216 protein-coding genes, 3 pseudogenes and 3 riboswitches (2 of these 222 running past the window's edge) are annotated in these 229,554 nt (G+C 66.5%); of the genes and pseudogenes, 108 read left to right on the forward strand and 111 right to left on the reverse strand.

The annotated features are described in order from the left end of the window. Positions 1-233: the start of an MBL fold metallo-hydrolase gene (locus tag G6N55_RS02520; RefSeq protein ID WP_085220172.1), read on the reverse strand. Its footprint begins 478 nt before the window's first position; the window shows 233 of its 711 coding nt (coding positions 1-233); the start codon lies at positions 231-233; the stop codon falls past the left edge of the window. Between the two features lie 71 nt (positions 234-304). On the opposite strand from G6N55_RS02520, the gene G6N55_RS02525 reads away from it, so the two are divergent. The 4 genes from G6N55_RS02525 to G6N55_RS02540 are packed head-to-tail and all read left to right on the forward strand — an operon-like array spanning position 305 to position 2,571. Next, the gene (locus tag G6N55_RS02525; protein WP_085220171.1) at positions 305-619 is read left to right on the forward strand and encodes an ArsR/SmtB family transcription factor; all 315 of its coding nucleotides are present in this window, start codon (positions 305-307) and stop codon (positions 617-619) included. Next, entirely contained in the window at positions 616-1,026 is a 411-nt protein-coding gene (locus G6N55_RS02530; protein ID WP_085220170.1) for an SRPBCC family protein, read from the forward strand. Before G6N55_RS02525 ends, G6N55_RS02530 begins: the two co-directional genes overlap by 4 nt. Positions 1,027-1,039: 13 nt before the next feature. Then, the gene (locus G6N55_RS02535) at positions 1,040-2,044 is read left to right on the forward strand and encodes a synaptic vesicle VAT-1 family membrane protein (RefSeq protein ID WP_085220169.1); all 1,005 of its coding nucleotides are present in this window, start codon (positions 1,040-1,042) and stop codon (positions 2,042-2,044) included. After that, entirely contained in the window at positions 2,041-2,571 is a 531-nt protein-coding gene (locus G6N55_RS02540) for a YbhB/YbcL family Raf kinase inhibitor-like protein (RefSeq protein WP_085220168.1), read from the forward strand. Before G6N55_RS02535 ends, G6N55_RS02540 begins: the two co-directional genes overlap by 4 nt. Before the next feature lie 4 nt (positions 2,572-2,575). Here G6N55_RS02540 and G6N55_RS02545 read toward each other — a convergent pair whose 3' ends face one another. Continuing rightward, the gene (locus tag G6N55_RS02545) at positions 2,576-4,150 is read right to left on the reverse strand and encodes a phytoene desaturase family protein (RefSeq protein WP_085220167.1); all 1,575 of its coding nucleotides are present in this window, start codon (positions 4,148-4,150) and stop codon (positions 2,576-2,578) included. 112 nt (positions 4,151-4,262) lie between these two features. Here G6N55_RS02545 and G6N55_RS02550 point away from each other — a divergent pair, with 112 nt between their 5' ends. Continuing rightward, positions 4,263-4,862, forward strand: a complete 600-nt coding sequence (locus G6N55_RS02550; RefSeq protein WP_085220166.1) for a TetR/AcrR family transcriptional regulator — start codon at positions 4,263-4,265, stop codon at positions 4,860-4,862. On the opposite strand, the gene G6N55_RS02555 is transcribed toward G6N55_RS02550, so the two are convergent. Continuing rightward, complete coding sequence (locus G6N55_RS02555) at positions 4,859-5,410, reverse strand: TetR/AcrR family transcriptional regulator (RefSeq protein ID WP_085220165.1); 552 nt, start codon at positions 5,408-5,410, stop codon at positions 4,859-4,861. The genes G6N55_RS02550 and G6N55_RS02555 overlap by 4 nt on opposite strands. Next, on the reverse strand, positions 5,407-5,742 hold the full coding sequence (locus tag G6N55_RS02560; protein WP_085220164.1) for a DUF962 domain-containing protein: 336 nt from the start codon (positions 5,740-5,742) through the stop codon (positions 5,407-5,409). Before G6N55_RS02560 ends, G6N55_RS02555 begins: the two co-directional genes overlap by 4 nt. A gap of 87 nt (positions 5,743-5,829) precedes the next feature. Here G6N55_RS02560 and G6N55_RS02565 point away from each other — a divergent pair, with 87 nt between their 5' ends. Continuing rightward, positions 5,830-6,639: an alpha/beta fold hydrolase gene (locus G6N55_RS02565; RefSeq protein ID WP_085220163.1), complete on the forward strand. Its 810-nt coding sequence runs from the start codon at positions 5,830-5,832 to the stop codon at positions 6,637-6,639. Between the two features lie 11 nt (positions 6,640-6,650). Here the strand turns inward: G6N55_RS02565 and G6N55_RS02570 are convergent, their stop codons facing one another. Beyond that, on the reverse strand, positions 6,651-7,526 hold the full coding sequence (locus tag G6N55_RS02570; RefSeq protein ID WP_085220162.1) for a LysR family transcriptional regulator: 876 nt from the start codon (positions 7,524-7,526) through the stop codon (positions 6,651-6,653). A gap of 96 nt (positions 7,527-7,622) precedes the next feature. Here G6N55_RS02570 and G6N55_RS02575 point away from each other — a divergent pair, with 96 nt between their 5' ends. Continuing rightward, a complete protein-coding gene (locus G6N55_RS02575) occupies positions 7,623-8,015 on the forward strand; it encodes a tautomerase family protein (RefSeq protein ID WP_085220161.1) in 393 nt (130 codons plus the stop codon). Continuing rightward, positions 8,012-8,968, forward strand: a complete 957-nt coding sequence (locus G6N55_RS02580) for an NAD(P)H-dependent flavin oxidoreductase (protein ID WP_085220160.1) — start codon at positions 8,012-8,014, stop codon at positions 8,966-8,968. Before G6N55_RS02575 ends, G6N55_RS02580 begins: the two co-directional genes overlap by 4 nt. 3 nt (positions 8,969-8,971) lie before the next feature. Here the strand turns inward: G6N55_RS02580 and G6N55_RS02585 are convergent, their stop codons facing one another. From G6N55_RS02585 to G6N55_RS02595, 3 genes are read right to left on the reverse strand one after another with little or no spacing between them, the layout of a single operon-like run. Continuing rightward, the gene (locus G6N55_RS02585) at positions 8,972-9,676 is read right to left on the reverse strand and encodes a hypothetical protein (RefSeq protein WP_232079024.1); all 705 of its coding nucleotides are present in this window, start codon (positions 9,674-9,676) and stop codon (positions 8,972-8,974) included. Positions 9,677-9,693: 17 nt separating this feature from the next. Continuing rightward, entirely contained in the window at positions 9,694-11,139 is a 1,446-nt protein-coding gene (locus G6N55_RS02590; protein WP_085220158.1) for a class I adenylate-forming enzyme family protein, read from the reverse strand. A gap of 17 nt (positions 11,140-11,156) precedes the next feature. After that, the gene (locus G6N55_RS02595; RefSeq protein ID WP_232079025.1) at positions 11,157-11,846 is read right to left on the reverse strand and encodes a hypothetical protein; all 690 of its coding nucleotides are present in this window, start codon (positions 11,844-11,846) and stop codon (positions 11,157-11,159) included. Between the two features lie 192 nt (positions 11,847-12,038). On the opposite strand from G6N55_RS02595, the gene G6N55_RS02600 reads away from it, so the two are divergent. The 5 genes from G6N55_RS02600 (at position 12,039) to G6N55_RS02620 (ending at position 15,286) form a co-directional block, all read left to right on the forward strand. After that, positions 12,039-12,521, forward strand: a complete 483-nt coding sequence (locus G6N55_RS02600) for a carboxymuconolactone decarboxylase family protein (RefSeq protein ID WP_085220157.1) — start codon at positions 12,039-12,041, stop codon at positions 12,519-12,521. Positions 12,522-12,537: 16 nt separating this feature from the next. Further along, positions 12,538-13,179 (forward strand): nitroreductase family protein, encoded by a 642-nt coding sequence (locus G6N55_RS02605; protein WP_085220156.1) that lies wholly within the window; start codon positions 12,538-12,540, stop codon positions 13,177-13,179. Beyond that, entirely contained in the window at positions 13,179-13,673 is a 495-nt protein-coding gene (locus tag G6N55_RS02610; RefSeq protein ID WP_085220155.1) for an SRPBCC family protein, read from the forward strand. Before G6N55_RS02605 ends, G6N55_RS02610 begins: the two co-directional genes overlap by 1 nt. A gap of 72 nt (positions 13,674-13,745) precedes the next feature. Further along, positions 13,746-14,303, forward strand: coding sequence for a hypothetical protein (locus tag G6N55_RS02615; RefSeq protein WP_085220154.1), 558 nt, complete (start codon positions 13,746-13,748; stop codon positions 14,301-14,303). A 17-nt stretch (positions 14,304-14,320) separates the two neighbouring features. Next, positions 14,321-15,286 carry an FAD-dependent oxidoreductase gene (locus tag G6N55_RS02620; protein ID WP_085220153.1) on the forward strand — a complete coding sequence of 322 codons (966 nt, stop codon included), beginning with the start codon at positions 14,321-14,323 and terminating at the stop codon, positions 15,284-15,286. On the opposite strand, the gene G6N55_RS02625 is transcribed toward G6N55_RS02620, so the two are convergent. Continuing rightward, a complete protein-coding gene (locus G6N55_RS02625) occupies positions 15,270-15,689 on the reverse strand; it encodes an anti-sigma factor antagonist (protein ID WP_085220152.1) in 420 nt (139 codons plus the stop codon). The genes G6N55_RS02620 and G6N55_RS02625 overlap by 17 nt on opposite strands. A 137-nt stretch (positions 15,690-15,826) precedes the next feature. Here G6N55_RS02625 and G6N55_RS02630 point away from each other — a divergent pair, with 137 nt between their 5' ends. Then, on the forward strand, positions 15,827-16,723 hold the full coding sequence (locus tag G6N55_RS02630) for an enoyl-CoA hydratase/isomerase family protein (protein ID WP_232078907.1): 897 nt from the start codon (positions 15,827-15,829) through the stop codon (positions 16,721-16,723). Between the two features lie 4 nt (positions 16,724-16,727). Here the strand turns inward: G6N55_RS02630 and G6N55_RS02635 are convergent, their stop codons facing one another. Beyond that, positions 16,728-17,129 (reverse strand): phage holin family protein, encoded by a 402-nt coding sequence (locus G6N55_RS02635; RefSeq protein WP_085220150.1) that lies wholly within the window; start codon positions 17,127-17,129, stop codon positions 16,728-16,730. A gap of 48 nt (positions 17,130-17,177) precedes the next feature. Then, a complete protein-coding gene (locus tag G6N55_RS02640) occupies positions 17,178-18,245 on the reverse strand; it encodes an amidohydrolase family protein (RefSeq protein ID WP_085220149.1) in 1,068 nt (355 codons plus the stop codon). Positions 18,246-18,373: 128 nt separating this feature from the next. On the opposite strand from G6N55_RS02640, the gene G6N55_RS02645 reads away from it, so the two are divergent. Continuing rightward, a complete protein-coding gene (locus tag G6N55_RS02645; RefSeq protein WP_276073087.1) occupies positions 18,374-19,585 on the forward strand; it encodes an MFS transporter in 1,212 nt (403 codons plus the stop codon). A 4-nt stretch (positions 19,586-19,589) separates the two neighbouring features. Here the strand turns inward: G6N55_RS02645 and G6N55_RS02650 are convergent, their stop codons facing one another. Next, positions 19,590-20,864 carry a competence/damage-inducible protein A gene (locus G6N55_RS02650; RefSeq protein WP_456299222.1) on the reverse strand — a complete coding sequence of 425 codons (1,275 nt, stop codon included), beginning with the start codon at positions 20,862-20,864 and terminating at the stop codon, positions 19,590-19,592. Positions 20,865-20,973: 109 nt separating this feature from the next. Then, entirely contained in the window at positions 20,974-21,279 is a 306-nt protein-coding gene (locus tag G6N55_RS02655; protein ID WP_085220147.1) for an MTH1187 family thiamine-binding protein, read from the reverse strand. 38 nt (positions 21,280-21,317) lie between these two features. On the opposite strand from G6N55_RS02655, the gene dtd reads away from it, so the two are divergent. The 3 genes from dtd to G6N55_RS02670 are packed head-to-tail and all read left to right on the forward strand — an operon-like array spanning position 21,318 to position 23,543. Further along, complete coding sequence (dtd, locus tag G6N55_RS02660) at positions 21,318-21,749, forward strand: D-aminoacyl-tRNA deacylase (protein WP_085220146.1); 432 nt, start codon at positions 21,318-21,320, stop codon at positions 21,747-21,749. Positions 21,750-21,804: 55 nt separating this feature from the next. Beyond that, positions 21,805-22,728: a class I SAM-dependent methyltransferase gene (locus G6N55_RS02665; RefSeq protein ID WP_085220145.1), complete on the forward strand. Its 924-nt coding sequence runs from the start codon at positions 21,805-21,807 to the stop codon at positions 22,726-22,728. 23 nt (positions 22,729-22,751) lie between these two features. After that, complete coding sequence (locus G6N55_RS02670) at positions 22,752-23,543, forward strand: HAD family hydrolase (protein ID WP_085220144.1); 792 nt, start codon at positions 22,752-22,754, stop codon at positions 23,541-23,543. Here the strand turns inward: G6N55_RS02670 and G6N55_RS02675 are convergent. Continuing rightward, complete coding sequence (locus tag G6N55_RS02675; RefSeq protein WP_085220143.1) at positions 23,540-24,565, reverse strand: alcohol dehydrogenase catalytic domain-containing protein; 1,026 nt, start codon at positions 24,563-24,565, stop codon at positions 23,540-23,542. The two genes, G6N55_RS02670 and G6N55_RS02675, sit on opposite strands and share 4 nt — an antisense overlap. 10 nt (positions 24,566-24,575) lie before the next feature. Next, positions 24,576-26,507, reverse strand: coding sequence for a flavin-containing monooxygenase (locus G6N55_RS02680; protein ID WP_085220142.1), 1,932 nt, complete (start codon positions 26,505-26,507; stop codon positions 24,576-24,578). A 271-nt stretch (positions 26,508-26,778) separates the two neighbouring features. Here G6N55_RS02680 and G6N55_RS02685 point away from each other — a divergent pair, with 271 nt between their 5' ends. Both G6N55_RS02685 and G6N55_RS02690 read left to right on the forward strand, forming a co-directional pair. Further along, a complete protein-coding gene (locus G6N55_RS02685; protein WP_085220552.1) occupies positions 26,779-27,243 on the forward strand; it encodes a hypothetical protein in 465 nt (154 codons plus the stop codon). Between the two features lie 104 nt (positions 27,244-27,347). Then, a complete protein-coding gene (locus G6N55_RS02690; protein ID WP_085220141.1) occupies positions 27,348-28,478 on the forward strand; it encodes a nitronate monooxygenase in 1,131 nt (376 codons plus the stop codon). 6 nt (positions 28,479-28,484) lie between these two features. On the opposite strand, the gene G6N55_RS02695 is transcribed toward G6N55_RS02690, so the two are convergent. The 4 genes from G6N55_RS02695 to G6N55_RS02710 are packed head-to-tail and all read right to left on the reverse strand — an operon-like array spanning position 28,485 to position 29,670. Then, entirely contained in the window at positions 28,485-28,709 is a 225-nt protein-coding gene (locus G6N55_RS02695) for an Rv1893 family protein (RefSeq protein ID WP_085220140.1), read from the reverse strand. A 55-nt stretch (positions 28,710-28,764) separates the two neighbouring features. Further along, on the reverse strand, positions 28,765-29,055 hold the full coding sequence (locus tag G6N55_RS02700) for a hypothetical protein (protein WP_085220139.1): 291 nt from the start codon (positions 29,053-29,055) through the stop codon (positions 28,765-28,767). A 5-nt stretch (positions 29,056-29,060) separates the two neighbouring features. Next, entirely contained in the window at positions 29,061-29,459 is a 399-nt protein-coding gene (locus G6N55_RS02705; RefSeq protein ID WP_085220138.1) for a hypothetical protein, read from the reverse strand. Between the two features lie 37 nt (positions 29,460-29,496). Continuing rightward, positions 29,497-29,670 carry a hypothetical protein gene (locus G6N55_RS02710; RefSeq protein WP_163667145.1) on the reverse strand — a complete coding sequence of 58 codons (174 nt, stop codon included), beginning with the start codon at positions 29,668-29,670 and terminating at the stop codon, positions 29,497-29,499. Between the two features lie 111 nt (positions 29,671-29,781). Between G6N55_RS02710 and G6N55_RS02715 the strand changes: the two genes are divergently transcribed. The 4 genes from G6N55_RS02715 to G6N55_RS02730 all read left to right on the forward strand — a co-directional run bounded on the left by G6N55_RS02715 (position 29,782) and on the right by G6N55_RS02730 (position 33,674). Further along, complete coding sequence (locus G6N55_RS02715; RefSeq protein ID WP_085220137.1) at positions 29,782-31,056, forward strand: cytochrome P450; 1,275 nt, start codon at positions 29,782-29,784, stop codon at positions 31,054-31,056. A 17-nt stretch (positions 31,057-31,073) separates the two neighbouring features. Then, the gene (locus G6N55_RS02720; RefSeq protein WP_085220136.1) at positions 31,074-32,087 is read left to right on the forward strand and encodes an alcohol dehydrogenase catalytic domain-containing protein; all 1,014 of its coding nucleotides are present in this window, start codon (positions 31,074-31,076) and stop codon (positions 32,085-32,087) included. A gap of 13 nt (positions 32,088-32,100) precedes the next feature. Next, positions 32,101-32,649 carry a YceI family protein gene (locus G6N55_RS02725; RefSeq protein ID WP_085220135.1) on the forward strand — a complete coding sequence of 183 codons (549 nt, stop codon included), beginning with the start codon at positions 32,101-32,103 and terminating at the stop codon, positions 32,647-32,649. A 95-nt stretch (positions 32,650-32,744) separates the two neighbouring features. After that, positions 32,745-33,674, forward strand: coding sequence for a class I SAM-dependent methyltransferase (locus G6N55_RS02730; RefSeq protein WP_085220134.1), 930 nt, complete (start codon positions 32,745-32,747; stop codon positions 33,672-33,674). Here the strand turns inward: G6N55_RS02730 and G6N55_RS02735 are convergent. Continuing rightward, positions 33,671-34,789, reverse strand: a complete 1,119-nt coding sequence (locus G6N55_RS02735) for a DUF7159 family protein (RefSeq protein WP_085220551.1) — start codon at positions 34,787-34,789, stop codon at positions 33,671-33,673. The genes G6N55_RS02730 and G6N55_RS02735 overlap by 4 nt on opposite strands. A gap of 635 nt (positions 34,790-35,424) precedes the next feature. Between G6N55_RS02735 and G6N55_RS02740 the strand changes: the two genes are divergently transcribed. From G6N55_RS02740 to G6N55_RS02770, 7 genes are all read left to right on the forward strand, one after another. Beyond that, positions 35,425-36,414: an esterase family protein gene (locus G6N55_RS02740; RefSeq protein WP_085220133.1), complete on the forward strand. Its 990-nt coding sequence runs from the start codon at positions 35,425-35,427 to the stop codon at positions 36,412-36,414. 15 nt (positions 36,415-36,429) lie between these two features. Continuing rightward, positions 36,430-37,017 (forward strand): chorismate mutase, encoded by a 588-nt coding sequence (locus G6N55_RS02745; RefSeq protein ID WP_085220132.1) that lies wholly within the window; start codon positions 36,430-36,432, stop codon positions 37,015-37,017. A gap of 120 nt (positions 37,018-37,137) precedes the next feature. Then, positions 37,138-37,548 carry a resuscitation-promoting factor RpfC gene (gene rpfC / locus G6N55_RS02750; RefSeq protein ID WP_085220131.1) on the forward strand — a complete coding sequence of 137 codons (411 nt, stop codon included), beginning with the start codon at positions 37,138-37,140 and terminating at the stop codon, positions 37,546-37,548. A 37-nt stretch (positions 37,549-37,585) separates the two neighbouring features. Beyond that, on the forward strand, positions 37,586-38,059 hold the full coding sequence (locus tag G6N55_RS02755; RefSeq protein ID WP_163667147.1) for an SRPBCC family protein: 474 nt from the start codon (positions 37,586-37,588) through the stop codon (positions 38,057-38,059). Between the two features lie 14 nt (positions 38,060-38,073). Beyond that, positions 38,074-38,916 (forward strand): SDR family oxidoreductase, encoded by an 843-nt coding sequence (locus G6N55_RS02760; protein ID WP_085220129.1) that lies wholly within the window; start codon positions 38,074-38,076, stop codon positions 38,914-38,916. Positions 38,917-38,925: 9 nt separating this feature from the next. Further along, positions 38,926-39,342, forward strand: coding sequence for a lipoprotein LpqH (locus G6N55_RS02765; protein WP_085220128.1), 417 nt, complete (start codon positions 38,926-38,928; stop codon positions 39,340-39,342). A gap of 22 nt (positions 39,343-39,364) precedes the next feature. Then, positions 39,365-40,687, forward strand: a complete 1,323-nt coding sequence (locus G6N55_RS02770; RefSeq protein WP_085220127.1) for a cytochrome P450 — start codon at positions 39,365-39,367, stop codon at positions 40,685-40,687. On the opposite strand, the gene G6N55_RS02775 is transcribed toward G6N55_RS02770, so the two are convergent. Next, positions 40,684-41,598 (reverse strand): dienelactone hydrolase family protein, encoded by a 915-nt coding sequence (locus G6N55_RS02775; protein WP_085220126.1) that lies wholly within the window; start codon positions 41,596-41,598, stop codon positions 40,684-40,686. The two genes, G6N55_RS02770 and G6N55_RS02775, sit on opposite strands and share 4 nt — an antisense overlap. 81 nt (positions 41,599-41,679) lie before the next feature. On the opposite strand from G6N55_RS02775, the gene G6N55_RS02780 reads away from it, so the two are divergent. Both G6N55_RS02780 and G6N55_RS02785 read left to right on the forward strand, forming a co-directional pair. Further along, a complete protein-coding gene (locus G6N55_RS02780; RefSeq protein ID WP_085220125.1) occupies positions 41,680-42,123 on the forward strand; it encodes a nuclear transport factor 2 family protein in 444 nt (147 codons plus the stop codon). 2,271 nt (positions 42,124-44,394) lie between these two features. Next, positions 44,395-44,568, forward strand: a complete 174-nt coding sequence (locus G6N55_RS02785) for a 5'-phosphate oxidase (protein WP_232078908.1) — start codon at positions 44,395-44,397, stop codon at positions 44,566-44,568. A gap of 1,410 nt (positions 44,569-45,978) precedes the next feature. On the opposite strand, the gene G6N55_RS02790 is transcribed toward G6N55_RS02785, so the two are convergent. Further along, the gene (locus G6N55_RS02790; protein WP_085220124.1) at positions 45,979-47,913 is read right to left on the reverse strand and encodes an adenylate/guanylate cyclase domain-containing protein; all 1,935 of its coding nucleotides are present in this window, start codon (positions 47,911-47,913) and stop codon (positions 45,979-45,981) included. Here G6N55_RS02790 and G6N55_RS30080 point away from each other — a divergent pair. Continuing rightward, positions 47,912-48,037 carry a hypothetical protein gene (locus G6N55_RS30080; protein ID WP_264002026.1) on the forward strand — a complete coding sequence of 42 codons (126 nt, stop codon included), beginning with the start codon at positions 47,912-47,914 and terminating at the stop codon, positions 48,035-48,037. The genes G6N55_RS02790 and G6N55_RS30080 overlap by 2 nt on opposite strands. Before the next feature lie 126 nt (positions 48,038-48,163). Here the strand turns inward: G6N55_RS30080 and G6N55_RS02795 are convergent, their stop codons facing one another. From G6N55_RS02795 to bfr, 5 genes and pseudogenes are all read right to left on the reverse strand, one after another. Next, a complete protein-coding gene (locus G6N55_RS02795) occupies positions 48,164-49,279 on the reverse strand; it encodes an amidohydrolase family protein (RefSeq protein WP_372517609.1) in 1,116 nt (371 codons plus the stop codon). Positions 49,280-49,281: 2 nt separating this feature from the next. Beyond that, positions 49,282-50,634, reverse strand: a complete 1,353-nt coding sequence (locus G6N55_RS02800) for a type I glutamate--ammonia ligase (protein WP_085220122.1) — start codon at positions 50,632-50,634, stop codon at positions 49,282-49,284. Positions 50,635-50,664: 30 nt separating this feature from the next. Next, a complete protein-coding gene (locus tag G6N55_RS02805) occupies positions 50,665-51,159 on the reverse strand; it encodes a carboxymuconolactone decarboxylase family protein (protein ID WP_085220121.1) in 495 nt (164 codons plus the stop codon). A gap of 42 nt (positions 51,160-51,201) precedes the next feature. Next, positions 51,202-51,858 (reverse strand): annotated as a pseudogene (locus G6N55_RS02810) (MFS transporter); the annotation flags it as partial. A 159-nt stretch (positions 51,859-52,017) separates the two neighbouring features. Further along, positions 52,018-52,506 (reverse strand): bacterioferritin, encoded by a 489-nt coding sequence (bfr, locus tag G6N55_RS02815; RefSeq protein ID WP_085220549.1) that lies wholly within the window; start codon positions 52,504-52,506, stop codon positions 52,018-52,020. Positions 52,507-52,736: 230 nt separating this feature from the next. Here bfr and G6N55_RS02820 point away from each other — a divergent pair, with 230 nt between their 5' ends. Further along, complete coding sequence (locus G6N55_RS02820) at positions 52,737-52,934, forward strand: (2Fe-2S)-binding protein (protein ID WP_085220120.1); 198 nt, start codon at positions 52,737-52,739, stop codon at positions 52,932-52,934. Positions 52,935-52,949: 15 nt separating this feature from the next. Here the strand turns inward: G6N55_RS02820 and G6N55_RS02825 are convergent, their stop codons facing one another. From G6N55_RS02825 to G6N55_RS02835, 3 genes are read right to left on the reverse strand one after another with little or no spacing between them, the layout of a single operon-like run. Then, the gene (locus G6N55_RS02825; protein WP_085220119.1) at positions 52,950-53,708 is read right to left on the reverse strand and encodes an enoyl-CoA hydratase/isomerase family protein; all 759 of its coding nucleotides are present in this window, start codon (positions 53,706-53,708) and stop codon (positions 52,950-52,952) included. A 37-nt stretch (positions 53,709-53,745) separates the two neighbouring features. Beyond that, the gene (locus G6N55_RS02830) at positions 53,746-54,189 is read right to left on the reverse strand and encodes a TIGR03618 family F420-dependent PPOX class oxidoreductase (RefSeq protein ID WP_085220118.1); all 444 of its coding nucleotides are present in this window, start codon (positions 54,187-54,189) and stop codon (positions 53,746-53,748) included. Between the two features lie 9 nt (positions 54,190-54,198). Next, positions 54,199-54,900, reverse strand: a complete 702-nt coding sequence (locus G6N55_RS02835) for a hypothetical protein (RefSeq protein WP_085220117.1) — start codon at positions 54,898-54,900, stop codon at positions 54,199-54,201. A gap of 148 nt (positions 54,901-55,048) precedes the next feature. Between G6N55_RS02835 and G6N55_RS30085 the strand changes: the two genes are divergently transcribed. Further along, on the forward strand, positions 55,049-56,227 hold the full coding sequence (locus G6N55_RS30085; protein ID WP_163667150.1) for a PPE family protein: 1,179 nt from the start codon (positions 55,049-55,051) through the stop codon (positions 56,225-56,227). 4 nt (positions 56,228-56,231) lie between these two features. Here the strand turns inward: G6N55_RS30085 and G6N55_RS02845 are convergent, their stop codons facing one another. Beyond that, on the reverse strand, positions 56,232-57,167 hold the full coding sequence (locus tag G6N55_RS02845) for a hydrogen peroxide-inducible genes activator (RefSeq protein WP_085224385.1): 936 nt from the start codon (positions 57,165-57,167) through the stop codon (positions 56,232-56,234). A 102-nt stretch (positions 57,168-57,269) separates the two neighbouring features. Here G6N55_RS02845 and G6N55_RS02850 point away from each other — a divergent pair, with 102 nt between their 5' ends. Genes G6N55_RS02850 through G6N55_RS02860 form a run of 3 tightly spaced genes read left to right on the forward strand, consistent with a single transcriptional unit; the run spans position 57,270 to position 59,714 of the window. After that, the gene (locus G6N55_RS02850; RefSeq protein ID WP_085224383.1) at positions 57,270-57,857 is read left to right on the forward strand and encodes a peroxiredoxin; all 588 of its coding nucleotides are present in this window, start codon (positions 57,270-57,272) and stop codon (positions 57,855-57,857) included. Beyond that, positions 57,857-58,393 (forward strand): alkyl hydroperoxide reductase, encoded by a 537-nt coding sequence (locus tag G6N55_RS02855; protein WP_085224381.1) that lies wholly within the window; start codon positions 57,857-57,859, stop codon positions 58,391-58,393. The genes G6N55_RS02850 and G6N55_RS02855 overlap by 1 nt, the downstream gene beginning before the upstream one ends. 4 nt (positions 58,394-58,397) lie before the next feature. Continuing rightward, the gene (locus G6N55_RS02860) at positions 58,398-59,714 is read left to right on the forward strand and encodes an alpha-amylase family glycosyl hydrolase (protein ID WP_139826974.1); all 1,317 of its coding nucleotides are present in this window, start codon (positions 58,398-58,400) and stop codon (positions 59,712-59,714) included. On the opposite strand, the gene G6N55_RS02865 is transcribed toward G6N55_RS02860, so the two are convergent. Further along, on the reverse strand, positions 59,711-60,145 hold the full coding sequence (locus tag G6N55_RS02865; protein WP_085224377.1) for a DUF1810 domain-containing protein: 435 nt from the start codon (positions 60,143-60,145) through the stop codon (positions 59,711-59,713). The two genes, G6N55_RS02860 and G6N55_RS02865, sit on opposite strands and share 4 nt — an antisense overlap. A gap of 18 nt (positions 60,146-60,163) precedes the next feature. Here G6N55_RS02865 and G6N55_RS02870 point away from each other — a divergent pair, with 18 nt between their 5' ends. The 4 genes from G6N55_RS02870 to lon all read left to right on the forward strand — a co-directional run bounded on the left by G6N55_RS02870 (position 60,164) and on the right by lon (position 65,374). After that, positions 60,164-61,402 (forward strand): alpha-hydroxy acid oxidase, encoded by a 1,239-nt coding sequence (locus G6N55_RS02870; protein ID WP_085224375.1) that lies wholly within the window; start codon positions 60,164-60,166, stop codon positions 61,400-61,402. Between the two features lie 126 nt (positions 61,403-61,528). After that, on the forward strand, positions 61,529-62,353 hold the full coding sequence (locus tag G6N55_RS02875; protein WP_085224373.1) for an alpha/beta fold hydrolase: 825 nt from the start codon (positions 61,529-61,531) through the stop codon (positions 62,351-62,353). A gap of 52 nt (positions 62,354-62,405) precedes the next feature. Further along, on the forward strand, positions 62,406-62,954 hold the full coding sequence (locus tag G6N55_RS02880) for a CGNR zinc finger domain-containing protein (protein WP_163667154.1): 549 nt from the start codon (positions 62,406-62,408) through the stop codon (positions 62,952-62,954). A 101-nt stretch (positions 62,955-63,055) separates the two neighbouring features. Then, on the forward strand, positions 63,056-65,374 hold the full coding sequence (gene lon, locus G6N55_RS02885; protein ID WP_085224369.1) for an endopeptidase La: 2,319 nt from the start codon (positions 63,056-63,058) through the stop codon (positions 65,372-65,374). Between the two features lie 24 nt (positions 65,375-65,398). On the opposite strand, the gene G6N55_RS02890 is transcribed toward lon, so the two are convergent. Continuing rightward, positions 65,399-68,665 carry a LuxR family transcriptional regulator gene (locus tag G6N55_RS02890; protein WP_085224395.1) on the reverse strand — a complete coding sequence of 1,089 codons (3,267 nt, stop codon included), beginning with the start codon at positions 68,663-68,665 and terminating at the stop codon, positions 65,399-65,401. A 187-nt stretch (positions 68,666-68,852) separates the two neighbouring features. On the opposite strand from G6N55_RS02890, the gene G6N55_RS02895 reads away from it, so the two are divergent. The 4 genes from G6N55_RS02895 to G6N55_RS02910 all read left to right on the forward strand — a co-directional run bounded on the left by G6N55_RS02895 (position 68,853) and on the right by G6N55_RS02910 (position 72,188). Continuing rightward, on the forward strand, positions 68,853-70,088 hold the full coding sequence (locus G6N55_RS02895; protein ID WP_085224367.1) for a cytochrome P450: 1,236 nt from the start codon (positions 68,853-68,855) through the stop codon (positions 70,086-70,088). A 35-nt stretch (positions 70,089-70,123) separates the two neighbouring features. Further along, positions 70,124-70,513, forward strand: a complete 390-nt coding sequence (locus tag G6N55_RS02900; protein ID WP_085224365.1) for a nitroreductase/quinone reductase family protein — start codon at positions 70,124-70,126, stop codon at positions 70,511-70,513. A gap of 40 nt (positions 70,514-70,553) precedes the next feature. Next, positions 70,554-70,886, forward strand: coding sequence for a TfoX/Sxy family protein (locus tag G6N55_RS02905; protein WP_085224363.1), 333 nt, complete (start codon positions 70,554-70,556; stop codon positions 70,884-70,886). Positions 70,887-70,955: 69 nt separating this feature from the next. Continuing rightward, positions 70,956-72,188 carry an NAD(P)/FAD-dependent oxidoreductase gene (locus G6N55_RS02910; RefSeq protein WP_085224362.1) on the forward strand — a complete coding sequence of 411 codons (1,233 nt, stop codon included), beginning with the start codon at positions 70,956-70,958 and terminating at the stop codon, positions 72,186-72,188. Here G6N55_RS02910 and G6N55_RS02915 read toward each other — a convergent pair. The 3 genes from G6N55_RS02915 to G6N55_RS02925 all read right to left on the reverse strand — a co-directional run bounded on the left by G6N55_RS02915 (position 72,162) and on the right by G6N55_RS02925 (position 78,323). Further along, positions 72,162-74,285: an NAD-dependent epimerase/dehydratase family protein gene (locus G6N55_RS02915; protein WP_085224360.1), complete on the reverse strand. Its 2,124-nt coding sequence runs from the start codon at positions 74,283-74,285 to the stop codon at positions 72,162-72,164. The two genes, G6N55_RS02910 and G6N55_RS02915, sit on opposite strands and share 27 nt — an antisense overlap. A 109-nt stretch (positions 74,286-74,394) precedes the next feature. Further along, positions 74,395-75,879, reverse strand: coding sequence for an acetyl-CoA acetyltransferase (locus tag G6N55_RS02920; protein WP_085224358.1), 1,485 nt, complete (start codon positions 75,877-75,879; stop codon positions 74,395-74,397). 47 nt (positions 75,880-75,926) lie between these two features. Then, entirely contained in the window at positions 75,927-78,323 is a 2,397-nt protein-coding gene (locus G6N55_RS02925; RefSeq protein WP_085224393.1) for a CaiB/BaiF CoA-transferase family protein, read from the reverse strand. 113 nt (positions 78,324-78,436) lie between these two features. Here G6N55_RS02925 and G6N55_RS02930 point away from each other — a divergent pair, with 113 nt between their 5' ends. Next, positions 78,437-79,354 carry an undecaprenyl-diphosphate phosphatase gene (locus G6N55_RS02930; RefSeq protein WP_085224356.1) on the forward strand — a complete coding sequence of 306 codons (918 nt, stop codon included), beginning with the start codon at positions 78,437-78,439 and terminating at the stop codon, positions 79,352-79,354. Here the strand turns inward: G6N55_RS02930 and G6N55_RS02935 are convergent, their stop codons facing one another. Continuing rightward, entirely contained in the window at positions 79,355-79,861 is a 507-nt protein-coding gene (locus G6N55_RS02935) for a GNAT family N-acetyltransferase (RefSeq protein ID WP_085224354.1), read from the reverse strand. 72 nt (positions 79,862-79,933) lie between these two features. Here G6N55_RS02935 and G6N55_RS02940 point away from each other — a divergent pair, with 72 nt between their 5' ends. From G6N55_RS02940 to G6N55_RS02950, 3 genes are read left to right on the forward strand one after another with little or no spacing between them, the layout of a single operon-like run. Next, a complete protein-coding gene (locus tag G6N55_RS02940) occupies positions 79,934-80,782 on the forward strand; it encodes an SDR family oxidoreductase (RefSeq protein WP_085224352.1) in 849 nt (282 codons plus the stop codon). A gap of 46 nt (positions 80,783-80,828) precedes the next feature. Next, on the forward strand, positions 80,829-83,207 hold the full coding sequence (locus tag G6N55_RS02945; protein WP_085224350.1) for a phosphoketolase family protein: 2,379 nt from the start codon (positions 80,829-80,831) through the stop codon (positions 83,205-83,207). A 37-nt stretch (positions 83,208-83,244) separates the two neighbouring features. Next, complete coding sequence (locus tag G6N55_RS02950) at positions 83,245-84,012, forward strand: CPBP family intramembrane glutamic endopeptidase (RefSeq protein WP_085224348.1); 768 nt, start codon at positions 83,245-83,247, stop codon at positions 84,010-84,012. Positions 84,013-84,018: 6 nt separating this feature from the next. Here the strand turns inward: G6N55_RS02950 and G6N55_RS02955 are convergent, their stop codons facing one another. The 7 genes from G6N55_RS02955 to modA form a co-directional block, all read right to left on the reverse strand. Then, positions 84,019-85,035 carry a zinc-binding alcohol dehydrogenase family protein gene (locus tag G6N55_RS02955; protein WP_085224346.1) on the reverse strand — a complete coding sequence of 339 codons (1,017 nt, stop codon included), beginning with the start codon at positions 85,033-85,035 and terminating at the stop codon, positions 84,019-84,021. A 50-nt stretch (positions 85,036-85,085) separates the two neighbouring features. Next, complete coding sequence (locus G6N55_RS02960) at positions 85,086-85,364, reverse strand: GlsB/YeaQ/YmgE family stress response membrane protein (RefSeq protein ID WP_085224344.1); 279 nt, start codon at positions 85,362-85,364, stop codon at positions 85,086-85,088. Between the two features lie 76 nt (positions 85,365-85,440). Next, entirely contained in the window at positions 85,441-85,740 is a 300-nt protein-coding gene (locus G6N55_RS02965) for a GlsB/YeaQ/YmgE family stress response membrane protein (protein WP_085224342.1), read from the reverse strand. Between the two features lie 19 nt (positions 85,741-85,759). After that, positions 85,760-86,722 (reverse strand): alanine and proline-rich secreted protein Apa, encoded by a 963-nt coding sequence (locus G6N55_RS02970; protein WP_085224340.1) that lies wholly within the window; start codon positions 86,720-86,722, stop codon positions 85,760-85,762. Positions 86,723-86,830: 108 nt separating this feature from the next. Next, positions 86,831-87,955 (reverse strand): sulfate/molybdate ABC transporter ATP-binding protein, encoded by a 1,125-nt coding sequence (locus tag G6N55_RS02975; protein WP_085224338.1) that lies wholly within the window; start codon positions 87,953-87,955, stop codon positions 86,831-86,833. 6 nt (positions 87,956-87,961) lie between these two features. Next, complete coding sequence (locus tag G6N55_RS02980) at positions 87,962-88,756, reverse strand: ABC transporter permease (protein WP_085224336.1); 795 nt, start codon at positions 88,754-88,756, stop codon at positions 87,962-87,964. A gap of 2 nt (positions 88,757-88,758) precedes the next feature. Further along, complete coding sequence (modA, locus tag G6N55_RS02985) at positions 88,759-89,544, reverse strand: molybdate ABC transporter substrate-binding protein (RefSeq protein ID WP_085224335.1); 786 nt, start codon at positions 89,542-89,544, stop codon at positions 88,759-88,761. 188 nt (positions 89,545-89,732) lie between these two features. Here modA and G6N55_RS02990 point away from each other — a divergent pair, with 188 nt between their 5' ends. Both G6N55_RS02990 and G6N55_RS02995 read left to right on the forward strand, forming a co-directional pair. Then, on the forward strand, positions 89,733-90,410 hold the full coding sequence (locus G6N55_RS02990; RefSeq protein WP_085224333.1) for an SDR family oxidoreductase: 678 nt from the start codon (positions 89,733-89,735) through the stop codon (positions 90,408-90,410). 265 nt (positions 90,411-90,675) lie between these two features. Then, positions 90,676-92,064, forward strand: a complete 1,389-nt coding sequence (locus tag G6N55_RS02995; RefSeq protein ID WP_085224331.1) for an NAD(P)/FAD-dependent oxidoreductase — start codon at positions 90,676-90,678, stop codon at positions 92,062-92,064. On the opposite strand, the gene G6N55_RS03000 is transcribed toward G6N55_RS02995, so the two are convergent. Both G6N55_RS03000 and ureG read right to left on the reverse strand, forming a co-directional pair. Next, positions 92,061-92,702: an urease accessory protein UreD gene (locus G6N55_RS03000; protein ID WP_085224329.1), complete on the reverse strand. Its 642-nt coding sequence runs from the start codon at positions 92,700-92,702 to the stop codon at positions 92,061-92,063. The genes G6N55_RS02995 and G6N55_RS03000 overlap by 4 nt on opposite strands. Then, positions 92,692-93,360, reverse strand: coding sequence for an urease accessory protein UreG (gene ureG, locus G6N55_RS03005; protein WP_085224327.1), 669 nt, complete (start codon positions 93,358-93,360; stop codon positions 92,692-92,694). Before ureG ends, G6N55_RS03000 begins: the two co-directional genes overlap by 11 nt. Positions 93,361-93,544: 184 nt before the next feature. Next, positions 93,545-93,607, forward strand: a riboswitch (guanidine-III (ykkC-III) riboswitch). A 114-nt stretch (positions 93,608-93,721) separates the two neighbouring features. Here ureG and G6N55_RS03010 point away from each other — a divergent pair. From G6N55_RS03010 to G6N55_RS03025, 4 genes are all read left to right on the forward strand, one after another. Continuing rightward, positions 93,722-94,885 (forward strand): agmatinase family protein, encoded by a 1,164-nt coding sequence (locus G6N55_RS03010; RefSeq protein ID WP_085224325.1) that lies wholly within the window; start codon positions 93,722-93,724, stop codon positions 94,883-94,885. 507 nt (positions 94,886-95,392) lie between these two features. Then, positions 95,393-96,754: a PPE family protein gene (locus G6N55_RS30090; RefSeq protein ID WP_139826973.1), complete on the forward strand. Its 1,362-nt coding sequence runs from the start codon at positions 95,393-95,395 to the stop codon at positions 96,752-96,754. Further along, a complete protein-coding gene (locus tag G6N55_RS03020) occupies positions 96,751-98,121 on the forward strand; it encodes a PPE family protein (protein ID WP_232078909.1) in 1,371 nt (456 codons plus the stop codon). Before G6N55_RS30090 ends, G6N55_RS03020 begins: the two co-directional genes overlap by 4 nt. Positions 98,122-98,233: 112 nt before the next feature. Then, positions 98,234-99,736, forward strand: a complete 1,503-nt coding sequence (locus G6N55_RS03025) for an APC family permease (protein ID WP_232078910.1) — start codon at positions 98,234-98,236, stop codon at positions 99,734-99,736. Between the two features lie 21 nt (positions 99,737-99,757). On the opposite strand, the gene G6N55_RS03030 is transcribed toward G6N55_RS03025, so the two are convergent. The 5 genes from G6N55_RS03030 to G6N55_RS03050 are packed head-to-tail and all read right to left on the reverse strand — an operon-like array spanning position 99,758 to position 103,202. Then, complete coding sequence (locus G6N55_RS03030; protein WP_085224321.1) at positions 99,758-100,393, reverse strand: urease accessory protein UreF; 636 nt, start codon at positions 100,391-100,393, stop codon at positions 99,758-99,760. A 5-nt stretch (positions 100,394-100,398) separates the two neighbouring features. Continuing rightward, on the reverse strand, positions 100,399-102,123 hold the full coding sequence (locus G6N55_RS03035; protein ID WP_085224319.1) for an urease subunit alpha: 1,725 nt from the start codon (positions 102,121-102,123) through the stop codon (positions 100,399-100,401). Further along, positions 102,123-102,434: an urease subunit beta gene (locus G6N55_RS03040; protein WP_085224318.1), complete on the reverse strand. Its 312-nt coding sequence runs from the start codon at positions 102,432-102,434 to the stop codon at positions 102,123-102,125. The genes G6N55_RS03035 and G6N55_RS03040 overlap by 1 nt, the downstream gene beginning before the upstream one ends. Further along, a complete protein-coding gene (locus tag G6N55_RS03045; RefSeq protein WP_085224316.1) occupies positions 102,431-102,733 on the reverse strand; it encodes an urease subunit gamma in 303 nt (100 codons plus the stop codon). The genes G6N55_RS03040 and G6N55_RS03045 overlap by 4 nt, the downstream gene beginning before the upstream one ends. Positions 102,734-102,782: 49 nt before the next feature. Next, positions 102,783-103,202 carry a PaaI family thioesterase gene (locus G6N55_RS03050; RefSeq protein WP_179968114.1) on the reverse strand — a complete coding sequence of 140 codons (420 nt, stop codon included), beginning with the start codon at positions 103,200-103,202 and terminating at the stop codon, positions 102,783-102,785. Between the two features lie 304 nt (positions 103,203-103,506). On the opposite strand from G6N55_RS03050, the gene G6N55_RS03055 reads away from it, so the two are divergent. From G6N55_RS03055 to G6N55_RS03125, 15 genes are all read left to right on the forward strand, one after another. Next, positions 103,507-103,899, forward strand: a complete 393-nt coding sequence (locus tag G6N55_RS03055) for a BlaI/MecI/CopY family transcriptional regulator (protein ID WP_085224312.1) — start codon at positions 103,507-103,509, stop codon at positions 103,897-103,899. 38 nt (positions 103,900-103,937) lie between these two features. Next, complete coding sequence (locus G6N55_RS03060; protein ID WP_085224310.1) at positions 103,938-104,888, forward strand: M56 family metallopeptidase; 951 nt, start codon at positions 103,938-103,940, stop codon at positions 104,886-104,888. 102 nt (positions 104,889-104,990) lie between these two features. Further along, complete coding sequence (gene gndA / locus G6N55_RS03065) at positions 104,991-106,457, forward strand: NADP-dependent phosphogluconate dehydrogenase (RefSeq protein ID WP_085224308.1); 1,467 nt, start codon at positions 104,991-104,993, stop codon at positions 106,455-106,457. A 50-nt stretch (positions 106,458-106,507) separates the two neighbouring features. Next, positions 106,508-107,944 (forward strand): GuaB1 family IMP dehydrogenase-related protein, encoded by a 1,437-nt coding sequence (locus tag G6N55_RS03070; protein WP_085224306.1) that lies wholly within the window; start codon positions 106,508-106,510, stop codon positions 107,942-107,944. Between the two features lie 216 nt (positions 107,945-108,160). Continuing rightward, positions 108,161-109,531: a hemolysin family protein gene (locus G6N55_RS03075; RefSeq protein ID WP_085224304.1), complete on the forward strand. Its 1,371-nt coding sequence runs from the start codon at positions 108,161-108,163 to the stop codon at positions 109,529-109,531. After that, positions 109,528-110,568, forward strand: coding sequence for a hemolysin family protein (locus G6N55_RS03080; protein ID WP_085224302.1), 1,041 nt, complete (start codon positions 109,528-109,530; stop codon positions 110,566-110,568). Before G6N55_RS03075 ends, G6N55_RS03080 begins: the two co-directional genes overlap by 4 nt. 295 nt (positions 110,569-110,863) lie before the next feature. Then, positions 110,864-113,050 carry a malate synthase G gene (locus G6N55_RS03085; RefSeq protein WP_085224300.1) on the forward strand — a complete coding sequence of 729 codons (2,187 nt, stop codon included), beginning with the start codon at positions 110,864-110,866 and terminating at the stop codon, positions 113,048-113,050. Positions 113,051-113,143: 93 nt separating this feature from the next. Then, a complete protein-coding gene (locus G6N55_RS03090) occupies positions 113,144-115,267 on the forward strand; it encodes a substrate-binding domain-containing protein (RefSeq protein ID WP_085224298.1) in 2,124 nt (707 codons plus the stop codon). 108 nt (positions 115,268-115,375) lie between these two features. Then, the gene (locus G6N55_RS03095) at positions 115,376-115,732 is read left to right on the forward strand and encodes a MarR family winged helix-turn-helix transcriptional regulator (protein ID WP_085224296.1); all 357 of its coding nucleotides are present in this window, start codon (positions 115,376-115,378) and stop codon (positions 115,730-115,732) included. Positions 115,733-115,880: 148 nt separating this feature from the next. Then, on the forward strand, positions 115,881-116,102 hold the full coding sequence (locus tag G6N55_RS03100; protein ID WP_085224294.1) for a cysteine hydrolase family protein: 222 nt from the start codon (positions 115,881-115,883) through the stop codon (positions 116,100-116,102). Next, entirely contained in the window at positions 116,099-116,992 is an 894-nt protein-coding gene (locus G6N55_RS03105) for a helix-turn-helix transcriptional regulator (protein WP_085224292.1), read from the forward strand. The genes G6N55_RS03100 and G6N55_RS03105 overlap by 4 nt, the downstream gene beginning before the upstream one ends. Positions 116,993-117,346: 354 nt before the next feature. Further along, the gene (locus tag G6N55_RS03110) at positions 117,347-118,207 is read left to right on the forward strand and encodes an alpha/beta fold hydrolase (RefSeq protein ID WP_085224290.1); all 861 of its coding nucleotides are present in this window, start codon (positions 117,347-117,349) and stop codon (positions 118,205-118,207) included. Positions 118,208-118,356: 149 nt separating this feature from the next. Continuing rightward, positions 118,357-119,070, forward strand: coding sequence for an SDR family oxidoreductase (locus tag G6N55_RS03115; protein WP_085224288.1), 714 nt, complete (start codon positions 118,357-118,359; stop codon positions 119,068-119,070). After that, positions 119,063-120,574, forward strand: a complete 1,512-nt coding sequence (locus G6N55_RS03120; RefSeq protein WP_085224287.1) for a flavin-containing monooxygenase — start codon at positions 119,063-119,065, stop codon at positions 120,572-120,574. The genes G6N55_RS03115 and G6N55_RS03120 overlap by 8 nt, the downstream gene beginning before the upstream one ends. A 79-nt stretch (positions 120,575-120,653) precedes the next feature. Beyond that, the gene (locus tag G6N55_RS03125) at positions 120,654-121,526 is read left to right on the forward strand and encodes a haloalkane dehalogenase (protein ID WP_085224285.1); all 873 of its coding nucleotides are present in this window, start codon (positions 120,654-120,656) and stop codon (positions 121,524-121,526) included. A gap of 13 nt (positions 121,527-121,539) precedes the next feature. Here G6N55_RS03125 and G6N55_RS03130 read toward each other — a convergent pair. The 13 genes and pseudogenes from G6N55_RS03130 to G6N55_RS03195 form a co-directional block, all read right to left on the reverse strand. After that, positions 121,540-122,785, reverse strand: a pseudogene (locus tag G6N55_RS03130) (DUF222 domain-containing protein). A gap of 113 nt (positions 122,786-122,898) precedes the next feature. Further along, entirely contained in the window at positions 122,899-125,724 is a 2,826-nt protein-coding gene (gcvP, locus tag G6N55_RS03140) for an aminomethyl-transferring glycine dehydrogenase (RefSeq protein ID WP_085224283.1), read from the reverse strand. Positions 125,725-125,881: 157 nt separating this feature from the next. Then, positions 125,882-125,979, reverse strand: a riboswitch (glycine riboswitch). 84 nt (positions 125,980-126,063) lie between these two features. Continuing rightward, positions 126,064-126,690 (reverse strand): MerR family transcriptional regulator, encoded by a 627-nt coding sequence (locus G6N55_RS03145; protein ID WP_085224282.1) that lies wholly within the window; start codon positions 126,688-126,690, stop codon positions 126,064-126,066. Positions 126,691-127,000: 310 nt separating this feature from the next. Beyond that, a complete protein-coding gene (locus G6N55_RS03150; protein WP_036469133.1) occupies positions 127,001-127,495 on the reverse strand; it encodes a bifunctional nuclease family protein in 495 nt (164 codons plus the stop codon). 117 nt (positions 127,496-127,612) lie between these two features. Next, positions 127,613-128,359, reverse strand: a complete 747-nt coding sequence (gene ftsR, locus G6N55_RS03155; protein ID WP_085224280.1) for a transcriptional regulator FtsR — start codon at positions 128,357-128,359, stop codon at positions 127,613-127,615. Further along, the gene (gene garA / locus G6N55_RS03160) at positions 128,359-128,820 is read right to left on the reverse strand and encodes a glycogen accumulation regulator GarA (protein WP_276073105.1); all 462 of its coding nucleotides are present in this window, start codon (positions 128,818-128,820) and stop codon (positions 128,359-128,361) included. The genes ftsR and garA overlap by 1 nt, the downstream gene beginning before the upstream one ends. A gap of 236 nt (positions 128,821-129,056) precedes the next feature. Further along, positions 129,057-129,455, reverse strand: a complete 399-nt coding sequence (gcvH, locus tag G6N55_RS03165) for a glycine cleavage system protein GcvH (protein ID WP_085224276.1) — start codon at positions 129,453-129,455, stop codon at positions 129,057-129,059. A gap of 29 nt (positions 129,456-129,484) precedes the next feature. After that, positions 129,485-130,339 carry a DUF881 domain-containing protein gene (locus tag G6N55_RS03170; protein WP_085224274.1) on the reverse strand — a complete coding sequence of 285 codons (855 nt, stop codon included), beginning with the start codon at positions 130,337-130,339 and terminating at the stop codon, positions 129,485-129,487. Positions 130,340-130,355: 16 nt separating this feature from the next. Then, positions 130,356-130,688: a small basic family protein gene (locus tag G6N55_RS03175; protein WP_085224272.1), complete on the reverse strand. Its 333-nt coding sequence runs from the start codon at positions 130,686-130,688 to the stop codon at positions 130,356-130,358. Positions 130,689-130,704: 16 nt separating this feature from the next. Continuing rightward, the gene (locus G6N55_RS03180) at positions 130,705-131,628 is read right to left on the reverse strand and encodes a DUF881 domain-containing protein (RefSeq protein ID WP_085224270.1); all 924 of its coding nucleotides are present in this window, start codon (positions 131,626-131,628) and stop codon (positions 130,705-130,707) included. Further along, positions 131,621-132,211 (reverse strand): CDP-alcohol phosphatidyltransferase family protein, encoded by a 591-nt coding sequence (locus tag G6N55_RS03185; protein ID WP_085224268.1) that lies wholly within the window; start codon positions 132,209-132,211, stop codon positions 131,621-131,623. Before G6N55_RS03185 ends, G6N55_RS03180 begins: the two co-directional genes overlap by 8 nt. A 63-nt stretch (positions 132,212-132,274) precedes the next feature. Beyond that, positions 132,275-134,605, reverse strand: coding sequence for an accessory Sec system translocase SecA2 (secA2, locus tag G6N55_RS03190; protein WP_085224267.1), 2,331 nt, complete (start codon positions 134,603-134,605; stop codon positions 132,275-132,277). Positions 134,606-134,640: 35 nt separating this feature from the next. Beyond that, positions 134,641-136,284, reverse strand: a complete 1,644-nt coding sequence (locus tag G6N55_RS03195) for an acetolactate synthase (protein ID WP_085224265.1) — start codon at positions 136,282-136,284, stop codon at positions 134,641-134,643. A 94-nt stretch (positions 136,285-136,378) separates the two neighbouring features. Between G6N55_RS03195 and G6N55_RS03200 the strand changes: the two genes are divergently transcribed. Continuing rightward, the gene (locus G6N55_RS03200) at positions 136,379-138,298 is read left to right on the forward strand and encodes an ABC transporter ATP-binding protein/permease (RefSeq protein WP_085224263.1); all 1,920 of its coding nucleotides are present in this window, start codon (positions 136,379-136,381) and stop codon (positions 138,296-138,298) included. Here G6N55_RS03200 and G6N55_RS03205 read toward each other — a convergent pair. The 3 genes from G6N55_RS03205 to G6N55_RS03215 form a co-directional block, all read right to left on the reverse strand. Further along, on the reverse strand, positions 138,295-139,779 hold the full coding sequence (locus G6N55_RS03205) for an FAD-binding protein (protein WP_085224261.1): 1,485 nt from the start codon (positions 139,777-139,779) through the stop codon (positions 138,295-138,297). The two genes, G6N55_RS03200 and G6N55_RS03205, sit on opposite strands and share 4 nt — an antisense overlap. Further along, on the reverse strand, positions 139,776-140,276 hold the full coding sequence (locus G6N55_RS03210) for a VOC family protein (RefSeq protein ID WP_085224260.1): 501 nt from the start codon (positions 140,274-140,276) through the stop codon (positions 139,776-139,778). The genes G6N55_RS03205 and G6N55_RS03210 overlap by 4 nt, the downstream gene beginning before the upstream one ends. A gap of 125 nt (positions 140,277-140,401) precedes the next feature. Then, positions 140,402-141,085, reverse strand: coding sequence for a TetR/AcrR family transcriptional regulator (locus G6N55_RS03215; protein WP_197747382.1), 684 nt, complete (start codon positions 141,083-141,085; stop codon positions 140,402-140,404). A 121-nt stretch (positions 141,086-141,206) separates the two neighbouring features. Here G6N55_RS03215 and G6N55_RS03220 point away from each other — a divergent pair, with 121 nt between their 5' ends. Continuing rightward, positions 141,207-141,650, forward strand: a complete 444-nt coding sequence (locus G6N55_RS03220) for a nitroreductase/quinone reductase family protein (protein WP_085224258.1) — start codon at positions 141,207-141,209, stop codon at positions 141,648-141,650. 6 nt (positions 141,651-141,656) lie between these two features. On the opposite strand, the gene G6N55_RS03225 is transcribed toward G6N55_RS03220, so the two are convergent. Beyond that, positions 141,657-142,334 (reverse strand): Rv1815 family serine proteinase, encoded by a 678-nt coding sequence (locus G6N55_RS03225; protein ID WP_085224256.1) that lies wholly within the window; start codon positions 142,332-142,334, stop codon positions 141,657-141,659. 95 nt (positions 142,335-142,429) lie between these two features. Beyond that, positions 142,430-143,362: a sterol desaturase family protein gene (locus tag G6N55_RS03230; protein ID WP_085224254.1), complete on the reverse strand. Its 933-nt coding sequence runs from the start codon at positions 143,360-143,362 to the stop codon at positions 142,430-142,432. 71 nt (positions 143,363-143,433) lie between these two features. On the opposite strand from G6N55_RS03230, the gene G6N55_RS03235 reads away from it, so the two are divergent. Beyond that, positions 143,434-144,624, forward strand: coding sequence for an NAD(P)/FAD-dependent oxidoreductase (locus G6N55_RS03235; RefSeq protein ID WP_085224252.1), 1,191 nt, complete (start codon positions 143,434-143,436; stop codon positions 144,622-144,624). Between the two features lie 11 nt (positions 144,625-144,635). Here G6N55_RS03235 and G6N55_RS03240 read toward each other — a convergent pair whose 3' ends face one another. The 5 genes from G6N55_RS03240 to G6N55_RS03260 all read right to left on the reverse strand — a co-directional run bounded on the left by G6N55_RS03240 (position 144,636) and on the right by G6N55_RS03260 (position 148,943). Beyond that, positions 144,636-145,346 carry an MgtC/SapB family protein gene (locus G6N55_RS03240; RefSeq protein WP_085224250.1) on the reverse strand — a complete coding sequence of 237 codons (711 nt, stop codon included), beginning with the start codon at positions 145,344-145,346 and terminating at the stop codon, positions 144,636-144,638. 158 nt (positions 145,347-145,504) lie between these two features. After that, positions 145,505-145,837, reverse strand: a complete 333-nt coding sequence (locus G6N55_RS03245; protein ID WP_085224248.1) for a DUF732 domain-containing protein — start codon at positions 145,835-145,837, stop codon at positions 145,505-145,507. Between the two features lie 16 nt (positions 145,838-145,853). Beyond that, on the reverse strand, positions 145,854-146,180 hold the full coding sequence (locus G6N55_RS03250; RefSeq protein WP_085224246.1) for a DUF732 domain-containing protein: 327 nt from the start codon (positions 146,178-146,180) through the stop codon (positions 145,854-145,856). 47 nt (positions 146,181-146,227) lie between these two features. Then, positions 146,228-147,637, reverse strand: coding sequence for a PPE family protein (locus G6N55_RS03255; protein ID WP_085224244.1), 1,410 nt, complete (start codon positions 147,635-147,637; stop codon positions 146,228-146,230). A 73-nt stretch (positions 147,638-147,710) separates the two neighbouring features. After that, positions 147,711-148,943, reverse strand: coding sequence for a PPE family protein (locus tag G6N55_RS03260; protein WP_085224242.1), 1,233 nt, complete (start codon positions 148,941-148,943; stop codon positions 147,711-147,713). Positions 148,944-149,511: 568 nt separating this feature from the next. Here G6N55_RS03260 and G6N55_RS03265 point away from each other — a divergent pair. After that, positions 149,512-149,862 (forward strand): hypothetical protein, encoded by a 351-nt coding sequence (locus G6N55_RS03265; RefSeq protein WP_139826971.1) that lies wholly within the window; start codon positions 149,512-149,514, stop codon positions 149,860-149,862. Between the two features lie 112 nt (positions 149,863-149,974). Here the strand turns inward: G6N55_RS03265 and G6N55_RS03270 are convergent, their stop codons facing one another. The 18 genes from G6N55_RS03270 to G6N55_RS03355 form a co-directional block, all read right to left on the reverse strand. Beyond that, positions 149,975-150,331 carry a DUF732 domain-containing protein gene (locus G6N55_RS03270; protein WP_085224240.1) on the reverse strand — a complete coding sequence of 119 codons (357 nt, stop codon included), beginning with the start codon at positions 150,329-150,331 and terminating at the stop codon, positions 149,975-149,977. Between the two features lie 6 nt (positions 150,332-150,337). Next, positions 150,338-151,540 carry a PPE family protein gene (locus G6N55_RS03275; RefSeq protein ID WP_085224238.1) on the reverse strand — a complete coding sequence of 401 codons (1,203 nt, stop codon included), beginning with the start codon at positions 151,538-151,540 and terminating at the stop codon, positions 150,338-150,340. Between the two features lie 21 nt (positions 151,541-151,561). Beyond that, positions 151,562-152,761, reverse strand: a complete 1,200-nt coding sequence (locus tag G6N55_RS03280; protein WP_085224236.1) for a PPE family protein — start codon at positions 152,759-152,761, stop codon at positions 151,562-151,564. 355 nt (positions 152,762-153,116) lie between these two features. After that, positions 153,117-153,290: riboswitch (M-box (ykoK) riboswitch) on the reverse strand. A 130-nt stretch (positions 153,291-153,420) separates the two neighbouring features. After that, positions 153,421-155,253 carry a type VII secretion AAA-ATPase EccA gene (eccA, locus tag G6N55_RS03285; protein WP_085224234.1) on the reverse strand — a complete coding sequence of 611 codons (1,833 nt, stop codon included), beginning with the start codon at positions 155,251-155,253 and terminating at the stop codon, positions 153,421-153,423. Further along, the gene (gene eccE / locus G6N55_RS03290; protein WP_085224232.1) at positions 155,250-156,449 is read right to left on the reverse strand and encodes a type VII secretion protein EccE; all 1,200 of its coding nucleotides are present in this window, start codon (positions 156,447-156,449) and stop codon (positions 155,250-155,252) included. Before eccE ends, eccA begins: the two co-directional genes overlap by 4 nt. Before the next feature lie 19 nt (positions 156,450-156,468). Further along, a complete protein-coding gene (locus G6N55_RS03295) occupies positions 156,469-158,370 on the reverse strand; it encodes a type VII secretion-associated serine protease mycosin (RefSeq protein ID WP_085224230.1) in 1,902 nt (633 codons plus the stop codon). Next, positions 158,348-159,859 carry a type VII secretion integral membrane protein EccD gene (eccD, locus tag G6N55_RS03300; RefSeq protein ID WP_085224228.1) on the reverse strand — a complete coding sequence of 504 codons (1,512 nt, stop codon included), beginning with the start codon at positions 159,857-159,859 and terminating at the stop codon, positions 158,348-158,350. The genes G6N55_RS03295 and eccD overlap by 23 nt, the downstream gene beginning before the upstream one ends. A gap of 260 nt (positions 159,860-160,119) precedes the next feature. After that, complete coding sequence (locus G6N55_RS03305; protein ID WP_085224226.1) at positions 160,120-161,022, reverse strand: ESX secretion-associated protein EspG; 903 nt, start codon at positions 161,020-161,022, stop codon at positions 160,120-160,122. 91 nt (positions 161,023-161,113) lie between these two features. Then, complete coding sequence (locus G6N55_RS03310) at positions 161,114-161,398, reverse strand: WXG100 family type VII secretion target (RefSeq protein ID WP_066824871.1); 285 nt, start codon at positions 161,396-161,398, stop codon at positions 161,114-161,116. A 48-nt stretch (positions 161,399-161,446) separates the two neighbouring features. Then, on the reverse strand, positions 161,447-161,743 hold the full coding sequence (locus tag G6N55_RS03315; RefSeq protein WP_025735564.1) for a WXG100 family type VII secretion target: 297 nt from the start codon (positions 161,741-161,743) through the stop codon (positions 161,447-161,449). A gap of 232 nt (positions 161,744-161,975) precedes the next feature. Beyond that, positions 161,976-162,275 (reverse strand): PE family protein, encoded by a 300-nt coding sequence (locus tag G6N55_RS03320; RefSeq protein WP_085224224.1) that lies wholly within the window; start codon positions 162,273-162,275, stop codon positions 161,976-161,978. A gap of 474 nt (positions 162,276-162,749) precedes the next feature. After that, a complete protein-coding gene (locus G6N55_RS03325) occupies positions 162,750-163,976 on the reverse strand; it encodes a PPE family protein (protein WP_269474044.1) in 1,227 nt (408 codons plus the stop codon). A gap of 465 nt (positions 163,977-164,441) precedes the next feature. Further along, on the reverse strand, positions 164,442-165,677 hold the full coding sequence (locus G6N55_RS03330) for a PPE family protein (protein WP_085224051.1): 1,236 nt from the start codon (positions 165,675-165,677) through the stop codon (positions 164,442-164,444). A gap of 397 nt (positions 165,678-166,074) precedes the next feature. Further along, positions 166,075-167,307, reverse strand: a complete 1,233-nt coding sequence (locus G6N55_RS03335; protein ID WP_085224049.1) for a PPE family protein — start codon at positions 167,305-167,307, stop codon at positions 166,075-166,077. A gap of 352 nt (positions 167,308-167,659) precedes the next feature. Next, positions 167,660-168,877, reverse strand: coding sequence for a PPE family protein (locus G6N55_RS03340; RefSeq protein WP_269474045.1), 1,218 nt, complete (start codon positions 168,875-168,877; stop codon positions 167,660-167,662). A gap of 10 nt (positions 168,878-168,887) precedes the next feature. Beyond that, entirely contained in the window at positions 168,888-169,187 is a 300-nt protein-coding gene (locus tag G6N55_RS03345; RefSeq protein ID WP_085225334.1) for a PE family protein, read from the reverse strand. A gap of 174 nt (positions 169,188-169,361) precedes the next feature. Beyond that, the gene (locus G6N55_RS03350; RefSeq protein WP_085225332.1) at positions 169,362-170,594 is read right to left on the reverse strand and encodes a PPE family protein; all 1,233 of its coding nucleotides are present in this window, start codon (positions 170,592-170,594) and stop codon (positions 169,362-169,364) included. Positions 170,595-171,075: 481 nt separating this feature from the next. Next, the gene (locus tag G6N55_RS03355; RefSeq protein WP_085225330.1) at positions 171,076-171,270 is read right to left on the reverse strand and encodes a ferredoxin; all 195 of its coding nucleotides are present in this window, start codon (positions 171,268-171,270) and stop codon (positions 171,076-171,078) included. A 260-nt stretch (positions 171,271-171,530) separates the two neighbouring features. Here G6N55_RS03355 and G6N55_RS03360 point away from each other — a divergent pair, with 260 nt between their 5' ends. Continuing rightward, a complete protein-coding gene (locus tag G6N55_RS03360) occupies positions 171,531-172,706 on the forward strand; it encodes a cytochrome P450 (protein WP_085225328.1) in 1,176 nt (391 codons plus the stop codon). Between the two features lie 42 nt (positions 172,707-172,748). On the opposite strand, the gene eccCa is transcribed toward G6N55_RS03360, so the two are convergent. After that, positions 172,749-176,921 (reverse strand): type VII secretion protein EccCa, encoded by a 4,173-nt coding sequence (gene eccCa, locus G6N55_RS03365; protein WP_085225326.1) that lies wholly within the window; start codon positions 176,919-176,921, stop codon positions 172,749-172,751. Then, positions 176,918-178,438 carry a type VII secretion protein EccB gene (gene eccB / locus G6N55_RS03370; RefSeq protein ID WP_085225324.1) on the reverse strand — a complete coding sequence of 507 codons (1,521 nt, stop codon included), beginning with the start codon at positions 178,436-178,438 and terminating at the stop codon, positions 176,918-176,920. The genes eccCa and eccB overlap by 4 nt, the downstream gene beginning before the upstream one ends. A 408-nt stretch (positions 178,439-178,846) precedes the next feature. Here eccB and malQ point away from each other — a divergent pair, with 408 nt between their 5' ends. Continuing rightward, complete coding sequence (gene malQ, locus G6N55_RS03375) at positions 178,847-180,988, forward strand: 4-alpha-glucanotransferase (protein ID WP_085225385.1); 2,142 nt, start codon at positions 178,847-178,849, stop codon at positions 180,986-180,988. A 9-nt stretch (positions 180,989-180,997) separates the two neighbouring features. Further along, on the forward strand, positions 180,998-181,468 hold the full coding sequence (locus tag G6N55_RS03380; protein ID WP_085225322.1) for a nuclear transport factor 2 family protein: 471 nt from the start codon (positions 180,998-181,000) through the stop codon (positions 181,466-181,468). 38 nt (positions 181,469-181,506) lie between these two features. On the opposite strand, the gene G6N55_RS03385 is transcribed toward G6N55_RS03380, so the two are convergent. Both G6N55_RS03385 and G6N55_RS03390 read right to left on the reverse strand, forming a co-directional pair. Beyond that, positions 181,507-181,935, reverse strand: a complete 429-nt coding sequence (locus tag G6N55_RS03385; RefSeq protein ID WP_036469074.1) for a type II toxin-antitoxin system Rv0910 family toxin — start codon at positions 181,933-181,935, stop codon at positions 181,507-181,509. Positions 181,936-182,076: 141 nt separating this feature from the next. Further along, entirely contained in the window at positions 182,077-182,634 is a 558-nt protein-coding gene (locus G6N55_RS03390) for a hypothetical protein (protein WP_036469073.1), read from the reverse strand. A gap of 191 nt (positions 182,635-182,825) precedes the next feature. Here G6N55_RS03390 and G6N55_RS03395 point away from each other — a divergent pair, with 191 nt between their 5' ends. Next, positions 182,826-184,607, forward strand: a complete 1,782-nt coding sequence (locus tag G6N55_RS03395) for a DUF4407 domain-containing protein (protein WP_036469072.1) — start codon at positions 182,826-182,828, stop codon at positions 184,605-184,607. A 6-nt stretch (positions 184,608-184,613) separates the two neighbouring features. On the opposite strand, the gene G6N55_RS03400 is transcribed toward G6N55_RS03395, so the two are convergent. Then, the gene (locus G6N55_RS03400; protein WP_179968115.1) at positions 184,614-185,828 is read right to left on the reverse strand and encodes a cytochrome P450; all 1,215 of its coding nucleotides are present in this window, start codon (positions 185,826-185,828) and stop codon (positions 184,614-184,616) included. Between the two features lie 191 nt (positions 185,829-186,019). Here G6N55_RS03400 and G6N55_RS03405 point away from each other — a divergent pair, with 191 nt between their 5' ends. After that, a complete protein-coding gene (locus G6N55_RS03405; protein WP_036469071.1) occupies positions 186,020-186,568 on the forward strand; it encodes a TetR/AcrR family transcriptional regulator in 549 nt (182 codons plus the stop codon). Here the strand turns inward: G6N55_RS03405 and G6N55_RS03410 are convergent, their stop codons facing one another. Both G6N55_RS03410 and G6N55_RS03415 read right to left on the reverse strand, forming a co-directional pair. Then, positions 186,569-187,390 carry a DAPG hydrolase family protein gene (locus G6N55_RS03410; protein WP_085225320.1) on the reverse strand — a complete coding sequence of 274 codons (822 nt, stop codon included), beginning with the start codon at positions 187,388-187,390 and terminating at the stop codon, positions 186,569-186,571. It lies immediately after the preceding gene. After that, complete coding sequence (locus G6N55_RS03415; RefSeq protein WP_085225318.1) at positions 187,390-188,730, reverse strand: FAD-binding oxidoreductase; 1,341 nt, start codon at positions 188,728-188,730, stop codon at positions 187,390-187,392. Before G6N55_RS03415 ends, G6N55_RS03410 begins: the two co-directional genes overlap by 1 nt. A 65-nt stretch (positions 188,731-188,795) precedes the next feature. Here G6N55_RS03415 and G6N55_RS03420 point away from each other — a divergent pair, with 65 nt between their 5' ends. Beyond that, positions 188,796-189,542 carry an IclR family transcriptional regulator gene (locus G6N55_RS03420; protein WP_085225316.1) on the forward strand — a complete coding sequence of 249 codons (747 nt, stop codon included), beginning with the start codon at positions 188,796-188,798 and terminating at the stop codon, positions 189,540-189,542. A 235-nt stretch (positions 189,543-189,777) separates the two neighbouring features. Here the strand turns inward: G6N55_RS03420 and G6N55_RS03425 are convergent, their stop codons facing one another. Beyond that, positions 189,778-190,074: an ANTAR domain-containing protein gene (locus G6N55_RS03425; protein WP_232078911.1), complete on the reverse strand. Its 297-nt coding sequence runs from the start codon at positions 190,072-190,074 to the stop codon at positions 189,778-189,780. Between the two features lie 283 nt (positions 190,075-190,357). After that, entirely contained in the window at positions 190,358-191,578 is a 1,221-nt protein-coding gene (locus G6N55_RS03430; RefSeq protein WP_085225314.1) for a CaiB/BaiF CoA transferase family protein, read from the reverse strand. Positions 191,579-191,827: 249 nt separating this feature from the next. Between G6N55_RS03430 and G6N55_RS03435 the strand changes: the two genes are divergently transcribed. Genes G6N55_RS03435 through G6N55_RS03470 form a run of 8 tightly spaced genes read left to right on the forward strand, consistent with a single transcriptional unit; the run spans position 191,828 to position 200,424 of the window. Continuing rightward, complete coding sequence (locus tag G6N55_RS03435; RefSeq protein WP_085225312.1) at positions 191,828-192,691, forward strand: mycofactocin-coupled SDR family oxidoreductase; 864 nt, start codon at positions 191,828-191,830, stop codon at positions 192,689-192,691. Beyond that, a complete protein-coding gene (locus G6N55_RS03440; RefSeq protein WP_085225310.1) occupies positions 192,676-193,674 on the forward strand; it encodes a thiamine pyrophosphate-dependent dehydrogenase E1 component subunit alpha in 999 nt (332 codons plus the stop codon). The genes G6N55_RS03435 and G6N55_RS03440 overlap by 16 nt, the downstream gene beginning before the upstream one ends. A gap of 4 nt (positions 193,675-193,678) precedes the next feature. Continuing rightward, on the forward strand, positions 193,679-194,677 hold the full coding sequence (locus G6N55_RS03445; protein WP_085225308.1) for an alpha-ketoacid dehydrogenase subunit beta: 999 nt from the start codon (positions 193,679-193,681) through the stop codon (positions 194,675-194,677). After that, entirely contained in the window at positions 194,670-194,906 is a 237-nt protein-coding gene (locus G6N55_RS03450) for a biotin/lipoyl-containing protein (RefSeq protein ID WP_085225380.1), read from the forward strand. Before G6N55_RS03445 ends, G6N55_RS03450 begins: the two co-directional genes overlap by 8 nt. 17 nt (positions 194,907-194,923) lie before the next feature. After that, positions 194,924-195,796, forward strand: coding sequence for an enoyl-CoA hydratase-related protein (locus G6N55_RS03455; RefSeq protein ID WP_085225306.1), 873 nt, complete (start codon positions 194,924-194,926; stop codon positions 195,794-195,796). Positions 195,797-195,804: 8 nt separating this feature from the next. Continuing rightward, positions 195,805-197,337: an acyl-CoA synthetase gene (locus G6N55_RS03460; RefSeq protein WP_085225304.1), complete on the forward strand. Its 1,533-nt coding sequence runs from the start codon at positions 195,805-195,807 to the stop codon at positions 197,335-197,337. A 22-nt stretch (positions 197,338-197,359) separates the two neighbouring features. Next, entirely contained in the window at positions 197,360-198,727 is a 1,368-nt protein-coding gene (locus G6N55_RS03465; protein ID WP_085225302.1) for an aromatic ring-hydroxylating oxygenase subunit alpha, read from the forward strand. Beyond that, positions 198,724-200,424 (forward strand): FAD-binding protein, encoded by a 1,701-nt coding sequence (locus G6N55_RS03470; RefSeq protein WP_085225300.1) that lies wholly within the window; start codon positions 198,724-198,726, stop codon positions 200,422-200,424. The genes G6N55_RS03465 and G6N55_RS03470 overlap by 4 nt, the downstream gene beginning before the upstream one ends. On the opposite strand, the gene G6N55_RS03475 is transcribed toward G6N55_RS03470, so the two are convergent. Next, positions 200,421-201,254, reverse strand: a complete 834-nt coding sequence (locus tag G6N55_RS03475; protein ID WP_085225298.1) for an enoyl-CoA hydratase-related protein — start codon at positions 201,252-201,254, stop codon at positions 200,421-200,423. The two genes, G6N55_RS03470 and G6N55_RS03475, sit on opposite strands and share 4 nt — an antisense overlap. A gap of 126 nt (positions 201,255-201,380) precedes the next feature. Between G6N55_RS03475 and G6N55_RS03480 the strand changes: the two genes are divergently transcribed. The 4 genes from G6N55_RS03480 (at position 201,381) to G6N55_RS03495 (ending at position 205,000) form a co-directional block, all read left to right on the forward strand. Beyond that, on the forward strand, positions 201,381-202,232 hold the full coding sequence (locus G6N55_RS03480; protein ID WP_085225296.1) for an SH3-like domain-containing protein: 852 nt from the start codon (positions 201,381-201,383) through the stop codon (positions 202,230-202,232). After that, positions 202,229-202,933: a thiocyanate hydrolase subunit gamma gene (scnC, locus tag G6N55_RS03485; RefSeq protein ID WP_085225294.1), complete on the forward strand. Its 705-nt coding sequence runs from the start codon at positions 202,229-202,231 to the stop codon at positions 202,931-202,933. The genes G6N55_RS03480 and scnC overlap by 4 nt, the downstream gene beginning before the upstream one ends. A 105-nt stretch (positions 202,934-203,038) precedes the next feature. After that, on the forward strand, positions 203,039-203,320 hold the full coding sequence (locus tag G6N55_RS03490) for a thiocyanate hydrolase (RefSeq protein ID WP_276073118.1): 282 nt from the start codon (positions 203,039-203,041) through the stop codon (positions 203,318-203,320). 297 nt (positions 203,321-203,617) lie between these two features. Beyond that, positions 203,618-205,000, forward strand: a complete 1,383-nt coding sequence (locus G6N55_RS03495; RefSeq protein WP_085225378.1) for a DEAD/DEAH box helicase — start codon at positions 203,618-203,620, stop codon at positions 204,998-205,000. Positions 205,001-205,011: 11 nt separating this feature from the next. Here G6N55_RS03495 and G6N55_RS03500 read toward each other — a convergent pair whose 3' ends face one another. After that, positions 205,012-205,557, reverse strand: a complete 546-nt coding sequence (locus tag G6N55_RS03500) for a class I SAM-dependent methyltransferase (RefSeq protein ID WP_139827022.1) — start codon at positions 205,555-205,557, stop codon at positions 205,012-205,014. A 228-nt stretch (positions 205,558-205,785) separates the two neighbouring features. Between G6N55_RS03500 and G6N55_RS03505 the strand changes: the two genes are divergently transcribed. The 5 genes and pseudogenes from G6N55_RS03505 to G6N55_RS03525 form a co-directional block, all read left to right on the forward strand. Continuing rightward, positions 205,786-206,355, forward strand: a complete 570-nt coding sequence (locus G6N55_RS03505; RefSeq protein WP_085225290.1) for a TetR/AcrR family transcriptional regulator — start codon at positions 205,786-205,788, stop codon at positions 206,353-206,355. 72 nt (positions 206,356-206,427) lie between these two features. Further along, positions 206,428-208,101: an acyl-CoA synthetase gene (locus G6N55_RS03510; protein WP_085225288.1), complete on the forward strand. Its 1,674-nt coding sequence runs from the start codon at positions 206,428-206,430 to the stop codon at positions 208,099-208,101. A gap of 145 nt (positions 208,102-208,246) precedes the next feature. Next, positions 208,247-208,915, forward strand: a complete 669-nt coding sequence (locus tag G6N55_RS03515; protein ID WP_085225286.1) for a TetR/AcrR family transcriptional regulator — start codon at positions 208,247-208,249, stop codon at positions 208,913-208,915. A 32-nt stretch (positions 208,916-208,947) separates the two neighbouring features. Continuing rightward, positions 208,948-209,421: a hypothetical protein gene (locus G6N55_RS03520; protein ID WP_085225284.1), complete on the forward strand. Its 474-nt coding sequence runs from the start codon at positions 208,948-208,950 to the stop codon at positions 209,419-209,421. A gap of 163 nt (positions 209,422-209,584) precedes the next feature. Beyond that, positions 209,585-210,190, forward strand: a pseudogene (locus G6N55_RS03525) (cutinase family protein); the annotation flags it as partial. Positions 210,191-210,404: 214 nt separating this feature from the next. Here the strand turns inward: G6N55_RS03525 and G6N55_RS03530 are convergent. The 3 genes from G6N55_RS03530 to G6N55_RS03540 all read right to left on the reverse strand — a co-directional run bounded on the left by G6N55_RS03530 (position 210,405) and on the right by G6N55_RS03540 (position 213,113). Beyond that, complete coding sequence (locus G6N55_RS03530; protein WP_085225280.1) at positions 210,405-210,782, reverse strand: DUF5073 family protein; 378 nt, start codon at positions 210,780-210,782, stop codon at positions 210,405-210,407. Further along, positions 210,782-211,567: a heavy metal-binding domain-containing protein gene (locus G6N55_RS03535; protein ID WP_085225279.1), complete on the reverse strand. Its 786-nt coding sequence runs from the start codon at positions 211,565-211,567 to the stop codon at positions 210,782-210,784. Before G6N55_RS03535 ends, G6N55_RS03530 begins: the two co-directional genes overlap by 1 nt. A gap of 142 nt (positions 211,568-211,709) precedes the next feature. Next, positions 211,710-213,113, reverse strand: coding sequence for a WS/DGAT/MGAT family O-acyltransferase (locus tag G6N55_RS03540; RefSeq protein WP_085225277.1), 1,404 nt, complete (start codon positions 213,111-213,113; stop codon positions 211,710-211,712). A gap of 378 nt (positions 213,114-213,491) precedes the next feature. Here G6N55_RS03540 and G6N55_RS03545 point away from each other — a divergent pair, with 378 nt between their 5' ends. After that, positions 213,492-214,190: an ABC transporter ATP-binding protein gene (locus G6N55_RS03545; RefSeq protein ID WP_085225374.1), complete on the forward strand. Its 699-nt coding sequence runs from the start codon at positions 213,492-213,494 to the stop codon at positions 214,188-214,190. After that, entirely contained in the window at positions 214,187-216,724 is a 2,538-nt protein-coding gene (locus G6N55_RS03550) for an ABC transporter permease (protein WP_085225275.1), read from the forward strand. Before G6N55_RS03545 ends, G6N55_RS03550 begins: the two co-directional genes overlap by 4 nt. A 3-nt stretch (positions 216,725-216,727) precedes the next feature. Here G6N55_RS03550 and G6N55_RS03555 read toward each other — a convergent pair whose 3' ends face one another. The 3 genes from G6N55_RS03555 to G6N55_RS03565 all read right to left on the reverse strand — a co-directional run bounded on the left by G6N55_RS03555 (position 216,728) and on the right by G6N55_RS03565 (position 219,164). Continuing rightward, positions 216,728-217,351 (reverse strand): class I SAM-dependent methyltransferase, encoded by a 624-nt coding sequence (locus G6N55_RS03555; RefSeq protein ID WP_085225273.1) that lies wholly within the window; start codon positions 217,349-217,351, stop codon positions 216,728-216,730. Continuing rightward, positions 217,348-217,917 carry a DUF4389 domain-containing protein gene (locus G6N55_RS03560; protein WP_085225372.1) on the reverse strand — a complete coding sequence of 190 codons (570 nt, stop codon included), beginning with the start codon at positions 217,915-217,917 and terminating at the stop codon, positions 217,348-217,350. The genes G6N55_RS03555 and G6N55_RS03560 overlap by 4 nt, the downstream gene beginning before the upstream one ends. Before the next feature lie 65 nt (positions 217,918-217,982). Continuing rightward, positions 217,983-219,164, reverse strand: coding sequence for an FAD-dependent oxidoreductase (locus G6N55_RS03565; RefSeq protein ID WP_232078912.1), 1,182 nt, complete (start codon positions 219,162-219,164; stop codon positions 217,983-217,985). A gap of 48 nt (positions 219,165-219,212) precedes the next feature. Here G6N55_RS03565 and G6N55_RS03570 point away from each other — a divergent pair, with 48 nt between their 5' ends. Next, positions 219,213-220,142, forward strand: coding sequence for an antibiotic biosynthesis monooxygenase (locus tag G6N55_RS03570; RefSeq protein WP_139827021.1), 930 nt, complete (start codon positions 219,213-219,215; stop codon positions 220,140-220,142). Here G6N55_RS03570 and G6N55_RS03575 read toward each other — a convergent pair. Next, positions 220,139-221,023 (reverse strand): SDR family NAD(P)-dependent oxidoreductase, encoded by an 885-nt coding sequence (locus G6N55_RS03575; protein ID WP_085225267.1) that lies wholly within the window; start codon positions 221,021-221,023, stop codon positions 220,139-220,141. The two genes, G6N55_RS03570 and G6N55_RS03575, sit on opposite strands and share 4 nt — an antisense overlap. Positions 221,024-221,430: 407 nt before the next feature. On the opposite strand from G6N55_RS03575, the gene G6N55_RS03580 reads away from it, so the two are divergent. Both G6N55_RS03580 and G6N55_RS03585 read left to right on the forward strand, forming a co-directional pair. After that, on the forward strand, positions 221,431-222,240 hold the full coding sequence (locus G6N55_RS03580) for a SigB/SigF/SigG family RNA polymerase sigma factor (protein WP_085225265.1): 810 nt from the start codon (positions 221,431-221,433) through the stop codon (positions 222,238-222,240). Positions 222,241-222,347: 107 nt separating this feature from the next. Next, positions 222,348-222,971 (forward strand): hypothetical protein, encoded by a 624-nt coding sequence (locus tag G6N55_RS03585; RefSeq protein ID WP_085225263.1) that lies wholly within the window; start codon positions 222,348-222,350, stop codon positions 222,969-222,971. 1 nt (position 222,972) lies between these two features. Here the strand turns inward: G6N55_RS03585 and G6N55_RS03590 are convergent, their stop codons facing one another. Then, positions 222,973-223,194, reverse strand: coding sequence for a hypothetical protein (locus tag G6N55_RS03590; RefSeq protein WP_139827020.1), 222 nt, complete (start codon positions 223,192-223,194; stop codon positions 222,973-222,975). Positions 223,195-223,320: 126 nt separating this feature from the next. On the opposite strand from G6N55_RS03590, the gene G6N55_RS03595 reads away from it, so the two are divergent. The 4 genes in view from G6N55_RS03595 to car are tightly spaced (at most 22 nt apart) and all read left to right on the forward strand, a layout consistent with a single transcriptional unit that may run on beyond the window. Further along, a complete protein-coding gene (locus G6N55_RS03595; protein WP_085225259.1) occupies positions 223,321-223,998 on the forward strand; it encodes a TetR/AcrR family transcriptional regulator in 678 nt (225 codons plus the stop codon). Between the two features lie 22 nt (positions 223,999-224,020). Next, complete coding sequence (locus tag G6N55_RS03600; RefSeq protein WP_085225257.1) at positions 224,021-225,250, forward strand: cytochrome P450; 1,230 nt, start codon at positions 224,021-224,023, stop codon at positions 225,248-225,250. Beyond that, on the forward strand, positions 225,244-226,191 hold the full coding sequence (locus G6N55_RS03605; RefSeq protein ID WP_085225255.1) for an SDR family oxidoreductase: 948 nt from the start codon (positions 225,244-225,246) through the stop codon (positions 226,189-226,191). Before G6N55_RS03600 ends, G6N55_RS03605 begins: the two co-directional genes overlap by 7 nt. Positions 226,192-226,212: 21 nt before the next feature. Beyond that, positions 226,213-229,554, forward strand: the 5' portion of a protein-coding gene (gene car / locus G6N55_RS03610) for a carboxylic acid reductase (RefSeq protein ID WP_085225253.1). Its footprint extends 171 nt past the window's final position; 3,342 of the gene's 3,513 nt are visible here — the first part of the coding sequence; the start codon lies at positions 226,213-226,215; the stop codon falls past the right edge of the window.

Consider the following 229,554-nt stretch of genomic DNA (forward strand, 5'->3'; position numbering starts at 1 on the left):
TACGCGGAACCCAGGACATGGTCGAAATGCTTGTGCGTCAGCACAATTTGGGTGACCGGGCCCCCGGTGAGCTGTCGGACGTCCTCGTCGATCGCGGCCGCCTCGGTCAGCGTGGTACCCGAATCGACAAGTAATGCCCCGGCATGTCCGCGCACCAGCCCGACCGTGACGTCACAGAACGGAAGCCTGCAGCGATACACGGTAGGGGTCAGCCGTTCCCAGGCGAAACGCATAAGGAGCAACTTAGCGCGCGTACCGACAAGGCGGTTGACGTGTCGGGAATTTCCGACATATAGTGCCGAGGGTGGCGACTTCGGATCGCGTTTTTCTCGCCCTGGCGAACCCGGTGCGACGCGAGCTGTTGGAGATTCTGACGCAGCAGCAACTTTCCGCGGGCGAACTCAGCGACCGGTTCGAACTCAGTCGCCCCGCTGTCGCCGAGCATCTCAGGGTGCTGCGGGAAGCCGGGCTCGTCGCCGACGAACCGCAAGGCCGCCGCCGCATTTACCGCCTCACCGCGGAGCCGCTCGCCGAACTCGGCGAGTGGCTGCACCCCTTCGAGAAGTTCTGGCGCGCGCGGCTGGCCGCGCTGGCCGACGCAGCAGAGGAGCTGGAATGAGCCGGACAACATCACCCGCGACGATCAGGGTCGATCAATTCGTGGGCGCACCGCCGGAGAGGGTATGGCGGTTGCTGACCGAACCCGACCTGATGCGGCTGTGGTGGGCCGAGGGTCAGGTGGCGGCGGTCGTCGGCCACCAATTCGTCCTCGACATGCCCGGCTACGGCAAACAGGCTTGCAAGGTGCTCGAGGTCGATCCACCGCACCGCTTCGTCTACACCTTCACCCCCGCGTGGACGCTGACCTGGCGCCTGGAACCGGAGGGCACCGGCACCCGAGTGTTCTTGGAGCACAGTGGGTTTGATCTCAACGACACGAGGATGGCCGCGGCCTTCGACCGGATGGGGCCCGGGTGGCGCGATGTCGTCCTCCCCCGCCTCTCCGAGTCCGCCGCACAGGCCTAGAAAAGGGATCGCGATGCGCGCAGTCGTTATCACCAAGCACGGCGATCCGTCCGTGCTGCAGGTGCAGCAGCGCCCGGACCCACCCGCGCCGGGGCCGGGCCAGCTGCAGGTCGCCGTTCGCGCCGCGGGCGTCAACTTCGCCGATCACCTCGCTCGCGTCGGGCTGTATCCCGACGCGCCGAAACTTCCGGCGGTCGTCGGTTACGAAGTCGCCGGCACCGTCGCTGCCGTCGGCGACGGCGTCGACCCCGGCCGTGTCGGCGAACGGGTCTTGGCCGGAACACGATTCGGCGGTTACGCCGAAACCGTCAACGTTGCCGCGTCCGATTCAGTAGTACTGCCCGACGCGTTGAGCTTCGAACAAGGCGCTGCCGTCCCGGTCAACTACGCAACCGCCTGGGCGGCGCTGCACGGCTACGGCTCGCTGCGCCGCGGTGAGCGGGTGTTGATTCACGCGGCGGCGGGAGGCGTTGGGACCGCGGCCATCCAGTTCGCCAAGGCGGCCGGGGCCGAGGTGCACGGCACCGCGTCGCCGGCCAAACATCAAAAGCTCGCCGAATTCGGCGTGGACCGCGCGATCGACTACCGCCGCGACGGCTGGTGGAAGGACGTCGGTCCCTACGACCTCATCCTCGACGCCCTGGGCGGAACGTCACTGCGGCGGTCGTACAACTTGCTTCGTCCCGGCGGAAGGCTTGTGGGATATGGAGTTTCGTCGTTGCAGGAGGGCGAGAAGCGCTCGCTGCGCCGGGCGGCGCCGCAGGTGCTGTCGATGCTGCGCGGCTTCAACCTGATGGACCAGCTCTCGGCCTCCAAGGCGGTGATCGGCCTGAACATGCTGCGGCTGTGGGACGATCGCGGCACGCTGGAGCCCTGGATCGCCCCGTTGACCCAGGCCCTGCATGACGGCACCATCACGCCGATCGTGCATGCGGCCGTACCGTTCGACGAAGCGCCCACCGCGCACCGGATCCTGGCGGCGCGGGAGAACATCGGAAAGGTGGTTCTGGTCCCATGAACCTGACACTTCGGCGAATCGGTGTCGCGGTCGGCGGGCTGGCCTTGGTACTCGCGGCCGGCAGCGGCGCTGCTCACGCGGCGCCGGACGCGCCGCTGACGATCAGTAGTCCGGCCTTCGCCGACGGTGCGCCGATTCCGTCGCTGTACACCTGCAAAGGGCAGGACCTGTCTCCCCCTCTGACCTGGTCGGCACCGTTGGGAGCGGCCCTCGTGGTCGACGATCCCGATGCCCCGGGCGGAACATACGTGCACTGGATCGTGATCGGACTCGCCCCGGGTTCGGGGAGCATCAGCGATGGCGGGACTCCACGTGGCGGGGTCACGCTGCCGAACTCCACCGGCCAGAGCCTGTACGGCGGGCCCTGCCCACCGCCCGGTAGCGGAGTGCACCACTACCGGTTCACGCTGTACCAGCTGCCCAACGATTACCAGCTCCCCGGCGGACTGGCCGGCGTGCAGGCCGCCCAGACCATTGCCGGCGCCGCGACCGCGCAGGCGCAGCTGACCGGAACGTTCAGCAGATGATCGGCTATCGGTCGTCCAGAATCTGATAGGCCGCGTTGTACCCGGGAGTGAATGTAATGCCCGGGCCGCCATGGCATCCCGCGCCGCCCAGGTACAGGCCGTCGATCGGAATCGGCATGTCCAGGAAGCCTTTCGGGCCGGGCCGGTTGGGCCCCATCAGATCCGGGTGTAACAGACCGTGGCAGAAGTCGCCGGCGGGTGCGCCGAACATCGTGTTCATGTGATACGGCGCAAACGTGATATGCCGGATCATGATGTCCTTGAAGTTCGGTGCGAACTTGGTGATCTTGTCGATAACACGCTGTGCCATATCGTTTTTCAGGTGGCCATGCTGGTCACGGTCGACTTCGACGGGGAATGCGTAGGCGAACGCGCTCGCCGCGTGCTTGCCGGGCGGCGCCATGGCGGGATCGTGCACCGACGGGATCTGCATGCCCATCGACGGGTTGTCCGGAACGAGGCCCTGTCGGCAGATCTCCCACTGCCGCTGTTGCTCTTCGGGTGAGCCAAAGATCCCGACCGACTGTTGCATGCCCTCCTCATTGAGGAATTCATACGGCGGTGCGAACTCGGGCAGCCCGTCCAACGCGAAATGAATCTGCACGAAAGAGGCGCGGTGGTCGCGACCGGAAACACGCGAAACCAGTTCGGCGGGAACATGTTCGGGCGCAATGAGCTCGGTGAGAGTCATGTCGGGCGACAGATTAGACACCACGATCGGTGCCGAGATGGTCGAACCGTCCCGCAGCCGAACGCCGGACGCCTTCTGATTCTCGACGAGGATCTCCTCGACCTTGGTGCGGAAGCGGATCTCGCCGCCATGCGACAGGAATAGCTCGCGCAGGTGTTCGGTGAGGGCGCCGATGCCGCCCTTGAGCTTGGTCATCATCGCGGTGCTGGCTCCGTCGTCCTGGGGCACGGCTACTGCGAACGCCAGACAGGCGGCGCTGCCCGGTGTGTAGGGGCCGCGGTAGGTCGAGTTCACGGCCAGAAACGCCAGCATTCCGCGCATCACCGCGTGCTTGTCCTTGTCCGGCAGGTAGCGATCGATCACATCCATCGCCGAGCCGAACAGCATCTCGTGAATCGCTCGGCGTTCGGCGTCGTTGGTTGCGCAGGCATACATTTCGTCGATCGTCTTGGGTGGCTGGCACACGTCGAAGCGGCCCAGCGCGCGCGCGGGTGCCTGGCTCCAGCCGATCAGCTCGGCCATGCCCATCACGGCCTCGGCGCCGTGCTTCTCGCCCAGGTGGGCCATCAGCTGCATCGGGTCGCGATAGAAGACCATCGGCTCTTCACCGTTTTCGCCGATGTTGACCGACATCACGTCGGGCTCGATCGCGGGCAGCGTGTCGAGTCCGAGGTCCTTGGTGAGTTGGCTCGCCATCGGGAACTGCACCGAGCCCGCGATCTCATAGTGGAAGCCGTCGATCAATTCGACCGTCGCCGCCATGCCGCCCGCGTAGGTGTTGGCTTCCAGGCACACGGTTCGCAGGCCGGCGCGCTGCAGGATCGCCGCGGCGGTCAGGCCGTTGTGCCCGGCGCCCACCACGATCGCGTCGTATTCGGTCTTGCTCATAGTCCCCGCCCTGCCTTTCGTCGGTGGTCTGCGCGTGACAAGAATATGTCAGTACTGACATAATTGGAAGATGTCAGTTCTGACGCAAGTGGTGAGATACGATCGGCCTGCCATGACCGTCTCGATGAATCGCCACGAACTGCGCCGCCGGTCGACGCGCGAGGCGCTGCGTCAGGCCGCGCTAAAGAGCTTCGCGCACAAGGGTTTTGCAAACGTAACCGTCACGGAGCTGGCGGCCGAAGCCGGTGTTACCGAACGCACCTTCTTCCGGCACTTCCCGACCAAGGAGTCGGTCCTGTTCCAGGACTACGAGACGCAGTTGGAATGGCTGGCCGAGGCGCTCGCGCAACGACCGGACTCCGAGTCGCTCTTCGACGCGGTGCTGGCCAGTGTCGCCGCCTTCCCGCACGACCTCGAGGTGGTGCGGCAGGCCGCGACTGCCCGCACCGAATTGATCAGCGCCGAGCGCATCGCGGGCCACTTGCGGGTGGTGCAATCCTCATTCGCCGCGGTGCTGACCGAATTCGTCACCAAACGGAACCCGGACGCGCCCGACATTGCGCTGGGCGCTGAGGTCGCAGGCTCCGCGCTGGCCGCGGCTCTTGTTGTGGCAGTGGAGCATTGGGGCCGCAACGGCTGTGCCGAGGATCTCGGCGAGCTGGTGGCGGCCAGTCTGGATCTGGTCCGTTCGGGCCTGGCCTCGCTGACCTAGTCCGCCGTCGGCGTTCGCGACGCGAGCCGCAGCAGGCCGCTGCGCAACTCGTCATCGCGCTGCCGGGCGTCGAGTTCGACGAGCGCGATTTCGGCGACCGCCGCAACGAGCAGCGGCGCAATCGGTTCCGGCGACGACCATCCGAGCGCCTCCAGGTCGGGCATCATCTGGGTGGCCGCGCTGTGATTGCGGGCCGCCACCAAATCGGTCAGTCCGGCCTCGGTGCGGGACTGCACGAGCAATGCCTTGGTGGCCGGCTCGGCCAGGCACCCGTCGAGATAGGCGTTCATCCCGGCCGCGAGCCGGTCGTATCCGGGCGGCAGATCCGCCATGGCCGCGTCGATTGCTGCCACGAGCTCGTCGTGAAATCGGACATGCAAGGCCCGGACGTACTCGGCGCGGCTCGGCCAGTGCTGGTAGAAGCTGCCCTTCGCCATGCCGGCCTCGGCGACGATTGCGTTCACCGAGATCCGGGCCAAGTCGGCGGTTGCCAGTAGGCGCTGTCCCGCGTCCAGCAGGGCATTGCGCCCGGGTTCGGGCGGTCTCACCGCAATCCGGCTTTCCGCCGGCTGCGTCGTGCCAGCATTTCGCCGTATTGCTCGCAGACATCGATGACCCCGGTGAGCTGATACGTGATCCATCCCTTGTGGGTCGACGGCAGGTTCTTCTCGAACACCCGGTGGCCCAGGATGTTCATCGCCCATCCCCCGACGAACATGGTGGCGCCGACCTTTGGCGTGGCGAACAGCAGCGGCAGCCCCGCCGCGATGATCGGTATTCCGACCAGGTGGACCGCACGCACCCCCTTTGACGTGTGTTGCGTGCGGTAGTACGCCATCTTGTCCGCAAACGGCGCTTCGGGAGGCGGGGCTTGACCCATCTCGATTCCCTCCTTGTCATGACGGTCCTACCGAGGTACCGTACGGCATGACCGACCAGTCGGTCAACACCGATGAGAGGAACTCCGATGCCGACAATCCAGACCCGGGCCGGCCGGGTTGCCTATGACGAAATTGGCAGCGGGCCAACGGTTGTACTGCTGCACGCAACACTGCACGACCGCCGGGACTTCGACCCGATCCGCGAGACGCTGGCGCGCCGTTACCGCACCATCGCGGTGGACTGGCCCGGACACGGAGACTCGGATCCCGTCGACGTCGCCCTCGAGCCCAGTGCCCCGCTGTTCGCCGATGTGCTCGAAGACATCGTCGACGGCTTGGGCCTGACACGGACTGTGCTGATTGGGAATTCGGTCGGCGGATTCGCCGCCGCACGGCTGGCGATCACGCGGCCCGAGTGCGTCGCGGGACTTGTCCTGGTCAACACCGGCGGCTTTGTTCCGTTGGGTGCGGCGACACGCGTTTTCTGCCGGGTCATCGGCTCCCCGGCGTTTGTCCGTCTCGGCGCGCCGGCGTTCATCCGCGCCTACATGAAAGCCAAGAACGGCAGCGACCGCGAAATCGCCGAGCGTGCGATCGCGGCGGCCAGAACCGCCGAAGGTGGCCGGACACTGACCGGGCTCTGGCGCAGCTTCGCGACCCCAGAACACGATTTACGAAGCCGCGCAGCAGAACTGACCGCACCGACGCTGATTGTGTGGGGCCGCGAGGACATCGCGATACCGCTGCGCGCCGGTCGTGCCACGCACGACGCCATCGCGGGTTCGCGCCTCGAGATCCTGGACACCGGGCACGTGGTGTTCTCGTCCGACCCGGCGGGCTTCTTGGCGGTCGCCGAGCCGTTCCTGGACTCGGTCACCAGCCGAGTGTGTGAATAGCACAACCGATGTCAGACCCCGCACTCCGCGGCGCTTGTCACCGCGGCCTCGACGAACCGGCGCAGCTCGGCATTGCGGGCGCGCGGCAGGAAAGCCAGGGACACCTCGCTCTGGGGCGCTCCACGCAGCGCGATGAACCGCACACCGGGGTGAATGTTGCGCCGGACGGCGACGTCCGGGATCACGCCGATGCCTCGATCGGCGGCAACAGATTCGATCCATTCGTCGAAATTCGATGTCTCCACGACGGTTTGCGGGCCCTCGCCCGCCGGCCACGACCACGGTCCGGTGGTCCCACTGGAGACATTGACCACCAGCGGCCATTGCGGAACCTCGGCCCAGTCCAACTGCGACATGCGCGCCAGCCGGGAATGCACCGAACACACCGCCACCCGTGATTCGTTGAACAAGTGCACGACCCGCACGGCTGTCGAGGTCACCTGGCCACGCACCACCGCGATGTCGACCCTGCCCTGCTGCACCGCGGCCAGCGCGTCGTCGGTGCGGATCAAACTGACCGTGGTTCCGGTGGCCCGCTCGAATCGGGCGACGGTGTCTTGGGCCCACGGGTCGGGCAACAACCAACTGAACCCGAGGCGAATACTTGCCTGGCGCCGCACGGCGTCCACCCCGCGTTCGAGCTCGGCGAGCACCCTTTCCACGTGATCGAAGAACGTCCGCCCCGCGGGCGTCATCTCCACGCGCCGGGAGCTGCGATCGAGCAGCGTAACGCCGAGCGCGTCTTCCAACTGCTGGATAGTGCGGCTCAGCGCGGGTTGGGTAATGGTGAGCTCGTCGGCCGCATGCGTGAAGGACTGCAATCGCGCCACGGCTTCGAACGCCCGCAGGTGCCGCAACTCGACCCGGCCGCCATCCAGCACGCCCATGCCCGACAAGCATAGATGCCGTGCGACAGGCATTTCACTCACTTCGTGCCGTGGCCCTAACGTCGTAGACGAGGCGCACGGACCAGAGGAGAGAAAATGCCGCTGCTGTACTTCGATCTGATTGAGGGTCGCACCCCATCGGAGCTCCAGGCGTTGCTGGACGCCGCGCATGACGCCGTCCTCGGCGCGTTCGCGGTCCCGCCGGGCGACCGCTACCAGGTGGTGCGCACCCATCCGGCGCACGAGATCGTGGCCTGGGACACCGGTCTCGGTATCGACCGCTCAGCGCGGTTGGTGATCGTGCACGTGGTCAGTCGCCAACGCACCCGCGCCATGAAGGAACGCTTCTACGAGTTGCTGGCTGCCAATCTCGCCGAGCGATGCGGGGTCGACCCGGCCGATCTGATCGTGTCGATCACCGAAAACGGGGACGAGGATTGGTCTTTCGGTCACGGCCGAGCGCAGTTCCTCACCGGAGAACTGCGATGAACACTCGGCTCACCGAACTGTTCGGCATCGAACACCCGGTCCTGCTAGCGCCGATGGCGATGGCCTCCGGCGGCCGGCTCGCCGCGGCGGTGACCGCGGCCGGCGGGCTTGGCTTGATCGGTGGCGGGTACGGCAACGGCGACTGGCTGCGGCGCGAATTCGACCTGGCCGGCGATGCCAGGGTCGGATGCGGATTCATCACCTGGAGCCTGGCGCAGCGGCCCGAGCTACTCGAGCAGGCCCTGGAGCGGCAACCGGCCGCAATCATGTTGTCATTCGGCGATCTTCGGCCATTCGCCGAACGCGTGCGCGCGGCGGGCGTCGCACTGATCGCCCAGGTGCAGAACCTCGAGCACGCACGCCGGGCCCTGGACACCGGCGTGGACATCGTCGTTGCGCAGGGCGGTGAGGCCGGGGGCCACGGCATGACCGCCCGGTCCACCTTCACGCTGGTGCCCGACGTCGTCGACCTCGTCGCCGCGCGCTCCCCCGAAACGCTGGTCGCGGCCGCCGGCGGTGTCGCCGACGGCCGCGGACTCGCGGCGGCTTTGGCGCTGGGCGCCGACGGTGCACTGGTCGGCACCCGGTTATGGGCCAGCACCGAAGCGTTGGTGTCACCGCGGGCGCAGGAGCGCGCCATCGCGGCCAGCGGCGACGATACCCTTCGCACCCGCGTGTACGACGTTGTGCGACAACTCGATTGGCCCGGCGACTACAACGCCCGAGCGCTGGGCAACCGATTCCTCGACACCTGGCATGGCAACGAGGACCAACTGTCGGCGGCCCTGCCCGAAGCGGTGGAGACCTTCGAGAAGGCCGTGGCCGCAGAGGATTTCGACGCTGCCGCGATCCTGGTCGGCGAGGCGATCGGACTCGTCCGCGATGTGCGGCCCGCAGCCGACATCGTGCACGACATGGCGCGCGATGCCGAGCGGATCCTGGGCCGGGCGTGACGCTCAGTACAGGGGCGACCAGTCCGACGTCCGCAGCAACCTGCTCTCCCACTGGTCGCGATACTTGAGGGCTTCGAACATGTAGCTGCCCGGCGCCCGGTATTCGGGCGGCACCTCTTTGGTCAGCAGATGGACGAGTGCCGCGTAGTTGTTGGAATCGTCAATCTTCTGCCACAGCATGGCTTCTCGTCGTTGATGGCTTCCATGCGCGACCTGGAAACAGGCCTGGATGTCCAGTATCCGCATACGCGCCGGCGCCTGCGACAGCGGCCGATAGTAGATGTCGTTCCACGAGCGGATGTAGTCGTCCAGCGACGCGGAGGGCCAGCCGGTGTCTTCCATGAAAAGGCTCAGGGGGTGTGTCCCCGCGTCGGTGGGTACCGACGCCAGATCCACCGACTGCAACGGGGACCACACCACCGGTAGCAGCAGCTTGCCCGTCACCTCGTGGCGCAGGTTGTCCAGTTCGCGCATCCACGGTTGCAGATCGCCCTGCTGGGTGCGTCGCGCCAGACGTTCCCACGACGCCCCATCGGCGATGCCGGTGATCGTGACGACGGTGTAGGAGGGCCCGGTGCCGTGCGCGTGGTTGGTGTACCAGAGCAGCCGTGCGTCGTCTTCGCCGGCCAGGGTGGGCATCCAGCCCTCGCGGTAGGCGGCCTCGAACTCGTCTTGCCGGGTGCCCACCACCTTGTGGGTCTCGTGCATAAACAGCACTTGGACTCCTAGGCGTCTGTGGCGATCAGCGTTGCGAGCTGGTCGCGGTTGACCTTGCCGGTTGCGCTGTACGGAATGCTGTCGACGATCGCCAATCGCTCGGGGAGCTTGAAGTAGGCGATCAATTCGCGACAGTGCGCCCGCAACTCGTCGATTGTCACCGGGGCGCACACCACCACGGCGGCACCAACTCGTTGGCCCAACTCGTCGTCGGCGATCCCGGCGACCGCGACATCACTAACTGCCGGATGTGAACGCAATGCTTCCTCGACCTCGATAGGTCCGAATTTCTCTCCCCCGCGATTGATTGTGTCCTTCAATCGCCCGCTAGGGAAGATGTAGCCGTCGGCATCTTGACGGGCGAGGTCACCGGTGTGCAGCCAGCCTTCGGCGACGTTCTGGGTGGTGTTCACCCACAACTCGCCGACCGCCCCGGTCGCGACGTCGGTGCCCGTGTCGGGGTCGACCACGCGCACTTCGACTCCGGGCAACGGCCGCCCGACGGAGCCGGCGCGGGCCGGGTCGCGGTGATCCTCCGGCATCAAAGTCGTGTAAGCGCCCAGCGTTTCGGTCTGGCCGAACACGTTGGCCAACCCCACGTGTGGCAGCGCCGCCATGGCCCTGCGCACCAGGCTCAGCGGCGCGGCCGCCGCCCCGTACGCGATCGCGACCAGTGACGACAGATCGGTGCCGGCGAAGTCGGGATGGTCGAGAATCCGCTGCAGCATCGTCGGCACCATGAACGTCGTGGCGACCCGGTGCTCGGACACCAGGCGCAGCCACTCGCCGGCGTCGAAGGGCGACTGCACCACCACGGTGTCACCCGAATGCAAACTGCCCAGGACGCCCAGCGCGCCGCCGACATGGAAGATCGGGACGGTCAGCATGCTCACCGAGGGCTTCGAGCCCGCCCGGAAGGCTCGCGACATTCCGGTGATGCGCCGGGTGAGCTGACGTTCGCTGATGCTGACGGTTTTCGGGAGTCCCGTTGTGCCACTGGTGAATAGGATCAACGCGTCGCGGTCGTCGGCGGTGTCCTGCGCAACGGCGTCGTCGCCGGGCTCCCGGCCGACGAGATCGGCCAGCGTCAATACCCTGGGGGCACCGGCTTCCCGTACCCGGTCGGCGTACTGCTCCCCCGCGACCGCCACGTCGGCGCAGCCGGCATTTTTGCGCAACCCCTGCAGCTCGGGCGGCGCCAGCGCGGGGTTCATCGGGGCGGGTGCGGCGCCGATGCGCGCCGCACCGAGGAGCGCGGCGATCGAGAACAGGCTTCCGCCGTCGACGACGGCGATGCGCTGCCCGGGTGTGACGCCGTGGGCCGCCAGGCCCGTCGCGTACTGCCGTACCGCCGTCGCCAGCTCGCCATAGCTGACGGTGCGCCCATCGACGATCAGCGCGGGCCGGGCGGGATCGCCGCTCGCGGCGGCGTCGTGGATCGTCCCGATGTTCATAGCGGGCGCAGTACCCCCTAAAAAAGAGGCGACCACTCGGAGGTGCGCAGCAGCCGGCTGCTCCACTGGTCGCGCAGGTCCAGGGCGTCGTACATCCAGGTGCCCGGTGCGCGGTACTCGGCGGGGATATGGCTGCGCAGCAGATCGAGCAGCGCGTCGGGCCGGCTGATGCGCTGCATCAGGATCACCTCGCGCCGCACATGGCTGCCGAGGGCGGGCTGGAACGCGGCGTGCATGGTCAGCATGGAGGACGGCGCCTCGAGGCTGCGGGCGTACACCTCGCCGCAGCGGACGATGTACTCCTCGAACTTGTCCTCGTAGGGCCACATGGTGTCTTCCATGTAGAGGGTCATTTCGTGCTCGCGACCGTCGACCGGCACGTCGCCGAACTGCACGTCGACCAGCGGTGACCAGGGCAGCGGCATGAGTAGCTTCGCGACAACCTCGTGGCGCAGCTCATCGAGACCGCGCATCCACTCCTGAAGGTCGCCCTTCTGCACCCGCAGGGTCAGCCGCTCCCACGCCGCGCCGTCGCGGACGGCGGTGACGGTGACGACGGTGTACGCGGGACCGCTGCCGTGCGCCTGGTTGGCGTACCACAGCAGCCGGGCGTCGTCGCCGTCCCCGAGCATCGGCATCCAGCCGTCACGGAACGCCGCCTCGAAGTCGTCTTCCTTGCGGCCGCGCACCGTGTGTAGCTCGTGCATGAACAGCACGCACAGACCTCCCATTCGCGGCGCCGGGCTGAAGACCGCTCAACGGACGGTAACCCCGGCGGGTTTGCGCGTCCAGGCCGGGTTAGTCATATGCCCAATTACGCCTAGTCGGCGGCCTAGACAGCCGAGCTGAGAATCTGGTTTGCTCGAGTCGGTACCGTCCTTACCGGGCAGGAGTTCCTCATGGCAAGGCTCGACGTGCCGGACGGCCCGGGCGGTGAAGCCGCGATGATCTGGTCACTACGGCCGCAGCTCGGCGGCATGGTCGAACGGATGATCCGCGGTGCCTATCAGCAGAGCATCCTGCCGGCCGACGAGCGTGAGCTGGCGCGAATGCGGATCGCGCAAATCAACGACTGCGTGGCCTGCTCGGGTTTTCGCGCCCAGTCGGTGCTGGACGCCGGCGTGGCGCCCGAGCTGTACGACAACGTCGCCGAGTACGCCAGCTACCCCGGATACACCCCACGCCAGCGTCTCGCGATCGAGTACGCGGAGCGCTTCGCCACCGACCATGCGTCGATGGACGATGCGTTCTTCGAACGCCTTCGGGAGTCGTTCTCCGACGAGGAGATTCTGGATCTCACCCTGTGCGTCGCGGTGTTTCTCGGCCTCGGGCGTTCTTTGACCGTGCTGGGCGTCGACCAGTCCTGCGCCATCGACCTGTAACCCCCGGACGGAACCAATGGACCTCGCCACCGTCGACGAACTGCTGACCACCACGCGGGCGGTTCGTAAGCGTCTCGACCTGACCCGGCCCGTGGGTCGCGATGTGATTCTGGAGTGCATCCAGCTGGCGATGCAGGCGCCGACGGCCAGCAACACCCAGGACTGGCGCTGGCTGGTGATCACCGACGCCGACAAGCGCGAGGCCATCGCCGAGATCTACCGCAGCATCGGCGCGCAGTACCTGGCCTACGCGGCTGACAACGCGACGGACCCACAGACGCAGCGGGTGTACCAGAGCGCGATGAGCCTGACCGACACGCTGGGAAAGGTTCCGGTGCATGTGATTCCGTGCCTCAATCAGCGCATCGAGACGGCGGAGCCGGGCATCGCCGCGGCGGCATGGGCGTCGATCATCCCGGCGGGCTGGAGCTTTCTGCTGGCGCTGCGCTCGCGCGGGCTGGGATCGGTGTGGACGACGATGCATCTGTTCAAGGAGCAGGAGGTGGCCGAGCTGCTCGGCATTCCCCCGACGGTCACGCAGGCCGCGCTGTTCCCCGTCGCTTACACGATCGGCACCGACTTCCGGCCGGCCACGCGGCCGCCCGCGGAGACCATCACGTTCTGGAACAGTTGGATACCGGCTGATGGAGAAAGCTGATGCAGTCCTACACCGTGCGATTCCACGTCGATGCGCCGCCGAAGAAGGTCTGGCGGGTGCTGCATCCCCCGGTGCCCCCGAACGCGCCGCGGCCGCGGGTGCTCAAGTGGCCGACCGGCAGCATGGAGATCCTGAACGAGGGCAACGAGGCCGGCGAGGGTCTGGTTCGCACTTGCATCTTCGAAGTGCCCAAATACCTGCTGACCGGCGGCAGGGCGCGTTCCTGGGAGACCGTGACCGAGGCCGAGCTCAACAAGCTGTCGCGGTATGTGGCCGTCGGCGCCCCCCTGTGGTCGCGGGCCGAGGGATATCACCAACTCGAGGAGCAGCCCGACGGCACCACCGTGCTGACGTTCCACGAGACGTATCACGCCTATAACCCCGTGCTGCGCTTCTTCCTGGAACGGCCCGTGCACGCGAAGATCTCGCGGGACAACCTCGAGACGTACGAGCATGCGCTCGGCTACGCCGGCAAGGTGCGGCGGCTGCCCTAGGCGCTCCGCGGCTGCTGGGCCGATTTCACAGCGATGTGAATTAGGTTCTCGACCCCGGTACCCTCGATATCTATGGGTGGAGTACCTACTGCGGCACGGCTGGTTGCCGCGAGTCTGATGGTCGCGGGCTGGGCCGCGTCCACCGTCGTTGCCAGCGCCGATCCGGACGACACCCGGGGCCCCGCACCGGGGCCGGCGCCCGCCCAATCGCCGTCGCCATCTCCGGCGCCCGCCGCATCACCGTCGGCATCACCGTCACCGGCACCGCCCGGGGGCGCGCCCAAGACCGTCATGGACAAAGACGGCCTTTACGCGGTGGGCACCGACATCGTGCCGGGCATCTACAGCAGCGGCGGTCCGGTCGGCAACGGCACCTGCTACTGGAAGCGGACGTCCAACCCGGACGGCGCCCTGATCGACAACTCGCTCACCAAGAAGCCGCAGGTCGTCCGCATCGAACCGACGGACAAAGCCTTCAAGACGGACGGCTGCCAGCCCTGGCAGCTGACCCCGGACGCCACCGCGCCCGCCGACGTTCCCGGGCCGGTCGCCGGAGCCCAACTACAGGGCACCCTGGGCACGCTCAACGGCCTGCTCGGGCCCAACGGAATGCGAGTACCCGGCACCTGACCGGATAGCGTGGCGACGTGGCCAGTGCCCAACAGATCGTCGTCATCGGTGCCGGGGTCAGCGGACTGACCTCAGCGCTGTGTCTGGCCGAAGCGGGGTGGCGGGTCCGGGTGTGGACCGCCTCGATGCCCCGCCAGACGACGTCGGTAGTGGCCGGTGCGGTGTGGGCCCCTCCCCGGCCGGCCGAACGAGCCACCAAAACACTGGCGTGGACCGAGTATTCGCTCAAGGTGTTTCGCGAGCTGGCCGCCGATCCCGACAGCGGTGTGCAGCTGGCGCCGGCGCTCAGCGTCGGCGAATTGACCGCGACCGAGGCGATGTCGTCCGCCGCGGAGCTGATTCCCGAGTTGCGGCCGGCTTCACCCGCCGACCTGCCGCAGGGCTATCGGGTGGGGTTTCGCGCGACCATACCGATGATCGACATGCCGCACTACCTCGACTACCTCACGCAGCGACTCGCCGCGGCCGGCTGCGAGATCGAGGAACACCCCGTGCAGTCATTGGCCGAGGCCGCCGACGCCGCACCGATCGTGATCAACTGTTCGGGTCTCGGCGCCCGGGCGCTGGTGGGCGACGACACGGTGCGGCCGCTGTTCGGCCAGCATGTTGTCCTCGCCAATCCTGGTCTGCGGCAACTGTTTCTAGAGATCACCCCTAACCCGGAATGGATCTGCTACTTCCCGCACCCGCACCGCGTGGTGTGCGGCGGAATCAGCATCCCGGATCGCTGGGACACCACCGCCGAGCCCGACATCACCGATCGCATCCTGGCGCGCTGCCGGCGGATCGAGCCGAGGCTTGCCGAGGCCGAGGTGATCGAGACGATCACCGGGCTACGGCCCGATCGGCCGTCGGTGCGGCGGGAAGCCGAGCCGCTCGGGCGGGCACGCTGCATCCACAACTACGGACACGGGGGCAATGGCGTGACCCTGTCCTGGGGTTGCGCCCGGGATGTGGTGCGCCTGGTCAGCCTTGATCGCTGACCGGCGACAGCGCCGTCTCCACGCTCGAGTACGTCGGCAGCAGCGGACCCAGCCCGCACACGGCGATGGTTCGGTCCATGATGGCCTGGCGGGTGACTAGCCGCAGCGTGACGCCGCGAGTGCGGCACTGCGCCGCCTCGTGCGCCAGTGCGGCATAACCGCACGACCCCATGAAATCGAGGTCGCACACGTCGATCACGAACGGACCGGGTGCGACGGTTTCGGCGGCGGCGCGGCTCAGCACGTCCTGCCAAGCGGTCTCGTTGCTGGCGTCGATGTCACCGTCGACGTGGACGACTACCGAGGAACCGCTGCGCTTGGTGACCGTGCGCAGACCGCTTGGCGTATGACCAAGATACGACCCGTTGTTGGGCCGCAAGATTCCAATTTCGGCAGTGTCCATCTCTGCGACATCCCGTCGTCGTGGGCTGTATCTGGCGACGCCGTCCTTGTCCCAAAGGCTCGGCAGGGTTGTCGTCAAACCGACCCCCGTCGGTTTTCACGTCGTTGCTAAGCATATGTGCAATTGAGATTTACGCGGTGAAATTGCGCAAATCGTTCAGTTTCCCAGCGCATGGCTGTCGGCCGAAGGGCACTGAAACCCTTACTATTTCAGTAACGGTAGCAACGACGAACCGAAACGGTGGAACATCCGTGAGTATCGATTACGCGCTTAACGCGCACGTTGCCACCATTACGATCAACCGTCCCGAGACGCGCAACTCGCTGGATATGGAACATTTTCGCGATTTGGCGCACGCCTGGGCCGACTTCCGTGACGACGACGGCGCGTGGGTCGCGGTCGTCACCGGCGTCGGACGGGATTTCTGCACCGGCGCGGATCTGAAGAAATTCATCCCAGAACTGACCGGCGACCTTCCCAAACCAGGCGGCTGGGACGCGCTGGACGCGATTCACGCCGTGCTGCATCGCTTCCCGGTGTACAAGCCAATCGTCGCGGCGGTGAACGGTACCTGCGTCGCGGGTGGCTTTGAAATGTTGGGCTGCACCGACATCCGCGTCGCCGTGCCCGAAGCGCGATTCGCGGTGATGGAACCCAAACGCGGTCTCTTCGCCGGTGGCGGCAGCACGGTGCGGCTGCCACGCCAGATTCCCTACGCCCTGGCGATGGAGCTGTTACTGACCGCCGACATGGTCGACGCGCAGCGTGCTCTCGTCATGGGGCTGCTGAACCAGGTGGTGCCGGCCGAGCGTTTGATGGATACCGCCTACGACTACGCGGAGCGGATCGCGGCCAACGCGCCGCTCGCGGTCTATGCGACCAAACAATCCGCGGTCGAAGGTCTGGCACTCGACCTCGAAGCGGCCTACGACAACGAGACTCGGCACAGCGACCGGGTTTTCGCGACCGAGGATGCCAAGGAAGGCCCGCGCGCGTTCGCCGAGAAGCGCCCACCGCGGTGGCAGGCGCGCTGACCGGCTACCCGTTGGTGGCGCGTCGGAGGTCCCGGCTCAACAGCGACAGCAACCAACTGACGATCGACAGCACGATCGCGGCCCAGATCGCGGTCCACCAGAAGTGATCGATCTGCAGTCCCCAGTGCGTGGTGTTTTCGGTGATCCGGGCGGTGATCCAGAGCATCAAGGCATTGACGACGATATGGAACAAGCCCAGCGTCACGATGTAGAGCGGGATCGACAGGAATTGCACGATCGGTTTGATGATCGCGTTCACCAGGCCGAAGACCACCGCCACCACGAAGATGATGCCGACCCGCTGTAGCGTCGTTTCGCCGCCGACGAAGCTCAGGCCGTGGACCAATTTGGTGACGACCCACAGTGCGAATCCGGTCAACGCGGCGCGAATCAGAAAAGGGCCCATGCCGAAACATCCTCTCACCGAAGTGGCTGCGGGGCACCCGTATTCGAGTTAGTTCAGCGCGTAGAAGCGTTGTGCGTTGAGGCTACCGATCTTTTCCCGCGCCTCTTCGCTGATGTCCGCCCGGGTGCGTAGGTGCTTGGTGCTCTCCGGCCACTCGCCGTCCCAATGCGGGTAGTCGCTGGCGAACATGATGAAGTCCGCGCCCAGCACGTCGATCACGCCGGGCAGGATCGGTTCTTCGGGCTCACACGTCACAAAGATGTTGCCCGCGGACAGGTATTCGTGCGGATCGCGGCGCCAGCCGCGCTCGACCCAGTCCCCTCGCTTTTCGTAGTGCTCGTGGAGGCGGTCCATGAAGAACGGGACCCATCCCGCGCCGGCCTCGAGGAAGGCGACCCGCAATCGGGGATGGCGCTCGAAGACGCCGCCGGAGACCATCGCGGTCATCGCGGTCATCTGGTCGAACGGAAAGCTGATGCAGTGCACCTGGATGTAGTTGGTGAACCGGTCCACGCCGATTTTCGGCAGATGAATTCCCGGGGCGCCGTGAATGCCCAGCGGCATCCCGAGTTCCATCGCGGCGGCGTAAAACGAGTCGAGATCGGGATGGTCCAGATTGCGGGTCTTCAGCGCCGGCGGGACGAGAGTCGCCACCAGCCCGAGGTCCTTGGCCTCGGTCATGACGTCAATGGCCAGCTGACCGTGTTCGATCGGCGTCACGGCCACGCCGCGCAACCGGCCGCCCGAGGAGGCGCAGTAGTCGGCGATCCACTGGTTGTAGAGGCGCGCGAATCCCGCTGCGAATTCGGGATCTTCGAGGCTGGGCGCGCAGAGCCCGAGGCTCGGGTACAGCACCATCGTGTCGATGTGATCGCGGTCGGCGTCGCCCAGCACACCGTCGGGAGACGAGCAGTTGATGTTGGGCGACTTGCTGATACCGTGCTCGGGCGGACAGCCGGCGCCCGGGCCGCGGTCCTCCGGATAGTTGCGGCCTTCGATCATCAGCCGTAGGCGCCGGTCTGTGCTGGGCTTGACGTGGTCGGGCCACCGCTTGATCGCTTCGATCGCCAGCGAGGAATTCTCGGCGACGTGTCCATCGGCATCGATGATTCGCATGTATCCGGAACTTACTCCCGCCGTTTTCACTATGGAACGGGCTCGCGCCAACGCGTTGGGTGCGCCAGGATGCTTTGGTGACAACACAAAAGATCAGCGCCGATCAACGAAATTCTTTCATCGCGGCAATGCTCGGTTGGACGATGGACGCCTTCGACTACTTCATCGTGGTGTTCGTCTACGCCGATATCGCCAAGACTTTCCACCACAGCAAGGCCGAAGTCGCATTCATCACGACGGCGACTCTGGTCATGCGCCCCGTGGGCGCCTTGTTGTTCGGGCTCTGGGCCGACCGGGTCGGACGGCGGACACCGTTGATGGTGGACGTGATCTTTTACTCCGTCGTCGGCTTCCTGTGCGCCTTCGCGCCCAACTTCACCGTGCTGGTGATCCTGCGGCTGCTGTACGGCCTTGGTATGGGCGGCGAATGGGGGCTGGGCGCCGCGCTCGCGATGGAGAAGGTCCCCGTCGAACGGCGCGGTTTCTTCTCCGGCCTGCTGCAGGAGGGCTACGCCTTCGGCTATCTGCTGGCCAGTATCGGCTCGCTGGTGGTGCTGGACTGGCTGGGGTTGTCGTGGCGCTGGCTGTTCGGTCTGTCGATCATCCCGGCTTTGATCAGCCTGATCATCCGATACCGGGTGCAGGAGTCGGAGGTGTGGGAGGCCGCGCAGGACCAGATGAAACTCACCAACACCAAGGTCACCGACGTGCTGCGCGACGGCAAGATCGTTCGCCGGTTCTTCTACCTGGTGGCCCTGATGACCGCCTTCAACTGGATGAGCCACGGCACGCAGGACGTCTACCCGACGTTCTTGGGCTCGGCCGCCAACCACGGCGCCGGCCTGGACAGCGTGACGGTCAAGTGGATCGTGGTGGTCTACAACATCGGTGCCATCATCGGCGGTCTGTTCTTCGGCTCGATGTCGCAACGGTTCAGCCGCCGCTACACCGTGATCTTCTGTGCGATCCTCGGGCTGCCGATTGTCCCGTTGTTCGCCTATTCGCACACCGCCGCGATGCTGTGCCTCGGATCGTTTTTGATGCAGGTCTGCGTGCAGGGCGCCTGGGGCGTGATCCCCGCGCACCTCACGGAGATGTCACCCGACGCTATCCGCGGCCTCTACCCCGGCGTCACCTATCAGCTCGGCAATCTGCTCGCGGCCTTCAATCTGCCGATCCAGGAAGCGCTGGCCGAGTCGCACGGCTACCCGTTCGCGCTGACCGCGACGATCGTGCCGGTGTTGTGCGCCGTGGCATTCCTGACGTGGATCGGCAAGGATGCGACCGGCATTCGCTTCGGAACAGCCGAAACGGCTTTTCTCCCAACGGAAGTCAAGTGATGAGCTAAAGCGGTGCTTGCTCGCTCAAGGCGCGTCGCAGCATGTGCATCGCGACGGTCGCCGAGCGCTCGCGGACATCGGAGCGGTTCCCGGGCAGTCGCAATGTCCGGGTGTCCGTGCGGCCTTCGGCTAGCCGCACGGTGAAGCAGACGGTTCCGACCGGCTTCTCCGGTGTTCCCCCGCCGGGTCCGGCGATGCCGGTGATCGCGACGGCGGTATCGGCGCCGAAGCGCTCCAATGCGCCCGCCGCCATCGCCTCGGCGACGGGTTCCGATACCGCGCCGTGCGTTTCGATCAGTGCGGCGTCGACGCCGAGCAGCTGGATCTTCGCGTCGTTGGAGTAGCTCACCACGCCGCCCATTACGTAGTCGGACGAGCCGGGCCGGTCGGTCAGCCGTGCGGCTACCAGTCCGGCGGTGCAGGACTCCGCGGTGGCTATCCGGCGGCCGGACAGTAACCGCGCGACCACGTCGTCCACCTGGGATCCGTCTTCGGAGTACAGCTGCTGCCCGTGCCGGTCGCGCAGCAGCCGGGTCAGTTGCGCGTAGGCCTGTGCGGCGTCCGGCTCGTAGCGGGTGACCATTTCGATCTCGCCCCGCCGCAGGCAGGTGGTGATCTCCAGCGACCCGAATCCGGCGACGGAATTCTGCGCGTCCCGCAGTGTTTCGGCCAGCCCCGACTCGGGCAGCCCGAACATCCGGATGGTCTCCTGTTGGTAGATCGTCCGGCCGGCGATCGCCTGCTGCGTGGCGGGAGTCTCGATGGCCTTGTGCCACATCGGCTGAAGCTCACGCGGGGGTCCGGGAAGCACGATCACCGTGGGCTTTCCGGGCACCACCACGCCGGGGGCGGTACCCACCGGGTCGAGCACTTGCGCACCGGCGGGAACCATCGCCTGCTTGCGGTTGGCTGCGCGCACCGCATCGAAGCTTTCCGAATCAAAGTGCGCCATAAGCTTTTTGAGAATATTCGCGATCTTGCCCTCGACTTCTTCGTCGAGCAGCAGCTCACGCTCGCAGAAGCGGGCCACCACCTCGACGGTCATGTCGTCGGCCGTCGGACCCAGTCCGCCGCTGGTGACGATCAGGTCCACGCCCTGTTCGGCCATGAAGCGCAGCTGTGCCTCGATGTCGGAGGGGCGGTCGCCGCAGATGGTGATGTGGGCCAGCTCGACGCCCAGTTCGAACAGTCGATCGGCGATCCACGGGCCGTTTCTGTCTTGGACACGTCCGGTGAGGACTTCGGTTCCGGTGACGACGATGCCTGCGCGTGCGCTCACCGGCATGAGCCTACTGGCGCACGGACGCCACACTGGCGTCGAGTGTGCGCTGACGGCGGCGACACGCCGATCGGGGCCGCCGTGGACGCACACTCGACGCCGGCCGGTCCTACCCCTCGGCGAGGTAGCGCTCGACCGTGGCGACTTTCTGGATCATCGCGTCCTGAACGCCGGCTCGCATGTCCACCTTGATCACCGTGCTGACCCTGGGGGCACGAGCGGCCACGGCCTCGACGGCGCGCTGCACCACCGCCATCACTTCCTCCCAGGTTTCGCCCTCGATCACGGTGAACATCGAATCGGTCTTGTTGGGCAGCCCCGAATCGCGCACCACCCGGACAGCTTCGGCGACGAGCTCGCCGACGCCCTCGCCCACGCCGAGCGGGGTGACGGAAAACGCGACGAGGACGGACACGTGACGAGCGTACCCATCCGGCCTGGCAGCATCGAACCATGCGGGTTCTGGTGCAACGGGTCTCGTCGGCAGCGGTGGCCATCGACGGCCGGGTGGTGGGTGCCATCCGGCCGGACAGCCAGGGGTTGCTGGCGTTTGTCGGCGTCACCCACAGCGACGATGTCGACAAGGCGCGCCGGCTTGCCGAAAAGCTCTGGAACCTACGCATTCTCGCCGACGAACGCTCCGCGGCCGACGTTGGTGCGCCGATCCTGGTGGTCAGCCAGTTCACCCTCTACGCAGACACCGCCAAAGGTCGCCGACCGTCCTGGAACGCCGCGGCCCCCGGTACGGTCGCCGAGCCGCTGGTCGCGGCGTTCGCGGAGGCGTTGCGCGGGTTGGGCGCCCGCGTCGAAACCGGCGTGTTCGGGGCGAATATGCAGGTCGAATTGGTCAACGACGGGCCAGTAACGGTGTTTCTCGAGCTGTGAACCGGCCCTCGCAGGTACCTTGGATCTTGGCCGATCGAAACAGGAGGGGGCGACCATGAGCACTGCGCCTGAATCCGGGCCCGAATTCGGCACGCTCCGTTCCGATGACGACCAATGGGACATCGTCAGCAGCGTCGGCTATACCGCTCTCCTGGTCGCGGGATGGCGCGCACTGCACGCCGCGAGCGCGCAGCCGCTGGTCCGAGACGAATACGCGAAGGTGTTCATCGCGGCGTCGCAGGACCCGTATTTGGCCGGTGCGCTTGCCAATCCGGGCAGTACCGACGACGAGACCGCGTTTCCGCGTCTCTACGGTGTGCAGACCCGGTTCTTCGACGACTTTTTCGGCGCCGCGGCCGACGCGGGCATCCGGCAAGCGGTGATCGTCGCCGCGGGATTGGACTCGCGGTCGTATCGCCTCGAATGGCCGCCCGGAACAAGGGTTTTCGAAATCGATCTGCCGAAAGTCCTGGAATTCAAGGCTCAAGTGCTGGGCGAGCATGGCGCGGTGCCTAAGGCGTCGCGGGTCGAGGTCGCGGCCGACTTGCGCACCGACTGGTCCAGGCCGCTGGAAGCGGCCGGCTTCGACACCGAAAGCCCCAGCGCCTGGTCGGTGGAGGGCATATTGCCCTACCTGACCGACGAAGCCCAGAACACGCTCTTCACCCGGATCAGCCGACTCAGCGCACCCGGCAGCCGAATCGCCATCGGCGCACTGGGATCGCGCCTGGACCACGACCAGCTCGAAGCGCTTGAAACAAACCACCCCGGGGTCAACATGTCCGGAGATGTGGACTTCTCCTCCCTTACCTACGAGCCCAAGGGCGACCCTGCCGAATGGCTGGCCGCGCACGGCTGGAGCGTTGAGCCCGTCCGCAACACCCTCGACTTGCAGGCCGGCTACGGCATGACACCACCCGATGTCGACGTGAAAATCGACGCTTTCATGCATTCGCAGTACATAACGGCAACCCGGTAACGGATGGAGTCGACGTGGTGACTATGACGATGCTCTCGCCCGCCGACGCCATTGCCGAGATCACGGCCAGCTCACCGGGACCGCGAGTCGGCGCGTTCTTCGATCTGGACGGAACCCTGGTCGACGGCTTCACCGCCGCCGTTCACGTCGGCGATCGGATCCGGCGCCGGCAGGTCGGGCTCGGCGAGCTGGTCGGCGTATTCGATGCCGCGCTGCGATATCGCTTCGGCCGCTTGGAATTCGAGCGCCTCATCGCCCGGGCCGCGGGATATCTGCAGGGCGAGTCGCTGGTCGAGCTGGACGAGCTGGGCGAGCGGCTGTTCGTCGAACGTGTTGCCTCGCGCCTGTATTCGCACATGCGCGAGATCGTGCAAGCGCATCAGGAACGCGGTCATACCGTGGTGCTGAGTTCCTCGGCGCTCTCGATTCAGGCGCTGCCGGTCGCGCGCTTCCTCGGTATCTCCAACGTGCAGTGCAACCGCTTCGAGCTTGATGAGTACGGACGCCTGACCGGTGGAATCGTCAAACCGATCGTCTGGGGAACGACGAAAGCATCTGCGGTCCAACAATTTTGTGCCGCCAACGACGTCGCGGTGCAGCACAGCTATTTCTACGCCGATGGCGACGAGGATGCCGCGTCGATGTCGGTGGTCGGCTATCCGCGACCGGTGAACCCCCGCTCGGGCCTGGCCGCCGAGGCCGCGGCGCACGGCTGGCCGGTGATGTGCCTCGCCTCGGTCCGGCGTCGGCCGATGCGGACGCTGCGCTACCTCGCGAACCATGTTCGCCGCGAAGCGCAGCCAAACGGCGACTAGGGCTTCAGCAGAATCTTCACGACGTCTCCCGATCGCGACTCGGCGGTCGCGTACGCCTTGGCCGCGTCGTCCAACGACATCGACGTGGTGAAGATTCCGTCGACGTCGAGCCGCCCGGACTGCAGCAGCGGGACCAACTCCGGCCAGGTCCGTTGCACCGGTGCCGTGGTGAATCGCACGCTGGTGCTGCGGATCAGGCAACCCAGCGCGTTGAGCGGGAACGGATTCATATCGTGCACGCCGACCACCGAAACGGTGCCTCCGGGCCGGACGGTGTTGATCGCGTCGGTCAGCGAGGCATCGGTAGCGACGGCGTCGATCACCGCGTCGGCGCCACGTCCGCCGGTGGCTGCCATGATCGCCTCGAGGGCCGGCGCTTTGAGCGGAGTCGCACCCCACTGCGCAGCGCGGTCCAGGCGGCCGTCGACCATGTCGATCGCGAAAATCGTTGCAGCGCCCTGGAAGAACGCGCTGCGCAGCGCGCACAGCCCGACCGCGCCCAGGCCGATCACCGCGACGCTGCCGCCGAACGGAATGTCGGCGCGCTGCGCTGCCGCCCAACCGGTGGCCAGATTGTCGGTAAGCAGCAATGCCTGTTCGGTGCTGATGCCCTCGGGCATCTTCAGCAGCTGAAAATCGGCGGCGGGCACCGCGAGCAGATCGGCTTGTGCACCGCCGAGCAGTCCCCCGCCGAAAATCTGAAAACCGGAGTAGCACATGACCGGGTCGCGGGTGGCACACCCCGGACAGCTGCCGCAGCCCGTCACCGATGACACCATGACCTGATCGCCGGCCTTGACGTTGCGCACTTCGGGCCCGACTTCCACCACGGTGCCGACGGCTTCGTGGCCCAGCGCGATCGGGTCGGGCATCGGAAAATCGGCCTCGTAGAAGTGCAGGTCGGATCCGCAGATGCCGGCGGCGGTGATTTCGACGATCGCTGCGTCGGGGCCGGGGAGCGCGGGATCGGGACGGGTGTCGACCCGGACGTTGCGGGGTCCATCGACGACTACCGTGCGCATAGTGGTGTGCTCACTTTCCTTGTCGCACAATAAATTGGGACCAATCGGGCTCGCGCACCGCGGCCCAGTACTCGTTGAGGCGCCAAGGGCTGACGGTGTGGATCTCCCCGTCGGCGTTCTTGAAGTAGGAGTGCTTGACCGCGGGGTGAGACCACACCATCTTCTTGATCTGGGTCTGTGTCCGTTGATGCCAGTCGGTCGCGGCGCCGGTCTTGGGTTCCATCGAGTGCACGTCGGCGTCTGCCAACCGCTGCAGGCACTGGTCGATGTAGCGCATCTGCAGTTCGGATTGGAAGATCAGGCTGCCGCCGTGCGCGAGGTGGGTGCCCGGCCCGTAGATGATGAAGAAGTTGGGGAAATCCGGAACCGTGATGCCCAGGTAGGCATACGGGCGGCTCCCCCACATCTGGTGAAGGTCAATTCCGTTGCGGCCGGTCACCTTCAGCGGCCACAACACGTCGGTGTGCCGGAATCCGGTGGCGTAGACGATCACGTCGGCCTCGTGCTCCACCCCGTCGTCGGTGACGACACCGCGGGGGGTGATCTGCCGGATCGCGGTGCGGACCAGTTCGACGTTGTCGCGCTGCAGGGTCCGCAGCCAGCTGCCGTTGTCCTGCAGTGTGCGTTTGCCGCAGGCGGGATAATCGGGCATCACCTTGGCCAACAGCTCTTCATCGTCGCCGACCTGGCTGGTGATCCACTGCGAGAACATCATTGCGGCCGCTGCGTTGATGTCGCTGACGGCCGCGTCCTGGTCGGCATAGTTCGGATCGCCTTCCGCGGCGTCGAGGCCCTTGTCCGAACCGGGCCACAACACCAGGAACCGATACCACCGTCCGTAGAACGGCAGGTTGCGCATCGCCCAGCGCACTCCCTCGCCGACTTCGTCGTGGTACATGGGATTCGGGAACATCCACTGGGCGGTCCGCTGGAACACGGTGAGATGCTCGACATCCTCGGCGATGGCGGGCGCGATCTGGAAGCCGCTGGCGCCGGCGCCGATCAGGGCGACCCGCTTACCGGTGACGTCGACCGAGTGATCCCAGGCCGCGGAGTGAAAGGACGGCCCCGCGAAGCTGTCGGCGCCGTCGAATTCGGGGATCTGCGGACGATTGAGCTGACCGACCGCGGTGATCAGGGCGCGCACCCGAAGCGTGCTGGTCTGTCCGTCGGCGTCGCGCAGCGAGACGCTCCAGATTCCCTCGTCGTCATTCCATTCGGCCGCGAGAACCTCGGTGTTCCAGCGGATGTGCTCGGCCAGGTCGTGCTTGTTCATCACCTTGGTGAAGTAGTGCTGCAGCTCGTCCTGCTCGGCGAAGAAGTGCGTCCAGTCGTTGTTGGGTTCGAAGCTGTAGCAATAGAAATGGTTGGCCACATCCACCCGCGCTCCGGGATAGCTGTTCTCCCACCATGTTCCGCCGGGCCCGGGGTTCTTCTCCACGATCGTGAACGGGATGTTGGCTTGTTGTAGCCGAACACCGGCCAGCAGCCCCGATTCCCCGCACCCGACGACCAGCACCGGGACGTCGGCCGCGCGCTCGGCCGGTATCGCGACCGGGCGGCGCGGGTCGGTCCCGTCGAGGTCGAGTTCCTCGGCGACCAGGGACAGGTAGTCGTCGGGAACATGTTCGCAGGCCGCCCAGTCCATCATCTCCCGGATGAGTTCCGGGCTCAGGGGCTGCGGCTCGGGGCAGCCGCGGTCGCGATATTCGCTGATGACGGTCAACGCCTCGGCGCGGGCACGGGCCTTGTCGTCCTCCGACATGAACCCTTGCACCTCGTTGAGGAAGATGCCCATCTGCTTGTAGTCGCGAATGAATCGCGGGTCGCCGGTGATGTGCACGAGCGAGAGCAACAGCGTCGGGATGCTGACATCTTCGAGGGCCGCGGCGATTTCCGGCGTCGACGTGGTGAAAGGGCGGCCGGAGTAGGGGCTGCGCATCGAGCCGATCCTTTCGGGAGACGGGGAAACCTATTACGCTACTCACCGTTTCGTAATTGGCAGCACTACGGTACCCGCTGCCGACGGAGCGGATCAAGAGTCGTCGCCGCGGGACTGGGAGTCGTGGTTGTTGGTTTCGGTCAATGCCGTCGCATGAGGTAGAACTGCTCCCCCGCCTGCGAAACAATAGGACGACTTGGGGCCCGGGCGCGGCCAGGTCGCTGACCGCGTTGCCGACGATGCCCGAAGCCGACGGGAGGTGGTGCGTGCCATGGCTCCTTTGCTGACGGCCTGCAGCGGATTCCTCTTCGCCGTTCTATGGATGGATTTGATGTTCGACGTCCAGGTTCTCGCGCATCGATCCGCCGGCGAGGAATTGCCCGAGCCGGTGCTCGCCTCCATCACGGGGTATTACCACCGCGCGACCACCGCGGCGCGTCCGATGAGTCGGCTGATCGCTTTGGTGATGCTGATTTTGCTGGGCGCGTTGGGGTTTCAGGCGACCCTTGGACGCGACCCCGGTTGGTTACTGGTGGTTTCGGCCGGGCTTGCCGGTATCCCCACGATGCTGGCGCTGACGCAAACGGTTCCCGACGCGATCCGGCTCGGGCAGCGCACCGATAGCGTGGCCGAGCAGAGTCACCTGGCGCGGTCAGTCTGCCGCGACCACCTCGTCTGCGTCGGGTGCATGCTCCCGTTCCTGCTGCTGTGGCTGGCCCGCAGCCTGGTGACCTGACGCGTCGTAGTCGTGGGGCGCTTGTCAGGGGCCGCTGGCCACGTCATGGGCGCGCGTACTAAACTAGAACACGTTCCAATTCGGCCAGCATCCCAGGAGTTGTAATGCACACCCCTATTTGCGACGAACTCGGTATCGAGTTCCCGATCTTCGCCTTCACGCACTGTCGCGACGTCGTGGTTGCGGTCAGCAAGGCCGGGGGGTTCGGCGTGCTCGGGGCGGTCGGCTTCACGCCCGAGCAGCTCGAAATCGAGCTCAACTGGATCGACGAGAACATCGGCGACCACCCGTACGGCGTCGACATCGTGATCCCGAACAAGTACGAGGGCATGGACTCGAACCAGTCAGCCGAAGATCTCGCCGAGACACTGCGCAAGATGGTTCCGCAGGAGCACCTGGACTTCGGCAAGAAGATCCTCGCCGACCACGGCGTGCCCGTCGAGGACAGCGACGGCGACACTCTGCAGCTGCTCGGGTGGACCGAGGCGACCGCCACGCCGCAGGTCGAGGTGGCACTCAAGCACCCCAAGGTCAAGATGATCGCCAACGCGCTGGGCACCCCGCCGGCGGAGATGATCAAGCACGTCCACGAGGCCGGGCTCAAGGTGGCCGCGCTGTGCGGCTCTCCCTCGCAGGCGCGCAAGCACGCCGACGCGGGCGTCGACATCGTCATCGCCCAGGGCGGCGAGGCCGGCGGCCACTGTGGTGAGGTGGGTTCGATCGTGCTGTGGCCACAGGTCGTCAAGGAGGTGGCCCCGGTGCCGGTCCTGGGCGCGGGCGGCATCGGCAGCGGCCAGCAGATCGCCGCGGCGCTGGCGCTGGGCTGCCAGGGCGCCTGGACCGGCTCGCAATGGTTGATGGTCGAGGAATCCTCGAACACCCCGGTGCAGCAGGCGGCCTACATCAAGGCAGGCAGCCGCGACACCGTGCGTAGTCGTTCGTTCACCGGCAAGCCAGCCCGCATGCTGCGCAACGACTGGACCGAGGCGTGGGAGAAGCCTGACAACCCGAAGCCGCTCGGTATGCCGTTGCAGTACATGGTTTCCGGCATGGCCGTGCGAGCCACGAACCGCTACCCCAACGAATCCGTCGACGTGGCGTTCAACCCCGTCGGGCAGGTCGTCGGTCAGTTCAACAAGGTGGAGAAGACGTCGACGGTGATCGAGCGCTGGGTGCAGGAGTACCTGGAGGCCACGGCCAAGCTCGACGAGCTCAACGAGGCCGCCAGCGTCTAGCGGCGACTACTCGTCGTCGACGTCGTACTTACCGCCGGTAAAGACTTCCTTGGTTCTTTCCACTGCATGAGTGGCGATGTCGATCGAATTCTCGACGATGCCGCTGACCCCTCCCTTGAGGTCGCCGCGGATGATGTCACTGGCGTTTTCGACTATGTCCGAAGCCTTTTCGACGGCATTGGTCGCGATGTCCTTGACCGCGTCCACGGCGTCTCTGGGGTTGACCGCCACCGGAGTCTCCTAATCGTTGCTGGTCTTGAAAGAACTTGGTTACGACTCTAGAGGGTCAGTAGTTGACCAGGGTGCGCCAATAGTCCTCGGGGATCTCGGCGCCGGAACGCAGAATCCGGGCCAGCCCGACGGCCATCGCGATGCCGAGCAGGCCCAGCCACAGCCCGGCCAGTCCGATCACCGCCCAGAGCGCGGCGGTGACGGCGGGCCACGGCGATAGGACCGCGAGCACCGGAGCGAAGAAGAAGCCGGTCCCGATGTACCAGGCCGAGCCGGCCCGGTCCGACGCCAGCACGAAACGCAGCCACCGGGGAATCGGAGTTTGCGTCGGCTGACGTTCGCGCATGATCGCTATCCCGACGGCGGGAAGAACCCTGCGCCGGTGAACCAACCCTCTTGCCAGCCTTGAGCTCCCAGGCACAACATGGGAAGTCCCCGGTCCGACTGCGCCGCGGTCTGCGGGCCCGGGCACTTGGCTCCGGCCTGCTGCACGCCGTACAGCGGATACGAGATCACCCAGTAGCCGGTGGTGGCCGGCGGGAACTGGTTGGCCGGCGGGAAATGGCAGGCCTCGGCCTGGCCGCTGGGGCCGCGGCCGAAGATGAAGCGCTCGTAGTTGTCGCAGGGTGCGCCCAACGAGGCCTGATAGTTCATGTTCGGCACATCGCCCTCGTAACCGGCAGCCGCGCACGGCGCCCCGGTGATGGCGCCACCCGTGATCGCGGCGACGGCGAGTACTTCGCGAATCATGCGTCTCCACCCCTTCGCGTAAGCGTCAGCCGGTCCGTCAGCGCCGGTGACCTGGACAAAGCATATCTATTGTGGTCCAGGCCACAAGGCCCGGGCGGCCGAACGCGGCCGCGGGTCCTGCCAAGCCGCCCGCGGCGATGCCGTTCGGCTGGTCGTTGCCGCTGGTGCGGATCGGCCGGCGCGCCGCCCGGAACCCGTCGTCGGTGAACATGTTGCAATTTGGTCGGTCGATGTTGTGTCAATGCTTCCCATCGGTGGTGTTGCAGTGGTTTATTTGGCACAAGACTTACGACTAGAAGACTTCGTATCGAGGAGTTGGCCAATGACGACCATCAAGCCGATCCCGAATCTCCCGCCGGGGTTCGATTTCACCGATCCAGACGTCCACGCGGAACGACTGCCGGTGGAAGAACTGGCCGAGCTGCGACGCACCGCGCCGATCTGGTGGAACGAGCAGCCTGCCGGTTCGGGCGGATTCGATGACGATGGCTACTGGGTGCTGTCCAAGCACAAGGACGTCAAAGAGGTTTCGCGGCGCAGCGATGTGTTCTCCAGCCTGGAGAACACCGCGCTGCCCCGCTACCGCGAGGGCACGGTCCGCGAGCAGCGCGAGACGGGGAAGTTCGTGCTGCTCAACATGGACGCCCCGCAGCACACCCATCTGCGCAAGATCATCTCCCGGGGTTTCACTCCCCGCGCCGTCGAGAAGTTGCGCGACGACCTGAACGAGCGCGCCCGCCAGATCGTCGCGAAGGCCGCCGCCGAAGGCTCCGGCGATTTCGTCGAGCAGGTGTCGTGTGAGCTTCCATTGCAGGCCATCGCGGGGCTGATGGGGGTGCCGCAGGAGGAACGCATGAAGCTGTTCCACTGGTCCAACCAGATGGTGGGCGACCAGGACCCCGAATTCGCCCGCAACGACGCGATGGGCGCCTCGGTCGAACTGATCACCTACGCCATGCAGATGGCCGCCGACCGGGCGCAAAACCCCGGCGACGACATCGTCACCAAGCTGGTCCAGGCCGACGTCGACGGCCACAAGCTCTCCGACGACGAGTTCGGTTTCTTCGTCATCCTGCTGGCCGTGGCCGGCAATGAGACCACCCGCAACTCCATCACCCAGGGCATGATGGCTTTCACCGATTTCCCGGATCAGTGGGAGCTGTACAAAAGGGAACGTCCCGCCACCACCGCCGACGAGATCGTCCGGTGGGCCACCCCGGTCACGTCGTTTCAGCGCACCGCACTCGAGGACTACGAGCTGTCCGGGGTGCAGATCAAAAAGGGCCAACGAGTGGTGATGGTCTACCGCTCGGCCAACTTCGACGAGGACGTGTTCGACGACCCGTTCACGTTCAACATCTTGCGCGATCCCAACCCGCACGTGGGATTTGGCGGCACCGGCGCGCACTACTGCATCGGTGCAAACCTGGCGCGCATGACGATCGACCTGATGTTCAACGCGATCGCCGACGCGATGCCGGACATGAAGTCGGCCGGCAAGCCGGAGCGGCTGCGATCGGGCTGGCTCAACGGAATCAAGCACTGGCAGGTGGATTACAACACCAACGGATCCGGGGAATGCCCTGTCGCCCACTGAGACCCGGGGGGTAGATAATGCCGACACACCAAGCCGTCCAAATGCGGTCCCCCGGTGGGCCTTTGGAGCTGGCAGAGGTTGAGACCAAACCGCCCGGCCGTGACGAGGTACGCCTGACGGTCACGGCTTGTGGCGTGTGTGGCACCGACCGTGCGTTCGCCAACGGCGGCTTTCCAAGCATGACGTGGCCGCTCACCCTTGGCCACGAAATCGCCGGAACCATAGCCGAACTCGGTGAGGGCGTGCAGGGATTCGCGGTCGGCGATCGGGTCGCCGTCGGCTGGTTCGGTGGAAACTGTGACCGCTGCGAATCCTGCCGCAGGGGCATCTTCATCCACTGCGCGAACATGAAGGTCCCGAGCTGGCAGTACCCGGGCGGTTACGCGCAGTCGGTGACGGTGCCGGCCAACGCGCTAGCCCGGATTCCGTCCGAGCTGTCGGATGTGGAGGCGGCCCCGATGGGCTGTGCCGGTGTCACGACGTACAACGCCTTGCGTCACACCAAGGCGCTGCCCGGTGACCGGGTCGCGATTCTCGGGGTCGGTGGACTCGGGCACCTCGGCGTGCAGTTCTCCCGGGCGATGGGTTTCGAGACCATCGCGATTGCCAGGGGCGGCGGCAAAGAATCCGATGCCCGGAAATTGGGCGCCCATCACTACATCGATTCCACCAGCGGCGACGTCGCCAAAGCATTGCAGGCGCTGGGCGGCGCGAGGGTCGTGCTGGCCACCGCATCGAACTCGGCCGCCATGGCCGACACGGTCGGCGGGTTGCTGCCCCAGGGCGAATTGATCACCATCGGCGTCACCACGGAGCCGCTGCCGATCAGTCCGGTACAGCTGATCACGCCGGGTGTGAGCATCGTCGGGCACCCGTCCGGCACCTCGAAAGATGTCGAAGACACAATGCATTTCGCGGTGCTGTCGGGAGTGCGGGCCTGGATCGAGGAGTTGCCACTGGCGCAGGCCGCCGACGGATACGCCGCGATGGAGCAAGGGCGAGCGCGCTACCGCACCGTGTTGACCATGTGAATACAGTCGGTCTGTGACCGACTCGTGGACTCTGGACGCTGCCGACGGCGAACTACAACTTCGTACCGCCGTCAAGGGCCGGGCCGCGCGGATGGGCCATCGGCTCACCATCGCGATGACGCGCTGGAGGGCCGCCGTGCGGTGGGCCGGCACCGATCCCGTCGCGGCCGAATTGACGGTGGAGGTCGGCTCGTTCGGCGTGCTGAGCAGTCAGGGCGGTGTCAAGGGTCTGTCGGGTCCCGAGAAAGCGCTGGTGCGCTCGAACGCATTGAGCTCGCTGGGCGCCGACCGCTTCCCCGAAATCCGCTTCACCGCCGACGTCATCGAAGAAACCAAAAACGGCTACCGCCTCAGTGGCACGCTGGAGATCCGCGGAAAACAGCGCGAGCACGTAATCGACTTGCACACAGAAGATCTCGGTGATTCCTGGCGAATGTCTGCCGAATCCACGGTTCGCCAGACCGACTACGGCATCAAGCCGTACTCGCTGCTGATGGGCTCGGTGCAGGTCGCCGACGACGTGACGCTGTCTTTCTCCGCGGTTCACGCCAAGGACGATTGAATGCCACGGGCGGTAGTCGTCGGCGCGTGTATCCTCGGTAGAAGTTCATTACCGCCGCTAAGTATCGATTAGCTGTCTCGCCGAAGGAAGGCAAAATGCCTCGTACAGACAATGATTCGTGGGACCTGGCGACCAGTGTCGGAGCGACCGCTACCATGGTGGCCGCCGGCCGGGCCGTCGCGACGAAGGCGGCTAAGCCGCTGATCGACGATCCCTTCGCCGAACCGCTGGTGCGAGCCGTGGGAATCGACTTCCTCGCGCGATGGGCTAACGGGGAGATCGACGCGGCCGACATCGACGGCGCCGAAGACACGTGGGGTTTGCAGCGGATTGCCGACCTGATGGGTGTCCGGACCCCGTACTTCGACGGGTTTTTCCGGGATGCGATGGACGCGGGTATCCGCCAGGCCGTCATCCTGGCCTCGGGCCTCGACGCGCGCGCCTACCGGCTGTCCTGGCCGGCCGGGGCCACGGTGTTCGAGATCGACCAGCCCGATGTGCTCGAGTTCAAGAACTCCACGCTGGCCGATCTCGATGCGCGGCCGACCGCCGAGCTGCGTGTGGTGCCGATCGACCTGCGCCACGATTGGCCAACGGCGTTGCGCGAAAAGGGTTTTGATCCGACCCGGCCCAGCGCATGGATCGCCGAAGGGTTGCTCGCGTTCCTACCTCCCGATGCGCAGGATCGCTTGCTGGACAACATCACCAGCCTCAGCACGGCCGGAAGTCGGCTTGCTGCAGAGATTTTCGGCAGCCGTCCGGACGAAAACGGGGAGCAGGCAAAGGACATGGTTGCCGTCGCCGGCGAGCGGTGGCGCGAACACGGGTTCGATGTGGAGCTGGCCAACTTGCGCTATGACGTCGAGCGCAATGACGTTGCCGCGTACCTGTATCGCCACGGTTGGCGGACGGAGGTCCGGACCCTGAATGAATTGTTCGCGTCCAACGGACTACCCGAAGTACCCTCGACCGCCGGCAATCCCGCTTCCGACGCCTACTACTGCACCGCGATCAAGCAGCCCTAGGGCTGCGTCGGGGTAGCCGGCGACGTCGGATCGCCGGTGTCGCCGGGGATGTGTTCGAGCACCCTCGTCAAGTACGGTTGCGGGCCGTTCGGGTCGGGCTGTTGCTCGACCGGAGGGCCCTCCTGCGGTACGCCGGGTTTCGAAACCGGTTCACCGGTGGCCGCCCAGCGCCGCGCGGGCGCCTCGGTCGGCGGTGCGACCGCGGGCGCCACGGCTTGGGCAACCTGCGGTGCCTGGTCGTGCACGACGTGCTTGCCCGGGGCGCGTCCCGCTTCGGGAGCCAGCTGAATACCCACGGCAATCGCCAGCGAGGAGACAAAGGTGATGGCGCCGGCGGCCAACGCGGTCACCGCGCCCGCGTAGGACAAGTGGCCGGGCCGCCGCGCCGGCACGGCCGGCGCGGGTTCGGTGTTCTGTGCGATCAGTCGTTCGTCGGTGAAGTCGGTGCTTCGCGCCGCGGCCAGTGCCGCACCGCGCGCGACCGTCACCTGGGCCATCGTCTGTGCGAAGACCGGCACCGGCAAAGCCTTTTCGAGCTGCCAGGAAAACCCGTCGATGTCGCTGTCCGCGCCGACGACCACCACCCCGCCCGGACGCCATCCGCTGCGGTCGAACATTCCGGTCAGCCAGGATCGCAGCCCGTCGAAGCCGCCGCTGATGTGCTTTACCACCGTTTGGGTGTCGCCGTCATGGGTGTCGACCATGACGACCGTGGCCCACTCGTGTTCGAGAACGCAGACCGCGGTCTGCTCGTACCCGATGACGGGCGCGATCGCCCGCGCCAGGGTCTCGACGGCCTCGAGCAACCGGACCGGCACCACATTGTCGAATCCGGCGTCGGTCAATGCCTCCAACAGCAGGGCGGCTTGGGCGGCGGCCTCGTCGTTCCACGTCACCCCGATGACGCGCAGATGGTGATCGCTGGCATCGGCCTGCGCGTCCACCCGCAGGACCTCTTGTGCAACCTGCTCTGCGGTACTGACGGCGGGTACGCCGTCCTCGGCGTGCAGCGCCGATTCCTGGTGGTCCAGGATGGTGCCGTCTGCGCCGTGTCCCTCAGCAAGGACCCACCCGCAGGCGGTCGGCGTCAGTGATAGCCCTAGTACCGTGTCCAAAATTTGCACCTCAATCGTCCCGCCGCGGCCCCGCCGAACCGTCACGCACCCCAAACTCCGCGGTGCGGTGATTCGTGAGGGCCGGAACGGACCGGGTTAGCGTTCGGTCTCCATCGGCTTGCTCCGAGAGAGCCTACGCGGTCGTGAAAGGTTCGGCTGCACCGATCTCGGATCCCGCGAAAACTCGGGCGTCCCCAACATCGGCGACCGAATCGAACTAATTGTCGACCGCGTCAGGTGGTGCCGCTCGGGCTCAGCGGCGGTGGTCCGTCGGAGTACCACGCATCAATCCGACTAACCGTCGGGCCGATTGGCCCGCGCCGTAGGGCGTGTCGAAATCGGTGACCGCCGCGAATTGACAACGTTTGTAGCCTACGTTGTCGCATGCCACTCCCCTCGTGCATGGAACTCAAGGCAAAGCCTGCTACCTGGCGTTTTACCCGGCGAGACCCCCGAATGAGAGCGCGGCAGGGGGCGCGAGCCTTCCGGATCACTTATCGCACTAGGGTTATTTTTGGCACTAGCCGAAACAAAACTGGGATGACAACGCGTCCCAATCGACATTTCAGCTATTCACACGGTAAATTCTGCCGAGGGCACCGCGCGACGACATACGACCGACAAGGGGCACAGGTATGACAGACGTGAGCGAGAAGATCCGGGCCTGGGGGCGCCGGCTTTTGGTCGGTGCGGCAGCGGCTGCGGCCCTGCCTGGTCTGATCGGTCTTGCCGGCGGCGGGCCCACCGCGAGTGCGTTCTCGCGACCTGGCCTGCCGGTCGAATACCTGCAAGTCCCGTCGGCGGGGATGGGCCGCAGCATCAAGGTCCAGTTCCAGAGCGGGGGCAGCGGCTCACCCGCGGTGTACCTGCTCGACGGGCTGCGGGCCCAGGATGACTACAACGGCTGGGACATCAACACCCCCGCCTTCGAGTGGTACTACAAGTCGGGCCTGTCGATCGTCATGCCGGTTGGTGGACAGTCGAGCTTCTACACCGACTGGTACCGCCCCGCGTGTGGGAAGTCCGGCTGCTCGACCTACAAGTGGGAGACCTTCCTGACCAGCGAGCTGCCCGGGTACCTGTCGTCGGAGAAGGGCGTCAAGGCCAACGGCAGCGCGGCGGTCGGTATCTCGATGGCGGGTGCCTCGTCAATGAACCTGGCGATCTACCACCCTGCTCAGTTCGTCTACGCCGGTTCGCTGTCCGGCTACCTCAGCCCGTCCACCGGGCAGAGCTGGATAGGCCTGGCGATGGGTGATGCCGGCGGCTACAAGAAGGAAGACATGTGGGGGCCGGACAGCGACCCCGCGTGGCAGCGCAACGACCCGTTGGTCAACGTCGGCCAGCTCGTCGCCAACAACACCCGGCTCTGGGTGTACTGCGGCAACGGGACTCCGAACGAACTGGGAGGCGCCAACCTGCCGGCCACGTTCCTGGAGAGCAACTTCATGATCGGCGTCAACAAGAAGTTCCAAGACGCCTACAACGCAGCGGGCGGCCACAACGCCGTGTTCAACTTCCCCAACTACGGAACCCACAGCTGGGAGTACTGGGGCGCACAGCTCAACGCGATGAAGGGTGACCTGCAGACCACCCTTGGTGCGACCCCCGGCGGCGGTGGATAACCCCCTTAATTTCGGATGTCGCTACTGCGCTTGACGGCAATCGTCAGGCGCAGTAGCGCGTTAAGGGCCTTGCTGACCGCGTTGCCGGCCGCCACGCTGCTGGCCACACCGGCACGAGCCGACGCCAGCGCGCTGACCGAGCTGGTCGATGCGGCCGCGCAGCGGTTGCAGGTCGCCGAGGCGGTGGCCGCCTACAAGTGGATCGCGCATGTTGCCGTCGAGGATCCGGACCGCGTCCAACAGCAACTCGCCAAGCTGAGCGCCGACGCCGCCGGCGAACACATCGACCCGAACTACGTCACCCGGGTATTCGGGGACCAGATCAACGCTACCGAAGCAATCGAGCACAGCCGGTTCGCGGAGTGGAAACTCAACCCGCCGAGCGCGCCGGCGGCGGCTCCCGACCTGTCGGTGTCCCGGTCGACGATCGACGGCCTCAACCAGACGATGCTCAACCAGATAGTGATCCACTGGGACCTTCTGCACTCGCCGGCATGCGCCCCGCAACTCGACGCCGCACGGGCCGCCGTCACCCGTGCTCGCCTGTTAGACAGGCTCTATCAGCAGGCCCTGAAGCTGGCCACGCAGTCTTATTGCAGTTAACGATCCGGCATCAGACGGTGTGACGTGCTGATTTCATTGCCATAGAAATGCCATAAATTTCTTATCTCGCGAATCAATCAAATCGGTAACGCTTTCTGCACACATGCCGAATTGCTTGACATGAGAAACTTGGGGAAGCCTCTCGTGAAATACGCCGTCATCGGCGGATTCCTCGCGGCGACGCTAGGCCCGGCGACCGCCGAGGCCGGCGCGGCGCCCACACCCAACTGGGACGCGATCGCGCAGTGCGAGTCCGGCGGCAACTGGCACGCCAACACCGGAAACGGTGCCTACGGCGGACTGCAATTCAAGCCGGCCACCTGGGCCAGTTACGGCGGTGTCGGCAATCCCGCCGCGGCCTCGCGCGAGCAGCAAATCGCGGTTGCCAACCGGCTTTTCGCTGACCAGGGTGTGGAGCCCTGGCCCAAGTGCGGTGCTAACTCGGGTCTGCCGATCGGGTGGTACTCGCACCCCGCGCAGGGCATCAAGGAGATCATCAACGGCCTCATTCAGGCGGCGGTCCCGCACTGATGATCAAATCGGGCGGGGCCTAGGTTCACGCCCGGGCATGTGTTTGGATCGGGCCATGGAAGGTTCGGCGACTGTACATATGGCGGCACCCGCGGACAAGATCTGGAACCTGATTTCAGACGTCCGCAACACCGGGAAGTTTTCGCCGGAGGTCTTTGAAGCCGAGTGGCTGGGTGAACAGACAGGTCCGGCCCTCGGTGCCAAATTCCGGGGTCACGTTAAGAGAAACGAGATCGGGCCGGTTTATTGGACGGTCTGCGAGGTAACCGCTTGCGAACCCGGCCGCGAATTCGGCTTCTCGGTCTTGCTCGGCGACAGGCCGGTCAACAACTGGCACTACCGCCTCGCGCCGTCGGGTTCCGGGACGGATGTGACCGAGTCTTTCCGGCTCACCCCCGCCCCTTGGCTCGGGGTCTACTGGTTGCTTGGCGGCTTTCTGCGCAAGCGCCGCAACGTCCGTGATATGACCAAGACGCTCAACCGCATCAAAGATGTGGCCGAGGCGGGCTGACCAGGAAGGCTTGTATGCCAAGCGTTAAATCGGTCTTCATCACCGGCGCGGGCAGCGGGATGGGCCGTGAAGGAGTCCGGCTCTTCCACGCCAACGGGTGGCGGGTCGGTGCCGTCGACCGCAACGCTGACGGCCTGACGGCGCTCGGTCAGGAGCTTGGCGACGAGCGCCTGTGGACTCGCCCCGTCGACGTGACGGTCAAGGCGGATCTGGACGCAGCCCTGGCCGACTTCTGCGCCGGCAATGCCGATGGCGGGCTGGACATGATGTGGAACAACGCCGGGATCGGTGAATCCGGGTGGTTCGAGGACGTGCCCTACGAGGCCACGATGCGCGTCGTCGAGGTGAACTACAAAGCAGTGCTGACAGGCGCTTACGGCGCACTGCCCTATCTCAAGAAAACTCCCGGCAGCCTGATGTTCTCGACGTCGTCGTCGTCGGCCACCTACGGGATGCCGCGCATCGCGGTGTATTCGTCGACCAAGCACGCCGTCAAGGGACTGACCGAAGCGCTGAGCGTGGAATGGCATCGCCATGGTGTGCGGGTCGCCGACGTGCTGCCCGGTCTGATCGACACCGCCATCCTGACCACGACGCCCAACCACTCCGCCGACGGCGGCGCCCCGATGACCGCTGACGAGCTGCGCGCCAGCGCGCCGAAAAAGGGCCTTATGCGGCTGATGCCGGCGGCCAGTGTGGCCGAGGCCGCGTGGGAGGCCTACCACAACCCCAAGCGGCTGCATTGGTATGTGCCGAAGAGCATTCGGATGATCGACCTGCTCAAGGGCCTCAGCCCCGAGTTTGTCCGCGGCCGCATCGCCAAATCGCTGCCCGGGCTGATGCCGAAGGGGCAGTAAGGAGCGGAAGTGGCGCAGTACAGGTTGGTTGCGGTCGGGTGTGTGCTGGCCGCCGGCGTCGCGGGCTGCGCGGAGCCCCAGACGACGCCGCGTGCCGCCGCACACCTGACCATCGGGGGTGCCAGCCATGCGGCCCGCCCCCCCGCGTGCAGCCAGGTGCAGTCCTTCCGCACGATCGACATCCCTGACCGCGACGGCCAGGTCGAAGCGGTGGTGCTGCTCAGCGCCGCTCGGGCGATCCCGCAGTGGGTGAAGATCCGTAACGTCGACGGATTCACCGGAAGCTTCTGGCAAGGCGGGGTGGGCGACGCTCGCGTCGACGTGGCCAACAGCGCGTACACGATCACCGGCCGCGCCTACGGCATCAACAACAGCAACCCCAACAAGGTCGTCACCACGGACTTCAAAATCACCGCCGAGTGCTGAACACCGGCCGTAGGGAGGCGCTGTGAAGGAGCGATTGCACTGGCTCGCGATGCACGGCTTCATCCGGGGCGTCGCGACCATCGGGCTCCGTCGCGGCGACATGCAGGCCAGGCTGATCGCCGACCCGAGGGTCGCCGCCGACCCGGTGCCGTTCTGCGACGAATTGCACGCAATCGGCCCGATGGTGAAAAGCCGCGTCGGATATCTCGCTGTCGACCATGGCGTGATCCACAACCTGTTGCGATCCGACGACTTCCGGGTGCTGGTGCTGGGGTCGAATCTGCCCGCGCCGGTGCGATGGCTGGAGCGCCGCGCCCGCGACGACCTGCTGCATCCGCTGCGGGAACCCTCGTTGCTGGCCACCGAACCGCCGGATCACACCCGCTACCGCAAGACGGTGTCGGCCGTGTTCACGTCGCGCGCGGTCGCCGCGCTGCGGGACCGCGTGGAGGAAACCGCGGCCACCCTGTTGGACGAGCTGGCCAGCGAGCCCGGCGTGGTGGACGTCGTCGGGCGGTACTGCTCGCAGCTTCCGGTCGCCATCATCAGCGACATCTTGGGTGTGCCCGAGCGAGACCGCCCGCGCGTCCTGCAGTTCGGCGAGCTGGCCGCCCCGAGTCTGGACATCGGGTTGCCGTGGCGCCAATACCGCAGGGTGCAGCAAGGGATCGCCGGGTTCAACGCGTGGCTCGTCGACCACTTGCAGCAACTGCGGCGCTCGCCCGGCGACGATTTGATGAGTCAGCTGATTCAGACCGCCGAAAGCGGCTCGGCCGAAACACATCTGGATGAAACCGAACTTACCGCGATCGCCGCGTTGGTATTGGCCGCGGGTTTCGAGACCACGGTGAATCTGTTGGGCAACGGGATTCGCATGCTGCTCGACGCGCCCGAACACCTCGAGACGTTGCGCGAGCGTCCCGAGTTATGGCCGAACGCCGTCGAAGAGATCCTGCGGCTGGACTCCCCGGTGCAACTCACCGTCCGCAGGGCCGTCAATGATGTCGAGCTGGTGGGTAGGCAGGTCAACCGGGGCGACGTGGTGCTGCTCTACCTGGCTGCCGCGAACCGGGATCCGTCCGTGTTCGGAGATCCGCATTGCTTCGACATCGAACGCCCCAATGCGGGAAGGCATCTCGCATTCTCCGGAGGCCGGCACTTCTGCCTGGGCGCCGCACTGGCCCGCGCCGAGGGCGAGGTCGGGCTGCGGGCCTTCTTCGACCGGTTCCCCGACGTGCGGGCGGCCGGTGCCGGTACTCGTCGAGACACCCGGGTACTGCGGGGTTGGTCGAGCCTGCCGGTAGCACTCGGCCGGGCGCGATCGATGGCCCCCGTCGACCTCTAAGGACTCAGGTACCTGCTCAACCAGTCCAACAGGCGCTGCCAGGCGTCGGCCGCGGCCGTTGCGTTGTAGCGGGGGCCGGTGTCGTTGAAGAAGGCGTGGTCGGCGTTGGGTTCCACCACCAGGTCGTTGACCAGCCCGAACCGGTCGAGGGCGGCCTTGGCTGCGGCTTGCGAACCGGTGACCCGGCTGTCCAGGGCGCCGTAGATAGCCAGCACCGCGGCCTTGCACCCGGCGAAGTCGGGGTTGGGAGGCAACGGCCCGTAGAACGGCACGGCGGCCGAGACTCCCAACGCGCCGGCGCTCAGCAGTTGCCACACCAGTCCCCCGCCGAAGCAGAAACCGACCACCCCGACCTTGCGCCCCGGTGCCCGAAGCTTCAATTCCGCGATGCCGGAGTTCATGTCGTGGATGAACTGTTCCGGCTCGATAGTGCTCAGCGCGGCCGTCGCCTCCGCGGGATCGCGAAACGCCGCGGTCCCGCCCTTTTCCGAGAGCAGGTCGATGGCGAGCGCCGAATATCCGGCCCCGGCCAGCCGGCCGGCGACCGATCGGACCCAGTCGTTGAGTCCTTTGTTCTCGTGGATGACCAGGACGGCGCCCTTCGAATTGGCGGCCTGCGCCCACGCGCCTTGCAGCTGACCCACTGAACCGGCCCATGAGATCGGCGACGTGGGCCGGGCGCTCGCCGTGCCGGGCGGTCGCGCTGGGCCCGTTGATGTTTCGGGCGCCGGCGCAGCTTTGGGAGTCTCCGACCGGTCCCGCGCCACCGAGCAGGAGGTGAGCAGCGCGGCGGCCGCCGCGGTCCCCAACCCGAGCAGGGACAGCCGCCGCATGGCTTCGCGTCTGGTCAGCAGGCCATCGACGTGGTCGGTCGCGATCTCGTCGGCGATGTAGCGCTGCAACGGGTTCACCTTCGCGAGTATCCGCCTGCGCAACCATGGTTGACACCCGCACCACGAGCGAGTTTATTTGCCGGTATGACAGAAGTTTCTATGATCGCGGCTGAGGACGTCGTACTCGGGCTGTGGCAGGCGCTTTCGCGGCGGGATTGGGATGCGGTCAAGACGTTCTTGGCGGACGACTGCCTCTACGTCGACATGCCGGTTCCCGCGGTGTCGGCGCGCGGGCCCGAAGACATCGTGAAGCGACTCAAGATGGGACTCGAACACCTCGCGGGCTACGAGAATCACGACGGTGTGCTGCTGTCCAATGGCACCGACGTGATGTACGAGCACTCCGAAACTTGGACGTTCAGCTCGGGTGAACAGGGCGTGCTGAGATTCGTCACGGTACATAAACTCGCCGACGGCAAAATCACTGTCTGGAAAGACTACTGGGACATGAACAGCCTGGTCAGCTTCGCGCCGCCGAACCACTTCGAGGCGTTGGCAAATGGCGATGTGAGCTGGATATTTGATGCGTCAGGGCTCGTCTGACGTCGGCTTCTGAGATGACAAGCGGCTATGGCGCGAGCGTAATCAGGCCGGGCCCCCCAGGGGCAACTCGGCCGCGGCGCGGTGCGGTGCTCATGAAGAAATCGTCCCTCAACCCCCGCACTCGCGGAAACCCGGCGTCTCACGAATTTGGGTGCGGTGCGCCTCGCCGAACTAGCCAGCAACCAGCTCATCAACCCTGGTCGCCCGTGATTTCGGACGGCGTCACCCTGGTCAGCTTCGCGCCGCCGACCACTTCGAGACGTTGGCGACCGCCGATACATCCTGAGTTTTCGATGCTACTGGTCTGATCTGAGCCGTCTTTCATTCGGTCGTGGATGAGTTAAGCGGATACTGGTTACCCGTGAGTATCATCTAGCGCGCCACAGCTCATCTCGGTTATGATCCTCACCGGCCGATCGGGTCTGAATGCGGCGGTGGGCGCCTTCAAGCCAGCTATTTGTTGTTCGGAGTCTGGAGCGGCCTTTCCTGCGCCTCCTGACGCCGCATCCCGGCTTTCCTTGAGCCGGGTTATACCTGGATGAATGGAGTGCAATGTCGCGCATAACCAACAAAGTCGGTGTCGCTTTGATCCTGGGCTTCACCGCCGTGACGGCTTCGGGATGTTCGCCGGTCCTGTCGCTTTTCTCCTTTTGATGCCGTGATCCGCGGGGAATTCTTCTCGCTTCGGGCCTAATCCCGGAACGTGGTTTTGCTCGCGGATGCCCGACGGACGGGCCGTCAGCGGTCGGCGGATGCTCAAAAGGCACGCTGACGCCAAGTGCGCGACGGAAGCGCTTGAAGGCGGAATGTCCATCCCGGGCCGTCGTCGGCGAGCGCGGCCGGCGCTCGCCGACGACGAACCCGCGCCGCCGCGCGGCGGCGCGAGACTCCCTTATCAGACAACTGCGGGTCACTCATATGAGTTTGCGGTGAGTAGCGGCGGATGGCGCGCGTTCGAGCGGATTTGTTCTGTTCGACGACAGTCGCAGTTACGTGGCGATACCTAGCCCCGCAACCCATATTGGCTACCGTGTGCACCGCATCGGGACTGAATGCGGTGGCGGGCGATTCTGCGCCAGCTACCAGTCCTGAAGGCCCGGAGATGGCCCTGATTGCGTCCGCCGACGTCGCGGCTGATGCGGCTTCATTTGGGCCGGGTGAAACCTTGATGAACGGACTGCTTAATGTCGCGCGTTACCAGCAAAGTTCGTGCGGCTTTGATCCTGGACTATGCCGCGCCGATGGGCTCCGGATGCTCGCCAGCCTTTCCGGTGGCTCCTTTTGAGTCCCGCGAAACCGCGGGATAGTCCCATGGTTTTCGCGAACGTAAAAATCTCGGCCGAGGGCTTTTCATGTGCTGCCGATCGACGGACAACAGTGCACGTCAGTGAGATTTTCTGCCGGTCGGACGGACCTGAGCATCGCTTCACTCAGCGACACGGGCACATTACTTCATGGTAAAGCTAGCATGTCTAGTAGATCTCGGGTTACTATCGGCACCGGCCGATTCGGGTCTGAATGCGATGGTGGGCGCCTTCATGCCAGCTAATTATTGTTCGGAGTCAGGAGCGGCCGTTTTTTGCGCCTCCTGACACCAAAAACCCGGCTCCTACTTGAGTCGGGTGCAAACCGGGACGAATGGAGTGTGTTATGTCGGGCGTAACCAGCAAAATCAGTGTCGCCGTAATCCTTGGCTTTACCGCCGTCGCGGCGACGGGATGCACGCCGGTTCTATCGCTGATCACCATCTCGATGTAAGTTCACGTGGCTTGTCGCACTGTGCTCTGGTCACGCGCGGGTGAACGCTAGTCAAGTTGTTTGCTATGGTGCGGGGCCCTCTACACGACATGACGCCCTCGGGTAGGCATCATGTGTGTCCGCGCGGTGCGGGTGTTCGCCAACGCATTCTCAGCAGCCAGCCGCTCCGCGCCACGGGCGCGTGGGGCCGGCACGGCGTCTGCTGGCTTGGCGAGCACACCTAGTGCGTTGAGGTACCCCAGGGCGGCACTTTTCCAATCGTGCCGTTGCGGTGTTCGTCGTCTGTCCGGGCCGCCGATGGTTGCGGCCCGGACAGACGTGCGCTGCATCGCCGCCCAGACAGCAGCAGCGCGATCTGGGCGGCCCCGCCGACGGGGATTGGGTGCGGCGCCGCCTCAATATCGGTCTGTGGATGGCTGGGCGCCGTGGCTCGTCGAAGTCGGGCGCCAACCGCTACCTACGGCGTGTTCATCTGCGACGCTTTAATTGCATCGCGACGGGGAGGAGGACCTGATGGCGCGCTTCGAAACCGAAATGGAAGTCTGCCCGCATTGCCGGCGGGCAGCCGAGGCCACAGTCGAGTACGTCCGCGACGCCGACGGCAAGGTCGTCCGCAGGCGGGTACACGATATTAACTGCCGATACGGCGACTGCCCGGGTAGTGAAGTGCCCCCGCACTGGGGCTAGTCCGGATTGCCATCACGAAAATCGGCTAGGAAACCGTTCTCGACCGTCTCGTCGTCACCCCGGAGTGGTTCGCCGCACCCACAAATCGAGCCCTTGCGGTCGCGGACACGCGGGTAGTCCGGCCGATCTTCCGACCGCCTCCGGCCTGCATCCCTTGTCCCAGCTGATTTCCCAGTGATCTTGATTTGAAAGAGGTTGCGCTGCAGTAGATTTCGATGGCACATACCGGGGTTCCTGCGAGCGGCGGCGGAATCGTACCGATTGAATGCAATAGCGGGAAAAAGTTTGCGGCGATTTCGGGAAAACACTCGTGATCAAGCTCTTTGGCGTCGTATTGTACGTGTGTCTCGGGCACAGATCGGCTCTCTGGTAACAGATTGTCCTTAGACGAAACGGGGGCAACACCATGTCACGTCTCAGCAGTAAAGTTGTCGTCGCCTTGATCCTCGGCTTCACCGCGCTTACGGCATCAGGGTGCACGATCCCACTCACCATCGACCCAGGTGGTTCCGGCTTAGTCTTTACGCCGTAGCAAGGCGCTTATCGGTCGTGGGGTGACTCCGCGATAATCCCTGTGCGAGCAGGGATTATCGCGGATCCCCGGCTATGGCCCTGTTCGAACCGCCGCCAGCGCGCTCGCGCCATGCGGATTGGGCCGGCGTCTGATCAGGAATGCATCTGACGACAAGCCGCATCACGGATGTTGCTTGTCTAGGACGCCTTGAGGGCAGGTCGAGCCGGGGCGCGGATCGATGCCGTATACTCAGGCGTCGCCGAAATCCACTGTGCTGCAAGCGAAGTTTGGCGGACTCCCCCGGTGTAATGATCACCGTGAAAATCAGCCGACCGCTGGCGGCGCGGATACGTATTCGCCAGTGCGCACGATCGCGGCGCCGAGAGACCAGTGATGCTGTGGCGCAACCGGGTTGACGGTGCACCATGACCGTCGCGCCTTCGGGCTCGGCACACTGAGTGCGCGCCCCAAGGGTCGCGATCGGCTTACTTGCGATCTAGATGAATGGGTTGGTCGCTATCCGGCGCTGCAGGTGAGTGGGGCGCAATCGATGGTGAGTGGGATCGTGCACCCTGATGCCGTAAGCGCGGTGAAGCCCAGAATAAGGGCGACGATGAATTTGCTCGTGTGACGTGACATTCAGTTCCCCCGTTCGTTTTCCGAACGATCTGTTGCCAGACATATGGATTTGTGTATGCCCGAGTTACCCCGAGGCGCCTGATTCTACGCCGTCAATCCAGCTGCGCCAAGAGGTTTCGTCGTGTGGAAGACCGTCGCACTGGTGCGTGTTGATCGCGCGAAATGGGGTGTTTTTCCACTACCCCAACGATTTCCGCGTCAACGGTCCCGGTTGATCGGTTGGACGAGAAACATAGCAAACACATGAAAAGGCATTGCTATGAGGCTAATTCGTGCAGCACGCAAAGTCGGACGGGATCGCGCTTGCCTTTGACCTTCACCCAGCCATGGCGGCTGACCCGGGCGGTCGTACCGAGCTCGGTCGAGGTGCTGGGGCCGATCACCACCTGGCCCGGCTCGGCCAAGTTCTGCAGGCGTGCGGCCAGATTCATGGTGTCCCCGATCGCGGTGAAGCTGCGCATCTGCTCGGCGCCGATGTTGCCCACCAGGGCGGGCCCGGTGTTGATCCCGACCCGAAACCGCGGCCAGTCGGTATGCCCGCACGCCGCCTCCTCGACGACGGAGTGCAGCTCGAGTGCGGCACCCGCGGCCCGCAACGCGTGATCGGCCTGGCGAGCCGGAGCACCCCAAATCGCCATCACCGCGTCGCCGACGAATTGCAGGACGGTGCCGCCCGACTCGAGAATGACCGGAACGACCGCGCCGTAGTAGGTATTCAGCATGGTGACCACTTGCTCCGGAGATGTTGCTTCCGCGAATGGGGTGAAGCCATCCAAGTCGGCCATCAACACCGTCACCTCGGTGATCGCGCCACCCAGACCGGCCTGATCGGGGTCGGCGAGCAGCGCGGTCGCGACCGCGGGCGACATGTAACTGCGGAACAGGCCGTCGAGGTGGTGGTAGAGCCGGGCGTTTTCCAGTGCGATCGAGGATTGAGTGGCGAACGATCCCAGCAGCGCGACGTCGGCCTCGTCGAACGCGCCGTCCGGTCGATACGCCTCGATCAGACCGGCGACCTGCCCCTTGACCATCAGCGGCAGCTCCAGCGCAGCGACGGATATCGCGTCGTCGCGAAAACTGAGCGTCCCGTCGCGCATGATGCCCAGTCGAAATCGGTCCCCGGGGAAGGCGTCGGCGATGGCCGCCATAACCCGGGCAAGCAATGCGTCCTCGTCCTGGATGACGCTGGACTCCCGGCCCAGGGCGATCAGGGTGCCCAGCTTGCGCACGCGTTCGCGCTCGGTGCCGAGCGCCTCCGCGCCGCGCTTGAGGACCGCGACCTGTTGTTCCGATAGCTCGAACCGGTCGGCCAGCCGTGCCGCGGCGGCGCCGGGCGGCACCTGGTCGCCACGCTCGCGGCGCTGCAGCACGTCGACCATCTCCTCTAGCGCCACGGCATAATCGCGGCGCAGATCGGCGATGGTCTGCTGGGTGGCCAGTGAATCGAACAACCCTCGCACCGAGCCCTCGCGGCGGAACTGCACCCGCGCGCTGTAGGCGATGAAACAGAAGGCCAACGTCATGAGCACGTGCCACAGCCACCAGGACGCGTGCCAGCTCATGCCGAGTGCCAGCGCCACCGACGCCTCGGCCAGCAGCACGAAGGCGCTGAGCACCGACATGACGACAACCGCGGGGCGTCGACGATAGATCGGGAAGTAGGCCAGCGCCGCCACCGTGAACAACGCTCCGCCGCCCAGCGCCCCGATCTGTTCCAAGTCTTCCAGCACCGCTTGATTCGGTAATCGGTCCAGCGTGCCGCACAGGATCAAGACCGCCGAGGCCACCATCAGGACCCAGACCAGCGTCGACAGCCGTCTTCGCCACGCCCATAGCCGGGCGTTTCTCGACGGGGTGAAATTCACCGCCGACGCCAGGGCGATCCCACCGGCCAGGACGAGGCCCATCCGCGTCGGCAACATGAACTCCGCGTCGGAGGTCTCCAGCAGCACGCCCGGCGTGAACAGGGCGTGCACCCCGAAAAAGCCGGCCGTCGTGATAAATACCAGCGATACCAGCCACAGGCGGGCATCGTCGCGGGTGCGCGCCTCGCGGCCGATCAGGGCGCCCAGCACCACGCTCACCAGGGCCGCCGATAGGACGAGCACGAAGTGCGCCACCCGGTTGTCCCACTCCAGGTCGACCTTGGGGATGCCCAGCAGTAGCCACAGTGCCAGCATCGGAAGGGCCATGTGTATCAACCAATTCGCGGTGCGCACTCGCGATCCCGGGCTTGTGGTGGCGCTGCTCGTCGTAGGCCGGCCACGCCAGCCGATCCGCCGGCTCGTGGCCCGCATCGAAAAAGCCACCCCCTAGCTGATATGCCTTCGAACCCGCCGCGCTCGGGCTGGTTCGATTCCAGTAAACCGCATGGCGCAATGGGAAATTCCCATTCATCGGCAATCGTGATGACAACGCGAGATGTCTGCTCGGCCTGGTTGTCTAGCCCGCGCCGAGCCGATAGACGCGGGCGGCGTTCTGGTGGGCGATCAGATCGACCACCCGGATCGCGTCGGCCTCGCTCCACTCGCCGTCCTCGACGAAGTCGTGCAGCACCCGATGAATCCCCCTGCGCCACAACGTAGCACCCAAATAGTGCAATTCAGCCGGCCCGAAGCCGTCCGAGGAATACAGGATCTTGCGAAACGGTGCCATTTCCAGCAGCCGGGCGATGAACGCCGGTGCCCGAGCACCCAGGTGATTGATGCTCAATCCGCCGTCGAGGTAGACGTTGTTGAAGGCTTGCGCAAGATAACCCGCCTCGCGCTCGTAGGGGTAGCAGTGCAGCAACATGATCGGGGTGTCGCCGGATTGACGCAGAAATTCCAGCAGATAAAGCGGATTGGCTTTGTGGAGATCGCAGTCGCGGTCGCCGAAACCGACATGGAATTGCAGTGGCTTGCCGAGCCGCAACGCCTGGTGCAATCCGAAACGCAGCAGAACTCGATCCTGTAGCCGGGTCCCGCCGAGATCCCGCCATCGGTCGGCGGCCTCGGCGACTTCGGCTGCGCGCGGTTCGGTCAGGTCGCCGTCGAAACCGCCCCGGTAAGCCAGGATTGACTTGGTGCCGACGGCACCGGGCGCGCGCTCATTGAGGATCGCTTCGAATGCCGACGCGTAATCGCCGGGCGCTTGCGCGGCCTGTTCGGCTACCTGCTCGAGACGAACGATCTCGTGTGCACGGTTACCGGACAATGCGGTGAATTCGGCGATATCTGTTGTGCCGGACGTGATTCCGGTGTCCACCAGCCAGTCGCTGACTCCGGCCGCCGGCAGGAACAGCTGCGCCAGCTCGCTTTCGGTGAATTCGCTGCGACGCTCCCAATAGACTTGTGGATCAATGTGTTTGGGCAATTCCAGGATCGGGGCGCAGTGGGCCCGCACCGCGAAGCCGAGCTGTGAATCGAAGCCCGAGTCGGCCAGGGGTTCGGTGTTGGCCTCGTTGAGGGCGTTCTCGAAGCGTCGCCGATCCCCCGGCTCCGACCAGCAGCCGTGGACATGGTGGTCGATCAATGCCACTTCGCCGATGTGGCGGGCGAGCGCCGACGAGCCAGCCACCGCTAGAGGCTCCACGCCATCCGGAACTTGTCGGCCAGTTGCTCGGGGCCGAGGTCGCCGTAGCGCTCGTGCTCCAGACGCCGGACTGCGACGACCATGTCCAGCGCGGGATCGCCCAGAATACTTCGCAGTAACGCCGAATCATTCAGTGCGGCAATCGTATCCATCTGAGACCGGGCAAGACTCTCGATGCCGGCGCGCTCCCGCTCGGAATCGGAGAGCTTTGCCGGGTCCACTGTCGTTTCCGGCGGTAGCGCCGCGTTGCGCCGGATACCGTCGAGTGCCAGCCCGAGGATCGCCGCCGATGCGAGGTACGGGTTCGCCGACGGATCGACGATCTTCACCTCTACATTTCCCCCGTATGCGCTGCCGGCTCCGCCCTTGACGAAACGCACTGCGGCCTCACGATTCTCGATCCCCCAGCAAGCGTAGGCCCCGGCCCAGTTTCCCGGCTGCATGCGCAAACCGGACACGATCGACCCGCACAGCACGCCCTGGGCCTCGGGTAAGCCGCGAACCACCCCCGCGAGCGCACTCTGTCCCGCCGGTGCCATGCCGCCGGGACCCGGTCCGCCGGAAAACAGCGGACCATCGGGGCTTGTCAGCGAGAAGTGTTGGTGTGCACCGGATCCGACACTACCGGCGAAGGGCACCGGCGACAGGCTGATCCGCAGGCCGTGGCGACGCGCGGCGCGGCCGATGATGATTCGGGTCAGCACCAACTGGTCGGCCGCGGGAACCGGCGCCAGCGGCGACAACGAGATTTCGAACTGGTTGGCCCCGTACTCGGGATGGAACTGCTCGATCCCCACGCCCGACGCCGCGGCCGCGGCGATGACATCGCGGACGAACGCCTCGTGTTCGAGCACACCGGCGAGGCCGTACTGCGCCCACATGGTCGACGGCAGCCGGCCGCCGTCGGGGTCGACCAGAACGAACTCGATCTCATGGCCGACGGTGGCCTCGAGGCCGTCGTCGCGCAGGGCGGTCTCGACCCGGCTCAGCGTTCCACGGCCACAGGTGGCGACCGGTGTGCCGTCCTGCTCGAAGAATGCCGCGGGCGCCCATGCCAATCCGTCGTCGATGATGCGCAGGGCCGACGGGTCGATGCGCACCCGCTGATCGCCGATCACCCCGGCCGACTCGGTAAAGGCGATGCCGGTCTGGTCGGCGGCGAAGGCATGCCACGACGGGCTGGCACCCAGGCCCGGATCGGCGAAGGTACTGACGTGCCGGATCGGCACGGTCTTGGCCAGGGTGAGGCCGGCGGGGTTCACGACGGTGCCGATGACGGTGTCAACGCCCTCGGCCTCCAGCTGGGCGACCGCCGCCGCGGCACGGTGCATGGCCGTCATCGCAGCCTTACCGGCGGGCGCGGTCGGCGACTACGCCCGGCTGGGCAGGGTCAGCATGCAGGTCTGGCCGATGTCGAGGGTCCGCAGCATCCGTCCCATGCCGACCCAGAGCGCACAGGACATGGCGAGGTCGGCGAGCAGCTCCTCGGAGAAGTGCTCGTTGGCCCGGGTCCAGAAGTCTTCGTCGTCGCGCAACTTGGTGTGCTCGGTGCCGAACCGGTGCGCGAACTCGGCCGCCAGCCTTTCCTGCTCGCTGAAACCGGGCCAGGTGCGCCACTCAAGCGCGTGCTCGTAGAGCTCTTCGTCGACGCCCGCGGCCGGCCCGTCGGCGTCGCGGGTGTTCATGCACACGGTGCATTCGTTGTCGTGGGCGATCACGGCGCGGGCGATTTCGCGGGTGCGCATCGGCAGCCGGTTCTTGGTGTACACGGCCTGGCTGAAGTTGGCGATCGCGCCACCGAGGTCCGGAGACTTCGTGGCCCAGCTGTAGATGTCGTCGTCAGCGAACGTTCCGATTCGGCTCATGGCGTGATGGTACGCCCGAGCGCCCGATTTTTGGAACACGTTCTAGTATCGGCCACCGGTACCGGCCTCAAGCCGGCCGGTGCTGGGCGCGTCGTCGTGCCAATCGCGTTGTGCCAGAACGCGGTGGGCGATGTGCTGCAGCGCGGTTTCGACTTCGCGGCGGTCCGGCCGGCCCTGATAGCCGGGCGAACGGGACAGCTTGTCGACGATCCAGCCCAGCAGCAACGAATAGACGTAATCGACCTGCTGGGCGCCGGCCGGGGTCAGCCACATCTGATCGCCGTCGCGCTGCGCGTAGCCGCCCGCGACCAGGCGCCCGAAGGTGGGTTCGAGCATCGCGATGCTGCGCAACCGAACACCGGGGTCACCGCGCAGCATTCGCGCAATCGCGTTCTCCAGCAGCCGTTCCGGGGTATCGGTGGTCGGCATCCCGAATCCGTCACCGAGATCGACTGCGCTGTTGTGGATGTCACGCAACGGGATCTCCCGCAGGAACAACGCGAGGACAAATCCGAGCAGGGCGACCGGCGCCGCCCAGAAGAACACCTCGGTCAGCGACTCGGAATAGGCCGCCACAATGGGGGCGGCCACCTCATGCGGCTGGCGATGCAGGGCTCCCGGTGAACTGACCGCCTCGGGTGGTGCGCCGCTTTCCGCCAGCGCCGCGAGCAGCATCCCCAGCACGATCGCGACGAAGATCAGGTTCCGCCGTTGCGGGGTGATCAGCGCGCCGCTGGCTGCCGGATCCCCGATGACGGGATTGGCTTGGGTCGCCGCGCTAGATGCCGCTCTCGGGCTCGTCATGCCTGCCTTCCCGTCGGCGTTCGATGCTAACGGGTGCCCGGGGGAATCCTCGGGTTACGCGATCGAGCCCGGCGGGCGGGAAACGCATTGCGCCAAGTACAGCGGCTCGCCCAGCTTCTCCATCAGTTGCAGCTGCGTCTCCAGATAGTCGACGTGGTTTTCCTCGTCGGCGATGATCTTCTCCAGCAGGAAGGCGCTGGTGCTGTCTTCTTTCGCGCGGCACATGATGACGCCGGGCTTCAGCCGCGCCAACACCTCGTACTCGATGGCTAGATCGGCCTCGAATTGCTCGCGCAGCGTCTGGCCGATGCGCAATGAGAAGAGGCGCTGATAGTTCGGCAGGCCGTCCAGCAGCAAGATGCGATCGGTGATCGCCTCGGCGTGGCGCATCTCGTCGAAGGACTCCGAACGGGTGTGCTCGGCTACCTCGGTGAAGCCCCAGTTCTCTTGCATCTTCGAGTGCAGGAAGTACTGGTTGATCGCGGTGAGTTCACTGGTCAATTGCTCGTTGAGTAGACGCAGAACGTCGGCATCCCCTTGCATGATCACTCCTCCGGTGTCAGGGCTGTATGTCAGAGCGCGGCATGGGCGCTGGGCTGGAGCGCACCATGCCAGCCGTAGCAGCACTTTGCCACGCAAATTGGAATAGTTCCAGCAAGGTATGGCTGCGCTCACTAGCTCAAATAGCAACACGGCGAGTGGTTAGGTCCGTCTAACCTAATTAGGCTAGACTTACTTAACATGAGGCTTGTCCGCGTCGGTGAGGTGCGCTGATGTACGTATGCCTGTGCGTCGGTGCCACCAACCACACCGTGGCCGAATGCGTCGCGCGTGGGGCCTCCACTTCCAAGGAGGTGGCCGCGGCGTGCGGCGCGGGCGGTGACTGCGGACGGTGCCGACGCACGTTGCGGGCGATCATCGAGGCATCGAAGAAACACGAACCCGAGCTGGAATCCGCGGCGTCGCTCTAGCCCTGTCGCGTTTCGTTAATTCCTTTTTCGCTCAGTGAAATCCGCGAGGGCCGCGGCGTTGGCCTGGGCGCCCATCAGCTCGGCGAAGTGCGCGTTCTCCCGCGCGGTCGCAGCCACGATCCCGGGCCGAATCGGTTCTGTCATCGTGTGTTTGACCGCCATGAGGCTCGAAACCGGCCGGGAGGCAAGGATTTCGGCATACCGACGGGTTTCGTCCAGCAGCTCGTCCGGCTCGCAGACCCGCCAGACCAGGCCCATCCGCAAGGCCTCCTGCGCGTCCACCCACTCCGAGGACATCAACAACCATGCGGCGTTCTGGCGGCCCACCAACTGCGGCAGCAGGTAGGACGAGGCCGCCTCGGGGGCCACGCCGAGGCTGGTGAACGGGCACTTCAGCCGGGCGGTCGACGACATGAACGCCAGGTCGGCGTAGCCGAGGATGGTGGCGCCGATTCCCACTCCGATACCGTTCACGGCGCAAATCAGCGGCTTGGGAAACGCGCTCAGCGCGTCGATCATGCCGGGGAATCCGTGTTTGCCAGGAGTGAAGCCGGGGTCGGTGATGCGGGCCTGCATCTCGGCGAGATCGGTGCCGGCAGAAAAGCCGCGGCCGGTCCCGGTCAGGACGACGACCGCAACCTCCGGATCGTCGGTGGCGGCCAACAGTGCCTCGGCGGTGGCGTCGTACAGCGCTTCGTTGAACGCGTTCAGCGCCTCGGGCCGGTTCAGCGTCAGGGTGCGGACCCGGTTGGTGTCATCGATCAGCAGCGTCACCGCTGCAGCCTAACCTCGCGACGTCGCCGCCCTGAGCTCACCCGTTGCTATAGACGCGGGTTGGTGCGATCAGCACCACGGCGCGACGTTCCAGGGCCATCACCCGGTCGTACTCGTCCCAGTCGTCGTGGGTTCCGCCGGCGGCGGTGAAGACCTCGCGGAGCAGGAGCCGCAACTGGTCGTCGTCGGCGAGCCACGGCTGCGAGTCGTCGGGGCCGACCAGCTCCGCGCGTCCTTCGGCGGTCGCCCACTGCCAGCCGTTGCGGTACGTGACGGCCAGCTGTGGCCGCTCCCGGAGATTGGCGAGCTTTACTTTGCCGTAGGTGGTGAAGCCGAGCACCGATTCACCCGTCTGCGGGTGCCGTAACAGACCGACATTGACCAGCGACGATTGCACGGTGCTGTCGGCACGGACCGTCGAGATCACCGCCAGACCGCTTTCCGCCGCCGCCAGCGCCACTGCGTCTTCGAGTGTTGTCATTTGCGGTCCTCACGTTCGAAAGGCTGCCTTGAATACATAGCGGCTGGTCGGTACCGTGTCGATGTTCTCGTTGGCGCCGAATGCGGTTGTGCTGGCGACCATCCGGCCCAGCCGATCCTGCAGGTCGTCATCGTCGGCGGCCCCGAAAAACGCCTTCAAATCCGTTACCGCTTCGATTGGGAACAACTCCTCCACGATGGCAGCGATTCCCGGCGCGTCGGGAGTCAGTGTTCGCACCACCCAGTTCTGGGTGTAGCCGAACGTCGCTTGGGTCTCGATGGCGACCGAGGTCTGGTTGAGTTGCCACCGGTTCAGCCAGGTCGCCTCGTCCAGCTCCGCGGGCCGGCGCAGCAGCGCAATGTTCGCGAAACCTTCTGTGCGCGAACCGGGCTCGCCGCCCGGTGTGGCCAGCGGAACGGACTCGGTCACCAGGTAGGCGGCGACCTGTTCGCACTCGGCCTCCAGCAGCTTGAGCGCCGCCGTCATCTGTTCGCCGTAGCACTGCTGCGTCCACATGCTCACCACCGCACCCGCCGGTGGGTCCATGGTCGTCAGGGTCATCAGCGAGTGCCGCACCGCCGCGTCGCGCACATTGATAGCCAACCCGGGCAGGCCCAGGTCTAACAGCGCGTCCGCGATCGGGCCCCGCTGGCGAGCACACCAATCGTCGTCGAAGTCGGCCGTCCGCAGCACCGCGATCACCTTTTCCATAGGCAGAACCTACAGTCGGCGGCGCCGCGCAATGCAGTAGTCGTTGCCTGATGCGGGCGAAAAATGCAGTAGTCGGTCCCGGAACGAACTGCCGTGGCTTCGTTCGACGATGGTCGGCGAACGCGCCGGCCGACGAGAGCACGATTTCATGGATTTCGGGTTGTTACCCCCAGAAGTCAATTCGGGGTTGATGTATGCCGGTCCCGGGTCGGGGCCGCTGCTGGCCGCCGCGGCGGCCTGGAATGCGGTGGCCGCCGAGCTGGAATCCAGTGCCGCGGGCTACTCCACGTCGGTGTCTGAGCTGACCGGTTTGGCCTGGTTGGGTCCGTCGGCGCTGGCCATGTCGGGTGCGGCCGCCCCTTACGTGGCCTGGTTGCAGGCCGCCGCGGCCCAGGCCGGCATCACCGCCACCCAGGCGTACGCGGCGGCCGCCGCCTATGAGGCCGCGTTCGCCATGACGGTGCCCCCGCCGGTGATCGCGGCCAACCGCGCGCTGTTGATGGCGTTGATCGCCACCAACTTCTTCGGGCAGAACACCGCCGCGATCGCCGCCACCGAAGCCGAATACATGGCGATGTGGGTGCAAGACGCCGCCGCCATGTACAGCTACGCCGCCGACGCCTCCGCGGCGAGCACCTTGCAGGCGTTTGACGAACCGCCACAGACCACCAACCCGTCCGGGCAAGACGACCAGGCCCGCTCACTGGCCCAAACCACCGCCAACACCACCAGCGCCCGCACCCAATCCCTGGTTCAAAGCCTCGCCACGCAGCAGGCCAACCTCGTCGACCCGCCCCTGCCCAATGGCAGCACCGCCAACATCGCACCCGGCGGCGCCACCCTCGAGCCGGGCGTGACCTTCACCGTCACCCCGGGCAACCCCGTCACCGCCAGCAATGGCGCCGCATTCACAGTCGACAGCTTGGCCACCTGGTTGTACCAAGGACAGGTCGTCAGCAGCTTCGGAACTCCGTTGCTCAGGGAGTCCTACGGCTTCACGTTCCTGAGTGGCACCTTTACCGTGTACCCGCCCTGGGTAGGAGGCGCTGAGATCACCATCCCCAGCGGCTCTGTCACCGCCGGCGGCGCCGGTGTCGAAGTCACCATCGACGCCGGCACGGGCCTCGTCACCGCCGTCAACAGCGGCACGGTCATCACCGCCCCCACCTACTCCTTCACTCCCGTCGTGGCCAGCTCGTCGAGCGCGTTCGTTGCGGCACCGGCGGCCATGGCAACCAGCGCTCCGGGCCTGGCGGGAACGGCCGCGATCCAACCCCAACTCAACGTCGACGCACTCATGGACGCGCTGGCCGCCGCTGCCGAATAAGACGTTATTTGACCAGGCGCACCTGCTGCTCACTACTGACCGACTCGCCGATGATGGCGGCGAGCCGCCGATAGGATTCGTCGCGGCCACTCGACGAGCGAAACACCAGCCCGATGCGACGGCCCGGGCGTGGAGTCGCAAATTGCGCGAGCCCGAGCTGACTGCGCGCGGCTTCGACGGGCGCGGCGCTCTGGGGGATCAGCGTTACCCCCAGCCCGCCGGTCACGCATTGCACCGCCGTCGCCAGCGAAGCGGCCCGGGTGTCGGCGAGTTCGGCTCGGACACCGGCCTTTTGGCAGACGTCCAGGGCCTGATCGCGCAGGCAGTGGCCCTCGTCGAGCAGCAGTAGCGGCAGGTCAGCCAACGTCGACGCGGGCACCCGGCGCTTGCCCGACAGCGGGTGTCCGGGCGGTACCGCGAGCAGGAAGTCCTCCTCGTAGATCGGAACCTGCGTGATCCCAGCGACGTCGGCGGGCAGGGCGATCAGGGCGGCATCCAGCGATCCGCCACGCAGGGCCGTCAGTAGACGTTCGGTCTGGTCTTCGATCACCCGCAGCGTCAGTTCGGGGAGGCGACTGGACAATCCGGCCAGCACGGTGGGCAGGACGTAGGGCGCGACCGTCGGGATCATGCCCAGCCGCAGGGTGCCCTGCAATGGATCCGAGGTGCCCCCCGCGGCGGCGGTGAACGCCTCCGCCGCCTCGACCACGGCCTGGGCGAGCGGCAGCAGTTGCGCGCCTTCCGGTGTCAAGCGGACACGCCGCGTCGAGCGCTCGACGAGGTGGGTGCCCAGGCCCGTTTCGAGGGCGGCGAGCGACTGCGAGAGCGTCGACTGGCTGACGCCGAGATCCGTTGCAGCACCGCCGAAATGGTGCTTTCCCGCGACCGCGGTGAACGCCCGCAGCCCGGCCAGGGTCGGCTGAAAACTCTTATCGGTCATGGCTATAAGTATAGTGCGATATATCACCTTTACTTCAGACACCGCTCCCGGCAATATGGTGGCAGACACCCAAACTTGACTAGATCCAGATAAGGAGCGGACATGACACTGCTAACGATCGGCGACCAGTTTCCCGCCTACGAGCTCACCGGGCTGATCGGCGGCGACCTGTCGAAGGTCGACGCTCAGCAACCCGAGGACTACTTCAAGACCATCTCCAGCGACGATTACGAGGGCAAGTGGCGAATCGTCTTCTTCTGGCCCAAGGACTTCACCTTCGTGTGCCCGACCGAGATCGCCGCGTTCGGCAAGCTGAACGACGAGTTCGAGGATCGTGACGCGCAGGTGCTCGGCGTCTCGGTGGACAGCGAATTCGTGCATTTCCAGTGGCGCGCCCAGCACGAGGACCTCAAGAAGTTGCCGTTCCCGATGCTCTCGGACATCAAGCGCGAACTCGCGCTGGCCACCGGCGTGCTCAACGCCGACGGCGTCGCCGACCGGGTGACCTTCATCGTCGACCCCAACAACGAGATCCAATTCGTCTCGGCGACCGCAGGATCCGTGGGGCGTAACGTGGACGAGGTGCTGCGGGTCCTGGACGCTCTGCAATCCGATGAGCTGTGTGCCTGCAACTGGCGCAAGGGCGACCCGACGCTCAACGCCGGCGAGCTGCTGAAGGCGTCCGCGTAATGAGCATCGAGAATCTGAAAGAAGCGCTGCCGGAGTACGCCAAGGACCTCAAGCTCAACCTGGGCTCGATCGCCCGCAGCACCGTGTTGAACGATGAGCAGCTGTGGGGCACGCTGCTCGCGAGTGCGGCGGCAACGCGAAACACCCAGGTGCTGGCCGAGATTGGCGCCGAGGCGGCGGACAACCTGTCCGCCGAGGCGTACCAGGCGGCGCTGGGCGCGGCGTCCATCATGGGCATGAACAACGTTTTCTACCGCGGCCGCGGCTTTCTGGAGGGCGCGTACGACGACCTGCGGGCCGGACTGCGGATGAACATCATCGGCAACCCGGGTGTGGACAAGGCGAATTTCGAGCTGTGGTCCTTCGCGGTGTCCTCGATCAATGGCTGTTCGCATTGCGTTGTCGCGCACGAGCACACCCTGCGTGAGGCCGGTGTTGACCGGGAAGCGATCCTGGAAGCCCTGAAGGCGGCCGCGATCGTTTCGGGTGTGGCACAGGCGATCACCACCGCGCAGACACTGGCGAGCGTCGGCTGATCGCTTGGTGTCTTCGGCCTGGGTAGCGCACGCGATCTGGTGGCAGGTCTATCCCTTGGGGTTCGTGGGAGCCTTTCGGACCCCCGAGGGATCGACGCAGGCGGGTCCGGGCGAACATCGGCTGCGGCGGCTCGTCGACTGGTTCGATCACGCCATCGAGCTGGGGGCATCCGGAATCGCGCTGGGGCCGATCTTTGCCTCGCGCACACACGGTTACGACACCACCGACCATTACCGGATCGACCCCCGGCTCGGTGACGACGACGATTTCGACTATCTGATTGCCCAAGCGCGCGTCCGCGGCCTGCGGGTGCTGCTCGACGGCGTCTTCAACCATGTCGGGACGGACTTCTCGCGCTACCGGGACGCGACGCACGACGACGCGGCGGCGCGCTGGTTTCATGGGCGCCCGGGGCGATTTCACACCTTCGAGGGGCACTCCGAGCTCATTACCCTCAATCACGGCAACCCGGACGTCGGCGACTACGTCGTCGACGTGATGGCGCACTGGTTGCAACGGGGCGCGGACGGCTGGCGTCTGGACGCGGCTTATGCCGTGCCGCCACAATTCTGGGCACAGACATTGCCGAGGGTACGCACGCTGCACCCCGGCGCCTGGTTCGTCGGCGAACTCATCCACGGCGATTATGCGGCGATCGTCGAGCAGGCCACCTTCGACTCGGCTACCCAGTACGAGCTGTGGAAGGCGATCTGGAGCAGCCTCAACGACGGCAACTTCTTCGAGCTCGACTGGGCCCTGCAGCGGCACAACACGTTTCTGGCCAGCTTCGCGCCGCTGACGTTCATCGGCAATCACGACGTCACGCGCATCGCGAGCCGGCTGGACAACACCGATCAGGTGCCACACGCGCTGGTGCTGTTGTTGACGGTCGGCGGGGTGCCCAGCGTGTACGCCGGCGACGAGTTCGGATTCCGGGCCGTCAAAGAGGAGCGCTACGGCGGCGATGACGCGATTCGCCCGGAGTTCGGCTCTCCCCCATTGCCATTGGACGACTTCGGTGCCGAGATGTGGCGACTGCACCGGTTCCTGGTGGGACTGCGCCGTCGCCACCCCTGGCTGCATGCGGCCACCACCACGGCCCTGCGGCTGGCCAACCAGCACTACGTCTACGAGACGCGCAGCGGCGATGACGCACTGCTGGTTGCGCTGAACATCGGCGACGAGCCGCTGCCGCTGGAGCTCTCGGAGTTGGGCCCGGCTCGCGCCGAAGTGGTCGCCGGATCGGCGGCCCCGCCCAGCGATGTAGTCGGCGAGGTGACCGTCGAACCACGCGGCTGGCGAATCCTGCGGCCCGCTTAGTCGCGTAGCTGGGCCAGCGTCAGGGCGTCCTGTTCGCCGCGGTAGTAATTTTCGAGCAGCGTGGTGAAATCCTGAGGATCGTCGGTCGCCAGGGCGAACAACGTCATCGACGAACGCAGCTTGAGATCGTCGGGTGAGCCGAAGATCTCCGTGATCGAGCGGCCTCGCACCTGATTGACCAGCTGGGTGCACTCACGCAATCGCGGTCCCAGCAGCTCATGTCCTAGATACGCGCGAGCCTCCTGCAGCGACGAGATGCCGTAGTGGACCGCCGTCGGGCTGCTGCCCAGGCCACGCAGCTGCGGGAACACGAACCACATCCAGTGCCCGCGTTTTCGTCCGTCGCGCAGCTCCGCGACGACGGAGGGGTAGACCGGGGTTTGGGCGACAACGAATCGTGTCAGATCGAAGGGATCGTCTGCCGAATCCATATGACTACGGTGACACACATGGTGGTCAAACGACGCATGCCCAAAGCCCGCGACCTGGCCCCGCTGATGCAGTTCAAGCGGCCGCAGTTCGACGCGACCCGGCGCCGGCTCGACGCGGCCTTCACGATCGACGATCTGCGGCGCATCGCCAAACGCCGGACCCCCAAGGCGGCATTCGACTACACCGACGGCGCGGCCGAGGATGAGCTGTCGCTCGCGCGCGCCCGTCAAGCCTTCCGCGACATCGAGTTTCACCCGACGATCCTGCGCGACGTCAGCAATGTCACCGCCGGCTGGAACGTGCTGGGCCACCCCGTGGTGTTGCCATTCGGCATCGCACCGACCGGGTTCACCCGGTTGATGCACACCGAAGGCGAGATCGCCGGAGCCGCCGCGGCGGCCAGAGCCGGCATTCCGTTCTCGCTTTCCACGCTTGGCACCTGTGCGATCGAAGACCTGGTCGCGGCGGTCCCGCAGGGCCGCAAATGGTTTCAGCTGTACATGTGGAAGGACCGGGAGCGGTCGATGGCGCTGGTCAAGCGTGCCGCCGACGCGGGATTCGACACCCTGCTCGCCACCGTCGACGTGCCGGTCTCCGGGGCGAGGTTCCGCGACAACCGCAATGGCATGACGATCCCGCCGTCCTTGACGTTGCGCACCGTGCTCGACGCGGTACCGCACCCGAAGTGGTGGTTCGACCTGCTGACCACCGAACCGCTGGCATTCGCATCGCTGGATCGCTGGCCGGGCACCGTCAGCGAGTACCTGAGCACGATGTTCGACCCCAGCCTGACCTTCGACGACCTGGCCTGGATCAAGGAGCAATGGCCCGGCAAGCTCGTGGTCAAAGGCATCCAGACGCTGCAGGACGCCCGTGCCGTGGTGGAGCGCGGTGTCGACGGCCTCGTGTTATCCAATCATGGTGGACGACAACTGGATCGGGCCCCGGTGCCCTTCCATCTGCTGCCGACGGTGGCGCGCGAGCTCGGCAAGGACACTGAGATCCTGGTGGACACCGGCATCATGTCGGGCGCCGACATCGTGGCGGCGATCGCGCTGGGGGCGCGGTGCACGCTGGTCGGGCGGGCCTATCTCTACGGGCTGATGGCCGGCGGTGAGGCGGGGGTCAACCGTGCGATCGACATCCTGGAGAGCGGGGTGCTGCGCACGATGCGGCTGCTGGGCGTGACCTGTCTCGAGGAGCTTTCGCCCGCGCATGTCACGCAGCTGCGGCGGTTGCTCCCTGGGCAGATGTAGTTCAAATCACCGCTCGTCAGGCCGGTCTTTAGGACGCGCAGCCGCTTGGCTGAGTCTTGTAGGCAATACTCAGGGTCTAGAGTGTGAAGCTAGCCGCACGCCGGGTCGTCGGGCATAAGGAGTGACATGAGCGTTTCGATCCGCCCCCAATTCACCACGATCGACGGACTCTCGGTGCGTTTCGCCGAGGGCGGACACGGCGATCGCGACGCGATTCTGCTGAGTCCGTGGCCGGAGAGCGTGTACGCGTTCGAACCCAGCTGGGAGCGCCTGGGGGCACACGCGCACCTCGTGGCCGTAGACCCGCCCGGGTTCGGAAAGTCGGACTATCGCGAATCGCTGATGAATCCAAAGGCGATGGGTGATTTCATTATTCGCATCGCCGACACTTTCGGGCTGGACCACCCGCACGTCGTGGGGCCCGATATCGGCACCTCGTCGGTGTTGTTCGCCGCGGCCGCACAACCGGGCCGGTTTCGCAGCGTCGTCGTCGGCAGTGGCGGTGCCGCGGTGCCGATCCAGGTGACCGGCGTGCTGAAGGACTGGGTCGAGGCGACCGATCTGGAGCCCTACCGCCAATTCGGTGGGCGCAAGATCGTCGAGATCGCGCTCAGCACGATTGCGGGATACGCGCCGTCGGCCGAGATCCGCGAGGACTACCTGTCGGCGTACGAGGGCGATCGCTTCGCCGAGACCATCCCGTATGCGCAGAGCTACCGCGAATACCTCCCCCGGCTCGCCGAGCTGTTGCCGCGGATCCAGACGCCGGTGCGCATCGTCGCCGGGGCAGACGACCAGGTGGTGCCGCCGGTCAACGCGGAGTTCCTCGACCAGCGCCTGCCGCACAGTCGCGTCGACCTGATCCCGGGTACGGGTCACTTCTGCTGGGAGGAAAAGCCCGCCGAATACGCCGCACTGGTCACCGGCTGGTGGGCCGGAAACGGGGGCTGACCGCGTGCCGCCAGCGGTTGCGGGCTGCCCTGAAACCTGCCAAGGTGGTTACGTGAAATTCGGGTTCGTATGCGGCCGGGCCTGCCTCAACTTCGCGGGCACGCTGAAACACCGCAACACCGTCCGCGAGGAGCGGTTGACCGAGCCCGCGGTGCTGTCGGAATGGGCCGTTCAGGCGGGGCTGGTGGATGCCGGCGTCGAGGTCAGCGACCAGGATCTGGCCACCGCGATCGAAGTCCGCGAAGCGATCTACCGGACCGCCATCGCCCGGCTGGACGACACCGAGCCGCAGCCGGCCGACGTCGACCTGCTGAACCAGCAGGCAGCGCAACCCCGGCTGACGCCGCGGCTGCTCCCCAACGGCGACACGAGCCGCGAGGGCACCGCCCCCCAACTGGTCGCCAGCCTGGCGGCGGACCTGCTCGACCTGCTCGCCGGGCGCGACATCGCCAACGTCAAGCGCTGCGACCACCCGAACTGCTCGCTGCTCTACGTCGACTCCTCGCGGGCGAAGAACCGCCAGTGGTGCGGCATGGCCACCTGCGGCAACAAAGTCAAGGTCCAGGCCTTCCGGGCCCGCCAGCGCGCATCGGCACATTGACCCGCCAATTGAGCTAGTTCACACCGCGGGCCCGAGATGGCTCGGGAACAAAAGCCTGCCAGCAAAGGTTGAGCGCAACAGACTAAACCTTTGGAGTGCAGATGTCTGAACCTAAATCAGTGCCGGTGCTGTTCGTCACCGCCACGATCGTGTTGCCCGGAATGGTCGTGCCGATCGAGCTGGACGATGCCGCGCGGGCGGCGATCGACGCGGCGCGGGCCAGCGAATCAGGTGAATTGCTGATCGCCCCCCGGCTGGAGGACCGGTATCCGTCCCACGGCGTAATCGCCAAGATTCTCCAGGTCGGACGCATCGCCGGCAGTGGCGGCACCGCGGCCGTCGTGCGCGGCGAGCGCAGGGCGCAGATTGGCGCGGGAGCCACCGGCCCGGGCGCGGCGTTGTGGGTAGAGGTGACCGAGGTCGACGACGTCGCTGTCACCGACGAGATCAAAGCCCTTGCCGCGGAGTACAAGAAGCTGCTGCTGGCCATGCTGCAACGCCGCGAAGCCTGGCAGATCATCGACTACGTCAACAGCCTGACCGACCCGTCGGCGCTGGCCGACACGTCGGGGTACGCCTCATATCTGACCGACGTGCAGAAGCGGCAACTGCTGGAGACCGTGGACATCGCCGAGCGGCTGCGGGTGCTGATCGACTGGACCAGTGATCATTTGGCCGAAGTCGAGGTCAACGACAAGATCGCCGAGGACGTCCGCGACGGCATGGAGAAGACGCAGAAGGAGTTCCTGCTGCGCCAGCAACTCGCCGCCATCCGCAAGGAACTGGGTGACGGCGAACCCGACGGATCCGACGACTACCGGGCCCGGGTGGAGGCCGCCGAACTGCCCGAGAAGGTGCGCGAGGCCGCGCTGCGCGAGGTCGGCAAGCTGGAACGGGCCAGCGACCAGGGCCCGGAGAGCGGCTGGATCCGGACCTGGCTGGACACCGTGCTCGACCTGCCGTGGAACGTGCGGACCGAGGACTCGACGGACCTGAAGGCCGCGCGGGAAGTCCTGGACGCCGACCACCACGGGCTCGACGACGTCAAGGACCGCATCGTGGAATATCTGGCCGTGCGTAGCCGACGCGCCCAGCGCGGGCTGCAGATCGTCGGCGGCCGCGGCTCCGGCGCGGTGATGGTGCTGGCCGGGCCTCCCGGTGTCGGCAAGACGTCGCTGGGCGAGAGCGTCGCCCGGGCGCTGGGCCGCAAGTTCGTGCGCGTCGCGCTGGGCGGCGTTCGCGACGAGGCCGAGATCCGTGGGCACCGGCGCACCTACGTGGGTGCGTTGCCCGGCCGTATCGTGCGCGCGATCGGCGAGGCGGGATCGATGAATCCGGTTGTGCTGCTGGACGAAATCGACAAGGTCGGTTCCGACTATCGCGGCGATCCTTCGGCTGCCTTGCTGGAGGTCCTGGACCCGGCGCAGAACCACACGTTCCGCGACCACTACTTGGATCTGGACCTCGACCTGTCCGACGTCGTGTTCCTGGCCACCGCCAACGTGATCGAGAACATCCCGTCGGCGCTGCTGGACCGCATGGAGTTGGTGCAGATCGACGGCTACACCGAAGACGACAAGGTCGCCATCGCCCGCGAATACCTGCTGCCCCGGCAGCGGGAGCGGGCGGCGCTGACCGCCGACGAGGTGACGGTGACCGACGACGCGCTGCGCAAGATCGCCGCCGACTACACCCGGGAGCCGGGGGTTCGGCAGTTCGAGCGGTTGCTGGCCAAGGCGCTGCGCAAGGTGACCACGAAGATCGCCGACGAACCGGTGGTCATCGATGAGCCCGATCTGGTCGATTACCTTGGCCGGCCACGGTTTACGCCCGAGTCGGCCGAGCGTACGGCGGTGCCCGGTGTTGCCACCGGGCTGGCCGTCACGGGCCTGGGCGGCGATGTGCTCTACATCGAAGCCGGGGCGACCGACGGCGAGCCCGGGTTGCAGCTGACCGGTCAATTGGGCGACGTGATGAAGGAGTCGGCGCAAATCGCACTGTCCTTCGTCCGTTCGCACGCCGCGGAGCTCGGCGTCGACCCGAAGGCGCTGGACCGGCGCATCCACGTGCACGTGCCCGCGGGCGCGGTGCCCAAGGATGGCCCGTCGGCCGGTGTCACGATGGTGACCGCGCTGGTGTCGATGGCGACCGGACGTCAGGTTCGCTCCGACGTCGGCATGACCGGTGAGGTCACGCTGAACGGCCGGGTGCTGCCGATCGGCGGTGTCAAGCAGAAGCTGCTGGCCGCCCAACGGGCCGGCCTGTCAACGGTTTTCATCCCGCAGCGAAACGAGCCGGACCTGGACGACGTCCCGGCCGAGGTGCTCGACGCGCTGACGGTCAAACCGATGACGGACGTCGCGGAAATCGTCGCGCAGGCTCTCGAACCGGCGGCGCAGACGGCCACCGTCGCCGCCTGAGAGGACCTCGGACGCCGCGCCTCATTAGCAGTGTCGCGCGGCCTCCTGCACCAGCTGCACTCGGGAGGACAGACCCAGTTTCGTGTACACGTGCGACAGGTGGGCTTGAACTGTACGCGGGGAGACGAACAGTCGTGCGGCGATGTCCTTGTTGCCCAGGCCGTCGCAGACCAACCGCACGACGTCAAGTTCGGCCGGAGTCAGCGATGGCCAGCCGTTGTCCGGTCGCAGTCGCGGGCCACGGGCTCGGGTCGCGTAGGTGATGGCTTCATCGATGCTCAGCGCTTCGCCGTCGGCCCACGCAGAGTCGAACTCGCTGGACGGTAGTTTTTCCCGCAGGGTGGCGAGCAGGCTGTGGTAGCCGGCGTCGTGGATTGCGAAGCGCACCATCCCCCGGCTGCGCCGGATCGCTGCGGCCGCTCCCAGCGACCGCACGGCGTCGGCGCGGGCGCCTTGATCGCTGACGGCTGCGGCCAAACATTCGAGGGCGTCAGGCACATGCAGATATGTCCCGCAGTCAACAGCAAGCGAAAGCGCTTGCCGCACATCCTGATCTGCCGCCCCGGAGCGACCGTCTAGCAGTGCTGCACGGGCACGCACAATCAGCGCGTAGGCCAGGTGCCAGCCTCCGGTCACCGAGATCGCCTCGTCGGCCCAGGAGCGCGCCGCCACGACATCACCGGTAGCCAGCGCCGCCTCGGCGCTGCGAGCCCGCTGATTGGCCGCGAGAACTTCCTGCGGACTCTGCTGTTGTCGGCTCGCCTCGCTCGCTATGAGACCCGCCGCGGCGTCTCCTGCCGCCAGTTCGGCTGTAGACAGCGCGGAGTGGCCGATTCCCTGCAGAGACCCACCGATATCAGTCTCGGCGGCGATTCCGGCGTGCGACGCCGCGCGCGCCTCCCTGACCTGGCCGGCCCAGGCCAGCGCGGAGCCGAGACCGTGCAGACAGGCCGGCAGCAGAAACAGCGCCCGAGCCCTCTCCACGTCGGCGAGCACCGCACGGAAGTGGGCGATCGCTCCTGGGACGTCAGCAGCCATCAGCTGTCCCCAGCCGATGCCCAACCGGCACTCCAGCGAGTCGAACACGTCACCGATCGCCTCAGCGATGTCGCGTCCCTGCTCGGCCGCGGCGCGCCCCCCGCGAGCGTCGCCGGCGCTGATCGCCGCATAGCCCTGCCACGCATAGATCTGGCTGAGCCGCCAGGAGTCACCGAGTTCTCGGGCGATGCGGCCGGCCTCCTCGAAGCAGGCCCGGGCGACCGGCCCGCTGACCGAGCTGTACCCCGCGATCAACCCGCAGGCCGTCAGCGCCCGTGCCAGCAGGGCCGGGTCATTGACCTCACGCGCGATCGCCAGCGCCTGCTCCGCACGTTGCGTGCTGTCGGCGGCCCCGAGCCAGGTGCCCAATGCCGCGCCATCGGCCAGAGCTCGCGCCCATATCGCGCTGTCGATCACTGCCTCATCGCCGGGAGCCACCTCGGCGAAAACGGTGTCGAACCAGGCCTGGCCCTCTCGGATACGCAGGCGCGATCGCCACAGCGGGACCAGGGCGGACGCCAATGTCAACGCCTGCGCGACGTCGTTTGTCTCCAGACACCAGCCCAACGCGGCGCGCAGGTTGTCCATCTCGAGCTCGGCTTGGTCAAGAAGCTGTTCGTAGTCAGTGCGCTGTGGTGTATCGAGCACGGTGGCCATCGCCAGGTAATAATCCCGGTGGCGGCCGTGTACGGTGTCACCTTCTCCGGACGCGCCGAGTTTCGACTGGGCATATTGGCGGATAGTCTCCAGCAACCGGTAGCGCGTTCCGCGCCGTCCTTCCTCCACCACCACCAGCGATTTGTCGACCAACAACGTCAGCTCATCGAGGATGTGGAAGCGCGGGGCGTTTTCGCCCCCGCATACCAAACATGCTGCCTCCAAATCGAATCCACCCGCGAACACCGAGGTGCGATGAAACAGTGTTCTTCCCTCATCGGTCAGCAAGGTGTGCGACCAATCGACGGAGGCAAGTAACGTTTGCTGGCGGCGTACCGCCGTCCGGGAGCCACCTGTCAGCAAACGGAAGCGATCGTTGAGGCCCTCAACGATCTCCGACAATGACAACGCGCGCACCCGCGCCGCGGCCAGTTCGATGGCCAGGGGAAGACCGTCGAGGCGACGGCACAGCTCGCGCACCGCGCCGACATTGTCCTCGGTGATACGGAATTCTGGACGGGCATGTCGCGCGCGATCGGCGAACAAGGCGACAGCATCGTCGTTGACGGACAGTGATGGCACTCGCCAGCTCACCTCACCGGCCACACCGATCGGTTCTCGACTCGTGGCCATTACCTTGAGATGTGGGCAACGAGCGAGCAGTTCGATGAAGACCGCGGCGGTCCCGTCGAGCAGGTGCTCGCAATTGTCGACCACCATCAGTGAGGCACGATCGCCGACAAAGCGCACGATGTTGTCAAGCGTCGAGCGTCCGGGCTGATCGGACAGGCCCAGCGCCAGCGCGATCGTCACCGCGATCACGTCGGGGTGCGGGATCGGCGCCAGATCGACCCACCAGACGCCGCCGGCGAGCTCGGCGTGCGTCGTCGTCGCCAGCTGGAGCGCGAGCCGAGTCTTCCCGGCCCCACCTGTCCCGGTCAGCGTCAGCAAACGATTGTCCGCCAATATGTTTCTCAGCTCAGCTAGCTCATCGCGCCGCCCCACGAAGTTGGTCAAGTGAACGGGAAGCCTGCCGGCCGCAGCGTCGTTGTCCACGCGCAACGGCGGAAACTCGGCACCCACGTCGGGATGACACAGCTGCACTACTCGGTCGGCGCGCGCCAAACCGCGCAACCGGTGCGTTCCCAATTCGGTCATCCAAGCGTCAGGCGGCAGGTTGTCGGCCGCTAGTTCCGCGGCCGCACCCGACAGCACGGTCTGCCCGCCATGTGCGAGATCGCGCAGCCTCGCTGCCTTGTTGATGGTGGTTCCGATGTAGCCGCCCTCGTCGCGCAGTTGCACATCTCCGGTGTGCACTCCGATGCGCAGCTTGATCGGCGCCAGCGGCGCCCGCTGTATATCCAAAGCGCACGCGACGGCGTCGCCGGCGCGGCGGAACGCCAGGACAAAGCTGTCGCCCTCGCCTTGCTCGATCGGCCGCACACCGCGGTGCTCGGCGACAATCCGGCCCAGCACCTCATCGAGTCGGGCGACGGCGCCGGCCATCTCATCGGGAGCGGCTTGCCACAATTGGGTCGAACCCTCGACGTCAGCCAGCAGCAGCGTCACTGTTCCCGTAGGCAACACCTCGGGCACGCTCAGGTCGCTTTCGTCGGTTTCGCTCATGCTAGCCACCATCTACCGAGCGGCAATCTCACGTCATCAGCCAAATCGCTGACGCACGCTCGTCACGCATTCGGGGTGCGAATAGGCAATTAGGCCGATGACCCAGCCGATGTCGCGCCGGATAGTCGATGCCGACCCTACTCCGAGGAGCAACCTGATGACCGCACACGCTTTGCCAGCCATCAACGACGTGGCGCTTCCGACCATCGCCTACGATGACGCCCGCTGCATCGACGATGTCCACGAGGCGATTCGGCAGGCCCGCGAACAGGGCCCATTCGCACTGGGCCCGTTGGGTCCCGAAGTCCTCACTTACGACCTGGTGCGCACGGTCCTGCGTGATTCCCGCTTCGCCATGCCCCGCGGCCTTGCCTTGGCTGTCCAGGGGATCACCTCCGGACCGGCGTGGGACCGGGCGTGCCGACTGATCGTCAGCATGGATGGCGCGGAGCACCGTCGCTTGCGCCGACTCGTCTCGCGCGCCTTCACACCCCGCGCGGCCGAGCGGCTGCGACAAGCTTCTAGCGACGTCATTATCGAGCTGGTCGCAAAGCAGCGCGAAGCGGGGCGCTGCGACATCGTCGCCGACATCGCCCGCTCCTACCCGGTGCCCATCATCTGCGCGCTGCTCGGGGCACCGCGCTCCGACTGGCAGCTGTTCTCTCGGTGGGCGGATCAGATCGGTCACGTCTTCGGTGGGGAGGTCGCGCAGCACACGACGGCAATCCTGACGGCCTGGGACGAGTTCGACGAATACCTGAACGACTTGATCGCCCGGCGCCGCCACGATCTGTCCGATGACGTGATCTCTGACCTGATCCGAGCCGAGGACGAAGGCGATCGCCTTACGCACGAGGAACTCATCAGCCTGGCTCTGATCCTGCTCAACGGTGGAACCGACACCACTCGCAATCAGTTGGCCGCCGCCGTGCAGGCATTCTGCGATCATCCTGATCAATGGGACCTGCTCGCGCGGCACGCCGAGCTGGCGCCGCGCGCGGTCGAGGAAGTGATGCGCCACTCGCCGGTGATCTTGAAAACCCTACGCATCGCCGTCGAAGATGTGCCCCTTGGCGGCATCGTAATCCCCTCCGGAACACCGCTTTTCGCCAACACCGCCGCAGCTAATCGCGACCCCGCCTGGTACGACAGACCAGAGTGTCTGGACATCACCCGCGACGCCGCACCCGCGATGTTGACCTTCGGCGGCGGCAGTCATTTTTGCCTCGGCGCCCACCTGGCACGTGTCGAGCTCGCCGAAGCGCTCACCGTGATGACTCAGATGCTCAGCCGCCCGCGTCTCGCCGCGGATGCTCCCTGGAAGCCGATCAGCGGAATCTCCGGCCCCCGCAGACTCATCGTCGACTACACCTCGCGGCCAAGTCCGGGGTAGCCCCGTTCTGACGTGGATGCTGCAGAATCGGGGATATGAGCGGACTCCGCGATCTCAAACGGCAGGTAGTACATCGCGTTCAACGGCGGGTGGTCAATCCGGTGGGCCGGCAATTGCCGGTGACCATGCTCGAAACGACTGGTCGCAAGAGTGGGCAGCCACGCCACACCCCGGTCGGCGGACGCCTGGTGGACGACAAGTTCTGGATGGTCTCCGAACACGGCGAGCACTCGGACTACGTCCGCAATATCAAGGCGAACCCCAGTGTGCGACTGCGCCTCGGGGGCGAATGGCGCAGAGGAACCGCTCACCCGCTGCCCGACGACGACGCTGTGCAGCGGCTGGGCAATCTCCCGCGGCTCAACAGCGCCATGGTGCGCTTGATGGGCAGCGAACTGCTGACCATCCGGGTCGATCTGGACTGACCCGGCCACCGATGTCGGTGCCGACGATTAGCGTCGACGCATGGCATATGACCTCGATCTCGCCAACCGGATCCGCGAGTTGCTGGCGCGGCAGCGCGGTGTCGACGAGAAGTCGATGTTCGGCGGGCTCGCGTTTCTCATCGGCGGAAACATGGCGGTCGCGGCCAGCGGCAAGGGTGGACTGATGGTGCGGGTGCCGCCCGAAGACACCGCCAAGCTGCTGGATCGCCCGCACGTCAGCCCGATGGTGATGGCCGGCCGCGAGACCCGGGGCTGGTTGCGGGTCGACGCCGAGGGCGTGAAAACCAAACGCCAGCTTGAGAGTTGGGTTTCCCGCGGCGTCGGATACGCAAGCAGCCTGCCACCGAAGTAGCGTTTGCCGGCGCACGTCTCGGGTACGCGCGAGTAGGGTGGAAAACGCGACACGAACGGAGCAACGATCATGGCCGGTTCGACTACATTCGTCATCGTCGGCGGCGGGCTCGCCGGGGCCAAAGCAGCAGAAGCTCTGCGCGACAACGGTTTTGACGGGCACATTGTACTGTTTGCCGATGAGGAGCATTTGCCCTACGAGCGACCACCGCTTTCCAAAGAGTATCTCGCGGGAAAGAAGTCGCTGACCGACTTCACCGTGCACACCTCGGACTGGTACTCCGGCCACGACGTCGACCTGCGGCTCGGGTCACGAGTGTGCAGCCTGGACACCTCAGCACACACTGTTGGACTGCGCGACGGCGCCACCGTGCGCTACGACAAGGTGCTGCTGGCGACCGGCTCGGCGTCGCGGCGCCCACCGATCCCCGGATGTGACGCCGACGGGGTCCACTACCTGCGCAGCTACGACGACGCCGCGCTGCTGAATTCGGTTCTGGCCGAAGGGTCTTCGCTCGCGGTGGTGGGCGCGGGGTGGATCGGGCTCGAGGTGAGCGCCGCCGCCCGCCAGCGCGGCGTCGAGGTGACCGTCGTCGAGGCCGCCAAACAACCACTGCTGGCGGCGCTCGGCGAAACGGTCGGCGAGGTATTCGCCAAGCTGCATCGCGACCACGGCGTCGACTTGCGGCTGCAAGCACAGGTCGAGGAGATCACCGCGACGGACGGAACCGCGACCGGCCTGCGGCTGCGCGACGGCTCGACGGTCGCGGCCGATGCCGTGTTGGTGGCCGTCGGTGCCAAGGCGAACGTCGAACTCGCCGAGCAGGCCGGGCTGTCCATGGGAGACGGCGGCGTCCTCGTCGATTCGTCGCTGCGTACCAGCGATCCCGACGTCTTCGCGGTCGGCGACATCGCGGCCGCCGAGCACCCGTTCTACAACACCCGCATCCGCACCGAACACTGGGCCAATGCGCTCAAACAACCCGTGGTGGCGGCAGCCGGAATGCTAGGCACGCCAGGTGAATACGCGGAGCTGCCCTATTTCTTCACCGACCAGTACGACCTCGGCATGGAGTACGCCGGGCACGCACCCAGCTTCGAGCAAGTGGTCTTGCGCGGCGACGTCGCCGGGCGCGAGTTCGTCGCGTTCTGGCTCGATGGCGAGAATCGGGTGCTGGCCGGAATGAACGTCAACATCTGGGATGTGCTCGACGACGTCAAAGCCCTGATCCGATCCAGGTCCGCCGCCGACCCCGGCAAACTGGCCGACCCGCGGTCAGCCCTCGCTGATCTCCTGGGCTGACGTGTGCTCGACCGGCACCCAGCCGTGGTCGATGACTTCCGGCGGGTGCTGGACCTGCAGGCGCTCACGTTCGGCGCGGCGGCGTTTGATCCGCAGCCGGGCATCGGCCGGCATCGTGACCAGCTCGTCGCAGGTCAGGTAGTGCACGTCGTCGACGACATCGATCAGGTCGGCCTCGACCCGACGGGATCCCAGCTCGCGCAACGTCATTCGAAGCTCATGGGTGAACCGGAGAGTGGCGTCGTGGGCGAGTTCGCGCGAAACGCGGGCGTTGGTGGCGATTCGTCGGACCAGCGTCGCGGGCGGCTTCGGCTCGGCGGGCTCACCGGCCTTGTCAGCGGCCACGGTCAACAGCATCGCCGGGTCGTCGCTGAAGACCCGGCTGGCGAGCTCCCCTTCCCCGGGTCCGCGGTGCCCGATCTCGGCGATCGCGGCATCCAACAGGGCGGCGGTGGCGGGCGACAGCGCACGAATGCTGGCGACGTTGCCTTCCTGGGCCATCGCCCGCAACGTCGGGTCGGCACGTAGCGCCGCCGTCAGCTCGGCGGTCTCGTCGGCGACGCGGTCGCTTTGCATGATCGCGCTTACTCCGGGCACCCGGGAGCCCGCCGCGGTGTGCTCCAGCGCAGCCGCGGTGACACCGGAGTCGATCAACCACAGCGCGGTGAGAATCCAGCCCTGGTGAATTCGGTCCCGCAGCAACCGGACTCGCACTCCGAGGCCCGCGTCGGGCACCAGGCCCAGTTGCGTGGCGTCCCAATGCTCGGCAGTCGCTGCGGTGCGATACGCCCGCGTATCGGCCTTGAGATGACGCATCAGGGCCAGCGATCGTGTGGTGGCGACCGCCTTGGCGACCGACCCGAGCGCTCCGGCCGCGAGCCGGGGCTGACCGAACGGCAGCACGTCGCCGACCTGCGGCTGATCGACCAGGGCACGCTGAACCAGCGCCTTGCCGTCCCAGCCGAGCAGCTGGCCGGCGGCGACCACGTTGGACGACACCCCGACATAGGGCCGGTGGCCGAACACCGCGATGGCCCGACTGCCCCACTCGTCATCCACCACACCGCCCAGCGCCAGCGCCTGACCCATCACCCTGCTGGCAGTGCGCAACCCGCTCAGCTGGACATCCAGGGTTATCGGCGTCAGGGGCCCGGGCAGCGCCTGGGTGAGGCCGTCGGTGGCGAAGACCGGGAACCGTGGGTCGATGCGGTCGTCGAACTCACCCTCGATGCCCTCCGGCGCGGCGCTGCGTAACTCGTCGGACCTCGCGGGGCGCGGCACGACTTCCACGGGAAGGGCCATCTGCACACCGTGGCTGATCGCACCGTCGGCACCGAGTCTGCGGCCGACGAGTCCGCGCGCGGTGTCGGCGACCGCGTCGAACGCCGGCCAGCCGAACTCGAACATCCAATCCTCTTGTGCGGAAACGATATCCATGGCCGGAATCAGTTTGGTCCAGCTGCGAATCCGATGGTTTCGAGACCGGGGGTCGACGGCCCGCAACAGCCGCCACGCGGTCACCACATTGGTGGTGTCCGGGGTGGCCAGATCCACCACCCCGGTGCGGTCGGTATTCAGTGCCAGAACCAGGAAGCGCACCAGGTCGTCGAGGTGCAGCACCCGCACCGGCTGCGCCGAGACCTTGGCGCGCAGCAGGGAGGCCACGGTGCGGCACACCATCCAGTCGAGCTGGCGGCCAACCGGTGGCGCGATCCGGATGATCAGGATCGGCCCCAGGCTGCTGGACACCAGGTCCTCGGCCGGTTCGTACACCTGCGGGGAGCCCGCGGCCTGGGATACGAACAGCAAGCGAGCGCCGGCGCGCCCGGCCGCATGCGTCACATGCGCCACACCGTTGATGCCCGCGCTGCCGGGTGCCCCGGTTTCGACCGGGGCCAGATGAATCACCGCGTCGGCTTCGTCGGCCAGTTCTTGCAGGATGGGGTCGCTCAGCGATGCGCGGACGAACTCGACCGCCGGGTCCAGCCGGGCGTCGGGATACTCAGAAATGCCGGTGACCGAATGCCCGGCAGCAATCAGCTGCCGTGCAACCAGCCGCCCGACGGTGCCGGTGGCGTCGGTAACCAGGATGTGCACCTGGGCTCACCTCCCCCAACGTCCCCTCCGACAATATGCGCGCCACTATCGCTGCGCGACTGTAACGGCGATAACAGTGCTGTTGGCCTGGTCTTTTATTCCGGCCGGGCTACCGTAGCGTGGCGGTGCCGTCCGCGGTGACGGCAACCTTGGCGCCACCGATGTCTCCACGAACGGTGGCCTGCGCCGAGTCGGGATCGGCGATGACCGCCAGTGCCCGGGACCCGTCAGGCGTGCGCACAGCAACGAAAGCCTTTTCAGGTTGCCCGTCGCGGTCGAACGGCGTCGTCCACGCTTCGACGGTACCGACGCCTTCCCATTGCACCAGCCCGTCGCGGACCGGTTCCCGTTCCACCACGGATTGGGTATTCTCCCAACGGAATTCGGTCGGTGGCTCGCTGCTGTAGACCCCGAAGCTGTGCTTGGTCAGGTAGCCGCCGTTGGCGGTGATCAGGGCACGTCGTCCGGGATTGGCCACCAGCAGCTCGGCCACGGTGGCAATCGAGTGCATCACGTAGTTGCTCCACGGGCCGCCGGCGAACGTCAGCCCACCGGTGACGGTCAGCGGGCGCGCGGGGTCGTCGGTGCTCAATCCCAACTCGGCGGCCGCCACCTGAACGGCGGACGGAAAGCACGAGTACAGATCGACGTAGTCGACGTCGTCGATGCCCAGGCCGGCGAGCTCCAGCGCCCGCGCACCGGCGATCCGGATGGCAGCAGACCGGTGCAGTTCGTCGCGATCGGCGATCGACGGGGTGTCGTAGGCGTCGGTGCCGGCGTGCGGATAGATCCACTGGTCGGTGGGGACCTGCAGGCGCTGGGCCTGCTCGACCGAGGTCAGGATCAGCGCGGCGCCCTGATCGACCATGTTGTTGGAGTTCATCAGCTTGGTATAGGGCCAGCTGATCATCCGGTTCTGCGGGCCGGGCTGCGAGATCTCGGCCGCCGTGGACGGCTTGTGGATCCAGGCATGCGGATTACCGACCGCGACGGCGTTGAACCGCGCCCACAGCTCGCCCACGCGGTCGCGGTGGTCCTCGATGGACTCGCCGTTCGCGATGCGAAGCGCCTGCTCGAACAGCGGGTAGACGTAGGCCGGCCGGTCCAGCTTGATCCTGATCTCGGCGTCCCCGGCCATCGGCACGTCCTCGCCGCTGACCTGCGCCATCGGCACGGATTCGTCCTGAGCCGTCCATTCGAGCCGGCCGCCCTTGGCCTTCAGTCCCCGCCGGGTGCGCCAGGTTTCGGCGCCGGTGAGCAGCACCACGCCGGCGTGGCCCTGCTGGATGTCCAGGCAGGCCTGGTTGAGCAGCGTCTGCGGCACGTTGCCGCCGACCGGGCTGTACAGCGTCGTGAATTTCTGGGCGCCGATCCGCTCGCCGACCAGCAACCCGGCGTCGCGGTAGGTCGCCGATAGGACGTTCACCACCCGGATGGCGTCAACGGCCTCGAGGACCTGGGCGTCGGCGGCTTCGGAGGCCGCGGCGACCATCAGGTCGACGGGTTCGACCGAACGGGTATCCGGGTCGATCTCGTCACGGTGGTTGACCTGGCCATAGCCGATCAGCACCGGGGTTTTGGGGTCGACGGGCATGCGACGAATTTATCCTGGCGGCGGCGCGCGCCCCTCCGGCGGTGTGATTACGAGCCGTCGGCGGGCGCGAAGAGCACCTGTTCGGCGATCAGACGGTCGATCTCCTCGGTGCTCATGCCGAGCAGTTTCCGGCAGAGCTCGCGGGTGTCCTGACCGGGCAGCGGCGCGGGACGTTGTGGGGCCGGCGGGATGTGGCGCAACGGCGCCGGCCCGGTCTCGGCGGGCAGCGGCCGCTCGACGAGCGGATGCACCATGTCGCTGAGCAGCTTTCGCTCGATCAGCTGCGGGTCCTCGAGGACGTCCGGCGGGCGATTCATCGGGCCGGCCGCAATGCCGGCCGCCTGCAGCGCCGCGGCGGCTCGTCTCGGAGTTCGCGTGACCGTCCAGGCGGACACCAGCCGAACCAACTCCGCGCGATGGGCCGTCCGCGACTCCCCCGTCGCGAAGCGCGGATCGTCCGCAAGCTGAGGCTGCTCGAGAAGTGCTGTGAGACTGTGCCATTCGCTGTCCGAGCGGATCGAGATGGCGCACCACTCGTCATCGCCGGCGCACGGGTAGACCGCGTGCACGCTGGTGTCGTCGCGGATTTCGGCGACCCCGGCCCCCAACGCGGCCTGGGTGACGTACAGGGTGTCCAGCTGGTTGACGACCACCTCGGCCTGCGAGATGTGCATGTGGGCCGGGTCGCCGGTCCGATCGCGCCGGATCAGGGCGGCCAGCGCGGCGATCGCGGTGACCCGTCCCACGATGTGGTCGGGGAAGATCGTGGTCGCGTCGTAGAACGCATGGCGGGCGCCGGCGGCGCGGGCTTCTTCGGACGCTTCCTCCGATGTCCAGAGACTGGTCACGCCGGTGGTGGCGCGGACCAGTGGGCCGTAACCCATCCGCCTGCTCCACGGCCCGCGGTTGCCGAAGGCGCTGCTGCCCGCGAGCACGATCCGGGGGTTGATCTCGCGCAGCGTGTCGAACGAAAAACCAAGCGAGGTAAGGGTTCCCGGCTTGAAGTTGGCGAACACCGCGTCGGCCTCGGCGACCAGGCGGCGGAAGATCTGTTTACCCTGTTCGCTGCGCAGGTCGAGGCCCAGCGCCAGGTGATTGCGGTGCGTCCAGGCGAACGACTCGCTCATCACCGCGCCGACCCGCGATTGCCGCAGCCCGTCGGGATAGTTGGCGCTTTCGACCTTGATCACCTCGGCGCCCAGGTCCCCATACAGCCGGCTCAGCTCGCCGCCCGCGACGATCACGCCGAGATCGAGAATCCTCAGGTCCTTGAACGGGTGCTCGCCGGCCCGGCCCGACGGTGCCGCCGTCACCGGGTCGGCCAGCCAGCGCGGTTCGTCGGCTCCGGCGGCCGGAGCCGGAGTACGGAAGCCGCAGCGTTCGTCGTCGACGACGAAGTATCCCGTCGGCACGTCGGTGCGCACCCCGGGAACCAGCTCGGCATTGGTGATCGCGCCCACGGCCTGGAAGTGCTCGGAGGCCAGGATCCGCGACGGCGTCAGCACCGCCGAGATGGGGACGCCGTGCGCCTGCCCCTCGGCAACCAGCTCCTTCATCGTCTTGTCGGCGAACAACGCGTCGACCAGCACGCTGATCTGCGGCCACGCGGCGAACCGGGCGCCCAGCGTGTCGTAGCCGGGGTCCTGGAATTCCTCGGGCTCCCCCAGCCAGCGGCGCAGGCCGCGCCACTGCCGTGGCGCCATGACGCACAGGCGCACATAGCCATCCCGGCACGGACAGATCGGGTAGGGGTCCTGGTTTTTCGGACGGCCCCGCCACCCGCTGGTGCGCTGCCCGGCGGTGGCCTGCCCATGCGCGCCGAATGCCGGGTCCAATGCCATCACGACCGCGTCGAACCGGGAGAAGTCGATGTAATCGCCGCTGCCGCAGCGCAATCTGTCGTAGTACGCGACGAGTGCGGCCCAGGCCGCCTGCACGGCGGCGGTGGCCGACGCGATGCCGTCGGGCGGCAGCACCGGGGTGCCGACGGTCGGTCCGGACCGCGACAGCGCGCCGGACATCGCGAACAGCACCGGGTCGGTGGCGCGCCACGACGAGCGCGGACCGGTCGCGCCGAAGTCGGTGATCGACAACACGACCAGCTGCGGATGGCGGTCGGCCAGCTCGGCACCCGAAGTCCCGAACGCGACGGCCGCGGCCACGCCGTCCACGACGATGTCGGCGCCCTCGACAAGCTCGGCGAAACGGCGGCGGTCGTCGTCATCGCGCGGGTCCAGTACCACGCTGCGCTTGTTGGCGTTGTGCACGGCGAACGGGATGCTGGCGCCGGCCAGCGTCGGGCGATCGGCGCGGGCCGGGCTGCCGCCGGGCGGCTCCACCTTGACGACGTCGGCGCCGAGGTCGGCGAGCAGGCGCGTCACCGTGTCCGTGACGCCGGCCGACAAGTCGACGACGCGCACCCCGGCGAGCAGCCTGTCAGCCATTCGCCCACCGTACCGGCCCGCGGTGGCCAAATGCATAGCCGCTCAACCTGGTTCGGATGGCGATCGCCGACCGGCTACGCTGCGTAGTTCGTCGTCCGGCACGCAGGAGGCTTGTGAGTACGCACTTGAATTACGTCGAAGCCCTATTGGTTGGCGCCGCGCAGGGCGTGACCGAACTATTTCCCGTCTCCAGCCTCGGCCACTCGATATTGGTGCCGGCGCTGGTCGGCGGACAATGGGCGCGCGACCTGGACGTCTCCGCACCCCAATCGCCGTACCTGGCGTTCATCGTCGGCCTGCACGTCGCCACCGCCGCGGCGCTGCTGGTGTTCTTCTGGCGCGACTGGCTGCGCGTGCTGGCCGGATTCATTTCCTCGGCGCGACACCGCCGAATCCAGACGCCCGACGAGCGGCTGGCCTGGCTGATCGTCGCCGCCACCATCCCGGTGGGCCTGGCGGGGCTGTTCCTGGAGAAGTTGTTTCGCACCACGCTGGGCAAACCGATTCCCGCGGCGGCGTTCCTGCTGCTCAACGGAATTGCGCTGTACGCGGGCGAGGTGCTGCGCCGCCGCGCCGCTGCGGGCCCCACAGACCGGGTTGTCGCCGATGACCGATCCACGCATACCGGCGAAGCCGTCGACCACCGGCTCGCCGAGCTGCCGCTGGGTCGCGGCGTGGTGATCGGCAGCGCGCAGATCCTGGCGCTGCTGCCCGGCATCAGCCGGTCCGGCATCACCATCGTGGCGGGGCTGTGGCGCGGCCTATCGCACGAAGACGCTGCCCGCTTTTCCTTTCTGCTGGCCACGCCGATCATCCTGGCGGCCGGGGTGTACAAGATCCCCGAGCTGTTCGGGCCGATGGGCGCCGGGATCGCCGGGCAGGTCCTGGCCGGCAGCCTTGCCTCGTTCGTCTGCGCCTACCTCGCCGTGCGTTTCCTCACCCGGTACTTCGAAACGCGCACCCTGATCCCGTTCGCCATCTACTGCACGCTGTTCGGTGCCGGGAGCCTCGCCTGGTTGACGTTGCGCTAGTCAAAGCGTGCACTGATAGCGCACTTCGTCCACGGGCGCGGAGCCGTAGGTCGAAACGCGCCGCGTCCCGTCGCAGTGCCAGCCGTCGCGTTCGTAGAACCGCCGAGCGCGGGCATTGCCGTCAACCACCCACAGGACAGCGGTCGTGACGCCGACACTGCGCAGCCGGGTCCGGGCGGCGGACATCAGCAACCGGCCGACGCCGGTGCGCAGATATGCCGGATCGACGTAAATCGCCATCAGCTCACCGAGATTCGTTAGGTCGTCGTCGCGGCACAGGCCGGTGGTGACCAGGCCGCACACCGTCGCACCCTCGACCGCGACCTGGGTGGACGGTTGCCGAAACCCCATGCGGCCGAACGTGTATCTGTGAACCCAGGCGTCCGGTTCGAGGCTGTCGAGATATTCCTGGGCGAGCAGTCCCCGGTAGGCCCACTGCCACGATCGGACGTGCACACGGGACACGTCGTGCGCGTCGGCCGGCACGGCTGGTCGCACGGTGATCACCGTTGCAGTATCGGCGCCGCCGACATCGGCCCCGTCATTGCATCGCCCGACGCCGAGTGCTGTGCTGGGGAGATGGCAGACACCGCATCCATCGGCCTCAAAGTTCAGGGCAAGGTCATCGTGATCACCGGCGGCGCACGGGGAATCGGGCTGGCCACCGCGACCGCGCTGCACAACCTGGGCGCCAAGGTCGCGATCGGCGACATCGACGAAGTCAGGGTCAAGGAGTCGGGCGCCGCACTCGGGCTCGACGTGTACGGCAAGCTCGATGTCACCGACCCGCACTCGTTTTCGGACTTCCTCGACGAGGTCGAGCGCCAACTCGGACCGATCGACGTGCTGGTCAACAACGCCGGAATCATGCCCGTGGGCCGCATCATCGACGAGCCGGACGCCGTCACCCGCCGCATCCTGGACATCAACGTCTACGGCGTGATGCTGGGCACCAAGCTGGCGGTGCAGCGCATGGTCCCGCGCGGCCAGGGCCACGTCATCAATGTGGCGTCGCTGGCCGGCGAGATCTACTCCGTCGGCCTGGCGACCTACGGCGCCAGCAAGCACGCAGTGATCGGCTTCACCGACGCCGCGCGGCTGGAGTACCGGCCCGCCGGGGTGAAGTTCTCGATGGTGTTGCCGACGTTCGTGAACACCGAGCTCGTCGCGGGCACCACGGGATTGAAGGGATTCCGCAACGCCGAGCCGTCCGACATCGCCGACGCGATCGTCGGGCTGGTCGCCCACCCCAAGCCGCGGGTGCGGGTCACCAAGGCGGCCGGCGCGTTGATCGCATCACAGAAGTTCCTGCCACGCGCGGTCTCCGAGGGGCTCAACCGCGTCATGGGTGGTGAGCACCTCTTCACCGACGACGTCGACGTCGACAAGCGCCAGGCCTACGAGTCCCGTGCCCGCGGCGAGGAGTGACTTTCGCTCCTAGCGAGGTTCATCGGGGGCGCGGAGAATCGGGCGGGTGAGCCTGCAAAGCCCGACAACCGCGCCCGAAGCACTCTCCGACGACGAACTCACGCTGATCGACAAGTACTGGCGCGCCGCGAATTACCTGTCGGTCGGGCAGATCTATCTGCTGGACAATCCGCTGCTCGCCGAGCCGCTGGCGGCCGAACACGTCAAACCCCGGCTGCTGGGGCACTGGGGCACCACGCCGGGGCTCAACCTGATTTACGCGCACCTGAACCGGATCATCCGCAACCGCGACGCCAGCGTCATCTACGTCACCGGACCGGGGCACGGCGGCCCGGGTCTGGTGGCCAACGCCTACCTGGAGGGCACCTACACCGAGGTGTACAGCGGTATCGGCGAGGACGCCGAGGGTCTGCGCCGGCTGTTTCGCCAGTTCTCCTTTCCGGGCGGCATCCCCAGTCACGTGGCCGCCCAGACCCCGGGGTCCATCCACGAAGGCGGCGAACTCGGCTACGCCCTGGTGCACGCCTTCGGTGCGGCGTTCGACAATCCCGATCTGGTGGTCGCGTGCGTGATCGGCGACGGCGAGGCGGAGACCGGGCCGCTGGCGGCCGGGTGGCATTCGAACAAGTTCCTCAACCCGGCCGTCGACGGCGCGGTGCTGCCGATCCTGCACCTCAACGGCTACAAGATCGCCAACCCGACCGTGCTGGCCCGCATTCCGGAGGCCGAACTCGAATCCCTGTTGCGCGGCTACGGCTATCGGCCGATCACGGTCGCCGGTGACGATCCGGCCATCGTGCACCGGGAGCTGGCCGCCGCCCTCGACGACGCCTTCGACGACATTGCCGCCATCCAGAGCGCGGCACGCAACGGCAAACAGACCGACCGCCCGGTGTGGCCGATGATCGTGCTGCGCACCCCGAAGGGCTGGACCGGGCCCAAAGAGGTCGACGGCAAGCACGTCGAGGGCACCTGGCGCGCACACCAGGTGCCGCTGGCCGAGACGCACGAGAACCCCGCGCACCGCGCGCAGCTGGAAGAGTGGCTGCGCAGCTATCGGCCCGACGAATTGTTCGACGGCCACGGGGTGCTGCGCCCGGAGCTGCGCGCGCTGGCGCCGAAGGGCCAGCGGCGGATGAGTGCCAACCCGCACGCCAACGGCGGCCTGCTGCTGCGCGAGCTGGATCTGCCGGACTTCCGCGACTACGCGGTGCCGGTGCCACAGCCGGGCGGGTCCACCCACGAGGCCACCCGGGTGCTGGGCACCTTCCTGCGCGACGTCATCGTCGGCAACCCTGACCGATTCCGGGTGATGGGTCCCGACGAAACCGCCTCCAACCGGTTGTCGGCCGTGTTCGAGTCCACCGACAAGGTGTGGCTGTCGCGGACCGAACCCGATGACGAAGGCCTCGCGCCGGACGGCCGCGTGATGGAGGTGCTCTCCGAGCACCTGTGCCAGGGCTGGCTGGAGGGCTACCTGCTGACCGGTCGGCATGGGCTGTTCAACTGCTACGAGGCGTTCGTGCACATCGTCGACTCGATGCTCAACCAGCATGCGAAGTGGCTGGCCACCAGCCGCGAGCTGCCCTGGCGGCAGCCGATCGCGTCGCTGAACTACCTGTTGAGTTCGCATGTGTGGCGCCAGGACCACAACGGCGCCTCCCACCAGGACCCGGGTTTCATCGACCTGGTCGCCAACAAGCGGGCCGAGATCGTGCGGGTGTACCTGCCGCCGGACGGCAACACGCTGCTGTCGGTCGCCGACCACTGCCTGCGCAGCCGCGACTACATCAACGTCATCGTCGCCGGCAAGCAACCCGCCCTGGCCTACCTCGACATGGACGACGCGATCGCGCACTGCACCCGCGGCCTGGGGATCTGGGAATGGGCGAGCACCGCGACCGGCGAACCCGACGTGGTGCTGGCGTGCGCCGGTGACATCCCGACGCAGGAGACCTTGGCCGCCGCCGACATCCTGCGTCGCGAACTGCCCGACCTGGCGGTGCGGGTGGTCAACGTCGTCGACCTGATGCGCCTGCAGCCGGACTCCGAACATCCACATGGGTTGCCTGACAAGGAATTCGACGCGTTGTTCACTCGAGACAAGCCGGTCATCTTCGCCTACCACGGGTATCCGTGGCTGATCCATCGGCTCGCGTACCGGCGCAGCAATCACGCGCACTTCCATGTCCGCGGTTTCAAGGAGCGCGGCACCACCACCACACCGTTCGACATGGTGATGCTCAACGACCTGGACCGCTTCCACCTGGTCATCGATGTCATCGACCGGGTCGACGGCCTCGCCGGCCGTGCCGCCCTGCTGCGCCAGCGCATGGTCGACGCGCGGCTGAACGCGCGCCGCTACACGCGCGAACACGGGGAGGACGACCCGCAGATCGCGCACTGGAAGTGGGAATCCATCTGACCGGGGCGGTAGCGGCGCGCAGGTAAACTCGGCGGCAATGTCTGAGCAGCCCGCCTTCGATGCCGTCGACCTCCATCCGGTGGTGTCGCAGCTGTCGGCGCTGCACCGGCTGCGGCTGTACTTCGACATCGCCGTGGTCGTCGCGGTGCTGGTGGGAACGAACCTGATCGCGCACTTCACCACGCCGTGGGCCAGTGTCGCCACCGTGCCGGTCGCCGCCGTCGGGTTGGTGCTGTTGATGCGCGCCACCGGCCTGGACTGGGTGGACCTGGGGCTGGGCCGCGAGCACTGGCGCTCCGGGCTGGGCTACGCGCTGGCCGCCGTCGCCGTCGTGGCATCGGTGATCGCCGTCGGCGTGCTGCTGCCGATGACGCGCCCGATGTTCCTGAACAACCACTACGCGACGGTCTCGGGTGCGCTGATCGCCTCGATGGTCATCATTCCGCTGCAAACCGTGATCCCCGAGGAGCTGGCCTTCCGGGGCGCGCTGCACGGCGCGCTGCATCGGGCCTGGGGATTTCGCGGGGTCGCGCTCGTCGGTTCGTTGTTGTTCGGCCTGTGGCATGTGGCCACCTCGGTGGGGCTGACCAGAAACAACGTCGGCTTCACCCGGTTGTTCGGCGGCGGGTTCGTCGGGATGGCCGCCGGGGTGACGCTGGCCGTGCTGGCGACCGGCGGCGCGGGCTTCGTGTTCAGCTGGTTGCGCCGGCGCAGCGGCAGCCTGATCGCACCGATCGCGCTGCACTGGTCGTTGAACGGGCTGGGCGCCCTGGCCGCCGCCCTGGTCTGGCACCTGTCGACCTGAACCGCGCTACACCACCAGCACCGCGGCACCCGCGATGCGGCCGGCGGCCAGATCGGCCAGCGCCTGATCGGCCCGATCGACTGGATACTCCGGCGTCGTCACCTCGATGCGATGGCGACCCGCGAAGTCGAGAAACTCCCGCGCGTCGGCCCGGGTGTTCGACGTGACCGAGCGAATCTGGCGCTCCTGGAACAGGTGACGCTGATAATTCAGGACCGGGATATCCGACAGGTGAATCCCGGCGATGGCCAAGGTGCCGCCGCGGTCCAGCGCCTCGCAGGCGGGCAGCACCAGATCGCCGACCGGGGCGAACAGGATCGCGGCGTCCAGCGGGACCGGCGGCGGATCCGCGGCCCCCTGCGCTGAGGCCGCACCCAGCGCGAGCGCCAGCTCGCGGGCCCGCTCACCGCGGGTCATCACGTGCAGTTCGGCGCCCTGGGCCAGCGCGACCTGCGCGGTGATGTGCGCGCTGCCGCCGAACCCGTAGATGCCCAGCCGGCCACCCGGCGGCAGCTCGGCCCGCAGCAGCGAGCGGTATCCGATGATGCCGGCGCACAACAGCGGCGCGAGCTCGCTGTCGCTGTATCCGCTCGGCAGATGGTGCGCGAAAGCCGCTGGAACCGTGGCGAATTCGGCGTATCCGCCGTCGGCGTCCCAGCCGGTGTAGCGCGACTGCGGGCAGAGGTTCTCGTCGCCGCGCTTGCAGTACTTGCACACTCCACAGGTGTGGCGCAGCCACGCGATGCCGACCCGGTCCCCCACGCCGAACCCGTCGCCGGCGTCGGCGCCCACCTCGATAACCTCCCCCACGACCTCGTGGCCGGGGGTGACGTGCTCGCGGTGCACCGGTAGGTCACCCTCGGTGACGTGCAGGTCGGTGCGGCACACGCCGCAGGCGCGCACGGCCACCAGTAGCTCGGACGGCGCGGGCCGCGGCACCTCGGTGGTGACGCGCTGCAGCGGGTCGGTGTCCATCGGGCCGGGCCGACGCACCCGCCACGCCTTCATCGCCTGCGGGGTCATTACCCGATCATGCCGCTATGCGGCGCCGATCCGCATGAGCACTAAGACCCCTACAACGTTTTGGTGCGCGAGGTGGCGAATTTGTAGATCAGCAACAGGATCACCGCGCCGACCAGCGCACCCAGGAACGAATGCTGAATGGGCGGGTGAATGTCGAATTGATGCGGCGGAAAGACGATGCTGCCCAGGGTGCCACCGACATACGAGCCGACGATGCCGAGCAGCGCGGTGGCGACCCAACCCATCGGCTGTTTGCCCGGCACCAGCAGGCGCGCAACCAGGCCGACGATCAGGCCCAAGACGATTAGCCAGATGATGTGCATGATCATGACCGGCTCCTTCGATTAGCCAACAGAGGGGACCCGGGACGTATACCCCCCGACGGTCAGCTAAACCCGCACCGGCTCAGCGCTTTCGCACCATGCCGACGATCCAGAGCAGGATCACCGACCCCAGCAGCGCGGCGAAGAAGGTGAACCACTTGCGGCCGTGTTCCACGTCGACGTGCAGCCAGGTGAGCAGCATCCCCCCGATGAACCCGCCGATCACGCCGATGACGACATTCAGCAAGATCCCGGCGCCGCCGCCTTTCACGATCTTGCCCGCGATCCAGCCGGCGAACCCGCCGATGATCAGGTAGGCGAGCCAACTCACGGCCGTCGGCGGGGCAAGGGCCAGGTACTCCGAAGCTGCGGTGACGGTCATGCGGGTCTCCCGTTGCGGGTCAGGCGGGAAGCGTCTGCTGCGGCGTGGGGCTCGGGGTCGGGGTGACCTCACTCGCGGGTGCCTGGCCCGGCGCGGCCGGCGCGGGTGCGCCCGGTGCCGGAGCCCCCGGAGCCGGCGCACCGGGTGCCGGCTCCGCGGGTGCGGTGAACGGCAGGATCGACTCGGCCAGCGCCTTGGCCCCGACCTTGTCCACCGGGTTGTTGCCGGTGCCGAGCCACACCACGAACCAGCGCTGGGGTGGGCCGGCTGCGGCCGCATTCGGCGCGCTGACGACACCGGTCCAGATCTGCCCGTTCGGCTTGCTCGGATCGCTGAACTTGACCTCGTAGAACGACGAGCTTCCGGTGATCCCGTTGGCGCCGGTCAGCGGGCCGGATTCCTGATTGATCCGAGTGCCCGGATACGGCATGAAGAACTCACCCATGTCCGAACCCAGCCGAACAGCGGCCTTGCCGTCGTTGGCTTCCGCACTGGCATAGAGCTTTTGGTCCAGGCGGCCCATCACGATGCGCGTGTCATTCGCAACCGGCGCCGGCTGTCCGGGCTGCGGAGGCGGACCGATCATCTTGCTGAGCAGTGCCGAGCCGTAGTCGAGGTGCGAGGCGTCCGACTCGGCCCAGCCGCCGGGAAGCAGGTAGCTGAAGCCCCCGACCACGTTGGTGATCCGGGCGATGTTCGGGTCGACTGGCGGCGGCGGAGGAGGCGCGTTCGGGTCGACGGGCGGGGGCGGCGGGGGCACCGGCGCGTTCGGGTCACCTGCCGCCGGTTGCCCGGCGGGTGCGGGCGCGCCCGCCGGAACGGGCGCGGTGGTCGTTGCCGGAACCGGAGTCGGGACTTCGGGATCGGCATTCGCGGGGGCCGGCAACGCGAAGGTGATGGCACTGGCACTGGTCACCGTGGCGATCGCCAGCGTCGCCCACAAACCTTTGCGACGTTGGGAGGTTGAGTCCACCTGATCCATGGCGACGAACCTACCGTGTTACCGCTGTGACGCAAGGGTGCCGTGCTGGCGATGCGAGGCGGTTTTCGCGATGTTGCCGGAGCGCAACCTGCGCCAAGTCTGTGCAGTTCACCGCTGGTTGGTGTGTCGCGGCGCGGCCGGATACAGCGCCACTTCGAGCGCTTTGACCGAAAACCAGACCCGGTCTCCGGGGGTCAGCCGCAGCTCCGCGCCGGCGTCGACGGTGATCTCGGCCGCCAGTCCCGGGGCTCCGTCGGGCTGCTCCTGGCTGCGCACCACGACCGCGGGTCCCCGAATGTCCAGCTCCGCCACGGTGAGCTCGACGCAGTTGCGGGGACTGCCGTGCGGCAGGTCGCGGTACACGGCCACCGCCGTCGGCGGGAACGCCGCGATCGCGTCCTGCCCGTGGGTCAGCTCGGCGCCAAGCCGCGCGGCGGGGGTCCCGTACCAGTGCGCGCCGGCGCTGGTGTGCAGCGAGCCGTCCGGCCCGATCGTTCCATTGACCAGGTTGATGCCCGCGATGCGGGCACCGAAATGGCTGCGCGGCGCGGTGAGCACCTCGGGCACCGGCCCGACCTCGGCGATCTTGCCGGCCTCGAGCACCAGCGCCCGATCGGCCAGGGTGAACACGTCGAGCAGATCGTGGGTGATCAGGATGACCGCGCAGCCGCTGCGGGCGACGGCGGTGCGCAGGACGGCCCGGATGGCCGCGGCGGCTCCGACGTCCAGGCCGTTCAACGGTTCGTCGAGCAGCAGCACGTCGGGTTCGGCGGCCAGCGCCCGCGCGATCGCGACCCGCTGGGCCTGGCCGCCGGACAGCTGGCGCGGTTTGCGGTCGGCGAACTGTTCGGCGTCCACCTCGCGCAGCCAGCGCAGGGCGGCCTGCTTCTCCATGGCGCGAGCCGAGCGGAACAGGCCACGTCGACTGTGCGGCCCGAACGCCACATTGGCCGCGACGCTCAGGTGCGGGAACAACAACGGGTCCTGAAGCAGCAGCCCGACCCGGCGATCATGGGTCGCCACATCGATCCCGGCGGCCGTGTCGGTCAACACCCGATCCCCCAACCGCACCACTCCCTCGTCGGGGTGCACCAGCCCCGCGATGACGTGCAAGGCGGTCGACTTGCCCGCGCCGTTGGGCCCGAGCACCGCGAGCACCTCGCCGGCAGACACCGAGAACTCCACATCCAACCCGCGGTCGGCGACGACCGCGCGAAGCGCTAGCTCGCTCACTGCCCGCTACCTCGCGTCTGTTCCGGTCAGCCGGCGAGCACCCAGCCCGAGTACCACCAGCGCGGCCACCGCCACGAGCAGAATCGACAGTGCCACAGCGGCATTCGCGTCGGTCACCCGTTGCAGGTAGATCTCCAGCGGCAGGGTGCGGGTGACCCCCTCGCGCGAACCCGCGAACGTCAGCGTCGCGCCGAACTCCCCCAGCGACCGGGCGAACGCCAGCACCGCGCCCGACACCAAACCCGGCAGCAGCAGCGGCAGGGTGACACGCCACCACACCGTGCTCGGCCGCGCCCCGAGCGTCGCGGCGACCACCTCATAGTCGGACCCCGCGGTGCGCGCCGCGCCCTCGAGGGAAATCACCAGAAACGGCAGCGAGACGAAGGTCTGCGCCAGCACCACCGCGGTCGTGCTGAAGGCGATGCTGATCCCGGCCGCCTCCAGGTACTGCCCGATCAGCCCGAGCCGCCCGAATGCGTAGAGCAACGCGATGCCGCCCACCACCGGCGGCAGCACCAGCGGCAGCAGGATCAGTGGCCGCAGCAGCCGGACCAGTCGCGCCGTGCTGCGGGCCAGCACCAGCGCCATCGGCACGCCCAGCAGCACGCACAGCACGGTGCTGGCGGCCGCGGTCTTGAGGCTGAGCAGCAGGGCCGTCTTCGACGACGAGCTGGTGATCAGCGACCAGAAATTCGGCCAATCAACCTTGATCGCGATCGCCAGCAGCGGCAGCACCACGAAGGCGGCCCCCACCGAGGCAGGGACGAAGACCCAGCGGGGCAGGTTCGTGGGCCGACGCACGGTCAGGGTTTTGCGAAGCCCGACTGGGCCAGGATCTTCTGGCCCGCATCGGAGGTCACCAGGGTCACGAACTTCTGTGCCGTCGCCGCCTGCGAGGCCTTCTTCAATACCCCGATCGGATAGACGTTGACCGCACCGGCGGCCTCGGGAAAGTTGACCGTCGCCACCTTGTCCTTGGCGCTCTTCGCGTCCGTGACGTAGACCAGCGCGGCATCGGCCTGCCCGGTGGTCACCTTGTTGAGGACATCGCTCACGCTGGGTTCCTCGCTGACCGGGTTGAGGTGCACTCCGGTGCTGTTCTCGATGCGCTGGGTCGCCGCCCCGCAGGGCACCGGCTTCTGGCAGACGACCACGCTGATGCCCGGTTTGGCCAGGTCGGCGAAGGAACCGATGTTGCGCGGGTTGCCTGGCGCCGTGACGATCACCAGGGTGTTGGCGGCGAAATTCGTCGGGTTCCCGGCCAGCAGCCCGGCCTTGACGACGACGTCCATCTGCGCGGTGTCCGCCGAGGCGAAGACGTCGGCGCTGGCACCCTGTGTCAGCTGCGTGGCGAGTTCGGAGGAACCGGCGAATTCGAACTCGACACCACTGCCCGGATTGTCGGCCTTGAACTGCTGACTGAGCTGGGTGAACGCCGGCTTGAGCGAGGCCGCCGCGAACACCACGATCGAGCCCGACGGCGACGACGACTGACCGGGCGACGACGACGGCGTCGTCGAACTACACGCCACCACACCCGCGACGAGCAACGTGGATACCAACCCGGCCAGGACCCCGATCCGACGCATGGTCAGACCCTAGCTTGCGCACGGTTAAGCGATGACGACCAAAGAGTTATCGAAAATTGTCAGCGCGTCGCGGCGTCCTTAGTTTCCCCTTAGAGCTACTGTCCAGTAACATCGACGGAGATTGACGCCATACGCGCTGAGATCCCAGGCATCGGTCCTGTGGGTTCAACGTTGAACACGAGGAGGTCATGCCAGTGGAGGTGCTGGTCACCGGCGGCGACACGGATCTTGGGCGGACAGTAGCCGAGAGCTTTCGCGATGACGGTCACAAGGTGACCCTCGTGGGTGCACGGCGCAGCGACCTCGAGGTCGCCGCCAAAGAGCTGGACGTCGACGCGATCGTCTGCGACACCACCGACCCGGCCAGCCTCGAAGAGGCTCGTGGGTTGTTCCCCCATCACCTGGACACCATCGTCAACGTGCCCGACAGCGGCTGGGACGACGGCGACCCGCGCACCTATTCACTGGCCGACACCGCCGCGGTGTGGCGCAGCTCCCTCGAGGCGACCGTGCTGACGGCGGTGCTGACGGTGCAAGCCGTCGGCGACCACCTGCGCTCCGGTGGCTCCATCATCAGCGTCGTGCCGCAAAACCCGCCTGCGGCCAGTGTCGACGCCGCGATCAAAGCCACGCTGTCGAGCTGGATCGCCGGACAGGCCGGCATTTTCGGCACCCGCGGGATCACGGTCAACGCCGTGGCGAGCGGGCGCAGTGCCCAGGCCGGTTACGAAGGTCTTTCTCGCACACCGCCTTCCGTCGCCGACGAGGTCGCCCGGTTGGCGTTGTTCCTGACCACCCCGGCGGCCCGCCACATCAGCGGCCAGACGTTGCACGTCAGTCACGGCGCACTGGCGCGTTTCGCCTAATACGTATCTCGTTTCATTTCGCTAGCCGCTGGCTACGGTAAGAACCGCGGCTATCCGCCGAGGCGTTGCTACCGCTGCGCGGCATGTAACCAAGGTCGCATTCGGCGTCGGACATGACGCGAATCACGTTGGCACGACCAGCGACAACGGGCCGGTGTGGTTGACTACACAGGCTTACTACCTGGGTTTCGGCGCGGCGGGATGACTAGCGTTATAGCTAACTGACACCGCACCACACGAAGCCCCATCAGGAGCATCCAAAGCAATGAGCCCCCAGCAAGAAGGCACAGCTGAACCGAAGCGACGGCACCGAGTTGTCATCATCGGGTCGGGATTCGGCGGACTCAACGCGGCAAAGAAACTCAAACGGGCCGATGTCGACATCAAGTTGATCGCCCGCACCACGCATCACTTGTTCCAGCCGTTGCTGTACCAAGTCGCGACCGGGATCATCTCCGAGGGTGAGATCGCCCCTCCGACCCGCGTTGTGCTGCGCAATCAGCGCAATGTGCAGGTGCTGCTCGGCAACGTCACCCACATCGACCTGGCCAACCAGACCGTCGTCTCGGAGTTGCTCGGCCATAGCTACGAAACCCCGTACGACAGCTTGATCGTCGCCGCCGGGGCCGGCCAGTCGTACTTCGGCAACGACCATTTCGCCGAGTTCGCGCCCGGGATGAAGTCGATCGATGACGCGCTCGAATTGCGCGGCCGCATCCTGAGCGCTTTCGAACAGGCCGAGCGGTCCAACGATCCCGAGCGCCGCAAGAAGCTGCTGACCTTCACCGTCGTCGGAGCCGGACCGACCGGCGTCGAAATGGCAGGGCAGATAGCCGAATTGGCCGAGCACACCTTGAAAGGCGCCTTCCGTCATATCGATTCGACGAAGGCTCGGGTGATCCTGCTCGACGCGGCTCCGGCGGTGTTGCCGCCGATGGGCGAAAAGCTCGGTGAGCGGGCCAAAGCGCGGCTCGAGAAGATGGGCGTCGAGATCCAGCTGGGTGCGATGGTCACCGACGTGGACCGCAACGGTCTCACCGTCAAGGATTCCGATGGCACCATCCGGCGCATCGAATCCGCCTGCAAGGTCTGGTCCGCCGGCGTGCAGGCCAGCCGGTTGGGGCGCGACATCGCCGAGCAGTCGCCCACCGAACTCGACCGGGCCGGCCGCGTCAAGGTGCTGCCCGACCTGTCGGTCCCCGGGTACCCGAACGTGTTCGTCGTCGGCGACATGGCCGCCGTCGAGGGCGTGCCGGGAGTCGCGCAGGGTGCTATCCAGGGCGCCAAGTATGTGGCCGGCGCGATCAAGGCCGAACTCGCCGGGGCCGACCCCGCCGAGCGTGAGCCGTTCCAGTACTTCGACAAGGGCTCCATGGCCACGGTGTCGCGGTTTTCCGCGGTGGCCAAAATCGGCCCGCTGGAGTTCAGCGGCTTCATTGCCTGGCTGATCTGGCTGGTGCTGCACCTGGTGTACCTGATCGGGTTCAAGACCAAAATCACCACGCTGTTGTCCTGGACCGTGACGTTCCTGAGCACGCGCCGCGGCCAGCTGACGATCACCGACCAGCAGGCCTTTGCGCGAACACGGATTGAACAGCTGGCCGAGCTGGCTGCCGAGGCCCGTGTGTCCGCGACGGTCCGGGCGGCAAGTTAGCCGGCCAGCCGGTCGGCCTGCCAGGTGCGCAGCGTTCCACCACCCGCCAACGCCAGAACGGTGGATTCGCTCGGCATGTCCGTGAATTGTGTTGTTGGATAGCATAATTCGCTGATAGTTGCCCGCGGGGCGGCAATGCTGTCGTCGGCTACCGACCCGGCGCCCAATTCCACCCGATGCCGCAACAATGGGCGATCGTGCCGGTCGGCGCGTAGCGATCCCGACCAGAAGCCCTCGCGCTCATTGCATCTGCCGATCTGCACTCGCTCGCGGAAGCGAACCCGGCCGTCGTCGTGCAGCACCAACACCACCGTCGACATATGCCGCGCATCGGCGGCCACCACAGTCGGCTCCAGATCGACGTCGAGAGTTCCGCTCACCTCGATGGTCCAATCGGTATGCGACGTCAGCGTTTTAGCCCCGGGCAAGGCCACGGTGGCAGCCGCGCTGCGTAGCTTCAGGACCGCGCTGGCCTCGACGACGACCCGGATGTCGATGGTGTCGCCGCCCAACGGGGTGGCGGCCGCCGACACCAGGTACACCGTGTCGGGTGCGGTGCAGCGGGCCTGGATCCCACCGCTGCACCGGATGCGCGGCAACCGGTTACGTGCGGCGACCAGCAATACCTCAGAGTGCATCGGCGGCCAGCTGCGCGTGCACCCAGGCCAGCACCTCGGTGGCAGCCGGATCCTTGGTCAGTGACTGCAGCACGGTCGGCCGGCCGTCTCGCACCGCGTCGGCGTCGCGGGCCATCACATCCAGGTCGGCGCCCACCAATGGCGCGAGATCAATCTTGTTTACTACCAATAGATCCGAGTACGTCACTCCCGGCCCTCCCTTACGCGGCACCTTGTCGCCGCCGGCCACATCGATGACGAAGATCTGGACGTCCACCAGGCCCGACGAGAACGTCGCGGTCAGGTTGTCGCCGCCGGACTCGACCAGGATCAGGTCCAGCGTGTCGTGGGCGGCGATCAAGTCGTCGATCGCATCGAGGTTCGCGGTGATGTCGTCGCGGATCGCGGTGTGCGGGCAGCCGCCCGTCTGCACGGCCGCGATCCGGTCGTCCGGCAGCACCGCGTGTTTGCGCAAGAAGTCGGCGTCTTCGGTGGTGTAGATGTCGTTGGTCAGCACCGCCACCGACAGCTCATCGCGCAACTGCCGGCACAGCGCGGCGACGAGTGCGGTTTTTCCGCATCCGACCGGGCCGCCGACGCCGATGCGCAGCGGCTCCCCCGGCTGCCGGACCCGTTTGGGTCGTTCGATGTGCGGATGGCTGTGCGAATGTGCTGGCATGGCATGTCTTTCGGAGGCGATGGGAATCGTGCGCTCGGCATGATGTCAGGCCAGCGTATCGGCCAAAGGATGGCCGAGTCAGCCAGGCAGGCGTAGCGCCGCGCAAGCCTTCCCAGGAAAGTCACAGCAGTCTGTCCGCTACCAGAAACTTGAAGTCGAGGATCGAGCAGGTACGTTGAAGCATGGCGCGCCGAGACGGCCGCCCGGACGAGTTCGCCGTACCCGGAGAGCGACAAGACGGTGACCGCGGGATGCCTTGCGCGCCGGTCAACCGAAAACGCTTGTTGGAACTCCTCCTTCGTTTGGTCCTGGTCGTCGGGGCATCCTCCACCGTGAGTTGATACTCGACGAGAGGAAAACGATGATCAATCCGTTCGCCGGCCAGGCCGATATTCCCAACCGCGAAGGTGCGTGGGCACAGCAAGCCGAGGCTGAGTTGTCGACCCGGCGCCACAAGGAAGAGATCGAGCGCTGCCTTGCCCACGGGCTGGAAGCGGCGCCCACCATCAACGACCGCACGTTGTCCACCTTTTCCCGCGGTGAGCTGCCGCACTTCGCAGGGGAGCGCGGCACGTTTCTGAAGTGCCCGTTCCTCGAAGACGTGCACGACGTGGGCGACGCCGAGGTCGCCGTCTTCGGCGCGCCGCTGGACGCGGGTACCACCTACCGGCCCGGCACTCGGTTCGGCCCGATGGGAATTCGGCGCTCTACCAACCTGTTTGGGACGTATTGCTACGAGTTGGGTGTCGACTTGCGCGAGCAGCTCAACATCGTTGACATCGGTGACGTGGTCACGATTCCGGCCAACATCGAGAAGTCGTTCGATCAGATCAGCACGGCCATGTCCCACGTGGTCTCCCAGGGTGTGTTCCCGGTGATCCTGGGTGGCGATCACTCGATCGGGTTCCCGACCGTGCGCGGTCTCGCCCCGCACATGGACGGCAATGTCGGCATCATCCACTTCGACCGTCACGTCGACACCCAGGAAACCGATCTCGACGAGCGGATGCACACCACGCCGTGGTTCCACGCCACCAACATCAAGAACGCGCCCGCCACCAACCTGGTGCAGATCGGCATCGGCGGATGGCAAGCGCCCCGTGCGGGTGTCGAAGTCGGCCGGAAACGCGGCAGCACGGTGATCACCGTCGGCGACGTCGAGCGCGTCGGGATCGAGAAGATCGCCGAAATCGCACTTGAGACGGCGTGGAAGGACGCCAAGGCGGTGTATCTCTCGTTCGACATTGACGTGATCGACGCAGGATTCGTACCGGGCACCGGCTGGCCGGAGCCGGGCGGTCTGCTGCCGCGCGAGGCGCTCAACCTCATCCGGCTGATCTCCGAACCCGGACTCAACGGCATCGAAGTGGTGGAGTGTTCACCGCCTTACGACTGGGCGGAACAAACCGCGCTGATGAGCAGCCGGGTCATCCTGGACAGCCTGGCCGTCATGGTTCGGGCAGGCAAACTCGGCAAAAAGCCGGCCGCGCTGAAGCGCCATGCCTGGGGACCCTACGGCGACTGATCAAATTGCCTGTCGTAACTTAACCCGGATGTTCCGGGATTCAGGCCAGTGAGCTAATTTGCTCAGTGGCTTAGTAGCAAACCATTTATGGGCTTCTCTACTGAGGGTCTATATTTAGCCGCACTGGCCTTGCGCGTACCTTCAGCGATGCCGAGATGCGCTCTTTAACAGCGCTATACGAGCGCTTCGCCGTCGACGACGTCGCGATGTCCGTTGCTCATACGACATTCTTACGGCCCGCTGCGCCGCTCTCTAAGGCAAATATATTCATTGCCAGCTTATTCTCAGCAGCTAACCATGGTTATTACAGATATAGCGGCGGATATTGCTATTTGTGCGACAACGTCGACATCGCAACGCCGTTTTGTACGTGCGTGCGGTGGCGGTCGCGTGGGGGCATCGCACCATTCGTGCGCGAGCGATCGCGCGCGAACCTGAGCGTCACACCATCGTCCGATTCGGGCCGGGTGCGGGTGATTTGGCGCGTCGATCGTTGGGGGTTAACTAGTGGATTTTGCGGCGCTCCCGCCCGAGGTCAACTCCGGGCGGATGTACGCGGGCGCGGGGGTCGGGCCCTTGGTCGCGGCCGGTGCGGCCTGGGATGCGTTGGCAGCCGAGTTGAGTTCTGCGGCAGCGTCATACCGGACGGTGATGTCGGAGCTCACCGGTGGCCCGTGGGTGGGTCCGTCGTCGGCGACGATGGCGGCCGCAGTGGGGCCGTATGTCTCGTGGATGACTTCTACTGCGGCACAAGCCGAACAGACGGCCGACCAGCTCGAGTCGGCAGTCGCAGCCTACGAGGCGGCGTTTGCCGCCACGGTCCCGCCGCCCGAAATCGAGGTCAACCGGGCGCTGCTGGCGTCATTGGTAGCCACCAACGTAGTCGGGCAGAACACCCCGGCGATCGCGGCCACCGAGGCGCAGTACTCCGAGATGTGGGCCCAGGACGCCGCGGCGATGTACGGCTATGCCGGCGCATCGGCAACGGCAACGAGGTTGTCACCCTTCAACTCTCCACCGCAGACCACCGACCCCGCCGGTACGGCGAAGCAGGCCGCTTCCGTCGACCAGGCCGCGGCGTCCTCGGCGGGGCCGAGCACTCAATCCGCACTGGCCAATGTGCCGAACGCGCTGCAGAGTCTGTCCACCGGCTCGATCACCAGCCCGACGGACCTCGACCCGGGGCTGGGCAGCCTGCTCGATACTCCCAGCGGGGGTCCGACCGGCCTCAACTTGTTCACCCAGAACGTCGGGAACTGGGCCCTGGTCATTAGTGGCCCGCTGTTCACGGCTTCGGGTATCACACCCCTGTTGGGTGGCCTGTACGGCCTCGCGTTGCCGACTGCCGCGGCGGTGGCCGGAGACGTCAGTCCGGCCGACGCCGGCCTGGGCACCCTGGTGGATTCGCACGCGTCCGGGGCGGGTTCGGTCTCGGCGAGTCTGGGCAAGTCGGCCACCGTCGGCGAGTTGTCGGTCCCACGATCCTGGGGCAGTTCCCCCGCCGTCCGGCTGGCCGCCAGCGCATCACCGTTGCCGTCCGCCGGGCTGGGCGGGGCGCCGCAAGCCGAAATCGCCTCCCCCGGAGGGTTCTTCGGCGGTATTCCCCCGATCGGCAGCCTGGTCAACGCGCCCAGGGGCGAGCAGACCCGTGCCGGCAGCGACACGGGTCCGAAAGTCATCCCGGCCCTGCCCGGTGAGTCCGGCACTGCCGATCAGGCGCCTGCCGCGCGGCCACCGGCCCGCCGCCATGTCGCCAGCGCGCTGAGCGAAAGCGAACGTCAGGAGCTGGAAAAGCTGCGCAAGGACATCGCCGATGCGGCGACGGAGCGCGATGCGGCGGCGCGCCTGATCAAGGAGGCGATGCTGTGACCGTCCCGATGGACTTTGCGGGGACGCCCCCCGAGGTCAACTCGGCGCGGATGTACTCCGGCGCCGGACCGGGATCGCTGGCGACGGCCGCGGCGGCCTGGGAGAAATTGGCCACCGAATTGAGTTCGACGGCAGCGTCGTACCGCGCGGTGGTGTCTGAGCTGACGGGTGAGCCGTGGGTGGGCCCGTCCTCGGGCTCAATGGCTGCTGGGGTAGCGCCGTATGTGTCGTGGATGAATAGCGCTGCGGCACAGGCACAGCAGACCGCCAGTCAGCTTGGGGCGGCGTTGGCAGCGTACGAGGCGGCGTTCGCCGCGACCGTGCCGCCACCGGAGATCGAGGTGAACCGGGCGCTGCTGGCCTCGTTGGTGTCCTCCAACGCTTTTGGGCAGAACACGCCGGCGATCGCGGCCGTCGAGGCGCAGTATTCCGAAATGTGGGCCCAGGATGCCGCGGCGATGTACGGCTACGCCGGCGCATCGTCCGCGGCAACGAGGTTGACGGCGTTCGATTCTCCGCCCCAGACCACCGATTCCAGTGGCACCAACAACCAGAACGGCGCGGTCGCCAGGGCAGCGCTGTCGGGGACCAACCAGAGCGTTCAGTCGACGCTGTCCAGCGTGCCCAGCCTGTTGCAGAAGGCCGCGGCGGGATCACCGTCCGCGACGCCCTCCACCACGTCCGCGACGTCGGGCGGTTCGCTGCTGGACTTGTTCAATAACTTCAGTGCGAACACCATCGGCTACCAAATCCTCTCCGAGGGTTTGAACTTCGACGCGTCCGGTACGTTGCTGACCCTCGCGCCGCCGGTGGCCGCTGCCTGGAATCCTTTGGTCAGTTCGCTGTCGGCGCCGGCGACCGCGGCGTCTTCGGTGTCGGGTTCGGCTTCCACGCTTGCCAATTCGTACGGAGCCTCGGCGGGCCTGGGCAGCGCGGCATCGGTCGGCCAGCTGTCGGTGCCGCAGTCGTGGGGCGACTCCCCCGCGATCCGGCTGGCCGCCACACAATTTCCCGGCGGCGGCCCGGACAGTCCGCCCCCGACCGGCTCGATCGGTCCGGGTTTCTACGGCGGCGTGCCCCCGATGGGGCCGGTCGCCAGCGTGGTCAATGCGCCGCGCGGCGACCAGGGCCGCCTTCGAGACGGCAAGGGGCACAAGGCGATTCCTGCGGCGGCAGCCGAATCGGGCCTGCGGGAGGACCCCGCCGCCCGCTGGGTCGAACCGGCGGCGCCCTCGGACGGCGACGGCGCGGTGAGCGAGCGCGACGAGCTGATCCAGCTGCGCAAGGCGATGGCCGATGTGACTAGGCAGCGCGACGTCCTCAAGCGCACGGCAGCGACCTTGATCAAGGAGGCAACGCAGAAGTAGGGACGGAACTTCAGGTGCAGAACTCGTTTTGGCAATCGACGATTGGAACTCAGCACAGATGTTCTTCACAAAACCAGCCACGCGGTCCTCGCAGCGTTGGGATGGCGACGTAGTGGTCGACGCGAAACCCGCGGCAGCCCCGATGGATACGGTGGAGGGCTCGCTCGACGACGAGGACCAGGCGCAGCTCAAAGCCCTCGGATTCCAGTCGGACTTCAAGCGGGACATGAGTCCGTGGGCCAACTTCTCACTGGGCTTCACCTACCTGTCGCCGGTGGTCGGCATCTACACGGTGTTCGCCTTCGCACTATCGGCCGCCGGCCCACCGATGATTTGGAGCCTGCTGATCGCGGGCGCCGGGCAGATGCTGGTCGCACTGGTGTTCAGCGAAGTGGTGGCTCAGTTCCCGGTGGCGGGCGGCGTCTATCCCTGGGCACGACGGTTGTGGGGACGCAAGTGGGCGTGGATGACCGGATGGGTTTACATGTTCACGCTGTTGGCCCTGCTGGCCGACGCCGCCTATGGCGCCGGGCCGTATGTTGCAGATGTGTTCGGCTTCGCACCCTCGCCACACGCCACGGTCTTGTGCGCGCTCGTCATGCTGGCGCTGGCGACGACCATCAACCTCACCGGCACCAAGATGCTGGGCTACTTCGCCATATTCGGGTTCAGCGCCGAGCTGATCGGCGCTCTGGCCGTGGGTGTCTGGCTGCTGTGCACCCAACGCCACCACGGGCTTGGGGTGCTGTTCCACAGCTTCGGCGCCGAGGGTCATCACAGCTATACCTACGCCTTCCTGGCCGCCAGCCTGATTGCCCTGTACCAGTTCTTCGGCTTCGAGGCGTGCGGCGACGTCGCCGAGGAGGTGCGCAATCCCGGCGTGCAAATCCCGAAGGCGATGCGCCGCACCATCTACATCGGCGGTTCGGCGGCCACGTTCGTCTGCCTGAGCCTGATCTTGTCGGTGACCGACTTCTCAGCGGTGATCAGCGGCAAGGACGCCGATCCGATTGACACCATCCTGAAAACGGCGTTCGGCGGCATCGGCGCCAAGGTCGTTCTGTGCATCGTGCTGATCTCGTTCGTGTCATGTGCGCTGAGTCTGCAGGCCGCGGCCAGCCGGCTGATCTACTCCTACGGCCGTGACGACATGATCGTCGGCTCGAAGCTGTTGGCGCGCTTCGACCACAAACGCCACGTGCCGCCTTTCGCACTGCTCATCGCGGTCATCATTCCGGCGTTCTTGATCATCGGATCACTGATTTCCAGCGACGCGCTCACCAAGCTCGTCAGCTTCGGTTCGGTCGGCGTCTACATCGCCTTCCAGATGGTGGTGCTGGCCGCCCTGCGCGCCAGGATCAAAGGCTGGGTACCGACCGGCAAGTACCGGCTGGGCCGCTGGGGCATACCCGTCAACATCGGCGCAATGATCTACGGCGTCGCGGCCATCGTCAATCTGTCCTGGCCGCGGGACTCTCACCAGCCCTGGTACGACGACTACATCATTGCGCTCATGTCGGTGATCATTATCGGGCTCGGCATTGTGTACCTCGTCTTCACCCGGGCCCACACCAAGAGTGACGCACCGCACGCCGACGCCATTCCTAAACCGTAAACTGTTGTAGATCAGCATCATTCAAGAACTAAACAGAGGTCGCTCGCGTTCGATGTGACGCTGGGCCAAGGTATCGAGCAGCGGGTCCGACAAGTCGGCCAGGCCGGCGGTTGCCTCGCTGGCGGTGCCCTCACACACCCGGGCCAGCCGGAACGTGCATGCAGCCACGTCGGCAGGATCCAGGGCCAGCAGCCGCTGACCCGCGGTCGCCGAGCCCGTCATCGTGGTGTAGACGATCGCCAGCGCCCCCTGCTCGGGAGACAGACCGCTCACGGCGCCGACCCGCCCGGCCGCGACCGCCAGGTGCGGATAGACCCCGAGATCGTCCCAGCCGGCGTCGGGCCAGACCCGTCGTGCCAGCCTCGCCAACCCGCGGCCCTGGCTGCGTGACGCCTGCCGGGCCGCCGGCGCCGGTGTGCGGGCGTCGGCCTCCTGATCGGCGCGCTCGGGGTCGAGCTCACCACGATGAACAGCCGCCGCGATCGACGCCGTGACCAACCCGTGGCTGCGAATTCTGCGGCGCAAGAAGGCTTCCAGCGTGTCCAGGTTGGTCACCAGGCCGCTGGCTACGGCCTCCTCCACGCCGCCGGAATGCACGTGGGCGCCGGCCGGCAGTCGAGAATCGGCCAGGATGAGCAGCGTCGCCAGTGCAGACATACGAGTCAGAACAGGAAGTACCGTTGTGCCATCGGAAGTTCGGCTGGTGGTTGCTCCTGCCACACCTCGCCGTCGATGCGCACGGTGAAGGTATCGGGATCCACTTCGATGTCGGGCAGCGCATCGTTGAGCGGCAGCGAGGCCTTGCCGAGCCCCGCGGTATTCCGTACCGGGACCAATCGCCGGTTGACTGAGAGCTTTTCGGCCAGGCCCGCCTCGATGGCCTGTGGCGCGACGAAATGCACCGACGTGGCGGCTGCCGCTGCCGGGGCGGCGCCGAACATCGGACGTGGCAGCACCGGTTGGGGCGTCGGGATCGAGGCGTTGGCGTCACCCATTGCGGCCCAGGCGATCATGCCGCCCTTGAGCACCGCGTGCGGGCGGATCCCGAAGAACGCCGGTTCCCACAGCACGAGATCGGCCAGCTTACCCACTCCGACCGAGCCGATCTCACCGTCGAGTCCATGCGCAATGGCCGGGCAGATCGTGTATTTGGCGATGTAGCGACGCACTCGCAGGTTGTCGGACCCGGCGTTGTCGCCGGGCAGCGCTCCGCGCCGGCGTTTCATCACGTGCGCGGTCTGCCAGGTGCGCAGCACCACTTCCCCGATGCGGCCCATCGCCTGCGAGTCGCTTCCGATCATCGAGATCGCGCCGATGTCGTGCAGCAGGTCTTCGGCCGCCATCGTCGACGGCCGAATCCTGCTCTCGGCGAAGGCCAGATCCTCGGGCACCTGAGGGTTGAGGTGATGGCAGACCATCAACATGTCGAGGTGCTCATCGAGGGTGTTCAGCGAGTGCGGCCGGGTCGGGTTGGTGGAACTGGGCAGTACATTCGGCTGGCCGGCAACCCGGATGATGTCGGGCGCGTGGCCACCGCCGGCGCCCTCGGTGTGATACGTGTGGATCGAACGGCCGGCGATCGCGGCCAGCGTGTCTTCGACGAAGCCCATCTCGTTGAGCGTGTCGGTGTGCAACGCCACCTGCACCCCGGCGGCGGCGGCGACGGTGAGGCAGGCGTCGACGGCCGCGGGGGTGGATCCCCAATCCTCATGCAGCTTGAAACCCGATGCGCCGCCGCGTAATTGCTCCCAGAGCGCCTCTGAATTGACGGTGTTGCCCTTGCCCAGCAACGCGAAGTTCACCGGCCACCCGTCGAGCGCCTCGAGCATGCGGGCCAAGTGCCAGGAGCCCGGGGTCACGGTGGTGGCCTTGCTGCCCTCGGCGGGACCGGTGCCGCCGCCCAGGATCGTCGTGATCCCGGAGCCGAGCGCCTCGGACATCAGCTGCGGGCAGATCAGATGCACATGGCAGTCGACGGCGCCCGCCGTGACGATGCGGCCATTGCCCGCGATGACTTCGGTGCCGGGCCCGACCACCAGGTCCGGATGCACACCCGCCATGGTGTCGGGGTTGCCGGCCTTGCCCAGAGCGACGATCCGGCCATCGCGAATGCCGATGTCGGCCTTGATGATTCCCCAATGATCGATGATCACGGAACCGGTGATCACGGTGTCGGGCGCACCTTCGGCTCGGGTGGCGCGGCCCTGGCCCATTGATTCGCGCAGTACCTTGCCGCCGCCGAACACCGCCTCGTCGCCGGCGGATCCCGGTCCCCCGCTGCGGTCTTCGGTGATCTCGATCAATAAGTCCGTGTCGGCCAGCCTGATTCGGTCGCCGGTAGTCGGGCCGTACAGCTGGGCGTATTGCAGCCGGGACAGTTGCGCCATCAGGTATCCAGTCGTCCGGGAGGGTCCAGGCTCAGGCCATACACCTCGCGGCTTCCGCGCAACGGCACCAGCTGAACATGTTGGGGCACACCGGGTTCAAAGCGGATCGCAGTGGCGGCCGGTATATCGAGGCGGTAACCACGGGCTGCCGCGCGATCGAACGACAGCGCCGAGTTGGCTTGCGGCAGGTGGACATGGCTGCCGACCTGGACCGGGCGGTCTCCGGTGTTCACGATCTCCATGTTTATCCGCGGCGCGCCCGCGTTGACCTCGATATCACCGCTGCCATAGAGGATTTCGCCGGGAATCATAGGATCGGGTGGTGGACGGTGACCAGCTTCGTGCCGTCCGGAAACGTCGCTTCCACCTGCACGTGGTCGAGCATCTCCGGTACTCCTTCCATCACGTCGTCGCGACTCAATACCTCGCAGCCGCTGGTCATCAGCTCGCTCACGGTGCGGCCGTCGCGCGCGCCCTCGAGGATGTGGTCGGTGATGAGCGCGACGGCTTCGGGATGGTTGAGCGGTAGGCCGCGGGCACGGCGGCGGCGAGCCAATTCGGCGGCGTAGGACAGCAGGAGTAGCTCCTGCTCGTGCGGCGTCAGGCGCATGCTCTGCGATCCTGCCACGCCATCCTTGGGAATTCCCTGTGACGGCGTGTCAGTCCGCGCGGGGCTCGAGGTTCTGCAGCCGCACCTGCCCGCGCGCGACGACGCGTTGGTTGTCGTCGGTGATGGTGACCAACCACAGCTGCTGGCGCCGGCCGCGATGAATGGGCTCGGTGGCGCCGTAGATGATTCCCGAGCGGATCGAACGCAGGAAATCCGTGTTGTTGTTCACACCCACGACCTCACCGCCGCCCTGAGTGGCGAGCCAGGTATAGGCGGACACGCTGGCCATGCTCTCCACCACCGAGCAGTAAACACCGCCATGCACCAGGCCCATCGGCTGCAGCAGTTTGGGCGTGACCTCGAGCTGGGCACGGGCGCCGTCGGGGCTGAGCTCGGTGAATCGCAGGCCCAGCTCGGCATCGAAGGGTGCCGTGAAACCGGCTGGGATCGCGTCTGGCGGCATTGACACGCTCTGTTGTCTACACCATCAGGCGATAAGGAACAGGCGAGCCCCGTGCAACTAGGGCACGGGGCTCGCCGATCGAGTTCGACCGGGGGTCACAGCAGCCCTCTGGACACTCCGGCGGTCTGTTGCGCTCGACCTCCTTGAGTATAGGCAAGGCTGCCCTAACTTTGCAAGGGGTAGTCTGTAGGCACGCCGACCGGGCGCATGCGTGCCGATGGTCGGACACCGAATTAGCCCGGCTGTTGTTACGACCGCCGGTAGTAAGCCGGAGTACGCTTGTTTCAACGCTGATGGAGATGAACGAACTATGGCCAAGCTGACACGGCTGGGGGATCTGGAACGGGCAGTGATGGACCACCTGTGGTCCACACCGGAACCGCAGACGGTCCGTCAGGTGCACGAGGCCTTGTCCGCGCGCCGCGACCTCGCCTACACCACGGTGATGACCGTGCTGCAGCGGCTGGCCAAGAAGAATCTCGTATCCCAGATCCGCGACGACCGCGCGCACCGGTATGCGCCCGTGCACGGCCGCGACGAGCTGGTCGCCGGCCTGATGGTGGACGCGCTGGCCCAGGCCGAGGATTCCGGCGACCGGCAGGCCGCGCTGGTGCATTTTGTCGAGCGTGTCGGCGCTGACGAGGCCGAGGCACTGCGCAGGGCGCTCGCCGAACTGGAAGCAAATCAACGCAACACGCCATGAGCTGGCGCTAGACCGGCGCACTGAGGGACACTAGTGATGTGTCCGCGTTGGCCTTTACTTTCCTCGCGGTGCTGCTGATCGGTCCAACGCCAGCCCTATTAGCGCGAGCGTCCTGGCCACTGCGTGCACCGCGTGCGGCGATGGTGCTGTGGCAAGCCATCGCCGTGGCCGCGGTGCTCTCGGCGTTCAGCGCCGGTATCGCGATTGCCACCCGGATTCTCATGCCTGGTCCCGATGGCCGGCCCACGGCCAGCATCGTCGGTGCGGCCGGACGGCTCGGCTGGCCGTTGTGGACGGTCTACATCGCCGCATTCGCGCTGACGGTGCTGGTGGGTGTGCGTTTGGTGGTCGCGGTGCTGCGGGTCGCGATCGCCAACCGGCGCCGGCGGGCGCACCACCGAATGGTGGTCGACCTGGTCGGGGTGGGGCACGACGCGGCCCTTGCTCAACCCTGTGCCGGCGGCCGCGACCTGCGTGTTTTGGAGGTCGCCGAACCGCTGGCCTACTGCTTGCCCGGGGTCCGCAGCCGGGTCGTCGTCAGCGAAGGAACCCTGACCAAACTCAACCAAGACGAAGTCTCGGCCATCCTGACCCACGAGCGGGCTCATCTACGCGCCCGCCACGACCTGGTTCTAGAGGCGTTCACCGCGGTGCATGCCGCCTTCCCGCGGCTGGTGCGCAGTTCCAATGCGCTGGGCGCCGTACAGCTGCTGGTCGAGCTGCTCGCCGACGACGCCGCGGTGCGCGCCGCCGGGCGCACTCCCCTGGCCCGCGCGCTGGTGGCCTGCGCCGCCGGGCGGGCGCCGTCCGGTGCGCTGGCCGCGGGCGGTCCCAGCACCGTGGTGCGGGTGCGCCGGCTATCCGGACAGGGCAACAGTGTGATGCTTTCCGCGGCCGCTTACCTGGCCGCGGCCGCCGTTCTGGTGGTGCCCACCATCGCATTGGCGGTGCCCTGGCTCACCGAGCTCAAGCGACTGTTCAACCTCTAGCCCGGCCGACGGCGAATCCCTTTGGCGGACCTGAACTCCGCTGTGCCACAGTGTGACGGAAACCGCGTAGCAAAAGTTTTCCAACTCGAGAGGCGAAGACACATGAGTGCCCAGGATTCCAAGGATTCGAAGACTGGTATCGCGCAGATCGGCGTCACCGGGCTGGCAGTCATGGGCTCGAATCTCGCCCGCAACTTCGCCCACCACGGCTACACCGTGGCGCTGCACAACCGGTCGATCGCCAAGACGGATGCGCTGCTCGCCGAACACGGCGACGAGGGCAACTTCGTCCGCTCGGAGACCATCGCGGAATTCCTGGACGCGCTGGAGAAGCCCCGCCGGGTGATCATCATGGTCAAGGCCGGTGACCCCACCGACGCGGTGATCAACGAGCTCGCCGACGCCATGGAACCCGGCGACATCATCATCGACGGCGGCAACGCCCTCTACACCGACACCATCCGCCGCGAAAAGGCGATCCGTGAGCGCGGGCTGCACTTCGTCGGCGCCGGCATCTCCGGTGGCGAGGAAGGCGCGCTGAAGGGCCCGTCGATCATGCCCGGCGGTCCGGCCGAGTCCTACACGTCGCTGGGCCCGCTGCTCGAGGAGATCTCCGCCCACGTCGACGGCGTGCCGTGCTGCACCCACATCGGCCCCGACGGCGCCGGTCACTTCGTCAAAATGGTGCACAACGGCATCGAGTACTCGGACATGCAGCTGATCGGCGAGGCCTACCAGCTGCTGCGCGACGGCCTGGGCAAGACCGCCCCCGAGATCGCCGACGTCTTCGCCGAGTGGAACAAGGGCGACCTGGACAGCTACCTGATCGAGATCACCGCCGAGGTGCTCAAGCAGATCGACGCCAAGACCGGCAAGCCGCTGGTGGATCTCATCCTGGACGAGGCCGAGCAGAAGGGCACCGGCCGCTGGACGGTGAAATCCGCCCTCGACCTCGGCGTGCCGGTGACCGGTATCGCCGAGGCGGTGTTCGCCCGGGCGCTGTCGGGTTCGGTGGCCCAGCGCAAGGCCACCACCGGGCTGGCCTCCGGCGAGCTGGGCGCCAAGCCGACCGATGCCACACAGTTCACCGAGGATGTGCGGCGCGCCCTGTACGCATCGAAGATCATCGCCTACGCGCAAGGGTTCAACCAGATTCAGGCCGGCAGCATCGAGTACGACTGGAACATCACCCCCGGCGATATGGCCACCATCTGGCGCGGCGGCTGCATCATCCGGGCCAAATTCCTCAACCGCATCAAAGAGGCCTTCGACGAGAACGCCGACCTGCCGTCGCTGATCGTCGCGCCGTACTTCCGGGAGGCCATCGAGGCCTCGATCGACAGCTGGCGCCGGGTGGTGGTGACCGCCACGCAGCTGGGCATTCCGGTCCCCGGCTTCGCCTCGGCGCTGTCCTACTACGACGCGCTGCGCACCGAGCGGCTCCCCGCGGCGCTGACCCAGGGCCTGCGCGACTTCTTCGGCGCCCACACCTACGGGCGCATCGACGACGACCCGGACAAGCGCTTCCACACGCTGTGGAGCGCAGACCGCAGCGAAGTGCCGGCCTAGCGGACCAACTAAGGTTTCGGTCGACGGGTACCAAAGGGTGGGCGAGTGCGATGAAGTTCCTGAACGGCGACCGGCCCGGCTACGACCTGACCTACAACGACGTGTTCATCGTGCCGAACCGGTCCGATATCACGTCACGGTTCGACGTCGACCTGTCCACCCGCGACGGCTCGGGCACGACGATTCCGGTGGTCGTCGCCAACATGACGGCGGTGGCCGGGCGGCGGATGGCCGAGACGGTCGCGCGGCGCGGGGGGATCGTGATCCTGCCGCAGGATCTCCCGATCACCGCGGTCCAGCAGACCGTGGAGTTCGTCAAAAGCCGAGACTTGGCGCTCGACACCCCGGTCACGTTGTCCCCCGACGATTCGGTGTCCGACGCGATCGCGCTGATCCACAAGAGGGCGCACGGCGCCGCGGTGGTGGTGTTCGAGGGCCGCCCCATCGGCCTGGTCACCGAAGCGGCCTGCGACGGCGTGGACCGTTTCACCCGGGTTCGCGATGTGGCCGTATCCGACTTCGTCAGCGCCCCACTGGGCACCGAGCCGCGCAAGATCTTCGACCTGCTCGATCACGCGCCGGTCGAGGTCGCCGTCATCACCGCCGCCGACGGCAAGCTGGCCGGCGTCCTGACCCGGACGGGCGCGGTGCGCGCCGGGCTCTACACCCCGGCCACCGACGCCGCGGGCCGGCTGCGCGTCGGCGCGGCCGTCGGCATCAGCGGCGATGCGGGCGCCAAGGCCCGTTCGCTGGCCGAGGCCGGTGTCGACATGCTCGTCATCGACACCGCGCACGGCCATCAGCAACGGATGCTGGACGCGATCAGATGCGTGGCGGAGCTCGAGTTGGGTCTGCCCCTGGCGGCGGGCAACGTCGTGTCGGCCGAGGGCACCCGGGACCTGCTGGGCGCCGGGGCCAACATCGTCAAGGTCGGCGTCGGGCCCGGCGCGATGTGCACCACCCGGATGATGACCGGCGTCGGGCGCCCACAATTCTCTGCCGTGCTCGAATGCTCCTCTGCGGCAAAGGAACTCGGCGGCCACGTGTGGGCCGACGGCGGGATCCGCCATCCGCGCGACGTCGCGCTGGCCTTGGTGGCCGGGGCGTCGAACGTCATGATCGGGTCGTGGTTCGCCGGCACCTACGAATCGCCCGGCGACCTGATGCGCGACCGCGACGACCGTCCGTACAAGGAGAGCTACGGCATGGCGTCCAAGCGGGCCGTGGTGGCCCGCACCGCCGCGGACAGCGCGTTCGACCGCGCCCGCAAGGCGTTGTTCGAGGAGGGCATTTCGAAGTCGAGGATGGGGCTGGACCCCGACCGTGGCGGCGTCGAGGACCTGATCGATCACATCACCTCGGGCCTGCGCAGCACCTGCACCTACGTCGGTGCCTCGACCCTGGCGGAATTGCACGAGCAAGCCGTCGTCGGTGTGCAGTCGGCCGCGGGCTTCGCCGAAGGCCACCCGCTTCCGCTGGGCTGGTAACACCGTTAGCGCGGGAAGGCACGTTGTACCGGAGCGGGCCAGATGTCTTCGCTACCATATGAATTTCTAGATCTTCTGGCCCGCAGCAACGCGCTGCGCGCCAACAAGCGAAAGGGATGACGTGCCTCAGGCACCCGTCGAGCCCGTCGGCTTCCGGGCGAAGCGGATACCCGCTCGGCCGTCTTCTCCCGAGCGATCGCGATAACCGCGCCCGCCATGAACCTCACCGTCGCCCTCGTCAGCGTCCTCGCCATCGCGTTACTCATCTTCGGCAACGCGGTATTCGTGGCGGCCGAGTTCTCGCTCACCGCGCTGGACCGCAGCACCGTCGAGGCCAACGCCCGCAAGGGAGGTCGGCGCGACCGCTACATCCAGCGCGCCCAGGACCGGCTGTCGTTCCAGCTGTCGGGCGCGCAGCTGGGCATCTCGATCACCACACTGGTGACCGGTTATCTGACCGAGCCGATGGTCGCCGACCTGCCGCACCCGTGGCTGGACGCCCTGGGTATCTCGGATTCGTTGGGCGACGGGATCACCGCGTTCATGGTGATGGTGATCGTCACCTCGGTGTCGATGGTCTTCGGCGAGCTGGTCCCGAAGTATCTGGCCGTGGCGCGGCCGCTGTCGACCGGGCGCGCCGTCGCCGGTTTTCAGCTGATGTTCTCGCTGGTGTTCACCCCGGTGATCCGGCTCACCAACGGCGCGGCGAACTGGATCGTGCGCAAGATGGGCATCGAGCCGGCCGAGGAGCTGCGGTCGGCGCGCTCACCGCAGGAGCTGCTCTCGCTGGTGCGCAGCTCGGCCCGCGCCGGCGCCCTGGATCCCGCCACCGCCGCGCTGGTGCGGCGATCGCTGCAGTTCGGCTCCCGCACGGCCGAGGAACTGATGACGCCGAGATCGAAAATCGTGGCGCTGCAAACCGACGACACCGTTGCGGACCTGGTCGCCGCCGCCGCTGAATCCGGGTTCTCCCGCTTCCCCATCGTCGACGGCGATCTCGACGAAACCGTCGGCATCGTGCACGTCAAGCAGGTGTTCAACGTCCCACGAGCGGAGCGCGCGGGGACGCTGCTGACCACGCTCGTGCAGTCGGTGCCGGTGGTGCCGTCGACCCTGGACGGCGACGCCGTGATGGCAGAGATCCGCGCCAACCCGCTGCAGACCGCGATGGTGGTCGACGAATACGGCGGCACCGCGGGGATCGTGACGGTCGAGGACTTGATCGAAGAGATCGTCGGCGACGTCCGCGATGAACACGACGACGCCACACCGGACGTGGTGGCGGCCGGCAACGGCTGGCAGGTATCGGGGTTGCTGCGTACCGATGAGGTGGCCGCGGCCATCGGCTACCGGGCCCCGGAAGGACCGTACGAGACCATCGGTGGCTTGGTGCTGCGCGAACTCGGCCACATCCCGGTGGTCGGCGAAACCGTCGAGCTGACCGCACTCGACGGAGATGGCTTGCTGGACAGCGCAATTCGCTGGCAGGCGACGGTTGTTCGGATGGACGGCCGCCGGATCGATCTGCTCGAGCTGACCGAACTGAGCACGCGCAGCGAGACCCACGCGGAGCACGGCCAACGATGAACGACACACTCGGAGTGCTGCTGGCGCTCCTGCTGATCGCGACGAACGCCTTCTTCGTCGGCGCGGAGTTCTCGCTGATCTCGGCCCGGCGCGATCGCCTGGAAGCATTGGCCGAACAGGGCAAGAAGCGAGCGGTCACCGTGATCCGTGCCGGCGAGCAGCTCGCCTCGATGCTGGCCGGCTCGCAGCTCGGCGTCACGGTGGCCTCGCTGCTGCTCGGGCGCATCGGTGAGTCGGCGGTCGCCAACCTGCTGCATTCGGCGTTCGGGCTGACCGGGATACCCCTGGCATTGCGGCACACGTTGTCGTTCGTGATCGCACTCGCGTTGGTGGTGACGCTGCACGTGCTGCTGGGCGAGATGGTGCCGAAGAACATCGCGCTGGCCGGCCCGGAGCGCACCGCGATGCTGCTGGTGCCCCCCTACCTGGCGTACGTGCGGGTGGCCCGGCCGTTCATCGTCTTCTACAACAAATGTGCCAATGCGGTCCTGCATCTGCTGCGGGTGGAACCCAAGGACGAGCTCGACATCACGGTGTCGCCGGACGAGCTGAGCGCGATGATCGCCGAATCGGTGTCCGAGGGCCTGCTGGACCCCGAGGAACACACCCGGCTGACCCGGGCGTTGCAGATCGGCAGCCGCGTCGTCGGCGATGTGGCCGTATCGCTGTCCGACGTGCGGGCGGTGCCGGTGGCGGCGCCGGGATCCGGGCCGACGATCGGCGACGTCGAGAGCGCCCTGGCGCAGACCGGGTACTCACGCTTCCCCGTCGCGGCCGCCGACGGCAGGTTCATCGGATACCTGCACATCAAGGACATGTTGACGCTCGGCGACGACCCGCAGACCGTCATCGACCTCGCGTTGGTGCGCCCGCTGCCGCGGGTGAGCATCACCTTGCCGCTGGCCGACGCCCTGTCGCGGATGCGTCGCACCAACAGCCATCTGGCCCTGGTCACCGACGGGCGCGGCGTCGTGGCGATGGTGGCGATGGAGGACCTGATGGAGGACCTGGTCGGCAGCATGCGCGACGCGCAGTGAGACCGTCCGCCGGGCCGCCCACCCAAGAGGGCCTGGTCCAGCCCGTATGATTGAACGGCGCCAGTCCGGGATGGGGCGAAGGGGCAGGGTGCGGCGGCGGAGCACGCGTTGCCAGAAGGCGCTCCCCAGGGCCCGTCGGGAAGCCCACGGCAAGGACCGTCAACCGCACCGTGACCTGCTGTTGCGGCTTGGACGCATGCGATCGTTCGGGCCGTCGGCCGGTAGGCTGACGGCGTAGCTAGTTGGGGCCAGTCGGGAGCGAGTGGGACCAATGAGGCAACTATGGAGGAGAAAGATGACTGACCGCGTGTCGGCGGGGAATTTGCGTGTTGCCCGAGTGCTCTACGACTTCGTGAACAACGAGGCGCTGCCCGGCACGGATATCGACCCCGACAGCTTCTGGGCCGGTGTCGACAAGGTGGTCACCGATCTCACCCCGCAGAACCAGAGTTTGCTGAAGACCCGCGATGAGCTGCAGGCCCAGATCGACAAGTGGCACCGGCAGCGGGTCATCGAGCCGCTCGACCCCGAGGCCTACCGCCAGTTCCTCACCGACATCGGGTATTTACTTCCCGAACCCGACGACTTCACCATCACCACGTCCGGGGTGGACGACGAAATCACCACCACCGCCGGCCCCCAGCTGGTGGTCCCGGTGCTCAACGCGCGTTTCGCGCTGAATGCGGCCAATGCCCGGTGGGGTTCGCTGTACGACGCCCTATACGGTACCGACGTCATCCCCGAAGACGACGGCGCCGAAAAAGGCAACAGCTACAACAGGATTCGCGGCGACAAGGTGATCGCCTACGCCCGCAGCTTCCTCGACCAGGCGGCGCCGCTGGCGTCGGGCTCGTGGGTGGACGTGACGGGCTTGAGCATCGAAGACGGCCAGCTGCGGATCGCCCTCGGGGCGGAGTCCACCGAGCTGGCCAGCCCGGAGAAATTCGTCGGCTACAGCGGCGAGCTCGGCTCCCCCAACTGGTCGGTGCTGCTGGTCAACCACGGGCTGCACATCGAGATCCTGATCGACCCGGAGTCGCCGGTCGGCAAGACCGACGCGGCCGGCATCAAGGACGTGGTCCTGGAATCCGCGATCACCACGATCATGGACTTCGAGGACTCGGTCGCGGCCGTCGACGCCGACGACAAGGTGCTGGGCTACCGCAACTGGCTGGGCCTGAACAAGGGCGACCTGGCCGAAGAGGTCAGCAAGGACGGCAAGAGCGTCACCCGGGTACTCAACCAGGACCGCACCTACGCCACCCCGGATGGCGGCGAGCTGACCCTGCCCGGGCGCAGCCTACTCTTCGTCCGCAATGTCGGGCACCTGATGACCAACGACGCGATCGTCGACGCGGAGGGCAACGAGGTGTTCGAGGGCATCATGGATGCGCTGTTCACCGGTCTGACCGCGATTCACGGGCTGCGGTCCGGCGGCGCCACTGGGCCGCTGACCAACAGCCGCACCGGTTCGATCTACATCGTCAAGCCGAAGATGCACGGCCCCGCCGAGGTGGCGTTCACCTGCGAGTTGTTCAGCCGCGTCGAGGACGTGCTGGGGCTGCCGCAGGGCACGATGAAGGTCGGCATCATGGACGAGGAGCGGCGCACCACGCTGAACCTCAAGGCGTGTATCAAGGCGGCCGCCGACCGGGTGGTGTTCATTAACACCGGCTTCCTGGACCGCACCGGCGACGAGATTCACACCTCGATGGAGGCCGGTCCGATGATCCGCAAGGGTGCGATGAAGAACACCACCTGGATCAAGGCCTACGAGGACGCCAACGTCGACATCGGGCTTGCCGCCGGTTTCTCCGGCAAGGCCCAGATCGGCAAGGGCATGTGGGCGATGACCGAGCTGATGGCCGACATGGTCGAGCAGAAGATCGGCCAGCCGAAGGCCGGCGCCACCACGGCATGGGTGCCCTCCCCGACGGCGGCCACCCTGCACGCGATGCACTACCACCAGGTGGATGTGTTCGCCGTGCAGAAGGAGCTCGAGGGCAAGAAGCGCACCACGATCGACGAGCTGTTGACCGTCCCGCTGGCCAAGGAGCTGGCTTGGGCTCCCGAGGAGATCCGCGAGGAGGTCGACAACAACTGCCAGTCCATCCTGGGCTACGTGGTGCGCTGGATCGACGAGGGTGTGGGCTGCTCGAAGGTGCCCGACATCCACAACGTGGCCCTGATGGAGGACCGTGCCACGCTACGGATCTCCAGCCAGTTGCTGGCGAACTGGCTGCGCCACGGCATCATCACCAGCGAGGATGTCCGCGCCAGCCTGGAGCGGATGGCCCCGCTGGTCGATCAGCAGAATGCCGGCGACGCGAAATATCGCCCGATGGCGCCCAACTTCGACGACAGCATCGCGTTCCTGGCCGCCCAGGAGCTGATCCTGTCCGGTGCGCAACAGCCCAGCGGCTACACCGAGCCGATCCTGCATCGACGACGGCGTGAGCTCAAAGCCCGCGCCAGTGCCTGATTCGGGCTCAACCCGCGGCAATGCTTCTGATGACTAGACTCGGCGCCGATTCCACCACGATGACGGATCGACGGAAAGGCAGCGGGCGCCGGTATGGGTAGGCACAGCATGCCCGGGAAGTCGGCCGACGAGCCTTCCGACGGGTCCGCGACGCCCAAGTTCACCGCCCGCGACCTCGTTTCCCGCTACCAGGAGGAGCGGGATAAGCCGGATCCGCGCGACATCGACGAGGACGACGACTACGGCGACTACTCGGACTCCGGTGACGACACCGGCGGTGGTGAGCCGCAGCTCGCGGACGACGACGAGTACGCCGACGACGAGTACGCCGACGAGGCCTTCCCCGCCGCCGAGGACGACTACGCCGCCGACACCCGTTTCGCGGAAGACGACGAATACCCCGACTTTCCGGCCCGGCCGGACAGTTCCGGGCCGGCGGAGCCCAAGCCCGGACTCTTCGAGTCCGGCCACCGCGTCCTGGGCGATTGGCGGGGCGGGCACCGCAGCACCGGCGGGCGACGGGGAGTCAGCATCGGGGTGATCGTGGCCCTGGTCGCGGTCATCGTGGTGGTCGGCACCGTCATCCTGTGGAGTTTCTTCGGCGACGCGTTGTCGCATCGCTCGCACACGGCCGCGGCGCGCTGCGTCGGCGGCAAGGAAACCGTCGCCGTCGTTGTCGACCCGTCAATCGTCGACCAGGTGCGGCCGTTCGCGGAAAGCTATAACTCCTCGGCCGGCCCGGTCGGTGACCACTGCATGGTGGTGGACATCAAACCCGCCGGCTCCGACGCCGTCATCGCCGGTTTCATCGGCAAGTGGCCGGCGGAATTGGGTTCCCAGCCGGCGCTGTGGATTCCGGGCAGCTCGGTGTCTGCCGCGCGACTGTCGGCGGCCGCCGGCCAGAAGACGATCAGCGACAGCCGCTCACTGGTGACGTCGCCGGTGCTGCTCGCCGTTCGGCCCGAACTGCAGCAGGCCCTGTCCAACCAAAACTGGGGTGCACTGCCCGGCCTGCAAACCAATCCAAACTCCTTGGCGGGATTGAAGTTACCGACCTGGGGATCGCTACGACTGGCCTTGCCGATGAGTGGGAACAGCGACGCGTCCTATCTGGCGGGCGAAGCGGTGGCGGCCGCGTCGGCTCCTCCCGGCGCGCCGGCCACGCAGGGCGTCGCCGCGCTGCGGTCATTGACGAGCGCCCAACCCAAACTGGCCGATAACTCGCTGACAGAGGCGATGAACGCGCTGCTCAAACCCGGTGACGCGGCAACCGCCCCGGTGCATGCGGTGATCACCACCGAGCAACAGGTGTTCGAGCGCGGCCAGTCGGTGCCGGACGCCAAGAGCACGTTGGCTACCTGGCTCCCGCAGGGGCCGACACCGGTCGCCGACTACCCCACGGTGCTGCTCAGTGGCTCGTGGCTGTCGAAGGAACAAGCATCGGCGGCAAGCGAGTTCGCGCATTTCATGCGCAAGCCCGAACAACTCGCGAAGCTGGCCAAAGCCGGCTTCCGGGTGAACGGTGTCAAACCGCCGAGCAGCCCGGTGACGAGTTTCGCGGCCCTGTCGTCCACGCTTTCGGTGGGCGACGATGCCATGCGCGCCACCCTGGCCGATGCCATGTCCGCGCCGTCGAGTGGACTGGCGGCGACGATCATGCTGGACCAGTCGATGCCCGGCGATGAAGGCGGAAAGACCCGGCTGGCCAACGTGATCGCGGCGCTGCAAGACCGGATCAAGGCACTGCCGCCGACCGCGATTCTGGGACTGTGGACGTTCGACGGCCACGAGGGCCGCTCTGAGGTCGCAACGGGCCCCCTGGCCGACCCGGTCAACGGCCAGCCCCGCCCGGCGGCCCTGGCTGCCGCGCTGGACAAGCAATATTCGTCGCCCGGCGGCGCGGTGTCGTTCACCACGCTGCGCATGATCTACCAGGACATGCAGACGAATTACCGTGCCGGACAATCGAATTCGATTCTACTGGTCACGGCAGGGCCGCACACGGACCAATCCCTGGACGGGCCGGGCCTGCAGAATTTCATTCGCACTAGCGCTGATGCGGCCAAACCGATCGCCGTCAACGTCATCGACTTCGGCGCCGACCCGGACCGGGCCACGTGGGAAGCCGTCGCCCAGCTCAGCGGCGGCAGCTACCAGAACCTGGCGACATCGGCGTCGCCCGACCTGGCCACGGCGATCAGCACATTTTTGAGCTGAAGCAGCGAGTCTGCGAGCCACTGCACCGCCCATGCATCAAGCTAACTGATACGGCGCGGCTCGCGGGCCCGACGGTCTGACGGAGGAGGGCGGTAATGAACGGCGAGGGTGGTCGAGGCGGTGCTGGCGTATCTGAGTCCCGAGGGTGTTCGGGCGACTGACCTGGCACGACTCTCCGGCCACGTCAAACAAGTGATCGGCGCGATGATCGACGACCTCGAAACCCTGGGCTATGTCGTACGCACGCCGGATCCGCTCGACCGCCGAGCCAAGCTCGTGGTCCCCACCGCTCGTGGCCGCCGGCAGATGGATGCCGCCGACGCGATCATGGCCGACATCATGAAACGCCATTCACGCAATCTCGGCGCCGCCAACTTCCATCGGTTCCTGGCCGATTTTCGGGCGGTCATCGATCATCAGCGCGCGGCGGTGACGGACGACGAGTCCCAAAAGCCGCAGAGCTAGCCCAGATCCGCGCAATCATTCGGTGCCCGACCGCGATTTGCTGGACAGATAGTAATTCACAAATATAGTCAGGAATAGTAACTAATAGCCCCGGCGTTCAACCAATCAAGATGCTCGGGTGTGGGGCATCGGAACGCAAGGGAGCAACATGCTTGGGACGAGATTTACTCGCGACAACACGGCCGTGCTGCTGACCGATCATCAGGTGGGGCTGTTCACCGGGCGCGACCACCCGATCATCGCAGGCCTGTCATTCGAGGTATGCGCATCGCTGCCCGCAATAAGCATGCGGGACAACGGCTTTCACCCGGCAGTCGCGGTGGACGGATGCGGCACTTTTTCGCATCACAAGCGGGTAGCGGTCCAATGAACGAATCCGCGGCGATCGAACGCCGATCCGAGCTGGTCGACGGCGGCGGGTCACCTTCCGGCCCAGCCACTGTCGGGTCCGGTGGCGGGCGGGTGCCCAAGGCCCCGGCGCTGGCCCAATTTCTGCGTAACCGTCGTGAACAACTGCAACCGATCGACGTGGGACTGCCCAGCGGAGGACGCCGTCGCGTCGTCGGACTGCGCCGCGAGGAAGTTGCGGCACTGGCCGGCGTCAGCGTCGACTACTACCTGCGCATCGAGCAGGGCCGCGAGAAGAGTCCCTCGGATCAGGTCTTGGACGGTATCGCGCGGGCATTGAAGCTCGACGACGGCGACGCCGCCTACCTGCGGGACCTGGTGCGGCAGCCGCGGTCCGGAAAAAGCTGCCTGAAAGATCTTGAGCCGGAGATTCATTCGCTGATCAACAGTTGGCCGCTTACACCGGTGCACATTCACGATTGCTCACTGAATTTGGTGGCGGCCAATCCCATTGCGCGCGCTGTTTTTCCGTATATGGAGCTTGGGGACAATCCGCTGCTATCGCTTTTTCTGGACCCCGTGATGCCGAAGTTCTATCGGAACTGGGATAAATTGACGACCCGGGCGGTGTCCTGGCTTCGCGTTTACGTGGTGCGCAATCCGGACCCGGGTTTGACCGTGGTGATCGAGGAACTCCTCAGACGAGTCGCACGATTTCGGATGCTGTGGTCGCGCCCCGATGTCACGCACGACAACAGCGGGAAAAAGAAACTGATGCATCCTCAGGTCGGGCCATTAACGCTGCACTTCCAACATATGACACTCGAGCCGAGCGGGCATGTACTCGTTCCCTTCTGGGCGCAACCGGGATCGTCTTCCGATCGCGCGTTGCGGCAGCTCGCCGGGGCGTAAGCGCGAGTTGCCTGGGGGGTGTCGCGTACCCACGAACATTTCGGCCTGTGCAGATACATGCAACCGGCCGACGATTGGCAAAGAGGATACAAACAAGCGCAGGGCAAAACGGCGTTGCGCCAACGGAATCGAGGACATGGTGACAACGCCGAACGTCATCCTCGATCCGTTTGCCGGAGGCTCCATAGGTGGTCTCTTCGGCACGTATCGTCGGGCCTATGGGGGAAGAATCCGTCGATTACGACGGGAAATACGACTAGTGCGCGTTAACAGGCGCGTTCGAATCCCGTTGCAAGACAGACTGGTTCTCGGCGCCGAGCCCCACGCAAAGCACTAGTTTCGAGGAGTACTCGCATGCAATCAATCAAGTCGATCAATGTCAACGGCCGCCGTACTCGCGTCCGGATCGAGGGCGACGCAGACCGGCTTCCAATCCTGTTGCTGCACGGCGTCAGTCGCAGCTTGGAGGATTGGGAGACGCAGTTCTTGCCGCTGCGGCAGGCCGGCTATCGGGTCATTGCTCTTGACTTACCGGGTTCCGGTTTTTCCGACCGCCTTCCCGCCTGGACCACGCTGCCCGGACTCGCGCAGGGCGTCATCGAAACGGTCGATGCGATTGGCGAGACCAGGCCTCTGCACGTAATGGGCCATTCGCTGGGCGGTGCGGTCGCACTGCAGTTGTTGGCCTCCGATCCCGACCGGGTAGCCACGCTGAATCTGGTCAGCAGCGCAGGATTCGGTGCCCCATTGCATCCCATGCTGCGGTTGATGTCCGTGCCGGTCATCGGCCCCGCAGCGGCCCGGCACACCAACCGGGCCACCGTTCGGATGCTTGAGCGACAAATCTACGCCGACCGATCGTTGGCGACCGCCGAGCGCATCGATCGCGCGTTGGGGTTCGCACGGCAGCCCGACAACGGCGAGGTCGTGCACGAGACGGCTCGCGCGCTAGCCACCATCCGGGGCGTCCGAGTGCAATGGCGAGATGGGTTGCTGGCCAAGGTGTCCGAACATCCTCGTCCGACTCTGGCCGTCTGGGGCGATCGCGATCGCATCTTGCCCGGGCGGCAGATGGACGCGACGCGGCGGTTGCTTCCACACGCCCGGGTGCATCTCTTCCGGGCGGTCGGCCACGCGCCGCATGTGGAAGCCGCCGACAGGTTCACCGAATTGACCCTCGATTTCCTTCGTTCGCAGCCCGCAGTGTCCGCATGACCTCGATCACCGAATAACCACCGATAAGGGAAAACCATGGGCATGCTCGACGGCAAGGTCGCCTTCATCACCGGCGTCGCTCTTCCGGTCGACGCGGGATTCGCGGTCAAATAACCGGAGGGCACACGCATATTGGCTGAGGAGGCGATGTGACGAAACGGACGGCGCTGGTGACCGGCGCCACCGGCGGTATCGGAGCGGCGGTCTGCGATCAGTTGCGTGCCGCCGGCGTGACGGTGCGCACGATGGACGTCGAGGGCTCCGCCGACGTCATCGTGGACTTGTCCGCCGATCCGATTCCGGACGAGGCGACCCAGGACGTCGACATCTGCGTGTCCGTCGCCGGCCTCGTCGACACGTTCGCCCCGGCGCATTCGATGTCGGCGAAGAAGTGGTCACGCGATATCGATGTGAATCTCACCGGATCGTTTCGCGTCATCCAGGCCTGCCTGCCGGGGATGCGGGAACGGCGTTTTGGGCGCATCATCGCGATCTCGAGCATGGCGGCTCAACTAGGGTCGCCGGGCAAGGTTGCCTACGCGGCGTCCAAAGCCGGCCTGTACGGGATGATCCGAACAATCGCGATCGAGAACTGCTCACTGGGCATCACCGCCAATTGCGTGCTGCCCGGCATGATCGCCACTCCGAAGGTGCTGGCATTGCCCGAGGCCGACCAGGAGCGCATCCGGGCCGCGTTGCTCAGTGGACGATTCGGCCGCCCGGACGAGGTCGCCGATCTGGTCGCCTTCCTCGCGCGCGATGCCTCCGGTTACATCACCGCCCAGGAGATCGGCATTGACGGCGGGCTGCAGCTGCACTCGCTCTTTGTCGGTCCCACCCGGTCCGCACGCGCCGATGGTTGACGCGCGTGTTGCGCCGCTCGACGTGGTGATCATCGGTGCCGGTATCAGTGGGCTCTGCGTCGCCCATCGGTTGCAGCGGGCCGGCTTTTCCTACCGAGTCCTCGAGCAGGCGCACGACATCGGCGGAACCTGGCGCGACAACACCTATCCCGGATGTGGATGCGACATCCCCGCGCCGCTGTACTCGTTTTCGTTTGCCCAACGCGCCAATTGGTCGCGGCTGTTCGCATCTCAGCCCGAAATCCTGGAGTACCTGCACGAGGTCGCCGGGCAGCGCGGCGTGACACAGCACATCGATTTCGACACCAGGGTGGTCTCGGCGCGCTGGGGAGAATCCCGGCAGTCCTGGACGGTCGAGACCTCGTCGGGAACCGTGCTGGAATGCCGTTATCTGGTTTCGGCGACAGGGTTGCTTCACCGCCCCCGCTATCCCGACATCGCCGGGCGAACGACATTCGCCGGCAACGCGTTTCACTCCGCAAGATGGGACGATTCGGTCCCGTTGCGGGGCAAGCGCGTCGCGGTGATCGGCAGTGGTGCCAGCGCCATCCAATTCGTGCCTCGCATCGCACCGGATGTCAAGCAGCTCACCCTTTTTCAGCGCACCCCGGGCTGGATCGTGCCGAAAGCGGATCGGACGTTCTCGTGTCGCCAACAGCAGTTGCGCAAGTTCGCACCGTACCGGTGGTACACCAGGGCGCGGCTGTTCTGGAGCCACGAGCGAAGGGTCGACGGCTTCCTCGACGCGTCCGCCGGGATGGCCGTCGCCGAGCGTCTGGCGCGAACGATGTTGCAGCGTACGATCACTGATCCACAGTTACGGGCCGCGCTCACGCCGGATTACGCGATCGGCTGCAAACGCCTGCTGATATCGAACGATTACTATCCGGCGCTGAGCCGCGACAATGTCACCGTGGTGAGCTCGCCGATCGCGGAGATCACCAGCGACCAGGTGAAGACCGCGGACGGGCAGTCGAGCGGCGCCGACGTCGTCATCTATGCGACCGGGTTCGACACCCAGTTCGCATTCTCCGACATCGAGATCGTGGGGCGCGATGGCGAACGACTGTCCGATCGCTGGCAGCAGGGGTCCTCGGCCTACCTGGGCACCACCGTGTCGGGGTTTCCGAACTATTTCGTCATGCTCGGCCCCAATTCCGGGCTGGGACACAACTCGCAGATCTTCATGATCGAAGCCCAGACGCGATACGTCCTGAGCTGCCTCAAGACGGCCCGGCGCCGGAAACTTGGCGTCCTAACCGTTCGGCCGACGGTCGAGCAGACGTTCAACGACTGGCTGCAGGGACGCCTCGCCCATTCGGTCTGGCAGGGGGGAGGATGTCGCAGCTGGTACCAGCATCCTGCCACCGGCAAAAACACCGCACTTTGGCCTTCTTCGGCAATTACGTTCTGGCGCATGGCATATCGAGTGCGGCTGTCGGACTATCACACCAGGCCCCGCATCGATTGCCACCGTGCCACCCTATTCACCGGCAGCAGGTGAACCAGCTCCCTCCCATTGCCTATCGCGACCGACCCACCGCGGGCATACCATCATGAGCATTGGCGCAGGAGGGTCGGTTATGGGTCAGGAGTTCAAACCGGATTTCACCCCGGATCCACGGTTGTATCCGTTCGGATCGCGCTGGTTCGACAGCTCGCGGGGACGCGTCCACTACGTCGACGAAGGAACCGGCCCGCCGCTGCTACTGTGCCACGGCAACCCGACATGGAGCTTCCTTTATCGCGACGTCATCACCGCCCTACGCGGTCAATTCCGTTGCATTGCACCGGATTATCTGGGTTTCGGGCTGTCGGATCGCCCGGCCGGATTCGGGTACAAGATCGACGAGCATGCCCAGGTGATCGGCGAGTTCGTGGATCATTTGGGGTTGGACGGCTACCTGACGATGGGCCAGGACTGGGGCGGACCGATCAGCATGGCGGTCGCGGTCGAACGCGCCGAGCGGGTCCGCGGCATCGTGTTGGGCAACACCTGGTTCTGGCCGGTCGACGTGCTGACGACCAAGATCTTCTCGCGCGTGATGTCCAGTCCCCCAATGCAAAAGGCGATACTGCAGCGCAACTTCTTCGTGGAGCGACTGATCCCCGCGGGCACGGCGCGACGGCCCGGGACCGCGGTGATGGACCACTACCGGGGCGTTCAGCCCAGCCCGGCCGCCCGCCTCGGGGTGGCCGAGATGCCCAAGCAGCTCTTGGCGGCTCGTCCGCTGCTGGAACGGCTGAGCCGCGAAGTCCCGGCCAAGCTCGGCGCTAAGCCGACGCTGCTGGTGTGGGGCATGAAAGACTTCGCGTTTCGGCCCGGTCCGAGCATCCCGCGGATGCGGGCGACTTTTTCCGATCACGTCCTGGTCGAGCTGCCCGCGGCCAAGCACTTCATCCAGGAGGATGCGCCCGACGAGATCGCCACGGCGATCATCAGGTGCTTCGGCTGAACGGCCTGGAAACCTAGGCGGCATGCTTGGCCAGTGCGATGCCGACTCGCACTTCGATGGCACTGAACGTGATCGTGGGTGCCCGCGGCGGGGCCGTTGACCGGTAGGTCTGGCCCGTGGGTGTGGTGAATTCTGCTGTGTGGGAGCGGGTTTCGTCGATACCGGTGGTTACCCGCCAGTCGTCGGCCTCCTTGGTGTAGTTGCACCGCTCGCACGAGCCGAGGCCGTTGGCCGCGGTGGTAGGTCCGCCTTCGGCCCATGGCTGCGCATGATCGCGATGTCGGATCGGCGCATCGCAATAGGGTGTGCGACAACGTTGGTCCCGCAGCTCGGCAAAGCTGGCCAGACCGCGCGGGAAGAGCCGCGCCCGTGACTCCATCGCCACCAGCGCCCCGGAACGGGGATGGGCATAGAGCCTGCGCAACGTTGCCCGGGACGTCGGGTCGGTGACGGCACTAGAGACCATTGCGCGGGCCACCGCTGCCGGAATGGGACCGTAGCCGCAGATATCCGCCGGCGTGGTGCCCCCGCCCAGCAGTGTTTCGTCCGAAAGGACGAGGTTGACCGCTATCGGCGTGGGGACGGCCGTGTCGCGCCCGGTGACCCTCTCGACGAGGGTATCCGCCATGATTTGTCCACGCGAGCGTCCGTCGCCGCGCATGTCGGCTTCGCGGCGCAGCGCCGCGCGTATACCGAAACTCCCTGGGCTACCGGTAATAACGCGGTCAGATAGGTCATGGTGTCGGGTGCCGGCCGGATGGTGACGGTAGGTTCGCTCTCGGCCCTGGCGGCGCGCTCGACGACGGCATGTGGGTCCAGCCGGTAGGCGATCGCCTTGGCCGCGGCGGCCACTCGCGCATCACCCATTCCGGTCAGGCCGACCGGATCGGCGCACAGCTCGGCATCCAATGTGCGACGGTCTTCGACGTCCAGGCACGCGCTCTCGCGCACGATCAGCGTGGCCCGCCATTCCGACAGTGCGCCGGATTCGAGTGCCGCCAGGGTATGAGGCATCTCGTGCACCAGGGCTTTGGCGACGCCAAGATGTCGCGCGCCCCGGGCGGGCGAGTCCCGTCGGGCCTGTGCGATCTCGCCGGCCACCCCGCGCCCGCGCTGTGCCGCGGGCATCCCGGCAGCCGCCTCGGCGGCTCGGCGTGCCGCGTCCAGGGCGGCCGCCGCTCGAGCCTGGCCGCCGCTGCGGCGGATTTGAGTCGCTCCAGCTCGGCGATGCGCTCGATCAGCGCCGCTTGACGGGCCATCGAAGCGCCTTCCGCTTGCTCAATGTCGAACATGTGTTCGAGCATAGCGCGCGGCACCGACATTAATTCGGTTCAGGCGACCGCAGGGCTCGCGCCTGCCTGCCAAGGGCGTCCTAGGCGTACGACTCGATCGGTGGGCACGAACACACCAGATTGCGGTCGCCGTAAGCCCCGTCGATGCGCCGCACCGGCGGCCACACCTTGGGCCGGAAATCCTTGCCGAGCGGGTAGGCGGCCTGCTCCCGCGTGTACGGGTGTTCCCAGTCCGCGACCAGCAGGCACTCGGCGGTGTGCGGTGCGCCGCGCAGCGGGTTGTCGTCGGCGGGCCACTCCCCTGAGCCCACCCGATCGATCTCGGCGCGGATGGCGATCATGGCGTCGCAGAACGCGTCGATCTCGTTGAGATCCTCGCTCTCGGTGGGTTCCACCATCAGCGTGCCGGCCACCGGGAAGCTCATGGTCGGCGCATGAAAACCGTAGTCCGCCAACCTCTTTGCCACATCGTCGACGGTCACGCCGGTCGACTTGGTGATGCCGCGCAGGTCCAGGATGCATTCGTGGGCGACCATGCCGTTCTCGCCGGTGTAGAGCACCGGGAAGTACTCGTCGAGCCGACGCGCGATGTAGTTGGCCGAGGCGATCGCGGTCAGCGATGCCGCCCGCAGCCCGTCGGCGCCCATCATCCGGATGTAGGCCCAGCTGATCGGCAGGATCGAGGCGGAGCCGTACGGCGCCGACGACACCGGGTGTCCCCCGGGCAGTTCGGGTGCGTGCGGGTGACCCGGCAGGAACGGTGCCAGGTGCGAACGCGCGGCGACCGGACCCACGCCCGGGCCGCCGCCACCGTGCGGGATGCAGAACGTCTTGTGCAAATTCAGGTGGCTCACGTCGCCGCCGAACTTGCCCGGCCGGGCCAGGCCGACCAGCGCGTTGAGGTTGGCGCCGTCGACGTAGACCTGCCCGCCGGCGTCGTGCACGGCCGCGCAGATCTCGGCGATGTCGTGTTCGTACACCCCGTGCGTGGACGGGTAGGTGATCATCAGCGCCGCCAGCCGCTCGGCATGCTCGCGGATCTTGGCGCGCAGATCGTCGAGATTGACGTCGCCGTTTTCCTGGCAGCCCACCACGACCACCCGCATTCCGGCCAGCGCGGCCGACGCCGCGTTGGTGCCGTGCGCGCTGGACGGAATCAGGCAGACGTCGCGGTGCGGTTCACCACGGCTGGCGTGATAGCCGTGGATCGCCAGCAGGCCGGCGTACTCACCCTGCGATCCGGCGTTCGGTTGCAGTGAGACCGCGTCATAACCGGTGATGTGCACCAGCCAGGTCTCCAGATCGCTGATCAGCCGGCGTATCCCCGGGGTGTCGGCGGCCGGAGCGAACGGGTGCAGCCGGGAGAACTCCGGCCAGGTGATCGCTTCCATCTCGGCTGCGGCGTTGAGCTTCATCGTGCACGAGCCGAGCGGAATCATGCTGCGGTCCAAGGCGATGTCCTTGTCCGCCAAGGTGCGCAGATAGCGCATCATCGCCGTCTCGGTCCGGTACTGCGTAAAGGCGGGGTGGGTGAGGAATTCCGATGTGCGCGTGGCGATATCGGTGCCGGACGGATCGGCGGGTGGCACCCCGAAAGCTTCCAGGACCGTGGCCACGTGACCGTCGGTGGTGACCTCGTCGCAGGACACCGACACATGGTCTGCGTCGACGCGCCACAGGTTCACTCCCCTGGCCTTCGCCTTGGCCAGCACTTCATCCGCGCGTCCCGGCACCCGGGCCAGCACCGTGTCGAAGTACGTGTCGTGCACCAGCGTCTCGCCCAGGGCGGCGGCGATGGATTGAGCGCGGCCATGCACCCGGCGGGCGATCGCGGTCAGTCCGTCGGCGCCGTGGTAGCTGGCGTACATCGCGGCCATCACGGCCAGCAGTACCTGCGCGGTACAGATGTTGCTGGTCGCCTTGTCGCGGCGGATGTGCTGCTCGCGGGTCTGCAACGCCAGGCGATAGGCCGGTGAGCCGTCGGTGTCGACCGAGACGCCGACCAGCCGGCCCGGCAGCTGACGGGCCTGTGCGGCGTGCACCGCCAGGTACCCGGCGTGCGGACCGCCGAATCCCATTGGCACACCGAATCTTTGGGTGGTGCCGAAGGCGACGTCGGCACCGATGTCGCCCGGCGGGGTGATCAACGTACACGCCAGCAGGTCGGCGCCGATCGCGACGAGTGCGCCCCGTTCGTGGGCCTGCGCGACAAGCGCGGACCAATCCGTGATCCGGCCGCTGGCGCCGGGCAGTTGGGCGACGACGCCGAAGAAGTCGCCGTCGGGCAGGCCGTCACGCAGATCGGCGGTGACGATCTCGATGCCCAACGGCTGGGCGCGGGTGGCCAGCACGGCGGCGGTCTGCGCGAATATGTCGGCGTCCACGGCCAGCCGGTTGGCCGAACCGCGGGCGGCCCGGTGCATCAGCGTCATGGCCTCGGCGGCCGCGGTGCCCTCGTCGAGCATCGAGGCGTTGGCGATCTCGAGTCCGGTCAGATCGGTGACCATGGTCTGGAAGTTCAGCAGCGCCTCCAGCCGGCCCTGGCTGATCTCCGGCTGGTACGGCGTGTAGGCCGTGTACCAGGCGGGGTTCTCCAGGATGTTGCGCAGCAACACCGGCGGGGTGAAGGTGTCGTAGTAGCCCTGGCCGATCATCGACGCCGCGACCGTATTGCTGTCGGCCAGTGCTCGAAGTTCGGAGAGCGCCTCGGCCTCGCTGGCGGCCAGCGGTAGCGCGCTCAGACCCGGCGCCAGACCGTCGTCGGAAAGTTTGTCGAAAATGCCGGCCGGGACGGCTTTGGCGGCCAGCTCGTCGAGCGAGCGGACACCGATCACGTCGAGCATGGCCTCGACGGCCTGACTGTCCGGACCAATATGGCGGGCTGCAAAACTGGATTGGTCGACCACGGGGCACTCCTGACATCGGCAGAGGGACTATTGGCCCTCTCCCTCTGTCCTTACCCAGTCACGGGCGCCTGAGAGATTCGGCGCGTAGTCCCCCCGAGCGCCTTTCCCCATCGGCGGGTGTACCGCACAAGGCGGCACCGCTTTCCAGAGGCATCGTTACCTTGACGCGGTCCGGGTGCCTGAGAGGTTGACGGAGAGGTGTTGCTCCTTCGGCGTCCATGGCTGGCGGCCATAGAACTCTCCCGCGCGGGCGTGATGCAACGCTTAGTTTACCCGTGAGTGAAGCCCGGTACATGAAATAGCCCAACAATGCGTGTCGGGCTACCCAACAGTGGGTTACTAACCGATTTTGCGGTCGCGATGCTTGCGGCGCGAGGCCAGCTCGTCCTCGGGCGCGGCGATCGATTCGCCGCCGTCAGCGCGCTCACCTGGGAAGTCGGCGATTACGCCGGTCAGCTCCCGCATGGCGCCCGACACGGCGATACCGAACACGCCCTGGCCGCCCTGCAGCAGGTCGACGACCTCTTCGGCCGACGTGCACTCGTAAACGGTGGTGCCGTCGGAGAACAGGGTGATGTTGGCCAGGTCCTCGACGCCGCGCTGACGCAGATGGTCGACGGCGACGCGGATGTTGTGCAGCGAGATGCCGGTGTCCAGCAGCCGCTTGACGATCTTGAGAACCAGGATGTCCTTGAAGGAGTACAGGCGCTGGCTGCCGGATCCGGCCGCACTGCGAATCGACGGCACTACCAATGACGTGCGTGCCCAGTAGTCCAGCTGCCGGTAGGTGATTCCGGCGATCTGGCAGGCACTCGGCCCGCGGTAGCCGACCAGCTCGTCGGGCACCGAATCGTCAGGAAACAGACCGGGCTGCACGGGTCCGCTGGCCACGGTGACGCTCGGTTCACCGTTGGTCGCGGCACCTTCAGCAAGATCCAGCTGTTCTTGACGTGGCTGGTCGCTCACAGTGGTTCCCTCTCGCCGATCGCGCTCTAGTCACTAGCTGCGTCCACTGGCTGTCTTCACAGCCACGTTGGCTAAGGCCCGAGTGCTTGAGAGCTTACGCTGTTCAATCACTGTCGTGCCTTAACTCGTCCTCAAAGTATGGCCGCCATAAGGGCAAGGGGCGTGCTATCCATGTGGCGTGTCGAAATCACAGTGTCAGATGAGACGGATCCGTGATATCGACGCATCAGCTTAACTCCGCGCGGGCGATACTTCTGCCTCGCCGTTTCGTGAATGCGCGCGTTGCCGGCCGGCCGAAAACCTGCGCGGCCTAGGTCGCCTTGAAGTCGTCGGGTGACACGCTGTCGAGAAACTCTTTGAATTTCTCCACCTCGTCCTCGCGGACCGCGGTGTTGGATTCCTCGTCGCTCTCGTCGGGGATCAACAGACCCGCCTGCGCGAGGACGGCCTCCTCGACGTAGATCGGGACGCCGACCCGAAGCGCGATCGCCACCGAGTCCGAGGGGCGCGCCGACACGGTGATGTTGCGGTCGAAGACGAGGTCGGCGTAGAACGTGCCTTCCTGCAGATCCACGATCCGGACTTCTTTGAGCGAATGCCCAAGGGCGGCAATGAGATCGCGAATCAGATCATGAGTCAGCGGGCGGGGCGGCTCGACGCCTTGTTGTTCGAGCGCGATGGCGGCGGCTTCGGACTGTCCGATCCAAATCGGCAGGTAACGGTCACCGTTGGCCTCGCGCAGCAACAGCACCGGCTGGTTCTGCGGCTGCTCGACGCGAATGCCGACAACACGAACTTCACCCATTTGTGTCTGCCCTCCGCACATGCCGCCGTGTCCGACTTTCACTCGGCGCGACGACCCGGTAGAGCACCATTCCTCTCCGTGTCGCCGACCACCAAGCTGTTGAGGGAAGTCTAGTCCTCAGCGTCGCAGAACGTCGCGAACGGCCGACTTGATCAGCGACGTGTGCAAAGTAATTGCGAGTGCGGCAACCTCGCGCGCCAGGTCGTCGGCGCGATCGCGGGCGCCGGCCTTGTCGGCTTTGATTAGCGGCCCGGCGATTTGGGCGATCAGATCGGACTGCCGGTCGGCGGCGGAGCGGAAGGCGCGCAGATGCCGTGGCTCGACGCCGTAGTCGGACAGCGCTCGCGCGCACTGCACGATCACGACGGTGTGCTCGTCGAAGAATCCGCCCGGACCGGTGGTGATCACCCCGGCCTTGAGCAGTGCGGTCAGCAGGTCGTCGTCCACCCCGGCGCGGTCGCGCAGGTCTTCCCGACTCAACCGGACGCGGGTGGGTGCCACCGCGGCCGCGTCGGATCCGGTATCGGGGTCGCCGTCGCCGTCGGTCACCGAAACCAATCGCGGTACGCCATAAGGCGATCCGAACGGCGGCAGTTCGCCGTCGGGCTGAGCATCAAGCTGCGCCCGGATCACCTTCAGCGGAAGGTAGTGATCGCGCTGTGCGGTGAGGATGAAGCGCAGCCGCGCGCAGTCGTAGGCGGTGAATCTGCGGTATCCCGACGCGGCGCGCCGCGGCGTCACCAGTCCCTCTGCTTCCAAGAAGCGAATCTTGGAGATCGTGACATCGGGGAAATCCGGCCTCAACAGGTCCAAGACCGCCCCAATCGACATCCCGGCCAGGGCCGAGCTATCGGGTGCGCTCACTAGCCTCCGGATCCTCCGTCGTCGTCACCTTTGGGTCCCGTCAGGAATACCAGGCGGAACTTGCCGATCTGTACTTCGTCACCGTTCGCCAGCACTGCCGAGTCCACCGGCTCGCGATTGACGTAGGTGCCGTTCAGGCTACCCACATCGACCACGTGGAATTCGTTGTTTTCCAACCTGAATTCGGCGTGGCGCCGGCTCACCGTGACGTCGTCGAGGAATATGTCGCTGTCGGGATGCCGGCCGGCCGAGGTGATGGCCTGGTCGAGCAGGAAGCGCGATCCGGCGTTGGGTCCCCGTTTGACGACCAGCAATGCCGAGCCCGCCGGCAGTCCTTCGACCCCGGATACCGTGCTCTCGGAGCCAGACTGGGCGGGCGCGTCCAGTTCGTTCAGGAAGTCGGCGCGAAAGACCGAAGTCGTCTCCACGGTGACTTCGTCAGAAGTCTGGTCGTTGTCCATATCCGTCACGCGCTGCTCCTCACTGGCCGCTGTGGCGTTGTCTGACCGGGCCGTTCGGCCGGCTGCCCACTAGGTTTCTTCAACCCTGTATTGCCGATTACTTGCCTTCTAACGCTGTTGTGTTGACCGTACCGCGCGGTGGTTCCGAATGCGCTAGCCACCGGCAGGATCGAAAGTCGATCGTTGGGCCGGCCCCTGTCCCCGGCGCGCAGGGCTGGCAGGGACATTAGCAACCGTCACTCGGTGAGTGTGCCGCGGTAGGCCTCGGCATCGAGTAGCGCGGCAATGCCGGACGCCAACTCCGAGCCGTCAGAGACCTGGATATCCAGCAGCCAGCCGGCCTCGTAGGGATCGGAGTTGACCAGCTGCGGGCTGCCTTCCAGGTCACCGTTGACGGCGATCACCTTGCCGGACAGCGGCGCGTACAAGTCCGATACGGATTTCGTCGATTCCACCTCGCCAAACGATTCACCCGCGGTCACCTCGGTGCCTACGTCGGGCAGCTGGACGAAAACGACGTCGCCCAGCGCCGATTGCGCGAAGTCGGTGATTCCGACCCGCACGGTGTCGTCACCGCTCCGGCGAACCCACTCATGTTCGGCGGTGTAGTGCAGATCAGGCGGGATATCGCTCACGGTAATCCTGTCTTCCAATAGGGACGTGCTCACTTGACGGGCTGAGCGTATTGGTGCGGTTTTGGTTGTCGCAAGGTGGTCACGTCGATGTGGTCGCCCTGCTGCACGGACATCTTCCCGCCGACCCGCTTGATGCTGTCCTCGGCACCGCCGGGGATGTTCATCGCCGCGGCCAGCGTGGGTGGATCCCCAATCGCCAGAATCGAATACGGCGGCGACAACGCCTTGGTGTCGATGGTCAACGCACCGGGTGTGCCCACCACCCAGGTGTCGACACCCACCCGCACGGACTGGTGTCCGCCGTTGAGTTCGATCGCCTCGGCGCCGGCGGCCCGCAATTCATTGATCACGTCGAGCATTACTTCGGGCGACACCCCCGGACCCGGGTCGTCGATGGTGATGGTGACGCCGGGCCCGGTCGCGCCGACGGCCCCGACCAGGATGGACAGCGCGGCCAACCTGGCCTGCGCGCTCTGGATCGCGGCCTGGTCGGTGTTGCCCGACGCCTGCAACGAATTCAGGGTGTTCTGCAGGTCGTTGACTTCGCCGTTCAGCGTGCCCTCGCGCTGTCGCAACGAGTCCAGCAGCACCAGCAGATCCGCGGGGCGCGCCGTGTCCAGGGAGTCACCCGACCGGGTCTGGCGGACCTGGGTGACGATGGCGACGCCGAGGACCAGACACAGCAGCACCGCCAGGGTTCCGAACATCAGCCGGGACCGGCCGCCGCGCAGCATTCCGGACAGCCCGGTCCGGCCCACGGCTCCGATCTCGGGGCGCGGGCTGTTCTCGGGCAATTCGTGGCGACCCCGCTGGGCGGCGTCGTCGTCCCCGGTTGGCGCTTCACGACTTTCGTCGGGCGTGCCCGCTGGCTGGTCTTCGCTCACGCTGCCCCCATCTCCGCTACGCCCCGAAGAGCCGGCGCCGCAGTGCGGCGGCGTTACCGAAGATCCGGATACCCAACACGACGATGATGGCCGTGGACAACTGCGTGCCGACGCCCAACTGGTCGCCGACGTAGACGATCAGCGCCGCCACAAAGACGTTGAACACGAACGAAATCACGAAGACTTTGGGGTCGAAGATCCGCTCCAGGTAGGCACGCAGTCCGCCGAAGACCGCGTCGAGCGCGGCGACGACGGCGATGGGCAGATACGGCTGGACGACCTCGGGCACCGCCGGGTGTAAGACCAAACCCAGCACGATGCCGACCACGAGCGCCGCGATACCGATCATGCGCGATCTTTTCTCACTAGGGCCCAATCTGTTTGGCGAACTTGACTTCCCGGACCGATCCGGCCGGCAGCGAGAGACCGTCGGAGACGTTCACCGTGATGCCGAGACCGTAGGAGACTTCCAGCAGCCTAAGACGCTGCAATCCAGGGCTGCTCTCGAACGCGTCCCGCATCCCGTTAGGCGGCCCGACCGCGAGGATCGTGTACGGGCTACTGGTGGGGTTGTTGTCGACCAGGATCGCTCCCCCGGCCTGGCGGATCGTCACATTCGGTCCGATCCGCACGCCGCCGACCGAAATCGCCTCGGCACCACTGGCCCACAACGAATTGACCACGAGCTGCAGATCGCGGTCGAGGATGATTTGCCGGCTCCCGTTCACCCGCTGCTTGGACACGTCGGAAAGATTCGGGCTGGCACCGGGATCGGTCACTTTCACGGTCAGTCCGGGACCGATGATCGCTGTGCTGGCCGCCGCCAGGCCGAGGCTGTCCAGGCGGCTCAGCAGCCGCTGGCCCTCGGCATCGTCGGCCAGCGCGAGTCGCTGTACGTCGTCGACCTTGCTCGCCAGCGCGCTGCGCTGCTGGGCCAATTTCGTGTCGGATTCCTCCGTCGACCGCACGCTTCGCGCCAGCAGCTGCTGAGCCGTGCGCACCCCGGGTTCCACCGAACGGGCTTGGGCGACCGCGGCGGCGAAGACGGTGGCGACCAGCATGGCGGCCAGGGCCTGCCAGAGCCAGCCGAAGACGCGGGTCCGACCGCCGGTCGGCGGGGTCTCGGCGGCACGCCGCTGCGCTGCCGCGGCGTAGCCGGGATCCAGATGCTCCGATAGCAGCGCGCGCAGCAGCGACGGCACCGGGATGAGTGTCGGGCGCGCGGCGGCATGCGCGCTGCGGCCCGCGTTGGGGTCGTAGCCGCCGAGCAGGCGGTCCGGTTCAGGCATGCTCACCAACCCTGGGCATCCGGCGCATCACCAGGACCATCTGCCACGCGTACAGGACGAATGACCACAGGTAGGCGTACATACCCCAGATCAGGAAGCCCCAACCGCAGGCGCCGATCACCCGGCTCCACGTCGCGTCCCACGTGCCGAGCAACACCAGCGGAAAGCCGGACATCAGTGCGAAGGTCGCGGCCTTGCCGATGTAGGTGACCGGCAACGCCGCCAATCCGCGACTGCGCAGCAGCGGCAGCGTGGCGGCCAGCAGCGCGTCACGCGCTATCAGCGTGATGACGAACCACCACGGCACGATCCCGCTCAGCGCCAGCACGACCGGCACGGTCACCATGTAGAGCCGATCGACCGCGGGGTCCAACAGGACGCCGAGGCGCGACGATTGGTTCAGGGTGCGGGCGATCTTTCCGTCGGCCCAGTCGGAGGCGCCGCTGAACATCAGGATCGCCACCGCCCAGCCATTGGCGTGCGCGAACATCAGCACATAGATGAAGACCGGGATGAGCGCCAGCCGCAGGGCGCTCAACAGGTTGGGCACTGTCAGCACCCGGTCTGGCGGAACCGGCTCCATGAGCCGTGACATTAGCTCGGTGCGGATGCGGTCCGCATCGCGGGACGAGCCGCGCGACGCGGTCTAGCGGAATACCCCGGGCAGGCTCAGGGTGGACAACGTGTCGTCGGACAACGGGTTGTCGTTGACCATGTATGTCCACGTCGACGTCGGTCGTGCCAGCTTGGACAGATCCAAGCCCGGCTCCTCTTCGAGCACGTTCGCCGTCTCGAAGGTCTGCTGAGCCGCCTCGATCGCGTCGGCGGCCAACGAGGCGAACGCGTCGACCGCCATCCGGTGAAATTCGTCCAGCGGGTTCTGCCGGCCCAGCGCGCGCAGATGGATGCTCTCGCGGATGTCGGCCAGATAGGCCAGGTGATCGGCCCAGCCACGGTCGAGGTGATAGAGCATGATCTGCCGGCAGATCGTCTCGAGGCGTTCGGAGGAGATTCCCTCCGTCTCGGCCAGCTCCTCGTAGCGCTTCGGCGCCAGCTCTTCAAGCTCTTCGCGCGCAGTTGCGGTGCGCAGCAACGTGTTTCGGCGGTCCACGATGATGGCGCGCTGCTGAGCGATCAGCTGGTTGTAGCGCCAGGTGTTCGCATGCACATCCAGCAGCCGGCCCTCGGCGACGCGCTGTGCGTGATCGAGCAACGCGTTGGTCTTGGAGCTGACGATCATGCCGTTCTCGTCGGTCTGCTCCGGCAACTTGTTGCGGTCGAGGTTGGCCGCGACGACGTCGTCCTCCCAGCTGGAGAAGAACACCGACGAGCCTGGGTCGCCCTGGCGTCCGGCGCGGCCGCGCAACTGGTTGTCCAGCCGCTCGGTGTGGTGGCGGCCGGTGCCGACCACGTGCAGCCCGCCCAGCTCGGCGACCCGGTCGTGATCCGCCTCGTCGGATCCGCCGAGGCGGATATCGGTGCCCCGCCCGGCCATTTGGGTGGACACCGTGACCGCGCCGTACTTGCCGGCCTCGGCGATCACCTGGGCTTCCTCGGCGTCGTTCTTGGCGTTCAGCACGACCGCCGCCACGCCGCGGCGTACCAGTCGTTCGTGGATGTCTTCGGACTCGGCCACGTCGCGGGTGCCGACCAGCACGGGTTGTCCCGTCTCGTGCACCTCGGCGATGTGGTCGATGATCGCGTCGTTCTTGGCCGCGGCGGTGACGTACACCCGGTCGGACTCGTCCTCGCGAATATTGGGCTCGTTCGGGGGAATTGGCGAGACACCGAGCTTGTAGAACTGGCGCAGCTGCTCACCGGCGGCCAGCGCGGTGCCGGTCATGCCGCACACCGTCGTGTAGCGGTTGATCAGCGCCTGCACCGTGATGGTGTCGAGCACCTCGCCGGTCTCGGTGGTCTCGATCCCCTCCTTGGCCTCGACGGCGGCCTGCAGGCCGTCCGGCCAGCGCTGCAGTTGCGCGATGCGCCCGCGCGAGGAGTTGATCAGATGCACGGCGTCGTCGCGGACGATGTAGTGCACGTCGCGGTGCAACAGGACATGGGCGTGCAGCGCGACATTCACCTCGGTCAGCGTGGTGGCGACATGTTCCTCGGAGTACAGGTCGATGCCGCCGAGTGCCTTCTCGACCTTGCGCGCGCCGACATCGGTCAGGTGCACGTTGCGGCTGTCGGAGTCGGTGTCGTAGTCCGTGTCGGGAGCCAGCTCGCCCACCAGTTTGATGATCTCCAGCCGCGGCGTTTCCCGGTGCGTGGTGCCCGCCAGCACCAGCGGCACCAGCGCCTCGTCGACCAGCACGGAGTCGGCCTCATCGATAAGAGCCACATCGGGATTCGGCGATACCAGGTCGTCGACGTTCGTGACCAACTGATCCCGCAGCACGTCGAAGCCGATCTCGTTGACCGAGGCGTAGGTGACGTCGCAGTCGTAGGCCGCGCGGCGCTCCTCGCTCGTCGACTCCGCGGTGATCCAGCCGACCGTCAGCCCCATGGCCTCGATCAGCGGGCCCATCCATTCCGCGTCGCGGCGGGCCAGGTAGTCGTTGATGGTCACCACGTGAACGTGCCGGCCGGCGATGGCGTATCCGGCGGCCGCGATCGCACCGGCCAGGGTCTTGCCCTCACCGGTCGCCATTTCGATCACGTCGCCGTCGAGCATGCGCAGCGCGCCCAGCAGCTGAACGTCGAACGGCCGCAACCCCGTTGACCGCTCCGCGGCTTCCCGCGCGATCGCCAGGAACTGCGAGATGTCCTCGGAGTCGGCCAGATCGTCGAGGTTGAGCAACCCGGTCGCCTTGCGCAGCTGGTCGTCGTTCAGACCGGCGGCCTTCTCGTCGTATTCGGACGAGTCGCTGACCTGGGAGAGGGAGCGCGAGCGGTTCTTTTCGGTACTGGCGCCGAGCAGCTTCCAAAATCTGCTGCTCAGGCGGCCCGGTTGGGTGCGGGTGGTCTTTGGCACAGGTCAACGGTACGCGGTGAACAGTGCCGCTTCGGTCAGGCCAGGTTGGATCGGCGCGGGTAGGCGATGCTCGGGTCGGTGAGCACGTTGACGACCGCGGGCAGGCCGCTGGCAAAGGAGCGTTCCAGCGCGGGCCGCAGCTCGGCGGGCGCCGATACCAGTTCGCCGTGGCCGCCGAGGGCACGCACCACCTCGTCGTAGCGGGTGCCCGGACGCAGCTCCGCCACCACCGAGTAGCCGTAAATCGCCTCCATCGGATGCTTTTCCAGGGCCCAGATTCCGTTGTTGCCGATCACCGACACGACGGGCACCTGGTGGCGCACCAGGGTGTCCCATTCCATGCCGCTGAAGCCGAAGGCGCCGTCGCCTTGCAGCAGCACGACCTGACGCTCGGGGTGGGCCAGTTTGGCGGCCAGTGCGTAGCCGGGGCCCGAGCCCAGACAGCCGAACGGGCCACTGTCCAGCCAGCAGCCCGGCTGATAGCTGTCGATCATCCGGCCCGCATAGGAGCCGAAATCACCGGCGTCGATCACCACGATGGCGTCGCGATCCAGCATCGGCGCCAGTTCGGCGTACACCCGCATCGGGTGCAGCGGGATGCGGCCGTCACCGAGATCCGCCGCTTCGTGATCGCGCGCGGCGGTCTCGGCGGTACGCAGCGCGTCGATCCAGTCGCCGTGGTCGGCGCCGCTCGGGCCGGACAGCGCCGCGAGAATGCCCGAAAGATCGCCGTAGAGGCCCGCGGCGATCGGCCGGGGATGCTCACGATCGGGCTCGACCCGATCCGCCACGATGAGCTGGGTTTCGGGCCCGAACACCGTGCCGAAGCCGAGCCGAAAATCCATCGGCACCCCGACCACGAGGGCCACATCGGCCTCGCCCAGCGCTTTCGACCGCGCCCGCGAGAACGCCAACGCGTGATCGGCGGGTACCACGCCGCGGGCCATGCCGTTCATCAGCACCGGGAGCCGTCGTTCCTCGGCGAGCCGCAGCAGGGCGGCCTCGGCGTGTCCCCACCACACGTTGGTGCCGGCCATGATCACCGGCCGCCGGGCGGACGCCAGCAGGCTGACCGCGCGGTCCAGCGCGTTGCCGTCGGGGGTCTGCGGCGTCGGCGGCGCGGTCAGCGCGCCGGGTCGGCCGTCGTCCTCGGAGACGGCAAACACGTGATCCATCGGAAAGTCGACGAATCCGACCCCCGACGGTGCGCCGACGGCGGCGCGCAGTGCCTCGTCGACGAGCCGGCCCGCGTCGGCGGCGGACTGTGCGGTGGCCGCGAAGCGAGCCAGCGGTGCCACAAACGGCACGTGGTCGATCTCCTGCAGCGATCCCATGCCCCAGCGCTGCGCGGGCGCCCGTCCTCCGAGCACCACCAACGGGGACTGGTTTTGCTGCGCGGCCGCCATCGCGCTCATGCCGTTGGTGACGCCGGGACCCGCGGTCAGCGCGGCCACGCCCGGCACCCGGGTCACCTTCGACCAGCCCTCGGCTGCGAACGCCGCGGTCTGCTCGTGGCGGGTGTCGATGAGTCGGATGTCCTCGTCACGGCAGCCGTCGTACAGGGAGAACAGGTGACCGCCGGACAGCGTGAAGAGGGTGTCGATACCGCTGGCCCGCAGGCGCCGGGCGATCAACCGGCCGGCATGGACAATCTGGCTGGACGGAGCGTCGATGCTCATCCTGGCAGCCTATCCGCCGGTCTCGGGTACCTTCGCTGGGAAGCATTCGCCCAGAGGCTCCTCCGGATGCCTCGATAGCAAGGAGACGTCGAAGTTGGGTCCCACGCTATTCAAGCCATCCATCGACTGGTCATCGGCAGTTCCGGACTCGTTGCAGTGGGTCGCCATTGCCTGGGCGATCGGGGCGGTGTGTCTGATCGTCGTGCTGGCCGCATTCCGGTATTTCACGCCCTGGGGCCGGCAGTTCTGGCGGATCACCCGCGGGTATTTCGTCGGCCCGGCCAGCGTCAAGGTGTGGCTGGTACTCGGGGTGCTGCTGCTGTCGGTGCTGCTCGCGGTGCGGCTGACCGTGCTGCTCAGTTACCAGGGCAACGACCTGTACACGTCGGTGCAGATCGCGGTCCAGGGCACGGCCGCCGACGATGACGCCGTCAAACAATCAGGCATTCACGGCTTTTACATGTCGCTGCTGATTTTCAGCGTGCTGGCCACGCTCTACGTCATCCGATTCATGCTCGACATCTACATCACCCAGCGGTTCATGATCGCCTGGCGCATGTGGTTGACCGCGCACCTGACCGACGACTGGCTGGACGGCAAGGCGTATTACCGGGATCTGTTCATCGACAACACGATTGACAACCCCGACCAGCGTATCCAGCAGGACATCGACATCTTCACCGCGAATGCCGGCGGAACCCCCAATAACCCGTCCAACGGCACCGGCGGCACCTTGCTGTTCGGGGCCGTCAACGCGGTCGCTTCGGTGATCTCGTTCGCCGCCATCCTGTGGAACCTGTCCGGGGACCTGACCCTGTTCGGTATCACGTTGCCGCGGGCCATGTTCTGGACCGTTTTGGTCTATGTGCTGATCGCGACGGTCGTCGCGATTTGGCTTGGGCGCCCGCTGATTTGGCTGAGCTTCAACAACGAGAAGCTCAACGCCGCGTTCCGCTATGCCCTGGTGCGGCTACGCGACGCAGCGGAAGCGGTCGGCTTCTACCGCGGCGAGCGGGTCGAGCGGTCGCAACTGTGGCGGCGCTTCACGCCGATCATCGACAACTACCGCAAGTTCGTCCGCCGAACCATCATCTTCAACGGCTGGAACTGGTCGGTGTCGCAGGCAATTGTCCCGCTGCCGTGGATCATCCAGGCCCCGAGGTTGTTCTCGGGCAAGATCAACTTCGGCGACGTCGGCCAGACGGCAACGGCATTCGGCAACATTCACGATTCGCTGTCGTTCTTCCGGAACAACTACGACGCGTTCGCGTCGTTCCGGGCGGCCATCATCCGGTTGCACGGGTTGGTCGACGCCAACGCCCAGGGCCGCGCGCTGCCCGCGGTGCTGGTCAAACCGAGCCAAGACAAGACGGTCGAGCTGGCCGGTATCGAGGTGCGCACGCCGGCCGGCGATCAACTCATCGACTCGCTCGACATCGAACTCGACAGCGGCGACACCCTGGTGATCACCGGGCGTTCCGGTGCCGGCAAGACCACTCTGCTGCGCAGCCTCGCCGAACTGTGGCCGTACGCATCCGGAACGCTCTGCCGCCCAGACGGCGACAACGCGACGATGTTCCTGTCGCAGCTGCCGTACGTGCCGCTGGGCAGTCTGCGCGGCGTGGTGTGCTACCCGAACCCGACGGACTCCATCTCCGATGGCGAGCTGCATGACGTGCTGACCAAGGTGGCGCTGGCCCCGCTGATCAGTCGGCTCGACGAAGAGCAGGACTGGGCCAAGGTGCTCTCGCCGGGAGAGCAGCAGCGCGTGGCGTTCGCCCGGGTGTTGCTCACCAAGCCGCAGGCCGTCTTCCTCGACGAGTCCACTTCCGCACTCGACGAGGGGCTGGAATTCGCGCTGTATCAGCTGCTGCGCAGCGAGCTACCGGAGTGCGTCGTGGTCAGCGTCAGTCATCGCCACACCGTCGAGCAGCATCACGAGCAAGAGCTGCAACTGCTCGGCAGCGGCCGTTGGCACCTCGGACCGGTGGGCCAAGAGCCCGCGACGGTTTAGCGGCGTGCGGCCGCGTGCGTTCCGGCGCGGCGGCCGAAGAATGAGCCCTCGCCCAGTTGCGTGCCGCTGGCATAACCCTTGCCGTCCTGGGCGATATTGGACGCGCACGCCGCGACGGCGTACAGGCCGGGCACCGGCGTGCCGTCTTCGCGCAGCACCTCACCGTCCACCGAGGTGGTCAGCCCGCCCATGGTGAATCCCGAGTACATGGCCCGACCCAGCGATAGGTCGAACACCGCCCAGGGCCCATTGTCTTGCGGCGCAAGGTATTCGGGCTGCTTGTGGAAATCCGGGTCCTCCCCCTTGGCCGCGAACTCGTTGTAACGGTCCAGCGTCGCGGCGAGGTTGCCGCTCGGAATACCCACCGCTTCCTCCAACTCGGCGATGGTCTCGTAGCCGTCGAGGAATTTGATCAGCGGCAATTCGGGCATCTCGGTGTGCGCCTCGTCGACGATCAGGTAGGCGGTTTGCTCCGGCTGCTCGAGCACGAATGCCGAGGTGCGCGAGTGGTAGGAGTCCTCGGTGACGAAGCGCTTGCCGTCCTTGTTGACGATCACACCGGTCAGCAGAATCGCGGGCGGGTACGCCGCCGCGGTGATGAACAAGTCGTTCATGTTCTTGGCGACTCCGCCCGCCGAGACGCCCATCCGGATGCCCAGCCCGTCGTCGTTCGGGTTGCCCAGGATGTAGGGCGCGACCGTGCCGTGGTGCTTGGTCTTGCGCTCCTGCGCCAGCGCGGGAGTGTGCTCGGCGACCATCTCCGGATTCATCACGAAACCCCCGGCGGCAATGATCACCGACTTTGCTTTGATCGCACCGGTTTCGGTGAAGTGCTTCCACGCGACACCGACCACCGCGCCGTTGTCGTCGACGACGAGGTTGGTTGCCCCGGTCTCGTAGCGGACCTGGACGCCCAAGTCGGCAGCGCGCTTGACCAGAAGGTCGATGACCATCGCGGCGCCCCCCAACTCGCCGGGCACCGGCACCGAATGCCCGCGCGGCGCGGGCTTGGCCTGCTCGCAGAAGGGCCACACCTTTTCGTTGCCGGTGTAGCTCAGACCCTCGGTCCCCGGCGGGACGACCACTTTGCCCGGGTAGAAGCTGCGCTCGAACTGGAAACCCAGATCCTCCAGCCAGTTGAAGTGCTCGACACTGCCGTCGCTGTACACGCGAATCTTCTCGAGGTCGGGCTCGCGAGACACCGCGACTAGGTACTTGTACATCTCCTCGGCGGAATCGTCTTGCCCGGTGGCCTGCTGGACCGCGGTGCCGCCACCCAGGTAAAAGTGGCCGCCGGCCATCGACGAGGTCCCGCCCGCCGCGGCCGCGCGCTCGACGACCAGCACTCGCGCGCCGGCGGCCGCCGCGCTCACCGCCGCGCATCCACCACCGATGCCGAAGCCGATCACGAGCACGTCGACGTCGTCCGACCAGGACGTCACTGTGGCCGCGTCGACCGTTGCTGGGATCTCGGTGCTCACCCTTGCTCCTGTTTGATGTAGTCGTAAAACGCCCGCATCTCGGGTGAGATGTAGGCGATCTCCACGAACGGCACGGCCGCCTGTGGTGCTGCGAGGTAAGCGAATTGGATGCCGCCGGGCATCACGCCCTGCTGCACCACTTCGGCGCCGTGGTTGGCGGCGTCGGCGAGTGCCGCATCGAATCGCTCGGGGCTTTCGGCCTCCATGCAGATGTGGTGCAAACCCGGTCCGGAGTCACGGAGAAATTCACTATAGACGTTCTCCCCGCTAACCGGTTCGATGAGCTCCAACTGCATGTCACCGAGATAGCTCAGGGAGATGCTGGCGACGAAGTCGGCCGGCTTGCCACGGTAGCTACAGCTGTCCGGAGCAAAGTGCACCTCGGGTATGCGGACCCACTTCCGGGCGCCTAACAGGCCGGTGAGAGCCGTTTCGGTGGCATCGAGATTCTGGGTGACCCAGGCGATCTGTATCGGTGATTGAACTTCAAGCGTCATCGTCTGGCAGGATAGCCCAGTCTGTCGGCCCCCAGAAAGAGCCAGAAATTCTTTGCCGTGATCCGATGCCCAATGCCCGGAAACGCCGGGTGAACACGTTCTAATTCGGGCGACGGCCCGCTGCGTCAATGCTGGGCGAGCACTTCCACCAGCAGCCCCAGCTGGGTGTTGAAGACGGCCTCGGGATCGGTCACGGTGTCGGCGCCGTACTGTCCGAACACCTCGAGGTTGATGGCGCCCAGCACTCCGGCCCAGAACAAGAAGCACTTGGCGATGACGGCGTCGTCGCCGGGAAAGCCGAACTCGTGCCGGATCCGGTCGAAGTCCGACGACATCGGTTGCGCCACAACGCTATTGGTCAGCCTGATATCGCCGGTGGTGATTCCGGCGGCGATGGCGTCGAAGATGGCGCCGACCACGCGGGTGCCGACTCCGACGGTTCGTTCGGCAGGGGCGTGGTAGCCGGGGACCGGGCTGCCGTACAGCAGCGCCCATTGCGCGGGATGCTCCACTGCCCAGCGCCGCACGGCCCGGGCGATGGCGACGACGTCGTGGCTCCACAGCTCGTCCGCGGTGTCGCGGGCCCGGTCCACCGCGTTGGCCAGGTCCGAATAGGCGTCGACGAGCAGCAGGGTGAGCAGTTCGTCGCGGCTCGACACGTATCGGTATACCGCCGAGGAGACCATGCCGAGGTCGCGCGCGATCGCGCGCAGCGACAGTCCGGCCGCGCCGCGATCGACCAGATGTTGACGGCCCAGCTCGACGATGCGCGCCGCGATCTGTTCCCGCGACTCCTGGCGTTTGCCCACGTAGTCAGTCTGACACAAACCGAGATCACCGCTCTTGCTTTCTGCCGGGTGTTGTGCCATTGTGACCAAGCAAGAGAGCACTGCTCTCACGTCTTCCGAAGGCCGGCCGAGAGGATCCACGATGTCCACGCGCTACGAAGAACCCAACCGCGTCGCCCGGGCCGGTAACGCCGTCATCCGCGGGCTGGCCGATCTCGGGATCAGCATCGCCGGCACCCGGGCGCTGCGCGTCCGCGGGCGCAAGACGGGAAAACAGCGCGCCGTGGTGATCAACCTGTTGGCCATCGACGGCGTGGACTACCTGGTCTCGCCGCGAGGCAACACCCAGTGGGCACGCAACGTCAGGGCCGCCGGTGTCGTCGAAGTGGGGCCGCGCTGGCGGCGCCGAACCCTTCAGGCCACCGAGGTCGACGACGCGGCCAAGCCCGCGTTGTTGAAGCGCTACCTGGACAGGTGGTATTGGCAGGTCAAGGGCTATGTGGCCGGTCTGACGCCGGATTCCAGCGATGACGAGTTCCGGGCCGGCGCCCCGTCCATACCGATGTTCGTGCTCAGGCCGCAGTAACGGGCGTCAGCCGGGGTTGACCTGCCCCGCCATGTCCTGGTGGACCTGTTCGGAGGTGGACCGCCACGACACCGCCGCCGGGAAGTCGCCCCACATGCTGTTGAATATCCCGACGATCTGTCCGGGTCCGCCGCCGGCCAGGTAGACCGGTCCGCCCGAGTCTCCCGGGTGGCTCTGGACGCCGTGGGACATGGTGAACCAGCCGTTGTTGACGGCTTCGACGGTGCCGCAGGTTTCACCGGTGGACACGCCGAAGTGGCAGACCGCCTGCCCGGGGGAAAGCGCGACGTTTGGGCTCGATACCAGCGGACGTCCGCCCGGCAGGATGTTGTTCAGCGGAATATTGGGATCCAGCGCGATCACCTCGTAATCGCTGATCGCCTGGTCGACGGCGACCGTCGAGCCGCTGGGGGTGTCGTCGCGAAAGGTCGCGAGATGGCCGATCGGGTTGCGGTTGCGGTCGGTGACGATGTTTCCGGTGCTGCGGCAATGTCCCGCGGTGTATGCGACTCTCGCGGCCTGATCGACGTAACCCAGCGTGCACAGGCGGTTGTCCTGCAGGATCTCCATGCCCGGGGACACCACCACCGGGTCTGCGTGAGCGGTGGCGGCCGGCAATCCGGGAGTGAAGGCCAACGCAGCAATCGCCGCGCCCACTACTCGAAGTGCCATGCGATACACCATGGACGGACTCCGTTCCGTCAAGGCCGGCGCGTGCTCCGACCACAAGTTGAGATTACGTCGTTACTGTTTCGACATCGACCGATTCGCGGTCAGCGTTACAACGACGAGGCCAGCCGAACGGAGTCGGTGGTCACAGCGGCCGGGCGCGGAGTCCAGCCCGGCGGTCCGAAAACATAGCCCAGCCGGTCGCGAAGCCGACTCGCCGACCGCCAGTCGCGCGCGATCGCGACGTATTCGCGCGTCTGCAGGTTCCAGATGTTGAAGGTGTCCACCTGCTTGGTGAGGCCGTAATGCGGGCGGAACGTCTCGGCCTGGAAACTGCGGAACAGGCGGTCCCAGACGATGAAGATGCCCCCGTAGTTCTTGTCCAGGTAGATCTGGTCCATCCCGTGGTGCACCCGGTGGTGCGACGGTGTGTTGAAGACGAACTCGAGCGGCCGCGGCAGTTTGCCCACCCGCTCGGTGTGCACCCAGAACTGGTAGATCAGATTCAGCGACCAACTGAAGAAGACCATCCAGGGCGGAAGACCCAACAGCGGCAACGGAATCCACAGCAGGATTTCGCCGCTGTTGTTCCACTTCTGGCGCAGCGCGGTCGCGAAATTGAAGTACTGGCTGGAGTGATGGGCCTGGTGGGTCGCCCAGATCAGCCGCACCCGGTGCGCGATGCGGTGGTAGGCGTAGTACAGCAGGTCGACGCCCAGGATCGCGATGACCCACGTGTACCACTGGCCGACCGAGAGGTGCCAGGGCGCCAGATAGGCGTAGATGGCGGCATAGCCGAGCAACGCCAGCGTCTTCCAGGCGGCCGTGGTACCCACCGAGACCAGCCCCATCGAGATGCTGGCCAGCGAATCACGGGTGAGGTAGGCGCCGGATGCCGGCCGTTCGGAGGCCTCGAGACGCTCCAATTTGCGGGCCGCCGTCCACTCGAGGGTCAACAGCAGCAGGAAGAACGGGATCGCGAACAGCACCGGGTCCCGCATCTGCGGGGGTAACGCGAGCCAGAACCCGGTGACGGCATGCACACCGATAGATTACGGCTATCGGTCTAGCAGTTGTCATAGTCGGTCGCCGACATCAATGAGGTGGTGAGGGCGTGACCGCCGTGATCGTCGTCGGCTCCGGGTTCGCTGGGCTATGGGCAGCGCTCGGCGCCGCCCGTCGGTTGGATGAGCTCGCCGTCGCGCCGGGCACCGTCGATATCACCGTGCTGAGCGCTACCGGATTCCACGACATCCGGGTCCGCAATTACGAGCCCGATTTGAGCGCCTGCCGTATCCCGCTCGCCGACGTCCTGGATCCCGCCGGGGTGTCTCACGTCGTCACCGACGTGACCGGGATCGACACCGCCGCGCACACCGTGACCACCTCGGACGGTGCGGCGTACGGCTACGACCGGCTGGTGCTGGCGTCGGGCAGCCGGGTGCTCAAGCCCGCGGTACCGGGGCTGCGCGAGTTCGCTTTTGACGTCGACACGTATGACGGCGCCGTCGCGCTGCAACGGCATCTGCAGCGGCTGGCCGAGGCTCCCTCGGCGCCCGCGGCGGCGACGGTCGTCGTGGTCGGGGCCGGGCTGACCGGCATCGAGACGGCGTGCGAGCTGCCGAACCGGTTGCGCGCGTTGTGCTCTGGAAACCCCCGGGTGATTCTCGTCGACCGCAACCCGCTGGTCGGCTCCGATATGGGTTCCTCGGCCCGGCCGGTGATTGAAAAGGCGTTGTCGGACAACGGGGTTGAGACGAGGACGGGAGTCACAGTCGACGCCGTCGCCCCGACCGGCGTGTCGCTGTCCTCGGGTGAGCAGGTCGAGGCGGCCACCGTGGTGTGGTGCGCCGGGATGGCGGCCAGCCCGCTGACCGAACGGCTGCCGGTCGACCGCGATCGCTCGGGCCGGGTACCCGTCGACGACTACCTGCGGGTGATCGGCGTCGAGTCGATCTTCGCCGCGGGTGACGCGGCGGCGGCCCGCATGGATGCCGAGCATCTGTCGGTGATGTCGTGTCAGCATGGGCGGCCGATGGGCCGCTATGCCGGCTACAACGTCATCAGCGACCTGTATGGAGAGCCGCTGCTGGCCCTTCGAATCCCTTGGTATGTAACCGTTCTCGATCTAGGACCGGCCGGCGCCGTCTACACCGAAGGGTGGGATCGGGTGGTGGTGTCGACGGGCGCGCAAGCCAAGACCACCAAGCAGACCATCAATTCCGAGCGGATCTATCCCCCGCTGACCGGCATTCGCGCCGACCTGCTGGCCGCGGCCGCGCCGGAGCTACAAGCCCGCCCATAACCGAGTCCCCGTTAGTCGGACTGAGTTTCGTCACCGGCATACCACTGCACCGCGCGAACCCCGGGTTGCAGGGACAGCTCGGCGACCAATCGCTCGAGCTTGGCCGGCGTATGACCATCCACGAGAAGGTGTGCGGTCAAAGTGATCTCGTCGTCGGCGGCCTGTCCGGTGTGGATGCCGCGCAGCGTGAGGTCGTTGCTGCTGGCGTGCTGGACCAGTTGTGCGCGGGCGTACTTCTCGGATTTCGGGCGGCAGATCGCCTGCACCAGGAACGGTTGACGGCCTTCGTCTTCTTCGGTGTTGTTGTCATGGTCGATCACCCGCCCGAGCGGCCGACCCACCACGTGGATGGTGATGACGGCCAGGGTGGCGATCAACGTGAACACCAGATTCCCGGAGGCGGCCAGTACACCTATCGCCGCGGAGCACCACAGGGTGGCGGCGGTGTTGAGGCCGCGGACGTTGACGCCCTCGCGCAGGATCACGCCACCGCCAAGGAACCCGATACCGGACACCACGTAGGACGCGACTCTGGTAGGGCTGCTGTCCGGGGTGGCGACCGCGTACAGCACGAACAAGGTCGCACCCGCGGCGACCAGCGCGTTCGTCCGCAGACCGGCCCTGCGCGCTCGCCATTGCCGTTCCATGCCGACCAGGGCGCCGCAGCCCACCCCGACGCCCAGCCGGAGCGCGAAATCGGCGACGCTCAGCGTCTGCGTCATACCGGACTCCTTCCCCCGACGACGGGCCCCCGCCCTGCGGCCATACCGGCAGCGACCAGCCTGCCACGCGCAGGTGAACAGTAGATGGCTCCAGGCCACGCCGGTCCACCGACGGCCATCCCCGCGCAACCTCGGCGCGGGAGGTGGTTGGGCCGTCGCTACTGCGGTGCGGGCCGGCTGTCGGCGAGTTGCTGCGGGCAGTAGTACTTCGCCGCGATGCCGATGAACAGGGTCGCATGAGCGGTGGTCAATCCGGGGTTTTTACGTTGCAGGTCTCCAACCAGCTCCGGGCCGGGCTTACCTGCTCTGATCAAGCCGCACACCGATTTTCCGAATGCCACGGCCTGACCCGAGTCGGTGTAGGTGATGCCCGCGCCGCGCACGGTCGCGAGGAAGCCGGCGTCGTCGGGAGCGGCGTCCGGATCGCCGTGGGCGGGCGCGGCCAGGCCGATCATTGCGGAGACGCCGAGGAGCGCCAGGAGCCATCGCATTCCGGCCGACTCCCGATCAGGCCTTCGAAAGTTGGTGCGGGCAATAGAATTTCGCTGAGATCGCGGCGAAGTCGGAAGCCATCTCCATACTCATTCCGGGGTTGTGATTTTTCACGTCATGCACCAGTTCCAGGCCCGACTCGCCGTTGTTCAGGCACGAACACACCGCCCGTCCGGCGGCGACAGCCGAACCTTCACTGGCAAAGCTGAAGCCGGCCTGATGCAGCGCGGCGATGAAGCCCGCGTCGTCGCCGTCCGGCTCGGGGACCGGTTCGGCATACGCCGGCGCGGCGAGGGTGACCGCGGCGAACACGGCCAGTAGACCCATTAGCCGTTTCATCAGTTACCTTCTCTCGTGTTGAGCTGCTGATGAATCAAAGTCCCTGTCCCCTAACCTAATTGCGCTTCTTCGGACGGGATGACCTTGGACTTGCCCTTTTTCAGGTGCACCGCGTGGATTCCGGGCTTCTTGGCTAGCTGCTCGAGCAGCGCATCGAGACCTTCCTGATCTACGTTATGGTGCTGCACTGCTTCGGGCTTCTCCGAAATCTCTGCGACCAGACGCTTCAGGTGCTCGGGCGAGTTTTTGTCCTTGAGGTCCTTGAGCGGTTTCATCCGGTTGCGGATGCTTGCGTTCACCACGGTGGGACCGCCGGCGCCCATCGCGCTGCCCAACATTCCCGCCATTCCCAGCGAGCTGAACAGGCTGCCTTCCCCGAGCGCGGCTGCGGGAATCGCCTCGGGCCCGGCGGCCGTCAAGGCGGCCGCCACTGTCCGGATGGCCGGGGTGGCCGAGGCCCAACTCGGCGGGACCGTCAACGAGCCCACCAGGGTGCCGCGCGCGAAACCGGCTGTCGGGCTTATTGCGTCGAACAGCGTGCCCCGGGTGAAGCCCAGCGCACCGAGACCGGCGCCCAGCGCGTCCTTGGGGAGCGCGCCGTATGCCACCGGTGGCGCGAACTTGAGCCATTGCGACACCGGGAAGTTGATCAGCAGCCCGATGTCGTTGAACTGCGTGGTCAGGCCGATCGGCACCTTGACGGCGTTGTACATCGCCGTATAGAAATTCGCCCCGCCCGGGATGATGTTCAGCAGATTCGTCCAGAAGTTCTGGTAGGCAGTGGCGATGTCGGCAAGGCCGGCCAGCGGCCCGGTGGCGCCGGTCGCAGTGGTGGCCAACTGGGTTGTTCCTGCCAGCTTGGATACCACATTGCCGGCTGCGTTGCTCGTGGACTGGGTCAGCGCGGCCGCCTGCATCGTCGTGCCCGCCTCGTTGGTGGTCTGCGGCGCCGGGCTGAACTCCTCCAGGTTGTTGGAGGTGGTGGCCGAGGAGGCGAAGTAGGTGTCCATCGCCTCGGCATCTTGGGCCCACATTTCGCCGTATTGAGCCTCGGTGGCCGCGATCGCCCCGGTGTTCTGCCCGAAGAGGTTGCTCGCCATCAGCTCGGCCAGCAGTTCACGGTTGGCCGCGATCAGCGGCGGCGGTACGTGTGCGGCGAACGCCGTCTCATAGGCGGCCGCCGCCTCGGTGGCCTGGGCCGCAGTCTGCGCGGCCTGGGTGGCGGTTTGCTGCATCCAGGCCACGTAGGGCGTGGCGGCGGACGCCATGGCCAGCGAGGACGGGCCCACCCAGGGTCCGGTGGTCAGATTCGACAGCACCGACGAGTATGCGGTCGCCGCGGCCTGCAGCTCGGCGGCCAGGTTCTCCCAAGCCGTGGCCGCCGCAACCAGCGACTCTGCCCCCGGACCGGCGTACATCCGGCCCGAGTTGAACTCCGGTGGAAAGGCTCCATAAAACATGTCGTTACCCCTTACCTGGTGGCTAAAGCCGGGCTGGACGGAGCTGGTTTGTGGTGCGCCGTGTTCATCGCGATCAGTCCTCCAGAGCCGGGATCACGATGATCGTGGCGGCGGCGGGGTCGGCCTCGGCAACAAGCCCACCCAGGGCCGCTGCCGTGGCGGCGTTGCCGCTTACCGTGTGGGTCGAGGTGGCGGCGACGGCACGACCCGCCAGGCTCGACAACGCCATCTGGCTGAAGACGCCTTCCTCGCCGATCATTGCCGCGGGCGCGGCCGACAAGTTGGCGGGCAGCGACTGCGCAAGCATCCTGATGTTCGGGGCCGCCTCGGTCCAGCCCTGGGGCACCGACATGCCTCCTACCAAAGCCGATTTGCCCATCGACCCGGTGACCGGAGCTCCACTGACGGCGGAGCTCAGCATGGGGTGAACGGCGCTGGGCACCCTCATCAGCGGCTCCAACGCCCCCTTGATGGCTTTCGGCCCGGCCAGATAGGCCGCGGCACTTTGCCCGTTCTGACCCCAGGCGTAGGCCTGCCCGAACGACAGGAACGGGCCACCCGGGATCGAGGACCAGGACTGGGGCGAGAACACCCCGGTGACGGCCGACCAAATGGTGTTCCAGTTCGTCACGGCGGGCGGCACCGTCAACCCCGCCGACGGATCGGCCGCCGCCGCGACATTCGTCGTCACGGCCTGGGAAAGTTGCAGGGCGGTGCGGCTGCCCGAAGTGCTGCTGGACTGGGCCACCGCGGCCGCCTGCATCCCCGAACCGGAGTCGTTCGTGGTCCGCGGGGGCTCGGTGAACGGCTGCAGCTGCGACGCCGTCGCCGACGACCCGGCATACCCGTACATCGCGGCGGCGTCCTGCGCCCACATCTCCATGTACTGGGCTTCGGTGGCCGCGATAGCCGGAGTGTTCTGGCCCAGGATGTTGGTGGCGACCAACGACGCGAGCAGCGAGCGGTTGGCCGCGATGACGGGCGGCGGTACCGTCGCCGCGAAGGCCGCCTCGTAGGCGCCCGCGGCGAGCTTGGCCTGGGTGGCCGCCTGTTCAGCCTGGGCTCCCGTCGTGCTCATCCACTGCACGTACGGGGCCGCGGACGCGGCCATCGCGATCGAGGAGGGACCGGTCCACGGCCCGACGGACAGGTTTTGAATCGTCGAGCCGTACAGGGCCGCAGTCGAATAGAGCTCGGCAGCCAACTCGTCCCAGGCGGCCGCGGCGGCCAACAACGGCCCCGCACCCGCACCGACATACATTCGACCGGAGTTGATCTCCGGTGGTAACGCCCCGAAGTCCAACATTTTTACCTCCGCTCCCTCATTTGGCCGCCATGGTAGGCGCGGTTTCACAGCCCTCGCCGCAAACGCGCCGCAGCTCTAATGAAATACATCGAATCCACGTTGTATTACACGTGCTTAACGACAACAGGTTCATACTCTCCTGGCTGAAATTCCCCAAGATCCTCGTCCGGTCCAGCTTCGGGCGCGAGGCCCCAATATTGCAATCATTGTGGCCAGAAATTATGCGCGACGCGTTCCCGTCGGGTAATCGCGGTGTAAAAAAGAAATGTCATTGTGGTGAGCACTCGTGTGAGAACGCAGGCGTGACACAGCTAACAGTGAGGACAACAAACTACCTGGTTACCCCAACTGTTGCCAGCACACAGCGACGGACCATGGGAGTCCGCCATATTGAGGCTTCGGCGAATACAGCGCCTGATCGATGCCAACCGCAATCGAGTTGCTTGCCATTCAATGTTATTGTCGCCGACTTGATCGCGAGTTCTTCGACCTCCCATCCTATAGCGCCGAATAATTTGCTTTAGGGAACACAAAAACACCCGAACATTGAGATTACCGTTCCCGATTTATGGACGAACTCAGACGTCCATCAATTTCATACACAGCGACAATCGACGGCACGATTGGTGCTTGCCAAATTGCTGCCGATCGTCAAAACTTTTCGCCCGCAGGTATTCGCGTGGCAGTTTATGCCGTGGAAATTCAGGCCCGGCCGCGCGACGAACTCCCGGTGCGCCATTGCCCTGGCGTTGTCCCAAAAGCCCCCTGCGCCAAGCGCATCGCCCGGGCCGGACTAGGGCTCGGCCTCCGGTGCGGCGGCGTGCGCGCGGACCGGCACCCCGAGGTCGTCGAAGGCGCCGAATTTATAGGCAATGGTCATACTGAGCTCCCCTACATTTCACCTAACGTAAACATGTAGAACTGCTACGAGGCTTATTGGCTTCTGAAGGTTCGCTGTGAGGGTTGGCGACTCAACAAAGTGCCGCGATCGGCGGTGGCCGAGAAGGTGTAACCGGGGCTGGCGCCCGCGGTTAGCCGCCCCCGCCGCCCCCGGCATCGCCGGTGCCAGGGTTGGTGCCGCCGCTGTCGGTGGAGAGGCGTTCGGGGCAGTAGGCCATGGCGGCCGCCTTGGCGAATTTGGCGGCGCTGGTCATCGTGAATGCGGGGTTGAGGTCGCGGATGTCGCGGATGATGTCCAGCTGCGACGTCCCGGAGTTGGCTAGGTCGCAGACTTTTTGGCCGGCTTTGATCGCATGCTCCGGATCGTGATAGGTGATGCCCGCGTTGTTGAGCGCTGCGAGGAAGGCGTCGTCAGCCGGATCGGCATGTGCCGGTGCGGCCAGGCCGATCAGGGTGACGACGCTTGCCAGAAATGGTAGGGCCTTCATGGGTCGCTATCCGGCGGCGGGCGGGCGCCCAATGACGCGGGGCCGGAAGCCGTAGATCGGATCGGCGAACTCGTCCTCGTGCGAACCCGGGATGCCGGCCAGCGGAACCCCGGGCATGCCCACTGCCCCGGCTTCTTCCATCACCATCGGGGTAGCGGCGCCGAAGCTGTGGTACGCCCCGGCTCCGACCTGAGTCGTCGCCGCAACCGTGCTGACGGTTGCCCCGGTACCTGCCCAGGTCGGCGGGACCGACAGGGCCCCAACCAGACTTGCCTGTCCCACTGCCGCGGTCGCAGCCGCGCCCGGCAGGCTCGTCACAGACGACACGGCAGCGGCAGTGCGCAGACCGGCGGACAGATCTTCCAGGCCCGAGGTGGTCGCGCTTTGTACGGCCCCGCTTGCGGCGGCCGTGGCGGCCGGATCGATGATTGTCGTCGGGTTCAGAATGCCGTTGGTGGTGAAACCGTTGGAGATGCCGGAGACCGACGCGTTGTTGAGGAAGGCGCCGATGAGGTTCGGGTTGGAATTGCTCAGGAAGTTCATCACCCCGGCAAGCCCCTCGGTGGAGGTATTCGAATTAGGCGACAGACCCAGCCAATCCCAGATGCTCGTCGCCTGAGCGGCCGGGGCGGCCAGCGTGGCATTGTTGACGGCGTCGGCCTGCAACGCCGTTGCATCCGCGGTGGTGTCGGCCTGGGGATCGCTGAACGTCGTCATGGTGCTGGCTGTGCGCGAGGCGGCGGTGTAGCTGGTCATCGCCGAGGCGTCTTGGGCCCACATCTCGCCGTATTGGGCCTCGGTGGCCGCGATTGCCCCGGTGTTCTGCCCAAAGATGTTGCTGGCCACCAGGTTTGCCTGCAGCGTGCGGTTGGCCGCCACGACCGGTGGGGGCACCGTCGCGGCAAACGCCGCCTCGTACGCGGCCGCGGCCGCGTTGGCTTGAACGCCGGCCTGCTCGGCCTGAGCCGCGGTGGTGTCCAGCCACGCCACATACGGCTGGACGGCCGCAGCCATCTTCGCCGACGCCGGACCCAGCCAGCCCTCGCTGACCAGCGAGTTGATTACAGCCTCGTAATTGGTTGCCGCCGAACGCAATTCAGCAGCCAAGGCATTCCATGCGGCCGCGGCCGCCAGCATCGATCCCGACCCGGCACCGGCATACATCTTGGCCGAGTTGACTTCAGGCGGTAACGCCCCAAAATTCAGCATGACATCTCCTTCTGAAGTCTCTTAACCGGCGGCCGGTGGACGTGGCATGACGACGGGCCTAAACCCGTACCTGGGGATGGCGCGGCGCAACCTCTTCCCGGTCCCACCCAGCGGGCCGGCAACACCGCCCGGCCCGCCCGCGGCGGGCGTCCCAGACGACCCGATATCACTAAGGCCGGTGACCGGCGCCGGACCTTGGCCCGGGGTGATATTGGCTGCGGAGGCCCAGGTCTGGGGTACCGACATCGAACCCACCAGATGCGCGTTACCAATTCCCGCCGATGCGCCACCCATGCTCACCGACCCCACCGAGTTGGCGGTCAAGCTGGTGGTGGCGGCCTCGGCGCCGGCGGTGAAGTCGTCTAGACCGCCGAGCGTCGTGGCGGTCGTCTGCAGGAAATTGAAACCCTCGACCGTTCCAATGATGGACTGCGGGTTGAACGGGCCACCGGCGATCGTGCCGTTCAGAATGTTGTTGCTGAAGAAGTTACTCCCCAAGAAACTCCCCAGCGCGGTGTTGTTCGACCCATCCAACAGACCCGTCAGATAGTCACTGATCGGCCCCTGCGGCGCGGCGAAAGCATTGACGTCGTTGGCCGACACGTCGTTGGCCGACAGCATCGATTGCGTATTCCCGGCTGCTGTGTTGACTGCTTGCGAGACGGCCTCGTTTTGTCCCGTCACCGCGTCCGGAGTGGTGTTGGTCTGCGGCGAGGTGAACGACTCCATTCGTGCCGCGGAGTTCGACGCCGCGGCGTAGCCGTTCATCGCCCCGGCGTCCTGCGCCCACATCTCCATGTACTGGGCCTCGGTGGCCGCGATCGCCGGGGTGTTCTGCCCGAAGATGTTGGAGGCCACCAGGTTCGCCAACAGGGTCCGGTTAGCCGCCACGACCGGCGGGGGCACCGTCATCGCGAACGCGGCCTCGAAAGCGGTCGCGGCAGCGTTTGCTTGCATACCGGTCTGCTCGGCCTGCGCCGCAGTGGTATTCAGCCACGCGAGAAATTGCGCGGCTGCGGCCAACATCGACGTCGACGATGGGCCGTTCCAGCCAACGCTGATCAGCTCCCTGATGACCGACTCGTAATCGGTTGCTGCCGAACGCATCTCGGCTCCCAGTGCATTCCAGGCGGCGGCAGCGGCCAGCAACGGTCCCGAGCCGGGGCCGGCATACATTCTGGTCGAATTGACTTCCGGCGGTAAGGCCGCAAAATCCAGCATGATTCCCCCTCGGCGCCTAACAGGTGGCCGCTACGTCGGCTGCCTCGGTGGCCGCACACGAACCGGCTGTGGCTTGTACGTTGACAGAGCTCATCGGAGTTCTCCTCAGGAATAAGGGTGAGCCGGAGACGCGACCCTTGCCAGGACATACACCGATTGCGCAACGTGGGTAGGCGACTCGGTGCAAGCCGATAGGCGAGAGCGACGCCATAGTCGGCTCGAACGAAACGTCATCGATCGAGAATATGGACTATCAGCGGGATTAATTTCGTTCTCACCTCCTCATCGCCTGGGCACACCGAGATGCCATTTATTCTGCACGAAGAGGTGGGGACACCCGGCGCGTTCGCCGGATCCGGCACCCCTCTCATCAGAGCTTCGGCACCACACTGCGTATCCGGCGAAACGCCAGAAGCCACTTGGGCTCAACCCTTAAGCCGGGAAGAGCTGTCCTGACCCTGGGCGTCTTTCGACGTTTGGGGTCAGTGGCCTGTATCCGTAATGGAAGCCTCACCTAACGAGGTGCTTGCACACGCCATCGTGGCATTCGAGACAGAGTGAGTCAAGCTTGCTGCGAGGCGTTTGCAACAATTCACTGCCGCGCTACGCGCACGCCGTTCGGAATTCCTGCGGCAGTGTTAGCAGTTAGCCGGAGACCGCTAGCTCGACTTCTTCTCGGCGACTGCCGCGCTGAGGCCCTCGAGCAGGTCCTCCCCGCTGAGCTCCCTGAACCGAAGCAACTGAAGCTCGGTGAATTCGGTGGTGTCGGCGGCCAATACCGCGTCGAGGTCCTCGTCGTCGAGACGGAAACTCCGGTGGTCGCGGGCCTTCTCCACCACATTTCGCACGAAGCCGGCATTACCGAGCGTGTCGATTCCGCGAATCAAGTCCCCGTCCTCCGAGTAGCTCTCGTCGAGATAGAACCTGGTGTACGAGGGCAGCAGATCCTGCGCCGCCTCCTCGGTGATGACGTCTTCGTTCTCCTGGCCCATCAAGCGGGTCAGGGCGACCAGCTCGTCCGGCGTGTAGCTGAAGAACTCGATGACGGTCGAAAAGCGCCGGCGCAGACCCTGGTTCACCTCGAGCATCTTGTCCATCGCCTTGGCATAGCCGGCGCCGAAGACCACCAGATCGTCGCGATGGTTCTCCATGTACAGCAGCAACGTGTTGATGATCGCGTTGCCGTACGGGTCACCCTGTTGGTAGCCCTTTTCGTGCAACGTGTGCATCTCGTCGAAGAAGACGGCGCCGCCCAACGCTTCCTCGAGCATCTCCTCGGTGTTCTTCTCGGCGTCGGCCATGTAGCGGCCCAACAGCTTGGTCCGGCTGGTCTCCACCACCACGGGCTTGCGCAGCACGGTCAACCCGCACAGCTGCTTGCTGAAAGCGCGTGCCACCGAGGTCTTTCCGGTCCCGGGCGGCCCGAGCAACAGGGTGTGGCGCGAGGTCACGGGCACCGGAAGGCCCATCTTCGCGCGGGCCAAATTCACCCTGGTCGTGGACTTGATGAGTTTGATCTCGCGCTTGGCTCGCTCCATGCCCAGCATGGCGTTGAGCTCCTCGTCGCCCTCTTCCAGGTATTTGGCCGCCGTCTCGGCCTGCCGGGCCGCCTCGTTCTCTTCCCGGGTCGGAGCGCTGTCCGGGTCCCATGGGTCGGTGCGGGCTTCGATGGTCTCCGGATCGGTCAGCACCAACTGGTAGTTGGGGTTGTCGAGGGCCTCGCGGGCCGGGCCGAACTTGGGGTCCCGCGAGTACACCCGGCGCAGCACCTCGACGGCTTCTTCCTCGCGTCCGAGGTGCCGCAGGCACATGCCCTGGGTGTACAGGGCGACGTTGGCCGCGCCCGGTACCCGATCCGCCTCGATGGCGTCTTGGCTGCGCCGGACCGCCTCCTCGAACACGCCGAGCGACGCCAGCGCGGTGGTCGCCATCGCGGCGCCGGCGGCCTTCAACTCGGGGTTGCGCCAGATCTTTCCCTCGGGGAATTGTGCGAGCACGTCCGGCCATCGCCCGGCGCGGAAGTAGAGAATCCCGCGCACGTAGGCGATCAGCTCTTCGTCGATGGGCTGGCGGGGTTCGATGCCATCGAGCAGCTTGACGGCTTCCTCGTAGCGCTTCGCCTCCGCGAGCACTGCCGCGTACGCGCACGCGAGCGACTCCACGCTGAGGACCGCCAGCCGCAGAAACAACCCGTCGGAGACGTCGGGATGAAACTGCATTTCCGTGACACCGAGCCGACGGGTTTCCCAGCCGAACGTGCCGACCGCCGCCCAGGCACCGGAAACCACCTCGATGCTCTGGTCACCGGCCAGCAGCCGTGCCAGCCAGGCATCGCACATCGCCGGGTCGCGGGTGGTGGCCGTGGTGAACATCCGCAGCGCCACTTGCGGGTTGTGGCTGGGCTGCAGCCCGTTGACGGAGATTCCCGACGCCAACAGGCCGGCGACCATCGCGTTACGGGCGTCCTCCGCCGCCGATTGCGGGCGGCTCATTGACCTGTAAGCAAGCGCTCAGCGCCCTCCCGCACCTGGCCTACCTGGAGCACTAAATCGTCGTCGGGAAGCAGACCCCGGGTGGGCACGACCAGCAACGGGCGAGTCGTCGGAGCGGGCAGGCTGGCGCGTACCGCGGCCAACTGGCGGCCGGTGAGCCGGTTGAGTCCGGACGACACTCCCCTCGGCAGCCGGCTATCGCTGTGGTAACGCACCCAGCCCGAAACCTGGGGCCGGCCGTCGTCGGCGGTGAGCTGAATGGTCACCACGGTCGCCTCGGCGTCGGGCAGCCACAGCTCCTCCAGTGTCTCGGTGGTGATGTCCGACGGCGTCAACCAGAAGCTGGTCGCGAACCCGTTGAAGTGCTTGAGGTAACGCCAGCCGGGGCGGCTCCAGGTCGGTTCCAGGTCCGCCAGCACGGCACTGTCGACCTCGGCGATCCCCTCGGAGGTCAACGGCCGGGGCGTGCAACCGGGCGCGTCGAGATCCTGGACCAGCCGCTCGGTGGCCGCGACCAGCGTGGAAGCCAGCGAGTCACGGGCCGCGACCGCCGCGACGTTGGACTGCGGGTTCATCCGCAGCACCAGCCAGGTGCGGCGCACGTACGACGCGGGCTGATCGCTGACCAGCCCCCACTCTTCGGGACCCAACTTGTCGAGTTTGGACAATTCGGCGGCATTGCCGCCACGGCGCATTTGCACCGAGACGATGTCGATGCCCTCGAGGTTGACGTCGAACTGGCGCAGGCCGGCGGCAGCCGAGCGAACCAGCAGGCTGGCCGGCGGCGCGCTCTTCTGGCGGTGGTGGCGCGAGGCCGGGTCGTCGTCGCCGTCCAGCGCGATCACGGTGACCAGGCGGCCGTCGTACTCGCGCACCCCCACCTTGTCGCGTCCGAATCGGCGCTGGTAGTCGAGGGCGGGCGTGCACCCCGCGGCCAGCGTGGTGCCCGGGTCGGCGGACCAGTCCCACAGCCAGCCCGCCAAGCCGGAGGTCACGGTGAGGCCGTGATGGGTGACCAGCGACAGCAACGCGATGATCGCCGAGATGCCGACCCCCACCCACCAGGCGATGTGGTGCTCGCCCTGCCACGAGTCGGGGCAGTGACTGGCGATCAACAGGATGCCGACGATGACCAAGAACACGACCGTGACTCGCGCCCACGACAAGGACAACCCAAACCTGCGCTGAGCCTTCATTGCTTTTACTGCTCCGCCCTTATTGTTGCTGCCTGCGGCGCTTCATCAACGTCGCGATACCGAATACTGCGCCGCCTATCAGGAGTGCTCCGGTCAATCCCCCGGCCGCCACCCACACCGGCAGCATGTCGCGGTGCGGAGGCGGTTTGGGCACATTCAACGGTATCGACAGTTGCTGTGGCGGCTTCAGCGGGCCGTCGGGAATGTCCCAGGTCAATGCTGCTACCGGGTCGATGACGCCGTAACCGAGCTGGTTGTCGACCCCGCGCGACGGTGCCCGCGCGGAGCGCTCCAGCCGGTTGATCACTTGATATGCGGACAGCTGGGGGTACTTGGCGCGGACCAGTGCGGCCACCCCGGACACGATCGCGGCCGAGAAGCTGGTGCCGCTGGGAACCAGCAGCGAGTTGTCCGGCCCGTCGATCGCGTTGATCAGGCCGTCATCGCGCGGCGAGAGCCCGATAACGTCACTTCCGGGCGCGGCGATCCCGACCCACGGACCGGCGACGCTCGACGGCCCCTGCCCCTGACTGCCCTGTGTCTGCGGGTGACCCTCGGAATCCACCGCGCCGACGGTCAAGACGTAGTCGCTGAACCAGGAGGGCGTCACCACGGTGGTGACGGCATTCCAGTCGCGCGGGTCTTTGGGCTTGAGCGGGTCGAAGATCGGGTTCTGCTTGCAGTCCTTTTTGCTGGTGTCGCCGGCGGCGGCCACGATGACGGCGTTGCGGTCGACCGCCGCATAGCGGACGGCCGCTCCCAGTGCGCGCTGATCGATGATGTTGCGCGCACTCATGCAGGTCACATCGGAGATGTTGATCACCGAGGCCCCCATGTTGGCCGCGTGCACGATCGCGCGTGCCATCGTCTCGACGCCGGAGATCTTCGCCGACGTCTGCGGGTCCTCGTCGCCGGTGTAGGCGTCCTTGAGGCCGAAGGCCTGGCTGGACTGGCGGATCGAGATGATGTCCACGTCGGGGGCGATACCGCTGTAGGCGTCGGGCCCCGCGGACGGTGCCGGCGGTGGTGGCGCCGGCGGTGCCGGCGGTGCCGGCGGCGCCAGCGGGTGCGGATTGCCGACGTGAATCGTCTGGCCGCCACCGGAGTAGCTCGGGATCGTCACCGTGCCGCCGCCGTGGTTGGCGGCTCCCGGGTTAGCCGGGCCGGGCGGCGGACCGACCGGGGCCGCCGGTGCTTGTGCCGGGGCTTGCGGCGCCGCCGGGGCGCCAGGCGCGGCAGGTGCGGCCGGCGCTTGCTCGGACGGCGACGCCGGAGCCGCGGGTGGTTGCGGCATCCACGGTGGCAGGTTCTCCTGAGGCGGCGGAGCGGGCACCATCGTCACCGTCTGCGGCAATGGCGACAGCGTCACGGTCTGCGGCGGCGGAGCTTTCGGCGGCGCTTCAGTGGTGGGAATGGTCACCGGCTTGCGCGGCCCCGCCACCGGCGGCGGTGGTGCGCCGTTGGCCGGCGCCGCGCCGATCATCGACGCCACGATGGTGCCGTGCGCGTCGCAGTCGGACAACCCGTCGCCGCCCATGATGTAGTCCCCGCCGGGAATCAGATGCGGAAACCGGGGGTGCGGCGTCACACCCGTGTCGATGACGGCGACCTTGATCCCCGCGCCGCGGCCGAATTGCCATGCCTCCTGCATATTCAGCATGTCCATGTACTTCGGCTGCAGCTTGAAATCGGTGCCGGGCAGCACGCCGACCTCGGTGCAGTACGAGTTCTGCTTCATCGGCGCCGGCGGACCCGGCGGACCGTCCGGCGGCACCGCCGCCGGGTCGATCGTCGGCGGCGATATCGCGTAGGCGGGCGGTAACCCGGCTAGTGAACCCGATGTGAGCAGGAGTGCGGCGATCGCCGCACGGGAAGCGCGCCTACGCCACACCTTGCCGTTACCGGTACCGGATCGCTGCATAAACATTCATCAACCACAACGCCAGCGGGAAGATTGGCATCAGGCAGACGTATTCAATCCATTCCACGAACTTGCGGAACAGCGGGCTGTAGATGCTGTTCGGCACGACCGCCGCAGACACCAGGCCAGCCGCGGGCAGCAGCACCAGGATTCCCACGCAGACCGACACCGAGAGCGGCGACTGCAGTTCCAGTGCGTAGCGCACCACGACTGTCGCGACGATCGCCACGGACGTCCCGGCCAGGGTGATCGCCTGCAGGCGATCCACGTAGGAACGGCCGCGCAGCATCAGGAAGCCCGCGCTGAAGCCGGCCAGCAGCAGCGGCAGCCACCGTTGCCCGGTGTGCGGGTCAGACAGCCCCGCCAGCGACACCACCATCAGCACGCCGAAGCCGAGCAGCAGGCCCGACAGGAACGACCGGGCACGTTCGGCTTGCAACAGCACGTCGCGCACCGATGCGGGTCCCTCGAGGACCGGCGGGCCGCCGCCGGTGCGGGTCACGGTGGTGGGCAGATCGGGCCGGGCCTCGAAGACCCAGCGGCTGGTGGCCGACGGGAACACCGGCAGCCGGATACCGGACAGCCGGCGCGACATGGCCGGTGCGCACTGGTAACCGATCACGCAGACCAGCACGATGGTGGTCAGCATGGTGACGGCGCTGGTCATCGCGACCATGCGCGCCAGGGCCGCGATCGTTGTCAGCGAGCTGACGGTGATGATCGCGGTGTACAACCCGAGCCGACGTCCGGTGAACCGCAGCGCCAGGATCGCGGCAATGGTGAGGACACCGAAGCCCAACACCGCATGCGGCGATCCGACCCCGCCGGGTGGCGCTCCGGCCGCGGCGATCGCCAGCGGTCCAAGGCTGCTTACCAGCATGATGTCGGCGACGCGCCGATCGGCCTGCGTCTGGGCGCGCATCAGCAGCATCGTCGAAACGCCCAGCGCGACGGCGGCGATGGCAGCGGCGTAGATGGTGGTCAGCCACGAGTTGTGGTGCCAGCGCCACCAGCCCAGCAACACCGAGGCCAGGAGAACGCCGCCGGCCACCATCGAGGCGCCGACCTGTACCGCAACGACCGGGTCGATCGCGGCGAACCGCTTGCTCAGGTTCTGCGAGACGGCGGTGGAAATGTGCTCGATGACCTGGGAGCGCTTCTCGGTGTCCGCGACGAACCGGATCCACAAGCGATCGCCGTCGAGGACGTCCTGCTCGGTCAGCGACTGGGTGGCCCGCAACGGCGAACCGTCGACCAGGCACAACGCCCACTTGCCGCGACCCGTCGCCTCCAGCGGAGTCTCGCCGAGCTCGCGCAGGCGGCTGTTGACCACCTTCAGCAGCGGGTCGGTCATCACCGAGACCGGGGCGTTGGCGTCCAACAGAACGCCGATCTGGACACCCTCGCCGGCCATGATGCCAACTACGACTGCCCGTGGCTGTGAGATTCCCTCAATATCAGCCTGTGGCGCATCAGCTACCGCAGTCATCGGGCTGCACCCCCTGTCGTGGTGAACGTGTGGCTCCGGCTCGCCAGCCGCGCGGAGGGCTCTGTCGACTTACTTACCGACGCTTCGGAAAGTAGTAGTTCGACGTTTTCCAATTTCATTTACCCTGCCTCGCGATTCGTGAATCCGGTGACACTGACTTTCATATTTGCTGCTTATTATGAGTGAAGTATGACGCCTTCGTGGCCTGGCCGCACCCCGAGTTCAAAAGCGTTACAAGCCTTAACAATTGATACTTCTCGTTACACCCTGCTGTGGGTCTTCCACTCGCCATAAGGAAGTGTGTCCAGCACGGTCTTGACGCCCACTTGTACCAGCTGCGGGGTTGCCGGGCAGATGGCCAGCCACGCCTCCCCCGAACCGGCGGTCCGCGCCTGTTGGTAAAGCGCGATACGGCCGCCCGAACCGTCCTTTAGCGAAAGCACCGAGGCACTGGGGCCTTTGGCGTCGTCTCGGTATTGGCGGGCATACACAGCAACCTCGGCTGCCGGGTCCGAAAGGGCCTGACCCAGCGCGGCAACGGTGGCGGCACTGATGCCCATCCGGCGCAGATCGCCGCCGGAGAAGACGTTGAAGCCGGACTCTTGCCACGACTTGGTGGCTTCCAGCATGTCGTCCAACGGGACGTTGACCGCGTTGATCGCGGCGGGCTCTGCGTGGTGAATCGACTCCAGGCCGTCCAGCACGAGGGCTGCGATCGACGCGCTGTCCGCGACGGCGACGTCGTCGACGGTGATATCGCCACCTACGCGAACCGCGGAGACCCAGTGCTGGCCGCGTCGTGCCAGTACCACCCGGAACTCGTTGTCCGGGATATCGCGCGAGCCCGGGGGCTGTGTCTCGTCATCCACGACGCCGTAGAGGAGCTTGCCTCGCGACAGCAGTGCAATGACCTCTAGATCTGGCGCGGCGAGCACCCGCATCCGCGCCGCTACTTCTTCATTGACCTCGTCGCCGACGACAATGCCCTGCTCACGCATCACCTTCATGCCGGGATGGTCGTTGAGCCAGTCACTGCTGTCAGTGGATACGTACGGCCGACACCGCAGCTCCGGAGCGACGTGCCGAATGTCCAGTAACGCCTGAAGCATCCAGAAGCCGTCGACGTTGACGGTGATGTCGGTGCGAGTGCTCTGTTGGTCCATCAGTACCCCAGACAATTGTTGTGCACGGTAACCGCAGGACGCGGCAGCACACCGAACCGATGGTGTGCTGCCGCGCCTGAAGTTTCGGGTGTCAGGCCCAGCTGGACCCGACGGCGCTGTCGGTGCTGGCCATGTTGTTGCCGGCCGACTGCACCTTCTGCCCGTGCTGGTTGGCCTGCTCGTAGATCACCTGGAAGTTACGACCCAACTGGGTGATGAACTCCTGGCACGCCACCGAACCGGCGCCACCCCAGAAGTCACCGGCAGCCAGCACATCGCGAACGATGGCCTGGTGCTCGGCCTCCAACGAAGCAGCCTGCGCGCGAATCAACGCACCGTGCGCGTCCACATCCCCGAACTGGTAGTTAATGCTCATAGCGTTTTCTCCTAATGTCTGAAGGTTACGCAGCCGCAGCTATGACGGCTAGTGGCTGAGGGCCTGCTGCGAGGCCTGCTCTTGCGTCTCGTAGTTGTTGGCGTCACGGATGAGCCCGTCACGCACACCGTGGAGCATGTTGACAATGTTGTTGAACGCCTGGTTCATCTGACCCATCGTGTCGTACGACGTGGCCTGCGCCTGACCACTCCAGCCCGCACCGGCGATGTTCATCGACGACGCCCACATCTTGCGAGCCTCATCCGACACCGTCTGCGCGTGCATCTCAAAACGGCCCGCCATCGCACGCATCGCGTGCGGGTCGGTCATAAAACGTGTTGCCATGTTGCCTTTCTCCTTAATTCATTGCTCGAGATTTTGTTGTGATGGATAGCGATGGTTCGGCTGAGTTACGAGTGCTGATGCAACTGCCGAACCGGGTACCTGGGGATGTTCCCCCTCTTAGCCAGCACCCACCGGACCGTCTACTCAATGAGACGGTTTGCCCGACCGTTGGGCGGCTGACGTGGAACCCACTTCAGTGTGGGTGTCCTTAGCCTCAAATGACGAAAACCAGTTAGCCGGCCGCGGCCGCGTTGGCCGCTTCAGTCGCGGCGTACGATCCGGAGCTGGTCGACAGCGTGTTCACGAACTGCTCGTGAATCGCCGTGGCCTGAGCGCTGACTGCCTGGTACATCTGTGCATGCGCGGCGAACTGAGCAGCGGTAAGTGCTGAAACCTCGTCGGCAGCTGCCGGCACCACCCCGGTCGTCGGGGCCGCCGCAGCCGCGTTTTGGGCGCTCAGAGCAGATCCGATACCCTGCAGGGTCCCGGCTGCCGCGGCCAAAGCCTCCGGCTGTGTCGTCACGAACGACATATTGTTTCCTCCTCCATGATCCCCAAACTCTCTGATGAGAGTAGATGACGGTGTTCTGCAAAGCCTGGTACGTAGACCGCCCGTTCGCAATTGTTCACGGAACGGTACGGCGAATTCACTTTTAGTAACGACACAGTAACAGCGTAAGGCCTCCTTTGGGGGTCCTGAGCAGCGAAATCGCAGCATTGACACAGAGTGACGTCCGTGGTTGTCAAGAGTCTGCTGGCAGGGGCATCGACAGATGCCGAGGTGGCTGCCCTGGGGATAAAATCTCGTCGCCGGTAACCCGCGCGAGCCGCGGCGGTATAGCTAACTGTTTCTCGCGTGCCGGGGCGCCATTCATGCGGGCTATCCGGCGCGCCAGCCAGCAGAGATGTGCTCACAGGCGCCATTGCCGCCGTCGGCCGGCAACTGCCGGCAGGTCGGCCACGCGTCAGGGAGAACACCTCTGCCGCCGCCGGGTCGATCCGGTGGTCAGCCGGCGAAGGGTGGGCGGGCCATGACCGTGGGACGGAAGCCGTACCGGGGGCCCGACGCGCCGACGCCGTGCGAGCCGCCCATACCGGCCAGTGGCATGCCGCCGAGCAGGTTGCCCGAGCCCGCGGCCTCCGGGGCCGCACTGATCGCGCTGACGGGCACCGCCGCGGCGTGGCTGACCGCCGGTGCGGCTCCCGACCACACCGCCGGGACCGACAACCGGCCGACCGAGGCCGCGTTGCCCAGACCGGCCGCCACCGCCGGCGCCGCGTGGGCACCGCCGCCGAGCATGCCGCCCAGACCGGCCAAGCCCTTGGGTGCCGCGGCCGCCGCGCTGGCCGCCGCACCACCGATGGCCCCGGTACTTTTGGCGATCTGCACACCGCTGTTACCCATACCAACGGAGAAGTACGGCAGACCCTCGGTGTTATAGGCGAAACCGGCGAACGGGCTCAGACCATTGATGAACGTCGCGAAGCTGCTGGGCAAGATCGTCTGCCCGGTCAACAGGAACCACGCCTCGGTGAACGGGTCCGTGGTCGAGGTGGTGGCCGCGGCAGCCGCGGGCGTCGCCGCTGCCTGCAGCGTGCTCGGTGTCTGCTGGATGGCATCCGCGGTCGTCTTCGCCGCGTTGCCCGCCCCGGTGGCCGACGCCGCCGACGTCGCCGCGCCCTGCTTGGCCTGGGCGTCCGCCGTGGTTACCTCGGGGGCATTCTGGAACGGGGTCACCTTGGTCGCGCTCGAGGACTGCGCCGCGTAGTTGTACATCGTGCTGGCGTCCTGGGCCCAGAACTGACCGTATTGGGCTTCGAGTTGCGCGATCACGCCGGTGTTTTGGCCCAGCACGTTGGTCTGCATCGCCTGGGCCAGCAGGGCACGGTTCTGCGCGATCACCGGCGGCGGCACCACCGACGCGAACGCGGCCTCGAACGCCGCCGACGCCGAGCTCAGCTGCTGGGCAGCCTGTTCGGCCTGCGACGCGGTGGTCTTCACCCAGGTCACATACGGAGTCAGAGCCTGGACCGCCGCGGCCGAGGCCGGCCCCAGCCACTCCTCGCTGGACAGCTGCGAGATCACGCTCTCATAGCCCAATGCGGCCGAATTCAGCTCGGCGGCAAGCGAATTCCACGCCGAGGCGGCCGTGATCAGCGACGTCGAGCCGGCGCCCGAATAAAGGCGCGCAGAGTTGACCTCCGGTGGCAACGCCCCAAAATCAATCGACATAACTGTGCCTCCTGAATGCTGGCCGGATTGCGTGCTGCCTTGAATTGCTCGCGGTGAGGTCTATGAGTTTGGCATGAGTTTCGGCTTGGCTCGACGCTAGTTGGCCGGTCCCGACGGCCGCTGCCGGCGTGCGATTCACAGTCGCGCCCGCGCGCACCCGCGACCGCGGCGCCGAGGGTGCACCGGCTTCGACCGAGCGCGGTGTGGCGAAAGCTCCGCCACACGGTTGACGTGCGACAACAATCGCCGGCCGGAGTGCGGTCACCGGGCGACCCCCACCGGCGAGGCGGCCGCCCAGGCCGCCAGGCCGGCGCGGCGAACATCGCCCCGGGAATAAAATCCGGTCGCGGCTAAACGCCTGCCCGCGGATGCGGATGCCGGCTTTGCCCTGTGCGCCAGACGGTTTGCGTATTGATGGGGATACGCAGCCTTCAGCGCGAAAGGCCGTGCGGGATTACGCATCAGTTATCCGGCCGAGGGTGGTCGGACAAGCACGTTGCGCTTGAAGCCGTATTTGTGGGTGAAGCCGGCGGCCGCGCGCCGGCCGCCTCCCGTCATGGGCATGCCCTGCAGGATGCCGTTGTTGGCGGGCCCGGCGGCGCTGGTGGCGTAGTTGACCATGGTGGCCTGAACGGCTTGTTCCTCGACCGCCGCGGGTGCGACACCACCCCACGTGGAGGGCACCGACAGGCCGCCGATCTTGGCCGAGGAGGCCAAGTGCGCGGTCGCCGCGACGCCGCCCGGGTGCCCGCCGCCCAGGGCCGCCAAACCGGCGAACTGCGGCGTCGGATACCACGCACCGCTCGCACCGGCCGTGGTACCGATACCGAACGTCGTCTGCTGCTGAATCGAATAACCGAAAGCTCCCAGTCCCGTGCCGAAGTAGGGAAAGCCGGTGAGCTGCTTGAAGATGACCTGCGGGACGCTGGAACTCCATCCCATCGGGTTGTCCGGAGTGGGAATGGTGAACCAATTGGCCCACCATGGCGGATCGGACGCCGTGGCCGATGGATCGGCGGACGCTGTTACGTTGGTCGAAAGTTGTTGCAGTGCTTGCGGAACCGCGTTGGTAGAAGCCGATTGCGTGGTCGCATTCGCCGCGGTCTGACCGGACTGGCCCGCAGGCTCGGAGGCGGCTTTGCTCACCGCGAGGGCCTGGTCGGCCGTTTTGTCGGGCTCGGTGGTCTGCGGCGACGACGAGAACGGGGTCAGATCCGTGGCGACCGCCGATGCCGCGGCGTAGCCGTACATCGCGGCGGCGTCTTGGGCCCACATCTCCAGGTACTGAGTCTCGGTGACCGCGATCGCCGGCGTGTTCTGCCCGAAAAAGTTGGTCGCGACCAGATTCGCCAACAAAACCCGGTTAGCCGCGATCACCGGCGGGGGCACGGTCGCCATGAACGCCGCCTCGAAAGCCGCCGCGGCAGCGCGAGCCTGCGTAGCGGTCTCCTCGGCCTGAGCGCCCGCGGCACCGAGCCAGGTTACGAAGGGTGACACCGCGGACACCATCGACGCCGACGCCGGTCCGATCCATGGCCCGCTCGTCAGCTCCGAAATCACCGAGTTGTAGCCGGTGGCCGCGGTGGCCAGCTCAGCCGCCAGCCCATCCCAGCCCGCGGCGGCGGCCATCAGCGGCCCCGACCCCGGACCCGTGTAGATCAGGGCCGAAGTGATCTCTGGCGGTACGGCACCGTAGTCCATGGTCTACGAAGCGCCCGGTTCGAACGGCATGTGTTCCTCGCAAGTGGAATTTCTCGACGACCTTCACCGAAATTGCTCGTTGCGAGGCTAAGGCGCGGGGCTCTCCCGCTGCGGCGGCGCGGCTCGGCGGACCGCACGACGGTCGCACCGGCGGGTCGGGCTATCCCACAGAAGTACAAGACGGCAGCAGCGGCTCATCTCGCCGCGTATACGCACCATCACCTGCGTGAATTAACGGTGTCGCCGCCGTGCGCCGCTCGCCGTCCGCACATGCAACCGGGAACTCGGCCGGCGCGAAAACGTCATTGCCGGATAAAAATCCGCTCGCGGATAAAACGCGCATCGCCGACTTCGGCGGCGACGCGTTACCCACCGCGCATCAGCGGAAAATCCGGGGTCAGCCGGCGAAGGGTGGGCGAGCCATGACCGTGGGACGGAAGCCGTACCGCGGGCCCGCGGCGCCGACGCCGTGCGAGCCGCCCATGCCCGCCAGCGGCATGCCGCCGAGCAGGTTGCCCGAGCCGGCCGCTTCGGGGACGGCGCTGATGGCGCTGACCGGAACGGCCGCGGCATGGCTGACCGCGGGAGCAGCCCCGGACCACAAGGCTGGGACCGACAACCGGCCGACCGAGGCCGCGTTGCCCAGACCGGCCGCCACCGCCGGCGCCGCGTGGGCACCGCCGCCGAGCATGCCGCCCAAGCCGGCCAACCCCTTAGGTGCCGCCGCCGCCGCGCTCGCAGTCGCCGAGACGATGCCGCCCGTACTTTTGGCGATCTGCACACCGCTGTTACCCATACCAACGCTGAAGTACGGCAGGCCCTCGGTGTTATAGGCGAAACCGGCGAACGGGCTCAGACCGTTGACGAACGTGGCGAAGCTGTTGGGCAACGTGGTCTGCCCGGTCAGCAGGAACCACAGTTCGGAGAACGGGTCCGTGGGCGTCGTGGCGGCCGCCGCTGCTTGTGCCGCGGGTGTCGCCGCGGACTGCAGGGTGCTGGGCGTCTGCTGGATCGCACTCGCCGTCGTGCTGGCGGCGTTGCCCGCCCCGGTGCTCGCCGCCGACGAGGTCGCTTCGCCCTGCTTGGCTTGGCCGGAGGGGTCGGTGACCTCCGGTGCCGATTTGAATGGGGTCACCTTGGTCGCCGAGGAGGACTGAGCCGCGTAGTTGTACATCGTGGTGGCGTCCTGGGCCCAGAACTGACCGTATTGGGCTTCGAGTTGCGCGATCACGCCGGTGTTTTGGCCCAGCGTGTTGGTCGCCTTCGCCTGGGCCAGCAGGGCGCGGTTCTGTGCGATCACCGGCGGCGGCACCGCCGAGGAGAACGCGGCCTCGAATGCGGCCGCAGCCGAGGACAGCTGCTGGGCAGCCTGTTCGGCTTGAGTCGCGGTGGTCTTCACCCACGTCACGTATGGGGTCAACGCCTGAACCGCCTTCGTCGAAGCGGCCCCCAGCCACTCCTCGCTGGACAGCTGAGTGATCACGTTCTGGTAGCCCATCGCGGCCGAATTCAGCTCTGCGGCCACGGAATTCCAGGCCGATGCCGCCGTGATCATCGACGTCGCACCCGCGCCCGCATATAGGCGCGCAGAGTTGAGCTCCGGCGGCAACGCCCCAAAATCAATCGACATGCTTGAGCCTCCTGGATCCCGGCCGGGTTGCGTGACGCATTGATTTGATCGCGAATACCGTTCGGGATCTACGAGTTTGGACTTTTGACGACGCCCGTTGTCGGGTGACCGGGTCCGTTGCCGCGTGCCTGCCGCGCTGGCATTCTGGCAGGTGGACATATCGGGCCGAGGGGTTACGGGCGAATCGGGAGGTGAGCGAAATGCGCTCAGCCAGAACCGATCAGCGACTCGTACGGGAGTCGTGGACTCTCCTGCTTTCCGCTTCGCCCGTTCGCACCGAGTCGGGGAAAACGAGATGCACGCACAACGGCTACGGGGCCGTCATGCGTGCATCTCGCAATGAATCAGATGGCTACCCGGCGAAGGGTGGGCGGGCCATGACCGTGGGACGGAAGCCGTACCGGGGGCCCGACGCGCCGAAGCCCTGGCCGGCACCCATACCGGCCAGTGGCATGCCGCCGAGCAGGTTGCCCGAGCCCGCGGCCTCCGGGGCCGCACTGATCGCGCTGACGGGCACCGCCGCGGCGTGGCTGACCGCCGGTGCGGCTCCCGACCACACCGCCGGGACCGACAACCGGCCGACCGAGGCCGCGTTGCCCAGACCGGCCGCCACCGCCGGCGCCGCGTGGGCACCGCCGCCGAGCATGCCGCCCAGACCGGCCAAGCCCTTGGGTGCCGCGGCCGCCGCGCTGGCCGCCGCACCACCGATGGCCCCGGTACTTTTGGCGATCTGCACACCGCTGTTACCCATACCAACGGAGAAGTACGGCAGACCCTCGGTGTTATAGGCGAAACCGGCGAACGGGCTCAGACCATTGATGAACGTCGCGAAGCTGCTGGGCAAGATCGTCTGCCCGGTCAACAGGAACCACCCCTGGGTCAGCAGATCGGAGCCCGAGGTCGTGGAGGCCGCGGGCGTCGCTGCCGCCTGAATCGTGTTGGGCGTCTGGGTGATCGCGTCCGCGGTCGTCTTCGCCGCGTTGCCCGCCCCGGTGGCCGACGCCGCCGACGTCGCCGCGCCCTGCTTGGCCTGCGCATCCGGGGTGGTTACCTCGGGGGCGTTCTGGAACGGGGTCACCTTGGTCGCGCTTGCGGACTGCGCCGCGTAGTTGTACAGCGTGCTGGAGTCCTGGGCCCACATCTGACCGTATTGCGACTCGAGCTGAGCGATCACGCCGGTGTTTTGGCCCAGCACGTTGGTCTGCATCGCCTGGGCCAGCAGGGCGCGGTTCTGCGCGATCAGCGGCGGCGGCACCACCGACGCGAACGCGGTCTCGAACGCCGCCGAGGCCGAGTCGAGCTGCTGGGCAGCCTGTTCGGCCTGCGACGCGGTGGTCTTCATCCAGGTCACATACGGAGTCAGAGCCTCGACGGCCTTCGCCGAGGCCGGCCCGAGCCACTCCTCGCTGGACAGCTGAGTGATCACGTTGTCATAGCCCATCGCGGCCGAATTCAGCTCGGCGGCAAGCGAACGCCAGGCCGAAGCCGCCGTCGTCATCGACGTCGAACCCGCGCCGGAGTACATGCGGGCGGAGTTCACTTCTGGAGGGAGCGCCCCAAAATCAATCATCGTGATCCCCTTAACCTGCCGCGGCCGCGTTGGCCGCCTCTGTCAGCGCATATGACCCCGAGCTGGTGCTCAAGGTGTTGACGAACTGCTCGTGGATCGCGGTTGCCTGTGCACTGACCGCCTGATACATCTGGGCGTGCGCAGCAAACTGTGCCGCCGTCAGCGCCGACACCTCGTCGGCAGCGGCCGGTACCACACCCGTCGTCGGGGCCGCGGCTGCGGCATTCTGGGCGGTCAGCGCCGAACCGATCCCCTGCAACGTGCCCGCCGCCGCCGCCAACGCCTCTGGTTGCGTTGTCACAAACGACATGTGATTCCCTCCTCGGTAACCGTCCGGCGCAAACACCGGCGGGTTTTCTTGACAATGACGGTAGTTCCTTCGCCGGCGGCGGTATTGCCTCCGTGCGAACTATTCAGACCCGGACAACTCTTGTTCATCTGGCAGACACTTTTATTTGTCGAGACGTCGAATTCGTATGGCCCGTTATCCGGCCGAGGGTGGTCGGACAAGCACGTTGCGCTTGAAGCCGTATTTGTGGGTGAAGCCGGCGGCCGCGCGCCGGCCGCCTCCCGTCATGGGCATGCCCTGCAGGATGCCGTTGTTGGCGGGCCCGGCGGCGCTGGTGGCGTAGTTGACCATGGTGGCCTGAACGGCTTGTTCCTCGACCGCCGCGGGTGCGACACCACCCCACGTGGAGGGCACCGACAGGCCGCCGATCTTGGCCGAGGAGGCCAAGTGCGCGGTCGCCGCGACGCCGCCCGGGTGCCCGCCGCCCAGGGCCGCCAAACCGGCGAACTGCGGCGTCGGATACCACGCACCGCTCGCACCGGCCGTGGTACCGATACCGAACGTCGTCTGCTGCTGAATCGAATAACCGAAGCTTCCCTGCCCCACCCCGAAATACGGAAAACCGGCCAGGTTTTTGAAGAATGTGAAGAAGTTGGGGTTGAGACCCATCGGGTTGGTCGGGGTCGGAATCGTCAACCATCCCACCCACCAGGGCGGATCGGACGCCGTGGCCGACGGATCGGCGGCCGCCGCAGCGGTAGAGACTTGTTGCAGCGCTTGCGGTGTCGCCGCGTTGGTGGCCAGCTGCGTCGTCCCTGATGTCACGGCCTGCGCGGAGTTGGCCGCCGGCTGCGACGTCGCCTGACTCACCGCTGCGGCTTGGTCGGCCGTCCCGTCCGGGGCTGTCGTGTTGGGTGGTGACTCAAACGGCTCCACATCCGAGGCGATCGACGAGGAGGCGGCGTAGCCCTGCATAGCGGCGGCATCCTGAGCCCACATCTCCATGTACTGGGCCTCGGTGGCCGCGATCGCCGGGCTGTTCACCCCGAAGAAGTTGGTCGCGACCAGGGTCATCAACAGCACCCGGTTAGCCGCGATGACCGGCGGCGGGACCGTCATCATGAACGCCGCCTCGAAAGCGGCCGCCGCCGCCCGCGCTTGACCGGCGGTCTGCTCCGCCTGAGCGGCCACCGCGCCGAGCCAGGTCACGTATGGCACGACCGCGGCGAGCATCTTCTGCGATGCGGGTCCGATCCACGGTGCACTGGTGAGTTCGGAAATCACCGCGCTGTACCCGCTGGCCGCCATGCCCAATTCCGCCCCCAGCCCGTCCCACGCTGCGGCCGCGGCCATCATTGGCCCCGATCCCGGGCCCGCGTACATGCGACCGGAATTGATTTCGGGCGGTAACGCTCCGAAGTCCAACACCGTGTCCTCCCTCAATTGGCCGCGATTGCGGTGGCAATCTCGGCTATCGCGTAAGAACGTTTATGAACCACTTGGTGGTTGCCGCAGCAATTGATATCCGCGTAGCACCGACCCCGGGGAGCCGAACGTCCATCGGTCAGCAAACCCCGTGAGTTGGCAATCCAGGCGTGACCCGGGCTGCCCGTCCGCCAACCCCGGCGTGGTGTTCTATCACCATGTTTCCCGGATATTTGGCCAGGAACGTCATGCCCATCCTGCCTCGACTACCCCCGCTATCAGCAACCGAGCGACAGCTCACTTGGGCTGAACTGCCGCTCGGAAAAGACATTAATGGGTTGCGCGCGCGTCGCCGACCACCGATGCCAACTATTCACACCAAGCCAACCATTGTTCATTCCCGGCCAACTGGTGTTCATCTATGCCGACCGGTTGTTCACCTTTGATTCGCTTACCGGTATCGACTCGGTCGAGACGCACGCCGTTAGTCCTCTTCGAGGATGAGCGCCATCTCCGGGCAGGAGGCCACCCCGTCGCGCGTCGACTCCACTTGCTCGGGAGGAACTTCGTGTTCCTCCAGGATCGAATAGCCCGACTCGTCGATAGGGAACAGCCCTGGATCGACGGCATAGCACTGCGCGTGGCCCACGCATTTCGACTTCTCGAGACGAACCCTCACAAGGTTCCCTCCCCCGCCGCGTCTTCGCGTCAGATCGGATTTGACGAATCGATAGGTAATCAGACGTTGTTGAATTCTAGAAGATTGTCCGACGCTCGACGTCGGCGAGTTCCACCGTCCACCAGCCGGATTGGAGCCGCCGCGATACACGTGCGATATTGGTGTGCCACCGAAAATCCGGTGACGGCACAGTTCCAGGCGGGCCCGGCCGAGTCGGGGGCCAAGAACGAAATGTCAGACGACAAGCGGAGATAGAACGCATGACCACATCTGGCGAATATAAGCCAGGCGACTTCTACCTACCGCGGCTGGAATATGCCACCATGCCGATGGCCGACGATCGTGGTGTCGGCTGGAAGGTGCTACGAGACGCCGGGCCGGTCGTGTTCATGAACGGTGCCTATTACCTGACACGGCGCGAAGACGTGCTGGCCGCGCTGCGCAATACGAAGGTGTTCTCCTCGCGCTTGGCGCTTCAGCCGCCTGGTTATCCGTTGCCGGTGGTACCGCTGGCGTTCGATCCGCCCGAGCACACCCGCTATCGCAGGATCCTGCAGCCATACTTCAGTCCGCACGCATTGAGCAAGTCCCGGCCGGTGCTCGAACACCATGCCGCCGAGATGATCGCTGAGCTGGCGGCTCGCGGCCAGTGCGACGCGGTAGCCGAATTCGCCAACCTGTACCCATTTCAGGTGTTCCTCGACCTCTATGGTCTGCCGCTAGAGGACCGTGACCGTCTGATCGACTGGAAGAACGCGCTCAACGCCGAAGGCCCCCATTTCGACCAGTCCGACCTGGAAAAGGCGCAGGCGCTGTACGAATACCTCGACGCCGCGGTTCAACAGCGCCGGCAAAACCCAGGCGATGACATGCTCTCGAAAGTGATCACCGGCGATGGCGACTTCACTGATCTCGAGCTGTTGGGTATGAGCCACCTGTTGATCCTGGCCGGGTTGGACACCGTCACCGCGGCGATCGGGTTCTCGCTATTCGAATTGGCGCGCAGACCGCAGTTGCGTGCGATGCTTCGTGACAACCCCAGGCAGGCCAGGGTTTTCATCGAAGAGATCGTCCGGCTGGAGCCGTCGGCACCGGTGGCTCCCCGGGTGACCACCGAGTTCGTCGAAATCGGCGGCATGACGCTCCCCCCGGGCACAGCGGTGCGGTTGTGTATGGCCGCCATCAATCGCGACGGCACCGACTCGGTATCCACCGACGACATCGTGATGGACGGGAAGGTGCACCGGCACTGGGGATTCGGCGGCGGCCCGCACCGCTGCCTGGGTTCGCATCTGGCGCGCATCGAGCTGACCGTGATCGTGATGGAATGGCTGAACCAAATCCCGGATTTCGAAGTGCCGCCCGACTACCAGCCCGAAATCAGGTTCCCGTCAAAGACATTCGCGCTCAAAGCATTGCCGCTGAGTTGGAACTAGCCGCGGTCGATCCGCGCCGATCCCAACTCAGCGGCTGCTGTCCTACTTGTTGACTTCGGTTGCGGCCACCTGGACGAACACGCCGGTGTCCTCGGCCATCAGCAGGCCTCGACCACGGGGCAGCGGGCCACCCTTCATCTTGCCGCGGATGAAGCCCTCGTCCGGGTCGGCGTCCATCACCAGCAGTGGCGTATTCGCCTGGTGCAGGGCCCGCAGGATCGGGTCGCTGCCCGCCGACGACCAACCGCCGAAGGTGCGCGTCACCAGGACATGCAAGCCGACGTCGGCGGCCCGGGTCACCCACGGAGCGATCTGGTGCAGCGGCGAGTCGAAGCCCGGCGGCAGCTGCTGGACGTCGTCGACGATCAGGAAGATCTCCGGACCGCTCCACCACGACCGCGACAGCAACTCCTGCGCGGACAGACCCGGCGGTGGCTGGCGAGCGGCCAGGACGGCCGCCAGCTCGCCCACCAGCGCCTGCACGCCGTCGAGGTTGTAGGCGAACTTCTCCACATACTCGGTGCCCAGGACGGTCAGCAGCTGACGGCGCGGGTCGACCAGCCAGACCTGCGCCGAGGGCTTTCCGGCCGGCGGTGTCGGCGCGGTGGTCGAGCCCGGGGCATACAGCCGGCCGATCTCGGACATGATCGTGGCCAGTGTCGTGGTACGCCCACATTCGCGTCGGCCCGTCACCATCAAGTGCGCGTTCTCGTTGAAGTTGAGGTAGACCGGGGCCAAGTCCAATTCCGAGATGGCCCAAGCGATTCCGCCGACACCAACACCTTGGCGATGGTCTCGGGCGGCCAGCTCGCGCACCTGCTCCACGCCGAACCGTGCCGGCAGGCGCCGCACCGGAGGTGCCTGGCCGCTCGCGAGCCGGCTGACGGCCGCGACCACACTGTCCGACTCGAACATCTTGTCGGGGGTGCTGGCCAGCGCGGGCCGGGCCACCAACGTGTGCAGGCCCGCTTGCGGGTCGCTGTCGAGTCGGACGTAGTTCACGGCGACCATGCCGCGCCCCGGCTTGACCGGAACGTCCTTGGCGAACCGCGACCGCACCAGCTTGGCGTCTTCGACCGCGGCCAGGCGCAGCTCGATGCGGGACCCGAATCCGCTACGCACCGGCGGCCGCAGCTCCGATTCACGATCGGCGGTGACCACGACGTGCACCCCGAACGAGGGGCCCTGGTTGATGATCTGGTTCACCTGCTCGATCAGCACCTCGTTTTCCTCGGCCAGTGCCCTGTAGTTGTCGATCACCAGGTAGACGTCGCCGAAGCCGTCGTTGGGCACCGGGCCGGCCTCGCCGGCGAACTTGCGGCGCCGGAACACGTCCATCGAGGCGATGCCGTATTCGAGGAAGCTACGCTTGCGCTCGCGCACCAGCGCCAGTAGTTCGGCCACCGTCCGGCGGACACCGTAAGGATCGGTCGGACCGGCGACCTCACCCACATGCGGGAGACGCGCGATCGTGGTCAACGCGGTACCGCTGTAGGCCAGGCAGTAGAACTGGATCTGCTCGGGCGTGTGGGTCAGCGCGGCCGAGCAGATCAGCGTCTGCAGGGCCGTGGTCTTGCCCGCACCACCGGCGCCCAGGATCAAGACGTTGGCACCCGGCCCGGAGGTGTCCACCGTCCACGGCGGCTGGTCGTGCTTGAACGGCCGGTCGATGATCCCGATCGGGAACGTCAGGTCCCTCGCCGAGCCGTAGTCCTGGTCCCAGGGGCGGCCGAGGAACCGGTTGACCAAGTCGTCGATCGCGACGGGCTGCGTCAGCGGCGGCTGCCACAACCGGTAGGGCTCGAAGTCGATCTTGCGGAGCTGATTGATGATCTCCGTGCCGACCTTCGGCGTCCTGATGCCTTCGTCGTCGTCTTCGCTCTCGGCGACTTCGGCCTCGGGCAGCTCGCCGTTGCCGAGGATCGGTGGCGGCTCGATGTCCGGCCCACCGACGCTGACCTCGAGCGGGGTGAACGAGTTGGTAAACAGCTGCGGGCGAATGTAATCGATGCTGTGCACCAGCACCGGCGCCTCTTCGCCGTCGATGGTGATCCCGCGCGAGTAGTAGTCACGCCACAGGAATTCGGCCTGGAACCGGACGATGTCCTCAAGGCTTCTACGGAAGTAACCCAGACCGGCCTGGGCGGGCAGGTTCACGGCGTTGGGAACACCGGCGGCCTGCGCGGCGCCCGCGGTGCGGGCCTTCAGCACCAACCGGTAACCCATGTTCTCCATGAGCTTTTCGGCGCGGCTCTCGATGGTCTGCGATGCCATCATCAGGTGGATCCAGTAGGCGCGACCCTGCCGGCCGATCGAGTCGAGGACGTCGACCGCGGTCGGCATGATGCGGAACCATTCGTAGAACTCGTCGATAACCACCACGAGCATCGGCAGCGGCGGCATGTCCTGGCCGCGGGCGCGCATCCTGGCTCGCACCGAGTTGTATTCCTTGGCGTCGTCGACTCCGGCGTTGTCACACACCGCCTTGCGGCGGGCGATCTCGCCCCACAGCGCGTCGAGGAAGCGCTCCATCAGCGCCTGGTCTTCCTCGAGGTCGGTGATGATCCGCGAGACGTGCGGGACGCCGGCGAACGGCTTGACCGCCGACCCACCCTTGAGGTCGGCCAGCACGAACTGCAGCTCCTCGGGCGGGTGGGCGAGCATCAGCGACTCGATCACCGTGCGCACCAGCGTCGACTTACCGGAACCCGTGGTGCCGGACATGACGCCGTGGGGGCCGTCACCGCCTTCGTCCAGCGACTTCATGTCCAGGAACAGCAGCTCGCCGTTGTCGGAGCGATTGCCGAACGGCACCCGCAATCGCGAACGGCCCATCGTGTCGGTGCGAGCGGCCCACAGCGCGTCGAAGTCGATCTCGCCGGGATCGTCAACCCCGTAGTAGGCCAGGATGTCTCGCGCGCCGATGTGCGCGACCCGCTGGCCGATCTCCTCGTAGGCCTCCGCGAGGCGCCAGTGCGCCAGCTTCTGCCCGAACTCCTCGGCCTCGGCGGCGCTGATCTGGTCGGTCAGGGCGAAGAACCACGGCTTGTCGTCGATCACCATCCAGGTGTCGCGGTCGCGAGGCAGTGCCTCGATCACGCCCTTGTCGTCGAACCGCAGGGTCCGCTCCGGGACCGACGTCCACATCGGCGCGCCGGTCAGGTCGAAGAAGGTCACGCCGTCCACGCCTTCGGCGCTGATCACGTACTCCCATTGGGGGTCGACAACATCGGCGATGATCACCGTGTGCGGCGTCGGCGTTTGGGCCGACGAGCTCGCGTGGCGGGGCGTGAACGATCCACGGCCGGCGAACAATTCGGCTTGCTCCGCGGCGAACTCGCGCACCGAGCTGTAAACCATCCGCGCGTTGCCCGCCGCGTCCTGGCGCCGGGAATCACCGAAGTGCGGCAGCCACTTGACCCAATCCCATTCGTCCAGGTCCGAACTGACCACGACCATCTGCACGTGGTCGGGGCCATGGGAGAACGCCAGCTGGCAGACGATCGCGCGCATCAGCGCCAATACCTGCGGTCGCTCACCGATCAGCGAGTACCAAGGTTCCACCAGCAGCGAAACCATCTTGGGCAGGTTGTAGACGACGCTCTGATAGCGACCGAATTCCTGCAGCGCCTTACCGGTCACGGGCTCCAGCTCGATATCGGTCGGCATGTTTTGGGGCTCACCCCAGGTCACCTCGGGACGCGTCATACCCACGCCGACTCGGACCACACCGAAGTTGAGGTCCTTGCCGTCGGGCTTGCGCTCCCACATCCGCGGCGAACCCACGGCAGCGCTGAGCGTGTCGGGAGCGGGGTGGAACCACCGGTAGTTGGCGTCCATGCTGTCGGCCGACTCGTGGGCGGTCTCGCGCAGCATGTCCAGCATCAGCATGAACTGGGCGCGCATCGAGTCAAGCTTCGGGCGGCTCATCTGCTGCTGCTGGCCACCGAACCGGCCGCCGAACATCATCATCGCGACGCCACCGATCATGAAGATCGGGAAGATCGCGCCGGCGCCGCCGAACACGTGAGAACCGCTGCCGAAGACCATGGCGATCATGCCGATCAGCAGGCCGATCACCAGGACGCCGACGATGATCAGCCACACGGGCTTGCCCTCTGGCGGCGGAATGCTCAGCGGCGTCGGTAGGACGATGTTTTCCGGCTTGATGACCGGAGGCTTCTCCGGGGTCGGCCGGGCGAATCCACGCTTCACTTCGGTACCACCAACTCTGCAGGGGACATATCCATCGGAAGGGTGTCGTGCTCCACCAGCGCATCAGCCCGCGACAGCGTCGGGCCCTGCGGAAGGAGCCGGAGCGCTACCCACGGCGCCAGGCCCGGAGTGGTTTGCAAACCCAACGCCTCGCGCACCTCGCGGGTGTCGTCCACCCCGAATCGGGCGCCGGCATCCGTCACCCACCATAGCGATTCGGTGGTCTTGGCACCGGGGTCGTTACCGGTGACAGCCACGAAGTTCGCGAAGTTAGGACCGAAGTAAACCTGGTCGGCGGTGCGGCCGGTGGTGTCCGACTTCACCAGCGACACAATCCTTTTCGACTCGGACTGCGACACCGGGATGGTCGGTCCGGACACGACCTGGATGCGGGCCCGGTTCTCGCCGCTGGTCTTCTCCCACCACCAGCAGGTCGCCGGGTTCTCCCGCAGGTCGGTGACATTCAGTGGGTTGTCCGGATACGACGACAGGTCCAGCTTGTTGACCACCGGCATCTTGGCCAACGCCGCGGGTTCCACGGTCACCGGCTTGCTGTTGTTCGCGCCGCCGGCGTTCTGCATGATCTGCGCGACCAATGGCGGCAGCGTCTGCACGCCCTCGGGCAGCACCAGCGAATACTGCTGGGGCCCACTGATTTGCGGCGTGACGAGGATCGTCCCCACCGGGCCGGGAGCGCCGGGGAAGGTCGCCGGGCTACCCGCGTTCTGCACTTCGGGCACCGTCAGTTCGGGGCCCACCGGCAGTGCGTCGAACAAGGCGCGGCTCATCGGCTTTGCCATGCTGATCTGTTCCGGCGTCAAACCGAGCGGCAACAGGACGGAGCGGTTCGCCGCGTCGATGCGCGACCGGCGTCCTTCCCGGATCACCCAGGTGTCCCCGCTGTAGCTCAACACCACGGCGTCCGAGCCGTTCAATACGTGCCGGCGGTTGCCGAGGTCGGGCACGCCGTCGATCACCGTCACGGTCACACCCGACGGCGCGCCGACGCCGGTCGAACCGGCCACGCTGTCGCAGATCAGCCACGACGACGAGGACGGAGTCTTCGCGCCGAAGGTCGACGGTGCGCCGGGGATGCCCACCATCGGGCCGCGCGGGATGTTGGCGATCTGGCTGGACCGCACCAGGTGCGGGTTGTCGGGGCGTCCCGTGATCAGCCGCGCCGAGGCCAGGTTCAGTGCCGGGTACAGCTTGTCCCCGACGCGGACATACAGCGCACCGGAGTCGCGGTCGGCGATGATCGGCGAATCCCCCACCTGACCGGCCGGGCTGATGAACGAGTACAGCAGCGCGCCCAGGCAGATCACCGCCGCGGCGGAGACCGACGCCACGATGGCCAAGGTCTGGCGCCGTCCCGGCTCGACCTCCATCCGGACCCGCCAGCGAGTCAGTGCCATCGACGTCCGTCGCGCAAGGAACTGATAGCCGGTCACCTGCGTGCGCGTCGATAGCCCGAGGCCGTACCCCGAGCCGCGCTGCCCGCGACTCTCTTCCGCCACTAATTCACCATCCGGTCTGTTGGAACGCCTGGACACCGTCCAGCACGCGAATCACATCGATAACCGTAAGCCACCCGCAATGACCTCGCCATGTAGCGCAATGTGGCGTTCACTTCAAAGCCTCGTTACGTCCATCAATCCGGCCGCCGTCATACGCCGACAACGGCCCGCCCAGCGCTGGCACACACCGCTGAGCTGGCAGTTTCCAAGTTCCCCACTGGATCCCCCGGCCGGACGATTGCTATCTCCAATGGGATCGTAGCCGCGCATGGCCAACCCGTCCTGTCGAGCATGTGACTCCCCGGCTACTTCGCTGACCTGCTGAAGAATCGGCGGCCGGCAACGCGGGAGGCGGTCGTCGGGCGGCCCGCGTCGTGCCGGGCGGCGTTTGGCAGCAAGATGGGCGGCATGACTGAGCTCGCGCCGTCATTGGTCGAACTTGCCGGCCGATTCGGCATTGCCACTTGGTACCAGGACTGGACGGGCCGCCAGGTTCAGGTATCGGAGAGCACGCTGGTGACCGTGCTCGCGGCGCTTGGTGTCGAGGCGGGCACGGAGCAGGACCGCAACGAGGCCCTGACCAGCCAGCTGCGCAAGTACTGGTCACGTCAGCTGCCGGCGACCATCGTGGCGCGCACCGGCACCCCGACCCGGTTCTGGGTGCACGTCACCCACGGCGATCCCGCCGAAGTGCTGTTGCGGCTCGAGGACGGCACCGTGCACGGCGGCGTGCAGCAGGTCGACAACTTCACGCCCCCGTTCAATCTGGACGGGCGCTGGGTCGGCGAGGCGAGCTTTCTGCTGCCGCCGGATCTGCCGCTCGGTTACCACCGCCTGCACCTGCGTTCGAGGGGCATCGAAACCAGCGCCGCGCTGATCGTGACGCCCGACTGGCTCGGACTGCCCGAGCAGCTCGGAGCCCGGCGGGCCTGGGGCCTGGCCGCCCAGCTCTACAGCGTGCGGTCCGAGCAGTCGTGGGGCATCGGCGACCTCACCGACCTCACGGACCTGGCCGTCTGGTCCGCATCCCGGCACGGCGCCGACTACCTGCTGGTCAATCCGCTGCACGCGGCCACCCCGACGATCCCGATGGAGCCGTCTCCATATCTTCCGACGTCGCGGCGCTTCTTCAATCCGCTTTATCTTCGCGTCGAGTCCATCCCCGAATTCGCCGACCTGACCAAGCGCGGCCGGCTGCGGCGGCTGCGCGACGACGTCCAGCAGCAGGCCGCCAAGCTCGATGCCATCGACCGGGACAGCGCCTGGACGGCCAAGCGGGAGGCACTGAAGCTGCTCTACCGGGCGCCCCGGTCGGCGGGCCGTGAGCTGGCCTACGCCGCCTTCCGCGAGCGTGAGGGCAGCGCGCTCGACGACTTCGCCGTCTGGTGCGCGCTGGCCGAGAAGTACGGCGGCGACTGGCATTGCTGGCCGAACTTCCTGCAGCACCCGACCGCCATCGGTGTCGCCCGGTTCGCCGAAAAGCATGCGGACGCGGTCGATTTCCACCGCTGGCTGCAATGGCAGATCGACGAGCAACTCGCCGCGGCCCAGTCGCAGGCGGTCCGGGCCGGCATGTCGCTGGGCATCATGCACGACCTGGCTGTCGGCGTGCACCCGAACGGCGCCGACGCCTGGGCGCTGCAGGATGTGCTGGCGCTGGGTGTGACCGCCGGCGCGCCGCCCGACGAGTTCAACCAGCTCGGCCAGGACTGGTCGCAGCCGCCGTGGCGGCCGGATCGCCTCGACGAGCAGGAGTATCGGCCGTTCCGCGCACTGATCCGGGCGGTGCTGCGCCATGCCGGCGGCGTTCGCATCGACCACATCATCGGGCTGTTCCGGCTCTGGTGGATCCCCGAGGGTGCATCGCCCACCGAAGGCACCTATGTGCGCTACGACCACGAGGCGATGATCGGCATCGTCGCACTGGAAGCGCACCGCGCCGGGGCGCTGGTGGTCGGCGAGGATCTCGGCACAGTCGAACCGTGGGTCCGCGACTACCTCTTATTGCGGGGTCTGCTGGGCACCTCGATCCTGTGGTTCGAGCTGGACCGTGACGGAACCGGCGGTCCGCTGCCCGCCGAACGCTGGCGTGAGTATTGCCTGTCGTCGGTCACCACCCACGATCTGCCGCCGACCGCCGGCTACCTGGCCGGCGACCATGTCCGGCTGCGCGAATCGCTCGGATTGCTGACCCGGCCGGTGGCCGAGGAGCTCGAATCCGACCGGGCGGAGCGCGAGGCGTGGATGGCCGAGCTGCGCCGGGTGGGGCTGCTCGGCGAGCACGACGACGACCCCGAACAGGTCGTCCTGGCCCTCTACCGCTACCTGGGGCGAACGCCGTCGCGGTTGTTGGGCGTCGCGCTGACGGATGCGGTCGGTGATCGCCGAACCCAGAATCAGCCCGGCACCACCGACGAATATCCCAATTGGCGGGTGCCGCTGACCGGCCCCGACGGCCGGCCGGTGACGCTGGAGGACGTATTCACCAATCGCCGGGCCGCCACACTGACCGACGCGGTGCGTGCCACCCTCGCACCGCCAACCATCTAACCGAGCGCCATGACCCTCTCAGCGAACGACCGGTGCGCGCTCAGCGATGTCGTGCACCGATACGCGGCCGGAGTCGACGACCGTCAATTCGACGCTGTGACAGCACTTTTCACGGCGGACGCCGAGCTGATCGTGCCTGAGCCGCCGGCCGTGCTCACCCCGGTTCATTCGCATCGCGGGCGACCGGCCATCGCGACGGCGGTCGCGGCGGTGGCCGCGGTCGCGCGTACCGAGCACGCGATCATCGGTGAGGTGTACGACCAGGGGCCGCGGCCGGGGACGGCACGCGGTCGGATCGCGTGCGTCGCACATCACTGGACGCAGCGCGCCGATGGGGTGATCGATGCGGCTTGGCATGTGCGCTATCACGACGAGTACGAGTCAACGGAGGCGGGGTGGCGGATCGCGCGCCGGTCGTTGACGGTCAATGCGATCGAGACACGGCCGGTCCGTCGGCTGTTGTCGTGGGACCCGGAGTAAGCGCGGCCACTCCTGCGCGCGAGCGGGTTATCTCGCGGCTATTGCATCGCGGCGAGGTTTTCCACCGACCTGCGCACGTCGGACCGGAGCACTCTGGCCACGACCTTGCCGACCGGCCCGCTGAGCACGCCCCCGCGCAGGTCGGCGGTGAGGTCGAATGTCGATCCGGGGTGCATGTCGGTCACCGCCATCGTCACGGTGATCCGGATTCCACCGCGGCCGCGACCTTGCAGCTCAATCGAATTGGGCTCGTCGTAGCGGGTCACCGTCCAGTGGACGACGTTGCGGAACCCCTTCACCTTGATGCACGACGATACTTTGGTGCCCTGCTCGATCGTCGAGGGGAGCTCGCCGCGCCAACCGCCGAAGATCGTCATCCACTCGGCGAATCGAGCAAGATCGGACGCCAGTTTCCAGGCTGCGCTCGGCTCCAGGTCAGACCTGGTCGAAACATCCACTTGTGCCAAGGTTTGTCGCTCCTCTTGAAACCGTGCCGTGAGTCGGGTTCCCCACCGCGTACCCAAGACCGGCGACCCGATAAACCCGCGCGTTGCGTCCGGCTCGTTATTACCCTGTCGGTCAACGTGTTTCGGCTCGGCTCGGCTCGGCTACGGCCAGGCTTCGTTCAGCTTCTCCTCCACGTCGATGATCTGAGCGGCTTGCGATTGCGGTGCGTCGATTTCGTCGGCGACGTATTGGGCGATGAATCGGCGAATCTCGCCGTCTACGCCGGCCAGGATGCGCAGTATCTCGCCGCGGAACGACTGCGACGACACATTGACGGTGATATCGGAGGGCCGCGGCTTCGCGACGTCGACGATCAGCACCAGTGGTTCGGCGGCGCGGGCCGTCGCGCGCAACGCGATGTCCCCGGAGACCTGAAAACGCTGCTTGTCGAGTCGCAAATCCAGCAGCAGGTCGATTGACAGCGGAATGTGAATGACGAAAGTGATGCTGTCGCCCAACCGCCGTGTGACGCGCGGGTCTTGGATCTTGACGTTGGCGCTGACCTTCGCGATTCCGGCGGGTCCCTGCGCAATCGGTTCCATCGCGAATTCGTTGCCGGCGATATCGGCGAATGCGGCGGCGACACGCTCGGGAGTGACGGCGACTTCGAAGAATCGGCGTCCGAACTCCTCGTAGGTGACGTAGTCGTGGTTTTGCATAGGCTTATACCGTCTCACGCCACCTGCCGGAAACTTAGCTGATCTGTCCGCGTCGTAGGAATTTCACCTCGGTGCGGGACGGTCGCGTCGGCGAGGCGGCGACGTGTTGTGAACAACGCCACAGTCGGCGCTTCGATTCGGTGTGTCGACCGATCGCCTGGGAGGCTGGACGGCGGAGGTGTTGGAGTCTGATGGGCGCCCACGAATTGATTGAGCCGCGCTCAGCCGTCTCCCGGGTCGAGGGGGTGCTCGCCTGGCTTGGCGGCGGACACTGGCGCGAATTGGGGGAACGTCACGAGCGGTCCACCCACGCCGTCGCGGGCGCGGTGGTGCTGCTCGGAGCCGTGTTGGCGTGGCTGGTCGCGGCCTTGGCCGTCGATGCATCGGCACGCTGGCCGCTGATCGCCGTAGTCGCGCTGACGCTGATCTTCGGTCTGCTGGTCGGGGCGGTGACGCGGGGCATCGCAAGCGGCCCTCACCGCGGTCGGCCCGGCATCGCGGGACGGATCGTCGTGGCGGTGGCGGTCGGCGTCGTCGTCGGCGAACTCGCCGCACTGGTCGTGTTCTCCCGCTCGATCGATCACCGCCTCGAGGATCGCGCACTCAGTACCGCGGACTCGGCGCCGGCGGTCGCGCAGGCGTCGGCGGCGCTGCAACAGACTCGGTCCGCGCGCAGCGCGCTGGACGCCGCGGTCACCCAGGCCCGCAATGGTCAGGACGACGCGTTGGTCGTGGCGCGTTGCGAATACCACCCCAGCCCGGCGTGCCCGCAGACCCGCATCACCGGCGATCCCGGCGCCGGACCCGAAACCCGAACGGCGAATGAGCTTCTGGCTGATGCGCAGCGCGAGCTCGACACCGCGCTGGCGGCCCGCGACCGCCAGGCGCCCGAATTGGACGCCACGATTTCGCGTGAGCAGCGGGCCGTGGACGATGCCCGCCAACGCGTGCTGGCCGAGGCCGGCCCGGGTGGCGTCGGGGCGCGCTGGATCGCGATGAACGACCTGACGTTCGCCGGCGTCGGGGCGCTGATGCTGCGGTTGCTGACCATCGCGTTTTTCGTGCTGGTGTACTTGCTTCCGCTGATCCTGCGGACCTGGCGCGGTGAGACCACCCAGGATCGCCACGCGACGGCGCGCGCGGAGCGTGAGCGTGCCGAGCTCGATGCGGACACCGCGATCGCGATCAAGCGGGCCGAGGTTCGCCGTGAGGCCGAAATTCTTTGGGCCGAACACCAACTCACTCAGGCCCGCCTGGCCATCGAGGCGCAGACCGAGATCGACCGCGAGCAGCAACGCCGTCGAGTCACCGAAGCCATCGAGGGACCGCAGCCCGCGGCGTCGGTGCGGACTTTCGAACCCGTGCAGGAAGACATCTACCTGCCGATCGCCGCCGAGGCCGAGGCCGCCAGCCGGGCCGTGCCCGAATTGCCCGCCGCTGCAGCGGTTTCCCGCGAGGAGACAGCGCCGGAGGTGGACAACCTGCCCGCGCAGATCGAGCCGGCCGACGAGCGCGCCATGCCGTCGATCCCCTCGATTCCCGACGCGACCCGGGCCGCGGCACGCTGGATTCGTCCGCTGGTGCCGCCCTTCGTTGCGCGGGCCATCGACAACACCACCGCGCCGCTGCGCACCGCGCGCCAGGTGTTCGAAGAGGTCGAGGAGATCACCTTCGCGCTCAGGCGTACTCGCAAGGTGACTTTCGACTCCGAGAGCTCTGAGCCGAGCGAGCATCGGTCGTCGACGACCGATGCGGCACCCACCGGTCGGGTCGCGTCGTCGCGCACCCACCACGAGACGCACGATCACCCACAGGTGGGTCGGCACTCCTCGGTGCGGCTCTGCGTCAAAGACGCCGACGGCCTACCGCTGGGACCGGCGGACAGCGAGCACCCGCGGGAGCTGACGGAGCGCGACGGCCCGCGCGAACTTCGCCCGCCCCAAGGGCCGCGCCAACTTCCGCCCGGGAAGTAGCCGCGGTCAGCTGACGGCCAGCTCGAGTCGTTCGAGACGGCGCACCAGCAGGCTGGGCAGCCACCGCCCCACGTCGGCCTGCTCGATCGTCGTGGTCCGTTCCAGCAGCAGGCGCAATACGATGGTGGCTTCCAGGCGGGCCAGCGCCGCCCCGACACAGAAGTGTGCCCCCTTGCCAAAACTGATGTGTCCCTTGGCTTCGGCGCGATCGAGCAGGAACTCGCCGGGTCTCTCGAAATGGGCCGGGTCGCGGTTGGCCGCGCCCCACAACAGCAACAGGTGCGAGCCGGCGGGCAGCTCGACGCCGGCCAGCACGGTGTCGTTGCGCACGTGCCGGTAGTGGCCCCGGAAGGGTGGCTCGTAACGCAGCGTCTCCTCGATGAATGCCGGTAGCAGCGAAGGGTTTTCGCGCACCTGCTGCTGGATGTCAAGACGGTTCGCGAGTATCCAGGCCGCGCTGCCCAGCAGCGATGCCGTCGACTCTCCCCCGGCGGCGAACAGAATCACCATCATCACCTGGGCGGCGACGCTGTCCAGCTTGCCCGACGCGCAGGCCACCGCGAGCTCGCCCAGCAGATTGTCCTGGGGATCGGCGGCGGCGAGCCCGAATTGTTCGTTGATGTAACCGCCGAGTTCCATCACCGCGACACCCGCGGCGGCCAGCTGTTCCTCGCCGACCAGCCCTTCGACCGTTTGGGTGGCGGCGTAGCCCCATTTCATCAACTGCGCGGCGTCGGCGGTGGGCACCCCGATCAGCTCGGCCACCACCATCATCGGCAGCCGGTTGGCCATGGCGTCCATCCATTCGATGCGTCCGTCGCGCAGCCCCTGGTGCCACAACCGCCCCGCGGTGTCGGTGGCGAATTGTTCGATCGCGCGGATCCGCCTCGACGCCAACTGGCGCACCACCAGCTTGCGGTGCACGGCGTGGGCGGGGTCGTCGGCGGTCGCGAGCACGTGCGTTGGTCCGTCGAGCGCATCCATCTCGAATGGCCTGACGGCGCCCCCGCCGGTGTAGGTCATGGTGGCGGTCAGGTTCGACGAGAAGTCCTCGGGCCGGGCGATGACGTCGTTGACGGCGTCCCAGCCGCAGACGGCATAGAACTCCGAGCCGGCGATGCGGTGCACCGCCCCCTCCGCGCGCATCCGCTCGTACAGCGGGTAGGGATCCTGCAGAGATTCGGCGCCGAAGAACGTGTCGGCCTGGGCTATGACGGTCACGGGTTCAGCGTGAGCAACGGATATCCACACGTCAACGGCGATGCGGAAAATTGAACACGGCTTCCGGGTGATGCCGGCCGAACCGTCTCATCGGGGATTTCGGACCTGCGACGACCGTGAGATAACTGGCGAGTATTGTCTCACCCTGAGATAGCGCCGTTCCAGTTTCTCGCTTCCAAGGGTGGTGGCCGATGACACGCGACGACTGGTTGGTCGGAGGCGATCGCCGCAAAATCGCCACCGAGCGCATTTATGCGGCCGCCACCGAGATGATCACCCGTGAGGGGACGGATGGCTTCGACATCGACGCATTGGCCAAGCGCGTCCATTGTTCGCGAGCCACCATCTACCGCTATGCCGGCGGCAAGGCCGAGATCCGCGACGCGGTCATCACCCGCACGGCCTCGCGCATCATCGAGACGGTGCGGCAGACCGTCGAGAACATGAGCGGTCCGGAGCGGGTTGTCACCGCGATCACCGTGGCGCTCAAGCTGATCCGGGCCGATCCCCTGTACCACCTGATGAGCAGTCCGGTCCGGGCCGGCGACATCGCCTGGCTGACGGCGTCACCGCTGCTGGCCGGGTTCGCCACGGAATTGACCGGGCTCACCAACGGCGATGCGCACGGCGCGCAATGGGTGGTCCGCGTAGTGCTGTCGCTGATGTACTGGCCCGTCGGCGACGACGAGGCCGAGCGTGACCTGGTGCAGCGTTTTGTCGCGCCCGCTTACGCCGGCTGATTACTCGTCGCCGAAGGCGCCGTAGAGCTCGGGTAAGAAGCCGGCCAGATGGTTCATCTCCTGCGCGCAGTGCACGAGCAGATTCCGGGCGTTGGCCTCCGGGTCGCCGAGTATGCGAGACGCGATGGGGCGCACCGCCATTGAGGCCACACTTGGAGCGTTGCGCACCGCGATATGCGGGCCGCCCATCCAAAACCGGGACCGCATTTCGGACCCGGTCGGTGTCGAGCGGACATGGTGGATGAACCAGCCGACATCGACCGGGGCGTCACTGGCGCCCAGCCGCGCGCAGATCGCCACCGCATCGTCGCTGTCGGGGGGGCAGTCCAGCTGCGCGGGTTCGACGAATTGGATTGCGCCGTTGAGCATGGTCGAACCGATGTACTCGCTGATCAACGACCAGCGGCCGATGTAGCGCCGCGCGCCTTGGCGGCCGGCGTGTTGATCATCTTGCAAGCTGTCCTTCCAGGCCGCGGACAGATGCGCCCGCGGGTGCCACAGCTTGTAGCGGCGGGTATCGCTGCCGTGCCACCCGAACCACCAGGACCACATCGCCGGCGTGACGCCGGGCATGTCGGTGCGTACCGACACCTGATAGCTGCCGTCGTCGAGAACCCCGTAGCCGTTCTCGGTCTGCTGGTAGCCCGCCTCGGCCACGGTCGCGGCGTCGTCGAACGCCACCAGCGCCATCCCGCCTTGCGGACCATGCTGTAGCGCCTCGACGACATGTGTTGGCAGCGGGGCCATTTCGGGATTGAAGAATTTACCGAACGGCGTGTTCACGTCGTCGTTGCGATACCCGAGGTACAGATCGCCGGCCATCAGAGTCGTCCCATCCATGCGTTGAACAGACCATCCGGGTCATAGGCCGCTCGAATCTTATCGAGGCGGACCATGGCTTCGTCGCTGGCGAATCGGGCCGGGCGCTGGCCGAGGTTTTCGTCGGCCAGCTGAATGCCGGTGGCCAGGTGCGACATCGCGGCCATGTTGGATCGCGCCCAGTCGCCGTACTTCGCGTCGTCGGATTCGTTCTGCCACGCGCCGTAGAGCGCCAGGTAGACCTCGTCTTCGATGCTGTAGGCCATATCCGGGCGCGCCGGCGACGGCCCCCAGTTCAGCCACAGGAAGTGTGACGGGTGGTCGGGAATCGTGTCGATGATGTTGTGAATGCCCGGCAGCAGGTCCTCGGCCGACGCCGACGTCCACATGTTGTCGGCGGCGTAGCGGTGGTCGGACAGGTAGTTGCTCATCACGGCGGTGTACCAGGTGGGCATATCGGTTGGCATGTAAGGAATTTTGACCAGCGCCTTGTCGACGACCGGCACCGTTCCGAAGATGGCCAGGGCCTCCTCGGCTTCCTTCTCGGTATGGGCGAACGCCGGCGACGCGAAGGTGATGGCCGGAGTCTCGAGGTTCATGCTCGGGACGCTTCGGCTTGCCACGATCTGCATTTCGACGCGGCGGTCCACCTCGGCGCTGACATTGCGTGCCCACGTGTAGATCTCGTCGGCGAGTTCGATCGGATAGACGTAGACGCTGGTGCCGCAGGCGCCGGGGCGCGGGTACAGCTTGAGGTAGAACGAGGTCACCACGCCGAAGAAGCCCGGGCCGGCACCGCGCGCGGCCCAGTACAGGTCGGCGTGATTGTCTGCGTCACAGTGGATCTGCTCACCCTCGGCGGTGATCACGTCCAGGCCGATGACGTTCTCGCACGCCAGGCCCCAGACCCGGCTGTTCCAGCCGTACCCGCCCTGCAGCAGGTAGCCGCCAAGACAGACACCCTTACAGTGCCCGGCGGGAAAGAAGAGATTCTGCGCTTCCAGCTCGGCCATCAGGATGCTGCCGCCCTTACCGGGACCGACCACGGCGACGCCCTTGGCGGCATCGATATTCGCGTGGTCGATGCGGCTGACGTCGATCAGCACGGCTCCGTCGCGCAGGTGATTGGCCGCCCAGCTGTGGCCGCCCGAACGGATGTTGACCTTGAGGCCGTTGGCCTTGGCGTAGCGCAGCGCGCTGACGATGTCGTCGGTGTCGACGGCCTGAACGATCAATTCCGGGTAGCGGGCCGGCACCCGTTGGTTCCAGACCGTGCCGCGTCGGGCGGCTTCATACCCGTCGTCGCTGCGAAAGAAGTGCCGCCCAGCAGGTAGCGCACTCATCTGAGCTCCTCTGATCCATTATCCGGTTCTTGTTAGTCCGCAATGCGGAACACTATAGTGGAAGAGTGCCGCCCACGGAACCCACTGCGCCCACGAATCGCGACGAGGGCATCCAGGTGTTGCGTCGCGCCGCCGCCGCCCTGGACGAGATCGCCGCCGAGCCGGGACGGCTCCGCCTGGTCGACCTCGGCGAGCGGCTCGGGCTGGCCAAATCGACGGCGCGCCGCCTGCTGGTCGGCCTGGTGGAAGTCGGGTTGGCGAGTGTGGATTCGCACGGCCACTTTTCGCTGGGCGAGCGCCTGCTGGGTTTTGGCAGTGCCGCGGGAGCGCACGTCTCGGCGATCTTCCGGCCGACGATCGAACGGGTGGCGCGCGCGACCGACGGTGAAACGGTCGACCTCTCCGTGCTGCGCGGCCAGCGGATGTGGTTTGTCGACCAGATCGAATCGTCGCACCGGCTGCGCGCGGTCTCGGCCGTCGGTGTCCGATTCCCGCTGGAGGTGACCGCCAACGGCAAGGCGGCGCTCGCCGCGCTGGACGACGACGCGGCGGAGGCGATGATCTCCCGGTTCAGCGCGCCGGTGGGCGAGCGGTTGCGCCGCGAGACCGCGGAGATCCGGCGAACCGGGATCGCTTTCGACCGGGGCGAACACACTCCCGGGATTTCGGCGGCCGCGATCGCGCGACGAACCTTGGGCGACAACGTCATCGCCATCTCGGTGCCGGCACCCACCGAACGCTTCCTGGAAAAGGAGCAGCGCATCATCGCAGCATTGCGCACGGCGACCGACTCACCGGCGTGGACTCGTTGACGAGGCGCGAAGGGGCGGTGAAAACTCGCCGACGGGCCTCGTTACGGCCGCAGATGTAACGCCGGCTCGATTCTTTTGCGACGGCGCCGCAAGCCGCGCGACCGCGCCGGCCACTGCGGCTCGAGCGGGAACACGTCGTGCTTCAACGGGTTTGGGTCGGTGGGTTCTTGACGTGGGTTGGCACGGCCGTGGTACCCCCCAGGGACCCCGGCCGCGCCAAGTTCGTGATCACTTGTCAATAGCTCAGTGCTGCCGCTCCGCTGAACAGTTGACCCCACTCGTGGCGCGCAGCCGATTGCGCCTCGCTGAAGCTGGTTGTCTTTTCGCCCTCGCCGGCCAGGTGCACAAGCGCCCATGCCATCGCGAATACCGGAACCTTGTGACGCAATGCCGCAGTGTGCAGTTCGTCGAACGCCGTCTCCGAACGACACCGGCGAAGTCCGATGATGATCCCCCGCGCAGTGTCGAGAATGCGGCTGGAGTTCGGGCCGCACGAAGTGTGTGCGGGAACCCAGTTCGCCATGCTCTTCATACCTCCTGTTGCGCCCCAACGAAAATCCGCTACTCCGCGTAGCGAACAAGAATCCCAGCGAGAACGCATGACTCGCCATCGTGATTCTCAAAGGCGCACTGTGCCATGATTTGTGGAACGGCGCCGTTATGCCATAGCGCCGTCGACATCGATACGTGCTTGTGACCGTGTCGATACCGATTTCGGCACCAATCGGGCTGGGGTGTAACGCGGCTCGCACTTCTGCCGACAATGCCGCGTAAGAGCCAATCGCAGAACGCTTTTGGCGGCAGCACCGGATACCCTACAGGATCGAGTTGAGGTCCTTCGCCTTTGCGATGTCGTCCCACTCGACGCCGAGTTCGAGCAAAATCTCCTCGGTGTGCTGGCCGTGTTCTGGCGCGCGCGCGGGAAGTGGCGGAGTTTCGTTGAATTGAACCGGCGCAGCAACGATTCGGTATTCCTCGCCGTAATCGTCGACGTTTGTCACCACGTAGCCGTTGGGTTCGACTTGGGGATCGTTGAGTGTCTCTCGCGGCGTGGCAAGCGCTCCCCACACTCCCGGTTCGTTTTCGAGCACCTTCCGCCAGTGCGCGAGGTCATGGCCGGCAAACGTTTTCGCGAAGATATCGGTCGCCGCGGCCGCATTCGCGATCAGGTTGCTCGACGGTACGAAGCGCTCGTCGGTGGCTAACTCCGCAAGGCCCATCCGCTCGCAGAAGCCGGCCCAGAATTTGTCGGGTTGCAGGAAGACCAGCTGGATCCACCTGCCGTCCCTGGTTTTGTAGCGATTCACCAGCGGATTGATGGCCAATCCGGGCGGTGCCCCCGGAATGCCGTCGATATCAAAGAAATCGGCGGCACAGATCGACGGCGCGATGGACCACATGGCCTGCGCCAGCAGAGAGGAATCGACGATCGTCGGCTCGCCGGTCCGTTCCCGGTGGAACAGCGCCGCGCACACACCGCCGGCCAGCGTGGCCCCACCCTGCAGGTCACCAAAACCGGGGCCCTGGACGGCGGGCGTATCGGTCCCGAACGGGGTGAGGGTGTAGGCCACCCCGCCGCGGGCCAGGTAGGTGGCCGCGTCGAAGCCGCCGCGATCGCGGTCCGGGCCGCGAACCCCCAGCCCGGTACCGCGGGCGATGATGATCTTCGGGTTGAAGCCGCGAATGTCGTCCACGGTCAGCCGGGCCCGCTCCAGCGCGCCGGGCAGCCAGTTGGTCAGGAACACGTCCGCGGTGGCCAACAGGCGCCCGAACAATGCGCGACCCGTCTCGGATTTGATGTCGATCGCAATGCTGCGCTTGCCGCGGTTGCCCAGCTCGAGGATGAAGTCCGCATCCGGGCGGGCGGCTTCGCGCGTGAAGCCGCCGACGACCAGCGCCCGGCCCGGGTCACCGAACGCCACGCCCTCCACCTTGATGACGTCCGCGCCCCAGTCCGCCAGCGCGGCACCGGCCGACGGGACGTACGTCCATGACGCCAATTCGACGACCCGCACGCCGTCAAGGACACCTGACATCGCCAACCCCCTCGGTCCGGATCTGTCCTTGCTATTTTAGGTATTCTAGTTACTCTAAGGGATATCGATAGCCCGGCTACAGCCACGCGCAGGTTTTCGTGGAAGAGATGCGATGGAGCCGATCGTTGGCCAGATTCACCCCAGCGGCACAGGCACTTTCGCTCGCCGGCCAGACCACCGTCGTAACGAGCCCCCAACGCGGCTCCCGCACACACGTACGGCAATAGGCACCCGGACGAAGGACGAGCGATGGGCAGGGTAACGGGCAAGGTGGCCGTGATCAGCGGCGCCGCGCGGGGTCAGGGACGGTCGCACGCGCGGATGCTGGCCGCCGAGGGCGCCGACATCATCGCGGTGGACCTGTGCGCGGATATCGACACGAACGAATACCCACTGGCCCGGCCGGAGGACCTGGACGAGACGGCGCGGCTGGTCGAAAAGGAGGGGCAGCGCGCCTTCACCGCCATCGCCGACGTTCGCGACCGCGTGGCACTGTCCGCCGCGATCGACGAGGGCGTCGCCGAGCTCGGGCACCTCGACATCGTGGTCGCCAACGCGGGTATCTGCCCGCTCACCGCGGGTCTGCCACCGAAGGCGTTCGCCGACGCCGTGGACGTGGACCTGGTGGGTGTGCTCAACCTCGTACACGCGAGTCTCAAACACCTGCAAGCCGGCGCGTCGATCATCGTGATCGGTTCCAACGCGGCCTTCATGTCGTCGATGAACACCACCGGCATCGACGGCGGCCCCGGCGGAGCCGGGTATGCTTTCGCGAAACTTGCTGCAGCACACTATGTTAACGACTTCGCTCGGGCGCTGGCCCCGTTTTCCATCCGGATGAACGCGGTGCATCCCACCAACGTCAATACCGACATGTTGCACAGCCCGCCGATGTACCGGGCGTTCCGACCCGACTTGAAGGAGCCGACCCGCGAAGACGCCGAGCCGATCTTCCCGTTCGTCCAGGCGATGCCGATCCCCTACGTCGAGCCCGAAGACATCAGCGAGGCGGTGCTGTTCCTTGCCTCCGACGCCGCACGCTATATCACCGGACAGCAGCTACGCGTCGACGGCGGCGGCTTCCTCAAGGTCAAGCCATGGTCGGGCGCGTGATGCCAAGCGCCGCAGCAGATGTCGAGCGCAAGCTCTATGCGCTGATGGTGCTGATGAAGGCGGCCGACGACCGACTGTCCAAGGGCATCGGCACCGGTGAGTTCATGTGTGTGTACTGGCCGTCACGCGGCCAGGAGGCGATCGCCGCGGCAATGGGTGTCGCGCTGCGACCCTACGACCAGCTGGTGACGACCTACCGCGGACTCCACGATCTGATCGGGAAGGGCGTCCCCCTCGAGGAAATCTACGGCGAGATGATGGGACGCACGGTCGGCGCCGGCCGCGGCAAAGGCGGCACCATGCACATCGCCAAACCCGAGGTGGGCGTGATGCTTTCGACCGGAATCGTCGGCGCCGGGCCGCCAGTGGCCGTCGGGCTGGCGATGGCCGCCAAACGTAAGGGGCTCGATCGAGTCACCGTGGTGAGCTTCGGCGACGGCGCCACCAACACCGGCTCGTTCCACGAGGCGGCCAACATGGCCGCACTCTGGGATCTGCCGATGGTGTTCGTCTGCCAGAACAACCTGTACGCGGAGATGACGCCGACCCACGACACCATGAAGATCGAGCGGGTCGCCGACCGGGCCGCCGGATACGGGATGCCGGGCGTCCGGGTCGACGGCAACGACCCGCTGGCGGTGAAAGACGCGCTCGACGAGGCACTTCGTCGGGCGCGCGACGGTGCGGGCCCCACCTTCATCGAGTGCGTGACATTCCGTTTCCGCGGCCACTATTTCGGCGACCGGATGCCCTATATCCCCAAGGAACAACTCGAAGCCGCGGTGGCCGCCGACCCGGTGCCGCGCTTTCGCCGGCGTCTTGCCGACGCGGGCAGCTGCGACGAACACGAGCTCGCGCGCATCGACGACGAGGCCCAGGCCGCCGTGGAATCCGCTTTGAAAGTCGTGATGGGCGCCGATTCCCCGTCGGTCGACGAGCTCGACCGTGACGTGTACGCAACTCCGATCAAGTTCCCGGTGTAACGACATGGACGAAAAAGAGATGACGATGCGCGAGGCGCTGAACCTCGCGCTGGATCAGGCGCTGGCGGCCGACGATCGAGTGTTCTTGCTGGGTGAGGACATCGCCGATCCGGGCGCATCCGGACCGACGGCGGGGTTGTCGACGAAGTACGGCCACGACCGGGTGCTGGACACTCCGATCTCGGAGGCCGCGATCGTCGGCGCGGCGATCGGCGCCGCGATCGACGGACTGCTGCCGGTGGCCGAGATCATGATCATGGACTTCATCGGCATCGCCGCCGACCAGCTGATCAACAATGCCGCCAAGCTGCGGTTCATGACCGCCGGCCGGACAACCGCGCCGATCACCATCCGCACCCAGGTGTACGCCGGACTGGCCACCGGTGCCACACATTCGCAGAGCCTGGAGGCATGGTTCATGCACATCCCGGGCATGAAGGTGATCGTGCCGTCCACCCCGCGCGACGGCAAAGGCCTACTGACGGCCGCGATCTTCGACGAAGACCCATGTCTGTTCGTCGAGACGATCCGGCTGCAAAGCAGGAAGGGGCCGGTTCCCGTCGACCCCGGATTCTCCATTCCCCTCGGCCAGGCCGATATCAAGCGGCCGGGCACCGACGTGAGTCTGATCAGCTACGGGCGCAGCGTGCACGACGCGCTCGCGGCGGCGGCCACGCTGGCCGAACAGGGGGTCAGCGCCGAAGTCGTGGACCTGCGCACCCTGGTGCCGCTGGATGTCGAGACCATCATCGCGTCGGTACGGCGTACCCGCAGGGCCGTAATCGTGCACGACGCAGTCCAATTCGCCGGCCCCGGAGCGGAGATCGCGGCGATCGTGGGATCGGAGCTGTTCGGCGAACTCGCCGCACCCGTCGAGCGGGTGGCCGCCCGGTTCGTGCCCAACCCGGCCGCGGCCGCGCTCGAGGCGCAGGTGTACCCGTCACCGGCCCGCGTCGTCGAGGCGGCGCTGCGTACTCTCGCGAAAGCGAATGCGCATGGCTGACTTCGTTATTCGAATCCCCCGAGTGTCGGTCGCGGTAGCCGAAGCGGAGCTGACCGGGCTCCTCGTCGACGCCGGCGAACACGTCGAGGCGGGCACGCCGATCTATGTGATCGCCACCGAGAAGGTGGAACAGGAAATCGAAGCCGGAGCATCCGGCACCGTGCGGTGGACGGGCCAGGTCGGGACCATCTATGACATCGGCGCCGAAATCGGCATCATCACTTCATAACTGGCGAAAGGGCAAAAATGGACCTCAACGAGACGCGCGAGCGCATCATCTACCAGAAAGATGGTCCGATCGCGAAGATCACCCTGAACTGGCCGGAGAAGGCCAACGCTCAGGACCAGAAGCTGGCCGAGGAGGTCGACGCCGCCCTGCTGGATGCCGACCGCGACTACGACATCAAGGTTTTGGTGCTCAAGGCCAACGGCAAGGGATTCTGCTCCGGGCATGCGATCGGCAACAACGCCGTCGACTACCCGTCGTTCGTGGAGAACGCGATGGTAACCGGACACCCGTGGAAGGCGCAGTCGGATCTGTTCGTCAAGCCAACGCTGAATCTATGGGAGTTCTCCAAACCCACCATCGCGCAGGTGCACGGCTACTGCGTGGGCGGCGGTACGCACATGGGCCTGACCACCGACATCGTCATCGCGTCGGAAGACGCCTACTTCTCCTATCCGCCGCTACAGGGATTCGGCATGCCGTCAGGTGAATGTTCGATCGAACCTTGGGTTTTCATGAACTGGCGCCGCGCCGCCTACTACCTGTTCACCGCCGAGGTGATCGACGCCCACAAGGCGCTGGAGGTCGGGCTCGTCAACGAGGTGGTCAAGCGGGAGGACTTGGACGCCCGCGTGGACGCGATCGCCCGCCACATCGCCCAGGCGCCGTTGACGACGTTGATGCTCACCAAGGCAAATCTCAAGCGGGCTTGGGAGTTGATGGGCATGCGGGTGCACTGGCAGAGCTCCAACGACCTCGTCGCGCTCGCCTCGATCAGCAAGGACGTGCAGCAGTTGATTCAGACCGTGTTCAAGGACAAGGTGTTGCCGTCCGAGCACGCCCGGCGCCAGGCCGCGGCCGCCGCCCAGACCGACGGCGCCGCGGCAACGTAGGTCCGCTGGTGAACATCGCCGATCACGCGATCGCGGTCGCCCAGTCAACGGCTCTGATTGCCGACGGCACCGCGATCTCGTTCGGCGAGCTGTACGAACGAAGCCAACGAGTCGCCGCGGCACTACACGATGCGGGGTTGCGCCGCGGGGACGGTGTGGCCCTGGTATTGCCGAACCGCCCGGAGTTCTTCGAAATCACCTGGGGCTGCCAGCTTTCCGGCCTCTACTACACCGCGGTCAACACCCACTTCACCGCCGATGAGGCCGCCTACGTGATCGGCGACTCCGATGCGAAGGCGGTGTTCGTCGACGCGTCGATGCCCGAAATCGCCTCTCACGTGCGCGATGTCAACGCGGCAGTCGGGGTCCATATCAGTGTCGGCGGCGAACTACCCGGCTGGCGCGGATACGAGGACACCCTGGCGGCGGCGGGTGCTGCGCCGCCGGTGTCGGACGGATCCGAGATGCTCTACTCCTCGGGGACCACGGGACGACCCAAGGCGGTCCGCCGGCCGCTGCCCGCCGACGGCAACGGCTCCTGGGCCCAGTCGGTGCTCGAGATGGCGCTGACCCACCGCTACGGCATGAGCCCGTCGAGCGTGTACCTGTCCCCCGCGCCGCTGTACCACGCGGCCGGGGTGAACTACACCATGGCGGTCAACCGCGTCGGCGCCGCGTCGATCATGATGCGCAAGTTCGACGCGGAGACCGTGCTGAGACTGATCGACACCCACCGCGTGACGCACGCCCAATTCGTCCCGACGATGTTCGTGCGCATGCTCAAGCTGCCCGAGGCGGTGCGGCGCAGCTACGACGTCTCCAGCCTGCGCTGCGTGATCCACGCGGCCGCTCCCTGCCCGGTCGACGTCAAGCACCAGATGATGGACTGGTTCGGGCCGATCATTCACGAATACTATGGCGGCACAGAAGGATTCGCGGGAACCGTGATCGGTCCCGAGGAGTGGCTCGCCCACCCCGGCTCGGTGGGCATACCGATGGCCCCGGTACACGTCGTCGGCGACGACGGCCAAGAGCTTCCCATCGGCCAGGCTGGAGAGCTTTACTTCGAAGGTGGACCCGATTTCGAGTACTTCAAGGATCCCGTCAAGACCGCGTCGGTGTACAACGACCGCGGTTGGCGCTCCCTGGGGGACATGGGATACGTCGACGAGGACGGGTACATGTACCTGACCGATCGGTCGACGTTCATGATCGTCTCCGGTGGGGTGAACATCTACCCGCAGGAGGCGGAGAACCTCCTGATCATGCATCCCAAACTGGTCGATGCCGCGGTCTTCGGCGTTCCCAACGACGAATTCGGCGAAGAGGTCAAGGCCGTGGTGCAGCCCGTCGCGGGCGTCGCGGCCGGACCCGACTTCGAGGCCGAGCTGATCGCGTACTGCCGGGCCCACCTGGCCGGGTACAAGTGCCCGCGCACAGTCGAATTCGACCCGGAATTGCCTCGCGATCCGAACGGGAAGCTCTACAAGAGGCGCATCCGCGAGCGTTACTGGCAGGGGCGCGCATCACGGATCGTGTGACGCTGACACAAGGGATGACGAGATGGCAGTAGAGACAGGTTCGAGACGAGCCCACGTGGACTGGACGGCGTTGCCGGTGCCGTGGGCGGTGCAGGCCGCCGACCGAATTCCCAAGCAGCGCTATTACGACCCGGACTTCTACGCGCTCGAGGCCGAGATGTTGTGGCCGCGGGTGTGGCAGATGGCCTGCCGGCTCGAGGAGATACCCAACCCCGGCGACTACGTGGAGTACGAGATTCTCGACGAGTCGATCATCGTGGTGCGCGTCGACGGCGAGAATGTCCGGGCTTATCACAACGCCTGCCGTCACCGCGGGGTAAAGCTGGTGGAAGGCAACGGAAGCCGGCGCACCTTCGTCTGCCCGTTCCACGGCTGGTGCTGGGGCATCGACGGGCGCAATACGTTCGTGCTGCGGCCCGAGGCCTTCGCCGCGGACAACATGCGCCCGGAAGACCTCGAACTCGTCTCGGTCCGCTGTGAGCTCTGGGGTGGCTGCGCGTGGATCAACCTCGACGCCGCGGCGCCGCGGCTGCGCGAGTGCATGGAACCGTTCGCGTCGATCTACGACGCCTGGCACGTGGAGACGCTGCGCACCGAATGGTGGCAGTCCTGCCGGCTTCCGGTGAACTGGAAACTCGCGACGGCGGCGTTCATGGAGGGCTACCACGTTCCGCAGACGCACCCGCAGCTACTGCCCTCGAGCATGCCCACCACATCCGCGAAGCCCGGCCTGGCGCAGACCAACCTGTATTTCATGCGCACGCTCGGCGAAGGCATGGCGGGCATGACGCATGAGAACGACGTCCGTATCGCCGAGGGCTTGCAGAACATCGAGCTGCCGGCCGATCCGGCCGAGGCTATGGCTACCTGGCGCAGGACCCTCAACGACGCGATCGTCAGCTGGCATCGTGCCCGGGGCTGCGACATTCCCGACTTGAATGACCTTGCGCGGCGCGGGATCACCGAGGCGATCAATTTCGCCTTCCCGCATTACTTCGTGCTGCCCCAATACAGCAGCGCCTCGTCCTATCGGATCCGGCCACTGGGTCCGGAGGAGACGCTGTTCGAGATCTGGTCGCTCACTCGCATCCCGCCGGATCAGGTGACGGGCAAGCCCACACCGCCCGAACCGATGGCGCCCGACGACCCGCGCTGGCCGCCGATTCCCGCCCAGGACTTCTCCAATCTGCCGCGACAGCAAAAAGGACTCCACTCCAAGGGTTTTGAATTCATGCGACTCTCTTACCAGATCGAAGGACTGATCTCGAACTTCGAGCGGGTCATCGACGGGTTCCTGGCCGGCCTGAGCTACGACGCGCTGGTGCCCGCGATCCAGAAGACCAATACCACCATCGACGTGCCGATCGCCGACCTCGGGTTGGGCTCATGACCACTGCGTGGGACCGCTCGGTGGACCTGCTGATCGCGGGCAGCGGTGGCGGCGGCATGGTGGCGGGGCTGGCCGCGCTGGACAGTGGGCTTGAGCCCCTGATCGTCGAGAAGCAGGCCCTGGTCGGCGGATCGACCGGGCTGTCCGGCGGCATCGTCTGGCTGCCCAACAACCCGCTGATGCGTGCCGACGGCATCGCCGACTCGCACGAAGACGGCCTGGCCTATCTGGGCGACGTGGTCGGCGATATCGGTGCGGCGTCCTCGGCAGCACGGCGGGAGATGTTCCTCACCGCGGGCTACGAGATGATCAACTTCCTTATCCGCAAGGGTGTTCGGCTGATCCGCTGCGCCGGCTGGAGCGACTACTACCCGAATCACAAGGGCGGCAACGAGTCCGGCCGGGCCATCGAGGGAATCCCGTTCGACGCGGCCGAACTCGGCAGCTGGCATGACAAGGTGCAGCCCCCGCTGGCAAAGAACTACGGGTACGTGGTGCTGACCAACGAGCTGCGCTCGGTCCAGTACTTCAACCGGGCGCCGCGCGCATTCGCGGTCGCCACCAAGGTGTTCCTGCGGACCGCCGCGGCGCGAGCACGCCGGGCCCAGATCCTCACCAACGGCGCCTCACTGATCGCGCAGATGCTCAAGGCGCTGATCGACCTCAGCGGAAATCAACCCCCGTTGTGGACGAATACCGCGATGGAGGACCTGATCGTCGAGGACGGCCGCGTCGTCGGCGCGCGGGTCAATCGGGACGGCGTCGCGCTGAACATCGAGGCGCGCAAGGGAGTTCTGCTGGCCGCCGGCGGCTTCGGCCACAACAAGGAGATGCGCCGCCGCTACAGCGGCGACCAGCCCAACGAGGGACAGTGGTCGATCGCCAACGCCGGCGACACCGGCGAGGTGCTGGAGACGGCCATGCGACTGGGCGCCCAAACCGATCTACTCGACGAAGCATGGTGGCTGCCTTCGGTTTTCATCGCCAACGGCGGTGCCGTCGCCGCGTCGCTGGGCTCTGGACGACAACGGCCCGGCGCCATCTACGTCGACTCGACCGGGCGGCGGTTCTGCAACGAGTCGAACTCCTACGTCGAGGTCGGCAAGGCGATGTACGCCAACAAGGCGGTGCCCTGCTGGATGATCTTCGACGACGGATACGTACGCCGATACGTCACCAGCGCCAATCCGCTGAAACGCAATCAGCACCTGCCCCCCGAGCTGATCGAAAAGGGCGCGGTCAAACGCGGCGCCACGATCGCCGACCTGGCCCGCCAGATCGACCTGCCCGCCGACGAGCTGTCGCACACCATCGAACGGTTCAACCGGTTTTCGGCCAAGGGCCTGGATCCCGACTTCGGGCGCGGCCAGTCGGCCTACAACGACTGCCTCGGCGATCCGGGGTATCGGCCCAACGCCGCGATCGGCCCGCTGGACCGCGCGCCGTACTACGCGACCAGGGTGCTCCCGTCCGATGTTGGAACCTGCGGGGGCGTGATCACCAACGAACACGCCCAGGTGCTCGATCAGCAGGACCGGGTGATCGACGGTCTGTACGCGACCGGCAACACCACCGCGACGGTGATGGGCCGCACGTATCCGGGCGCCGGCGCGAGCATCGCCAGCTCGATGGTGTTCGGTTACGTCGCCGCCCGCCATGCGGCCGGGCGCAAGATCGCCGGCCAGATGAGCCGCTAAGAATCTTCGCGGTCGACGAAATCGCGTGGCTTCATGCCCGATTGCATGAGTTCGGCCCGCCGAGCCTGAACATCGGTGGCGGCGCCGACCATATTGGTCAGGATGTGGCTGACCTGAAGGTGCACGCGCATACCCATCAATTCCCAGGCACGCTTGACGTTGTTCTTGACCGCCATCAGTGTGGTCAGCGGGATTTGGGCGATCTTGCGGGCCATCTCCTCGACCGTGTCCTCGAGGTCTTCGCGCGGCACCACCCGATTGAGCAGCCCCCAGTCGAGGGCCTGCTGGGCGGACAGCGTCGGCGCCAGCAACAACCAGTCCATGGTGCGATGCCAATTCATCAGCAGCCACGGCTCAATCATGGTGTGCCCGCCCGGTTCTCCGAGGCTTTGGGCAAGCGGCATCTGGAAATACGCATCGTCGGACGCCACGCAGAAGTCGGTCAACAAGCCGAGATAGATCCCGCCCCCCATGCAATAGCCGTGGATCTGCGAGATCGTCGGCTTGGGAAATTCCCACAGGTACAGCGTCGGCCACAGAAACAGGTCGGCGGTGCCTTTGTACAGGTCCTCGAACGTGTTTCCGAAATCCGGATAAGGGTTTTCGTCGGGCCCCCAGCGCGCCACATGGCCGCCGCAGAAGCCCTTACCGTTTGCCTTGAGGATGACGACCTTGATCTCTCTGTCGCGGTCGGCCTCGTGCAGACATTCGTCGACTTCCGTGACGAGGACGGCATCCTTGGTATTGGCCTTGTCGACCCGATTCAAAATGATCCGCGCAATCGGCGGTTCGCGTTCATAGATGACCGCGTCGAGCTCGCGCCGCTCCATTATCGGGACATTACCCTCCCGGCAACTCATTTAGCGGTTGCGTGATCTTGCGGTGAGGAGTGAGGTGTATTGAGTGCGCACCTGGCTGCGCCACGGCCGACATTGCGACGACGAGTGGAGCTGGTTATGGCGACCCCTGCGGACCGCGCAGCCCAGCTGGACCTGGTGGCCAGGCTCAAATCCGCCTACCCGGAACTTCCGGACGCGCCGACGCCGGATCTCATCGATCACGACCGATTCGCCGCATACGCGAAGACCCCGCACGACGTCGGCGGGGAACCCGACGCGCCGATCAAGTACGAGAACAAGCAGTACGAGATCTGGGAAGAGAACACCTACATCATGTGTGAGGTGCTCGGCTGGCGGGGCATCTGGCTGTCGGAGGAACGGCGCCGGATGGGCAATGTCGACCTCGGCCGCGCCATCTATCTTGGTCTGCCCTACTACGTGCGCTGGTTGCTCGCCGTGGTGCGCGTCCTCGTCGAGAAGCACCACATCGGGGTGAGCGAGCTGGCCGAGCGCATGGTCGAGGTCAAGGCCCGGTATGAGGGCGGGCTGCAGGGTAAGCCTCTGGAGGCCAAGCCGAAATTCGAAGGCGACCCGGCCACGGTCAAACGCAACGAACACCACATCCACGCCGTCGGCAAGGGCGATCCGCAGGTTTTTGCCGGGCAGGCCGGCGAGCCGAAGTTCCGGGTCGGCGACAAGGTCGTCGTCAAGGACCTGCCCATCCTGCTCTATACCCGCACCCAGGAATACGTCCGCGGCGCCCAAGGTGAGATCGCCGTCGTCACCTACGAAAGCCCCGCCGCCGAAGACGAGACCTGGGCCGGCCCCGATCAAAAACCCGAGTGGTTCTACATCGTTCGGTTCAACCTGTCCGAACTCTGGCACGGTTACACCGGTCCCACCAACGACACGCTGCAGACCGAGATTCCCCAACGGTGGCTCGAAGCGGTCGAAAGGACCTCAGCATGACCGATCACGACCACGATCACGATCGCACCGCAGCGCCGATGGTGGACGAGATCACCGATTTCGAGGTCCTCGAGATAGCCCTTCGCGAATTGTGCATCGAGAAAGGCATTTTCACCGCCGAGGAACATCGCCGCATGACCGAATACGCCGAGCAGATCGGTCCGACTCCGGCGGCCCACCTGGTGGCCCGGGCCTGGCTCGACCCCGAATTCAAGAAGCTGGTGATTTCGGATCCGCTTGCCGCCAGTAAGGAAGTCGGCGTCGACTGGCTGCACCCCACGGGTTTCGGCACGCCGAGTGACTTCACGGCCTTTCACGTCTTGGTGGACACGCCGACCCTGCACCACGTCATCGTGTGCACGCTCTGTTCCTGCTACCCGCGCCCGATTCTGGGCAATTCGCCCGAGTGGTACCGCACGCCCAACTTCCGCCGTCGCATCGTGCGCTGGCCGCGCCAGGTGCTCGCCGAGTTCGGCCTCTACCTACCCGAAGAGGTCGAGATTCGGGTCGAGGACTCGAATCAGAAGCACCGATTCATGGTGATGCCCGTACGCCCCGACGGAACCGACGGCTGGACCGAAGACCAGCTGGCCGAAATCGTCACCCGCGACTGCCTGATCGGTGTCGCCCTGCCCAAGGCCGGCGTCACCACGAACGCGATCACCGAAACCCGGCCCGCCATCCATCCGGTTGCCGACTGACATGGAGGCCAACACGTGAGCGCTTCCGAAAGCTTGGACCCGGCCAAGACCTCGACGATCGCGTCGCTGACGAAAATCGTTGAGCGAAACCAGGTCTGGAGCCGAATGGCGGCCAAATACGGAGTCGACAACCCGGTGCCGCCGTGGCAGACCAGCCTGGACGGGATCTGCGACGCCCTCGATCAAAGCGCTTGCGGCCCAGAGACACTCGGCTTCCTCGAGCGGCGCAACGAGGAGGACACCCTGTCGGCGACGGTGTATTCCGAGCTGCCGTACCCGGAAAACCGGTTGGTTGCACTGGCGCATTCGCTCTTGGCGCATGGTGTGATCGACGAGGCCGAACTCGAAGAGCGCATGGCGGCCGTGCGGGCCCGGCTCGAATCCTGATCAATCGCGGCGACGCACATCACATGGCACTTTTTCGTCGTTGTGTGCCCGGTGCGCTATGCTGGCAGCAACGTTGGCCTCACAGCTAGATGTCAACTACGTCGTGGAACGCTTCTTCATCCCAGTGGTGCCGCCCCGAAATTCGGGCTAACTCACCACGTTCAGGTGATCCGTGCATCCGCACCAGCTTGTCTCGCGGCGATCGATTTTGCCCTCCGGCAATCTCGCCACCTTGTGCTGAGAACCGCGCGCGACAAGCAGCGGCCCGGCATACCGATGCCTGAAAGGCACCGAAAAGTGACTACCGACAAAACCTTTGCCGATCTCGGCGTACGCGGACAAATCGTCAGCGCACTCGCGGAGCGCGGCATCGAACATCCATTTCCGATCCAGGTCGCGGCCCTGCCCGATACGCTGGCCGGGCGCGACGTACTCGGCCGCGGAAAAACGGGCAGCGGCAAGACGCTCGCCTTCTCGATCCCACTTGTCAGCCGGCTCTCCGAAGGCGGCCGCCGCCGGTCGCGGCCATCGGGTTTGGTGCTCGCACCGACCCGCGAGCTGGCGAGCCAGATCACCGCGACGCTGGAGCCGTTGGCAGCCGCCTGCGGTCTACGCGTCACGACGATCTTCGGCGGTGTCTCGCAACACCGTCAGGTGGTCGCGCTGAAATCCGGCGTCGACATCGTGGTGGCCTGCCCGGGTCGCCTCGAAGATCTGATGAAGCAGCGGCTGATCAGCCTCGATGCGGTCGAGATCACCGTGATCGACGAGGCCGATCACATGGCCGATCTCGGCTTTCTGCCCGGCGTCACCCGAATCCTGGCCGCCACTCCGAACGGTGGCCAGCGGCTGCTGTTTTCGGCGACCCTGGACAACGGCGTCGACAAGCTCGTCAACCGGTTCCTGCGCGACGAGGTGTTGCACTCCGTCGACGGAGCCGACTCTCCGGTATCCGAGATGACGCATCACGTGTTCCACGTCGCCAACGCGGAGGCCAAGAAGGAGGTCGTGCACCGGCTCGCTTCCGGCACCGGCCGCCGAATTCTGTTCATGCGCACCAAGCATCAAGCGCGCAAACTCGCCAAGCAGCTCACCGAATCGGGAGTTCCGTCAGTCGACCTGCACGGCAACCTGTCTCAGCCCGCACGTGAGCGCAACCTGGCGATGTTCGCCTCGGGCAGCGCCCGGGTGCTGGTGGCAACGGATATCGCCGCGCGCGGCGTGCACGTCGACGAGGTCGAACTTGTCGTGCACATCGACCCGCCCGCCGAGCACAAGTCCTATCTGCACCGCTCCGGGCGCACCGCGCGCGCCGGCAGCGCCGGTGACGTCGTCACCGTCGTGCTGCCCGAGCAGCGACAGGACACCCAGGCATTGATGCGCAAGGCCGGTATCAAGGTCGCACCTCAGCACGTGACGGCGACATCGGAGGCCGTGCAGGCGCTGGTCGGCGAAATTGCGCCTTACCAAGCACCGGCGACGGCGCCCGCGCGTTCGCATCAGCAGCAGCGGCCGAAGGCCGGCGGGCAACGTCACCGCAACAGCAGCCGGTCACCGAAACGCAATCCCGCTCCGACCGAATCGGCGACCTCGCACCGCAGCAACACGCCCAACCACCGCACCGCCACGTCGACGCGACGGGTCGAACATCGTCGCCGATCGAGCCGCGCGCAGGGGTAGTTTCGCCGGCCTCACGCTCGCGCCAGCAGCCATGCCTGCCCCTGGCCTTCGCCGGCGGCGATGACGTCCAGGTCGCCGAAGGCCACGGTGAGCTCGCCGGGCGCCGCGCGAAACGGACCCGGTTCGGCCCCGACTTCGCTGAGCGCCGCCGTGGCCAGCAGTCCGCCCGGCGCCAATCGATCGATGAACGCCCGGTCGAGGCGACGGTCGCGGAACTTGTGGCAGACGATCACGTCGACGGGTGGCCCGTCCGGCAGGCCGTGGTCGAGATCCACGACGTCAAAACGGCAGCGCTCGTCGACGCCGCGGTGCCGGGCCAATTCCCGTGCTTGGCCGATGGCCACCGCGGAGACGTCCAACCCGACGACCTCCATGCCGCGCTGGGCCAGCCAGACGGCGGCGAAGCCCCGGCCACAGGCGATATCGAGCGCCCGCCCGGTGGTCGGGAAAATGTCGGCATAAGCGGCAAACGCGCCGGGCGGCCCCACCGCACCGCCGGACGCCGGCCCCTTGCCGGCGTACCGCTCGTCCCAACGGCGCTGGTCCTGCCGGGTCACAGCCGCCACCTTACGACGCTCGGCACGACGAACGCCCACCGCAAAGTTCTGGACAGCTGTCCGCATTTGACGCATCTTGTCGCGCTTTCGTGTCCAGCAAGCCAGCCGAATGTCACTCCGTTGCCGCTGCACCGCGTCGTTTAGCGGCTACGGGACGGTGTTGTTGGCCGGGGGCATTCCGTTTCCTACACTAGACGGGTGTCTAGAGAAGCGGCGCCTGCTGACCGGATGGTGGACGGTGCCGCGGGTGCCCGCCGCTCGGATCGGCGGCCGGGGCAAACGATCCGCAAGGTCCTCGACGCCGGCCTCGAGGAACTGCGTGCATCGTCATACGCCAACCTGACGATGCGGGCCGTTGCCGCCCGCGCCGGGGTATCGCCGGCCAGCGCCTACACCTACTTCCCGTCGAAAAGCGCCCTGGTGGCCGCGGTGTATCTGCGTTTTCTGCACGAACTGCCGCTGCACACCGATGTCAACGACACCACCAAGACCCGGGTGAGCGCGACGCTGCGCGACATGGCGGTGGCCGTGGCCGACGAGCCCGAGCTCAGCGCCGCCTGCGGAGCGGCGTTGATGGCCGACGATCCCGCCGTCAAGCCACTGCGCGAACAGATCGGCGAAGAAGTGTCCAAGCGGATCGCCGCCGCGCTGGGGCCGGGCTGGCCGCGGCCCGTGAAATCGACCCTGCAGATGACCTTCGCCGGTGCGCTGATGACGGCGCGTTTCGTCAGCTACGAGGAGATCGCCGGGCAACTCGACGAGGCGGTCAACCTCATCCTGGGAGCTTCGGTTGCCTGATTAGCCTGCCGCACAAGTGATTTGGACCAGTCTATCCCGCCGGGCAGCGCCGGCGAAACTTCGAGGAGAGTCATGGCGGAAAGCGGATTCAACCTGTCGACGGTGTTTTCGACTCTGGCACAGGCACTGCCCGAGCAACGCGCGCTGTTCTGGCGCGGACGCCAGTGGACCTACGCGGAGATGGACGCCCGGGTTGACGGCGTCGCACACTACCTCACATCGCTGGGACTGGGATGTCACACCGAACGGGATCGCTTGCAGGGCCACGAATCCGGCCAGGATCACATCGGGCTGTACCTGCGCAACGGCAACCACTATCTGGAGGCGATGATCGGGGCCTACCGATCGCGAATCGCACCGTTCAACGTCAACTACCGCTACGTCGATGCCGAGCTGGTCTACTTGCTCGCCAACGCGCAAGCCCGGGCCCTGGTCTACAACGCCGAGTTCGCACCCCGCGTCGCAGCGATTCGCGATCAACTCCCGCACCTGGAATTCCTGATTCAGGTGGCCGATGATTCCGGTCAGCCGCTGCTACCCAGTGCGGTGGATTACGAATCGATCGTCGCGACCGGGCCTCCGCCCGGCGGAATGCCTACTCCCAGCAGGGACGACCTGTACATGCTTTACACCGGCGGCACCACCGGGATGCCCAAGGGCGTGCTGTGGCGGCAGCACGACGTGTTCGTATCCTCAATGGGCGGACGCCCTTTCGGCTCCGACGAGGCGATGAAGTCCTACGACGAACTGGCCGAGCGCGCGTCCGCCGCGCCGGGCTTCGCGTCCGTGCTGCTGATCCCGCCGCTGATGCACGGTGCCGCGCAGTGGGGCGCCTTCCAGATCATGACGATGGGCGGCTGGGTCACGTTCCCCGACGACGTCCACAGCATCCGGGCCGACGAGATTCTGCGACTGGTCGAACGCGAACGGGTGATGAGCATTCCGGTCGTCGGCGACGCGATCGCCCGCCCACTGATCGACGAGATCGAACGCGGTGACTACGACCTGTCGGGACTGATCAATATCAGCAACGGCGGCGCCGCCTTGACCCCCAGTGTGCGCAAGCGCTTTGTCACCGCGCTACCGAACCTGCTGGTGATCGATAGCGCCGGGGCCTCCGAAACCGGTCTGCAGATGAGCGCCCTGCCGACACAATCGGAACCCACCGCGGTGGCGACGTTTACGCCGGGCTCCGAAACCGGGGTTTTGGCAATAGATTTCAGCCGCGAAATCGGGCCCGGCGGCGGCGAGGGATGGCTGGCCCGGCGCGACATGATCCCGCTGGGCTACCTCGGCGATGCGGAGAAGACGGCACGCACGTTCCCCGTCGTCGACGGAGTGCGCTGGTCGATTCCCGGGGACCGGGCCCGGTTCCTGGCCGACGGGCGGATCGAACTGCTCGGGCGTGACGCCGTCACGATCAATTCCGGCGGCGAAAAGATCTTCGCCGAAGAGGTCGAGGCCGCGATGGCCGAACACCCCGGCATCTACGACGTGGTGGTCACCGGCCGGCCCTCGGAGCGCTGGGGCAACGAGGTCGTGGCTATCGTTCAGCTCGTCGAGGGCTCCGATCCCTCCGACGAGGAGCTGCTGGCGACGTGCCAGCAACACATCGCCCGCTACAAACTGCCGAAAGCCATCATCCGCACGGCCAGGGTTCAGCGTTCGCCCGCCGGCAAGGCCGACTACCGGTGGGCCAAACAGATCGCTACCGAAAGCCTTTCCACCACAACAGGATCCGGTTAGACCGCCTATCCCGCGCCGAACACCGGTTGCCCGGACAGCGGGCGCCGGTTCCGGGCCGGCTGCGCGCATCAGCAACGATCGTTTAGCTGCGACGATATGATCGAGCGGTGATGATGACCGACGACACGTTTGCCGCCCGCTGATCATGCGCAGTCACGGTTGGGCCGGAAACACGCCCTCCTCCGACGAAGAGGCGATCGAGCGGATCCTGGATGCGGCGGACCAGATTATCGACGAACGCGGCTCGGCCATGCGGATCGCCGATGTCGCCCGCGCTCTGGGCGTGACCCGGCAGACCGTGTACCGGTATTTCCCCGGCACCCAGGCATTGCTGGTGGCGAGCGCGATGCGGTCGGCCGACGGCTTCCTCGATCATCTGGCGGCCCATCTCAAGGGAATCACCGACCCCGTCCTGGCGGTGACCGAAAGTTTCGCGTTCGCCGTCGAACAGCTGGCTTCCGACAACCAGCTCGAGTTGGTGCTCAACCGGCGCAACCGCAGCGGTCAAACGATCTCCATCGTGTCGGATACCGCGCTCGCGTTCGGGCGATCGATGCTGCACCGCTTCGACATCGATTGGGAGCAGCACGGTTTCGACGACGAGGGCCTGGACGAGTTGAACGAATTCACCCTTCGGCTGCTGCACTCGTTCCTGGCAGACCCCGGCCGGCCCCCGCGCAGCGGATCCGATCTTCGGCGCTACCTGATCCGTTGGATCGGACCGGCCATCGCCTACCCGCAAATCGCCCAGGCGATGGATCCGTTGCGGGCTCCCGAGCCCCGAGCCCGGCGGAGACCCTCGGCCGCGTCCTGATTCCGGGGCCAGCTGCTCAAGGAGGAGTGACCATGGTCGGACTGGGACAGCTCGCGCTGGACGGCGCACCCGTTTTCGGTGCTGCCATGCTCGCGATCGCGGCCGTGCAGTTCCGGGGCCCCGACTACCGGAAATTGATCGAGCAGGACATGGACCTGCTGGATCGACTCCCGCCCGAGGCCACCGAGCGGCGCGACGCGCTGCGGCACTCGATCGACTCCCGCATCGACGATCTGATCGACTCGGCAAACCGCAGTCGCGCCTGGCGCAGGGCCGCGATGTCGTACCAAGGCAACTGGCGCGATGTGGTGGTGGTGCTTTGCGCCGTGCTGTTCACGATCGTCTGGTGGGACGTCGACCACAGCCGAGGCAACTGGTTGCCGATGTTCATCCTCCTGATCATGCTGTGCGTGCTGGCCGCCGCCTACGCATTCCGCGGCGTGCTCCGGGCGGTCAGTGCCTTTGTGCACAGGCGGCGCGCCGGCGAGCAGGACGCGCCAAAGTAGCTGCGCGACGGCGCTTTATCGGGCGGCCGGCGCCCGGGGTGACAATCCGGCCGACGCGAAAACGCATACGAAGCGCTCGTGGTGAAAGTGTGACAAAATTCAACGCGTGAAGGCGTACGCCCTCCCCGTTTTACTTTGTGCCGCTACAACGTCCACCTGGGCGTTGATCCCTCCCGTTCGGACCGCGTCGGCCGAACCGTGCCCCGATGTCGAGGTCGTATTCGCCCGGGGCACCGACCAGCCGCCCGGACTGGGCGACATCGGCGACGATTTTGTCGAGGCTCTGCGTGCGCGCCTCGGCCCCAAGTCGCTCGGGGTATACGCGGTCGATTACCCGGCGACCATGAGCTTTCCCAAAGCCGTCGACGGCATCAGCGACGCGGGTGCTCACATTGAGCAGACCGCGGCGGCCTGCCCCAAAACCCAGATGGTGCTGGGCGGGTACTCTCAGGGTGCGGCCGTGATGGGCTTCGTCACCGCTAGCCAGGTGCCCGATGGTGCCCGCGTCGGGCAGGACCTGCAACCGATGCCGGCCGAGGTCGCCAACCATGTTGCCGCGGTCGCCCTGTTCGGCAAGCCGGCGAGCCAATTCATGAGCATGATCAATCAGCCGCCGGTCACGATCGACCCGCTGTATGCGCCCAAGGCCATCGAGTTGTGTGTGCCCAACGATCCGATCTGTAGTGGCTCGGGCGACTTCTCCGCCCATCGGCTGTACCAGCAGGTCGGGATGATCGATCAGGCAGCGGATTTCAGCGCGAACCGCATTGCCGAAGCAACTCCCCCGACACCCTCGCCGACGCCGGGACACGGCCCGACGGCGACGCCGGCGCCGGTGCATTCAGCCGCACCGTCGGCCACGCCGTCACCGACGCCCGCGCCGGTGACCTCGCACCACCCCGGACCACCCCCGGGACCGGCGGCGTAAGTCCTCGGGGAGCGGGTCTCGGCCTCGAAAAGCTCTGTTCCACTGAGTGATTCACTCAGTAGCGGGGCGCCGCCTCGAGAACCTCGACGGCGGCGTCGATGTTGGGAATGATGGTCGGACCGTAGTGGTTCACCAGCTGCCCGAGCGCGCGGGTGATATGCGGACCGACGACGCCGGCAGCCAGGACCTCCTCGGCCAACACGATGCCGTTGACGATGTGGCCGGCGCGCAGGCGCCCATCGGCGGTGAGTTCGTAGCGCCAGTCGCCGATTTGGACCCGCTCCGGCGCCGACCGGAAAAACCCGCGCCGCGCCGGGGTCAGAATGACGCCGGGCACGCCGCAGAACACCCTGATCACCTGCCCGACTCCCCCGGGCCCGGCCAGGGCCGCTCCGATCGCGCGGCTGGCCCGCTCATGGTCGTACGTCGTCATCAATCACTCATCGGAAGCACGAACGACGGTGTGATGGTTTGCGGTTCACTGGTGCGGCGCACGGCGGTGCCGGCCACGTAGAACTCGACGGTGTGGTGGCCCCAGGCGTAGTTGGAGATGGCGAAATGCACACCCACGACGCCGTTTGCACCGTCTCGCTCGGCCTCGCTCTGCATGCGCGACATGGCCAGCTCCCGGGCTTGGTAGCTGCCCTGCGTCCACTGCGGCATCTCGGCGTTGCGCCCCACCTGGCCGAGTGTCCGCAGGAAGCCTTGGACGGCAATGTGAAACACACAGTTGCCCATCACGAATGCGACCGGCGCAAACCCGGAGCGCAGCAGGGTGGTCAGATCCTGGCCGGACAGGTGGCTGCTGAATGCCTGCCCGTTGGGCCGTCGAAACGCTCCCGGCTTTGCGGTGTATTTCACGGCGGTTCCGACCGCGATGAATTCCAGATGCTCGCCCTCACCCTGATGGCGCCAATCGAGCCGGACACCGACCACTCCGTCAGCGCCCAGCGCGTCGGCCTCGGCCTGCATTCGCGACATCGCATTCCACCGCGCCCGGTAGGTCGCGTCGGTCAGCACGGGCAGCTCCGACTGCTGCCGGATACCGGTGAACTGGTAGCCGACGTGATAGACGGAAACGCCCATCACGAGCTCCATCGGCTCGAATCCGGCGCCATGCAGCAGTGCGAATTCGTTGATCGAAAGATCGGACGTCCATAACTTCCCGGCGTGCGAGAGGCGTTCGCTGGCGACGGGGTCGAGCTGGTTCGGTTCCATTGTCAAAGACCCTCCTGCGGTTCGCAGCCAGCGTAGGCCGCGGTGCCTTCGAATACACACATAACATGCGACATTGTCGAGCGAAGGGACGCAGTGGTGTCCCGGTTACCGGTCAGCGGCGGCGTGCGATGCGCCGTCGTCCTCACGCGTCCGGCGGGTAGCTGTCGTCGGAGGGAATGTCATCGCACTCGAGCAGCTCTTTGAGCGCATCGGGGAACGCGTCGGCCATGCCCCACAGGTCGGGCAGCAGATCCGGGCAGCCGATGAGGCCGACGCCGAGTTCTCCGTTGAGCGACATCACGGTGATGTTGAGTCCGGCGTCGCCGATGATCGGCCCGAGCGGGTACATCGCGGCGACGCGGCAGCCCAGGAAATACAGCTGATCCCGCGGGCCCGGCACATTCGACAGGATGAGGTTGTAAGCGCTGCGGTTGATCGGGATGTGCGGCAGCAACCGCATCGCCGCGCCGAACATGGTCGGGCCGCCGAACTGTGTCCAGTCGTGCAGCAGGGTGGGGCCCAAGGCAGCCGTGTGCTCTTTAGCGGCACTGTTTCCGGCGGCGATGGTGCGGATACGTTCGGCCGGATCGCTGATTTGGCTTTCAACCCGGCAGAACATCCAGGTGGTCTGGTTGCGCCCGGGGCGGTCGGACTTGCCGTGCACCGACACCGGCACGGTGGCCACCAGCGGGTTCTCGGGGAGCTCGCCGCGCTCCAGCAGGAAGCGTCGTAGCACGCCGGCGCACAATGCCACGACCACGTCGTTGACGGTCACCCCGAAGCGGGCCTTGACTCGCTTGACGTCGCGCATATCCAGCTGCGTGTAGGCGATGTTGCGGTAGCGCGTGACCGAGCCATTGAGCGGGGACGACGGGGCCGAGAACGGCGCGGCCATCGTGCGGCCATCACGCGCCCGCAGCACCGTCTGCGCCAACGTCAGGATCGTCGCGGGCACCACCGTCGCCAGCCGCAACGGACGACGGGCAAATCCCATCAGACCGCTCACCGCGATCTGGAGCGGATTACCGCCACCCGCGCCGCCGACCGCCTTCGGTGCCGGCGCGTCGGGCGCCAAGCTGCACAAATGGGCCAGCAGGTTGGCACCCGCGACGCCGTCGACGAGCGCGTGGTGAACCTTGAGCATCATCACAACCGCGTCGCTGTTGACACCGCCCTGCAGCACCCACATCTCCCAGAGCGGTCGATCACGGTCCAGCGGCAGCCCGGCGACGTACCCACAGATCTCGGCCACCTCGCGGCGCCCCCCGGGCGCCGGCACACCGACGTGCTGCACATGCCGTTCCAATTGGAAGTCCTCGTCGTCCACCCACACCGGGTGGTCCACGTTCAACTGGTTGTCGGCGAGCTTCATCCGGAATTCAGGCACCGCCGCAACGCTTTTTGCCAGCGCGGACCGGAACGCACCGTAGCTGTACCCTCCCGGCATCGTCGACGTGTCCAGCTCCAAAACACAGCACACGTTCAGTGGTTGTGTCGGCGTCTCCAAGTAGAGAAAAAACGCGTCAAGCCCGCTCAGTCGTTCCATAGCCGCCCGCTCGACTAGTGACTTGGTAAACCCCCCGGTGCCTAGGAGTCTAGGTAGGTGACCAGTGGTCGGCTACACCACGAGTGGACGCACTCGGTTAAATTTTGAATACATACCGCCACGGTATTCAGCTTGAAGTGCAGGCGATCGGGGCCGGCAGGCCACCTTCGCGCGGCTCGAGGCGTCGGCCAGGATCGGCACTTCGCCGAGGCGCTGCGGCCGCATGCCATGAACCGATCACGGTCGGGTCTCGTTAACCGGGTACCAGCGCCTTGGGCGCCGTGCGGTTAGCGGCAGACGCGCGCTGATTACGCGTGAAGCCGCAGGAGGATCATGTTCAGACGACTCGACACCCGCGCTGGCCCCAAGCACAAGCTGCTGACCATCGAGTTGTGTGATGTGGTGCGCGAATACCAGATTGGCGGACAAACCGTTCGTGCCCTCGACGACATCAGCCTGCGCCTCGAGGGCGGGCAATTCGTCTCGATGGTCGGGCCTTCCGGTGCCGGCAAGAGCACGTTGCTGCATTTGCTCGGCGCGCTGGACTCCCCCGATTCCGGGTCGATCGAATTCGACGGGGACGAGATCGGCCGACTCAACGACCAACAGCAGTCACAGTTTCGCCATCACCGCGTCGGCTTCATCTTCCAGTTTTTCAACCTCCTACCGACCCTGTCCGCGTGGGAGAACGTCGCAGTACCCAAGCTGCTCGACGGCGTGCGCCTCGGCAAGGCCAAACCCGACGCGATTCGGCTGCTGGAGCGGGTGGGCCTCGGACACCGGACCGAGCACCGGCCGGCGGAGCTCTCGGGCGGCCAGATGCAGCGCGTCGCGGTGGCGCGGGCGCTGATGATGGACCCACCGTTGATCCTCGCCGACGAACCCACCGGAAACCTCGACTCCACCACGGGCGCTTCGATACTGACGCTGCTCGCCGACGTCGCGCACGAAGCCGGGCGCGGCCGCCTGGTGGTGATGGTGACCCACAACCCCGAAGCCGCGGAGGCAACCGACCGGGTGATCATGCTGCAGGACGGCCGGATCGTTTCCAACGAACGATCGGCGGTCCTGGTGTGAGACCGGGTTCCGCGATCAGCGCCACCGCAAGCCGGCTACGTGTGTTCAGCCTGCGTGAACTCGCCGTGCACCGGCGGCGCACGTTCGCCTCGATCGCGGTAATGGCCGTCTCCGCAATGTATTTGGTGGCGGTATTCGGTATCTTCGGCTCGATCACCGGTTCGGTCAATCGCCTCAGCGATGGGATCGCCGGCGTCGCCTCGCTCGAGGTCTCCGGGATCACCGACGCGGGATTTCCCGACGCGATCGCCGCCGACGTCGCCGCGGTTCCCGGGGTGGCGACCGCCGCGCCGATGATCCGGACATCGGTGTCCACCTCGTCGGGGCCGGTGTTGCTGTTCGGTGCCGACGATCGGCTTGCGGCGTTGGGCGGTGCGCTCAAGGACGCGTTGAAAAACGGTGCGCCAGAGCAGAAAACCGGTGCACCGGATCAACCCGCGAATCCACCTGGACCCGCGAACGGGGTCCGGGTCGGTCCGGGAGTCGGTCATGGCAAGGGAGAGACGTTCCAGCTCGGCTCGGATTCGGTCACGGTGACCGAGGTGCTCGCCGGCAAGGAGGTTGCGGCGCTCAACGGCGGGCACTATGTCCTCGCGCCACTTGCGTTGGCGCAGAACGTCACCGGACGCCAAGGCCAGCTCGACTCGATCCTGATCACGATCAAGCCCGGCGCCGATCTGGGGCAGGTTCGCTCCGCGGTGAACGCAGCGGTCAATGGCCGCGCCATCGTCGCCGACCCGAGTATGAGGGCGACTCGAGCCGGCGACGGTGTCAAGCTGATGAACTACATGGCCCTGATGGGCGCGATGGTCGCGTTGATGGTCGGCGCCTTCTTGATCTACACCACCATGACCATGGCGATCACCCAGCGCCGGCCGGTCATCTCGATGCTGCGCGCGATCGGCGGCCGGCGCGCCGTCATCGTCCGCGACATGCTCGCGGAGGCGGCGATCCTCGGGGTGATCGGCGGCGGGATCGGCTCGGCAATCGGAATCCTGATGGGCCGCCTCGCAATTGGCCGATTGCCACCGGCCATGACGCAAGGCCTCGAAGCCCGCATCGAATACTGGCTACCCGGCTACGCGATACCGGTAGCGATCGTCACGACCGCGCTGACCAGCGTGGTGGCCTCGGCGATGGCCGCACGGCAGGTCTACAAGGTCGCACCGATCGAGGCGTTGGCGCCCGTCGGAGTGTCGGCGGCCGACCGCGTGCCGCGCTGGCTGCGGGTCGCGTGCGGTGTCGGGGCGACCACGGTCTTCGCGGTGTCCATCGCGGTCGTCATCACCCAGCGCGGCATCCTGGCGTTCATCGCGATGTCGGCCGTGTTCTCCGCGGAGATCGCGCTCGGCTTCGCACTCACCATGCCGATCGTCAACGCCGCGGCCGCCACCGCGCGAATATTCGGCACCGTCGGCGCCCTCGCCGCGGCGACCATTGAGCGCGCGCCGCGACGGGTCTGGGCGACGGTCATGACGGTGGTGATCGCGGTCATCACGACCGTCACGATCACCGGCACCAACAACGACATGATCCGGTCCGCGCGTGGCATCTTCGCGCCGGTGGTGGACACTCCGGTGTGGGTGAGCGCGAATCCGCCCGACACCTACCCCACTGACGCTCTGCCGCAAGGACTTTCCGACAAGCTGGCGGCCGTGCCGGGCGTCGCGCATGTCACCGAGGGGGCGTACGGGTTCGCCGAAGTGGGGGGCACGCGGGTGATGCTCGACGGGTTCTCCGCGGGGACTGCCGATCCGCTGTACCGGGCACTCGACCGGCAGGTGCGCGACGACGTGCTGGCCGGCCGCGGGGTGGTGCTCTCGCAGAATCTGGGTAAGACCCTGCACGTCCGGGTCGGCGACCAGCTCCGCATCCAAACGCCGCACGGCGTGCGGCAGGCGCCGGTGCTGGCCCTGGTCCCCTATTTTTCGACGGTCATCGGCACCCTGGGCTTGAGCCTGGACCAGCTGCGGGCGTGGTTCGACCGCCCGGTCGCGACGACGCTGCAGATCGCTGCGGCCCCCGGCGTGGATCCGCGTCGGTTACTGTCCGATATCCGTGCGGCGGTCCCGGCGCCGAACTACGTCTACGACGGCAACGCCGAGCTGGCCGGCCTCGAGGCGCCGATGCATCAGAGCATGTTCATCGCCAACGCCGTCTGGATCATCGTGGTGCTGGTGGCCGCGGTCGCGCTGCTCAACACGTTGACGCTGTCCGTGCTGGAACGGCGTCGCGAAATCGGGGTGCTGCGCGCGATGGGATCCAGCCGCCGGTTCACCCTGCGGATGGTGCTGGCCGAGGCGGCCGGAATCGGGTTTGTGGGCGGCATTTTGGGGCTGGCGTTCGGGTGCGCGGACCAGTGGCTGTTCAGTCTGGTCAGCGGCGACATGATGAATTTCCACGTCACCTTCCACCCCAGTTGGATGGCACTGGCGTTTACCCTCGGCGCTCTGGCAATCAGCCTGCTCGGCTCGGTCCCACCCGCCCGCCGCGCGGCCCGCTTGAACATTATCGAAGCGGTCGGCATCGAATAAGAGCTATTCGGTGAGAGTGGCAAACCCCTGCAGATGAGGTTTGCACGGAAACGGCACCGGGGTACGTGGGATGCTGCGCAATCCCGCGGTATCGAATCCGGCGGCCGCAATGGAATCGACGGTTCGCCGGTTCGGTTCACATCCGGCCGCTAGCCAAGACCATGGCTTGGCGACCAGGTCCTGCATCCGGCCCGTCGCGCCCTCACCGCGGACGTGCTCGAGGACGACCAGCCGACCACCCGGCACCAGGACACGCCGGATCTCCGCCAGCGTCGCGGTGACGTCGTCGACCGAGCACAACACCAGCCCGATATGCACCGAGTCGAAGCTGTTGTCGCCGAACGGTATTGATTCGCCGGTCCCTTCGACGATGTCGGCGGCGATCCCGTGCTGAAACGCCAGATGAGACGCCATCTGGCGGAACGCGGCCACCGGCTCTACCGCCGCGATCGAGGTCACCGCGGGCGGCACGAACTTCAGGTCGGTACCCGGTCCCAGACCCACCATCAGCAGCCGACCGGTCGCGTGCGCGATCGCGTCTCGGCGATACCGGTTATAGAAGAGGCGATCGAAAACCGGCTGGCCGAAGCGATATATGTAGGGAAATAACGGATTACCGGGCGTTATCGACTACCTAGGTCCATACGAAAAGGCGGATACTCGTCACGCATCAACGATACATACACCGCCACCCGATAGCGCCACCGCACAATGCCCATCAGCAGATCGAACATGCCCTGCGGGATGGTCCCGGTGCACAACAACGCCACGGCGGCGATCACGCAGAGCAGCTGTAGCAGTGGCTCCAGCGCCCAGCACAGCAATACCTGCGGGGCCCCCAGTAGCCAGGTCTTCACCAGAACGGCCCAATTCGTCAGGTGCTCGGGATATTCGACGTCGAGTTCGCCCGGATAATCGGGCCGGGCCGCGAGCGTGAAGGGCGGGTATTTGTCGGTGCTGTTCATCGGGAACCGGTAGTTCATCACCCGCCACGACCAGCGCAGCACGCCGACGTTGAAGTCGAAGATCGGGCGCGGATAGCGTCCGGTGAATAGGATCGCGACACCGGCCACGACCGTCAGGATCGGATACACCAGGTACAGAAGAATCAGGATGGGATAGTGCGGCACGGCCAGCACACACCACTTGACGAGCCAAAGCCAGCGTGACGGGGAATCGAAATCGCCACGCACGCGGACGGTCTCGAACGGCGCGTGGACCGTTTCGATCTCGACGACGCGGGATTCGGTCACGGTGATCACCGCCTGATCGGAGTCGCTTTCGCGAGATCGCGATCGATCTCCGCCGCGATCCGCGGGTGGCTGGTTATCCGCACGAAGTGGGTCAATATCGAGGTATGCAAGCGATCCGACATCCATGCCGCCGGCCGCAACACGGACTCGCGATGTGCGACCTGCAGTGACGCCACCCGGGATACCGCGCTCACCTGACGTCGCCGGGTCTTCTCGTATGAGCGCAGCGCACGCGACAGCTCGGCCCGGCTGCTGCCGGAGTCGAGACCCGAAATCGTCTTGCCCAACACCATGGTGTCGAGCAGGGCCTGATTCGTTCCCTGCGCGAAAGTGGGCGGCATCGTGTGCGCGGCATCGCCGAGCAGGGTCACCGGCCCGCCACTCAGCGGTGCGGGTACCGGATGCCGGAAATGCGGATAGGGCGAATGGGCCAGATCTTCGTCGGTCAGCTTCGCGAGCACCAGGTCGACCGGATCGGACCAGCCGGCGAAGGTCGATCGGATCGCTTCGATCGGGCGACGTGGCCGAATGAAATCGCGCGACCACGGCAAGTCGAACCACCACTGCACGGATGAGCCGCCGGCCGGCCAAACGCCGGTGTTTCCGGTAGCGCCGATGATGAGATGAGCGGTCTCCCGGTCGACGAGCTCGGGAAGGCTGACCAGGCCCTGCCAACTGCACCAGCCGGTCGGCTCGGCGGCCGGCGCACCGACCAGGTCGCGGATCACCGAATGCAGACCGTCGGCGCCGATCAACAGGTCGCCTTCGGCCACGCTGCCGTCCTCGAACCCGACCGCGACGCCGTCGGACATCGTGATTACCTGAGCTGCGCGCGCGTTGCAGCGGACGCGATCGGCCGGGAAGTCCGTCAGCAACCGTTCCAGCAGGACGCGGCGCGGAACCATCCGAACGGCCGCGCCCAGTTGCTTCACCATCGCGTTCACGTCCAACGTGGCGACCCGATGCCCCCTCGACGTACGCAAGCGCACGCTGGACAGTGGTTGACCCGCCCCCTCCATGTCGACGCCCAGCTGCCGCAATACCGTCTCGCCGTTGGACCAGATGGTGATGGCACCGCCGCCTGCTCGCGTATCCGCGCGTTGGTCGAAGACGGTGACATCGTGGCCGTCCCGGAGCAATCCCCGGGCAACCGAAATTCCGCTGACGCCCGCGCCTATCACCAGCACCCGCAGCGGTCGCCTCGATCGCGCCGGCGATGATGGTAAACAGCTGATATGACTGCTGGCGCCCGCGCGATCACGCTGTTCCATCCGCCCTCTGATCCTGCGCGATACGGCCAGTGGGTGGTCGGCTATCTTGCTTCGGCTCGTCACTCTCCTGGACACGTAAGCGCGCGCGAATCGGTTCAAGGAAACCGGCCGCTCGATTGGGCCGTCGAAGTCGCCTTCCGCGATGCTGATCTGCTCGACGCCTGGTTGGACAGCGCTGAGCGCCAAGCCGTTCTGCGCGAAGGCGAGAAGCAGGGCTGGTGGCGCTGCGCATCCGAACTGATCCTGATGCAAGGTGAGCCCCCGGCCGCCAACGTCGGCATTTTCCTGCACAGCGTCACGCCCGGCAAAGAAGCTGAATTCATCGCCACCCAAAGCGAACTCACACGAAGCATCGTCGCATTTCCCGGATACGAAGGCACAGCGTTGTTTCCGTCCGATTCCTTCGGACAACAATGGATGTCGGTGCTGCGATTCCGACGGGCGGATCAGCTGACGGACTGGATGCGCTCGCGCGAGCGCCAAGACGCGCTGCCGCGGCTGCGCGGTGGATTGACCCGCGACTTCGCCGAATTGACCCGCAGCGCGCCGTTCGGGTCAACGATTCGAGTCGACGACGGGCAGACCAGGATCACGCCGGCATGGAAGACCGCGATGCTGGTGCTGCTCTGCCTCTACCCCACCGTGATGCTGCTGTCGAAATCGCTCTCGCCGGCGCTGGGCAAGCTTGGGGTGAGCCCGTCGGTGTCGTTGTTCGCCGGCAATGTGATCAGTATCGTTGCGCTGCAATGGGTCTTGGTCCCCGCCGTTTCACGGCCCTTTCGGCGCTGGCTAGACCCGATCGATGGGGCGTCGACGGCGATCTCTGCGGCGGGCGCGGCCACGATAGCGGTCGCCTATGGCGCGCTCCTCGCGCTTTTCCAGCTCGTGGGCTAGCCGCGGGCACCAATCATCTTGTGCAGGTCCTCGATACCCCACGGCGCGGCATCGTGGTGATCGCGATAACCGAGCAGGGACGGCGCCGGCCGATCGAAGCGGCCGACGAATCCGCCTGCGGCAACCAGGATCTGACCCGTCACGTCACGCGCCAGGTCGCTGGCGAGATAGGCGTAGAGCGGGGCCACAAACGCGGGCGGCGCACTATCCAGCGACGCTTGCATGGTCACGTCGTCCAGCAAGCCGCGGCGGTGCAAATCCTCGATGTGCTTCTCGTACTCGGTTCCGGTCGACAGCCGTGTTCGCGCGCCGGGGCACACCACATTGGCCCGCACGCCTTTGGCTTTGAGCTCCGCGGCGATGGCCACCGTCAAACCGTTGACGGCGCCCTTACCCGCGGGGTAGCCGGTGCCGCCGTAGTCGCCGAGAAAGGCCACCGAACTGGTGTTGACGATCGTCCCATGTCCCTGCGCGACCATCGCGCGTGCGGCGACCCGGCAGGTGTGAAACACCGTGCCGACGTGGGCGCTCATCAGCCGATCGAAATCCTCCGGCGTGATGTCCAGGATCGACGAGCCGGGCGGCTCGGCAATCCCGGCGCAATTGATCAGGACGTCGAATCGGCCGAAGGTGTCGCGGCAGGTGTCCACCAACTCGGCAGCGACGGCCTCGTCGTCCGCGGACCCGACCACCGGGACGGCCCGGCCCCCCGATGCCTCGACCGCCGCGACGGTCTCGGTGACGGCATCGCCGTCGCGGCCGTTGACCACCACGCCGGCGCCGAGGTCGCCCAGCAGCTCGACGACCGCGCGGCCGATGCCGCGGCTTCCGCCGGAGACCACCGCGGCGCGCCCGGCGAGTAGATCCTGGGCGCTCGTCATTTGCCGAACAGTACGCGTTTGCCGTTGACCAGCGCTTTCCGGGTCCAGGACGCGGGACGGGGATTGCTCGGCGGCGGGCAATTGCGAACCAGCCCGGAGCCATGCCCCGGGGGGCGTAATATGGCGAGTTGAGTCCGTCTGGACGCATCACCGTTTAGCTAAAAGCGGTCAGTCAGCCGTACGACCGCTGGGCTGTGGCTCTGGTGATTCATAACCTCCCGGGTCGCCCCCGCGTGGCGCACGCGCTGTAAACACCCGGTCCGTGCCGACGGATCGGGTGCAGTGGGATGGCGCACGCGCGCCGCACCCCGCTGCCCCGCGACCCCAAGGGAGTGCGTCGCAATGCAAATTCATTGGTGTGCAGATCTTTTCGCGCGGCATCTCGCCGGGACGAGGCGGTCAGCCAGATGACCGAAGCCCTCGCTCCGCCCCGGCCCATGCGGCCGGCCAGCACTCACAAAGACGATTCCTACGACGACGTCGTCGACATGTTCCTGACGCTGAGCACGATGCCCGCCGAATCGCACGAGTACCGCCGGCAGCGCGAATGCATCGTGAGCCGGTGCCTTCCGCTGGCCGACCACGTGGCTCGTCACTTCGCGCGACGTGGTGAGGGTTTGGACGACCTGACCCAGGTCGCACGCCTGGGCCTGATGAACGCCATCAACCGGTTCGACCCCGAAAAGGGCCCAAGTTTCATCGGGTTCGCGATTCCTACCATGATGGGCGAGGTTCGGCGCCACTTCCGCGATTACAGCTGGGGCATGCGGGTACCTCGCCGGCTGCGCGAGCTGCACGTCCAAATCATCAGGGCGACAGCGGATTTAGCACAGAAGCTGGGCAGGGCTCCAACCGCCCGCGAGCTGTCGCAGGAGCTGGGAGTCCGGCACGACGAGATCGTCGAATGCCTGGTGGCCGGCGATGCCTACCAGCTGGAATCCCTGGACGCACCCGTGGGCGCCGACAACACCGGGCGGACGCGGTTGGTCGCCGACGCGGTGGGTGGCGTCGACCCTCAAATCGACCACATCACCAACCGCGAAGCGGTGCGCACCCTGATAGCCGACCTCCCGGTGCGCGAGCGGGAGGTACTGCGTATGCGGTTCTTCGAGTCGATGACGCAGAGCCAGATCGCGGAGCGAATCGGCGTGTCACAGATGCAGGTGTCACGCATCCTGGCGAACACCTTGTCGTCCCTGCGCGACCAGCTGGAATAACCCCTGCCGCTTGGGTGCCCGGCCCTGCGGCGGCACGCGCCCTGTACTGTGCCTTTGGGGTGAAATCGACTCCGTCGCCGGATCGAGCCTGGAAGGAGCACGATGCGATGAGGCTTTCCCGACCTGTCATCACGGGGGTTGCCGCGGCGACAGCGCTGGCGTTGACCTTGGCCGGCTGTGGTGGCAATCCGAAGCCATCGCCGACGACATCAGGGTCGGCCACCTCATCGAGCAGCAAGTCCAGTGCCGCACCGACCTCTTCGACCCCGGCAGCGCCGGCGGCCGACTACACCGGCTGGCTGATCCAGGTGACCGATATCGATGCGCCGGTGCCCTTCACGGGGACACCGCCGACGGCCAACCCGGACGGCCAGCCCGGCGCGACGATCACGTTCAACACCCAGGACAACAGCCACACCATCAAATCCACCATCCAGGTGCTGGCGGACCCCGGTGCCGCGACGAGCGCGCTCAACGCGGCGAAATCGGCACAGGGTGGCGCGATCAAGCATCCCACCACGGACGCGGTCAAGATCGGCACCGATGGAGCGGTGGTGTCCGGCAATTCACCCGACAACTCCAAGGGCATCGCGGTGTTGCTGTTCACCGAGGGCAAGGCCTTTGTCACGATTGAATTCGACGGCCCGCCCGACACGCTGCCGCCGCCGGACTTCATCAACGACATCGGCCAGAAGCAAGACGCGGCCGTGAAGAAGGGGCTCGGCGGCTGAGTCAGGGTCGCCGTCCGTCACACGGCGCTGCCACGCTGGTTGCTTTCGCGGCCGCCGCTGAATTGGCGGGCTGAGGTGGCGGCTCCAAGCCGCCGCTCACGACCTCGCGATCGGCCACATCCGTTGCGACCAGCCATAACTCGACGCCGGTGCCGCCACTGCGGTCCGACCACACCGGGTTGCTGATCAAGGCCAGCGATCTCAATTCGCCCGAAAACTTCACGGCGACAACACCGATGGCCAGGCGGCCGTCGCCACCACCTTCAGTAACCCGGAGCGCACGCACGTAATCATGGGGCACCGCTCGTGACGCGCATTAAATAAACGGCTTGATTTAATCCGTCGCGCGGTGTTCACTGAGGCGGTGAAAGCCGAGCGGAGCGCGCGCTCCGACAGATCGATGGGTACCCGAGAGGCGATCCTGTCGGCCGCCGAATGGTTGTTTGCCGAACGCGGAATGTATGCCGTGTCCAACCGGCAGATCAGCGAAGCGGCCGGGCAGGGCAACAATGCCGCGGCGTGCTACCACTTCGGCACCCGCACCGAATTGTTGCGCGCGATCGAGAGCAAGCACCGTGAGCCGATCGAGGAACTGCGTGCCCAGATGTTGGACGACATCGGCGATTCGACCGAGCTGCGCGACTGGGTGAGCACCCTGGTGCGGCCCCTCACCGATCACCTGGCCGCGCTGGGCACGCCCAGCTGGTACGCGCGTTTCGCCGCCCAGGCGATGGCCGACCCCACCTATCACCACGTCGTCACCAAAGACGCCCTCATGTCGCCGAGGCTGGTGCAGACGATCGAGGGCATCACTCGTTGCCTGCCCGACCTGCCTAAGCGAGTGCGCTCCGAACGGATCGTCATGGTCCGAAATCTGCTGATGCACACCTGCGCAGAGCACGAGGGCGCGCTCGCCGAGCACGGGCCGCGATCGCGGTCCAGTTGGCCGGTTGCCGGCGAGGGATTGATCGACGCAATCGTCGGATTGTGGCGCGCGCCGGTGCATGTGAATGCCGCGGGCGACTGACCACCCCCTAGCGAGGAGCACGATGACCGACATCTCAACCGATGCAGCCACCGATATCCCGGACTTCCCAATGACGCGGGCCGCGGGCTGCCCGTTCGCTCCTCCCCCGGAGTCGTTGGCGCTCAACGCAACCAAGCAGCTCAGCAGGGTGCGAATCTGGGACGGCAGCACACCGTGGTTGATCCACGGCTACGACGCGATCCGGTCGCTGTTCACCGATTCACGCGCCAGCGTCGACGACCGGTTGCCGGGCTATCCGCACTGGAACGAGGGAATGCTCGCGACGGTGCACAAACGGCCGCGCTCGGTGTTCACCTCCGATGCCGAGGAGCACACCCGCTACCGCCGGATGTTGTCGAAGCCCTTTACCTTCAAGCGCGTCGAAGGGCTGCGCCCGGCGGTCCAGAAGATCGCTGACGAGCGCATCGATGCGCTGCTGGCCGGCCCCAAGCCCGGCGATATCGTGAGCACTCTGGCGCTGGCCGTCCCGACGCTGGTGATCAGCGAGATGCTGGGCGTGCCCTACGAGGACGCGGACTTCTTCCAGGAGCAAGCACACCGGGGCACCGGGCGCTACGCGACCGAAGAGGACACCGCCCAGGGCGCCGCGTCGTTGGCGAAATACATCGCCAAGCTGATTCGGACCAAGATGGAAAGTCCTTCTGAGGACCTGGTGTCCGATCTGGCGGAGCGGGTCAACGCCGAAGAGATCAGCGTGCGCGAGGCCACCCAACTGGCCCTCGGCGTGCTGATCGCGGGCCACGAGACCACCGCGAACATGATCAGCCTGAGCATCGCCGCCCTGCTCGAGCACCCCGATCAGCGACAGTTGTTGTGCGAGACCGATGATCCGAAGGCCATCGCCACCGCGGTCGAGGAGCTGATGCGCTACCTGAGCATCATCCAAACCGGTCAACGTCGCATCGCGATCGAGGACATCGAAGTCGGCGGCGAGACGATCCGCGCGGGCGAGGGCATCATTCTCGATGTCGCACCGGCGAACTGGGATAACCGCCAGTTCCCCGACGCCGACCGGCTGGACCTGACCCGCGACGACGGCGCGCACGTCGGATTCGGCTATGGCCGCCACCAATGCGTGGGACAACAGCTGGCCCGCATGGAATTACAGATTGTGCTGCCCACGCTGCTGCGCCGGGTTCCGACGCTGCGGCTGGCGGTGCCGGTCGAGGAGCTTCCGTTCAAGCACGACACGTTGGCCTACGGCGTCTACGAGCTTCCCGTGACATGGTGAAGCCGGACCTGACGCTGGCCGTTCCGAATCTGACCGGAAAGCTCGCGGTCGTCACGGGCGCCAACAGTGGTCTGGGATTCGGTCTGGCGAAGCGACTGGCGGCCGCCGACGCCGATGTGGTGATGGCGATCCGGAGCAACGCCAAGGGCGAGGCCGCGATCGCCGAAATCCGCCGCGAGGTTCCCGCCGCGAAGCTCAACATCAAGCAGCTGGATCTGGCGTCACTGGAAAGCGTTGCGGCACTGGGTGAAGAGCTCAGGGCCGAAGGCCGGCCGATCGACGTGTTGATCAACAACGCCGGCGTGATGACCCCGCCGCAGCGCCAGGAAACCAGCGACGGCTTCGAGTTGCAGTTCGGCGCCAACCATCTGGGCCACTTTGCCCTCACCGGACACCTGCTGCCGCTGCTGCGCGCGGCGACGTCGTCGCGGGTCGTCACCGTGAGCAGCATCGCCGCGACGCAACCCAAGCTGACCTTCGACGACCCCAACGCCCGGCACGGCTACAAGCCGATGGTCTCCTACGGCGTCGCCAAGCTGGCGCAGCTGATGTTCGCGGTCGAGCTCGACCGCCGCAGCAGCAGGGGCGGCTGGGGTGTGACGTCCAACGCGGCGCACCCGGGGCTGAGTAAGACCAACCTGCTCAGCGGCGCATCGTATGGGCGGGACAAACCGACGCTGCAGGCGCGCCTGACCCGATTGACCTGGCGGCTACTGCCGTTCATGTGGCTGGAGATCGACGAGGGCATCAAACCGACTCTCTACGCGTCGGTGTCGCCGGATGCCGAGGGCAGCCGCTACTACGGACCACGGGGGTTCTACGAAACCGCCGGGGGCGGAGTCACATTCGCCGGGGTACCCCGGCTGGCACGCGATGAAATCGAGCGGCAACGACTGTGGCAGCTCTCCGAAAAGCTCACCGGCGTCACCTACCCGAGCTGACTTGAGGAAAGGCACCGCAATATGGCGTTCGTCGGCCGCTCTGACGTAAAAGATCCCGGCGCCCAGCAGGACCAGTGGGAACGCTTGGCACGCCGGCGCGAACGCCTCTACGCCGACGACGCGCAATTCAGCGCCACCCGCCCCGACGAGCGGATCGCCGCCGCGGCGCGCACACCCGGGCTGCGGATCGGCGAAGTCATGGCAACCGTGTTGCAGGGCTACGCGAACCGGCCGGCACTGGGACAGCGGGTGCGCGAAGTGGTCACCGATCCCGCCACGGGGCGCTCGACACTGACCTTCCTGCCGCGCTTCGAGACCGTCAGCTACGCGGAGCTCTGGGAGCGGGTGCGGGCGGTTGCCGGCGATTGGCACCGGCACGAACAGCATCCGGTGCGGACCGGCGATTTCGTCTGCGTGCTCGGTTTCGCCAGCATCGACTACACCGCGATCGAGTGCGCCTGCATTCACCTCGGTGCTGTGGTGGTGCCGCTGCAGACCAGCGCACCGGCCGCCCAGCACGCGCCGATCCTCACCGAGACCCAGCCGCGAATATTCGCCGTCGGGATCGACAACCTCGAGATCGCCCTGGAAACAGTGCTACAGGCGGCCTTGACCGGCGCCGCGCCCCAGCGTCTGATCGTGTTCGACTACGAGGCCCGCGACGACGACCAGCGGGCCAGCTATCAGGCCGCCCGCGACCGGCTAGCCGCTTCGGGTAGCGGGCTGGCTATCGAGACACTCGATGATGTTGTCGCGCATGGAAAGTCACTGCCGGTCCCGCCGCTGCACGTCGCGCCGGCCGACGAGGATCCGCTGGCATGGGTGTTCTACACCTCCGGCAGCACCGGAACACCCAAGGGCGCGATGTTCACCGAGAGTCTGTGCATCGGCACCTGGCTCGCGCAGTCCGATCAGCCGGTGATCACGTTGAGCTACATGCCGATGAGTCACCTGATCGGCTATGGCTACGTGATTTTGACCCTGGCCAACGGCGGCACCAGCTATTTCGCCGCCAAGAGCGACCTGTCCACGCTGTTCGAGGATTTGTCGTTGGTGCGACCGACGTCGATGAGCCTGGTGCCCCGGGTCTGCGAGATGTTCTACCACCACTATCAGCGCGAGTTGGACCGGCGCGGTCTGGCCGGCGACGAGGCGGACGCCGAGGAATTGACCACCGCGATCCGCGAGCAGATTCTGGGCGGCCGCGTGCTGGCCGTGGGCTGCGGATCGGCGGCACTGTCGCCGGAAATCAAGGAGTTCATGGAGGTGGTGCTCGACCAGCACCTGCTGATCGGTTATTCGTCCACCGAGATCGCGGGCGGGATGATCGTGGCCGACGAGCATGTGCTGCGACCGCCGGTGATCGACTACAAGTTGCTCGACGTTCCCGAACTCGGCTACTTCAACACCGACAAGCCTTATCCCCGTGGGGAATTAGCGGTCAAGTCGGCTCGTTTCATGGCGGGCTACTACAACCGTCCCGACCTGACGGCCACGATGTTCGACGCGGACGGCTACTACAAGACCGGCGACATCATGGCCGAAGTCGGTCCGGACCGATTGCGCTACGTCGACCGGCGCAACAACGTCATCAAGCTTGCGCAGGGTGAATTCGTCGCCGTTTCGCGGTTGGAGGCGTTGTACTCGACCAGCCCGCTCATCCACCAGATCTACATCTACGGCAACAGCGAACGGTCCTTCCTGCTCGCCGTGATCGTGCCCATCGATGCCGGTGTCGGCACGTCGGCGATCGCCGAATCGCTGCGCAGCATCGCGCGCGAGAACGCGCTCAACGGCTATGAAATCCCCCGTGATTTCCTGGTCGAGACCGAGCCGTTCAGCCTGGCCAACGGCCTGTTGTCCGGTGTTGGAAAGTTCCTGCGGCCCAAGCTCAAAGCGCGATATGGAGACCGCCTGGAGCAGCTCTACGCGGCCATGGCCGACGACCAGCTGCAGCAGCTGCGCGCATTGCGCACCGGTGGCGCCGACCAGCCGGTGCTGGCGACGGTCAGCAAGGCCGTGCAGGCCACCCTGGGCGTGCCGGCGGCCGACGTCTCGCCGGAGGCCAGGTTCATCGATCTGGGCGGCGATTCGCTGTCGGCGCTGACCTTTTCGACGCTGCTGGCCGACATCTACGGCGTCGAGGTCCCGGCGGGTGTGGTGATCGACCCGACCGGGGATCTGCTGCGCATCGCCGACCACATTGAGCGGCATCGCAATTCCGACGTGCGGCGGCCCAGCTACGCATCCGTGCACGACGGCGCCGGCGGTCACGAGGTGGCGGCCGCGGACCTAAGCCTGGACAAGTTCATCGACGACCACATCCTGAAGACCGCGATGACCTTGCCCGCACCCACCAGTGCGATCCGCACCGTCCTGCTCACCGGTTCGACCGGGTTCCTGGGGCGGTTCCTCGGCTTGGAATGGCTGCAACGACTGGCTGATTCGGGCGGCACCCTGGTCTGCCTGACGCGCGGCGCGGACACCGCCCACGCGCACCAGCGCATCGAGGCGGCCCTGGATTCCGACCCCAAGCTGCTCGACCGGTTCCGGACCCTGGCCGACGGCCATCTCGAAGTCGTGGCGGGCGACATCGGCGAACCCGGCTTCGGGCTCGACGAGGTGACCTGGCAGCGCCTCAGCGAGACCGTCGACCTGATCGTGCATCCGGCCGCTCACGTCAACCATGTGCTGCCGTATCAGCAGTTGTTCGGCCCCAATGTCGTCGGTACCGCCGAAGTGATCCGGTTGGCGATCACCGCCAAACTCAAGCCGGTCCACTACATCTCCACGCTGGGCGTCAGCGCCGTGGCCCATCAGCTGGTGGACGAAGACACCGACATCCGGCGCTCCGTTCCCGCGTGTGTCGTCGGCGACGGCTACGCCAACGGTTACGGGATCAGCAAGTGGGCCGGCGAGGTGTTGATGCGCGAAGTACACGATCTGTGCGGGCTACCCGTGGCGGTGTTCCGGCCGGGGATGATCCTGGCCGACAGCCGCTACGCGGGGCAGCTCAACGTGCCGGACATCTTCACCCGGCTGCTGTTCAGCCTGGTGGCAACCGGCGTCGCGCCGCGGTCGTTCTATCACGCCGGTGACGCCCAACCGCACTACGAAGGCCTGCCGGTCGACTTCCTGGCCGACGCGATCGCCGCGATCGGACCGCGACATGGCAGCAGCTTCGCGACGTACAACACGACCAACCCGCACGACGACGGCATCTCGATGGACACGTTCGTCGACTGGATCATCGCCGCGGGCTACCCGGTCGAAAAGATCGACGACTACTCGAGTTGGCTGGCCCGCTTCGGGACGGCGATGGGGGCACTGCCCGAACGGCAGCGCGCCCAGTCGGTGCTCACC

The sequence above is a fragment of the Mycobacterium florentinum genome, assembly GCF_010730355.1.
GTDB classification, from domain to species: domain Bacteria; phylum Actinomycetota; class Actinomycetes; order Mycobacteriales; family Mycobacteriaceae; genus Mycobacterium; species Mycobacterium florentinum.

Bases quoted from the DNA above. Each gene is read 5' to 3' on its own strand.
- G6N55_RS03210 (WP_085224260.1), bottom strand. From the start codon at position 140,276: ATGACGCTTGAAGTTCAATCACCGATACAGATCGCCTGGGTCACCCAG.
- G6N55_RS02600 (WP_085220157.1), top strand. From the start codon at position 12,039: ATGGCAAGGCTCGACGTGCCGGACGGCCCGGGCGGTGAAGCCGCGATG.
- G6N55_RS03090 (WP_085224298.1), top strand. From the start codon at position 113,144: ATGGGTAGGCACAGCATGCCCGGGAAGTCGGCCGACGAGCCTTCCGAC.
- G6N55_RS03435 (WP_085225312.1), top strand. From the start codon at position 191,828: ATGGGCAGGGTAACGGGCAAGGTGGCCGTGATCAGCGGCGCCGCGCGG.
- G6N55_RS02560 (WP_085220164.1), bottom strand. From the start codon at position 5,742: ATGGGTCAAGCCCCGCCTCCCGAAGCGCCGTTTGCGGACAAGATGGCG.
- lon (WP_085224369.1), top strand. From the start codon at position 63,056: ATGTCTGAACCTAAATCAGTGCCGGTGCTGTTCGTCACCGCCACGATC.
- G6N55_RS02680 (WP_085220142.1), bottom strand. From the start codon at position 26,507: ATGCGCAGCCCCTACTCCGGCCGCCCTTTCACCACGTCGACGCCGGAA.
- G6N55_RS03410 (WP_085225320.1), bottom strand. From the start codon at position 187,390: ATGGCCGGCGATCTGTACCTCGGGTATCGCAACGACGACGTGAACACG.
- G6N55_RS02700 (WP_085220139.1), bottom strand. From the start codon at position 29,055: ATGCGCGAACGTCAGCCGACGCAAACTCCGATTCCCCGGTGGCTGCGT.
- G6N55_RS02705 (WP_085220138.1), bottom strand. From the start codon at position 29,459: ATGATTCGCGAAGTACTCGCCGTCGCCGCGATCACGGGTGGCGCCATC.
- G6N55_RS03430 (WP_085225314.1), bottom strand. From the start codon at position 191,578: ATGTCAGGTGTCCTTGACGGCGTGCGGGTCGTCGAATTGGCGTCATGG.
- G6N55_RS03330 (WP_085224051.1), bottom strand. From the start codon at position 165,677: ATGGACTACGGTGCCGTACCGCCAGAGATCACTTCGGCCCTGATCTAC.
- G6N55_RS02685 (WP_085220552.1), top strand. From the start codon at position 26,779: ATGGCTCCTTTGCTGACGGCCTGCAGCGGATTCCTCTTCGCCGTTCTA.
- G6N55_RS03405 (WP_036469071.1), top strand. From the start codon at position 186,020: ATGACACGCGACGACTGGTTGGTCGGAGGCGATCGCCGCAAAATCGCC.
- G6N55_RS03305 (WP_085224226.1), bottom strand. From the start codon at position 161,022: ATGGACCAACAGAGCACTCGCACCGACATCACCGTCAACGTCGACGGC.
- G6N55_RS03315 (WP_025735564.1), bottom strand. From the start codon at position 161,743: ATGGCAACACGTTTTATGACCGACCCGCACGCGATGCGTGCGATGGCG.
- gndA (WP_085224308.1), top strand. From the start codon at position 104,991: ATGAGTGCCCAGGATTCCAAGGATTCGAAGACTGGTATCGCGCAGATC.
- G6N55_RS02970 (WP_085224340.1), bottom strand. From the start codon at position 86,722: ATGGATCAGGTGGACTCAACCTCCCAACGTCGCAAAGGTTTGTGGGCG.
- G6N55_RS02730 (WP_085220134.1), top strand. From the start codon at position 32,745: ATGCCTCGTACAGACAATGATTCGTGGGACCTGGCGACCAGTGTCGGA.
- G6N55_RS03465 (WP_085225302.1), top strand. From the start codon at position 197,360: ATGGCAGTAGAGACAGGTTCGAGACGAGCCCACGTGGACTGGACGGCG.
- G6N55_RS03030 (WP_085224321.1), bottom strand. From the start codon at position 100,393: ATGTCTGCACTGGCGACGCTGCTCATCCTGGCCGATTCTCGACTGCCG.
- G6N55_RS02965 (WP_085224342.1), bottom strand. From the start codon at position 85,740: ATGACCGTCACCGCAGCTTCGGAGTACCTGGCCCTTGCCCCGCCGACG.
- G6N55_RS02615 (WP_085220154.1), top strand. From the start codon at position 13,746: ATGGGTGGAGTACCTACTGCGGCACGGCTGGTTGCCGCGAGTCTGATG.
- G6N55_RS03040 (WP_085224318.1), bottom strand. From the start codon at position 102,434: ATGATTCCCGGCGAAATCCTCTATGGCAGCGGTGATATCGAGGTCAAC.
- G6N55_RS03445 (WP_085225308.1), top strand. From the start codon at position 193,679: ATGGACGAAAAAGAGATGACGATGCGCGAGGCGCTGAACCTCGCGCTG.
- scnC (WP_085225294.1), top strand. From the start codon at position 202,229: ATGACCGATCACGACCACGATCACGATCGCACCGCAGCGCCGATGGTG.
- G6N55_RS03415 (WP_085225318.1), bottom strand. From the start codon at position 188,730: ATGAGTGCGCTACCTGCTGGGCGGCACTTCTTTCGCAGCGACGACGGG.
- eccA (WP_085224234.1), bottom strand. From the start codon at position 155,253: ATGAGCCGCCCGCAATCGGCGGCGGAGGACGCCCGTAACGCGATGGTC.
- G6N55_RS03570 (WP_139827021.1), top strand. From the start codon at position 219,213: ATGACTGCTGGCGCCCGCGCGATCACGCTGTTCCATCCGCCCTCTGAT.
- G6N55_RS03085 (WP_085224300.1), top strand. From the start codon at position 110,864: ATGACTGACCGCGTGTCGGCGGGGAATTTGCGTGTTGCCCGAGTGCTC.
- G6N55_RS03470 (WP_085225300.1), top strand. From the start codon at position 198,724: ATGACCACTGCGTGGGACCGCTCGGTGGACCTGCTGATCGCGGGCAGC.
- G6N55_RS02895 (WP_085224367.1), top strand. From the start codon at position 68,853: ATGACCGCACACGCTTTGCCAGCCATCAACGACGTGGCGCTTCCGACC.
- G6N55_RS03195 (WP_085224265.1), bottom strand. From the start codon at position 136,284: ATGAGCATCGACGCTCCGTCCAGCCAGATTGTCCATGCCGGCCGGTTG.
- G6N55_RS03380 (WP_085225322.1), top strand. From the start codon at position 180,998: ATGACCCTCTCAGCGAACGACCGGTGCGCGCTCAGCGATGTCGTGCAC.
- G6N55_RS03535 (WP_085225279.1), bottom strand. From the start codon at position 211,567: ATGGAACCGAACCAGCTCGACCCCGTCGCCAGCGAACGCCTCTCGCAC.
- G6N55_RS30085 (WP_163667150.1), top strand. From the start codon at position 55,049: ATGGATTTCGGGTTGTTACCCCCAGAAGTCAATTCGGGGTTGATGTAT.
- G6N55_RS03035 (WP_085224319.1), bottom strand. From the start codon at position 102,123: ATGGCGCAACTGTCCCGGCTGCAATACGCCCAGCTGTACGGCCCGACT.
- G6N55_RS03185 (WP_085224268.1), bottom strand. From the start codon at position 132,211: ATGGAGCCGGTTCCGCCAGACCGGGTGCTGACAGTGCCCAACCTGTTG.
- G6N55_RS03265 (WP_139826971.1), top strand. From the start codon at position 149,512: ATGGACGAACTCAGACGTCCATCAATTTCATACACAGCGACAATCGAC.
- G6N55_RS03480 (WP_085225296.1), top strand. From the start codon at position 201,381: ATGGCGACCCCTGCGGACCGCGCAGCCCAGCTGGACCTGGTGGCCAGG.
- G6N55_RS03120 (WP_085224287.1), top strand. From the start codon at position 119,063: ATGGTTGACGCGCGTGTTGCGCCGCTCGACGTGGTGATCATCGGTGCC.
- modA (WP_085224335.1), bottom strand. From the start codon at position 89,544: ATGCGTCGGATCGGGGTCCTGGCCGGGTTGGTATCCACGTTGCTCGTC.
- G6N55_RS02585 (WP_232079024.1), bottom strand. From the start codon at position 9,676: ATGCACGAGACCCACAAGGTGGTGGGCACCCGGCAAGACGAGTTCGAG.
- G6N55_RS02550 (WP_085220166.1), top strand. From the start codon at position 4,263: ATGACCGTCTCGATGAATCGCCACGAACTGCGCCGCCGGTCGACGCGC.
- G6N55_RS02740 (WP_085220133.1), top strand. From the start codon at position 35,425: ATGACAGACGTGAGCGAGAAGATCCGGGCCTGGGGGCGCCGGCTTTTG.
- G6N55_RS02780 (WP_085220125.1), top strand. From the start codon at position 41,680: ATGATCGCGGCTGAGGACGTCGTACTCGGGCTGTGGCAGGCGCTTTCG.
- G6N55_RS03225 (WP_085224256.1), bottom strand. From the start codon at position 142,334: ATGGTGTATCGCATGGCACTTCGAGTAGTGGGCGCGGCGATTGCTGCG.
- G6N55_RS30080 (WP_264002026.1), top strand. From the start codon at position 47,912: ATGTGTATCAACCAATTCGCGGTGCGCACTCGCGATCCCGGGCTTGTG.
- G6N55_RS03180 (WP_085224270.1), bottom strand. From the start codon at position 131,628: ATGCCTGAACCGGACCGCCTGCTCGGCGGCTACGACCCCAACGCGGGC.
- G6N55_RS02745 (WP_085220132.1), top strand. From the start codon at position 36,430: ATGTCGCTACTGCGCTTGACGGCAATCGTCAGGCGCAGTAGCGCGTTA.
- G6N55_RS03000 (WP_085224329.1), bottom strand. From the start codon at position 92,702: ATGCACTCTGAGGTATTGCTGGTCGCCGCACGTAACCGGTTGCCGCGC.
- ureG (WP_085224327.1), bottom strand. From the start codon at position 93,360: ATGCCAGCACATTCGCACAGCCATCCGCACATCGAACGACCCAAACGG.
- G6N55_RS02530 (WP_085220170.1), top strand. From the start codon at position 616: ATGAGCCGGACAACATCACCCGCGACGATCAGGGTCGATCAATTCGTG.
- G6N55_RS02875 (WP_085224373.1), top strand. From the start codon at position 61,529: ATGAGCGTTTCGATCCGCCCCCAATTCACCACGATCGACGGACTCTCG.
- G6N55_RS03335 (WP_085224049.1), bottom strand. From the start codon at position 167,307: ATGTCGATTGATTTTGGGGCGTTGCCGCCGGAGCTCAACTCTGCGCGC.
- G6N55_RS02710 (WP_163667145.1), bottom strand. From the start codon at position 29,670: ATGTTCACCGACGACGGGTTCCGGGCGGCGCGCCGGCCGATCCGCACC.
- G6N55_RS02675 (WP_085220143.1), bottom strand. From the start codon at position 24,565: ATGCGCACGGTAGTCGTCGATGGACCCCGCAACGTCCGGGTCGACACC.
- G6N55_RS03520 (WP_085225284.1), top strand. From the start codon at position 208,948: ATGGTCGGACTGGGACAGCTCGCGCTGGACGGCGCACCCGTTTTCGGT.
- G6N55_RS02805 (WP_085220121.1), bottom strand. From the start codon at position 51,159: ATGAGCCGAATCGGAACGTTCGCTGACGACGACATCTACAGCTGGGCC.
- G6N55_RS02640 (WP_085220149.1), bottom strand. From the start codon at position 18,245: ATGCGAATCATCGATGCCGATGGACACGTCGCCGAGAATTCCTCGCTG.
- G6N55_RS03515 (WP_085225286.1), top strand. From the start codon at position 208,247: ATGCGCAGTCACGGTTGGGCCGGAAACACGCCCTCCTCCGACGAAGAG.
- eccE (WP_085224232.1), bottom strand. From the start codon at position 156,449: ATGAAGGCTCAGCGCAGGTTTGGGTTGTCCTTGTCGTGGGCGCGAGTC.
- G6N55_RS03175 (WP_085224272.1), bottom strand. From the start codon at position 130,688: ATGATCGGTATCGCGGCGCTCGTGGTCGGCATCGTGCTGGGTTTGGTC.
- G6N55_RS03080 (WP_085224302.1), top strand. From the start codon at position 109,528: ATGAACGACACACTCGGAGTGCTGCTGGCGCTCCTGCTGATCGCGACG.
- G6N55_RS02950 (WP_085224348.1), top strand. From the start codon at position 83,245: ATGTCTGAGCAGCCCGCCTTCGATGCCGTCGACCTCCATCCGGTGGTG.
- G6N55_RS03220 (WP_085224258.1), top strand. From the start codon at position 141,207: ATGTCCACGCGCTACGAAGAACCCAACCGCGTCGCCCGGGCCGGTAAC.
- G6N55_RS02940 (WP_085224352.1), top strand. From the start codon at position 79,934: ATGGCAGACACCGCATCCATCGGCCTCAAAGTTCAGGGCAAGGTCATC.
- G6N55_RS02545 (WP_085220167.1), bottom strand. From the start codon at position 4,150: ATGAGCAAGACCGAATACGACGCGATCGTGGTGGGCGCCGGGCACAAC.
- G6N55_RS02960 (WP_085224344.1), bottom strand. From the start codon at position 85,364: ATGATCATGCACATCATCTGGCTAATCGTCTTGGGCCTGATCGTCGGC.
- G6N55_RS02845 (WP_085224385.1), bottom strand. From the start codon at position 57,167: ATGACCGATAAGAGTTTTCAGCCGACCCTGGCCGGGCTGCGGGCGTTC.
- G6N55_RS02645 (WP_276073087.1), top strand. From the start codon at position 18,374: ATGCTCGGTTGGACGATGGACGCCTTCGACTACTTCATCGTGGTGTTC.
- G6N55_RS02855 (WP_085224381.1), top strand. From the start codon at position 57,857: ATGAGCATCGAGAATCTGAAAGAAGCGCTGCCGGAGTACGCCAAGGAC.
- G6N55_RS02865 (WP_085224377.1), bottom strand. From the start codon at position 60,145: ATGGATTCGGCAGACGATCCCTTCGATCTGACACGATTCGTTGTCGCC.
- G6N55_RS03540 (WP_085225277.1), bottom strand. From the start codon at position 213,113: ATGGAACGACTGAGCGGGCTTGACGCGTTTTTTCTCTACTTGGAGACG.
- G6N55_RS03575 (WP_085225267.1), bottom strand. From the start codon at position 221,023: ATGACGAGCGCCCAGGATCTACTCGCCGGGCGCGCCGCGGTGGTCTCC.
- G6N55_RS03075 (WP_085224304.1), top strand. From the start codon at position 108,161: ATGAACCTCACCGTCGCCCTCGTCAGCGTCCTCGCCATCGCGTTACTC.
- G6N55_RS03390 (WP_036469073.1), bottom strand. From the start codon at position 182,634: ATGCAAAACCACGACTACGTCACCTACGAGGAGTTCGGACGCCGATTC.
- G6N55_RS02995 (WP_085224331.1), top strand. From the start codon at position 90,676: ATGAGCCCCCAGCAAGAAGGCACAGCTGAACCGAAGCGACGGCACCGA.
- G6N55_RS02800 (WP_085220122.1), bottom strand. From the start codon at position 50,634: ATGACGGCCATGCACCGTGCCGCGGCGGCGGTCGCCCAGCTGGAGGCC.
- G6N55_RS02690 (WP_085220141.1), top strand. From the start codon at position 27,348: ATGCACACCCCTATTTGCGACGAACTCGGTATCGAGTTCCCGATCTTC.
- G6N55_RS03045 (WP_085224316.1), bottom strand. From the start codon at position 102,733: ATGCGCCTGACGCCGCACGAGCAGGAGCTACTCCTGCTGTCCTACGCC.
- G6N55_RS02570 (WP_085220162.1), bottom strand. From the start codon at position 7,526: ATGGGCGTGCTGGATGGCGGCCGGGTCGAGTTGCGGCACCTGCGGGCG.
- G6N55_RS03320 (WP_085224224.1), bottom strand. From the start codon at position 162,275: ATGTCGTTCGTGACGACACAGCCGGAGGCTTTGGCCGCGGCAGCCGGG.
- G6N55_RS03345 (WP_085225334.1), bottom strand. From the start codon at position 169,187: ATGTCGTTTGTGACAACGCAACCAGAGGCGTTGGCGGCGGCGGCGGGC.
- garA (WP_276073105.1), bottom strand. From the start codon at position 128,820: ATGGACAACGACCAGACTTCTGACGAAGTCACCGTGGAGACGACTTCG.
- G6N55_RS02665 (WP_085220145.1), top strand. From the start codon at position 21,805: ATGAGCACTGCGCCTGAATCCGGGCCCGAATTCGGCACGCTCCGTTCC.
- G6N55_RS03270 (WP_085224240.1), bottom strand. From the start codon at position 150,331: ATGAAGGCCCTACCATTTCTGGCAAGCGTCGTCACCCTGATCGGCCTG.
- G6N55_RS03600 (WP_085225257.1), top strand. From the start codon at position 224,021: ATGACCGACATCTCAACCGATGCAGCCACCGATATCCCGGACTTCCCA.
- eccD (WP_085224228.1), bottom strand. From the start codon at position 159,859: ATGACTGCGGTAGCTGATGCGCCACAGGCTGATATTGAGGGAATCTCA.
- G6N55_RS02925 (WP_085224393.1), bottom strand. From the start codon at position 78,323: ATGGCTGACAGGCTGCTCGCCGGGGTGCGCGTCGTCGACTTGTCGGCC.
- G6N55_RS02850 (WP_085224383.1), top strand. From the start codon at position 57,270: ATGACACTGCTAACGATCGGCGACCAGTTTCCCGCCTACGAGCTCACC.
- malQ (WP_085225385.1), top strand. From the start codon at position 178,847: ATGACTGAGCTCGCGCCGTCATTGGTCGAACTTGCCGGCCGATTCGGC.
- G6N55_RS02535 (WP_085220169.1), top strand. From the start codon at position 1,040: ATGCGCGCAGTCGTTATCACCAAGCACGGCGATCCGTCCGTGCTGCAG.
- G6N55_RS02590 (WP_085220158.1), bottom strand. From the start codon at position 11,139: ATGAACATCGGGACGATCCACGACGCCGCCGCGAGCGGCGATCCCGCC.
- G6N55_RS02720 (WP_085220136.1), top strand. From the start codon at position 31,074: ATGCCGACACACCAAGCCGTCCAAATGCGGTCCCCCGGTGGGCCTTTG.
- G6N55_RS03450 (WP_085225380.1), top strand. From the start codon at position 194,670: ATGGCTGACTTCGTTATTCGAATCCCCCGAGTGTCGGTCGCGGTAGCC.
- G6N55_RS03325 (WP_269474044.1), bottom strand. From the start codon at position 163,976: ATGTCGATTGATTTTGGGGCGTTGCCACCGGAGGTCAACTCTGCGCGC.
- G6N55_RS02910 (WP_085224362.1), top strand. From the start codon at position 70,956: ATGGCCGGTTCGACTACATTCGTCATCGTCGGCGGCGGGCTCGCCGGG.
- G6N55_RS02625 (WP_085220152.1), bottom strand. From the start codon at position 15,689: ATGGACACTGCCGAAATTGGAATCTTGCGGCCCAACAACGGGTCGTAT.
- bfr (WP_085220549.1), bottom strand. From the start codon at position 52,506: ATGCAAGGGGATGCCGACGTTCTGCGTCTACTCAACGAGCAATTGACC.
- G6N55_RS02715 (WP_085220137.1), top strand. From the start codon at position 29,782: ATGACGACCATCAAGCCGATCCCGAATCTCCCGCCGGGGTTCGATTTC.
- G6N55_RS03245 (WP_085224248.1), bottom strand. From the start codon at position 145,837: ATGCGATGGCTCCTGGCGCTCCTCGGCGTCTCCGCAATGATCGGCCTG.
- G6N55_RS03010 (WP_085224325.1), top strand. From the start codon at position 93,722: ATGATCAATCCGTTCGCCGGCCAGGCCGATATTCCCAACCGCGAAGGT.
- G6N55_RS02595 (WP_232079025.1), bottom strand. From the start codon at position 11,846: ATGCACGAGCTACACACGGTGCGCGGCCGCAAGGAAGACGACTTCGAG.
- G6N55_RS02575 (WP_085220161.1), top strand. From the start codon at position 7,623: ATGCCGCTGCTGTACTTCGATCTGATTGAGGGTCGCACCCCATCGGAG.
- G6N55_RS03395 (WP_036469072.1), top strand. From the start codon at position 182,826: ATGGGCGCCCACGAATTGATTGAGCCGCGCTCAGCCGTCTCCCGGGTC.
- G6N55_RS03340 (WP_269474045.1), bottom strand. From the start codon at position 168,877: ATGATTGATTTTGGGGCGCTCCCTCCAGAAGTGAACTCCGCCCGCATG.
- G6N55_RS03310 (WP_066824871.1), bottom strand. From the start codon at position 161,398: ATGAGCATTAACTACCAGTTCGGGGATGTGGACGCGCACGGTGCGTTG.
- G6N55_RS03275 (WP_085224238.1), bottom strand. From the start codon at position 151,540: ATGCTGAATTTTGGGGCGTTACCGCCTGAAGTCAACTCGGCCAAGATG.
- G6N55_RS02835 (WP_085220117.1), bottom strand. From the start codon at position 54,900: ATGGAAAAGGTGATCGCGGTGCTGCGGACGGCCGACTTCGACGACGAT.
- G6N55_RS02790 (WP_085220124.1), bottom strand. From the start codon at position 47,913: ATGGCCCTTCCGATGCTGGCACTGTGGCTACTGCTGGGCATCCCCAAG.
- G6N55_RS03605 (WP_085225255.1), top strand. From the start codon at position 225,244: ATGGTGAAGCCGGACCTGACGCTGGCCGTTCCGAATCTGACCGGAAAG.
- G6N55_RS03240 (WP_085224250.1), bottom strand. From the start codon at position 145,346: ATGACGCAGACGCTGAGCGTCGCCGATTTCGCGCTCCGGCTGGGCGTC.
- G6N55_RS03055 (WP_085224312.1), top strand. From the start codon at position 103,507: ATGGCCAAGCTGACACGGCTGGGGGATCTGGAACGGGCAGTGATGGAC.
- G6N55_RS02610 (WP_085220155.1), top strand. From the start codon at position 13,179: ATGCAGTCCTACACCGTGCGATTCCACGTCGATGCGCCGCCGAAGAAG.
- G6N55_RS03260 (WP_085224242.1), bottom strand. From the start codon at position 148,943: ATGTTGGACTTCGGGGCGTTACCACCGGAGATCAACTCCGGTCGAATG.
- G6N55_RS02565 (WP_085220163.1), top strand. From the start codon at position 5,830: ATGCCGACAATCCAGACCCGGGCCGGCCGGGTTGCCTATGACGAAATT.
- G6N55_RS02920 (WP_085224358.1), bottom strand. From the start codon at position 75,879: ATGCCCGTCGACCCCAAAACCCCGGTGCTGATCGGCTATGGCCAGGTC.
- G6N55_RS03510 (WP_085225288.1), top strand. From the start codon at position 206,428: ATGGCGGAAAGCGGATTCAACCTGTCGACGGTGTTTTCGACTCTGGCA.
- G6N55_RS02605 (WP_085220156.1), top strand. From the start codon at position 12,538: ATGGACCTCGCCACCGTCGACGAACTGCTGACCACCACGCGGGCGGTT.
- G6N55_RS02580 (WP_085220160.1), top strand. From the start codon at position 8,012: ATGAACACTCGGCTCACCGAACTGTTCGGCATCGAACACCCGGTCCTG.
- G6N55_RS02990 (WP_085224333.1), top strand. From the start codon at position 89,733: ATGCCAGTGGAGGTGCTGGTCACCGGCGGCGACACGGATCTTGGGCGG.
- G6N55_RS03440 (WP_085225310.1), top strand. From the start codon at position 192,676: ATGGTCGGGCGCGTGATGCCAAGCGCCGCAGCAGATGTCGAGCGCAAG.
- G6N55_RS03505 (WP_085225290.1), top strand. From the start codon at position 205,786: ATGGTGGACGGTGCCGCGGGTGCCCGCCGCTCGGATCGGCGGCCGGGG.
- G6N55_RS02635 (WP_085220150.1), bottom strand. From the start codon at position 17,129: ATGGGCCCTTTTCTGATTCGCGCCGCGTTGACCGGATTCGCACTGTGG.
- G6N55_RS02760 (WP_085220129.1), top strand. From the start codon at position 38,074: ATGCCAAGCGTTAAATCGGTCTTCATCACCGGCGCGGGCAGCGGGATG.
- G6N55_RS02870 (WP_085224375.1), top strand. From the start codon at position 60,164: ATGGTGGTCAAACGACGCATGCCCAAAGCCCGCGACCTGGCCCCGCTG.
- G6N55_RS03530 (WP_085225280.1), bottom strand. From the start codon at position 210,782: ATGACGACGTACGACCATGAGCGGGCCAGCCGCGCGATCGGAGCGGCC.
- G6N55_RS03255 (WP_085224244.1), bottom strand. From the start codon at position 147,637: ATGTTTTATGGAGCCTTTCCACCGGAGTTCAACTCGGGCCGGATGTAC.
- G6N55_RS03580 (WP_085225265.1), top strand. From the start codon at position 221,431: ATGACCGAAGCCCTCGCTCCGCCCCGGCCCATGCGGCCGGCCAGCACT.
- rpfC (WP_085220131.1), top strand. From the start codon at position 37,138: ATGAGAAACTTGGGGAAGCCTCTCGTGAAATACGCCGTCATCGGCGGA.
- G6N55_RS02900 (WP_085224365.1), top strand. From the start codon at position 70,124: ATGAGCGGACTCCGCGATCTCAAACGGCAGGTAGTACATCGCGTTCAA.
- G6N55_RS03110 (WP_085224290.1), top strand. From the start codon at position 117,347: ATGCAATCAATCAAGTCGATCAATGTCAACGGCCGCCGTACTCGCGTC.
- G6N55_RS03585 (WP_085225263.1), top strand. From the start codon at position 222,348: ATGAGGCTTTCCCGACCTGTCATCACGGGGGTTGCCGCGGCGACAGCG.
- G6N55_RS03100 (WP_085224294.1), top strand. From the start codon at position 115,881: ATGCTTGGGACGAGATTTACTCGCGACAACACGGCCGTGCTGCTGACC.
- G6N55_RS03360 (WP_085225328.1), top strand. From the start codon at position 171,531: ATGACCACATCTGGCGAATATAAGCCAGGCGACTTCTACCTACCGCGG.
- G6N55_RS02540 (WP_085220168.1), top strand. From the start codon at position 2,041: ATGAACCTGACACTTCGGCGAATCGGTGTCGCGGTCGGCGGGCTGGCC.
- G6N55_RS02670 (WP_085220144.1), top strand. From the start codon at position 22,752: ATGACGATGCTCTCGCCCGCCGACGCCATTGCCGAGATCACGGCCAGC.
- dtd (WP_085220146.1), top strand. From the start codon at position 21,318: ATGCGGGTTCTGGTGCAACGGGTCTCGTCGGCAGCGGTGGCCATCGAC.
- G6N55_RS03125 (WP_085224285.1), top strand. From the start codon at position 120,654: ATGGGTCAGGAGTTCAAACCGGATTTCACCCCGGATCCACGGTTGTAT.
- G6N55_RS02755 (WP_163667147.1), top strand. From the start codon at position 37,586: ATGTGTTTGGATCGGGCCATGGAAGGTTCGGCGACTGTACATATGGCG.
- G6N55_RS03425 (WP_232078911.1), bottom strand. From the start codon at position 190,074: ATGAAGAGCATGGCGAACTGGGTTCCCGCACACACTTCGTGCGGCCCG.
- G6N55_RS02955 (WP_085224346.1), bottom strand. From the start codon at position 85,035: ATGACCCCGCAGGCGATGAAGGCGTGGCGGGTGCGTCGGCCCGGCCCG.
- G6N55_RS03490 (WP_276073118.1), top strand. From the start codon at position 203,039: ATGGCGGCCAAATACGGAGTCGACAACCCGGTGCCGCCGTGGCAGACC.
- G6N55_RS03070 (WP_085224306.1), top strand. From the start codon at position 106,508: ATGAAGTTCCTGAACGGCGACCGGCCCGGCTACGACCTGACCTACAAC.
- G6N55_RS02905 (WP_085224363.1), top strand. From the start codon at position 70,554: ATGGCATATGACCTCGATCTCGCCAACCGGATCCGCGAGTTGCTGGCG.
- G6N55_RS03105 (WP_085224292.1), top strand. From the start codon at position 116,099: ATGAACGAATCCGCGGCGATCGAACGCCGATCCGAGCTGGTCGACGGC.
- G6N55_RS02830 (WP_085220118.1), bottom strand. From the start codon at position 54,189: ATGACAACACTCGAAGACGCAGTGGCGCTGGCGGCGGCGGAAAGCGGT.
- G6N55_RS03150 (WP_036469133.1), bottom strand. From the start codon at position 127,495: ATGGGTGAAGTTCGTGTTGTCGGCATTCGCGTCGAGCAGCCGCAGAAC.
- G6N55_RS02785 (WP_232078908.1), top strand. From the start codon at position 44,395: ATGGCGCGCTTCGAAACCGAAATGGAAGTCTGCCCGCATTGCCGGCGG.
- G6N55_RS03295 (WP_085224230.1), bottom strand. From the start codon at position 158,370: ATGCAGCGATCCGGTACCGGTAACGGCAAGGTGTGGCGTAGGCGCGCT.
- G6N55_RS03455 (WP_085225306.1), top strand. From the start codon at position 194,924: ATGGACCTCAACGAGACGCGCGAGCGCATCATCTACCAGAAAGATGGT.
- G6N55_RS02820 (WP_085220120.1), top strand. From the start codon at position 52,737: ATGTACGTATGCCTGTGCGTCGGTGCCACCAACCACACCGTGGCCGAA.
- G6N55_RS03280 (WP_085224236.1), bottom strand. From the start codon at position 152,761: ATGCTGGATTTTGCGGCCTTACCGCCGGAAGTCAATTCGACCAGAATG.
- G6N55_RS03475 (WP_085225298.1), bottom strand. From the start codon at position 201,254: ATGGAGCGGCGCGAGCTCGACGCGGTCATCTATGAACGCGAACCGCCG.